The 223,707-nt window shown below is 72.9% G+C and carries 207 protein-coding genes, 2 tRNA genes, 1 other RNA gene and 1 pseudogene (2 of these 211 running past the window's edge); 130 read left to right on the plus strand and 81 right to left on the minus strand.

All coding sequences use genetic code 11. The annotated features are described in order from the left end of the window. Window positions 1-2,503 carry the 3' portion of an AsmA family protein gene (locus FHS87_RS04250; RefSeq protein WP_184514244.1) on the plus strand. It extends 359 nt beyond the left edge of the window, so 2,503 of the gene's 2,862 nt are visible here — the last part of the coding sequence; the start codon falls outside the window, past its left edge; its stop codon occupies window positions 2,501-2,503. A gap of 24 nt (window positions 2,504-2,527) precedes the next feature. On the opposite strand, the gene FHS87_RS04255 is transcribed toward FHS87_RS04250, so the two are convergent. The 8 genes from FHS87_RS04255 to ssrA all read right to left on the minus strand — a co-directional run bounded on the left by FHS87_RS04255 (window position 2,528) and on the right by ssrA (window position 9,112). Then, window positions 2,528-3,532, minus strand: a complete 1,005-nt coding sequence (locus FHS87_RS04255) for an isopenicillin N synthase family dioxygenase (protein ID WP_184514247.1) — start codon at window positions 3,530-3,532, stop codon at window positions 2,528-2,530. Between the two features lie 354 nt (window positions 3,533-3,886). Then, window positions 3,887-4,105: a ribbon-helix-helix domain-containing protein gene (locus tag FHS87_RS04260; RefSeq protein WP_184514249.1), complete on the minus strand. Its 219-nt coding sequence runs from the start codon at window positions 4,103-4,105 to the stop codon at window positions 3,887-3,889. 8 nt (window positions 4,106-4,113) lie between these two features. Then, window positions 4,114-5,235 (minus strand): alanine racemase, encoded by a 1,122-nt coding sequence (locus FHS87_RS04265; protein ID WP_184514251.1) that lies wholly within the window; start codon window positions 5,233-5,235, stop codon window positions 4,114-4,116. Further along, window positions 5,232-5,636, minus strand: coding sequence for a VOC family protein (locus FHS87_RS04270; RefSeq protein WP_184514254.1), 405 nt, complete (start codon window positions 5,634-5,636; stop codon window positions 5,232-5,234). Before FHS87_RS04270 ends, FHS87_RS04265 begins: the two co-directional genes overlap by 4 nt. A 13-nt stretch (window positions 5,637-5,649) precedes the next feature. After that, complete coding sequence (locus tag FHS87_RS04275; protein ID WP_184514255.1) at window positions 5,650-6,036, minus strand: RidA family protein; 387 nt, start codon at window positions 6,034-6,036, stop codon at window positions 5,650-5,652. A 97-nt stretch (window positions 6,037-6,133) separates the two neighbouring features. Then, window positions 6,134-7,738 carry a fumarate hydratase gene (locus FHS87_RS04280; protein WP_184514643.1) on the minus strand — a complete coding sequence of 535 codons (1,605 nt, stop codon included), beginning with the start codon at window positions 7,736-7,738 and terminating at the stop codon, window positions 6,134-6,136. 370 nt (window positions 7,739-8,108) lie between these two features. Further along, window positions 8,109-8,636, minus strand: coding sequence for an SspB family protein (locus FHS87_RS04285; RefSeq protein ID WP_184514257.1), 528 nt, complete (start codon window positions 8,634-8,636; stop codon window positions 8,109-8,111). Between the two features lie 139 nt (window positions 8,637-8,775). Continuing rightward, window positions 8,776-9,112, minus strand: a transfer-messenger RNA (tmRNA) gene (ssrA, locus tag FHS87_RS04290). Window positions 9,113-9,303: 191 nt separating this feature from the next. On the opposite strand from ssrA, the gene FHS87_RS04295 reads away from it, so the two are divergent. The 7 genes from FHS87_RS04295 (at window position 9,304) to FHS87_RS04325 (ending at window position 15,570) form a co-directional block, all read left to right on the plus strand. Next, on the plus strand, window positions 9,304-10,953 hold the full coding sequence (locus FHS87_RS04295; RefSeq protein ID WP_184514259.1) for a tannase/feruloyl esterase family alpha/beta hydrolase: 1,650 nt from the start codon (window positions 9,304-9,306) through the stop codon (window positions 10,951-10,953). 89 nt (window positions 10,954-11,042) lie between these two features. Beyond that, complete coding sequence (locus FHS87_RS04300; RefSeq protein ID WP_184514261.1) at window positions 11,043-11,252, plus strand: hypothetical protein; 210 nt, start codon at window positions 11,043-11,045, stop codon at window positions 11,250-11,252. Between the two features lie 98 nt (window positions 11,253-11,350). Beyond that, on the plus strand, window positions 11,351-12,289 hold the full coding sequence (gene thyX / locus FHS87_RS04305; RefSeq protein ID WP_184514263.1) for an FAD-dependent thymidylate synthase: 939 nt from the start codon (window positions 11,351-11,353) through the stop codon (window positions 12,287-12,289). A gap of 12 nt (window positions 12,290-12,301) precedes the next feature. Next, window positions 12,302-12,586 carry a hypothetical protein gene (locus tag FHS87_RS04310; protein ID WP_184514265.1) on the plus strand — a complete coding sequence of 95 codons (285 nt, stop codon included), beginning with the start codon at window positions 12,302-12,304 and terminating at the stop codon, window positions 12,584-12,586. Between the two features lie 85 nt (window positions 12,587-12,671). Then, window positions 12,672-13,637, plus strand: a complete 966-nt coding sequence (locus tag FHS87_RS04315) for a tripartite tricarboxylate transporter substrate binding protein (RefSeq protein ID WP_184514267.1) — start codon at window positions 12,672-12,674, stop codon at window positions 13,635-13,637. Between the two features lie 101 nt (window positions 13,638-13,738). Continuing rightward, on the plus strand, window positions 13,739-14,722 hold the full coding sequence (locus FHS87_RS04320) for a tripartite tricarboxylate transporter substrate binding protein (RefSeq protein ID WP_184514269.1): 984 nt from the start codon (window positions 13,739-13,741) through the stop codon (window positions 14,720-14,722). An 83-nt stretch (window positions 14,723-14,805) separates the two neighbouring features. Then, complete coding sequence (locus tag FHS87_RS04325) at window positions 14,806-15,570, plus strand: meso-2,3-butanediol dehydrogenase (RefSeq protein ID WP_184514271.1); 765 nt, start codon at window positions 14,806-14,808, stop codon at window positions 15,568-15,570. Between the two features lie 68 nt (window positions 15,571-15,638). Here the strand turns inward: FHS87_RS04325 and FHS87_RS04330 are convergent, their stop codons facing one another. Further along, entirely contained in the window at window positions 15,639-15,911 is a 273-nt protein-coding gene (locus FHS87_RS04330; RefSeq protein ID WP_184514273.1) for a hypothetical protein, read from the minus strand. A gap of 93 nt (window positions 15,912-16,004) precedes the next feature. Here FHS87_RS04330 and FHS87_RS04335 point away from each other — a divergent pair, with 93 nt between their 5' ends. After that, complete coding sequence (locus tag FHS87_RS04335; protein WP_246417826.1) at window positions 16,005-16,898, plus strand: PfkB family carbohydrate kinase; 894 nt, start codon at window positions 16,005-16,007, stop codon at window positions 16,896-16,898. Between the two features lie 99 nt (window positions 16,899-16,997). Here the strand turns inward: FHS87_RS04335 and FHS87_RS04340 are convergent, their stop codons facing one another. After that, entirely contained in the window at window positions 16,998-18,119 is a 1,122-nt protein-coding gene (locus FHS87_RS04340) for an Mrp/NBP35 family ATP-binding protein (protein ID WP_184514275.1), read from the minus strand. A gap of 303 nt (window positions 18,120-18,422) precedes the next feature. On the opposite strand from FHS87_RS04340, the gene hflK reads away from it, so the two are divergent. The 3 genes from hflK to FHS87_RS04355 all read left to right on the plus strand — a co-directional run bounded on the left by hflK (window position 18,423) and on the right by FHS87_RS04355 (window position 22,129). After that, window positions 18,423-19,487: an FtsH protease activity modulator HflK gene (gene hflK, locus FHS87_RS04345; protein ID WP_312861873.1), complete on the plus strand. Its 1,065-nt coding sequence runs from the start codon at window positions 18,423-18,425 to the stop codon at window positions 19,485-19,487. Then, window positions 19,484-20,359 carry a protease modulator HflC gene (gene hflC / locus FHS87_RS04350; protein ID WP_184514279.1) on the plus strand — a complete coding sequence of 292 codons (876 nt, stop codon included), beginning with the start codon at window positions 19,484-19,486 and terminating at the stop codon, window positions 20,357-20,359. Before hflK ends, hflC begins: the two co-directional genes overlap by 4 nt. A gap of 216 nt (window positions 20,360-20,575) precedes the next feature. Then, complete coding sequence (locus tag FHS87_RS04355) at window positions 20,576-22,129, plus strand: Do family serine endopeptidase (protein ID WP_312861874.1); 1,554 nt, start codon at window positions 20,576-20,578, stop codon at window positions 22,127-22,129. Between the two features lie 89 nt (window positions 22,130-22,218). On the opposite strand, the gene serA is transcribed toward FHS87_RS04355, so the two are convergent. Continuing rightward, entirely contained in the window at window positions 22,219-23,493 is a 1,275-nt protein-coding gene (serA, locus tag FHS87_RS04360; RefSeq protein WP_184514284.1) for a phosphoglycerate dehydrogenase, read from the minus strand. 88 nt (window positions 23,494-23,581) lie between these two features. Next, on the minus strand, window positions 23,582-24,235 hold the full coding sequence (locus FHS87_RS04365; RefSeq protein ID WP_184514285.1) for an SCO family protein: 654 nt from the start codon (window positions 24,233-24,235) through the stop codon (window positions 23,582-23,584). A gap of 192 nt (window positions 24,236-24,427) precedes the next feature. Here FHS87_RS04365 and FHS87_RS04370 point away from each other — a divergent pair, with 192 nt between their 5' ends. Continuing rightward, a complete protein-coding gene (locus FHS87_RS04370) occupies window positions 24,428-24,754 on the plus strand; it encodes a hypothetical protein (protein ID WP_184514287.1) in 327 nt (108 codons plus the stop codon). 100 nt (window positions 24,755-24,854) lie between these two features. Beyond that, a complete protein-coding gene (locus tag FHS87_RS23630; protein WP_184514289.1) occupies window positions 24,855-28,424 on the plus strand; it encodes a hypothetical protein in 3,570 nt (1,189 codons plus the stop codon). Between the two features lie 10 nt (window positions 28,425-28,434). Here FHS87_RS23630 and FHS87_RS04380 read toward each other — a convergent pair whose 3' ends face one another. Beyond that, window positions 28,435-28,887: an Lrp/AsnC family transcriptional regulator gene (locus tag FHS87_RS04380; protein WP_184514291.1), complete on the minus strand. Its 453-nt coding sequence runs from the start codon at window positions 28,885-28,887 to the stop codon at window positions 28,435-28,437. 144 nt (window positions 28,888-29,031) lie between these two features. Here FHS87_RS04380 and FHS87_RS04385 point away from each other — a divergent pair, with 144 nt between their 5' ends. Together FHS87_RS04385 and FHS87_RS04390 are read left to right on the plus strand one after the other, a co-directional pair. Next, a complete protein-coding gene (locus FHS87_RS04385) occupies window positions 29,032-32,478 on the plus strand; it encodes an indolepyruvate ferredoxin oxidoreductase family protein (RefSeq protein WP_184514293.1) in 3,447 nt (1,148 codons plus the stop codon). A 96-nt stretch (window positions 32,479-32,574) separates the two neighbouring features. Continuing rightward, on the plus strand, window positions 32,575-33,201 hold the full coding sequence (locus FHS87_RS04390; protein ID WP_184514295.1) for an antibiotic biosynthesis monooxygenase family protein: 627 nt from the start codon (window positions 32,575-32,577) through the stop codon (window positions 33,199-33,201). Between the two features lie 94 nt (window positions 33,202-33,295). On the opposite strand, the gene FHS87_RS04395 is transcribed toward FHS87_RS04390, so the two are convergent. Continuing rightward, entirely contained in the window at window positions 33,296-33,862 is a 567-nt protein-coding gene (locus FHS87_RS04395) for an NMCC_0638 family (lipo)protein (protein WP_184514297.1), read from the minus strand. Window positions 33,863-33,923: 61 nt separating this feature from the next. Here FHS87_RS04395 and FHS87_RS04400 point away from each other — a divergent pair, with 61 nt between their 5' ends. The 3 genes from FHS87_RS04400 to FHS87_RS04410 all read left to right on the plus strand — a co-directional run bounded on the left by FHS87_RS04400 (window position 33,924) and on the right by FHS87_RS04410 (window position 37,064). Next, window positions 33,924-35,078: an acyl-CoA dehydrogenase family protein gene (locus tag FHS87_RS04400; RefSeq protein ID WP_221299522.1), complete on the plus strand. Its 1,155-nt coding sequence runs from the start codon at window positions 33,924-33,926 to the stop codon at window positions 35,076-35,078. A 111-nt stretch (window positions 35,079-35,189) separates the two neighbouring features. Further along, the gene (locus FHS87_RS04405) at window positions 35,190-35,564 is read left to right on the plus strand and encodes a hypothetical protein (protein WP_184514299.1); all 375 of its coding nucleotides are present in this window, start codon (window positions 35,190-35,192) and stop codon (window positions 35,562-35,564) included. Between the two features lie 84 nt (window positions 35,565-35,648). Beyond that, window positions 35,649-37,064, plus strand: coding sequence for a M20/M25/M40 family metallo-hydrolase (locus FHS87_RS04410; protein ID WP_184514301.1), 1,416 nt, complete (start codon window positions 35,649-35,651; stop codon window positions 37,062-37,064). 59 nt (window positions 37,065-37,123) lie between these two features. Here the strand turns inward: FHS87_RS04410 and FHS87_RS04415 are convergent, their stop codons facing one another. After that, on the minus strand, window positions 37,124-38,497 hold the full coding sequence (locus tag FHS87_RS04415; RefSeq protein WP_184514303.1) for a globin-coupled sensor protein: 1,374 nt from the start codon (window positions 38,495-38,497) through the stop codon (window positions 37,124-37,126). Between the two features lie 208 nt (window positions 38,498-38,705). On the opposite strand from FHS87_RS04415, the gene FHS87_RS04420 reads away from it, so the two are divergent. Next, window positions 38,706-39,236: an EF-hand domain-containing protein gene (locus tag FHS87_RS04420; protein WP_184514305.1), complete on the plus strand. Its 531-nt coding sequence runs from the start codon at window positions 38,706-38,708 to the stop codon at window positions 39,234-39,236. 129 nt (window positions 39,237-39,365) lie between these two features. On the opposite strand, the gene FHS87_RS04425 is transcribed toward FHS87_RS04420, so the two are convergent. Beyond that, window positions 39,366-39,440 (minus strand) — tRNA-Val (locus FHS87_RS04425). Between the two features lie 106 nt (window positions 39,441-39,546). Between FHS87_RS04425 and FHS87_RS04430 the strand changes: the two genes are divergently transcribed. Continuing rightward, complete coding sequence (locus tag FHS87_RS04430) at window positions 39,547-40,356, plus strand: DUF3108 domain-containing protein (RefSeq protein ID WP_184514307.1); 810 nt, start codon at window positions 39,547-39,549, stop codon at window positions 40,354-40,356. 10 nt (window positions 40,357-40,366) lie between these two features. On the opposite strand, the gene gph is transcribed toward FHS87_RS04430, so the two are convergent. Then, on the minus strand, window positions 40,367-41,029 hold the full coding sequence (gene gph, locus FHS87_RS04435; protein WP_184514309.1) for a phosphoglycolate phosphatase: 663 nt from the start codon (window positions 41,027-41,029) through the stop codon (window positions 40,367-40,369). Window positions 41,030-41,123: 94 nt separating this feature from the next. On the opposite strand from gph, the gene glmU reads away from it, so the two are divergent. The 4 genes from glmU to FHS87_RS04455 all read left to right on the plus strand — a co-directional run bounded on the left by glmU (window position 41,124) and on the right by FHS87_RS04455 (window position 46,661). After that, window positions 41,124-42,458 carry a bifunctional UDP-N-acetylglucosamine diphosphorylase/glucosamine-1-phosphate N-acetyltransferase GlmU gene (gene glmU / locus FHS87_RS04440; RefSeq protein ID WP_184514312.1) on the plus strand — a complete coding sequence of 445 codons (1,335 nt, stop codon included), beginning with the start codon at window positions 41,124-41,126 and terminating at the stop codon, window positions 42,456-42,458. Window position 42,459: 1 nt separating this feature from the next. Next, on the plus strand, window positions 42,460-44,283 hold the full coding sequence (gene glmS / locus FHS87_RS04445) for a glutamine--fructose-6-phosphate transaminase (isomerizing) (RefSeq protein ID WP_184514314.1): 1,824 nt from the start codon (window positions 42,460-42,462) through the stop codon (window positions 44,281-44,283). 117 nt (window positions 44,284-44,400) lie between these two features. Beyond that, window positions 44,401-45,030, plus strand: coding sequence for a class I SAM-dependent methyltransferase (locus tag FHS87_RS04450; protein WP_184514316.1), 630 nt, complete (start codon window positions 44,401-44,403; stop codon window positions 45,028-45,030). A gap of 158 nt (window positions 45,031-45,188) precedes the next feature. Further along, window positions 45,189-46,661, plus strand: coding sequence for an NAD-dependent succinate-semialdehyde dehydrogenase (locus FHS87_RS04455; RefSeq protein WP_184514318.1), 1,473 nt, complete (start codon window positions 45,189-45,191; stop codon window positions 46,659-46,661). A 31-nt stretch (window positions 46,662-46,692) separates the two neighbouring features. Here the strand turns inward: FHS87_RS04455 and FHS87_RS04460 are convergent, their stop codons facing one another. Next, window positions 46,693-47,529, minus strand: a complete 837-nt coding sequence (locus FHS87_RS04460; RefSeq protein WP_184514320.1) for a DUF6492 family protein — start codon at window positions 47,527-47,529, stop codon at window positions 46,693-46,695. A gap of 167 nt (window positions 47,530-47,696) precedes the next feature. Here FHS87_RS04460 and FHS87_RS04465 point away from each other — a divergent pair, with 167 nt between their 5' ends. Both FHS87_RS04465 and gorA read left to right on the plus strand, forming a co-directional pair. Beyond that, the gene (locus FHS87_RS04465; RefSeq protein WP_184514322.1) at window positions 47,697-48,050 is read left to right on the plus strand and encodes a hypothetical protein; all 354 of its coding nucleotides are present in this window, start codon (window positions 47,697-47,699) and stop codon (window positions 48,048-48,050) included. A gap of 49 nt (window positions 48,051-48,099) precedes the next feature. Beyond that, on the plus strand, window positions 48,100-49,494 hold the full coding sequence (gene gorA / locus FHS87_RS04470; protein ID WP_184514324.1) for a glutathione-disulfide reductase: 1,395 nt from the start codon (window positions 48,100-48,102) through the stop codon (window positions 49,492-49,494). Between the two features lie 112 nt (window positions 49,495-49,606). Here gorA and FHS87_RS04475 read toward each other — a convergent pair whose 3' ends face one another. Both FHS87_RS04475 and FHS87_RS04480 read right to left on the minus strand, forming a co-directional pair. Further along, window positions 49,607-50,080: a DUF2214 domain-containing protein gene (locus tag FHS87_RS04475; protein ID WP_184514326.1), complete on the minus strand. Its 474-nt coding sequence runs from the start codon at window positions 50,078-50,080 to the stop codon at window positions 49,607-49,609. Window positions 50,081-50,085: 5 nt separating this feature from the next. Continuing rightward, the gene (locus FHS87_RS04480; RefSeq protein ID WP_312861875.1) at window positions 50,086-50,460 is read right to left on the minus strand and encodes a DUF6152 family protein; all 375 of its coding nucleotides are present in this window, start codon (window positions 50,458-50,460) and stop codon (window positions 50,086-50,088) included. Window positions 50,461-50,643: 183 nt separating this feature from the next. On the opposite strand from FHS87_RS04480, the gene FHS87_RS04485 reads away from it, so the two are divergent. The 14 genes from FHS87_RS04485 (at window position 50,644) to pqqE (ending at window position 63,382) form a co-directional block, all read left to right on the plus strand. Further along, a complete protein-coding gene (locus FHS87_RS04485; RefSeq protein ID WP_184514328.1) occupies window positions 50,644-52,026 on the plus strand; it encodes a class II 3-deoxy-7-phosphoheptulonate synthase in 1,383 nt (460 codons plus the stop codon). After that, entirely contained in the window at window positions 52,023-53,147 is a 1,125-nt protein-coding gene (locus FHS87_RS04490) for a beta/alpha barrel domain-containing protein (RefSeq protein ID WP_184514330.1), read from the plus strand. The genes FHS87_RS04485 and FHS87_RS04490 overlap by 4 nt, the downstream gene beginning before the upstream one ends. Window positions 53,148-53,185: 38 nt before the next feature. Next, complete coding sequence (locus FHS87_RS04495; RefSeq protein WP_184514332.1) at window positions 53,186-54,625, plus strand: nitrilase-related carbon-nitrogen hydrolase; 1,440 nt, start codon at window positions 53,186-53,188, stop codon at window positions 54,623-54,625. Next, entirely contained in the window at window positions 54,622-55,023 is a 402-nt protein-coding gene (locus FHS87_RS04500; RefSeq protein ID WP_184514334.1) for a hypothetical protein, read from the plus strand. The genes FHS87_RS04495 and FHS87_RS04500 overlap by 4 nt, the downstream gene beginning before the upstream one ends. Next, window positions 55,020-56,351, plus strand: a complete 1,332-nt coding sequence (gene gltX, locus FHS87_RS04505) for a glutamate--tRNA ligase (protein ID WP_184514336.1) — start codon at window positions 55,020-55,022, stop codon at window positions 56,349-56,351. The genes FHS87_RS04500 and gltX overlap by 4 nt, the downstream gene beginning before the upstream one ends. 5 nt (window positions 56,352-56,356) lie before the next feature. Next, window positions 56,357-57,796, plus strand: coding sequence for a cysteine--tRNA ligase (cysS, locus tag FHS87_RS04510; protein ID WP_184514338.1), 1,440 nt, complete (start codon window positions 56,357-56,359; stop codon window positions 57,794-57,796). A 206-nt stretch (window positions 57,797-58,002) separates the two neighbouring features. After that, the gene (locus FHS87_RS04515; protein ID WP_184514340.1) at window positions 58,003-58,476 is read left to right on the plus strand and encodes a GNAT family N-acetyltransferase; all 474 of its coding nucleotides are present in this window, start codon (window positions 58,003-58,005) and stop codon (window positions 58,474-58,476) included. A gap of 11 nt (window positions 58,477-58,487) precedes the next feature. Continuing rightward, window positions 58,488-59,279 (plus strand): nickel/cobalt efflux transporter, encoded by a 792-nt coding sequence (locus FHS87_RS04520; RefSeq protein ID WP_184514343.1) that lies wholly within the window; start codon window positions 58,488-58,490, stop codon window positions 59,277-59,279. 43 nt (window positions 59,280-59,322) lie between these two features. After that, window positions 59,323-60,132, plus strand: coding sequence for an RNA methyltransferase (locus FHS87_RS04525; protein WP_184514345.1), 810 nt, complete (start codon window positions 59,323-59,325; stop codon window positions 60,130-60,132). 63 nt (window positions 60,133-60,195) lie between these two features. Then, complete coding sequence (gene pqqA / locus FHS87_RS04530; RefSeq protein WP_221299526.1) at window positions 60,196-60,300, plus strand: pyrroloquinoline quinone precursor peptide PqqA; 105 nt, start codon at window positions 60,196-60,198, stop codon at window positions 60,298-60,300. Window positions 60,301-60,358: 58 nt separating this feature from the next. Then, complete coding sequence (gene pqqB / locus FHS87_RS04535) at window positions 60,359-61,291, plus strand: pyrroloquinoline quinone biosynthesis protein PqqB (RefSeq protein WP_184514347.1); 933 nt, start codon at window positions 60,359-60,361, stop codon at window positions 61,289-61,291. Continuing rightward, complete coding sequence (pqqC, locus tag FHS87_RS04540) at window positions 61,288-62,016, plus strand: pyrroloquinoline-quinone synthase PqqC (RefSeq protein WP_184514349.1); 729 nt, start codon at window positions 61,288-61,290, stop codon at window positions 62,014-62,016. Before pqqB ends, pqqC begins: the two co-directional genes overlap by 4 nt. After that, the gene (gene pqqD / locus FHS87_RS04545; RefSeq protein ID WP_184514351.1) at window positions 62,013-62,288 is read left to right on the plus strand and encodes a pyrroloquinoline quinone biosynthesis peptide chaperone PqqD; all 276 of its coding nucleotides are present in this window, start codon (window positions 62,013-62,015) and stop codon (window positions 62,286-62,288) included. The genes pqqC and pqqD overlap by 4 nt, the downstream gene beginning before the upstream one ends. Continuing rightward, complete coding sequence (gene pqqE, locus FHS87_RS04550; protein WP_184514354.1) at window positions 62,285-63,382, plus strand: pyrroloquinoline quinone biosynthesis protein PqqE; 1,098 nt, start codon at window positions 62,285-62,287, stop codon at window positions 63,380-63,382. The genes pqqD and pqqE overlap by 4 nt, the downstream gene beginning before the upstream one ends. A 3-nt stretch (window positions 63,383-63,385) precedes the next feature. Here the strand turns inward: pqqE and FHS87_RS04555 are convergent, their stop codons facing one another. From FHS87_RS04555 to FHS87_RS04565, 3 genes are all read right to left on the minus strand, one after another. Next, window positions 63,386-63,994, minus strand: coding sequence for a c-type cytochrome (locus tag FHS87_RS04555; protein ID WP_184514356.1), 609 nt, complete (start codon window positions 63,992-63,994; stop codon window positions 63,386-63,388). A gap of 5 nt (window positions 63,995-63,999) precedes the next feature. Further along, the gene (locus FHS87_RS04560) at window positions 64,000-65,232 is read right to left on the minus strand and encodes a PQQ-dependent sugar dehydrogenase (RefSeq protein WP_221299527.1); all 1,233 of its coding nucleotides are present in this window, start codon (window positions 65,230-65,232) and stop codon (window positions 64,000-64,002) included. 85 nt (window positions 65,233-65,317) lie between these two features. After that, a complete protein-coding gene (locus tag FHS87_RS04565) occupies window positions 65,318-65,536 on the minus strand; it encodes a hypothetical protein (RefSeq protein WP_184514358.1) in 219 nt (72 codons plus the stop codon). Between the two features lie 254 nt (window positions 65,537-65,790). Here FHS87_RS04565 and rpsD point away from each other — a divergent pair, with 254 nt between their 5' ends. The 3 genes from rpsD (at window position 65,791) to FHS87_RS04580 (ending at window position 68,460) form a co-directional block, all read left to right on the plus strand. Continuing rightward, window positions 65,791-66,408, plus strand: a complete 618-nt coding sequence (rpsD, locus tag FHS87_RS04570) for a 30S ribosomal protein S4 (RefSeq protein ID WP_184514360.1) — start codon at window positions 65,791-65,793, stop codon at window positions 66,406-66,408. A gap of 82 nt (window positions 66,409-66,490) precedes the next feature. Continuing rightward, complete coding sequence (locus tag FHS87_RS04575) at window positions 66,491-67,267, plus strand: hypothetical protein (protein WP_184514362.1); 777 nt, start codon at window positions 66,491-66,493, stop codon at window positions 67,265-67,267. A gap of 164 nt (window positions 67,268-67,431) precedes the next feature. Continuing rightward, window positions 67,432-68,460, plus strand: a complete 1,029-nt coding sequence (locus tag FHS87_RS04580; RefSeq protein ID WP_312861876.1) for an amino acid ABC transporter substrate-binding protein — start codon at window positions 67,432-67,434, stop codon at window positions 68,458-68,460. A gap of 40 nt (window positions 68,461-68,500) precedes the next feature. On the opposite strand, the gene FHS87_RS04585 is transcribed toward FHS87_RS04580, so the two are convergent. The 6 genes from FHS87_RS04585 to FHS87_RS04610 form a co-directional block, all read right to left on the minus strand. Beyond that, window positions 68,501-69,718: an MFS transporter gene (locus FHS87_RS04585; protein WP_184514364.1), complete on the minus strand. Its 1,218-nt coding sequence runs from the start codon at window positions 69,716-69,718 to the stop codon at window positions 68,501-68,503. Window positions 69,719-69,768: 50 nt separating this feature from the next. Further along, window positions 69,769-70,110 (minus strand): Grx4 family monothiol glutaredoxin, encoded by a 342-nt coding sequence (gene grxD / locus FHS87_RS04590; RefSeq protein WP_184514366.1) that lies wholly within the window; start codon window positions 70,108-70,110, stop codon window positions 69,769-69,771. Between the two features lie 11 nt (window positions 70,111-70,121). Beyond that, a complete protein-coding gene (locus tag FHS87_RS04595; RefSeq protein ID WP_184514368.1) occupies window positions 70,122-70,355 on the minus strand; it encodes a BolA family protein in 234 nt (77 codons plus the stop codon). 14 nt (window positions 70,356-70,369) lie between these two features. After that, entirely contained in the window at window positions 70,370-72,613 is a 2,244-nt protein-coding gene (gene purL / locus FHS87_RS04600; RefSeq protein WP_184514370.1) for a phosphoribosylformylglycinamidine synthase subunit PurL, read from the minus strand. Window positions 72,614-72,692: 79 nt separating this feature from the next. After that, on the minus strand, window positions 72,693-73,298 hold the full coding sequence (locus FHS87_RS04605) for a transposase (protein WP_221299530.1): 606 nt from the start codon (window positions 73,296-73,298) through the stop codon (window positions 72,693-72,695). A gap of 51 nt (window positions 73,299-73,349) precedes the next feature. After that, window positions 73,350-74,081 carry a hypothetical protein gene (locus FHS87_RS04610; protein ID WP_184514372.1) on the minus strand — a complete coding sequence of 244 codons (732 nt, stop codon included), beginning with the start codon at window positions 74,079-74,081 and terminating at the stop codon, window positions 73,350-73,352. A gap of 240 nt (window positions 74,082-74,321) precedes the next feature. On the opposite strand from FHS87_RS04610, the gene FHS87_RS04615 reads away from it, so the two are divergent. The 6 genes from FHS87_RS04615 to FHS87_RS04640 all read left to right on the plus strand — a co-directional run bounded on the left by FHS87_RS04615 (window position 74,322) and on the right by FHS87_RS04640 (window position 79,346). Then, window positions 74,322-74,591, plus strand: a complete 270-nt coding sequence (locus tag FHS87_RS04615) for a hypothetical protein (protein ID WP_184514374.1) — start codon at window positions 74,322-74,324, stop codon at window positions 74,589-74,591. Between the two features lie 150 nt (window positions 74,592-74,741). Continuing rightward, window positions 74,742-75,779, plus strand: a complete 1,038-nt coding sequence (locus tag FHS87_RS04620; protein ID WP_184514375.1) for an amino acid ABC transporter substrate-binding protein — start codon at window positions 74,742-74,744, stop codon at window positions 75,777-75,779. A 226-nt stretch (window positions 75,780-76,005) separates the two neighbouring features. Beyond that, window positions 76,006-77,049: an SDR family NAD(P)-dependent oxidoreductase gene (locus FHS87_RS04625; protein ID WP_221299531.1), complete on the plus strand. Its 1,044-nt coding sequence runs from the start codon at window positions 76,006-76,008 to the stop codon at window positions 77,047-77,049. A 54-nt stretch (window positions 77,050-77,103) separates the two neighbouring features. After that, entirely contained in the window at window positions 77,104-78,057 is a 954-nt protein-coding gene (locus FHS87_RS04630; protein ID WP_184514377.1) for a methyltransferase, read from the plus strand. Window positions 78,058-78,062: 5 nt separating this feature from the next. Beyond that, window positions 78,063-78,962 carry an iron-containing redox enzyme family protein gene (locus FHS87_RS24430; RefSeq protein ID WP_312861878.1) on the plus strand — a complete coding sequence of 300 codons (900 nt, stop codon included), beginning with the start codon at window positions 78,063-78,065 and terminating at the stop codon, window positions 78,960-78,962. Between the two features lie 102 nt (window positions 78,963-79,064). Continuing rightward, window positions 79,065-79,346 carry a hypothetical protein gene (locus tag FHS87_RS04640; protein ID WP_184514379.1) on the plus strand — a complete coding sequence of 94 codons (282 nt, stop codon included), beginning with the start codon at window positions 79,065-79,067 and terminating at the stop codon, window positions 79,344-79,346. Between the two features lie 19 nt (window positions 79,347-79,365). Here FHS87_RS04640 and purQ read toward each other — a convergent pair whose 3' ends face one another. From purQ to purC, 4 genes are read right to left on the minus strand one after another with little or no spacing between them, the layout of a single operon-like run. Next, entirely contained in the window at window positions 79,366-80,040 is a 675-nt protein-coding gene (gene purQ / locus FHS87_RS04645; RefSeq protein ID WP_184514381.1) for a phosphoribosylformylglycinamidine synthase subunit PurQ, read from the minus strand. Continuing rightward, entirely contained in the window at window positions 80,037-80,291 is a 255-nt protein-coding gene (locus tag FHS87_RS04650) for a hypothetical protein (RefSeq protein WP_184514382.1), read from the minus strand. Before FHS87_RS04650 ends, purQ begins: the two co-directional genes overlap by 4 nt. 34 nt (window positions 80,292-80,325) lie before the next feature. After that, complete coding sequence (gene purS, locus FHS87_RS04655) at window positions 80,326-80,565, minus strand: phosphoribosylformylglycinamidine synthase subunit PurS (RefSeq protein ID WP_184514664.1); 240 nt, start codon at window positions 80,563-80,565, stop codon at window positions 80,326-80,328. 14 nt (window positions 80,566-80,579) lie between these two features. Further along, window positions 80,580-81,344 carry a phosphoribosylaminoimidazolesuccinocarboxamide synthase gene (gene purC, locus FHS87_RS04660; RefSeq protein WP_184514384.1) on the minus strand — a complete coding sequence of 255 codons (765 nt, stop codon included), beginning with the start codon at window positions 81,342-81,344 and terminating at the stop codon, window positions 80,580-80,582. Window positions 81,345-81,715: 371 nt separating this feature from the next. Here purC and FHS87_RS23375 point away from each other — a divergent pair, with 371 nt between their 5' ends. Both FHS87_RS23375 and FHS87_RS04670 read left to right on the plus strand, forming a co-directional pair. Continuing rightward, window positions 81,716-82,252 carry a hypothetical protein gene (locus tag FHS87_RS23375; protein ID WP_221299533.1) on the plus strand — a complete coding sequence of 179 codons (537 nt, stop codon included), beginning with the start codon at window positions 81,716-81,718 and terminating at the stop codon, window positions 82,250-82,252. A gap of 109 nt (window positions 82,253-82,361) precedes the next feature. After that, complete coding sequence (locus FHS87_RS04670) at window positions 82,362-83,735, plus strand: general stress protein (protein ID WP_184514386.1); 1,374 nt, start codon at window positions 82,362-82,364, stop codon at window positions 83,733-83,735. A gap of 79 nt (window positions 83,736-83,814) precedes the next feature. On the opposite strand, the gene FHS87_RS04675 is transcribed toward FHS87_RS04670, so the two are convergent. The 3 genes from FHS87_RS04675 to purB all read right to left on the minus strand — a co-directional run bounded on the left by FHS87_RS04675 (window position 83,815) and on the right by purB (window position 86,614). Beyond that, on the minus strand, window positions 83,815-84,738 hold the full coding sequence (locus FHS87_RS04675) for a hypothetical protein (RefSeq protein WP_184514388.1): 924 nt from the start codon (window positions 84,736-84,738) through the stop codon (window positions 83,815-83,817). Between the two features lie 69 nt (window positions 84,739-84,807). After that, complete coding sequence (locus FHS87_RS04680; protein ID WP_184514390.1) at window positions 84,808-85,146, minus strand: hypothetical protein; 339 nt, start codon at window positions 85,144-85,146, stop codon at window positions 84,808-84,810. 112 nt (window positions 85,147-85,258) lie between these two features. Then, the gene (gene purB / locus FHS87_RS04685; RefSeq protein ID WP_184514392.1) at window positions 85,259-86,614 is read right to left on the minus strand and encodes an adenylosuccinate lyase; all 1,356 of its coding nucleotides are present in this window, start codon (window positions 86,612-86,614) and stop codon (window positions 85,259-85,261) included. A 267-nt stretch (window positions 86,615-86,881) separates the two neighbouring features. Here purB and FHS87_RS04690 point away from each other — a divergent pair, with 267 nt between their 5' ends. From FHS87_RS04690 to FHS87_RS04700, 3 genes are all read left to right on the plus strand, one after another. After that, window positions 86,882-87,538, plus strand: coding sequence for a TerC family protein (locus FHS87_RS04690; RefSeq protein ID WP_184514394.1), 657 nt, complete (start codon window positions 86,882-86,884; stop codon window positions 87,536-87,538). Between the two features lie 203 nt (window positions 87,539-87,741). Further along, window positions 87,742-88,383 carry a YjbE family putative metal transport protein gene (locus FHS87_RS04695; protein ID WP_184514396.1) on the plus strand — a complete coding sequence of 214 codons (642 nt, stop codon included), beginning with the start codon at window positions 87,742-87,744 and terminating at the stop codon, window positions 88,381-88,383. 22 nt (window positions 88,384-88,405) lie between these two features. Continuing rightward, window positions 88,406-89,038, plus strand: a complete 633-nt coding sequence (locus FHS87_RS04700; protein WP_184514398.1) for a hypothetical protein — start codon at window positions 88,406-88,408, stop codon at window positions 89,036-89,038. Between the two features lie 95 nt (window positions 89,039-89,133). Here FHS87_RS04700 and FHS87_RS04705 read toward each other — a convergent pair whose 3' ends face one another. Next, on the minus strand, window positions 89,134-89,703 hold the full coding sequence (locus FHS87_RS04705; protein ID WP_184514400.1) for a DinB family protein: 570 nt from the start codon (window positions 89,701-89,703) through the stop codon (window positions 89,134-89,136). A gap of 9 nt (window positions 89,704-89,712) precedes the next feature. Next, window positions 89,713-90,063: a hypothetical protein gene (locus tag FHS87_RS04710; RefSeq protein WP_184514402.1), complete on the minus strand. Its 351-nt coding sequence runs from the start codon at window positions 90,061-90,063 to the stop codon at window positions 89,713-89,715. A gap of 97 nt (window positions 90,064-90,160) precedes the next feature. On the opposite strand from FHS87_RS04710, the gene FHS87_RS04715 reads away from it, so the two are divergent. Continuing rightward, window positions 90,161-91,291: a helix-turn-helix transcriptional regulator gene (locus FHS87_RS04715; RefSeq protein ID WP_184514404.1), complete on the plus strand. Its 1,131-nt coding sequence runs from the start codon at window positions 90,161-90,163 to the stop codon at window positions 91,289-91,291. 13 nt (window positions 91,292-91,304) lie between these two features. Here the strand turns inward: FHS87_RS04715 and radC are convergent, their stop codons facing one another. Then, on the minus strand, window positions 91,305-92,063 hold the full coding sequence (radC, locus tag FHS87_RS04720) for a RadC family protein (protein WP_246417827.1): 759 nt from the start codon (window positions 92,061-92,063) through the stop codon (window positions 91,305-91,307). Window positions 92,064-92,451: 388 nt separating this feature from the next. On the opposite strand from radC, the gene FHS87_RS04725 reads away from it, so the two are divergent. Further along, entirely contained in the window at window positions 92,452-93,900 is a 1,449-nt protein-coding gene (locus FHS87_RS04725; protein WP_221299535.1) for an alkaline phosphatase, read from the plus strand. A gap of 114 nt (window positions 93,901-94,014) precedes the next feature. Here FHS87_RS04725 and FHS87_RS04730 read toward each other — a convergent pair whose 3' ends face one another. Continuing rightward, window positions 94,015-94,686 (minus strand): carbonic anhydrase, encoded by a 672-nt coding sequence (locus FHS87_RS04730; RefSeq protein ID WP_184514408.1) that lies wholly within the window; start codon window positions 94,684-94,686, stop codon window positions 94,015-94,017. Continuing rightward, window positions 94,683-95,489, minus strand: coding sequence for a type I methionyl aminopeptidase (gene map / locus FHS87_RS04735; RefSeq protein WP_184514410.1), 807 nt, complete (start codon window positions 95,487-95,489; stop codon window positions 94,683-94,685). Before map ends, FHS87_RS04730 begins: the two co-directional genes overlap by 4 nt. Before the next feature lie 145 nt (window positions 95,490-95,634). On the opposite strand from map, the gene FHS87_RS04740 reads away from it, so the two are divergent. The 3 genes from FHS87_RS04740 (at window position 95,635) to FHS87_RS04750 (ending at window position 99,741) form a co-directional block, all read left to right on the plus strand. Beyond that, window positions 95,635-97,095 carry an MFS transporter gene (locus tag FHS87_RS04740; RefSeq protein WP_312861880.1) on the plus strand — a complete coding sequence of 487 codons (1,461 nt, stop codon included), beginning with the start codon at window positions 95,635-95,637 and terminating at the stop codon, window positions 97,093-97,095. A 301-nt stretch (window positions 97,096-97,396) separates the two neighbouring features. Then, complete coding sequence (locus tag FHS87_RS04745; RefSeq protein ID WP_184514412.1) at window positions 97,397-99,271, plus strand: PAS domain S-box protein; 1,875 nt, start codon at window positions 97,397-97,399, stop codon at window positions 99,269-99,271. A 68-nt stretch (window positions 99,272-99,339) separates the two neighbouring features. Then, window positions 99,340-99,741 carry a response regulator gene (locus tag FHS87_RS04750; protein ID WP_184514414.1) on the plus strand — a complete coding sequence of 134 codons (402 nt, stop codon included), beginning with the start codon at window positions 99,340-99,342 and terminating at the stop codon, window positions 99,739-99,741. A 91-nt stretch (window positions 99,742-99,832) separates the two neighbouring features. Here FHS87_RS04750 and FHS87_RS04755 read toward each other — a convergent pair whose 3' ends face one another. The 4 genes from FHS87_RS04755 to FHS87_RS04770 all read right to left on the minus strand — a co-directional run bounded on the left by FHS87_RS04755 (window position 99,833) and on the right by FHS87_RS04770 (window position 104,735). Further along, window positions 99,833-100,711: a type 1 glutamine amidotransferase gene (locus FHS87_RS04755; protein WP_184514416.1), complete on the minus strand. Its 879-nt coding sequence runs from the start codon at window positions 100,709-100,711 to the stop codon at window positions 99,833-99,835. Further along, window positions 100,704-102,146 carry a deoxyribodipyrimidine photo-lyase gene (locus tag FHS87_RS04760; RefSeq protein ID WP_184514418.1) on the minus strand — a complete coding sequence of 481 codons (1,443 nt, stop codon included), beginning with the start codon at window positions 102,144-102,146 and terminating at the stop codon, window positions 100,704-100,706. The genes FHS87_RS04755 and FHS87_RS04760 overlap by 8 nt, the downstream gene beginning before the upstream one ends. Window positions 102,147-102,220: 74 nt before the next feature. Beyond that, a complete protein-coding gene (locus tag FHS87_RS04765; RefSeq protein WP_184514420.1) occupies window positions 102,221-103,954 on the minus strand; it encodes a sensor histidine kinase in 1,734 nt (577 codons plus the stop codon). A gap of 49 nt (window positions 103,955-104,003) precedes the next feature. Beyond that, entirely contained in the window at window positions 104,004-104,735 is a 732-nt protein-coding gene (locus tag FHS87_RS04770; RefSeq protein ID WP_184514422.1) for an RluA family pseudouridine synthase, read from the minus strand. Between FHS87_RS04770 and FHS87_RS04775 the strand changes: the two genes are divergently transcribed. After that, window positions 104,734-105,687, plus strand: coding sequence for a PfkB family carbohydrate kinase (locus FHS87_RS04775; protein ID WP_184514424.1), 954 nt, complete (start codon window positions 104,734-104,736; stop codon window positions 105,685-105,687). The two genes, FHS87_RS04770 and FHS87_RS04775, sit on opposite strands and share 2 nt — an antisense overlap. A 15-nt stretch (window positions 105,688-105,702) precedes the next feature. Further along, window positions 105,703-107,844, plus strand: a complete 2,142-nt coding sequence (locus FHS87_RS04780) for a hybrid sensor histidine kinase/response regulator (protein ID WP_184514426.1) — start codon at window positions 105,703-105,705, stop codon at window positions 107,842-107,844. A gap of 70 nt (window positions 107,845-107,914) precedes the next feature. On the opposite strand, the gene FHS87_RS04785 is transcribed toward FHS87_RS04780, so the two are convergent. Continuing rightward, window positions 107,915-108,778, minus strand: coding sequence for a branched-chain amino acid aminotransferase (locus FHS87_RS04785; protein ID WP_184514428.1), 864 nt, complete (start codon window positions 108,776-108,778; stop codon window positions 107,915-107,917). Between the two features lie 129 nt (window positions 108,779-108,907). Here FHS87_RS04785 and FHS87_RS04790 point away from each other — a divergent pair, with 129 nt between their 5' ends. Next, window positions 108,908-109,648 carry a metallophosphoesterase family protein gene (locus FHS87_RS04790; protein ID WP_184514430.1) on the plus strand — a complete coding sequence of 247 codons (741 nt, stop codon included), beginning with the start codon at window positions 108,908-108,910 and terminating at the stop codon, window positions 109,646-109,648. Between the two features lies 1 nt (window position 109,649). Beyond that, a complete protein-coding gene (locus FHS87_RS04795; protein ID WP_184514432.1) occupies window positions 109,650-111,062 on the plus strand; it encodes a serine/threonine protein kinase in 1,413 nt (470 codons plus the stop codon). Window positions 111,063-111,191: 129 nt separating this feature from the next. On the opposite strand, the gene FHS87_RS04800 is transcribed toward FHS87_RS04795, so the two are convergent. Both FHS87_RS04800 and FHS87_RS04805 read right to left on the minus strand, forming a co-directional pair. Continuing rightward, window positions 111,192-111,809: an NMCC_0638 family (lipo)protein gene (locus tag FHS87_RS04800; RefSeq protein ID WP_184514434.1), complete on the minus strand. Its 618-nt coding sequence runs from the start codon at window positions 111,807-111,809 to the stop codon at window positions 111,192-111,194. A gap of 152 nt (window positions 111,810-111,961) precedes the next feature. Then, entirely contained in the window at window positions 111,962-113,050 is a 1,089-nt protein-coding gene (locus FHS87_RS04805; RefSeq protein ID WP_184514436.1) for a DUF808 domain-containing protein, read from the minus strand. Window positions 113,051-113,275: 225 nt separating this feature from the next. On the opposite strand from FHS87_RS04805, the gene FHS87_RS04810 reads away from it, so the two are divergent. Further along, the gene (locus FHS87_RS04810; protein ID WP_184514438.1) at window positions 113,276-114,046 is read left to right on the plus strand and encodes a TrmH family RNA methyltransferase; all 771 of its coding nucleotides are present in this window, start codon (window positions 113,276-113,278) and stop codon (window positions 114,044-114,046) included. A 33-nt stretch (window positions 114,047-114,079) separates the two neighbouring features. Here FHS87_RS04810 and FHS87_RS04815 read toward each other — a convergent pair whose 3' ends face one another. The 3 genes from FHS87_RS04815 to FHS87_RS04825 form a co-directional block, all read right to left on the minus strand. Beyond that, entirely contained in the window at window positions 114,080-114,301 is a 222-nt protein-coding gene (locus FHS87_RS04815; RefSeq protein ID WP_184514440.1) for a DUF1289 domain-containing protein, read from the minus strand. After that, window positions 114,298-114,852, minus strand: a complete 555-nt coding sequence (locus FHS87_RS04820; RefSeq protein WP_184514442.1) for a DUF1003 domain-containing protein — start codon at window positions 114,850-114,852, stop codon at window positions 114,298-114,300. Before FHS87_RS04820 ends, FHS87_RS04815 begins: the two co-directional genes overlap by 4 nt. 154 nt (window positions 114,853-115,006) lie before the next feature. Beyond that, window positions 115,007-117,679 carry a tetratricopeptide repeat protein gene (locus FHS87_RS04825; RefSeq protein WP_184514444.1) on the minus strand — a complete coding sequence of 891 codons (2,673 nt, stop codon included), beginning with the start codon at window positions 117,677-117,679 and terminating at the stop codon, window positions 115,007-115,009. A gap of 151 nt (window positions 117,680-117,830) precedes the next feature. On the opposite strand from FHS87_RS04825, the gene FHS87_RS04830 reads away from it, so the two are divergent. Further along, the gene (locus tag FHS87_RS04830) at window positions 117,831-118,829 is read left to right on the plus strand and encodes a Bug family tripartite tricarboxylate transporter substrate binding protein (RefSeq protein ID WP_184514446.1); all 999 of its coding nucleotides are present in this window, start codon (window positions 117,831-117,833) and stop codon (window positions 118,827-118,829) included. A gap of 15 nt (window positions 118,830-118,844) precedes the next feature. On the opposite strand, the gene FHS87_RS04835 is transcribed toward FHS87_RS04830, so the two are convergent. Together FHS87_RS04835 and FHS87_RS04840 are read right to left on the minus strand one after the other, a co-directional pair. Further along, a complete protein-coding gene (locus tag FHS87_RS04835; protein ID WP_184514448.1) occupies window positions 118,845-119,597 on the minus strand; it encodes an SDR family NAD(P)-dependent oxidoreductase in 753 nt (250 codons plus the stop codon). A gap of 59 nt (window positions 119,598-119,656) precedes the next feature. Then, a complete protein-coding gene (locus FHS87_RS04840) occupies window positions 119,657-120,679 on the minus strand; it encodes an amino acid ABC transporter substrate-binding protein (RefSeq protein WP_184514451.1) in 1,023 nt (340 codons plus the stop codon). Window positions 120,680-120,882: 203 nt separating this feature from the next. Between FHS87_RS04840 and FHS87_RS04845 the strand changes: the two genes are divergently transcribed. Next, the gene (locus FHS87_RS04845; protein ID WP_184514453.1) at window positions 120,883-121,875 is read left to right on the plus strand and encodes a Bug family tripartite tricarboxylate transporter substrate binding protein; all 993 of its coding nucleotides are present in this window, start codon (window positions 120,883-120,885) and stop codon (window positions 121,873-121,875) included. A gap of 44 nt (window positions 121,876-121,919) precedes the next feature. Here the strand turns inward: FHS87_RS04845 and FHS87_RS04850 are convergent, their stop codons facing one another. Continuing rightward, window positions 121,920-122,345 carry a DUF1622 domain-containing protein gene (locus FHS87_RS04850; RefSeq protein WP_184514455.1) on the minus strand — a complete coding sequence of 142 codons (426 nt, stop codon included), beginning with the start codon at window positions 122,343-122,345 and terminating at the stop codon, window positions 121,920-121,922. Beyond that, a complete protein-coding gene (locus tag FHS87_RS04855; RefSeq protein ID WP_184514457.1) occupies window positions 122,342-122,818 on the minus strand; it encodes a YetF domain-containing protein in 477 nt (158 codons plus the stop codon). The genes FHS87_RS04850 and FHS87_RS04855 overlap by 4 nt, the downstream gene beginning before the upstream one ends. Window positions 122,819-123,082: 264 nt before the next feature. Here FHS87_RS04855 and FHS87_RS04860 point away from each other — a divergent pair, with 264 nt between their 5' ends. The 6 genes from FHS87_RS04860 (at window position 123,083) to FHS87_RS04885 (ending at window position 128,902) form a co-directional block, all read left to right on the plus strand. After that, a complete protein-coding gene (locus FHS87_RS04860) occupies window positions 123,083-124,381 on the plus strand; it encodes a flavin monoamine oxidase family protein (protein ID WP_184514459.1) in 1,299 nt (432 codons plus the stop codon). Beyond that, complete coding sequence (locus tag FHS87_RS04865) at window positions 124,378-125,682, plus strand: MlaE family ABC transporter permease (protein ID WP_312861881.1); 1,305 nt, start codon at window positions 124,378-124,380, stop codon at window positions 125,680-125,682. The genes FHS87_RS04860 and FHS87_RS04865 overlap by 4 nt, the downstream gene beginning before the upstream one ends. Further along, window positions 125,682-126,488, plus strand: a complete 807-nt coding sequence (locus tag FHS87_RS04870; RefSeq protein WP_376766421.1) for an ABC transporter ATP-binding protein — start codon at window positions 125,682-125,684, stop codon at window positions 126,486-126,488. The genes FHS87_RS04865 and FHS87_RS04870 overlap by 1 nt, the downstream gene beginning before the upstream one ends. Then, window positions 126,488-127,516, plus strand: a complete 1,029-nt coding sequence (locus FHS87_RS04875) for an MlaD family protein (RefSeq protein ID WP_184514461.1) — start codon at window positions 126,488-126,490, stop codon at window positions 127,514-127,516. The genes FHS87_RS04870 and FHS87_RS04875 overlap by 1 nt, the downstream gene beginning before the upstream one ends. Next, window positions 127,516-128,127, plus strand: a complete 612-nt coding sequence (locus tag FHS87_RS04880; protein WP_184514463.1) for an ABC-type transport auxiliary lipoprotein family protein — start codon at window positions 127,516-127,518, stop codon at window positions 128,125-128,127. Before FHS87_RS04875 ends, FHS87_RS04880 begins: the two co-directional genes overlap by 1 nt. Before the next feature lie 115 nt (window positions 128,128-128,242). Then, window positions 128,243-128,902 (plus strand): hypothetical protein, encoded by a 660-nt coding sequence (locus FHS87_RS04885; protein ID WP_184514465.1) that lies wholly within the window; start codon window positions 128,243-128,245, stop codon window positions 128,900-128,902. Window positions 128,903-129,020: 118 nt separating this feature from the next. Here FHS87_RS04885 and FHS87_RS04890 read toward each other — a convergent pair whose 3' ends face one another. From FHS87_RS04890 to FHS87_RS04905, 4 genes are all read right to left on the minus strand, one after another. Continuing rightward, window positions 129,021-131,357 carry a xanthine dehydrogenase family protein molybdopterin-binding subunit gene (locus FHS87_RS04890; protein ID WP_184514468.1) on the minus strand — a complete coding sequence of 779 codons (2,337 nt, stop codon included), beginning with the start codon at window positions 131,355-131,357 and terminating at the stop codon, window positions 129,021-129,023. A gap of 77 nt (window positions 131,358-131,434) precedes the next feature. Continuing rightward, window positions 131,435-133,243, minus strand: a complete 1,809-nt coding sequence (locus FHS87_RS04895; protein WP_184514470.1) for a DUF4214 domain-containing protein — start codon at window positions 133,241-133,243, stop codon at window positions 131,435-131,437. Between the two features lie 97 nt (window positions 133,244-133,340). Further along, complete coding sequence (locus FHS87_RS04900; RefSeq protein WP_184514472.1) at window positions 133,341-136,511, minus strand: efflux RND transporter permease subunit; 3,171 nt, start codon at window positions 136,509-136,511, stop codon at window positions 133,341-133,343. A 6-nt stretch (window positions 136,512-136,517) separates the two neighbouring features. After that, window positions 136,518-137,915 (minus strand): efflux RND transporter periplasmic adaptor subunit, encoded by a 1,398-nt coding sequence (locus FHS87_RS04905; RefSeq protein WP_184514474.1) that lies wholly within the window; start codon window positions 137,913-137,915, stop codon window positions 136,518-136,520. A 306-nt stretch (window positions 137,916-138,221) separates the two neighbouring features. Between FHS87_RS04905 and FHS87_RS04910 the strand changes: the two genes are divergently transcribed. After that, window positions 138,222-139,025: an IclR family transcriptional regulator gene (locus FHS87_RS04910; protein ID WP_184514476.1), complete on the plus strand. Its 804-nt coding sequence runs from the start codon at window positions 138,222-138,224 to the stop codon at window positions 139,023-139,025. Between the two features lie 10 nt (window positions 139,026-139,035). Here FHS87_RS04910 and FHS87_RS04915 read toward each other — a convergent pair whose 3' ends face one another. From FHS87_RS04915 to FHS87_RS04930, 4 genes are all read right to left on the minus strand, one after another. Continuing rightward, the gene (locus FHS87_RS04915) at window positions 139,036-140,301 is read right to left on the minus strand and encodes an MFS transporter (RefSeq protein WP_221299539.1); all 1,266 of its coding nucleotides are present in this window, start codon (window positions 140,299-140,301) and stop codon (window positions 139,036-139,038) included. A gap of 34 nt (window positions 140,302-140,335) precedes the next feature. Then, window positions 140,336-141,727, minus strand: coding sequence for an FAD-binding oxidoreductase (locus FHS87_RS04920; RefSeq protein ID WP_184514478.1), 1,392 nt, complete (start codon window positions 141,725-141,727; stop codon window positions 140,336-140,338). Between the two features lie 13 nt (window positions 141,728-141,740). Further along, complete coding sequence (locus tag FHS87_RS04925) at window positions 141,741-142,631, minus strand: dimethylarginine dimethylaminohydrolase family protein (protein WP_184514480.1); 891 nt, start codon at window positions 142,629-142,631, stop codon at window positions 141,741-141,743. Window positions 142,632-142,699: 68 nt separating this feature from the next. Continuing rightward, window positions 142,700-143,872, minus strand: coding sequence for a sensor domain-containing phosphodiesterase (locus FHS87_RS04930; protein WP_184514482.1), 1,173 nt, complete (start codon window positions 143,870-143,872; stop codon window positions 142,700-142,702). A gap of 176 nt (window positions 143,873-144,048) precedes the next feature. On the opposite strand from FHS87_RS04930, the gene FHS87_RS04935 reads away from it, so the two are divergent. Then, a complete protein-coding gene (locus FHS87_RS04935) occupies window positions 144,049-144,813 on the plus strand; it encodes an HpcH/HpaI aldolase family protein (RefSeq protein ID WP_184514485.1) in 765 nt (254 codons plus the stop codon). A 28-nt stretch (window positions 144,814-144,841) separates the two neighbouring features. Here the strand turns inward: FHS87_RS04935 and FHS87_RS04940 are convergent, their stop codons facing one another. Together FHS87_RS04940 and FHS87_RS04945 are read right to left on the minus strand one after the other, a co-directional pair. Continuing rightward, complete coding sequence (locus FHS87_RS04940) at window positions 144,842-146,413, minus strand: Na+/H+ antiporter (protein ID WP_184514487.1); 1,572 nt, start codon at window positions 146,411-146,413, stop codon at window positions 144,842-144,844. 84 nt (window positions 146,414-146,497) lie between these two features. After that, window positions 146,498-146,650, minus strand: a complete 153-nt coding sequence (locus tag FHS87_RS04945) for a hypothetical protein (protein ID WP_184514489.1) — start codon at window positions 146,648-146,650, stop codon at window positions 146,498-146,500. Window positions 146,651-147,022: 372 nt separating this feature from the next. Between FHS87_RS04945 and FHS87_RS04950 the strand changes: the two genes are divergently transcribed. From FHS87_RS04950 to FHS87_RS04985, 8 genes are all read left to right on the plus strand, one after another. Beyond that, window positions 147,023-147,751 (plus strand): HAD family hydrolase, encoded by a 729-nt coding sequence (locus FHS87_RS04950; RefSeq protein ID WP_184514491.1) that lies wholly within the window; start codon window positions 147,023-147,025, stop codon window positions 147,749-147,751. 106 nt (window positions 147,752-147,857) lie between these two features. Further along, window positions 147,858-148,958, plus strand: coding sequence for a CgeB family protein (locus FHS87_RS04955; protein WP_184514493.1), 1,101 nt, complete (start codon window positions 147,858-147,860; stop codon window positions 148,956-148,958). Continuing rightward, on the plus strand, window positions 148,955-149,719 hold the full coding sequence (locus FHS87_RS04960) for a sugar phosphate nucleotidyltransferase (protein WP_184514495.1): 765 nt from the start codon (window positions 148,955-148,957) through the stop codon (window positions 149,717-149,719). The genes FHS87_RS04955 and FHS87_RS04960 overlap by 4 nt, the downstream gene beginning before the upstream one ends. Continuing rightward, a complete protein-coding gene (locus FHS87_RS04965; RefSeq protein WP_184514497.1) occupies window positions 149,716-150,540 on the plus strand; it encodes a TIGR04290 family methyltransferase in 825 nt (274 codons plus the stop codon). The genes FHS87_RS04960 and FHS87_RS04965 overlap by 4 nt, the downstream gene beginning before the upstream one ends. After that, window positions 150,510-151,337 carry a PIG-L deacetylase family protein gene (locus tag FHS87_RS04970; protein ID WP_221299541.1) on the plus strand — a complete coding sequence of 276 codons (828 nt, stop codon included), beginning with the start codon at window positions 150,510-150,512 and terminating at the stop codon, window positions 151,335-151,337. The genes FHS87_RS04965 and FHS87_RS04970 overlap by 31 nt, the downstream gene beginning before the upstream one ends. Then, window positions 151,334-152,377 (plus strand): glycosyltransferase, encoded by a 1,044-nt coding sequence (locus tag FHS87_RS04975; protein WP_184514499.1) that lies wholly within the window; start codon window positions 151,334-151,336, stop codon window positions 152,375-152,377. Before FHS87_RS04970 ends, FHS87_RS04975 begins: the two co-directional genes overlap by 4 nt. Continuing rightward, window positions 152,374-153,408 carry a GNAT family N-acetyltransferase gene (locus tag FHS87_RS04980; RefSeq protein WP_184514501.1) on the plus strand — a complete coding sequence of 345 codons (1,035 nt, stop codon included), beginning with the start codon at window positions 152,374-152,376 and terminating at the stop codon, window positions 153,406-153,408. The genes FHS87_RS04975 and FHS87_RS04980 overlap by 4 nt, the downstream gene beginning before the upstream one ends. A gap of 5 nt (window positions 153,409-153,413) precedes the next feature. Then, window positions 153,414-154,280, plus strand: a complete 867-nt coding sequence (locus tag FHS87_RS04985) for a class I SAM-dependent DNA methyltransferase (protein WP_184514503.1) — start codon at window positions 153,414-153,416, stop codon at window positions 154,278-154,280. Here FHS87_RS04985 and FHS87_RS04990 read toward each other — a convergent pair. Together FHS87_RS04990 and FHS87_RS04995 are read right to left on the minus strand one after the other, a co-directional pair. After that, the gene (locus tag FHS87_RS04990; protein ID WP_184514505.1) at window positions 154,277-156,118 is read right to left on the minus strand and encodes an SLC13 family permease; all 1,842 of its coding nucleotides are present in this window, start codon (window positions 156,116-156,118) and stop codon (window positions 154,277-154,279) included. The genes FHS87_RS04985 and FHS87_RS04990 overlap by 4 nt on opposite strands. Before the next feature lie 112 nt (window positions 156,119-156,230). Next, the gene (locus FHS87_RS04995; protein WP_184514507.1) at window positions 156,231-157,640 is read right to left on the minus strand and encodes a glycoside hydrolase 5 family protein; all 1,410 of its coding nucleotides are present in this window, start codon (window positions 157,638-157,640) and stop codon (window positions 156,231-156,233) included. A 231-nt stretch (window positions 157,641-157,871) separates the two neighbouring features. Here FHS87_RS04995 and FHS87_RS05000 point away from each other — a divergent pair, with 231 nt between their 5' ends. Then, the gene (locus FHS87_RS05000) at window positions 157,872-161,228 is read left to right on the plus strand and encodes a DEAD/DEAH box helicase (protein WP_184514509.1); all 3,357 of its coding nucleotides are present in this window, start codon (window positions 157,872-157,874) and stop codon (window positions 161,226-161,228) included. Between the two features lie 72 nt (window positions 161,229-161,300). Then, window positions 161,301-161,594 carry a hypothetical protein gene (locus FHS87_RS05005; RefSeq protein WP_184514511.1) on the plus strand — a complete coding sequence of 98 codons (294 nt, stop codon included), beginning with the start codon at window positions 161,301-161,303 and terminating at the stop codon, window positions 161,592-161,594. Between the two features lie 41 nt (window positions 161,595-161,635). Here the strand turns inward: FHS87_RS05005 and FHS87_RS05010 are convergent, their stop codons facing one another. Beyond that, the gene (locus tag FHS87_RS05010) at window positions 161,636-161,848 is read right to left on the minus strand and encodes a hypothetical protein (protein ID WP_184514513.1); all 213 of its coding nucleotides are present in this window, start codon (window positions 161,846-161,848) and stop codon (window positions 161,636-161,638) included. Between the two features lie 188 nt (window positions 161,849-162,036). Between FHS87_RS05010 and FHS87_RS05015 the strand changes: the two genes are divergently transcribed. Then, window positions 162,037-162,501: a MarR family winged helix-turn-helix transcriptional regulator gene (locus FHS87_RS05015; protein ID WP_184514515.1), complete on the plus strand. Its 465-nt coding sequence runs from the start codon at window positions 162,037-162,039 to the stop codon at window positions 162,499-162,501. Window positions 162,502-162,517: 16 nt separating this feature from the next. Here FHS87_RS05015 and FHS87_RS05020 read toward each other — a convergent pair whose 3' ends face one another. Further along, window positions 162,518-162,913 carry a MarR family winged helix-turn-helix transcriptional regulator gene (locus FHS87_RS05020; RefSeq protein ID WP_312861882.1) on the minus strand — a complete coding sequence of 132 codons (396 nt, stop codon included), beginning with the start codon at window positions 162,911-162,913 and terminating at the stop codon, window positions 162,518-162,520. A gap of 184 nt (window positions 162,914-163,097) precedes the next feature. Here FHS87_RS05020 and FHS87_RS05025 point away from each other — a divergent pair, with 184 nt between their 5' ends. From FHS87_RS05025 to FHS87_RS05110, 18 genes are all read left to right on the plus strand, one after another. Next, a complete protein-coding gene (locus FHS87_RS05025) occupies window positions 163,098-164,702 on the plus strand; it encodes an FAD-dependent oxidoreductase (RefSeq protein WP_184514517.1) in 1,605 nt (534 codons plus the stop codon). After that, window positions 164,702-164,929, plus strand: coding sequence for a DUF2783 domain-containing protein (locus FHS87_RS05030; RefSeq protein ID WP_184514519.1), 228 nt, complete (start codon window positions 164,702-164,704; stop codon window positions 164,927-164,929). The genes FHS87_RS05025 and FHS87_RS05030 overlap by 1 nt, the downstream gene beginning before the upstream one ends. Before the next feature lie 11 nt (window positions 164,930-164,940). Beyond that, window positions 164,941-165,921: an MBL fold metallo-hydrolase gene (locus tag FHS87_RS05035; protein ID WP_184514520.1), complete on the plus strand. Its 981-nt coding sequence runs from the start codon at window positions 164,941-164,943 to the stop codon at window positions 165,919-165,921. 14 nt (window positions 165,922-165,935) lie between these two features. Beyond that, window positions 165,936-167,291 carry a homogentisate 1,2-dioxygenase gene (gene hmgA, locus FHS87_RS05040; protein ID WP_184514522.1) on the plus strand — a complete coding sequence of 452 codons (1,356 nt, stop codon included), beginning with the start codon at window positions 165,936-165,938 and terminating at the stop codon, window positions 167,289-167,291. Between the two features lie 3 nt (window positions 167,292-167,294). Then, entirely contained in the window at window positions 167,295-168,575 is a 1,281-nt protein-coding gene (gene fahA / locus FHS87_RS05045; RefSeq protein ID WP_184514525.1) for a fumarylacetoacetase, read from the plus strand. A 44-nt stretch (window positions 168,576-168,619) separates the two neighbouring features. After that, window positions 168,620-169,603 (plus strand): Bug family tripartite tricarboxylate transporter substrate binding protein, encoded by a 984-nt coding sequence (locus FHS87_RS05050; protein WP_221299542.1) that lies wholly within the window; start codon window positions 168,620-168,622, stop codon window positions 169,601-169,603. After that, entirely contained in the window at window positions 169,603-170,235 is a 633-nt protein-coding gene (gene maiA, locus FHS87_RS05055) for a maleylacetoacetate isomerase (protein WP_184514527.1), read from the plus strand. Before FHS87_RS05050 ends, maiA begins: the two co-directional genes overlap by 1 nt. Window positions 170,236-170,482: 247 nt before the next feature. Continuing rightward, window positions 170,483-171,316: an ABC transporter permease gene (locus FHS87_RS05060; protein ID WP_184514529.1), complete on the plus strand. Its 834-nt coding sequence runs from the start codon at window positions 170,483-170,485 to the stop codon at window positions 171,314-171,316. A gap of 5 nt (window positions 171,317-171,321) precedes the next feature. Next, window positions 171,322-172,047: an ABC transporter ATP-binding protein gene (locus FHS87_RS05065; RefSeq protein ID WP_184514531.1), complete on the plus strand. Its 726-nt coding sequence runs from the start codon at window positions 171,322-171,324 to the stop codon at window positions 172,045-172,047. Beyond that, on the plus strand, window positions 172,047-172,994 hold the full coding sequence (locus FHS87_RS05070; protein ID WP_184514533.1) for an ABC transporter substrate-binding protein: 948 nt from the start codon (window positions 172,047-172,049) through the stop codon (window positions 172,992-172,994). Before FHS87_RS05065 ends, FHS87_RS05070 begins: the two co-directional genes overlap by 1 nt. Further along, window positions 172,994-174,130 carry an acyl-CoA dehydrogenase family protein gene (locus FHS87_RS05075; RefSeq protein ID WP_184514535.1) on the plus strand — a complete coding sequence of 379 codons (1,137 nt, stop codon included), beginning with the start codon at window positions 172,994-172,996 and terminating at the stop codon, window positions 174,128-174,130. Before FHS87_RS05070 ends, FHS87_RS05075 begins: the two co-directional genes overlap by 1 nt. 15 nt (window positions 174,131-174,145) lie before the next feature. Then, entirely contained in the window at window positions 174,146-175,285 is a 1,140-nt protein-coding gene (locus FHS87_RS05080) for an LLM class flavin-dependent oxidoreductase (protein ID WP_184514537.1), read from the plus strand. Next, entirely contained in the window at window positions 175,282-176,232 is a 951-nt protein-coding gene (locus FHS87_RS05085) for an ABC transporter substrate-binding protein (protein ID WP_184514539.1), read from the plus strand. Before FHS87_RS05080 ends, FHS87_RS05085 begins: the two co-directional genes overlap by 4 nt. Further along, window positions 176,229-177,026, plus strand: a complete 798-nt coding sequence (locus tag FHS87_RS05090; RefSeq protein WP_184514541.1) for a class II aldolase/adducin family protein — start codon at window positions 176,229-176,231, stop codon at window positions 177,024-177,026. Before FHS87_RS05085 ends, FHS87_RS05090 begins: the two co-directional genes overlap by 4 nt. Window positions 177,027-177,029: 3 nt before the next feature. Further along, window positions 177,030-177,980 carry an ABC transporter substrate-binding protein gene (locus tag FHS87_RS05095; RefSeq protein ID WP_184514543.1) on the plus strand — a complete coding sequence of 317 codons (951 nt, stop codon included), beginning with the start codon at window positions 177,030-177,032 and terminating at the stop codon, window positions 177,978-177,980. A gap of 17 nt (window positions 177,981-177,997) precedes the next feature. Further along, the gene (locus FHS87_RS05100) at window positions 177,998-178,507 is read left to right on the plus strand and encodes a cupin domain-containing protein (protein WP_184514545.1); all 510 of its coding nucleotides are present in this window, start codon (window positions 177,998-178,000) and stop codon (window positions 178,505-178,507) included. Further along, the gene (locus FHS87_RS05105) at window positions 178,491-179,042 is read left to right on the plus strand and encodes an Lrp/AsnC family transcriptional regulator (protein ID WP_281394304.1); all 552 of its coding nucleotides are present in this window, start codon (window positions 178,491-178,493) and stop codon (window positions 179,040-179,042) included. The genes FHS87_RS05100 and FHS87_RS05105 overlap by 17 nt, the downstream gene beginning before the upstream one ends. An 83-nt stretch (window positions 179,043-179,125) precedes the next feature. Next, window positions 179,126-179,581, plus strand: coding sequence for a DUF3597 domain-containing protein (locus FHS87_RS05110; RefSeq protein WP_184514547.1), 456 nt, complete (start codon window positions 179,126-179,128; stop codon window positions 179,579-179,581). A 3-nt stretch (window positions 179,582-179,584) separates the two neighbouring features. Here FHS87_RS05110 and FHS87_RS05115 read toward each other — a convergent pair whose 3' ends face one another. Continuing rightward, complete coding sequence (locus FHS87_RS05115) at window positions 179,585-181,426, minus strand: AI-2E family transporter (RefSeq protein WP_184514549.1); 1,842 nt, start codon at window positions 181,424-181,426, stop codon at window positions 179,585-179,587. A 175-nt stretch (window positions 181,427-181,601) separates the two neighbouring features. On the opposite strand from FHS87_RS05115, the gene FHS87_RS05120 reads away from it, so the two are divergent. From FHS87_RS05120 to FHS87_RS05130, 3 genes are all read left to right on the plus strand, one after another. After that, complete coding sequence (locus FHS87_RS05120; protein WP_184514551.1) at window positions 181,602-184,667, plus strand: response regulator; 3,066 nt, start codon at window positions 181,602-181,604, stop codon at window positions 184,665-184,667. Then, window positions 184,664-185,038: a response regulator gene (locus tag FHS87_RS05125; protein ID WP_184514553.1), complete on the plus strand. Its 375-nt coding sequence runs from the start codon at window positions 184,664-184,666 to the stop codon at window positions 185,036-185,038. The genes FHS87_RS05120 and FHS87_RS05125 overlap by 4 nt, the downstream gene beginning before the upstream one ends. Window positions 185,039-185,163: 125 nt before the next feature. Beyond that, the gene (locus FHS87_RS05130; protein ID WP_184514555.1) at window positions 185,164-185,556 is read left to right on the plus strand and encodes a hypothetical protein; all 393 of its coding nucleotides are present in this window, start codon (window positions 185,164-185,166) and stop codon (window positions 185,554-185,556) included. Window positions 185,557-185,631: 75 nt separating this feature from the next. On the opposite strand, the gene FHS87_RS24160 is transcribed toward FHS87_RS05130, so the two are convergent. Next, on the minus strand, window positions 185,632-187,149 hold the full coding sequence (locus FHS87_RS24160) for a glycosyl hydrolase (protein ID WP_184514558.1): 1,518 nt from the start codon (window positions 187,147-187,149) through the stop codon (window positions 185,632-185,634). Window positions 187,150-187,388: 239 nt separating this feature from the next. On the opposite strand from FHS87_RS24160, the gene FHS87_RS05140 reads away from it, so the two are divergent. From FHS87_RS05140 to FHS87_RS05150, 3 genes are all read left to right on the plus strand, one after another. Beyond that, a complete protein-coding gene (locus FHS87_RS05140) occupies window positions 187,389-189,758 on the plus strand; it encodes a helicase-related protein (protein ID WP_184514560.1) in 2,370 nt (789 codons plus the stop codon). 83 nt (window positions 189,759-189,841) lie between these two features. Beyond that, window positions 189,842-190,426 carry an NUDIX domain-containing protein gene (locus FHS87_RS05145; RefSeq protein ID WP_184514562.1) on the plus strand — a complete coding sequence of 195 codons (585 nt, stop codon included), beginning with the start codon at window positions 189,842-189,844 and terminating at the stop codon, window positions 190,424-190,426. Window positions 190,427-190,639: 213 nt separating this feature from the next. Then, the gene (locus FHS87_RS05150; RefSeq protein WP_184514564.1) at window positions 190,640-194,071 is read left to right on the plus strand and encodes a transglutaminase family protein; all 3,432 of its coding nucleotides are present in this window, start codon (window positions 190,640-190,642) and stop codon (window positions 194,069-194,071) included. A gap of 48 nt (window positions 194,072-194,119) precedes the next feature. On the opposite strand, the gene FHS87_RS05155 is transcribed toward FHS87_RS05150, so the two are convergent. Next, on the minus strand, window positions 194,120-195,193 hold the full coding sequence (locus FHS87_RS05155) for a zinc-binding metallopeptidase family protein (protein WP_184514566.1): 1,074 nt from the start codon (window positions 195,191-195,193) through the stop codon (window positions 194,120-194,122). A gap of 362 nt (window positions 195,194-195,555) precedes the next feature. Here FHS87_RS05155 and FHS87_RS05160 point away from each other — a divergent pair, with 362 nt between their 5' ends. From FHS87_RS05160 to sugE, 6 genes are all read left to right on the plus strand, one after another. After that, the gene (locus FHS87_RS05160) at window positions 195,556-196,626 is read left to right on the plus strand and encodes an ABC transporter substrate-binding protein (RefSeq protein WP_184514568.1); all 1,071 of its coding nucleotides are present in this window, start codon (window positions 195,556-195,558) and stop codon (window positions 196,624-196,626) included. Beyond that, window positions 196,623-197,888, plus strand: a complete 1,266-nt coding sequence (locus tag FHS87_RS05165) for a CmpA/NrtA family ABC transporter substrate-binding protein (protein ID WP_184514570.1) — start codon at window positions 196,623-196,625, stop codon at window positions 197,886-197,888. The genes FHS87_RS05160 and FHS87_RS05165 overlap by 4 nt, the downstream gene beginning before the upstream one ends. A 144-nt stretch (window positions 197,889-198,032) precedes the next feature. Next, window positions 198,033-199,082, plus strand: coding sequence for a glycosyl transferase family protein (locus FHS87_RS05170; protein WP_184514572.1), 1,050 nt, complete (start codon window positions 198,033-198,035; stop codon window positions 199,080-199,082). Window positions 199,083-199,205: 123 nt separating this feature from the next. Next, window positions 199,206-200,276, plus strand: coding sequence for a tartrate dehydrogenase (locus FHS87_RS05175; protein ID WP_184514574.1), 1,071 nt, complete (start codon window positions 199,206-199,208; stop codon window positions 200,274-200,276). A gap of 161 nt (window positions 200,277-200,437) precedes the next feature. Further along, window positions 200,438-200,677: a hypothetical protein gene (locus tag FHS87_RS05180; RefSeq protein WP_184514576.1), complete on the plus strand. Its 240-nt coding sequence runs from the start codon at window positions 200,438-200,440 to the stop codon at window positions 200,675-200,677. Window positions 200,678-200,696: 19 nt separating this feature from the next. Then, window positions 200,697-201,017, plus strand: a complete 321-nt coding sequence (gene sugE, locus FHS87_RS05185) for a quaternary ammonium compound efflux SMR transporter SugE (RefSeq protein ID WP_184514578.1) — start codon at window positions 200,697-200,699, stop codon at window positions 201,015-201,017. A 1-nt stretch (window position 201,018) separates the two neighbouring features. Here the strand turns inward: sugE and FHS87_RS05190 are convergent, their stop codons facing one another. Further along, window positions 201,019-202,419, minus strand: a complete 1,401-nt coding sequence (locus tag FHS87_RS05190; RefSeq protein WP_184514580.1) for a helix-turn-helix domain-containing protein — start codon at window positions 202,417-202,419, stop codon at window positions 201,019-201,021. Between the two features lie 137 nt (window positions 202,420-202,556). Here FHS87_RS05190 and aceA point away from each other — a divergent pair, with 137 nt between their 5' ends. Beyond that, window positions 202,557-203,888 (plus strand): isocitrate lyase, encoded by a 1,332-nt coding sequence (gene aceA, locus FHS87_RS05195; RefSeq protein WP_184514685.1) that lies wholly within the window; start codon window positions 202,557-202,559, stop codon window positions 203,886-203,888. A 52-nt stretch (window positions 203,889-203,940) separates the two neighbouring features. On the opposite strand, the gene FHS87_RS05200 is transcribed toward aceA, so the two are convergent. The 3 genes from FHS87_RS05200 to cuyB form a co-directional block, all read right to left on the minus strand. Then, entirely contained in the window at window positions 203,941-205,521 is a 1,581-nt protein-coding gene (locus FHS87_RS05200; RefSeq protein WP_184514582.1) for an ABC transporter substrate-binding protein, read from the minus strand. A 128-nt stretch (window positions 205,522-205,649) separates the two neighbouring features. Further along, window positions 205,650-206,579 carry a dihydrodipicolinate synthase family protein gene (locus FHS87_RS05205; protein WP_184514584.1) on the minus strand — a complete coding sequence of 310 codons (930 nt, stop codon included), beginning with the start codon at window positions 206,577-206,579 and terminating at the stop codon, window positions 205,650-205,652. A gap of 74 nt (window positions 206,580-206,653) precedes the next feature. Next, entirely contained in the window at window positions 206,654-207,364 is a 711-nt protein-coding gene (gene cuyB, locus FHS87_RS05210; protein ID WP_184514586.1) for a cysteate racemase, read from the minus strand. A 179-nt stretch (window positions 207,365-207,543) separates the two neighbouring features. On the opposite strand from cuyB, the gene FHS87_RS05215 reads away from it, so the two are divergent. The 6 genes from FHS87_RS05215 (at window position 207,544) to FHS87_RS05240 (ending at window position 213,645) form a co-directional block, all read left to right on the plus strand. Then, window positions 207,544-208,374: a sulfite exporter TauE/SafE family protein gene (locus tag FHS87_RS05215; RefSeq protein WP_246417829.1), complete on the plus strand. Its 831-nt coding sequence runs from the start codon at window positions 207,544-207,546 to the stop codon at window positions 208,372-208,374. Window positions 208,375-208,435: 61 nt separating this feature from the next. After that, window positions 208,436-209,707: an Hsp70 family protein gene (locus FHS87_RS05220; protein ID WP_184514588.1), complete on the plus strand. Its 1,272-nt coding sequence runs from the start codon at window positions 208,436-208,438 to the stop codon at window positions 209,705-209,707. A 290-nt stretch (window positions 209,708-209,997) separates the two neighbouring features. Further along, the gene (gene ykgO / locus FHS87_RS05225; RefSeq protein WP_043337704.1) at window positions 209,998-210,123 is read left to right on the plus strand and encodes a type B 50S ribosomal protein L36; all 126 of its coding nucleotides are present in this window, start codon (window positions 209,998-210,000) and stop codon (window positions 210,121-210,123) included. A 161-nt stretch (window positions 210,124-210,284) separates the two neighbouring features. Next, window positions 210,285-211,724, plus strand: coding sequence for an FAD-linked oxidase C-terminal domain-containing protein (locus FHS87_RS05230; RefSeq protein ID WP_184514590.1), 1,440 nt, complete (start codon window positions 210,285-210,287; stop codon window positions 211,722-211,724). Continuing rightward, a complete protein-coding gene (locus FHS87_RS05235) occupies window positions 211,721-212,923 on the plus strand; it encodes an FAD-binding protein (protein WP_184514592.1) in 1,203 nt (400 codons plus the stop codon). Before FHS87_RS05230 ends, FHS87_RS05235 begins: the two co-directional genes overlap by 4 nt. A gap of 86 nt (window positions 212,924-213,009) precedes the next feature. After that, window positions 213,010-213,645, plus strand: a complete 636-nt coding sequence (locus tag FHS87_RS05240; protein WP_184514594.1) for a hypothetical protein — start codon at window positions 213,010-213,012, stop codon at window positions 213,643-213,645. 41 nt (window positions 213,646-213,686) lie between these two features. Here the strand turns inward: FHS87_RS05240 and FHS87_RS05245 are convergent, their stop codons facing one another. Then, on the minus strand, window positions 213,687-214,196 hold the full coding sequence (locus FHS87_RS05245) for a VOC family protein (RefSeq protein WP_184514596.1): 510 nt from the start codon (window positions 214,194-214,196) through the stop codon (window positions 213,687-213,689). Between the two features lie 146 nt (window positions 214,197-214,342). On the opposite strand from FHS87_RS05245, the gene FHS87_RS05250 reads away from it, so the two are divergent. Together FHS87_RS05250 and FHS87_RS05255 are read left to right on the plus strand one after the other, a co-directional pair. Then, the gene (locus FHS87_RS05250; protein WP_184514598.1) at window positions 214,343-215,626 is read left to right on the plus strand and encodes a Gfo/Idh/MocA family protein; all 1,284 of its coding nucleotides are present in this window, start codon (window positions 214,343-214,345) and stop codon (window positions 215,624-215,626) included. 166 nt (window positions 215,627-215,792) lie between these two features. Next, entirely contained in the window at window positions 215,793-216,959 is a 1,167-nt protein-coding gene (locus FHS87_RS05255; protein ID WP_184514600.1) for an MFS transporter, read from the plus strand. Window positions 216,960-217,051: 92 nt separating this feature from the next. Here the strand turns inward: FHS87_RS05255 and rpoH are convergent, their stop codons facing one another. Next, window positions 217,052-217,936, minus strand: a complete 885-nt coding sequence (rpoH, locus tag FHS87_RS05260) for an RNA polymerase sigma factor RpoH (RefSeq protein ID WP_184514602.1) — start codon at window positions 217,934-217,936, stop codon at window positions 217,052-217,054. Window positions 217,937-218,249: 313 nt separating this feature from the next. Then, complete coding sequence (locus FHS87_RS05265; protein WP_184514604.1) at window positions 218,250-219,263, minus strand: RluA family pseudouridine synthase; 1,014 nt, start codon at window positions 219,261-219,263, stop codon at window positions 218,250-218,252. Between FHS87_RS05265 and FHS87_RS05270 the strand changes: the two genes are divergently transcribed. The 3 genes from FHS87_RS05270 (at window position 219,232) to FHS87_RS05280 (ending at window position 219,824) form a co-directional block, all read left to right on the plus strand. Continuing rightward, on the plus strand, window positions 219,232-219,522 hold the full coding sequence (locus FHS87_RS05270) for a hypothetical protein (protein WP_246417831.1): 291 nt from the start codon (window positions 219,232-219,234) through the stop codon (window positions 219,520-219,522). The two genes, FHS87_RS05265 and FHS87_RS05270, sit on opposite strands and share 32 nt — an antisense overlap. Window positions 219,523-219,526: 4 nt before the next feature. Further along, window positions 219,527-219,727 carry a DUF2256 domain-containing protein gene (locus tag FHS87_RS05275; RefSeq protein ID WP_184514606.1) on the plus strand — a complete coding sequence of 67 codons (201 nt, stop codon included), beginning with the start codon at window positions 219,527-219,529 and terminating at the stop codon, window positions 219,725-219,727. 21 nt (window positions 219,728-219,748) lie between these two features. After that, window positions 219,749-219,824: transfer RNA gene (locus FHS87_RS05280), tRNA-Glu, on the plus strand. 77 nt (window positions 219,825-219,901) lie between these two features. Here FHS87_RS05280 and FHS87_RS05285 read toward each other — a convergent pair. Together FHS87_RS05285 and FHS87_RS05290 are read right to left on the minus strand one after the other, a co-directional pair. Beyond that, the gene (locus FHS87_RS05285) at window positions 219,902-220,318 is read right to left on the minus strand and encodes a hypothetical protein (RefSeq protein WP_184514608.1); all 417 of its coding nucleotides are present in this window, start codon (window positions 220,316-220,318) and stop codon (window positions 219,902-219,904) included. A gap of 78 nt (window positions 220,319-220,396) precedes the next feature. Further along, window positions 220,397-221,632, minus strand: a pseudogene (locus tag FHS87_RS05290) (IS3 family transposase). A gap of 274 nt (window positions 221,633-221,906) precedes the next feature. Between FHS87_RS05290 and FHS87_RS05295 the strand changes: the two are divergent. After that, window positions 221,907-222,950, plus strand: coding sequence for a hypothetical protein (locus tag FHS87_RS05295; protein WP_184514610.1), 1,044 nt, complete (start codon window positions 221,907-221,909; stop codon window positions 222,948-222,950). A 337-nt stretch (window positions 222,951-223,287) separates the two neighbouring features. Next, window positions 223,288-223,707, plus strand: the 5' portion of a protein-coding gene (locus FHS87_RS05300) for a hypothetical protein (protein ID WP_184514612.1). 642 nt of this gene lie beyond the right edge of the window; the window shows 420 of its 1,062 coding nt (coding positions 1-420); its start codon is at window positions 223,288-223,290; the stop codon falls past the right edge of the window.

A 223,707-nucleotide genomic window follows, 5' to 3' on the forward strand; every position in this document is an offset into this window, starting at 1 on the left:
CGAGGCCGCCGGCCTGCCCGCCAGCCTCTCCGCCCTCTCGGCCCAGCTCGTGGACAGCCGCGTCGTCCTCGGCGGGCTGCGGCTGGACGGGGTGCAGGCCGCGCTCACCGCCGGGGACCCCACCCAGGCCCTCCGCGCCGAGGGGCGCTTCGCCTGGGGCGGGCTCGAATGGCGCTTCTCCACCGGCATCGGCCGCCCGGGTTATGACGGCATCACCCCGGTCGAGCTGAACCTCTCCATGGGCAATGCCGGCTTGCAGGCCCGCGGCGTGCTGCTGCCCGAGGGCACGGTGGAGGGCGGGATCGAGGCCTCCGGGCCCGACCTCTCTCTCCTCGTGCCCGGCCCGCCCGGCCCCTTCCGCGCGCGGGGGCGCCTGACCGTCGCGGCCGACCTGCTGACGGCGGACGACCTGACCCTCGACATCGGCGGCAGCCCGGCGCGGGGCGCGATCACCCTGCGCCTCTCCCCCGCGCCGCGGATCGACGCCGCCCTGCTGGCCGGTCGGATCGAGCTCGATCCCTGGCTCGCCGCCCTGCGCGGCCGGCCCTCGCCCCTGCCGCTCGGCCTCGATCTCTCGGCCGAGGCGGCGAGCTTCCGCGGCGTCGCGCTCCGCCGGCTCCGCGCCGCCGTCTTCCGCGAGGCCGCGCCGGAGACGGGCGGGGGCAGCGGGCGCCTGACCCTCACCGATGTCTCCGCCATCCTCCCCGGCGGCACGGAGGTGGAGCTGAACGGCGCGACCGCCGGGGAGCGGCTGGAGGCGGCGCTGCGCTTCTCCGGCACAGATCTCCGCGGAACGGTGGACGCGCTGGCCCCCGTGACCGGCCTGGGCGCCGACTGGCTCGCCCCCGGCCGGCTGCGCGAGGGGCAGGGGCGGGCGCGGCTCGTGCTGGAGCCCGGCTCCGTCGTCCTGCCCGAGCTCTCCGCCACGCTGGACGGCATCCGCGTCTCCGGCGCGGGGGTGCTCCGCTTCGGCGCGCGCCCCGCCCTCGGCCTCGGCCTCACCCTCGACCGGCTGGACCTGGAGGGCTGGCTGCGCCCCGGGCTGGAATGGCCGGCGGCCAGCCGCGCCCTGGGCGGGATCGACGCCAATCTCCGCCTCGCGGCCGAGCACGCGGCCTGGCGCGGCGCGGTGCTGGAGCGCGCCTCGCTCGACGCCGCGCTGGAGAACGGCCGGCTGACCCTTCGCCGCCTCGCCGGGCGGGTGGCCGGGGGCGACCTCACGGCCTCCGGCACCGCCCTGCTCGGCCCGGCGCCGCGCCTCTCCGACGCCGCCCTGGAGTACGCCGCCCCCAATGCTCGCGCCCTGGCCTCGCTGCTGCCCGGCGAGTGGCCCGATGGCAGGCGGCTGGCGGAGGAGGCCGTCACGCTCCGCGTCACGGGGGGCGGCTCGCCCGAGGCCCTGGCCCTGCAGGTCGCGGGCGATCTCGGCGACGCGCGGATCGAGGCCGGCGGCACGCTCGACCTGCCCGGGCGGCGCGGCAGCGGCACACTCACCCTGCGCCATCCCGGCGCCCCGCGCCTGCTGGCCGATGCGCTGGGCGCGGCGCCGGGGGAGCTGATCGGCCAGGGCTCGCTCTCCCTCGTCGCGGCCCTGGCGGCGGGGCCGCAGGGCGTAGCGGCGGAGCGGTTCGACCTCGTCCTCGGCGCGCTGCGGGCGAACGGCCAGCTCGCCCTCGCGCTGGACGCGCCCCGCCCGCGCCTGACCGGGCGCCTCTCTCTGGAGAGCCTCTCTCTCCCGCCGCTCACCCTGCGCGGGCGGGAGCCGCTGCCCCTGGGCATCCTGCGCGCCGCCGAGGCGGATCTCGCCCTCCTCATCGGCCGGATCGAGCCCGATGGGCTGCCCGCGCTGCGCGACCTCCGCGGGCGGCTGCGCCTCGCGGGCGGGGTCCTGGCGCTGGAGGAGGCGGAGGCGGTGCCGGGGAGCGGGGCGCTGCGCGGGCGGGCCTCGCTGGACGCCTCGGGCGAGACGCCGAGGCTTCAGCTCCAGGGCGGAATGCGCGGCGTCGCCGTGACCGGCCCGGTGCTGGGCTTCCCGCTCGACATCACCGCGGGGGAGGCGGAGATGGACGCCCGGCTGGAGGCGACGGGCAGCAGCCCCGCGGCCCTGCTCGCCACCCTCTCCGGCGAGGCGTCGGCGACGGTGCGGCGCGGCACCCTCACTGGCCTCGACGCCGCCGCGGCCGGCCGCGCCGCGGAGGCGGGGGACGAGCCCGCCCTTCGGCGCGCCCTCGCGGAGGGGATCACGGAATTCGCGACCCTCTCGCTCCGCGCCGCGCTCGCCACCGGCCGCGCGACGCTCGCCGAGAGCGGCGCGACGGGGGAGGGGGTGGCCCTCGCCCTCCGCGGCGAGATCGACCTCGCGCGGGAGGCGCTCGACCTCACCGCCGCGCAGAAGCCCGCCGATCCCGTGCCGGAGGTGGGCATCCGCCTCACCGGCCCCGCCGCCCGGCCGCGCCGCCTGCCCGACCTCACGGCCTGGCTGCGCTGGCGCGCGGAGCGGTGACGCGGCCGGGGAGGGGCCTCCCCGCTACTTCCGCAGCTTCGCGAAGTTGGCCGCGATGCGCCCGTCCAGGAAGTCCTTCGCCGTGATCGGCGCCTCCCGGCCGGAGGGCGGCCGGATCACCGCGTCGCGGTTGGCCTGGCAGAAGAAAGGCAGGGAGTAGCGGGGGCCGAGATACTCGTCTGCCCGCGGCATCCGCACGCGGTGCAGGGTGGACTGGAGCTGGTCGTCGCTCCAGCGCATCAGCATGTCGCCGATGTTGCAGGTGATGACGCCCGGCAGCGGCTCCACATCCGTCCAGGCCAGCTCGCCGCCCCCGGCCTCCTTGCCCGGGCAGAGCTGGAGCCCGCCCTGGCCCGTGCGCTGGTGCAGGAGGGTGAGGCAGCAGTAGTCCGTGTGCGCCCCGGCCCGCCAGCCCTCGAAGTCCTCGGGCTTGGCCCCCTCCATCGCCATGTAGTGGATGAGGCGGAGGGTGGACTGGTACTCCGGCGAGGTGGGGTCATGCGCCTCGGTGAAGAAGTCCGGCGGGAAGCCGAGCTTCATGGCGAAGAGGGACAGCACCTTCATCCCCAGCGCCCAGTTCGCGCGCTCGAAGGCGAGCATGGTTGCCTTGAAGCCGGGCAGCTCCTCGCCGCTTGGCCAGAGTCCCGCCATCCTCGGCACGGTGATCTGGTAGGACTCCTTGTTGTCCGCCGTGCCCGTGGAGGGGCGGACCTGGGCCTTGTACTCCCAGCCGTAATTCGTCCCCTTCGCCATGGGGAGGCGGGCCTTCACCTCCATCGGCAGGTCGAAGAACCGGGCCGTCATCTCGAAGGCCTCGTCGATCATCCTCTGCGGGATGCCGTGGTTCACGAGCTGGAAGAAGCCCGTGTCGGTGGAGGCCGCCCAGAGCTGGTCGGCGATCTCGGCCTTGCGGGTCTGGAAGTTGGAGAGGTCGATCCTCGGCACGTTGCGGGCCTTGGTGGTGCCCATGCCGCCGAAGGTCTTCTCCCTGTTCAGCTCGCGCAGCGCGTATTCCTGGGTGGAGGACATCCTGTTCTTCTCCGTGACGGTCCGGTTGGAGGAGGGATGTCCGAGCGCCCGGCGGGCGGCTCACCGCTTTCTCTCCCCGATGTCCCGCGCGCCAGGGGATCCGGCGCGCGGGGTGATCCTGGCCCGGTGCCCCTCAGCCCTCCGCCCCGCGCGCAGCACGAAGCGCCGGCGGCGGAGGATGTCCGTCCCGGTTCCGTTCAGCAGGGGGGTGTTGGAGTGCGAGCAAGGGACACCTCGACCATGTCGATCGTGGAGCAATGCCCCGGGCGCCCTTCAGGAGGCCCTGGCCGCTTCTACCCGCGCCCCCTGGTTAGGATGCGCGGGCGTTCCGTCGCAAGCAAAAACGCGCCCTCGTCAGCGCCGGGCGAGGCCGAGCGCCAGGACGCGCAGCGCCGAGGCGAGAGGGAGGGAGGGGTCGTCCCGCGCCGCATCCGCCGCCGCGACCACGCGCAGCAGCGGCTCGCCCCGGCGGGCGGCCTCCTCCTCCAGCACGGCCCAGAACTCGGGCTCCAGCGCGATGGAGGTGCGGTGCCCCGCGAGGGTGAAGGAGCGCTTGACGAGATGCCCCGCCATCCCCGCCCTCAGTGCCAGCCGTCCACCCGCTTCCAGCGCGCGACCGTGTTCCCCCCGGCATCCAGCACCTCATAGGCGCCGTAGCCGCCGGCGGCCGTCATGCAGGCGTGGTTGGGAAGGACGCGGACAAGGCTGCCGATGGGCAGGCGGGCGAACCAGGATTCATCGGGCACCGGCACTACCCCGTGCTCCTGATAGGCGTGGAGGACATGGAGCGGCAGGGCGGCGCCCGTCTCCGCATCGGCGAGGGTGCCGTAATGGGTGCCGGGCGCGAAGGCGTTGGCGGTTACGTCCTTCGAGAGCGCCAGCGCCCCGGCATCGAGCACGAGGGACGGGCCGGCGGGGTTGTGGCCGATGACGGTGGAGAGGACGGAGAGCGCCAGGTCCTCCCACCCGCACATCCCGCGCGACATCTGGGCGAGGTCCCAGAAGAGCGAGACGCCCGCCCGCACTTCCGTTACCCCCTCCAGGTGCCGCGCGTGCAGCAGGGTGGGGGAGGAGCCGACGGAGACGACCCGCGCGGGCATCCCGGCCGCACGGATCGCCTCGGCCGCGAGGACGGTGGAGGCGCGCTCCGCCTCGGCGATGTCGGCGATCTCCGCGGGGTCGGCGGTGCCGTAGGAATGGCCGCCATGGGTCATCACCCCGGCCAGCCGCAGGTTCCGCGCGCCATGGATCGCGCGGGCGACGGCCAGCGCGCGGTCGGGCGCGACGCCCGCGCGGTGCTCGCCGGAATCCACCTCGACCAGCACCTCGTGCGGGGCGCCCGCGGCCGCGTCCAGCATCCCGGCCATCTCCGGGCTGTCCACCACCAGGATGAGCCGCGTGCCGTGGCGGCGTGCCAGCGCCTCGGCGCGCGGGAGCCGCGCGGGGATGGCGGTGGCGGCGAGCAGGATGTCGGAGGAAGCCCCGGCCTCGGCCAGCGCCTCGGCCTCCTTGATCGTGGAGACGGTGGCGGGGCCGGGCACGCCGCCATGGGAGACGAGCGCGACCTCCACCGACTTCGCCGTCTTGAAGTGCGGGCGGAAGGTGACGCCCAGCGCCGCGGCGCGGTCCCGCAGGCGCTTCGCATTGGCTTCCAGCCGCGCCCCATCCAGCAGCAGGCGCGGCGTGTCGAGGATCGTGCTCACCGCATCTCGCCGTAGGAGGAGATCTCGATCAGGTTGCCGTCGGGATCGCGGCAGTAGACGGAGTTGATGGTGCCCAGCGCGCCCGCCTTCTCCACCGGCCCGGCCTCGATCGCCACGCCGCACTCCTTCAGATGCGCCACCACATCGTCGGCCATGACGGTGACGATGAAGCAGAGGTCGTTGCCGCCGGGCACGCAGCCGACGCCCGTGAACCAGTCCTCCTGCGTCGCGGCCTTCGGGCGGAGGTTGATCTTCTGGCCGCCGAAGCGGACGGAGGTGCGGTTGTGCGGGCCGAAGCTCTCCATCTCCATGCCCAGCACGCGCTGGTACCAGTTGGCCATGATCTCCACGTCGTTGCAGGTGATGACGAGGTGGTCCAGGCGGTCGACGGCGAAGCGCATCACTCGGTGTCCTTCAGGAAGGGGTGCGGAGGCGCGCGGTGGCCTCGATCTCGATCCTCATCTCATCCGTCTGCAGCCCGGCATGGATGAGGGTGGAAGCGGGGCGGATCTCCCCGAAATGGCGGCGCAGCACGGGCCAGCAGGGCTCCCAGTCCGCGCGGTCCGGCACGATGAAGAGGAGGCGCACGACGTCCTCCAGCCCGGCGCCGGCCTCGGCCAGGGCGGCGGCGATGTTGCGGATCGCCCTGTCGCACTGCGCCTCGACGCCGGGCTCGATCGTCATCGTGGCATAGTCGTATCCCGTGGTGCCGGAGACGAAGACGAGGTCCCCGTCCACCACGGCGCGCGAGTAGCCGATCTCGCGCTCGAAGCGCGATCCGGAGGAGATGAGGCGGCGCATCGGATCGCCCTCTATGTCGCGCGGGGCTGATGGCAGACCGGAACGGCCCCGGTCAACAGGCGGGGTCAACAGGCGCGACCAACAGCCCCGGCCCGGATCACTCCAGCCCGTCGTAGAAGTCGTGGCCCTTGTCATCGACCACGATGAAGGCGGGGAAGTCCTCCACCTCGATGCGCCACACGGCCTCCATGCCGAGCTCCGGGTATTCCAGCACCTCGACCTTGCGGATGCAGTCCTGCGCCAGCCGCGCCGCCGGGCCGCCGACGGAGCCGAGATAGAAGCCGCCGTTCTTCTGGCAGCTCTGCGTCACGGCCTTCGAGCGGTTGCCCTTGGCGAGCATCACCAGCGATCCGCCGGCGGCCTGGAATTCGCCGACATAGCTGTCCATGCGCCCCGCGGTGGTCGGGCCGAAGGAGCCGGTGGGCATCCCCTCCGGCGTCTTCGCCGGGCCCGCGTAGTAGACGGGATGGTTCTTGATGTAGTCCGGCAGGCCCTGGCCGGAGTCCAGCCGCTCCTTCAGCTTCGCATGCGCGATGTCGCGCGCCACCACGATGGTGCCGGTGAGGGACACGCGCGTGGAGACCGGGTGCTTCGACAGCTCCGCGCGGATCGCGTCCATCGGCTGGTTCAGGTCGATCTTCACGACCTCGCCGCCCTCCTGCACCCCCTCGGTCTGGTCCGGCAGGAAGCGCGCGGGGTCGTGCTCCAGCTGCTCGAGGAACACGCCCTCGGGCGTGATCTTCGCCTTGATCTGACGGTCGGCCGAGCAGGAGACGCCGATGCCGATGGGAAGGGAGGCGCCGTGCCGCGGCAGGCGGATCACGCGGACGTCGTGGCAGAAATACTTGCCGCCGAACTGCGCGCCGATGCCGATGTTCTGCGTCAGCTTGTGGATCTCGGCCTCCAGCTCCCGGTCGCGGAAGGCGTGGCCCGCCTTGCTGCCGCGCTCCGGCAGCGTGTCGTAGTAGCGGGTGGAAGCCATCTTCACCGTCTTGAGGTTCGCCTCGGCCGAGGTGCCGCCGATGACGATCGCCAGGTGATAGGGCGGGCAGGCGCTGGTCCCCAGCGTCCTGATCTTCTCCTCCAGGAAGGCGAGCAGCTTCGGCTTGTTCAGCACGGCGCGCGTCTGCTGGAAGAGGAAGGTCTTGTTGGCCGATCCGCCGCCCTTGAGGATGAACTGCAGGGCGAACTCGTCGGCGTGGTAGTCGCCGGGGGAGGCGTAGATGTCGAACTGCACCGGCAGGTTGTTGCCGGTGTTCACCTCGTCATACATCGTCAGCGGCGCCATCTGGGAATAGCGCAGGTTCGTCTCTGTATAGGTGCGGTGCACGCCATAGGAGAGCGCCTCCTCCTCGTCGCCCTCCACCCAGACGCGCTGGCCCTTCTTGCCGAAGACGATGGCCGTGCCCGTGTCCTGGCACATCGGCAGCTTGCCGCCGGCCGCGATGTTCGCGTTCTTCAGGAGGTCGAGCGCGACGAAGCGGTCGTTCGCGCTGGCCTCCGGGTCCTTCAGGATATTGGCGAGCTGCTGCAGGTGCCCGGGGCGCAGGAGGTGGGAGACGTCGCGGCAGGCCTCGAAGGCGAGCCCTTCCAGCGTCTCCGGCCTGATCTTCAGGACGGTCTTGCCCTCCACCTCGATGGTGGAGACGCCGCCGATGTCGAGCTTGCGGTAGGGAGTGGTGTCCTCGGCCAGCGGGAACATCGTGCTGAAGAGGAAATTGCCGCTCCGCACGGGAACGGGGGTGCCGGCATCGGCCTCGGCCCCGTCGCGGGTGGCAACGGGCGTGGCCTCGCTGCTCGGCCCGGGCGGGACGGGGGGCTGGGGGGCGTCGAGGGTCTGGCCGGGGGGGATCGATGCGGGGGAGGTCACGGGGGCGCTCCGGGTCAGGTCCGCCGGGCGGGCCGGCGAGAGGCCGCCGGGGCGGCGGGACACCGCCGCCAGGGCGGCGGAGAGGGGGAAACCGCGCGCGGGGCGGGGCGCGCCACGCGGCGGGGTCCCCGGCGTGTTAGCGCGGCGCCGGGCCGCGCGCCAGAAGGCAAGCTCGCCGCGAGGGGGGCCGGGGCCCCGCCCGCTACTCCCGGGTCGGGCGCCGGCGGAAGGCGTCCAGGCTCACCACCTGGGCCGGCGTCTCCGGCTTCTCGGCCTGGGGCTCGGGCGGCGGGGGGAGGGGCTCGGACTCCACGGCCTCGGGCACCGTCTCGCCCTCCGCATCCGGGGCAGTCATCTCGCCGAAGCGAAGCCCCACCCGCACATGCGGGTCCCAGAAGGCGACGAGGGCGGCGAAGGGGATCACCAGGTTCGCCGCCGCCCCGCCGAAGGAGAGGCCGACCGAGACCTTCTGCTCCGCCCGGTCCACCTTCAGGTCCCAGAACTGGTGCTGCAGGACGATGGTCATCTCCTGCGGGTAGCGGGCCTTGAGATGGCCCGGCACCTTCGTCTCCGGGTGGTCCGTGCGGAAGGTGAGGTAGAAGTGGTGCTCGCCCGGCAGCCCGTTCCTCGCCGCGAACTCCAGCGCGCGGAGCGCCACGTTCCGCATGGCCTCCTCGGTCCAGCGATCATAGGGCAGCAGGCTCTCGGGGGGCGGCGTTTGATCGCTCATGCAGTGATATCCAGGCCGAGCCTATTCCGGAAAGCGCCGGTATAGGAGAGGTTGCGCGCCGGGCCTAGCGCCCCCCTCGCCCCGCGTGAAGCGAGCCGCGCTCCCGGAGGAGGGACGGGGAACCATCAGTGCTGGAAAAGGTGGGGGGATTCTGTTGCCCCGTTCCCCCCGGACGGCGCTTACCTATCTCTAGGCAGCGAGCGCCATGGTCTCGCGACCATTATCGTTGGCACTTGTGATTTAGCCCGATAACGGCGGTACAATGCCGGGCAAAGGACACGTCTTTACCGCGCGCGTCGAGCCTGTTTCGCCCCCATGCTTCCCTGAAACCCCCGTTGATAAGGCGGGGAGGGATGGTGGAGGCGCCGGGCACTGCCCCCGGGTCCACAACGCTTATTCCACGTGCCGTTTATCACCATAGTCGCCCGAAGGCGGCACCGATCAATATAGGGGGCCGTGCCGCCCGTGACCAGGGGGTTGGCGCCTCACACCACCTTGTGGATGCAGATGAGGGCCGCCGCGCGACGGCCGGACAAAGCGGAATCGCCGGACATCTTTTTCTCTCCCGGCCGCCCCTCGCGGGGCGAAGCCGCTGGACAGCCTCTCCGAGCTGATAACATCCTCCACCCGGCCCCAACCACCGGAACGGGGCGCGGGAGGAGCCAGCATGCCAGGACAGGACGCAGGCCACCCCTTGCTGGCCGGGGCGCTCGCCCTCTCCCTGCTGGCGCCGGGCGGCGCCGCCCTCGCGCAGGATGCCTGCGCCGCCCTCACGGCCCTGGCCCGGCCGGACCTCCGGATCACCCGTGCCGAGGCCGTGCCCGCCGGCACCCTGCCGACCGAGAATCCCGGCCGCGCCGCCCTCACCGGCGCGGCGCGCTCGGCGGCGGCGCTGCCGGCGCATTGCGTGGTGGAGGGGATGATCGGCCCCCGCACCGGGGCGGAGGGGGCCTCCTTCGGCACCGGTTTCCAGCTCCGCCTGCCCCAGGAATGGAACGGCCGCCTCCTCTTCCAGGGCGGCGGCGGGCAGGACGGGGTGATCAACGAGGCGGTCGGCGCCATTCCCGTCTCCGGCTCCACCGCGCGCCCGGCGCTGAACCGGGGCTATGCCGTGGTCTCCACGGATTCGGGGCACCAGGGGCGGGACAGCAGCGACTCATCCTTCGGCACGGACCAGCAGGCGCGGATCGACCACGCCTACGCCTCCATCGGCACGGTCTCGCGAGAGGCGCGGCGGGTGGTGGAGGCGCGCTACGGCCGCGGGCCGGAAAGGGCCTATTTCATGGGCTGCTCGAACGGCGGGCGCTCGGCCATGATGGCGGCGCAGCGCTTCCCCACGGAGTTCGACGGCATCGTCGCCGGCAATCCCGGCTTCCGCCTGAGCCGCGCGGCCATCGGCCAGGCCTGGGACATCCAGGCCCTCACCGCCGCCGCGCCGAGGGATGCGGAGGGGCGGCCCGTGCTCGCCAACGCGCTCACCCCCGCCGACATGAACCTGCTGGGCGGCGCCATTCTGAAGGCCTGCGACGCGGCGGACGGGCTGGAGGACGGGGTGGTGGAGGCCATGTCCCGCTGCCGCTTCGACCCCGCGGCGCTTCGCTGCGCGGGGGAGAAGAACGAATCCTGCCTCACGGACGCCCAGCTCGGCGCCCTGGACCGCGTCTTCTCCGGGGCGAAGGACGGGCAGGGAAGGGCGCTCTATGCCGGCTGGCCCTGGGACCCCGGTATCGCCTCCCCGGGCTGGCGGGCCTGGAAGCTCGGCACCTCGGGGAGCGCGCGGCCCAATGCCCGCTCCGCCACCCTCACCCCCGGCTCGCTCGGCCTCTATTTCATGACCCCGCCGGTGAGGGATCTCGACCTCCTCGCCTTCGACTTCGACCGGGACGCGCCCCGCACCGCCGGGACCGGCGCCATCAACGACCCCGTGGCGACGCTCCTCTCCACCTTCACCGCGCGCGGCGGGCGGATGATCGTCTTCCACGGCAATGCCGACCCCGTCTTCTCCGCCGACGACCTCCGCGCCTACTGGCGGGACCTCGCGCGGGACAATGGCGGGGACGGGGCGCTGGCGGGCTGGGCGCGGCTCTTCACCGTGCCCGGCATGACCCATTGCGGCGGCGGCCCGGCGCTGGACGACTTCGACCCCCTGTCGGCCATCGAGGCCTGGGTGGAGCGGGGCGAGGCGCCGGAGCGGCTGGTGGCGCGCGGAAACGCCTTTCCCGGCCGCAGCCGCCCGCTCTGCCCCCACCCGCAGGAGGCGCGCTACACCGGGGGCGACCCGCAGGCGGCGGAGAGCTTCGCCTGCCAGGCGCCGTGACGGCGGCCGAACCCTCGCGCGGCACCGGCGTTGCACCAGCGGCGCCGCCCGGTTTCTCGGCGACGGCCCGACAGACAGCGAGGTTTCCGATGAACGCTTTCCTGCCGCGCGCCGCCTCGGCGCTCCTCCTTCTCGGCCTGGTCGCGGGCTGCAACGACCGCATGGGCTCGGGCTCCGGATCGGGCCGCGCCGGCCTGCCGACCTCGGGCACCAACACCCCGCAGCCGCCGGAGCAGCGCAGCGGGCCGCTGCCGGCCGGCAACAGCACGAACAGCAGCATCACGCCGAACACGCGCTGACATCGCAGCGCCTGGCGTCCCGTCCGGCGCCGCTCCGCGGGTGTCTGGCGGGGAAGCGCCAGCCCCGGTAAACCCCCTGCCCGACGCAGGGGGCCGCGATGGAACTTACGGAGACGCAGCGACAGGAGCTGGCCGAGGCCGAGGCGCAGCGGCATGAGACCCGCCGCCCCGTCTCCACGGGGCTGGAGGCGATGCTCTTCCGCCCCCTCCCCGTGCTCGACCACGGATTCGTCCGCGTGGTGGACTACATGGGCGACGACTCCGCCGTGGTGCAGGCCGCGCGCGTCTCCTACGGGCGCGGCACCAAGGCGGCGAACGAGGATCGCGGGCTGATCCGCTACCTCATGCGCCACCGCCACTCCACGCCCTTCGAGATGTGCGAGATCAAGTACCACGTGAAGCTGCCGATCTTCGTGGCGCGGCAGTGGATCCGGCACCGCATGTCGAACGTGAACGAGTACTCCGCCCGCTACTCCATCCTCGACCGCGAGTTCTACCTGCCCGCCCCCGACCAGCTCGCGGCCCAGTCCGCCGTGAACCGCCAGGGGCGGGGCAGCGTGCTGGAGGGCGAGGAGGCCGCGCGCGTGCTCGACCTCCTGCGGGAGGACGCGGCGCGCAACTACGACCACTACCTCGAAATGCTGAACGAGGATGCCGAGGGGCGCGTGATCGACGAGGGGCGGCAGGGCCTGGCGCGGGAACTCGCCCGCATGAACCTCACCCTCAACGCCTATACCCAGTGGTACTGGAAGTCGGACCTCCACAACCTCCTGAACTTCCTCTCGCTTCGCGCCGACGCCCACGCGCAGTACGAGATCCGCGTCTACGCCGAGGCCATGCTCGACACGGTGCGCGCCTGGGTGCCGCTGACCTACGAGGCCTTCCGCGACTACCGCCAGGGCGCAGTGACCCTCTCCGCCCAGATGCTCGCCGCCGTGCGCGGGATGCTGGACGGAAGCGCGCCGGACCAGCCGGGCAGCGGCCTCTCCAAGCGCGAGTGGCGGGAGTTGATGACGATCCTCGGCCGCGAGGGCTGACAGGGCTGCGCCATGGCCAAGCCTGCCGCCAAAGCCAGGCCAGGGGCCGCGGCCGCGCCGCGCAAGGCCATAGCGCCGCGCAAACCCGCCGCGCGAGGCAAGCTCCCCCCCGCCCTGCCCGCGGGATGGGCCGCGCGGCTGCGGGGTAGGGGACCCTCCTGGCTCGGGGTGGCGATGATCGTGCTGTCCCTGCTGGTGATCCTGCCCATCGCCGCCGCAGTGCTGGGCGACATCTGGGCCGTGATCCTCGGCGCGCTGGTGGGCGGCTTCGCCCTGGGGCGCGCGACGGCGCGCTAGGGGGTGCATGCCGGTGCTTCCGGCCGCGGGCGGCCCCCGCTAGGCTCCGTTTCCCCAGAGATACAAGAATGAGGAAACCTCCGCCTTGCCCACTCTCCGCCGCTCGGAGCTGCTGAAGCTCGCCTCCCTCGCCGCCGCATCGGGGCTCGTCTCCCCCGCCCGCGCCGCCGACTTCCCCACGCGCCCCGTGGAGCTCGTCGTCCCCGCCTCGGCGGGCGGCGGCACGGATTCGCTCGCGCGGGCCTTCGCCGACAACGTGCGCCGCCACTCGCCCCATCCCTTCGTCGTGCTGAACCGGCCTGGCGCGAGCGGGGCGGTGGGGATGGGCGAGGTGCTGAACGCCCGCCCGGACGGCTACAAGGTGTCCGTGGTGATCGCCGAGCTGGCCATCCTCCCCTATCTCAACCAGATCCGCTTCTCCCCCGACGACTTCCGCATGATCGCGCGGCTGAACGCCGACCCCGCCTCCATCGTCGTGCGGGCGGAGGCGCCCTGGAAGACGCTGGAGGAGTTCCTGGCCGATGCGCGCAAGCGCCCGGGCGAGATGACGGTGGGCGATTCCGGCGTCGGCTCCATCTGGCACCTCTCCGCCGCGGCCATGGCGGAGAAGGCGGGGGTGAGCTTCCTGCACGTGCCCTTCGCGGGGGCCGCGCCCGGGATCGTCTCGCTGCTCGGCGGCCACCTGCAGGCCATGTGCACCAGCCCCGCCGAGGTGAGCGCCCATGTCCAGGGCGGCAAGCTGCGCCTGCTGACGATCATGTCCGACAGCCGGCTGGCGCCCTATGATTCCGTGCCGACGCTGAAGGAGCTGGGCCACGACCTCTCCCTCGGCACCTGGCGCGGCTTCGGCGTGCCCAAGGCGACCCCGGATGCGGTGGTGCAGGCCCTGGCCGCCATCACCCGCGCCACCGTGGCCGAGCCGGGCTTCCGGGAGGCGATGGGGCGAGCCAATCTCGGCTTCGCCTTCGCCGAGGCGGGGGAGTTCGATGCGGCTATCGCCCGCGACCGCGCGCTGTTCAAGCCGCTGATCGAGCGCCTGCGCCTCGCCTGAGGCGTGCCGGGCGGGGCCGTGATTGCGGAGGGCTTTCCCTTTCTGCCACGCTCCCCGCCTGGCAGAGGCGCCGCACAAGGCGCCCGCCCGGGAGGATCGCCATGAAGGATCGTTCGCGAGCGGCCCTGCCGCGCCGCGCCCTGCTCGCGCTCGGCGGCGCCGGCCTCGCCGCGCCCGCCATCGCCCAGCCCGGCTTCCCCAACCGCCCGATCCGGCTGCTCGTGCCCTGGCCGCCGGGCGGCTCGGCGGACAGCCAGCTCCGCTCCCTCGCGGACGTGGCTACGCGGCTGCTCGGCCAGCCCGTCCTCGTCGAGAACCGCTCCGGCGCGCGCGGGCTGCTGGCGGCGCAGGCGCTGCTCCAGGCCGCGCCGGACGGCTACACCCTCGCCCAGCACCACCTCTCCGTGCTGCGCCACCCCTTCATGACGCGCGCGCGGAGCTGGGACCCCGTGGCGGACTTCACCCCCGTCATCGGCCTCACCGGCTGGCTCTTCGGCGTGGTGGTCCGGGCCGACAGCCCGATCCGGGACTGGGAGGGCTATGTCGCCGCCGCCCGCGCGAGGCCGGGGACGATGACCTACTCCACCAGCGGCATCGGCACGAGCAACCACATCGCCATGGAGGACCTCTGCGCCCGGCTGGGCATCCAGATGGTGCACGTGCCCTTCCGCGGCACGACGGAGGGGGTGACGGCGCTGCTGGGCGGGCAGATCGACAGCATCGCCGACACCTCCGCCTGGGTGCCGCAGGTGGAGGCGGGGCAGTTCCGCCTTCTCTGCGTCTGGTCCCCCGAGCGCGCCGCGCGCTTCCCCGCCGTGCCCACCCTGCGGGAGCAGGGGATCGACCTCGCCGTCACCTCGCCCTACGGCATCGCGGGGCCGAAGGGGATGGACCCCGGCATCGTCCGCGCCCTGCACGACGCCTTCCGCGCGGCGCTGACGAGCCCGGAGAACACCGCAGTGCGGGAGCGCTGGGACATGCCGCTCGCCTATCTCGACAGCGCCGCCTATGCCGGGTTCATCGCCAGCCGCACCGCCTATGAGAAGGAGATGGTGGCGCGGCTGAACCTCAGCGCCGATGGCTGATCCCGGCATGGCGGGCATGCCCTGACCGCCGCGATGCCGGCCGCCTCCCCGCGCGTTCCCCCATGGGAATTGAGGAGGCCGGCATGGCAGGGTTCGAGGGCAGGGTCGCGATCATCACCGGCGCGGGGTCCGGCATGGGGGAGGCCACCGCGCGCCGCCTCTCGCGGGACGGCCTCGCGGTGGTGCTCGCCGGCCGCGGGCGGGAGAAGCTGGAGCGGGTGGCGGGCGCGCTGCCGCCCGAGCGGACCCTCGTCGTCGAAGCCGATGTCTCGGAGGAAGAGGCCTGCACCCGCCTCGTCGAGCGCGCGCTGGAGCGCTTCGGCCGGCTGGACGTGCTGGTGAACAATGCCGGCACCGTCGTCACCGGCCCGCTGGCCGAGGCCAGCACCGCCGACTGGCGCAAGGTCATGGGCACGGACCTCGATGGCGTGTTCTTCCTCAGCCGCGCCGCCATCCCGCACCTGGTCGCGACGGGCGGGAACATCGTGAACGTCTCCTCCGTCTCCGGCCTAGGCGGGGACTGGGACATGAGCATCTACAACGCCGCCAAGGGCGGGGTGACGAACCTCACCCGCGCCCTCGCGCTGGAGCTCGGCCCCAAGGGCGTACGGGTAAACGCGGTGAATCCGAGCCTGACCGTCACCGACATGACGAAGGACATGATGGGGGACGAGAAGCTGCTGGCGAAGTTCGCCGAGCGCATCCCCCTCGGCCGCCCCGCCCAGCCGGAGGAGGTGGCGGATGTCATCGCCTTCCTCGCCGGGCCCGACGCGCGCTTCGTGAACGGCGTGAACCTGCCCGTGGATGGCGGCCTCTCCGCCTCGAACGGCCAGCCGCCGCAGGCCTGAGGCCGGCCGGCCAGGGCTGGTGGAGGGGGCTGGTGGAGGGGGGCGGCGGCGAAAGCCGGCGCGGGCGCTCAGCCGCGCACGAAGACGACCAGCCCGCCGCGCCGGCGCACGTCGAAGCCCGTGGGGATGGTCAGCCGGTCCTGCCAGGTGACCATCCGCCGCGCCACTTCCCGCGCGAGCGGCACGGAGAGCGCGAGCGCCAGCAGGGCGAAGCCGAGATAGGCCTGCCCGGCCGCGCGCAGCGGGGCCCCGTGCGGCACGAGAAGGGTGGCGAGGATCACGGCGCCGCCGAGCAGCACGGAGAGAAGGGGCAGGAAAACCGCCGCGGCCACTCGCGTCATCGCACAACCCTCCACGGCCCGCGCCCTGGCGGTGCATCGGACGAAGGAACGGGTTCACGGCGCCCCGGGTTGCCCTGAGCGCGGGGCGGCGCCATGCCGGTCCTCATGCGCGTCACCGTCTTCGGCTCCGCCAATGCCGACCTGGTCTTCCCCGTGCCCGAGCTGCCGGCGGCGGGCCGCACCGTGCTGGGCGGCGCCTGGCGGGCCGCGCCGGGCGGCAAGGGCGCGAACCAGGCCGTGGCGGCGGCGCGGGACGGCGCCGCCCTGCGCTTCGCGGGCGCGGTGGGGCGCGACTTCCTGGCCGGCCTGGCCCTCTCGGCGCTCCGGGATGCCGGGGCCGACCTCTCCGCGGTGGTCGAGGTGGAGGCGCCCACCGGCGCGGCCGCCATCTGCGTGGACCCGCAGGGGCGCAACCAGATCGCGGTCTCCCCCGGCGCCAACGCGCTCGCCCGCGCGGCCGGGGTGCCGCCGCTGGCGCCGGGCGAGATCGTCCTGATGCAGATGGAGGTGCCGCCAGAGGAGAACGCCGCGCTCATCCTCCGCGCCCGGGCCGAAGGGGCGCTGCCGGTCCTCAACCTCGCCCCGGCCGGGCCGCTGGACCCCGCGGCGCTGCGCGCGCTGCACCTGCTGGTGGCGAACGAGCACGAGGCCGCCTGGCTCGCCGCCCGGCTGGGCTGCGCGGCGGATGCCGTCGCCCTGCACGGCGCACTCGGGATCACGGTCGCCGTCACCCTCGGCGAGCGCGGCGCCGAGGCCGCGGGTGCCGGGGGGCGCCACACCATCCCGGCCTTCCCCGCCCGGGCGATCGACACCACCGGCGCCGGGGATTGCTGGTGCGGCGTGCTGGCCGCCTCCCTCTCCTGCGGGGCGCCGCTGGAGGGGGCCATGCGCCGGGCCTCGGCCGCGGCCTCCATCGCCGTCTCCCGCCCGGGCGCGGCGGATGCGATGCCGCGCGCGGAGGAGACGGACCGGCTGCTCGGCGGCTAGAGCATTTTCTGGCCGGGTGGAATCACCCGGCGGCTCGGAAAATGCGACGAAGCAAGAGGCTGGATTGGTTACCGTGAGCCAAGGCGAACGGAAACTGCTCTAGTCCACCACGATCCGCGGCCCGCCCGCCCTGGCCCCGCCCGCCTTCGCCCAGACCCGGTCGGCAATGGCGCGGTAGGCGCGCGCCTCCGCCGAATCGGGCATGGCCAGCACCACGGGGCGCCCGGCATCGGCGTGCTCGCGGATGGAGAGGGTCAGCGGCAGCTCGCCCAGGAACTCCACTCCCAGCCGGTCCGCCTCGGCGCGGGCGCCGCCATGGCCGAAGACCTCGCTGCGGTGGTTGCAGTTGGGGCAGCAGAAGTAGCTCATGTTCTCGATCAGCCCGAGGACGGGCACGTTCACCTTCTCGAACATGCGGATGCCGCGGCGGGCATCGAGCAGCGCCACGTCCTGCGGGGTGGAGACGATCACCGCCCCGCGCAGCGCCACTCGCTGGGACATGGTGAGCTGCGTGTCGCCCGTGCCCGGTGGCATGTCCACCACCATCACGTCCAGCGCGCCCCACTCCACCTGGGACATCATCTGCTCCAGCGCGCCCATCACCATCGGGCCGCGCCAGACCATCGGCGTCTCCTGGTCTACCAGGAAACCGATGGACATGGCCTTCAGCCCCCAGCGCTCGATGGGGATGATGCGGTTGCCCGCGGCCAGCGGCTTCTCATGCGCGCCGAGCATCTGGGGGAGGGAGGGGCCGTAGATGTCGGCGTCCAGCAACCCGACGCGCAGGCCCTTTCCGGCCAGCGCCACGGCGAGGTTCACCGCGGTGGTGGACTTGCCCACCCCGCCCTTGCCGGAGGCCACGGCGATCACCGCGCCCACCTCGCCCAGCAGCATCCCGCCGCGCGGCCCCGCCTGGGGACCCGCCTGGGGACCTGGCTGGGCAGCCGGCTGCGGGGCAGGGGAGGGGGTAGCCCGGTGCGCGGTGAGCACCGCGCTGGCCGAGATCACGCCCCGCACCCCGCGCGCCGCCGCCTCGGCCGCGGCGCGCACCGGCTCGAACTCCCGCGCCCGCTCGCGGGGCACCGAAATCTCGACCTGAACCATGCCGTCGCGCACCGCGACCCCGCCGACCATGCCGGCCGAGACGATGTCGCGCCCGGTCGCCGGCTCCCTCACGCCCGCCAGCGCCGCCCGCACCGCCGCCTCCAGACCGCTCACCATCGCTTGAAAACCCCCGTGACCCGGCCAAGATGGCCCTGTGCGCGGCCCCTTCCCCGCTTGGGTGAGGCTGGCCGCGAATGCCATATGGGCGGCCCCCGGCCCGCGCAAGCGGAAGGGGGCGCCCCGACATTGAGGGAGAGTGAACGGCCCATGCCGTGGAACAGCAGCGGCGGACCGAGCCCCTGGGGATCCCCCGGAGGCGGCAACCGTCCGCAAGGCCCCTGGGGGACCCCGCCCCCGGGCGGGAGTGGCGGCGGCCGTGGTCCTGATCTCGACGATGCGATTCGCCAGGCGCAGGAGGCGGTGCGCCGCTGGCTGCCCCGCCGCGCCGGCAGCGCGGGCGGCTCGGGCGGGAAGGGGCTGGCGGTGCTCGCCGTCCTCGCCCTCGCGGCCTGGGGCGCCTCGGGCTTCTACCGCGTCCAGCCGGATGAGCAGGGCGTGGTCATGCGCTTCGGCGCCTTCAACCGCACCACCCCGCCCGGCCTGAACTACCGCATCCCCTGGCCGGTCGAGAGCGTGACGACGCCGCGCGTGACGCGCATCAACCGCGTCGATGTCGGCTTCCGCAGCGCCGTCGATTCGGGCGCCATCGCCCAGCGCCCCACCCCCAGCCGCGACGTGCTGGAGGAGAGCATGATGCTTACGGGCGACGAGAACATCATCGACATCGACTTCGCCGTGTTCTGGCGCATTCGCGACGCCGGCGAGTACCTGTTCAACACGCGCAACCCCGAGGTGACGGTCAAGTCCGCCGCCGAGAGCATGATGCGCGAGGTCATCGGCCGCACCCCGATCCAGCCCGCGCTGACCGAGGCGCGCGCCCAGATCGAGCAGCAGGTCCGCCTCGGCACCCAGGCGGTGCTCGACCAGTACAAGGCGGGGGTGGAGATCACCCAGGTCCAGCTCCAGAAGGTCGATCCGCCGAATGCCGTGATCGAGGCCTTCCGCGACGTCCAGCGCGCCGCCGCCGACCGCGAGCGCGCCCGCAACGAGGCCGAGGCCTACCGCAACGACATCATCCCCCGCGCGCGCGGCGAGGCGGAGCGGATGGTGCAGGAGGCGCAGGGCCAGAAGGACAGCCAGGTCGCCCGCGCCCGCGGCGAGGCCGGGCGCTTCATCTCCGTCCTCTCCTCCTACCAGGTGGCGCGGGATGTCACGGTGCGCCGGATCTATCTGGAGACGATGGAGGAGATCCTCCGGAAGAACCCGAAGATCATCGTGGATGATCGCCTGCAGGGCCTCGTGCCCCTGCTGAATCTCGACGGCGGGCGTACGCCGCCATCGCCGCCGCGCAATCCCGCGGCACCCGCGGCCGGTGCCGCCGCCACCCAGGCGCCGCGACAGGTGCCGCAGGGGACCGCCCGATGAACCGCCTCACCCTCGCCGCCATCGCGGCCGCGGTCGTGATCGTCACGGCTGTCTCTTCGCTCTTCACCGTGCACCAGACACAGCAGGTGCTGATCACGCAGTTCGGCGAGCCCAAGCGCGTGATCCAGGAGCCGGGTCTGCACGCGAAGATCCCCTTCATCCAGAGCGTCATCGCGCTGGACCGCCGCCTCCTCGACTACGAGGCGCCGGGCGAGGAGGTGATCCTCAACGACCAGCGCCGGCTGATCGTGGACAGCTTCACCCGCTTCCGCATCACCGACCCGCTGCTCTTCTTCCAGACCGTCGGCGTGGCCGAGAACGGCATCCGCGGCCGCCTCGCCTCCATCGTGTCCTCCTCGCTCCGGCGGGTGCTCGGTAACGAAGCGCTTCTGAACGTGCTCTCCGCCCGGCGCCTGCAGATCATGAACGAGATCCGGGACCAGGTGAATCGCGAGGCCGCCCGCTTCGGCATCGCGGTGGAGGATGTCCGCATCCGCCGCGCCGACCTGCCGGAGGAGAACACTCAGGCCATCCTCTCGCGCATGCAGTCCGAGCGCGAGCGCGTGGCGCGCGAGGCGCGGGCCGAGGGCGCGGAGCAGGGCGCCCGCATCCGCGCCGCGGCCGACCGCGACCGCACCGTGCTGCTGGCCGAGGCGACAGCCCAGGCCGACATCCTGCGCGGCCAGGGCGAGCAGGAAGCCATCCGCACCTTCGCGGACGCCTTCCAGCGCGACCCCGAGTTCTTCGGCTTCTGGCGCAGCATGCAGGCCTATCGCGAGGCCTTCTCCGAGGGTGGCGAGACGCGCCTCCTCCTCTCCCCGGAGAATGAGTTCTTCCGTTACTTCCGCGATATCCCGGGCAGCACGCGCTGACCGGAAGCGCGGCGACGTGGTGGCGGCCCGCCCCTGGGAAGGGGCGGGCCGTTTCCGTTTCCCCACCCAGCCGTGATCGCCCCCGTCGCCCTTTGTAACAGGCGGGGCCTTTCGTCCTGCCCTGAATGGTCCAATCTGCCGGCAGACGCCCCCCGGCGCGGCCCCGCGCCTCCGGTCCCGCGTCCCGGCCACACGATGCCCGAAGGGATAACCCTCTTGCGCTCCCGCACCCCGATCGCGACCACCCTCGCCCTCATCGCGGCCCTCGCTGCGGCGCCACTCGCGCCCGCCCTCGCCCAGACCCCGATGCGGGACGCGCCGACCTCCTTCCGCCCGCTCGCCACCCAGCTCCTCCCCGCCGTGGTGAGCGTGCAGGTCAGCACCAGCCCCGCCGCGCGCAACGCCCAGCGCCCCGACGCGCCGGACGCCCCCCAGGCCCCGCCCGGCAGCCCCTTCGAGGAGTTCTTCCGCGACTTCCTCGAGCGCAACCGCCCGCCCGGCCCGGGTGGCCCCGGTGGTCCCGGCGGCCGGCCCGGCCCCAGCCCGCAGCAGCGCCGCGGCACCTCCCTCGGCTCCGGCTTCATCATCGATGCCGGCGAGAAGCTGGTGGTGACGAACAACCACGTCGTCGAGGGCGGGACGGAGATCAACGTCGTCCTGAACGACAACACCACCCTGCCGGCCGATCTCGTCGGCACGGATCCGCGCACCGACATCGCGCTGCTCCGCATCAGGACGGACCGGCAGCTCACCGCGGTCGACTTCGGCAACTCGGACGACGCGCAGGTCGGTGACTGGGTGCTGGCGATCGGCAACCCCTTCGGCCTCGCATCCTCCGTCTCGGCCGGCATCATCTCCGCCCGCTCGCGCGACATCCGCCAGGGGCTCTACGACGATTTCATCCAGACGGACGCCGCCATCAACCGCGGCAATTCCGGCGGCCCGCTCTTCGACATGTCGGGCAAGGTGGTCGGCATCAACACCGCGATCTACTCGCCCTCCGGCGGCTCGATCGGCATCGGCTTCGCCATCCCCTCCAACCTCGCGCGCGGCATCGTGGCGCAGCTCCGTGACGGCGGGCGCGTGCGGCGCGGCTGGCTCGGCGTGAACATCCAGCAGGTGACGGACGAGATCGCGGAGAGCCTCGGCCTGCGCGGCGGCGCCCGCGGCGCCCTCGTGGCCCGCGCGCAGGAGGACGGCCCCGCCGCCAAGGGCGGCGTCCGCAACGGCGACGTGATCCTGCGCTTCAACAACCAGGAAGTCCGCGAGATGCGGAACCTGCCGCGCATCGTCGCCGAGACGCGCGTGGGCACCGAGGCGCCCGTGACCGTCTGGCGCGACGGCCGCGAGGAGACGCTCAACGTCACCGTCGCCGAGCTGCCCGCCGACCAGGCGGAGGCCCAGGCGCGCGCCGGCGGCCAGCCCTCGGCGCCGCGCAGCCAGGTGGTGGAGCTGCAGGGCCTCGGCCTGAAGGTCGGCCCGATCACCCCGGAGGCCCGCGAGCGCTACAGCCTCCGCCCGGAGCAGCGCGGCGTGCTCATCACCGAGGTCGATGGGAACGGCCCGGCCGCCGAGCGCGACCTGCGCGCGGGCGACGTGATTGTGGAGGTGCAGCAGGAGCGCGTGAACACGCCGCAGGAGGTACAGTCCCGCCTGGAGGCGCTGCGCCGGCAGAACCGCGCCAGCGCGCTGCTGCTCGTCGAGGGCCAGCAGGGCCAGCGCTTCGTGCCGCTGCGGCTGCGCGAAGAGGGGGGCGGGCGCCGCAACTAGCGGCGGCCCGACCGGGCAAAAGGAAGGGGGCGCTGGCCATGGCCGGCGCCCCCTTTTCTCATGGTGCCGGCCTTATGGGCCGGCGTGCTTCAGCTCCGCTCGTAGAGGAGGCGCGCCCGCACCGTGCCGGGCAGCGCGCGAAGCTCCTCGAGCACGGCCTGCGCGTCCCGCAGCCCTTCCGCATCCACCACGACGTAGCCGATCTCTGCATCGGTCTGGAGGTACTGGCCGGCGATGTTCGCGCCGTGCCGCGTGAACAGCTCGTTGATCGCGGCCAGCGTGCCCGGGTGGTTGCCGTGGACGTGCAGGAAGCGCGCGCCGCGCGGGCGGGCGGGCAGCACGGCCTCGGGGAAGTTCACCGCGCCGAGCGTCGCGCCCGTGTCGGAATAGTCGGAGAGCTTGCGCCCGGTCTCCTCGCCGATGCGCGACTGCGCCTCGACCGTGCTGCCGCCGATATGCGGGGTGAGGATGACGTTGCGCAGGCCCTGGAGCGTGGAGACGAAGGGGTCCGTGTTCTTCTCCGGCTCCTCCGGGAACACGTCCACCGCCGCGCCGCTGAGATGACCGGCTTCCATCGCCGCCCTCAGCGCCCCGAGGTCCAGCACCCGGCCGCGGGCGTTGTTGATGAGCACGGCGCCCGGCTTCATCAGCGCGATCTCGTCGGCCCCGATGAGGTTATGCGTCGCGGGCGTCTCGGGCACGTGCAGCGTCACCACGTCGGACCCCTGCAGCAGCGCGCGGAGCGAGGGCATGGAAAGGGCGTTGCCGTGCGGCAGCTTCGGGATCACGTCGTAATAGGTCACGCGCATGCCGAAGGCCTCGGCCAGAACCGAGACCTGCGCGCCGATATTGCCGTAGCCGACGATGCCGAGCGTCTTGCCCCGCACCTCGCGGCTGTCGGCCGCGGACTTGTCCCACACGCCGGTATGGGCCGCGTTGGAGCGGCCGGGGATGCCGCGCAGCAGCATCACGATCTCGCCCATCACCAGCTCGGCCACCGAGCGCGTGTTGGAGAAGGGCGCGTTGAAGACGGGGATGCCGCGGCGCCGCGCCTCGGCCAGGTCCACTTGGTCGGTCCCGATGCAGAAGCAGCCCACGGCGATCAGCCGGTCCGCCTCGTCCAGCACCGCCTTGGTCACCCGCGTGCGGGAGCGGATGCCGAGGAGGTGGACGCCCTTGATGGCCTCGCGCAGCGCGTCCTCGTCCAGCGCCTTCTTCTCGCGCCGGATATTCGTGTATCCGGCCGCCTCCAGCGTCGCCACTGCGCTGTCGGAGATGCCCTCCAGCAGCAGGATGCGGATCTTCTCCTTGGCGAGGGAGATCGGGCCCGTGGGCGCGGAGGGGGAGGGGAGGGCATCGGGCATGGCGCCCGAGGATTGCCGCAAACCGCCCCGCCGACGCAACCGCGCCGCGCGCGGGGCTGGGCCGACCCCTCCGCTTCCCGGTCGGGAGCTAGCCCAGATTCGCCCGGATCGTGGCGGCCATTTCCTCCGGCGTCGCCCCCGGGCGGAACAGCGCCCTGAGCGAACCGTCCCGCCCGAGGAGGTAGATGAAGGCCGAGTGGTCCATCAGGTAGTCCGAGGCGCCGGGCGGCGTGACCTTGGCGTAGTAGACCCGGAAGGCGCGGGCCGCGGCCGAGACCTGCGCGGAGGTGCCGGTCAGGCCGGTGATGGAGGGGTGGAAGAGGGCGACGTAGTCCTTCACCCGCGCCGGCGTGTCCCGCTCGGGATCGACGCTGATGAAGACGGGCCGCACCCCCTCCGCCCGCGGGCCGAGAAGGTCCATGGCCTGGCCGATGGCCTGGAGCTCGGTCGGGCAGACATCGGGGCAGAAGGTGAAGCCGAAGAAGACGAGGGCGAGCCGGCCGCGCAGGTCCGCCTCCGTCACCGGCCGGCCGTCGCCGTCCACGAGGGAGAACGGGCCGCCGATGGCCACCCCGGCCGGGAGCGCCACCCCGCCCGCGCTCGGCGGCGGCGCGTTGCCGAGCAGCCGGGCGAAGGCCGCGCCCAGCCCCTCCCCGGGCTGGCGGACGATGAGCGCGGCCCCCCACATGGCCCCGAGGGCGAGGATGAGGAGAGCGGCGGCGATGCGAAGGGCGCGGGTCATGGCCCGCCATATAGCGCACCAGCCGCAACGGGCGACGGGGTAGAGCGTTCCCAGCCTTGTCGTTCCGAATCCGGCGCGCGTCCCGGCGGTGCCTGCCGCCCTTGCGCGATCCGTGCCGGAAGGTCAGCCCGTGTTAACCGGGCCCGGCAAGAAAGAGACTTCATCCCCGAGAAACCCGAGTGAGGTGAGACGATGCCTGATCGCGCGATGCGGGATCCCGCGCTGGAGACCCTGGCCGATATCGCCAATGACAACCTGGCCGAGCAGCTTCGCCACGAAGCGGCGGCGCGCATCCTCGTGGCCGCGCGGCGCGTGCGGGCGATGGTCGGCACCCATCCGGGCGAGCATCTGGTGGACACGCTCACCTCCGGCTGGGATCCCCGCTCCGTGACCGCCCTGGAATATGCCGAAGGCCTGCCCGTCCGCGTCCTGGACGGCTTCCTTGGCGCTGCGCCCCGCTGGGCGCGCCTGATGCGCGAACTGCTCGATTCGCCCGAGCCGGGCGCCGCCGCCGCCTGACGCGGGGCAGCCCCTTGCGGGGCGCCGGGCCGGATTAGCCCTGATTTAATCCACTTGCCTGACTCTCCACCGCGTCAAGACGACGCGAGTGGAGCCGGCGATGCCCATCGTGGCCGCGGGCACGATGCCCGCCACCATCCTGGAGAACAACCGGACCGGAGACTGGTCCGCCACCCTGTCCCTGTCCGGGGTCTCGGGGGTGACGAACGTTGCCGTCACCGGGGCGGGCGCCTCGGTGTTCCAGGCCTCGCTCGACGGCGCGGGCCGCGTTGTCGTCACGCCCATCGGGGCGCTGGACCGCGAGGCCTATGCCGCCGGGGCCGATCCCGTGCTGGGCTTCGGCCTCTCCGTCCTCGCCGGCGGCGCTTGGCAGACGGTCGAGGGATCGTGGAACGTCACGCTGCTCGGCGTGGACGACACGCTGCCCGCCAACCTGCGCTTCAGCAACGGCGGCGCGGTCCTCGAGACGGATATCGGCGCCACGATCGGCGACCTCGTCGCCGACGACCCCGACAGCAGCGCCGCGCGGCTGGAATACCGCGTCCTCTGGCCGGATTCGGCCCTCTTCGACATCGTGGGCAGGACGCTGCGGCTGCGGGACGGGGTGGACCTGCTGCGGCTCGGCGGCACGGTGCGCGAGGTGATGATCGGCGTCTCGGACGGGCTGAACGAGGCGGCCTTCAGCCTTCCCGTCACGGTTCTCAACGTCACGAACGAGGACGGGCCGGTGATCTCGCCGCCGGTCACCTCCCCCCCTGCGACCTCGCCCCCTGCAACCTCGCCCCCAGCCACCTCGCCGCCCTCGACCGGGACGGATACGGGGAGCGGGACGGGCTCGACGACGCCGACCTCGCCGCCGGCTTCTCCCCCGGCCTCGCCGCCCGCCTCGCCGCCGCCCAGCCCGCCGCCTCCGCCACCCCCGCCGGCCGCCGCCATCGTCATCGCGCAGACGGGCAACGACGCGGCCGTGGCCGAGGGCGGGGCGACCGACAGCTTCACCGTCAGCCTCTCCTACCTCCCCACCGCGACCGTGACGGTGACGATCACGGCGGGCGAGGACCTCAACCTCGCCCGCAGCGCGGCGGGAGCCCTGACCAAGACCATCACCTTCGTCATCCAGCCGGCAGACTGGGCGAAGCCGCGCACGGTCATCGTCTCGGCGGTGAACGACACCTTCTATGAGGGGGCGGAGACCGTCTCGGTGACCATCAGGGCCACCAGCGACGATCCCTCCTTCGGGGGGCTTGCATCGACCGGTCTCAACGTCGCCATCACGGACGACGACCCCGCGCCGCCGCCGCCCGCGCCTCCCCCGCCGCCACCCCCGCCGCCGCCGCCCGCCGGCCTCTCCATCGTCGAGACGAGCGGGAAGACCGCCGTGGCCGAGGGAGGGGCAGGGGACAGCTTCACCATCGCCCTGGCGTCCCAGCCCAGCTCGCCGGTGACGGTGACATTATCGGGCGGGGCGGACCTGCTGCTCGCCGGCAGTGGTGGCACGCCCAGCTCGATGGTGAGCATCGTCTTCACCGCCGCCGACTGGGCGTCGCCGCGCGCCGTCCTGGTGAGCGCGATCGACGACCGCGTGGTGGAAGGGGCGGAGGTGGCCGGCATCGGGATCACCATCGCCAGCACCGACAGTCGCTACAGCAGCCTCGCGGCTCCGAGCCTCCTCGTTTCCGTCCAGGACGGGGTCTCGCCGCCACCCCCACCGCCGCCGCCACCCCCACCGCCGCCGCCACCCCCGCCACCCCCACCGCCACCGCCACCGCCGCCCACCTCTTCCCTCGCGCCGGGAGGGCACACGGCAACCGCGGCCATGTCCGCCACCGGCAATGCGGTGCTGGCCCAGCGCGCGGCGGATGTGGCCGGCATCAGCGGCACGGACGACAGCCTCCTCATCACCTGGCGCGACGGCACGACCACGATGCTGGCCGGAACGACGGGAATTGCCTTTGCGGAGGGGCGGATCGTCTTCGGCGGCGCCACTCCTGCCGCCCGGGCCCTGCGCGCCTATGAGGCAATACTCGGCTTCACCCCGGAGGCCGGTGCGGTGGCCGGCACCGCGAAGCTGCTGGCAGGGGGGATCTCGATGACGGACGTCACCGCCTCCCTGCTCGGCACGGCAACCTGGAAGGCGCGGGTGGCCGGCCTCGGCACCGCCCAGCAGATACGGCTCATCTACGAGGATGTGATCGGCTACGCGCCCTCGGCCGGGGCCATGGAGTATCTTCTCTGGGCCAACAGCGTGGGCGTGAGCATGGCCGGGCTTGCGGCGATGCTGATCGACACGCCCCAGGCTGCGGCTCATTCAGAGGCGGAGCACCCCGCTGGCATCTGGCTGATGAGCCCGACGCAGCGCAGCATCGTGCAGGCCTATGATGCGGCGCTGGATCAGGTGCCGGATCAGGCCGCGCTCGCCCGCTGGTCCCTGCTGCTCGACGGTGGCCATGTCTCCCTGGCCGGGCTCTACACCTATCTCTCGGCGACCGGCTTGTTCCAGGCACGCCACGCCGGACAGTCCAATGCCGACTTCGTCGTCAGGATCTACGATCATGCGCTGGGACGGGACCCCACGGCAGCCGAGCTGACGGCGGCGAAGAGCCAGCTCGACACCGGAACGGTCTCGCGCGTTGGGTTCCTCCAGAGCCTGGGCGAGGCACAGACGGAGATCGGTCCCGCTCCCGGCGGCGGCCGGGCCGAGGAGGCCGCCTATGCCTCCCATCAGACGGATGGGCAGGTCCTCGGGCGCGGCCGCTCGCTCGCCGACACGGCCAACTCGGCCAGCGGCGAGGTCGTGACGACGCATGCCAGCGCCGAACTGGCGAGCATCGAGGTGGCGCCGAACGGCGTGGCCCTGCACTGGGCGGATGGAAGCGAGGTAAGGCTGGGTGCGGTGGAGCGCGTCCTTTTCCCCGACGGCAGGCTGGAGCTGGACGGGGCTTCGCGGCCCTCGGTGGTGGCGCGGATCTACGAGGCGACGATCGGCTTCTCCCCGACCAGCTGGCACCTGGGGGTGTTCGAGAGCTGGCTGGATGGCGGCACCTCGCTCACCGCTCTCGCCCAGACCTTTCTCAGCACGAATGAGTCTCGGAGCCATTTCGCCGGAATGGATGCGAGCGGACAGCTCGGCACGATCTATCGTAGCATCTTCGACATGGCGCCCTCGGTGGAGGTGATAGCCTATCTCAACTGGTCGCTACGGATGGGGGTCAGCCTGCCTGACCTCACCGCCTGGCTCGCCCAGCTGCCCGAAGCGACGGCGCCCTTTGAGCGGACCCATGCGAGCGGCGTCTGGGTGCTGGACCTCGCAGGTTCGGCAGTGGTGCGTGCCTACGACGCCATGCTGAACACCGTTCCCGATCCGGCCAGCCTGCTGATCTGGAAAGCGGCTGTGAACCATCCCGGTAACCTCGAACTCCTCTACGCCACCCTGATGGGAACGGAGATGCACACCGCGCTCTATGAAGGGCTGAGCCCGCAGGCCTGGGTCGCCGGGCATTACGAGGCGGCGCTGGAGCGTCCGGCCACGGCCGCGGAACTGGCCCACTCCACGGGCCTCGTCGTCAGCGGTGCGGTCCCCTATCTCGGGATGGCGCTCGCGATCGGTGAGTTGCAGCCCTATGTGGAGCCGGTCCGCACCGCCACGACGATCAGCGTGGAGTTGCTCTGACGCAGGGCCCTCACGGCACGACCGAGATCTCCCGCTTGAGGCAGCGCAGGGTGAAGGCGCTGCGCGTGTGGCGAACGCCGGGCAGGCGGTAGATCTTCTGGCGCAGAAGGTTCTCGTAACCCGCCGTGCCGCCGACGGCCGCCTTGATGATGTAGTCGTACTCGCCGGTGACGAGGTGGCATTCGAGGATCTCGGGAATGCCGTGCACGGCTTCCTCGAAGAGGCGGAGCGCACCCTCGTCGTGCTTCTCCATCATCACCTCCAGGAACACCGTGTCGGGAAGGCCGAGGGCCGCCTGGTCCAGCAGGGCCGAGTAGCCCTTGATGACGCCCGATGCCTCCAGCCGCTTCACCCGCGTCCAGCAGGGGGAAGGCGATAGACCCACCTCCTCGGCGAGCTCGGCGTTGGAGAGCCGCCCCTTGCGGGACAGCGCGCGCAGGATGCGGCGGTCCGTGGCGTCCATGTTTCCTCCTTCAGGCGGAAGCTTCTTCCGCATCTTCGGCGGCGCACCATGAAAAACGGAAGGAAACGCCGGCCTTTCCCGCCTATCCTGCTTCAATCGGAAGAAGAGAACGAGCCCCGCGCAGGGCCCGTCCGGGAGTGGTCCATGGGAAGCGTGCAGCGCGCGACGATGCGTCTGGAGGACCGGTGGGAATCCGGCCCCGACCCCGTATTGATGACGGGCATCCAGGCGCTGGTGCGGCTGCCGCTGGAGCAGCGGGCGCTGGACCGCGCCGCCGGCCACGACACGGCGGGCTTCGTCACGGGATACCGGGGCAGCCCGCTCGGCACCTATGACAAGGAACTCCAGAAGCAGTCGAAGCGGCTGCTGGAGGCGGGCGTCGTCTTCCAGCCCGGGCTGAACGAGGACCTCGCCGCCACCGCCGCCTGGGGCAGCCAGCAGGCGGGGCTCTTCGGGGACGGCACGAAGGAGGGCGTCTTCGCCATCTGGTACGGCAAGGGCCCGGGGGTGGACCGCAGCGGGGACGCGCTCCGCCACGCGAACATGGCGGGCACCGCGCCGCTGGGCGGCGTGCTGGCGCTCGCGGGGGATGATCCTTCCGCCAAGTCCTCCACCGTCGCCAACGCCTCCGACCACGCCTTCATGGACCTGGAGATCCCCTTCCTCGACCCCGCCGGGGTGAACGAGGTGCTGGAGTTCGGGCTGAAGGGCCTCGCCCTCTCGCGCTTCGCGGGCACCTGGGCCGGGATGAAATGCGTGGCGGACACGATGGACGCCAGCGCGAGCTTCCGCATCGACCCCTCCTGGCGCCCGATCATCCCCGAGGGCGACTTCGAGGGGGAGGACGGACGCCACATCCGCCTGCGCGACGTCGTGCTCGCCCAGGAGCGCCGGCTACGCCTGACGCGCCTGCCCGCCGCCATCGCCTTCGCCCGCGCGAACGGGCTGGACCGCGTGGTGCTGGACTCGCCCCGCCCGCGCTTCGGCATCGCCGCGCGCGGCAAGGCCTACGCCAATCTCCGCCAGGCGATGCTCGACCTCGGCATCGACGACACGGCGGCGCGCCTCCTCGGGTTGCGGATCTGGAAGGTCGGCCTCGCCTGGCCCCTGGATGCCGAGGCCGCGCGCGCCTTCGCCCAGGGGCTGGAGGAGGTGATGGTGGTGGAGGACCGCCGCTCCTTCCTTGAAGCCCAGCTCCGCGACGCGCTCTACGGCACCCCCGGCGCACCCCGCATCACCGGCAAGCGCGACGCCGACGGTGCGCCGCTGCTCTCCGAACTGTCGGAGCTCGACGCCGCCTCCATCGCGCGCGCGCTGGACGCGCGCCTGCCGCGGGAGGGGCGGCCGGAGAGCATGGCCGCGCGGCTGGCCGCGCTCACCGCCCTGGCCGGCGCGGCGAGCGCGCCCATCGCCCTGCGCCAGCCCTGGTTCTGCCCGGGCTGCCCGCACAACTCATCGACGAAGGTGCCCGAGGGCAGCCGCGCCATGGCGGGCATCGGCTGCCACTACATGGCGACCTGGATGGACCGCTCCACCGAGGTCTTCACCCAGATGGGCGGGGAGGGGACGCCCTGGCTCGGCCAGATGGCCTTCGTGAAATCGCCCCACGTCTTCGCCAATCTCGGCGACGGCACCTACTCGCACTCGGGAAGCCTCGCCGTGCGCGCGGCCGTCGCGGCGAAGGCGAACATCACCTACAAGATCCTGGTGAACGGCGCGGTCGCCATGACGGGCGGCCAGACGCCGGAGGCCGAGATGACCGTGCCCCGCATCGCGGCCCAGATGGCGGCGGAGGGCGTCGCCTCCGTCACCGTCGTCTCCGACGATCCCGATCGCCACCAGGGCGACCCCACCATGCCGCGCGGCGTCGCCTTCCATCACCGGGACGAGCTGGAGAGCGTGCAGAAGGCGCTGCGCGAGACGCCGGGCGTCACGATCCTCATCTACGACCAGGAATGCGCCACCGAGCGCCGCCGCCACCGCAAGCGCGGCACGGCGGCGAAGGCGGGCCGGCGCGTCGTCATCAATCCCCGGGTGTGCGAGGATTGCGGCGATTGCGGCGTGCAGTCCAACTGCCTCGCCGTGCAGCCCGTGGCGACGGAGTTCGGCCAGAAGCGGCAGGTGGACCAGAGCGCCTGCAACGGGGACTTCTCCTGCCTCAAGGGCTTCTGCCCCTCCTTCGTCACGCTGGAGGGCGCGGAGGTCGCAGCGCATCCCGAGGCCGCCGCCGCCCCCACCGATCTCCCCGAGCCCGCGCTCCCCTCCCTGCGCGGGGAGGCCTGGAACATCGTGCTCGCCGGCATCGGCGGGCAGGGGGTGACGGCGCTCTCGGCCATCCTCGCCACCGCGGCGCATATCGACGGGCGCCCCGTCCGCACCATCGACCAGCTCGGCCTGGCCCAGAAGGGCGGCGGCGTGCAGGCGCAGATCCGCATCGGGGCGGAGGGCGCGGCGCCGGAGACGCTCGCCGGGCCGCGCATCGGCGCGGGGCAGGCGGACCTGCTGGTCGCCGCCGACGCCATCGGCGCGCACGGCCCCGCCGTCCGCCCGCTGCTCTCCCGCGAGCGCACGGCGGGGGTGGTGAATGCCGAGATCGCGGCCACCGCCGGCTTCCTCCTGGGCACGCCGCGCTCGGAGGGCGGCGCGATCCTGGACAACCTGCGCGCCGTCTCGCGCGACCTCGTGGCGCTGCCCGCCGCGCATCGCGTGGAGGAGGCGCTGGGCGACGCCATCTTCCTCAACGTCTACCTCCTGGGCGTGGCCTTCCAGCGCGGGCTGGTGCCGCTCTCCTTCGCGGCCATCGACCGGGCGCTGGAGCTGAATGGCACGGCGGTGGAGCGGAACCGGCGGGCCTTCGCCCTCGGCCGCGCCGCCGCGCTGGAGGCCCCCGCCGAGCCCGCCGCGCCGGAGACGCTGGACGCCCTCATCGCCCGGCGCGTGGCCGATCTCACGGCTTATCAGAGCGCCGCCTATGCCCGGGACTATGCCGGCTTCGTCGCGCGCCTCCGGGCGGCGCCGGGGGTGGACGAGGCGCTGGCGCGGGCCGTCGCCGTGCAGCTCCACCGCCTCATGGCCTACAAGGACGAGTACGAAGTGGCGCGGCTGCACGCCGATGCCGCCTGGCAGGCCTCGCTCGACCGGGGTTTCACGGGCACCACACGGAAGGTGCTGCACCTCGCCCCGCCCGTCCTCTCCCGCACCGATCCGGCCACGGGCCGCCCGGCCAAGCGCGCCTTCGGGCCCTGGATGCTCCGCGCCATGTCCCTGCTGCGCCACGGCAAGGTGCTGCGCGGCACGGCGCTGGATCCCTTCGGCCGCACGGAGGAGCGCCGCACGGAGCGCGCCATGATCCGCGAGTTCCGCGAGGGGCTGGAGGCGATGCTCCCCCGGCTGGAGGAGGCGAACCGCGACACCCTGCGCGAGTGGGTCGAGGCCTGGGGCGGCGTCCGCGGCTTCGGCCCGGTGAAGGAGGCGAGCATCGCCCGCACCCGCCCGCGCCTCGCCGCAATCGCCTCGCGGCTGGACGCGCCCGTGCCCGCCGCGGCCGTGCACACCGCCGGGGCGGCGGGCACCACCGTGGCGGCGGAATGAGGCCAGGGGACGGACGATCCGCCGCTCCGCGCGTTGCAACCCGGCGCGGGTGGGGCCGGGTTGGCCGGTATACCCTCCGCGAGGAGGGCGCCCCGCATGTATGTCGAGATCGAGACGGCCCGCCTGGCCGGCCCCGTGGATGAGGTTGTTCAGCGCGTGCGGGACCACGTCGTGCCGCTGCTCCAGGGACGGCCGGGCTTCAAGGGATACTGCGCCTTCGCCTCCGAGGCGGGCGACGCCTTCCACTCCATCGGCATCTTCGAGAGCCGCGAGAGCGCGGAGGAGGCGATGGCCCGGTTGCGCGAGTGGGCCGGGGAGGGGATGCGCGGCCTCGTCGAAGGAGCGGAGACGATCAGCGGCGAGGCCGTGTTCCACGACGTCGAGGCGCCGAAGGAGCAGCAACGGGACCGCCACCGCCCGCTCTTCGCCGTCATCCGCACCTATCACGGCCTGCCCGGCCAGACGGAGACGATGCACTCCATCGTCAGCAAGAAGACCCTGCCGGCCATCGAGGGCGCGGAGGGCTTCCGCGGCTTCTACTCCTTCCGCGACGAGGCGGAGCCGGACCGCGCCGTCTCCGTCACCCTCTTCGACACGCGGGAGGACGCGCTGCGCACCCATGACGCCGTGCTCGCCATCATGCGCGAGCGGCTGGGCGACATGGCCTACGACCTGCCGGAAATGGTGGCGGGAGAGACCGCCGTCCTCGCCACGGGGGAGTAGCCCAGCGCTCCCGGGGCGGCGCTCGGCGTCCCCGGGGCGCTCGGCGTCCCCGGGGCGCTCGGCGTTCCCCGCGCACTCAGCGTTCCCCGCGCGCTCAGCGCCCCCCGGGCGCTCCGCGCCCGAGCGGCGCGGTGGTGCCGAGCGTCAGCACGCCCTGCGTGCCCGCCGCCGGGTCCGCATCCCCGGTGAAGGCGAGGGCGAAGTCCGGCCGCCCCGGCTGGCCAGTGGAGAGGCGATAGGTGATCTGCCGCGCCGGCCGCGCCCCGGGCACGGGCACCTCCCCGTCGAAGGCGCGCGTGACCCTCAGCCCCGGCCGCGCCACGCCCTCGGCCAGCCGCACGAACAGCGCCTCCGCCGTCTCCACATCCATGCGCTGCAACCGCATGGAGCAGGCGAGGGGACGGGTGAGGAGGATGAGCACGAGCGCCCCGGTCGAGCCGCCGCGCGCCGCCAGCACCTCTCCCTGCGCGCCCCGCAGCAGCGGCGCCGCGCGATCCGCGGGAAGCGGCGTGAAGCCGGCCTCCCGCGCGGCGGCGAGGCTCTCTCCACCCGTCAGCAGGCGCGCGCAGATCTGCATGAAGCTGCCCATGGCCGCCGCCGTCTCCTCCGTCAGCGGCGCGGCCGCGCGGGCGGGCGGCGGGAGGAGCAGCGCCGCCGCCATAAGGAGAACTGGACGGCGCGCCGCGAGCGCGGCCAGATGACGCAAACGAGGAAACGGTACCATGCCCCTGGATAGCGCCTTCGACCTGCCCGAGGACACCCGCGCGCTTCGCGAGGTGGCGCAGGACTTCGCGCGCGACGTGCTGGCCCCCCGCGCCCTGGAATGGGACGCGACGCGCCACTTCCCCGTGGAGGAGATGCGCCAGGCCGCCTCCCTCGGCATGGCCGCGCTCTACGTGCGGGAGGAATCCGGCGGGGCCGGGCTGACGCGGCTCGACGCCGCCGTGGTCTTCGAGGCCCTGGCCACGGGCTGCCCGACCACCTCCGCCTTCCTCTCCATCCACAACATGGTCGCCTGGATGATCGACCGCTGGGGCAGCGACGCCCAGCGGGCCGAGCAGCTCCCCTCCCTCGTCACCATGGAGCGCCTGGCCTCCTACTGCCTGACCGAGCCGGGATCGGGCAGCGACGCGGCGGCGCTGCGCACGCGGGCGGCGCGGGACAACCAGGGCTATGTGCTGAACGGCTCGAAGGGGTTCATCTCGGGCGCCGGCAGCTCGGACCTCTACCTCACCATGGCCCGCACGGGCGGGGAGGGGCCGGACGGCATCTCCGCCCTGCTCGTGCCGAAGGACACCCCCGGCCTCTCCTTCGGCGCGAACGAGAAGAAGATGGGCTGGAACGCCCAGCCCACGCGCACGATGACCTTCCAGGACGCCCGCGTCTCCGCCGGTGCCCTCCTGGGCGAGGAGGGGCAGGGCTTCCGCATGGCCATGGCCGGGCTCGATGGCGGGCGGCTGAACATCGCGGCCTGCTCCATCGGCGGGGCGCAGCGGGCGCTCGACATCGCGCTGGACTATGTCCGGGAGCGCCGGGCCTTCGGCAAGGCCGTGTCGGACTTCCAGGCCACCCAGTTCCGCCTCGCCGACATGGCCACCGAGCTGGAGGCCGCCCGCTCGCTCCTCTGGCGCGCCTGCGCGAAGCTGGACAGCAAGGCCCCCGATGCCGGCTCCTTCTGCGCCATGGCCAAGCGCTTCGCCACCGACACCGGGCACCGCGTGGCCGACGAGGCACTGCAGCTCCTCGGCGGCTACGGCTACCTGCACGACTACGGGGTGGAGAAGCTGGTCCGCGACCTCCGCGTGCACCGCATCCTGGAGGGCACGAACGAGATCATGCGGGTCATCATCGCCCGCAACCTCCTGGGGCGGCGTTAGAGATGTTGACAGAATCGTGATAAGGGGGCGAGGGTTCCGCAACGGGGGGTTGTAAGCCTTTCCCCGACATACCCGCCAATAGGGCCCGCCAATAGGGCAGGAGAGAGACTTATGCGGCGCAGGCCCGTGATCCCGGCGCTCAGGGCGCTCGCCCTCGCGGTGCCTGCGCTCCTTTCCGCCCCGGCGCCCGGCCTGGCGCAGGGCGAGATCCGCAGCATCACCGTGCCCGCCGAGGGCGGGGTGATCATTCCCTCCCGCAGCGCCCCACGCCTCACCGCCCGCCCGGTCGGCACGGGAACTGGCACGCCCATCCCGCCCCGTGCCGCGCGTGCCAGCACGCCCGGCCCCGTGCTGCTGCCCGATACGGGAACGGGCCTCGCCGCCCCCGTCCTCGGCCTCGCCCTCCCCGCCATCGCCGGCGCGCTGCTCGGCGGCGCCATCGCGGGGTCGAAGGGGGGCAGCTCCGCGCCGGCCCGGACGCGCTGAACCCTGGCGGGAAGGGGCCCGCCCTCCCCTCCGGCGCCGATCCGCCCTATTCCCGCGCTGCACAGCGAGAGAGGGGCGCCGCCCATGTCCAGCACAGCCGGTTCCAGCCGCGAGGCCGCCATCGCCCGCGCCCAGGCGGAGTTCGACAGCGGCGCCTTCCGCGAGCGCATGGCCGCGCTGGTCGCCATTCCCTCCACCTCCCAGTCGCCCGCCCATGCCGGGGACCTCCGCCGCTACCTGGAGGAGGGGATCGCCCCCTGGATCACGCGGCTCGGCTTCGAATCAGGCATCCACCCGAACCCCGAGGCGGGCTGCGGCCCCATCCTCGTCGCCAGCCGGATCGAGGACCCCTCCCTCCCCACGGCGCTGCTCTACGGCCATGGCGACACGGTGCTCGGCATGGAGGAGGCCTGGGCCCCCGGGCTGAAGCCCTGGGCGATCACCGAGCGGGACGGGCTCTGGTACGGGCGCGGCACGGCGGACAACAAGGGCCAGCACATCGTCAACCTCGCCGCGCTGGAGGCGGTGCTGGCCGAGCGCGGCGGCCGGCTGGGCGCGAACGTGAAGCTCGTGCTGGAGATGTCGGAGGAGCTGGGCTCGCGCGGGCTGCGCGCCTTCGTCGAGACGCATCGCGAGGAACTGGCCGCCGACGCGCTCATCGCCTCCGACGGGCCGCGGGTGGAGCCGGGCCTGCCGACCATCGCGGCGGGCTCGCGCGGCAGCTTCATGTTCGACCTCGTGGTCAAGCTGCGCGCGGGCGGCGTGCATTCCGGCCACTGGGGCGGGCTGACGACCGACCCGGCCATCCTTCTCTCCCACGCGGTCGCCAGCATCGCCGACCGGAACGGGAAGATTCTCGTGCGCGACTGGCTGCCCGGCGAGACCGTGCCCGCCCCGATCCGCGCGGCGCTGGAGGGCTGCCCCGTGGGCGGCGGGGAGGGCGCGGCTACGATCGACGAGGGCTGGGGCGAGCCCGGCCTGACCGCGGCCGAGAAGATCTACGGCTGGGCCTCCTTCATCGTGCTCGCCATGACCTCCGGCCGGCCCGAGGCGCCGGTGAACGCCGTGGCCCCGGAGGCCCGCGCCGCCTGCCAGATCCGCTACACCGGCGACTCCGACCCGTCGAAGTTCGAGCGCGCCCTGCGCGCCCATCTCGACGCCCACGGGCTGCAGAAGGTGGCCATCGAGCGGGCCGGCATCCGCATGCCCGCCAGCCGCACGGCGCCGGACAACCCCTGGGTGCTCTGGACGAAGGCGAGCATGGAGCGCTCCCTCGGCACCCGCGTGCAGGTCACGCCCAACGCCTCGGGCGGGCTGCCGGGCGATGTCTTCGTGGACCTGCTCGGCACGCCGCTCGTCTGGGTTCCGCACTCCTACAACGGCTGCAAGCAGCACGGGCCGGACGAGCACGTCATCCCCGCCATGCTTCGCGAGGGGCTGACCGCCTTCACCGGCCTCTGGTGGGACCTGGGCGAGCCCGGCACGCCGCGGCGGGGTTAGGGGAGCCTGGGGCGGGCGAGGTGAACCGGGGCGGCCGGTGGCCGCTCCGGCAGCCTCCCTCAGGCAGCCCGGACCTTCAGGAGGAAATCATCGACCGCCCGGCCGAGCGCCCTGGACTGCGCCGCCAGCTCCTCTGCCGTGCCGGTGATCTGGCCCGCCACGGAGGAGGTGTCGGCCGCGTCCCCGAGGATGCCGTCCATCAGCTCGCTGACGCGCTCGGTCCCGCCGGCGGCGTGCTGCACGCTGCGGGTGATCTCGGCCGTGGCCGCGCCCTGCTCCTCCACGGCGGCGGCGATGCCGGCGGTGATGCCGCTCATCTCCGCGATGGCCCGGGCGATCGCGGAGATGGCCTCCACCGCCGCGCCGGTCGCGCCCTGGATGGCGGCGATCTGGCCGCTGATCTCCTCCGTCGCGCGCGCGGTCTGGGAGGCGAGCTGCTTCACCTCGCTCGCCACCACGGCGAAGCCGCGACCGGCCTCGCCCGCTCGCGCGGCCTCGATCGTGGCGTTGAGGGCCAGCAGGTTCGTCTGCCCGGCGATGTCGCCGATCAGGCGCGCCACGTCGCTGATCCGGCTCGCGCCCTCGGCCAGGGCCTGCACCACCCCGTCCGTCTGTCGCGCCTGCTCCGCCGCCCGCTCCGCCATCATCGAGGACTGCCCCATCTGCCGGGTGATCTCGGCGATGGAGGTGGAGAGCTGGGTGGCCGCGGCGGCCACGGTGCGCGCGTTCTCGCTCGCCTCCGAGGCGGCAGCGGCGGCGCTGGTCGAGCTCTCCGTCGTGCGCGCCGCGGCCTCGGCCATCGGCGCGGACACCGCGATCATCCGGCGCGAGGAGTCGGTCACGCCGCCGGCCACGCCCCGGATCGTCACCTCGAAATCGGCGGCCAGCGCGTCCAGCGTGGCACGGCGCGAGGCGCGCTCGGCCGCGACATAGGTTTCCAGCAGCACCTCCAGGTCGAGCCAGGCGACCTTGTTCAGCGCTGTGGCCAGCGCGGCCGATTCCCCGGACCGACCCTTTCCGTGCAGCCAGGCAAGGGAGGGCAGCGCCGGGCGCGATGTCCCGGCACCGCCGATGCCCAGCGCGGCGCAGACCGCGGCACCCACCGTCGAGTGGCAGATCGCGACGGCGTAGCTCGGCACGCCCTGGGCGTAGAAGGCCGATGCCAGGTGCTCGGCCGATTCCATGAAGCCCTCGCCCAGCTCGCCGGACACCACGCGGACCCAGTGGGCGGTGCGCGCCTCGTGCACCGCGGGGTTCATCAGCGCGGCCTGGATCTCCGGCCAGCCCGCGAAGGCGCCGTGCAGCTCGGTCAGCAGGGCGGGCAGCCGCTCGCGCGCGAAACGGGCCTGGCCGCGCAGCAGCGCGAGGTCCTCCTCCGTGATGCCGAAAGCCGCGAAACGCTTCCGCTGCTCGAGGTCGATGATTGTCGCCATCTGTCGCTTCCCGGGTTCTCGTGCCGGCACCGCCGGACAAGCTCATTCTTCGGGATCATTCCTAAGCGGCCGTAAAGAAACGTCACGTCGTCGTGTGCCGATGGTCAGGAAGCCGCATGCCCCGCGCCGTCACGCTTCCTCACGCAGGACGCCTCGGTCTGTTACACGCCCGGTGTCATCTTCCACCCATCGTCAAGGAGGACGACGCATGACACGAACCCGCAAGATCGCGCTCGCGGCCCTGGCCGTCACCCTCGGGGCCGGCGCGCTCGGCGCCACCGCCCTGCCGGCCCTGGCGCAGGAGGGGATGCGCCGCGGCGGCGACGGGCTCTTCCGTCAGGCCGATGCCGACCGGGACGGGCGCGTGACCGCCGAGGAGGGCTGGGCCGCCCTCTCCGCGCGCTTCGCCGCCGCCGATGCCGACAAGGACGGCGGCGTGACCTGGGAGGAGTTCCGGAACTACGCGCGGGCCGAGATGGGCCGCCGTGGCGACCGTTCCGGCCCGCCCGCCGGCCGTGGCACGGCGATGGAGGAGCGGGGCGGGGGCTTCTTCCGCGCCCTCGACGCCGACCGCGACGGGAAGGTGACGTTGGCCGAGCTGCGCCCCTTCGGCGAGGCGATGTTCCGCGCCCGCGACACGAACGGCGACAGCGCGCTGAGCCGCGAGGAGGTGCGCCCGCACCGCGCCCGCGGCGAGCGCCGCGAGCCGCGCCCGGCAGCGCCGGCCCAGCCGCAGTAAGGGGCCGCGTTGAGAAACGGTCGGGGGGAGCGTGCCTCTCCCTGGCCGACTCGCGCGGGCGAGGGCGGGGGTAGGCGAACCTGTCTGGGATATCGGGAATTCGGGTCTGGAACCGCCCCGTGAGGGGGGTGGTGGGCGCGACAGGGATTGAACCTGTGACCCTTCGCGTGTGAAGCGAATGCTCTCCCGCTGAGCTACGCGCCCGGAGTGGCGCGGCATATCCTCCGTCGGGCCGCCGCTGTCAAGCGGGCCCCTGGCGGAATGCGCGCGGCGACACGATCTCTCACCGGTTCGCGACGCAAGGCATGGCATGACCCCCCATCGGCACGGCCGCACGGCGCTGCTCGCCCTCGCCCTCCTCGGCCCCGCGCTGCCCGCGGCGGCCCAGCCCGTCTCGGCCACCTACACCGTCCACGCGGCGGGGCTGACCCTGATGGAGCTGCAGGCGACCCTCGACATCACCGACCGCGGCTACGCCGTGGAGTTCCGCACCCGCATGCGCGGCCTCGCCTCGGCCTTCGCCAGCGGGCAGAACCTCGCCCGCGTCGAGGGGGTGTGGGAGGGCGACCGGGCGCGGCCCCGCCGCTATGTCTCCGAGGGCGTGTGGCGCGGGGAGCCCCGCCGCACGGTGGTGGAGTGGCCCGACGGCTCTCCCGTGATCCGCGTCATGGTCCCCCCCAACGAGGAGGAGCGCGAGCCCGTCTCCGAGGCGCAGCAGCGCAACACGGTGGACAGCCTCTCCGCCCTCGCCCAGCTCGTCCGCCAGGTGCGGCGGGACGGCACCTGCAACGGCGGGGTACGCGTCTATGACGGCCGCCGGCTGACCGAGATGGCCGCCCGCACCGGCGGGCAGGAGCGCTTCCCCCCGGCGCGGGACGAGTGGTCCGGCACCGCGCTCCGCTGCAATTTCGAGGGGCGCTACATGGCGGGCTACCGCAAGGGCGAGGATGTCGAGGCCGCGCGGCGGCCCCAGACGGGCACGGCCTGGCTCGGACAGCCGGCGCCGGGGCTGCCCGTGGTGCCGGTGCGGGTCGAGCATGCCAGCCGCTGGCTCGGCACGCTCACCATGCGCCTCGCCAGCGCCGGGCCGCCGGGGCAGCTCCGCTCGGCCAGCAACTAGGGCGGCCGGCTCAGCCGGGCAGCAGCCCCGCCAGCATGCCCGCCAGGATCTTGGGCAGGTCGGCCGGCGCGGCGGCGACCGGCGCGCCCTCGGCCATCTCCGGCCCGCCATAGCCCCAGGCGGCGAAGACCGCCGCGATCCCGGCCGCCTTCGCCGCGCGGGTGTCGTTGTGGTGGTCCCCGATCAGCACGGCGCGGGAGGGCTCCGCCCCCATCCGCGCCAGGATGCCCAGGGGGTGGCCGGGATGCGGCTTGCGGACGGGAAAGCTGTCCCCGCCGCCCACGGCCTCCAGCAGGGGGGAGAGGCCCTGGTCGTCGAGGATGATCCGCGCGGCCTTCTCCGGCTTGTTCGTGCAGACCGCGAGCCGCCAGCCCCCGGCCTTCAGCGCCGCCAGGGCCTCGGGGATGCCGGGGAAGGGGCGGGTCTCGTCCGCCGCATGGGCCTCGTAATCCGCCAGGAACTCGGCCACGAGCCCGGGCGAGTCCGCCAGGGTCCGCGCCGCGCAGGCGCGCTGGATGAGCACCGGCACCCCGTCCCCGATCATGAGCCGCACCTCCTCCCGGCTGAAGCCGGGGCGGCCATGGGCGGCCATCAGCCGATCCAGCGCGGCGTGGATGTCGGGCGCGCTGTCCAGCAGCGTGCCGTCGAGGTCGAAGAGGGCGATGCGGTCCATGCGCGCCCCCATGCCACCGCGGGTTACAGCCGGCAACGAAGCTTGAGGCGCGGCGGCCCTTGCGGCGGGGGCCGGGCTGGGGCTTATCCACCCCATGCAAAGGGCCGCCATCCTCCTCGCCGCCGGTCTGGGCACCCGGATGCGATCATCCCTGCCCAAGGCCATGCACCCCATCGCGGGGCGCCCGATGCTCAACCACCTCATCGCCGCCTGCGAGGAGGCCTTCGACCGCATCGTGGTCGTCACCGGCCCGGACATGCCCGCGCTGGAGCGCGCCGCCGCCCCGCACGCGACGGTGGTGCAGAGGGAGCGGCTGGGCACGGGCCACGCCGCCCTCCAGGCCGCGCCCGCGCTGGAGGGCTTCGAGGGGGACGTCGCCGTCCTCTACGCCGACAACCCGCTGATCCCCGCCGCCACGCTGCGCCGGCTTCTTGCCGCGCGGGAAGGGGCGGACCTCGCCCTGCTCGCCATGCGCCCGGCTGATCCCGCGCGCTACGGCCGCGTGATTCCGCATGAGGACGGCGGCATCGCCCGCGTGACGGAGTGGAAGGACGCGACGGAGGCGGAGCGCGCGATCACGCTCTGCAACGTGGGCGTCATCTGCGCCGCCGCGCCCCGCCTCTTCGCCTGGCTCCGCGCCTTGCGGAACGACAACGCCGCCGGGGAGTACTACCTGACGGACACGGTCGCCGCCGCCCGCGCCGAGGGCTTCCGGGCCGTCGCCGTGGAGGCCGACGAGGCGGAGTGCCGCGGCATCAACTCCCGCATTGAGCTCGCCGCCGCCGAGGCCGCCGTGCAGGCCGCGCTGCGCGAGCGCGCCATGGCCGGCGGCGCCACGCTGGTCCGCCCGGAGAGCGTCACCCTCTCCTGGGACACCGTCATCGGACAGGACGTGACGATCGGCCCCGACGTGTTCATCGGCCCCGGCGTGACGATCGAGGACGAGGTGAGGGTCCACGCCTTCTCCCACCTGGAGGCCTGCACCCTGCGATCAGGCGCGACCATCGGCCCCTTCGCGCGGCTGCGCCCGGGCACCGAGATCGGCGCGGGTGCGCGGGTCGGGAACTTCGTGGAGCTGAAGGCCGCCGTGCTGGGGGAGGGCGCGAAGGCGAACCACCTCTCCTACATCGGCGACGCCACCGTGGGCGCCCGCAGCAACATCGGCGCGGGCACCGTCACCGGCAACTACGACGGCTTCGGCAAGTACCGCACGGTGGTGGGAGAGGGGGTGTTCATCGGCTCCAACGCCACCCTCGTCGCCCCGCTGACGCTGGGGGACGGCGCCTTCGTGGCGGCAGGCTCGACCATCGCTGCCGATGTCGCGCCGGATGCCATGGCCTTCGGCCGCGCCCGGCAGGAAAACAAGGAGGGCCGCGCTGCCGCCTTCCGCGCAGAGCGTCGTCCCGTGGCGAAAAAGGAGAAGCCCTGAGATGTGCGGGATCGTCGGCGTCGTCGGCAAGGAGGGCGCGGCGCCGCGCCTGCTGGAGGCGCTGCGCCGCCTGGAATACCGGGGCTATGACAGCGCGGGCATCGCGACCCTGGTGAACGGCCATATCGACCGCCGCCGCGCCGAGGGAAAGCTCGGCAACCTGGCCGATGTGCTGGAGCGGGACCCGCTGCCCGGCACCACCGGCATCGGCCACACGCGCTGGGCCACGCACGGCGCCCCGACCACGCGCAACGCCCATCCGCACGGCACGGCGCGCGTCTCGGTCGTGCACAACGGCATCATCGAGAACCACGCCGAGCTGCGCGCCGAGCTGGAGGCGGAGGGCGCGGAGTTCGAGACGGAGACGGATACCGAGACCTTCGCCCGCCTCGTCGATCATCTCCTCGCCCGCGGGGAGGAGCCGGAGGCCGCCTTCTCCGGCGCGCTGAAGCGGGTCCACGGCGCCTTCGCCCTGGCCGCCATCTTCGCCGGCCACCCGCGCAAGCTGCTCGCCGCGCGGCAGGGCGCGCCGCTGGCCATCGGCTACGGCGAGGGCGAGATGTTCGTCGGCTCCGACGCCCTGGCGCTCGCCCCGCTGACTCGCCGCATCGCCTATCTGGAAGAGGGCGACTGGGCCGTGGTCAGCGACCACGACGCGGAGGTCTTCGACGCGGCGGGCGCGCCGGCCACGCGCGCCGTCAGGACCACCGCCTTCTCCGGCGCCGCCATCGGCAAGGGCAACTACCGCCACTTCATGGAGAAGGAGCTGCACGAGCACCCCGCGGTGATCGGCGACACGCTCCGCCAGTATATCGACCCCGCCACGCGCGCCGTCGCCCGCCCCGCGCTGCCCTTCGATCCCGCGACGCTGCCGCGCCTCTGGCTCTCGGGCTGCGGCTCCGCCTTCCTCGTCTGCAACACCGCGCGCTACTGGTTCGAGACGCTCGCCCGCCTGCCCACGGATTGCGACGTGGCGAGCGAGCTGCGCTACCGCGACCCGCCGCTCACCGAGGGCGGCGCGGCCATGTTCGTCTCCCAGTCCGGCGAGACGGCGGACAACCTCGCCGCGATGAAGATGCTGAGGGGCGGCGGCCAATCCCTCGTCTCCGTCGTGAACGTGCCGGAGAGCACCATGTCGCGCGAGAGCGACGCGACGCTGATGACGGTGGCCGGGCCCGAGATCAGCGTGGCCTCCACCAAGGCCTTCACCGCCCAGCTCTCCGTCATGGCCTGCCTCGCGCTAAACTTCGCCCGCAGCCGAGGCGCGATCGACGCCGCCGAGGAGGCGCGGCTGACGGCCGCGCTGCTGGAGGTGCCCGAGCACGCGGCGAAGCTGCTGGACGCCAGCGCCGAGATCGAGGCGGTGGCCGCCGAGATCAGGGATGCGCGCGACGTGCTCTTCCTCGGCCGCGGCAGCCTCTTTCCCATCGCGATGGAGGGGGCGCTGAAGCTGAAGGAGATCTCCTACATCCATGCCGAGGGCTATGCCGCCGGCGAGATGAAGCACGGGCCGATCGCGCTGATCGACGCCGCCGTGCCCGTGATCTCCCTCTGCCCCTCGGGGCCCCTCTTCGAGAAGACCGCCTCCAACCTTCAGGAGGCCGCGGCGCGCGGCGGCCGCATCATCGCCTTCACGGATGAGGAAGGCGCGCCCGCGCTGCGCCGCTTCGCCTCACGCGTGGTGGTGGTGCCGAAGGTCGATCCCTTCGTCGCCCCCATCCTGCACGCCATCCCCGTGCAGCTGCTGGCCTATCACGTCGCGGTGCTGAAGGGCACGGATGTGGACCAGCCGCGCAACCTGGCCAAGGCGGTGACGGTGGAGTGACCGGGCCGGGGAGATGGCCGCAACGGCCACTCCCGGCGCCCGTTGAGGCCGGATGGTTCAGACCCGCCTCCCGCCCGTCCCGGGCCTCCCCTGCCAAGTCCCCGGAGGGCCGGCGGCGTGACCGGCCTGCCCGAGCTGCCGGCGGAGGCCTTCCGCAAGGCCGATCCCTCGCCGGACACCCTGTTCTACCGCGAGCCCCGCTTCGTCACCCATATCGACGACGCCGCGGTCGCCGCCGTCACCGCCCTGTACCGCGAGATCCTGCCGCCGGGCGGGGTGGTCCTCGACCTCATGGGCAGCTGGGTGAGCCACCTGCCGCCGGAGGTCGCCTATGGCGAGGTGATCGGCCACGGCATGAACGCGGAGGAGCTGGCCGCCAACCCGCGCCTGGGCCGCTGGTTCGTCCAGGACCTCAACGCGGCCCCCGCCCTGCCGCTGGAGACGGACAGCCTGGACGCCGCGGCGATCTGCGTCTCGATCCAGTACCTCCAGGACCCCGTGCCCGTGCTGCGGGAAGTGGCGCGCGCCCTGCGGCCGGGCGCGCCGCTCGTGATCACCTTCTCCAACCGCTGCTTCCCGACCAAGGCCGTCGCGATCTGGCAGGCGCTGGGGGAGGGCGACCATGCCCGGCTCGTCGCCCTCTACCTCGAGCGGGCCGGCTTCGGGGCGGTGGAGGCGCGCACCCTCCTCGACGGAAGGCGGAGCGACCCGCTCCGGGCCGTCATCGGCCGCGCGCCGCCGGGCTGAGCCCGCGCGCGGGACGGCTGCCCGCCGGCGCTTCCCCCCCCTGCCAGCCCCGCCGCGGATCGGCCGGAGCTCTCGTCCGTGCGACTCCCCGGCCCGTCCGGGATGACATCGCCGGCCAGCAGGCCCATCCTCGGCAGGCCAAGCCCAAGGAGCCCCCCATGCTCGACACCGCCGCCAAGCTCGTCCTGAAAGACCCCGACCTTTTCCGGCAGGCCAACCGCGTCGGCGCCGGATGGGTGCAGGCCGCCTCCGGCAAGACGATCGCCGTGCGGAACCCCGCCACGGGGGAGGTGATCGGCCAGGTTCCCTCCCTCTCGCGGGAGGAGGTGCGCGGCGCGATCGAGGCCGCCCATGCCGCGCAGCCCGCCTGGCGCGCGCTGCTGGCGAAGGAGCGCGCGGCCATCCTGCGCCGCCTCTTCACCCTGATGATGGAGAACGTGGACGACCTCGCCGCCATCATGACGGCCGAGCAGGGCAAGCCGCTCACGGAGTCCAAGGGCGAGATCGCCTACGCCGCCTCCTTCATCGAGTGGTTCGCCGAGGAGGGGAAGCGGATCTACGGCGACACCATCCCGACCTTCAAGCAGGGCAGCCGCATCCTGGTGATGAAGGAGCCGATCGGCGTCTTCGCCGCCATCACCCCCTGGAACTTCCCGGCCGCCATGATCACCCGCAAGGCCGGGCCGGGCTGGGCCGCGGGCTGCACCGGGGTGATCCGCCCGGCCTCGCAGACGCCCTTCTCGGCGCTCGCCATCGCCGTGCTGGCCGAGCGCGCGGGCATGCCGCCGGGCGTGTGCAACGTCGTCACCGGCTCGGCCCGTGAGCAGGGGGAGGAGCTGTCCACCAACCCCATGGTCCGCAAGCTCTCCTTCACCGGCAGCACGGAGGTCGGGCGCGTCCTGCTCCAGCAGGCGGCGGGAACCATCAAGAAGACGAGCATGGAGCTCGGCGGCAACGCGGCCTTCCTCGTCTTCGACGACGCCGACCTCGACGCGGCGGTGACGGGCGCCATGGCATCCAAGTTCCGCAACACCGGCCAGACCTGCGTCTGCGCCAACCGCATCTTCGTGCAGGAGGGCGTCTATGACGCCTTCGCCGAGAAGCTGAAGGGGGCGGTGGAGGCGCTGCGCGTCGGCAACGGCATGGAATCCGGCGTCACCCAGGGCCCGCTCATCAATGCCGACGCCGTGGCCAAGGTGGAGGAGCACATCGCGGACGCGACCGCGGGCGGGGCGAAGGTGCTGACCGGCGGCAAGCGCCACGCGCTGGGCGGCAACTTCTTCGAGCCCACCATCCTCACGGACGTGCCCACCACGGCTAAGGTGCTGAGCGAGGAGACCTTCGGCCCCATGGCGCCCCTCATCCGCTTCCGCACGGAGGAGGAGGGCATCCGCCTGGCGAACGACACCGAGTTCGGCCTCGCCGCCTATTTCTACGCCCGCGACGTCGGCCGCATCTTCCGCGTGGCCGAGGCGCTGGAGAGCGGCATCATCGGCATCAACGAGGGCATCATCAGCAGCGAGGTCGCGCCCTTCGGCGGCGTGAAGGAGAGCGGGCTGGGCCGCGAGGGCAGCAAGTACGGGATCGAGGACTACCTGGAGATCAAGTACCTCCTCATCGGCGGGGTGTGACGAGGGGCGGCGCCCGCCGCCTCTCCCCCTCTCACATCCGCAGCATCGCCCGGGCTTCCTCGACGGGAAGCCCGGTCGAGCTCTGCAGCACCACGAAATGGCCGGGGCCGGCCAGGGCGCGGTCCAGGCTCCAGCCCTCGATCCCGTGCGCCCGCCAGATGCTGCGCGGGACGAAGTGGCGGAACCGCTCGGGCAGGGAGTGATACCGCTCCAGCAGCCCGGCCTGGCGCAGGAAGTGCCAGTAGAGCGTGTACTCCGTCCATCTCAGCCCGTCCCGGTGCTGGTCGGCCAGCACGCGCTGCCAGTCGCCGTGCCGCGCCTCCAGGAAGGCGGCCATCGCCCCGACGCCCTCGGTGGAGAGGACGGAGGGGGTCACGTCCATGGTGGTGTCGTAGTCCATTGGCGTGCCCAGCAGCTCCGCCGCGGCGTTGCACCAGGCGTCGTCGGGCTTGATCCCCTTCCTCTGCACCGCGGCCCGCCCGCCCTGCACCGCCTCCGCCACGCCCCATTCCCGCACCAGCGCCACATCCGCGTCGAGGGTGAGGTAGAAGGGGGAAGGGCAGTGCCGCGCGAAGGCCAGCTTCGCCAGCATCTGCCGCACCGTGCCCCGCACCGCCGGGTCGGCCTGGACCGATGGCGCGAGCACGGCCGAATCCGCCAGGAACTCGGGCTGCAGGGTCTCGCTCGCGAAGCCCCGATAGGCGTCCCGCACCGGGCCCAGCGCGTCGTCGGGGCAGATGACGAACAGCCGCAGCCGGTCCCGGCAGAAGCGCCCGAAGGAGTCGAGAAGGATCCCCGCCCGCTCGATGTCGTTGTTCCGGGCCGAGAGCGTCAGCATGGCGGCGAGCGGCGCCGGGGCCTCGTTCATGGATTGCGCTCAACCCGTGCCGTGGGGGCAGCATTCTGCCCGGTGCGGGGCAGGGCGGGAAGCTCGGGCCGCCCGTGGCGGCAGGCCGCGCCCGCCCTCGCCATCCAGCGGTCGCCCTGGCAGGATCGCGGCCCGACGGCTCCGGCGCCAGGAGCCCCTGGGATGGCATGCACCGCCTTCTTCTCATCCTCGTCGCCTTCGTCCCGGCCCTCGGCCTTCTCGGGATCTTCCTCCTCCTCGGGAGGGTGAACCCGGAATGGACGGGCCTCGCCCTGCTCCTTCACCTCCTCGTCCTGCCGCCGCTGCTCTGGTGGGTGGGCAGGCGCCTTTCCGGCCGGGCGCGGGCGAGCCCTTCGAGCAGGGCCGACCTCATGGTGGCGGTGATCCCCACCGTGCTGATGGCCTGGGGGTTCGGACGGGGCATCGTCGGGGCGCTCGCCTTCGTGCTGATCGCCGCCATCCCTTTCGCCGGGCTCTGGCTCGGCCTCGGCCTGAATCGCCGGGAGGCGAAGTCCGGCTGATGCCGCCCCGCCCTTGCGCCCTCGGCGTCGAGCCCCGATTTTCCCGGGCATGAGCGCCTCCCACCCCTACGACTTCGACCTCTTCGTCATCGGCGGCGGCAGCGCCGGCGTGCGGCTGGCCAGGATCTCCGCCACCCACGGGGCGAAGGTGGGGATCGCCGAGGCCCGGTTCTGGGGCGGCACCTGCGTGAACGTGGGCTGCGTGCCGAAGAAGATCATGGTCCAGGCCGCCGAGTACGGCGCCTGGGCCGAGGACGCCGCCGCCTTCGGCTGGAAGAACCTCGACAAGCCCGAGCACGACTGGCCCACCCTCGTCCGCGTCCGTGACATGGAGGTGGCCCGGCTGTCGGGCATCTACAGCCGCATGCTGGCCGGCGTCGGCGCCGAGGTCTTCGAGTGTTACGCCCAGTTCGTCGGGCCGCACGAGGTTCGCCTGGGCGAGCGGGTGGTGAGCGCGGCGCGCATCGTGATCGCCGTGGGCGGCACCCCCGTCCGGCCCGAGATCCCGGGGGCCGACCTCGCCCTCATCTCCGACGACCTCTTCACCCTGAAGGAGCGGCCGCGCCGCGTGCTGATCGTGGGCGGCGGCTATATCGGCTGCGAGTTCTCCGCCCTGCTGCACGGCCTCGGCTCCGAGGTGACGCTCGCCTTCCGCCAGTCCCTGCCGCTGCGCGGCTTCGACCATGAGATCCGGGAGATGGCGGCCGAATCCCTCGCGGCCGACGGCATCACGGTCCTGCCCGGGGAGACGCCGGTCGCGATCACCCTGGAAGGGGAGACCCGCGTCACCCGCATGGCCTCCGGGCGGGTGGTGGAATCCGACATCGTCCTCTTCGCCACCGGCCGCAAGCCGGCCACCCGCGGGCTGAACCTCGACGCCGCGGGCATCAACTGCCGCGAGGGCGCCGCCATCGCGGTGGATGACGACCACGCCACCAACATCCCCCACATCTACGCCATCGGCGACGTGACGGACCGGGTGAACCTGACACCCATGGCCACCGCCGTCGGGCACGCCATGGCGGACAGCTTCTTCGGCCTGAAGCCCCGCCGCGCCTCCTACGAGAACGTGCCCAAGGCCGTCTTCACCGCGCCCCCCATCGCGAGCGTCGGGCTGTCGGAGGAGGAGGCGGCGCTGCGCGGCCCCGCCGAGATCTACACCACCCGCTTCACCCCCATGCGCCACACCATCACCCGCCGCGCGGGCCGCAAGACCCTGATGAAGCTGGTGGTGGAGGCCGGCACGGGCGTGATCCTGGGCGCCCATATGATGGGGGAGGACGCGCCGGAGATGATGCAGGGGGTCGCGGTGGCCGTGGTGAACGGGCTGACCAAGGCGCAGTTCGACGCGACCATCGGCATCCACCCCACGGCCGCGGAGGAGTGGGTGACGATGCGGGTGGCGACCCGGCGCGTGGGGGAGGGGGCGGCGAAGGCGGCCTGAGCCGGCCGCCTAGAGCGGTTTCCGTTCGCCGTGGCTCACGGCAACCGCTCTAGCTTCCTGCTTTGTCGCATTTTCCGAGCCGCCGGGTGATTCCACCCGGCTTGAAAATGCTCTAGCCGAGGAAGCCGATCCAGCGCCCGGCGAGCACCGCCCCGGTCCAGAGCAGCAGGGAGGCCAGGGCCGCCACGCGGACGGACGGCGCTGGCGCCTCCCCGGCGAGGGCGCGGCGCCACCCCGCCCCGAGCTTCAGGGCCAGCACATTCGCCAAGCCCAGCAGGATGAGCCCGAGCTTCACCTGGAAGGCCGGGTTGGCCAGGTACTCCGCCGGCCGCACGCTGAAGAGGAGGAGGCCCGTCGCGGCCGCCGCGGCGAGGCCGAGCGCCGCCACCCGCACGAGCGGCGGCCCGAGCGCGGCCAGCGGCGCGCGGGAGAAGGCGCCGAGCACCCGCGCATCCAGGGTGAAGATCGCCCCGACCAGCAGCCCGATCCCCAGGATGTGCGCCGCGTTTACCAGGGGATAGAGGACCGCCGAGCGCCGCAGCGCCGCCGCCACGGGCCACCCGGCCAGCGCCGCGAGCGGGTCCAACCCGATCAGCCGCCTCGGATGCGCTCGGGATAGATGTCGTGGCGGCGGTCACCGACGGTGACGCGCACGGCCTTCATCCGGCGCTCGCTCCGGTTCTCCGCGCGGTTGCCGAGGGCGGTGATCCGATCGCCCGGACGCGCCACGCCCTCGACGAAGCCGGCCCTGCTGGTCTGGGAAGGGTTGCCCAGCTCGACCGTCCAGACGCCGTCATTGGGCGTCTCCACCCGCAGCACGGGGTGGGGCGGGGCGATTGTCACCTCCCGGATCGTGCCGGAGAGCTCCACCTGCTCCGCCTCCGCCCAGCTCCAGCCGTGATGCGCGGCCGCGCCTCCGGCGACCATCGCCGCCGCCGCTCCGCCCAGGACTGCCCGTCTGTTCACGACGCCCTCCGCAAGGGATGAAGAAGCGTTCATCTGGGGGTGGCCGCCATGCTTGACCACCCATCCCGCCAGGGGCGCCGCGACGGCCGGGCCAGCTAGTGCTTGCCCCCCCGACTTCCCCCGCTATGGTGCCCGACCGCCCCGCGAGAGGGCGCGCCTGACCACACTGGACACGTCAACTCCATGCCCACCTCCTCCTGGCACCCCGCCTCCTGGCGCGACATGCCGATCCGCCAGGTCCCGTCCTATCCGGACGGCGCCGCCCTGCGCGCCATGGAGGAGAAGCTCGCCCGATTTCCCCCGCTCGTCTTCGCCGGCGAGTGCGACCGGCTGACCCATGCCCTGGCCCAGGCGGGTGAGGGGAAGGCCTTCGTCCTCCAGGGCGGGGATTGCGCCGAGAGCTTCGCGGACTTCCACGCCAACACGATCCGCGACACCTTCCGCGTGCTGCTGCAGATGGCGGTGGTCCTCACCTTCGGCGGCGGGCTGCCCGTGGTGAAGCTCGGCCGCATGGCCGGCCAGTTCGCCAAGCCCCGCTCCAGCGACACGGAGACGGCGGGCGGCCAGACGCTTCCCTCCTATCGCGGGGACATCATCAACGGTTCCGACTTCACCGACGCCGCTCGTACCCCCGACCCCGGGCGGATGGAGTTCGCCTACCTGCAATCGGCCGCCACGCTGAACCTGCTGCGCGCCTTCGCCACGGGCGGCTTCGCCGACCTGCACGAGGTGCATCGCTGGAACCTCGGCTTCGTCGCGCGCTCCCCGCTCGCCGACCGCTACGCGGACATCGCCCAGCGCATCGACGAGACGCTGCGCTTCATGGCCGCCTGCGGCATGAACAGCATCACCGCGCCGCAGATCCGGGAGACGGAGTTCTACACCTCCCACGAGGCGCTGCTGCTTCCCTTCGAGGAGGCGATGACGCGCGAGCCCTCCACCCATCCGCGCCGCCACTACGCCTGCTCCGCCCACTTCCTCTGGATCGGCGACCGCACGCGCCAGCCGGACGGCGCGCATGTGGAGTTCCTCTCCGGCGTCGCGAACCCGGTCGGGCTGAAGGTCGGGCCGACGACTGAGATCAGTGATCTGCTCCGCCTGACCGAGCGGCTGAATCCGAACAACACGCCCGGCCGTCTCACCCTCATCGCCCGCATGGGCGCGAAGGGGATCGAGGAGAAGCTGCCGCCGCTCATCCGCGCGATCCGGGACGAGGGGCGCGTGGTCACCTGGCTCACCGATCCCATGCACGGGAACACCCACAGCGCGGGGCGCTACAAGACCCGCTCCTTCGACGCGATCCTGCAGGAGGTGCGTGCCTTCTTCGACATTCACCACGCCGAGGGCACCAATCCCGGCGGCGTCCATGTGGAGATGACGGGCCGCGACGTGACGGAGTGCCTGGGCGGCGCGCACCGGCTGACGGAGGCGGACCTCTCGGGCAACTACGCCACCTTCTGCGATCCCCGGCTGAACGCCGAGCAGTCGCTGGAACTCGCCTTCCTCGTGGCGGAGGAACTGAAGTCCCGCCGCGCCACCGACATCCGCCTGCAGGCCGCGCAATGACCACCCCGCTCGAAGCCGACATCGCCGCCCGCACCGACGTCTACTTCAAGCGCACGAAGGCCGTGGTGCAGCGTTTCGGCGACAAGCGCGTCACCTACGCCATCTTCCTGCGCCGCCCCGTCGTCTCGGCGCCCGGGCTGATGCTGGACTGGCTGCGCCGCGTCGCGGCCGAGCGCGGCGCGGCGCTCGACATCGAGCTGATGCACGAGGAGGGCACCTGGGTCGGCGCGGGCGAGCCCATCGTCTACGTCACCGGCTCCTTCATCCAGCTGGCGGACCTGGAGACGCTGCTGCTGCAGAAGCTCGGCGCGGCCTGTGTGGCGGCGCACAACGCCTATCAGATGTGCCTGGAACTTCCCCATGTCGATTTCCTCGCCATGGAGGCGCGCCACTGCGCGGGGGCGGAGATGCAGGAGCTGATGGCCTATGCCGCCTCGGTCGGCGGCAACGCGGCCAAGCGGGAAGGGGCGCGCGGCTTCGTCGGCAACGCGAACGACGCGACCTCCCACTACTACGGCGCCGTGCGCGGCGCGGGCACCATGCCGCACGCCCTCATCGGCTATGCCGGCTCCACCCTCCGCGCGGCGGAGATGTTCCACGAGACCTTCCCCGACCTCAACCTCACCGTCCTGACCGACTATTTCGGCCAGGAGGTGACGGACGGCCTGGCCGTGTGCCGCCACTTCCCCGATCTCGCCGCCGCCGGCCGCGTCGCGGTGCGGCTGGACACGCATGGCGGGCGCTTCCTGGAGGGGCTGGACCCCGCGCAATCCTACGCGGTGATCGAGCGCCACGCGCCGGGCGCCATCCGCCGCTACCGCAGCGAGAGCGAGCTGCGCCACCTCGTCGGCACCGGGGTTTCGGCCGCCGCCATCTGGCGCATGCGCGAGGCGCTGGACGAGGCGGGGTTCCCGCGCGTGCGGATCATCGCCTCCTCCGGCTTCGGCGTGGCGAAGTGCCGCGTAATGGCCCAGGCGCGGGCGCCGATGGACGTGATCGGCACGGGCAGCTTCATCCCGGATTCCTGGGGCGAGACCTACGCCACGGCCGACATCATCGCCTATGACGGCGTGCCCCGCGTGAAGGTCGGGCGCGAGTTCCTCCTGCGCGAACGCCGGTAGGGGAGGGGGCGCGGCCACCCGCCGCGCCGCCGCCGGCCATGACCGGAACCTTCCGCCTCGCCCTCGCCCGGATGAACCCGCGCATGGCGGAGCCGGAGGCGAATGCCGCCCGGCTGCGCGCCCTGCGGCTCCGGGCCGCCTCCCTCGGCGCCGATCTCGTCCTCGCGCCCGAGCACTCGCTCTCCGGGGCCGTTCCGGCGGAACTCGCCGCCGATCCCGCTTTCGCCGCCGCGCTGGGTGTCGCGCTCGACGGGCTCGCCGCCGAGCCCGGCCCGCCCCTCATCCTCGGCGCCCCGTGGCGGGAGGGCGACCGGCTGCGGGAGGGGCTGCACCTGCTGGAGGGCGGCGCCGTCCGCACCCGCCGCGCGGCGCACGAGCTCCGCCCCGGCTTCGATCCCGGCCCCGTGCCGGGCCCCCTCGGCTTCGGCGAGATCCGCCTCGGCCTCATGGCCGGGCGCGACTGGCGCGGGCCGATGGTGGCCGAGACCCTGGCCGAGACGGGGGCAGAGATTCTGCTCGCCGCCGATTCCCTTCCCGTCGAGACGGGGGGCGAGGAGCGCGTGCTGCAATCCGCCCTCGCCCGGGTGGTGGAGAACGGGCTGCCCCTGGTCCTGCTCAACCGCCTCGGTGCGGAGGGGGAGAGCGCGCATGACGGCTCGGCGCTCGTCCTGAACGCGGACCGCGCCCCGGCCCTTCGCGCGCGGCCCTTCGAGGAAGGCGTCATCCTCACCGAATGGGTGCGGGACGGCGCGTCCTGGCGCTGCCTCCCCGTGCTCGCCCCCGCGCCGATGCCGGAGGCGGAGCGGATCTGGCGCGCCCTTCTCCTCGCCCTGCGCGACCACGCGGCGCGCCACGCGCCCGCCGGCATCCTCCTGCCGCTGGAACGCGGCGCCGATGCCGCCCTCCTCGCCGCCCTCGCGGCCGAGGCCTTCCCCGCCGCCGATCTCCGCCCTCTGCTGATGGAGGGGGAGGCCGCGCCGCTCGCCCGGAACCTCGGCCTCCCCGCGCGCGCGCCCGACCTCGCCCCCGCCGCCGCTGCCCTCTCCGCGGCGCTGGGACTGCGGGAGGATGTGGCGCTCCGCCACCTGCGCCGCCTCGCCCTCGACGCCCTGGCCGAGGCGGAGGGGCTTCTCCCCCTCGTCGCCGGGCCGAGCGAGGTGCCCAGCGCCTTCGCCCCCCTGTGGCACCTCTCCCCGGCGCTGCGGCGCGACCTCGCCGCCTGGCGCGGCATCCATTCCCCGGCCGGGGCGGAAGGGGTTCCAGCCGCGCCGGAACGCCTCCCGCCCGCAGCGGTGGCACCCGGCCCGCCCCTCCCGGCGCCCGCCCAATCTCTCACCCCCTGGCAAAGTCTCGCCCGCAAGGATTACAAGCGCCGCCATCTTCCGCCCGGCCTGAACCTCGCCCCACGCGCGTTCGGCCCCCGCGCGTCCGGCCAGGACCGGCGCGATACCGAAACCGAGGACGAACCGGCGCCATGACCAACTCGCCCCATCCCGCCCCCACCGGCCCCTTCGTCCGCATCAAGGACCTCTCGGGCGGCAACGGCGACGAGCCCGTGGAGGAGATCCGCGGCTTCGCCACCGTGGCCGACGCCGCCACCTTCGCCCGCCGCTACGTCCGCGACAGCGTGGAGCGCTGCCGCGGCCCCGGCATGGACGCGGAAGCCGTGCTCGCCGCCTGGTTCGCCTTCGGGGAGGACGCGGAAGCGCTGGACCTCGACGGGGAGCACTGGACCTCGGGCGCCGAGATCCGCGCTTTCGCCGCCAAGCCGCCGCGCAACCGCACCGAGCGCGACTGGCGCGCCCTCGACCCCCGCAAGGACCTGGCGGACGAGGACGAGGACATGCCCGGCGAGGGCGGGGGAGAGGGCGAGTGAAGGTCCGCTTCGCCCCCAGCCCCACGGGCTGGCTGCATGTCGGCAACGCGCGCCCGGCGCTCGCCAACTGGCTGGAGGCGCGCAAGCGCGGCGGCACCTTCACCCTCCGCCTGGACGACACGGACACCGAGCGCAGCAAGCCCGAATACGCCCAGGGCATCGAGGAGGATCTCCGCTGGCTCGGCCTCGACTGGGACGAGTTCTTCCGCCAGTCCGACCGGCTGGAGCGCTACGCCGCCGCCGCCGAGAAGCTGAAGAAGGCCGGCTTCCTCTACCCCTGCCTCGAGAGCGAGGAGGAGCTGAACTTCAAGCGCGAGCAGCGCCGCAAGCAGGGCCGCGCGCCGATCTACGACCGCGGCGCGCTGAAGATGACGGCGGAGCAGCTCGAGCGCGCCCTCGCCAACGGCAAGCAGCCCTACTACCGCTTCAAGCTGAACACCCGCACCGTGTCCTGGCGGGACGGGGTGCTGGGCGAGCGGAACGTGAAGCTGCCCAGCCTGTCGGACCCCGTGCTCATCCGCGCGGACGGCTCCTTCCTCTACACCTTCACCTCCGTCGTCGATGACCTGGAGACGGGCATCACCCACGTCATCCGGGGCGAGGACCACGTCACCAACACGGGCATCCAGATCGACATCATCGAGGCGCTGAGCGGCCGCCCCAACCGCATCCACTTCGCCCACATGCCGCTGCTGACGGATGCGGAGGGCGGGCAGCTCTCCAAGCGGCTCGGCAGCATCTCGCTCCGCCAGTTCCGGCGCGACGGGATCGAGCCGGAGGCCATCACCGGCTACCTCGCGGCGCTCGGCACCTCGCGCGATCCCGTGGCCGGCACGCCGCGCGATCTCATCCGGGACTGGGACATCACCCGCGTCTCCCACTCCCCCGCGCGCTTCGACACGAAGCAGCTCCTCGCGCTCAACCGCAAGCACCTGCACGGGCTGGACTTCGCCGCCGTGCGCGAGCGCCTGCCCGAGGGGGCGGACGAGGCCTTCTGGCTCGCCGTGCGCGGCAATCTCGACCTGCTGCCCGAGGTGCGGGACTGGTTCGATGTCGCGCGCGGCGACATCACCGTGCCCGAGCAGCCGGAGGAGCGCGACCTCCTCCGCGCCGCCCTCGACGCGCTCCCGCCCGAGCCCTGGGACGAGGCCACCTGGCCCGGCTGGACCGCCGCCGTCTCCGGCGCGACGGGCCGCAAGGGCAAGGCGCTCTTCCTTCCGCTGCGCCGCGCCCTGACGGGCGAGGAGCACGGCCCCGACCTCAAGACCTTCCTGCCCCTGATCGGCCGCGAGCGCGCGGCCGTTCGGCTGCGGCGATCGATCGGCTAAGAGAGATGCAACTCCAGTTCCACGACAGCGCGCGGCGGGAGAAGGTCTCCTTCACCCCGATCGACCCGGACCACATCCGCCTCTATGTCTGCGGGCCGACGGTCTATGACCTCGCCCATCTCGGCAATGCCCGCCCCGTCGTCGTCTTCGACGTGCTGGCGCGGCTGCTGCGCCGCGAGTTCCCGGCCGTCACCTATGTCCGCAACATCACGGACGTGGACGACAAGATCAACGCGCGCGCCCGGGAGAGGGGCGAGCCCATCGCCGCCATCACCGCGCGCACCATCGCCGACTTCCACGCCGACATGGCCGCGCTGAACTGCGAGCCGCCGGACGTGGAGCCGCGCGCAACGGCGAGCATCCCGGAGATGACCGAGATCATCGAGCGGCTGATCGCGGGCGGGCACGCCTATGAGGCCGATGGGCACGTCCTCTTCTCCGTCGCCTCCTATCCCGAATACGGCCGCCTCTCCGGCCGCACGCCGGACGAGCTGCTGGCCGGCGCCCGCGTGGAAGTCGCGCCCTACAAGCGCGATCCCGGCGACTTCGTGCTGTGGAAGCCGAGCGATGAGGAGACGCCGGGCTGGGACTCCCCCTGGGGCCGCGGCCGGCCGGGCTGGCACATCGAGTGCTCCGCCATGGCCTGGCGCAACCTGGGCGAGGAGATCGACATCCATGGCGGCGGCGCCGACCTGATCTTCCCGCACCACGAGAACGAGGTGGCGCAGTCCTGCTGCGCCTTCCCCGGCACGCGCTTCGCGCATCTCTGGATGCATAACGGCATGCTGCTGGTGAACGGGGAGAAGATGTCGAAGTCGCTCGGCAACTTCCTCACCGTGCGCGACATCCTCGCCCGCGGCCCCTGGGCCGGCGAGGCCTTCCGCCTGCTGCTGCTGCGCACCCACTACCGCTCCGCCCTCGACTACACCGCCGAGCGGCTGGAGGAGGCGCGGGCCGAGCTGGACGACCACTATGCCCTTCTCGTCCGCGACCTCCCCGTGCCGGAGGAGGGTGACGCGACGGTGGCCGACATGGTCGCCTGGGCGCTGGAGCCGCTGGCCGACGACCTGAACACGCCCCTCGTCATCGCCCGCCTGCGCGACCTCCGCGCGCTGGAGAACGTGATGCAGGTCGGCGGCTCCATGACCGCCGTGCTCTCCCGCGCCGATCGCGGCTGGAACCCGCGGCCGGGCCAGGCCGGGGCCGCGCTGCGGATCGCGGCCCGCGCGGTCGGCCTGCTGCCCTCCGACCCCCAGGCTTGGCGCCAGGGGACGACCGCGGGTGGGGCGGGAGACGAGGCGGAGATCGAGGCGGCCATTCAGGCCCGCCTCGCCGCCCGCGCGGCGCGCGACTGGGCGGAGGCGGACCGCATCCGCGCCGACCTCGCCGCCCGCGGCATCCTGCTGGAGGACGGCAAGGGCACGACCACCTGGCGCCGCGCGTGAGGCCTGTCCTCCCCGGAGGACGGCAAGGGCCCGGTCGCCCGTCGCCGCGCGTGAGTCCCGTCCTCCCCGGAGGACGGCAAGGGCCCGGTCGCCCGTCGCCGCGCGTGAGTCCCGTCCTCCCCGGAGGACGGCAAGAGCCCGGTCGCCCGTCATCGCGCGTCAGTCCCCTCCTCCGCCGCGCGACGGCGGGGGACATCCCCTTCGTCATGGCCGTGGAGCGCAGCCCCGGCCATGACGCCTTCATCAATCGCTGGACGGAGGCGGAGCACGGGGCGGCGCTGGCCGGGCCCTCCCACGCCTATCTCGTCGCGCTCGGTGCGGGCAGCGCCCCGGCCGGCTTCGCCATCCTCTCCGACCTGACGGACGCGCATGGCAACACCTGCCTCAAGCGCGTCGCCATGGCCGAGCCGGGAAGGGGGCTCGGCGCCCGGTTCCTCCGCGCCGTGGCGGACCACGCCTTCACCGGCACGGCGGCGCACCGCCTCTGGCTGCACGTGCTGGCGAGCAACGCGCGTGCCCGCCACGTCTATGCCGCGCTGGGCTTCGCGGAGGAGGGGCGGCTGCGGGGCGCCCATCTCGGCCCCGGCGGGGAGCGCACGGACCTCCTGCTCCTCTCCTTCCTGCGCGCGGAGTGGGAGGCGGGGCGCGAGGCCCCTGTGAACGGCGCGCGCGGGGACTGATATAGGCCGGGATGCCCGATTTCGCCGCCGCCCTCGCCTCCGGCCATGCCTGGCTCTACCTGCCGACCGCGCTCCTCCTCGGCGCCCTGCACGCGCTGGAGCCGGGGCACGCGAAGTCCATGATGGCCGGCTTCATCGTCGCCACCCGCGGCACGCCGGGGCAGGCGGTGCTGCTCGGCGCCTCGGCCGCGATCGCGCATTCGGCGGTGGTCTGGGGGCTGGTGCTGGGCGCGCTCTGGCTCGGGCGGGAGATCCTGCCCGAGGCTTACGAGCCCTATCTCGGCCTCGCGGCAGGCGGGGTGGCACTCGCCGTCGCGGCCTGGATGGGCTGGCGCCTGCTGCGCCACGGCACGACGCACACGCACAGCCACGACCACGGGCATGGCTTCGGCCATGACCACGATCACCATGACCATGACCATGACCATGACCACGGCCACGCGGCGCACGGGCATGGACGCGACGCGGGCGCGGCCGAGACGCCGCGCGCCACGAACGCGCAGGTCATCGCCTTCGGCCTCTCGGGCGGGCTGATCCCCTGTCCGGCGGCCCTCGTCGTGCTCGCGCTCTGCCTCAACATCGGGGCGGTCGGGCTGGGGGTGGCGACGGTCGCGGCCTTCAGCCTGGGGCTGGCGATCGTCCTCGTCGGCGTCGGCCTCGCCGCCTCGCTCGCGCTGCGCGTGGCGGGGGAGGCGGCGCCGCGGCTGGCGGATTGGGGGCGGCACGTGCCCTGGCTCTCCGTGGCCGTCATCGCGCTGAGCGGGGTCTGGACCATCGCCCACGCGCTCCCGCGCCTGCCGTGACGCCCCTTGCAGCGGGCGGGCGGGATGCGGCATCCCCCCTGGCATGACTGGCAAAGAGGGCGGCGCCGCCCTGGAACCCCCGCCGGGCGAGAGCCCCATCGTGGTCCTCGTCCGCCCGCAGATGGCGCAGAACATCGGCACCGTGGCGCGGGCCATGGCCAATGGCGGCCTCTTCCACCTCCGCATCGTGGCCCCGCGGGACGGCTGGCCGCAGGAGGTCGCCTGGCGCGCGGCGTCCGGCGCCGACCGCATCCTGGACGCCGCCACCATCCACGACACGGTGGATGACGCGGTGGCCGACTGCCAGCGCGTCTTCGCCACCTGCCCCCGCCCGCGCCACGTCATCATCCCCGTCCGCACCGCCCGCGCGGCGGCCGAGGACCTGCGGGAGATCAATTCCGGCGGGCTGCGCGCGGCGATCCTGTTCGGGCCGGAGCGCGCGGGGCTGGAGAACGAGGACATGGCGCGGGCCGACACCCTCGTCCGCTATCCCCTCAACCCCGTGCATATGAGCCTGAATCTCGCCCAGGCCGTGATGATCCTCGCCTATGAGTGGTGGATGGCTGCCGAGCCCACGCCGCCCCGCGCGCTGATGACGAACGAGACGCGGGTCGCCACCAAGGGCGAGCTGGAGGGCTTCCTCGGCCGGCTGGTGCGGGAGCTGGACACCTGCGGCTTCCTGGACAACCTGCCCAAGCGCCCGGGCATGGTCCGCAACCTCCGCCACCTCTTCCAGCGGGGGGAGGTGACGGAGCAGGAATTGCGGACGCTGCACGGGGTGGTGACCGAATTGTCCCGCGGCCGCATTGCGCGGGGTGGACCGGCGTCGGTGGATCCCCAGATAGACGGGTAGGGCCCGGCGCAGAGAGTGATTGACGCCGGGCCCCCGATCCGCCGGAATACCGTCCGGCGCCGGATGGCGACCCAACCGAGAGGAACCGAAATGGCCTGGAAGACCCCCAAGATCGTCGAGATCTCCGTCGCGATGGAGATCAACTCCTATGCCTGCGCCGAGGTCTGACCGCCCGGCCTGATCACCGGCGGCCCTCGGGATTTTCTCGCGGGGGCGTCGCGACGCGATGCTGAGACTGATCGTGCTCGGCGCCGCGGCCGGCGGAGGCTTCCCCCAGTGGAACTCCGCCGGCCCCGGCTGCCTCCGCGCGCGTGCCGGCGACCCGGCGGCGCGGCCCCGGACCCAGTGCTCCCTCGCCGCCAGCGCGGATGGGGAGCGATGGGTGCTGGTCAATGCCGCGCCGGAGCTGACGGCCCAGATCGCCGCCACCCCCGCCCTTCACCCCCGCCCCGCGCCGGGAGAGGTGCGCCACTCCCCCATCGCCGCCGCCGTGCTGACGGGGGCGGAGGTGGACACGGTGGCCGGGCTGCTCTCCTTGCGGGAGCGTCACCGCTTCGCGCTGCACGCGACCGCGCCGTCGCTCGCCGTGCTGGACGCCAACCCGATCTTCGGCGCGCTGAACCCCGCCATCGTACCCCGCCGGGAGCTGCCGCTGGGCAGGCCCGTGCCGCTCGCCGACGCGGAGGGCGCCCCGCTCGGCCTGACGGTCGAGGCGTTTCCCGTGCCGGGCAAGGTGCCCCTCTTCATGGAGACCCGCGACGAGGCCGAGCCGGGGGAGGAGGGGGCGACGATCGGCCTCTCCATCCGGGCGGGGGAGGGGCCCGAGGCCTTCTTCATCCCGGGCTGCGCGATGATGACGGAGGCGCTGCGCGAGCGCCTGCGCGGTGCCGCCGCCGTGCTCTTCGATGGCACGCTCTGGCGCGACGACGAGATGATCCGCGCCCGCGCCGGCCCCAAGACGGGCGCCCGGATGGGCCATATGTCCATCTCCGGCCCGGATGGCACGCTGGCCGCCTTCGCCGGTCTCGGCGTGCGCCGCCGGGTGCTGGTCCACCTGAACAACACCAACCCCGTCCTGCTGGCGGACAGCCCCGAGCGCGCGGCGGTGGCCGAGGCGGGCTGGGAAGTCGCCGAGGACGGCATGGAGATCACGCTTTGAGCGCCCCGCTCCTCACCCCCGCCGAGCTGGAGGCGCAGCTCCGCGCCATCGGCGCCGAGCGCTACCACAACCTCCACCCTTTCCACCGGCTGCTGCACGGGGGGAAGCTGAGCAAGGGGCAGGTCCAGGCCTGGGCGCTGAACCGCTACTACTACCAGGCGAGCATTCCGGCGAAGGACGCCTCCCTCCTCGCGCGGCTGCCCAGCACCGCGCTCCGCCGGGAGTGGCGGCGCCGGCTGGAGGACCATGACGGCGACGGCACCAAGCCCGGCGGTGTCGAGCGCTGGCTGGTCCTCACCCGCGGGCTGGGGCTGGAGGACGAGTACGTCACCTCCCTGCGCGGCCTGCTGCCCGCCACCCGCTTCGCCGTGGACGCCTATGTGCATTTCGTCAGGGAGCGCACGGTGCTGGAGGCCGTCGCCTCCTCCCTGACCGAGATGTTCTCCCCCGCCATCATCTCCGAGCGGGTGAGCGGGATGCTGCGCGCCTACGACTTCGTGGACGAGGCGACGCTCGCCTACTTCACCCCCCGCCTGACCCAGGCGCCGCAGGACGTGGAATTCGCGCTCGGCTACGTCACGCGGGAGGCCCGCACGCGGGAGGAGCAGGAGGCCGTGCTCGGCGCGCTGCGCTTCAAGTGCGACCTTCTCTGGGCCCAGCTCGACGCGCTGCACCACGCCTATGTCAGCCCGGGCCTGCCGCCGCCCGGCGCCTTCGTGCCGTGACCCTCTCCCCCGCCTCCGTCCCCCGCTTCGCCCGCGGCATGCGCCTGCGCGAGGACCCCGCGCGCGGCCGCTGGGTGGTGGTCGGCCCCGAGCGCCTCTTCGTGCCGGACGAGATCGCCCTGGAGGTCCTGCGCCTGCTGGACGGCGCGCGGGGGGTGGACGCCATCGTGGACGACCTCGCCGCCCGCTATCACGCCCCGCGCGAGGCGATCGCGGCCGATGTGCTCGCCCTGCTGGACGACCTGCAGGCCAAGGGCGTTGTCACCGCATGACCGCTCCCCCACCCCCGCTCGGCCTGCTGGCGGAACTCACCCATCGCTGCCCGCTGCGCTGCCCCTACTGCTCCAATCCCGTGGAGCTCTCCCGCGCCTCGGCGGAGCTGGACGCCGCCACCTGGGGCCGCGTCTTCCGGGAGGCGGCGGCGCTCGGCGTGCTGCAGCTCCACCTCTCCGGCGGGGAGCCGGCGGCCCGGCGGGACCTGCCGGAGATCGTGGCCCATGCCGCCTCCGCCGGGCTCTACAGCAACCTCATCACCTCGGGCGTGACGCTGGACGCGGAGCGGCTGCGCGCCCTCGCCGCGGCGGGGCTCGACCATGTCCAGCTCTCCGTGCAGGACGCGGAGGCCGGATCGGCCGACCGCATCGGCGGGCTGCGCGGCGGCCATGCCCGCAAGCTCGACTTCGCCCGCGCTGTGGAGGCGGCGGGCCTGCCGCTCACCCTCAACGCCGTCGTCCACCGGCAGAACCTGGACCGCCTCGGCGGGCTGATCGATCTCGCGCTGGAACTCGGCGCGGGGCGGTTGGAGGTGGCGCATGTGCAGTATTACGGCTGGGCGCTGCGCAACCGCGACGCCCTCCTCCCCAGCCGCGCCCAGCTCGACGCCGCGACGCGCACCGTCACCGAGGCGCGGGAGAGGCTGCGCGGGCGGCTGGTGATCGACTACGTCGTGCCGGACTACCACGCCAAGCGCCCCAAGGCCTGCATGGGCGGATGGGGGCGGTCCTTCATCGCCGTCTCGCCCGCCGGCCGCGCCCTGCCCTGCCACGCCGCCGAGAGCCTGCCCGGCTTCGACTTCCCGGATGTGCGGGAGCACTCGCTGGCCTGGATCTGGACGGAATCCGAGGCCTTCCAGCGCTTCCGCGGCACGGGCTGGATGCCCGAGCCCTGCCGCGGCTGCGAGCACAAGGAGAGGGATTGGGGCGGCTGCCGCTGCCAGGCCTTCGCCCTGACCGGCGACACCGCCGCCACCGACCCCGCCTGCGCCCATTCCCCCCACCACCACCTGCTGGACCTCGCGGTTCAGGATGCGGCCGTGGCGGGGGTGGAGTTCACCTATCGGGAGATGGGCGCCGCCACCGCGGGCTAGGGTTCAGCGCTGCGAGACGTAGTGCGCGATCGCGTCGAGCTGCGCGTCCGTCAGCCCGTAGACGGCCGCGTTCATCTGCGTGTCCGACCCGTGGCGCACCCCGTCGCGATAGGCGCGCAGCGTGGCGGCGAGGAAGTCCTCCCGCTGCCCCGCGATGTGCGGCACCTGGTTCTGCCCGACCAGGGTCGGCGTGTGGCACACGCCGCAGCGCAGCCGGTTCGAAAGCGCCGCCCCGTTGTTGAAGGCACCCACGTTCCGCCGTGCGCGGTCCGGCGGCGGCGAGTGGGGGAGGGAGGCGAAATAGGCGCCGAGATCCTCCACCTGCTCGTCCGTCAGCCCCTCCGAGGGCTTCTGCATCGCCGGCACGTCCCGCAGCCCTTCCCGGAAGAGCACGAGCTGCACCGTGACGAATTCCCGCTGCTGCCCGGCGAGGGAGGGGATGGACGGGATCGCCGAGACCCCGCGCTCCCCGTGGCAGGCGCCGCAGTTGCGCTCCGCGACGATCGCCGCGCCCCGGGCCACCGCCGCGTCCTGCGCTTGGGCGGGGAGAGAAACGGTGGTGAGGAGAAGGGCCGGCGCGATCAGCGCCAGCCCCGTGATAAGTGCACGCAATCCCGTCACCGCCCGTAGGAGATCCGGTAGATCGCGCCGTTATGCTCGTCAGAGACGAGCATCGAGCCGTCCGGCATCACCATCACGTCGGTCGGGCGGCCGGCGAAGCTGTTGGCGCCGCTGTCCAGCAGGCCGGTCAGGAAGGGCTCGACCTTCCCCTCGCTCCCGTCCGCGTTCAGCGTCACCGTCACCACGTCGAAGCCGATCTTCGCGTCGCGGTTCCACGAGCCGTGGCGCGCGACGAAGGCCCGCCCGCGATAGGCCTCGGGGAACATGGTGCCGGTGTAGAAGCGCATGCCGAGCGGCGCCGTATGCGGGCCGAGCAGCGCGACGGGCGCCGGGAACTCCGAGCACTTCCGCCCGGTATGGCCGGGATCCTGCCAGGCCGCGCCCGAGCAGTAGGGGAAGCCGTGGTGCTCGCCGGGGCGGGACAGGCGGTGCAGCGTGTCCTCCGGCGTGTCGTTGCCCGCCCAGTCGCGCGCGTTGTTGCTGGCGTAGAGGACGTTGGTGCCCGGCCGCCAGTCGAAGCCGACCGAGTTGCGGACGCCGTGCCCCATCACCTCGCGCCCCGAGCCGTCGGGGTTGTAGCGCACGATCAGCGCGTGGCGGTTCTCGTCGAAGGTGCAGACGTTACAGGGCACGCCGATGTTCATGTAGAGCTTGCCGTCCGGCCCGAAGGCCGCGAACTTCCAGCCGTGATGCGCCTCGGTGGGCAGGGCGAAGGCCTGCGTCATCTCCACCGGCTCGGCATTCGGGTTCTGCGCGATGTTGTCGTAGCGCAGCACCCGGTTCATCGCGATGACGTAGAGCGAGCCGTCCTTGACCGCGACGCCGTTCGGATTGTCCAGCCGCTGGGCCAGGACGCGCGTGCTGCGGCTGCCGTTCTCCTCCTTCACGGCATAGACGCGGCCGATGGTGCGGGTGCCGACATAGACGGTGCCGTCCTCCCCGCGCGCCATCATCCGCGCGCCCGGCATGCCGGAGGCCCAGAGCTCCGCGCGGAAGCCCTCGGGCAGGCGGATGGAATCGACGGGGATGCGCTCGACGGGCGTGGCCGTCAGCCGGGGGGCATGGGGGGCGAGGGGGGAATTCGCCTGCGCCTCCGACCGGCCCTGCGCCCAGGCGGGCGGGCTGGCGGGCGAGCTGGCGGGCGCGGGCGACTGCGCGGCGGCGGGAAGGGCAAAGGCGAGGGAGAGCGCGCCGGCCATGGCCGTGCGCAACCTGGTATTGGACGTCATCACTTCCTCCAGGGCGGCGCTTGCTGCGCCATCCCGGATGGAGGCTATGTCATCCAGGCAACATGGGACAATGCCCCGGCGGGGATCAGATCCGCCCCTCGGCCTGGAGGCGCCGGACCAGCCGCCCGGCCAGCCACTTCCCGATCACCCCGGCGATCGGGGCGGCGGGGATGACCAGCACCCAGCCGAGGTGCACGCCCTGCGCCACCATGCCGAGCCCGATGGCCAGCATCAGCCCTCCGACGAGGCTGCCCATGACGCCCGCCGTGAGGCCGAGGACGAGGATGTCTTCGCGTGTTCCCATGCCCCGGGTTATGGCGGCGCCCCCGGATTTGACCAGGGGGATTTGACCAGGAGTTTGACAAGCGCCGCCCGATCGCCTATCGGCCCCGCTCTTCCCGGGAACGTGGACGTGCCCAGGGGCTTCGGCCCCCTTCGCGGCGCGCGCCCGCCCCCCGCCACAGGGCGAGGGGACTACCGGGACAACACCACGGGCAACGAGCCACCGGATCAACCGGGGCAGCCGCCAGCCCGGACAGATGCGAAAGGACCCGCCGCATGACGAAGCGCGCGGAAAGCAAGTACAAGATCAACCGCCGCCTGGGCGTGAACCTGTGGGGGCGCGCCAAGTCCCCGATCGCCAAGCGCGAGTACGGGCCCGGCCAGCACGGCCAGCGCCGCAAGAACAAGCCGACCGACTTCGGCATCCAGCTGATGGCCAAGCAGAAACTCAAGGGCTACTACGGCAACATCGGCGAGAAGCAGTTCCGCAAGTACTACGACGAGGCCGTGCGCCGTAAGGGCGACACCTCCGAGAACCTGATCGAGCTGCTCGAGCGCCGGCTGGACTGCGTGATCTACCGCATGAAGTTCGCGGTCACCCCCTTCGCCTCGCGCCAGTTCGTCAACCACGGGCATATCACCGTGAACGGCAAGCGCGTGAACATCCCCTCCTACCTCGTGCGCGACGGCGACGTCATCGAGGTGAAGGAGAAGTCCAAGGGCCTGACCGCCGTGCTCGACGCTGCCCAGTCCGGCGAGCGCGACGTGCCCGAGTACATCCAGGTCGACCATCGCCAGATGAAGGGCAGCTTCGTGCGCGCCCCCAAGCTGTCGGACGTGCCCTATCCCGTGCAGATGGAGCCGAACCTGGTCGTCGAGTTCTACTCGCGCTGAACCATCCGCTTCACTGAGGCGTTGCCCGGACGGCCGGAGGGGAACACCCTCCGGCCGTCCTTGTTTCCGGGAACCGCCAGCCGTGCCGCAGGACCAGCTCCGCCGCCTCATCCTCCTCATCCTGCCCTGGGTGCAGATCGGCACCGCCTTCCTGCCGGCCCTTGGCATCGGCTCCTCCATGGCGGCCGTCTCGGCGGCCTCCCGCACCCCCGTGGTGCCGGCGGGCTACGCCTTCTCGATCTGGGGCCTCATCTTCGCCCTCGCCGCCGCCTATGGGATCTGGCAGTTCCTGCCGGCCAACCGGGACAGCGCGCTCGCCCGGCGCACGGGCTGGCCGCTGGCGGGCAGCTTCGCGGCGAACACGCTGTGGCAGACCACCTCCCAGATCACGGGCTCCGTCGGCTTCGGGCTGCTGGCCATCATCCTCGTTAGCCTCGCCTGCGCGCTCACGGCCCTCTTCCTCGCCCGCAACACGCCGGAGGCGGGGGTGGGGCCGCGCTGGATCGTCACCCCGCTGACCGGGCTGCTCGCGGGCTGGCTGACGGCGGCGAGCTTCGTGAACCTCTCCAGCGCCGCGCGCCAGGCCGGGATGCTGCCCGAGCACGGGCTGGGCGCGACGCTCGCCGCCGTGGTGGTCCTGCTCGCGGCCGGTGGCGCGGCCGCGGCGCTGGCCTGGCTGCTGCGCCGGGATGCCGGCTGGTTCGCGGGGGCGCTGCTCTGGGCCTTCATCGGCGTGGTCGCCGCCAATCTCGGGGTGAACCAGGTGAACATCCCGGCGGCCCTGACCGCGGCGGTGATGCTCGCCCTCGTCCTCGCCGTCGCCTGGCAGGGGCGCCGGCCCGCAGTCGCCACCACTTGAGGCATCCCGCCGCCCGGGCGGGCTTTTCTCCGCGCGGCGAGAGGCGGGCTGCCGCTTCGCAGGGCAGATGGCCGCGCCGGCCGCCAGGGGTCCCACCTCGCCGGTTGACTTGCCCTGGCGCCGCTTCGCACGCTCCCCCTACGAATCAGCGAAGGCCTGACAGCATGATGAAGCGCGCGATCCTCGCCACCGTCGCCGCGGCGGCGGCCCTGTTCTCCACGGCCGGACCTGCCAGGGCCGGCGCCAGCCTGGACGCCATCCGGGCCCGGGGCCAGCTCGTCTGCGGCATCCACACCGGCGTCGCGGGCTTCGCCATCCCGGATTCCCGCGGCGTGTGGCAGGGGCTGGACGTCGATCTCTGCCGCGGCCTCGCCGTGGCCCTGTTCAACGACCCGAACAAGGTCCGCTACACCCCGCTCAGCTCCTCGACGCGCTTCACCGCCCTCAGCTCGGGCGAGATCGACGTGCTCTTCCGCACGAGCACGCACACGATGCTGCGGGACGTGACGCTCGGCCTCCGCGCCATCACGCCCTATTTCTACGACGGCCACGGCTTCATGGTCCGCGCCAACGCGAACATCACCAAGGCCTCCGAGATGGGCGGGGCGACGATCTGCCTCATCCAGGGCACGACCAACGAGCAGGTGACGGCGGACTACTTCCGCAGCAACAACCTGCAGTTCACCCCCGTGCTGTTCCAGCGGAACGACCAGGCCTCCGACGCGCTGCAGGCCAACCGCTGCGACGCCTTCGGGACGGATGCCTCCCAGCTCGCTGCCGTCCGCTCCACCATGCCCAACCCGGCCGAGTGGAAGATCCTGGACGAGCGCTTCTCCAAGGAGCCCTACGGCCCCTATGTCCGCCGCGGGGACGACGAGTGGTACGACCTCGTGCGCTGGTACGTGAACGCCGTGATCCAGGCCGAGGAAAGCGGCGTCACCAGCGCGAATGTGGACGAGGTGAAGCGCACCACCACCAACCCCGACACCCGCCGCCTGCTCGGCGTGACGCCGGAGCTGGGCCAGTCCCTCAAGCTCGATCCGAACTGGGTGGTGAACATCGTCAAGGCCGTCGGCAACTACGGCGAGATCTACGAGCGCCACATGGGGCCGAAGACGCAGGTCGGCCTCGCCCGCGGCCCGAACGAGCTGTGGACGCGCGGCGGGCTGCTCTACGCCCTGCCGATGCGCTGAGCCCCGGCGGCCGCGGGCCGGCATCGCGCCCGCGGCCACCTCAATGCCTCCGCCGCAGCCGCGGCAGGACCAGCAGCGCCACCAGCCCGAGCTGGGCGGTGGCCAGGAGCTGCGGCAGGAGCCAGCTCCCCGTCGCCGTCACCAGCGCCGCGAAGATCGCGGGCGGGACGAGGTAGCCGAGGAAGCAGAGGGTGGTGGAGCCCGCGGTCGCCTCCGCCACCCGCCCGGGCGGGGAGAGGCGCGCGACCTCGGCCTGGTAGATCCCGTTCCAGCTCGCCACCAGCGAGCCCGCGAGCAGCCCGAGCAGGAGGGTGGGCAGGAAGCCGAGCGGCGGCAGCAGGACGAAGGCCGTCACCACCGCCGCCCCGCCGAGGCCCTGGCCGATGAGGTTCATCGCGGCGTTGCCCGTGCGGTCCGCCATCCAGCCCAGCACCACCCGCGCCAGCACCCCGCCCGCCTGCATGGCCGCGAAGACCGCGCCGGCCTGGACGAGGTCGAGGTGCCGCGTCTCGATCAGCCAGGTCACGGCGAAGGCGAAGAAGCAGCCCTGCACCGTGGCCAGCGAGCAGGCGAGCAGGGTGAGCGGCGGCAGGAGGGGGTGAAGCCGCAGCGCCGCGAAAGGCCCTGTGAGGTTATGGCGGCCGAACAGCGCGCGGGGATGCACCGGCCGGCCGGGCTCCCGCTCCACGTCCAGCGACCGGCGGCTGGGCTGGATGATCGCCGCGGAGACGAGGGCGACGGCGATGGCGAGGGCGAGCGCCGCGGGCCACCCCTTCGCCGCCGCCACCGGCGCGACGAGCAGCCCCGCCAGCACGCCCCCCAGCGGCGCCCCGGCCTGCTTGATGGAGAAGATGAGGGAGCGATGCCGCGCCGGCGCCGTGGCGGAGAGGATGCGGCTGCCGGCCGGGGGCGTCGGGCCGTAGCCCAGCCCGACGAGGAAGGCGGAGAGGCCGAGGGCGAGCATCCCGCCCACCCCCGCCACCGCCAGCCCCACCGCCGCGAGAAGGGCGCCGGCCTGCAGCGTGCGGACGGGGCCGAGCCGCGCGAGCACCGGGCCGCCGGGGATGAGGAAGGCGAGGGTGCCCAGCGTGCCGAGGGCGGAGAGATGGCCCGCCGCCTCGGGCGGGAGGCCGGCGCTGCCCGTCAGCAACGGGGCGAGCACCGGCACGCACTGGTTCAGGAAGGCCGCCACCGTCTGCATCAGCAGGGTGACGAGGAGGGCGACCTTCCAGGAAGCACCCGAGAGGCCTTTCGGCACCCCGGGCTCGGCAGCGGGCCCGGGCTCCTGGGGCCCGGGCGCCGCGTTGCTCACGCCGCCGCGGTGTGCGGGATGCCGTTCTCGGTCAGCAGCGTGGCCAGCTCGCCGGTCTGGAACATCTCGGTCACGATGTCGCAGCCGCCGACGAACTCGCCCTTCACATAGAGCTGCGGGATGGTCGGCCAGTTGGAATACGCCTTGATCCCCTCGCGGATCTCGCCATCGGCCAGCACGTTCACGCCGTGGAACGGCACGCCCATGTGGGAGAGGATCTGCACGACCCGCGCGGAGAAGCCGCACTGCGGGAAGACCGGCGTGCCCTTCATGAACAGCGTCACGGGGCTGGAGTCGATCTCGGACTTGATCTGCTGGAAGACGGGATTGTCGGACATGGGGGTTCCCTTCACTCGGGGGCGGAGGTCTGGAGGGCGAGGGCGTGGAGCGCACCGCCCATGCGGCCCTGCAGGGCGGCATAGACGAGCTGGTGCTGCTTCACGCGGGAGAGCCCCTTGAAGGCGGGGGAGATGACGGTGGCGGCGTAATGGTCGCCGTCACCCGCCAGGTCCTCGATCCGCACCTCCGCGTCGGGAAGGGCGGCGCGGATCAGGGCCTCGATCTCGGCGGCGGGCATCGCCATCGGCTGCGTTCTCCTCAGCGCTCGGCCATGAGGGCGGGAAGCGTGCCCTCATGCGCCGCGCGCAGCTCGTCCAGGGATATGGCGGGGTGGCCCGGCAGCGCCAAGGCCTTCTCCCCGCCCACCTGCGCGATGCGGGCGGCGGGGATGCCGGCGGCGCGCGCGGCCTCGACCAGGGCGGCGGCATCGGTGGTGGCGCAGAGATAGCGGCCCTGGTCCTCGCCGTACCAGAAGGCGTGGGCGGGGATGCCCTCCGGCGCCGGCTCGATCGCCAGCCCCTGGTCCGCGGCCAGCGCCATCTCGGCGAGGCCGACCAGCAGCCCGCCATCGGCGAGGTCGTGGCAGGCGGTGACCCGGCCGGCGAGAATGGCCTCCCGCACGAAGTCGCCGTTGCGGCGCTCGGCGGCGAGGTCCACGGGCGGCGGCGCGCCCTCCTCCCGGCCCGCGATCTCGCGCAGCCAGAGGGACTGGCCGAGATGGCCCCGCGTCTCGCCCAGCAGCACGATCTCCTCCCCCGCGCGGGGGGCGAGGCCCACGGCCTGCCGCGCATCCTCGATCACGCCGACGCCGCCGATGGCGGGGGTGGGGAGGATGGAGACGGGGTTGGCCACCCCGCCGCGCGTCTCGTTGTAGAGGGAGACGTTGCCGGAGACGACGGGGTAGTCGAGCGCGCGGCAGGCCGCCGCCATGCCGCGGATGGCGGCGGCGAACTGGCCCATGATCTCCGGGCGCTCGGGATTGCCGAAGTTCATGTTGTCGGTGATGGCGAGCGGCTTCGCGCCCGTCGCGGTGATGTTGCGCCAGGTCTCGGCCACCGCCTGCGCGCCGCCCGCCTCCGGGTCGGCCGCGACGTAGCGGGGGGTGACGTCGGTCGTCATCGCGAGCGCCCGGGGGCTGTCTTCCAGCTTGACGATGGCGGCATCCGCCGCGCCGGGGCGGCGCACGGTCTGGCCGCCCACGGTGCTGTCGTACTGGTCCCAGATCCAGCGGCGGGAGCAGAGGTCGGGGCTCGCCACCAGGGTCCGCAGCGCGGCGGGGATGCCGGCGGGGTCGGGGACGGAGGCGGCGTCCAGCACGGGCTGCTTCGGGGTTTCCACCGTGGGGCGGCGGTAGAGCGGGGCCTCGGATTCCAGCGGGGCGAGCGGGATGTCGGCCTCCAGCACGCCGCGGTGGCGCAGCGTGATGCGGCCCGTATCGGTCAGGTGGCCGATCACGGCGAAGTCCAGCTCCCACTTGCGGAAGATGGCCTCGGCCACGTGCTCCTCGCCGGGCTTGAGGACCATGAGCATGCGCTCCTGGCTCTCGCTCAGCATCATCTCATAGGCCGTCATCCCCTCCTCGCGCTGGGGGACGTTGTCCATCACCAGCTCGATGCCGACGCCGCCCTTGCCCGCCATCTCGACGGAGGAGGAGGTGAGGCCGGCGGCGCCCATGTCCTGGATGGCGACGATGGCGTCGGTCTCCATCAGCTCCAGGCAGGCCTCGATCAGCAGCTTCTCGGCGAAGGGGTCGCCGATCTGCACGGTGGGGCGCTTCTCCTCCGCATCCTCGGAGAACTCGGCGGAGGCCATGGTGGCGCCGTGGATGCCGTCCCGCCCCGTCTTGCTGCCGACATAGACCACGGGGTTCCCCACCCCCGCCGCGGCGGAGAGGAAGATGCGGTCCTGGCGGGCGATGCCCACCGTCATCGCGTTGACCAGCGGGTTGCCGTTGTAGGCCGGGTGGAAGTTCACCTCCCCGCCCACCGTCGGCACGCCGACGCAGTTGCCGTAGCCGCCGATGCCGCGCACCACGCCATCCAGGATCTGCCTCGTCCGGGGGTGGTTCACATCCCCGAAGCGCAGCGCGTTGAGATTGGCGATGGGCCGCGCGCCCATGGTGAAGACGTCGCGCAGGATGCCGCCGACGCCGGTGGCCGCGCCCTGGTAGGGCTCGATGAAGGAGGGGTGGTTGTGGCTCTCCATCTTGAAGATGGCGGCCAGCCCGTCGCCGATGTCGATCACGCCCGCATTCTCGCCGGGGCCGTGGATGACCCAGGGGGCCTTCGTCGGCAGCTCCCGCAGCCAGACGCGGCTGGACTTGTAGGAGCAGTGCTCGCTCCACATCACGGAGAAGATGCCGAGTTCCGTGAGGCTGGGCGCGCGGCCGAGGATGGCCAGCACGCGGTCGAACTCATCGCCCTTGAGGCCGAATTCCGCGGCGAGCTGGCGCGCGCGGGCCTCTTCCAGGAGATTCGCGGGGGTTTCGGCGGCATTCGGCATGGGCGCGTTGTCAACAGGGGGGCGCGGCTTGTCCAGGGGCCTTTCGGGGGTGGGGATGGTTGCCGCGCGCATGGGTGGGCTACGGCCAGGCCAGGCGGACGCTGCGCGGGATGCGGGCGCGGCCCTCGGCGGCCTTCAGGAGCCAGGTAACGGCCCGGAGATACCCCGCCCGCGCCAGCCTTCCGGCCCGGGAGCGCGGGATTCCAAGGGGGTGCGGGGCGCGGGCGAGGGTTTCGGACAAATCGGGGTCGGGCAGCAGCCAGGGCGGGCCGTTGAGGGCGGAGCGCAGGCCGAGGCGGCGGATGAGGACGAGCAACCCGATGCCGCGCATTCGGTGGGCGCGGCGGCAGGCGCGGACGATCAGGTGCTCGATCTGGCGGAGGGGGTGGCCCGGCGCGGCCTCGGCCAGGGCGACAAGAAGACGTTCCCATAGCCCGTTATGGGTGAGGCGGCGGTAGTAGCGGGCGACGGTGGCCGGGGTGCCATCGGCCGCCGGGGCCTCCCGCCAGGGGGCGGTGGTGGCGGTGAGGTGCAAGATGGCGTCCATGCGGGCGCGGAGATCGGCTATTTTGCGGCCTGCCAGGGAGCGGGGGAGGAGGTAGGGGAGGAGGGCGTGGAACTGGAGGTCGGTGAGGGGGGACCAGGGGGCGGGTGGGGTTAGGCGGGGGGCGTGGGGGAGGGGCATGGGAGGAAGCTACAGCAACATAGGAAAAAAGTCAAGGTTCTGGCTGTCTTTCTAGCGCCTTGGCTGCACCAGCAGGAGTTGTGCGCCGAAAACTTTCGCGGCTGCGTCTGATATTTCTCGCAACTCTTCAATCTCGCGTGAAAGCGGCCGTGCGGGCCTCGTTGGGATGCGAGGTACTGTCGCCTCCTCCATCCTAGTTTCGGAACGTGGTTCTGCGAGCAACGCTGCCTCCATTTCATCGAAAAACGAAGATCTGGTATCCTGGCGGCGCGTGACCGCACGATCTCTAGTGCGGATCAAAGCGCGATTCATTGAGTTTTTGATTTCGCCAATCCTTGAGCCAAGGGGGCGAGCATCATTTTCAAGAAGGCTTTGTAGCCGTTCTAGAACTTCGACACTATGTTGAAATCTGACCTCTCTCGGTTCCGAACAAAGATAGGCAGAATTGCTATCATATGCCACATGATGTGGTTCTTCATTTAAAATGCCAATCTGTTGAGGGGAGACAAAGATAGACCTGCTTGCAACGGCGTTGTTGCTCCAGGCATCATTGATCTCTCGATACCGATGGAACCGAGGTGCGACGTAATAGACCAGATTTTCCCCATCATCGAGGTGGAGCAGCATTTCGTGCTGATTAGATTTTCCTGACTCCGTAATCTTAAAACGAAAAAAAGGAAGCTCTAGCCCAAGTTTATAATCTCGAATTTCCCAGACACTTCGTCTCGTCATGCAATCTGCACGTTTAAATTGGAGGTACATCGGTATCGCGGGCAGTTCCAACTTTACATCGTATCCTCCTCCTTGCCGTCCCTCCTCAATCAGGCTTGGGAAAATGGGCGCTGCCGATACCGGCAACCATCCCACTAACTCGTTTGTCAAAGCGAAACCGTAAGAAAATTCCGATATCTCTGGAGTCATATTTATCGCTTGTCAGCGCGTCCTTGTAAGGCAACCAGCATTCTTTACCTGTGTTCCCCACCCGACAACCCCTGTGAAGCAAAGAACGAGTAGGAGAGTACGATGAGCCAGGGCAACACCACCACCGACCACAAGGTCATCCAGCAGTGGATCGAGTCACGCGGCGGCCGCCCCAGCGTCGTCTCGGGAACCGAGGGCGAGGACGGGGAGGGCATCCTCCGCGTCGATTTCGGCCCGAAGGAGGACAAGCTGGAGGAGATCTCCTGGGAGGACTTCTTCGAGACCTTCGAGGATCGCAAGCTTGCCTTCCTGCATCAGGACAAGACGGCGGACGGCAAGGAGAGCCGCTTCTTCAAGTTCATCAAGCGCTGATCCCGCGCCTCATCGCGGGAGGGCCGGGGATGCCGCGCTTGGCATCCGGGCCTCCCGCCCGCTAGCCTCTCCCCGCTGGGCCGGGAACACGGCCCGGGGGGAACCTGCCGGTCGCGCGTCTTCCAACCTCTCGGATGGGATGCGGGCTGGATGATCAAGGGATTACGGGCGGCGGTCGGGCGGGCGGTGCTCGGGGCCGCGGCGCTGTGCGGGGCGGCGGGCGCCGCCGGGGCGCAATCGACGGCGGACACGATGGGGGCCATCCGCTCGCGGGGCGCGGTGCTCTGCGGCGTGGCCGGCACCACGGCGGGGTTCAGCCTGCCGGACAGCCAGGGCGCGATGCGCGGGCTGGATGCCGATGGGTGCCGCATCGTGGCGGCGGCCATCCTGGGGGACGCGAACAAGGTCCGCTTCATCAACACCACCGCGACGAACCGCTTCACCGCGCTGCAATCGGGCGAGGTGGACATGCTCGTCCGCAACACGACCTGGACGCTGGGGCGGGAGGCCGCGCTCGGCCTCGAATTCGCGAGCATCAACTTCTACGACGGCACCGGCTTCATGGTGAAGAAGGCCTCCGGCGTCACCTCCGTGCGCGGGCTGGACGGCGCGACGGTCTGCGTGCAGCCGGGCTCGACGACGGAGCTGAGCCTGACGGACTACTTCCGCGTCCACCGCATGCGCTTCACCCCGCTGGTGATCGAGAACCTGGAGGAGCTGCGGGCCGCCTTCATCGCCGGGCGCTGTGACGCCTTCACCACCGATGCCAGCTCGCTCGCCGCCTTCCGCTACACCCAGGGGCCGAACGCCGATCAGTACCTTCTGCTGCCCGAGATCATCTCGAAGGAGCCGCTGGGGACGATGGTCCGCAAGGGCGACTGGAAGTTCTTCGACATCGTGCGCTGGGCGCATTTCGCGCAGCTCACGGCCGAGGAGCTGGGGATCGACAGCGAGAACATCGGCAGCTTCCGCAACAGCCCGCTGCCGGAGGTGCAGCGCTTCATGGGCGTGACGGGGGACCTGGGCAAGTCGCTCGGCGTCGCGCCTGATTGGGCGGTGCAGATCGTGAAGCAGGTCGGCAATTTCGGGGAGATGTGGGACCGCAACATCACGCCGCTGGGCGTGCAGCGCGGGATCAACAATCTCTGGACCAAGGGCGGGCTGCAATACGCGCCGCCGATGCGCTGATCCCTGGCTGAGGGCCGGGGGAGGGAGGATTCCCCGGCCCGGTCCCCCCTGGGTGGCGCGCGGCGTCGGGCGCCGGCACGGGGGCGCATGCGGGGCGGGTGTTTCGCGCGGCCTCCTGGCCGCCCGGCCGGGCCGCGTGGCGGCCGGTGGAACGATGGGCCCGCCCGGGGGTTAAGGGCTGTGGCCCGGGCGGGTGCGCCGCGCCGGGTTTCCCGGAGGCCACCCCGTGCTGCCCTTGCCCCTTCCGCTCTTCCCCCTCGCCGCCCTCGCCCTCGTCGGGGGGCTGTTGTCCGCCTGCGCCGTGCCCTCCTCCTCCGCCGCGGACAGGGGGCGGATCGCGGGGCGGACCTATGTGGTCACGGGGGCGTCCAGCGGGCTCGGGCGCGGGGTGGCGGTTCGGCTGGGGGCGCTGGGGGCGAATGTCGTGCTCGCTGCGCGGCGGGCCGAGCTGCTGGAGGAGGTGGCGGCCGAGGTGCGGGCCGGGGGCGGCCAGGCCCTCGTCGTGCCGACCGACGTCTCGGACCCCGCGGCCGTGCAGCGCCTGGCGGGGGCCGCGGTGGAGCGCTTCGGCAAGATCGACGTGTGGATCAACAACGCCGCCGTCGCCTCCATCGGGCGCTTCGAGGAGATCCCGATCGAGGATCACATGCGGATCGTGGACGTGAACCTGAAGGGCGCGATCGCGGGCAGCCACGCCGCGCTGCGCCAGTTCCGCGCGCAGGGCGGGGGCACGCTGGTGAACATCGCCTCCGTCGAGGGGCGGGTGCCGGTCGCCTATCACGCGAGCTACGCCGCGACGAAGGCCGCGCTGCTCGGCCTCGGCGCCGCGATCAACGAGGAGATGCGGCTGGCGCGGACGACGACGATCAAGGTCGCCTCCGTCCTGCCCTGGGCGGTGGACACGCCCTACTGGGTCCATGCCGGCAACTACACCGGGCGCGAGGCGCGGATGATGATGATGGACGCGCCGGAGGACGTGGCGGAGGCGATCGTGCGCGTCTCCGTGGACCCCGTGCGGGAATACGCCGTGGGCTGGAAGGCGCAGGCGGCGGTGCTGGGCGGGCAGGTCTGGCCGGCCCTCGCCCAGCAGCTCGCCGGCAGCGCCGTGCAGAAGTCCCAGATGGAGGACGGCCCGCCCTCGCCGGTCACCTCCGGCAACGTGCACCGGCCCGTGGCGCGCGGCGCGGGGGAGAGCGGCGGGATGCGCGAGCGGATGCGGGAGGAGGATGCCGGCGGGCAGGCGGCCCCCGGCGCGGAGGGCGCGCGGTAGGGAGCTTTCGTTGCGGGCGGAAACCGGCGGCGTGCCCGGGCGTAGAGGCCCCGCATGTCCGACCCCATCCCCCTGCCGCCGGAAGACCGGGCACTCCTGGACCTCGCCCGCGCGCTGCTGGCCGAGGGCTACGCCTTCATCACCCCCACCCCCGCGACCCATGCCCGGGTGAATGCCCGGCCGGGCAACGAGGAGGCGCGGGATCTCCGGGGCGTCTTCGGCTGGAGCCGCCCTTTCCACCCGGGCCTGCTGCCGGAGCCCATGCTCGACCTCCTGCGCGCCGGCGGGGCGTTGGAGGAGGCGGGCGGGCTGCTCCGGAGCCGGGTGCGGCTCTCCTGCCTCGACGGGCTGGCCTTCCTCCACTCCGCCCATCCCACCACCGAGCCGGACTCCGTCTTCTTCGGCCCCGATACCTACCGCTTCGCCCGGGCGATCGAGGACGCGCTGCGGGAGCGGCAGCGCCCGGTGCGGCGGGCGGTGGACATCGGCTGCGGCGCGGGGCCGGGCGGCATCCTCGTCGCGCGGGCATGGCCGGAGGCGGAGGTCACTCTCGGTGACATCAACGGCGCGGCCCTCCGCCTCGCCCGCATTAACGCGGCGCTGAACGGCGCTGGCCGGGCGAGGGCGGTGCACAGCAACCTGCTGGGTGGCGTCGAGGGGGCGCCCGACCTGATCGTGGCCAACCCGCCCTATCTCGTGGACCCCGCGGAGCGCACCTACCGCCACGGCGGCGGGCCGCTCGGGGCGGGGCTGTCGCTCGCCATCCTGGACGCGGCGCTGGAGCGCTTGGCGCCGGGCGGAGCCCTCGTCCTCTACACCGGTGCCGCGGTCGTGAACGGGGAGGACCCCTTCCGCTCCGCCGCCCTGGCCCGAATTGCCGGGGAGAACGCGGCCTGGACCTATCGCGAGATGGACCCCGACGTCTTCGGCGAGGAGCTGGAGGCCGAGGCCTATCGCGGGGCCGACCGCATCGCCGCCGTGGTGCTCACGGTCGCGAGGGAGGGATAAGCGACGTGCCAGAAGGCCTCTTCACCACCACCACCGGCACGGCGCGCCCCGAGAGCGACGAGGCCGACTTCCAGCGCGGCCTCGCCGAGTTCAACCGCCGCCGCTTCGACCCCGCCCTGCCGGCGGGCGACTGGCGCGACGACATCCGGCACATGGCCGAGTGGAGCCTGCGGGAGGGCGAGTTCCTGGAGGCCCGCCGCGCCGCCGTCGCCGAGCGCGCGGCCGCGGCGCCGCGGGACGCGGACGGCTTCGTCGCCTGGTTCGCCGGGCTGGAGAGGGATGGCCCCGGCCAGAACGACCCCCTCTTCCCCTGGCTCGCCGAGAAGGCGACGCGGGAGCAGATGTGCTGGTTCCTGACCCAGGAGGTGGCCGGGGAGGCGGGGTTCGAGGACCTCTCGGCGCTGACCCAGGTGAAGCTGCCGCAGCGCCCGAAGCTGGAGATCGCCCGCAACTACTGGGACGAGATGGGCCGGGGCAACGCCAAGGGCATGCACGGCCCGCTGCTGGAGACCCTCGCCCACCGGCTCGGGCTGGAGCCGCGGGTGGAGACGACGGTGTGGGAATCGCTGGCCCTGGCCAATGTCATGGCCGGGCTCGCCGCCAACCGCCGCTACGCCTACCAGTCCGTCGGCGCGCTGGGGATCATCGAGCAGACCGCGCCCTCCCGCGCGGGGCTGGTGGCGGAGGGGCTGAAGCGGCTGGGCGTGCCCTCGGGCGACCGGCACTACTTCGACCTGCACGCGATCCTGGACGTGAAGCACGCTCTCGCCTGGAACGCCGAGGCGATCCACCCCCTCGTCGCCTCCGATCCCGGCCTCGCCCCGGCCATCGCGGAGGGCGCGCTGATGCGGCTGGAATGCGGCGCCGCCTGCTTCGAGCGCTACCGGCGCGAACTGGGCGTCTGAGCCCGCGCCCCCCCGACGCGCACGGGGTCGTGCCCGGGCGCGTTAAGACTTGTGCAGCATCTCTCTCCCCATCCTGCGCGCACGGAACGCAGGGGTCTGGGCATGTCTCTCGAGAGCAGCGAGATGGAGCGGGTCGGCTTCGCCGGGGGAGGCGCCGCGGAGGAGAGCCGGCGGCCCGGCCGCAGGGAGGCCAGCCCGGAACTCCTCTCCCTCCTCCGCGGGAAGGCCAGGCCCGGCGCGGCCGAGGCGCCCGGCAAGGCCCCCTCCCTGGAGGAGCCGGATCACCTCGGCAGCCCGGCGCGCGGGATCATCATCGGCCTCGGTATTTCCGTGCCGGTCTGGGCGGGCGTCCTCTACGGCCTCGCACGACTCGTGCGGGGGTAGGGGACCGCTCCCCACCGCCTCAGGCCGAGACGAGGCTCTCCGCGAGGCTCTGGAACAGGGGCAGCCCGTCCTCGCCGCCCATCAGGGGGTCCACGAGGTCCTCGGGGTGCGGCATCAGCCCGAGGACGCGGAGGTTGGGGGAGAGGATGCCGGCGATGTCCCGCGCGGCGCCGTTGCGGTTGCGGTCGGCGTAGCGGAAGGCGACGAGGCCCTCGCCCTCAAGCCGGTCCAGCGTCGCGTCATCGGCGAAGTAGTTGCCGTCGCCATGGGCCATGGGCGCGCGGAAGGTGGCGCCCTTCTGCCAGCGGGCGGTGAAGGGGGTGCCGGCGCGCTCGACGCGGAGAACGCAATCCATGGAGAGGAAGCGCAGACCCGCATTCTGGAGGAGGGCGCCCGGCAGCAGCCCAGCCTCGCAGAGGATCTGGAAGCCGTTGCACACGCCGAGCACGTGGCCGCCCCGCGCCGCGAAGTCCCGCACCGCGCCCATGATCGGGGACTGGGCCGCCATGGCGCCGCAGCGGAGGTAGTCCCCGTGCGAGAAGCCGCCGGGCAGGACGACGAGGTCCGTCCCCGCGGGCAGCTCCGTCTCCCGGTGAAAGGTGATGGAGGGCTTGCGGCCCGTGGCGCGCTGCAGCGCGATCGCCATGTCGCGCTCGCGGTTCGTGCCGGGGAAGAGAAGGATGGTCGCGTTCATTGCTGGAACACCCTGAGCCAGTGGAGTCCGCCGAGCACGGCGATGGTGAGGAGGGCCGCGATGGCGGCGGCGGTCATCCAGCGGTCGATCCCCGCCTTGCCGCGGGCGATCAGCCCGGGCGCGCGGCCCCTGCGCGCCCCGCGCGCGGGGGGCGCGGGGCGGGCCACCGCCATGCGGCGCTCCCTCCAGGAGAGGAGCATCGCGATCAGGACCGTCAGCACGGTCATGATGAGGAGGCTGGTCTTGATCATCGCCCCTGGATGCCCGTCCGCCCCGGGATCGCCCTCAGGCGATCTCGACCCGGAAGGACTCGATCACGGTGTTGGCCAGCAGCTTGCGGGCCATCGCCTCGGCGGCGGCCTTCGCCGCGTCGGGATCGGTCTCGGACAGCTCCAGCTCGATCACCTTGCCCGTGCGGACCTCGCCGATCCCCTCGAAGCCGAGGGTGCCGAGGGCGTGGCCGATCGCCTTGCCCTGGGGGTCGAGCACGCCGTTCTTCGGCATGACGAAGACGCGGGCCTTCAGCCCCTTCGCGGCGCTCACTGCATCAGCTCCGGGCCCTTCATGTCGCGCATCCCGGCCTCGGGCAGGATCCCGAGGCGCTTGGCCACCTCCTGGTAGCCCTCCTCGACCTTGCCGAGGTCGCGGCGGAAGCGGTCCTTGTCCATCTTCTCGCCGGTCTTGGAGTCCCACAGGCGGCAGTTGTCCGGGGAGATCTCGTCGGCCAGCACGATCCGCATCTCGTCGTTCTCGTAGAGGCGGCCGAATTCCAGCTTGAAGTCCACCAGGGAGATGCCGACGCCCAGGAAGAGGCCGGTGAGGAAGTCGTTCACCCGCAACGCGAGCGCCACGATGTCGTCCAGGTCCTGCGTGCCGGCCCAGCCGAAGCAGGTGATGTGCTCCTCGGAAACCATGGGGTCCTGGAGGCCGTCGTTCTTGTAGTAGTACTCGACGATCGAGCGGGGCAGGCGGGTGCCCTCCTGGATGCCCAGGCGCTTGGCGAGGCTGCCCGCGGCGATGTTGCGGATCACCACCTCCAGCGGGATGATCTCCACCTCGCGGATGAGCTGCTCGCGCATGTTCAGCCGGCGGATGAAGTGGGTGGGGACGCCGATCTCGCCGAGCTTCGTCATCAGGTACTCGCTGATGCGATTGTTCAGCACGCCCTTGCCGGTGATGACGCCCTTCTTCGTGCCGTTCCCGGCCGTCGCGTCGTCCTTGAAGTACTGGACGAGGGTGCCGGGCTCGGGGCCCTCGAAGAGGACCTTCGCCTTGCCTTCGTAGAGCTGTCGCCTGCGGGCCATGGGGACTTCCCGAAACCTGTTCAGCCGCCCGCAGCGGGGCCTTCCGGCCCCGGCCACGGCGGCGATCGAAGGGGCCGTATAGCAGGGGGGGCGGCCCGGGGCCACAGCCTCCGGAGCGGGGGACCATCGCCTCAGGCGCGGGGGACTGCCGCCTCGATGCGGGGGGACTACCGCTTCCGGCGCGGGCCGGGGGCGTGGCGAGGAGGGGACTCACGGCTGCGTGAGGGGCGCCGCCCTCCGGGCCGTTGCGGCGTTAACCCCGTGCGAGGTGCGGAACGTCGCGCCTTCGATCCGAAAGTCCCGGGCAGGGCCAGAGAGGCGAGAGCCTCGAGGCCGGTCCCATGGGGCAGAACGTTTTGGGAGAAACCGCAATGCGCACGAGCGTCGCCGCCCTGGCCATCGCCGCGGCCCTGGCCACCCCGGCCCTGGCCCAGCAGGGCAACACCGCCAACCCCGGCTCTCAGGGCACCACCGGCGGTGCGCCCGCCATGACCATGGCGCCCGCCACCCAGGCCCCCGGCGGCACCGCCGCCCCGGGCACGACGACCGGCCCCGCCGCCTCCCAGTCCCGCGCGGGCACTGCCACCCAGGGCGCCGGCCTGGGCAGCACCTCCGGCAGCACCACGACGACGACGGGCGGCGGCATGACCGGCGGCCAGTCCGCAGTGCGGACCGAGAATCCCGGCAGCGCCCCGGCTACCACCACCACCCCCGCGGCCGGCGCCAACTCCTTCACCGAGGGCCAGGCGCGCAGCCGCATCGAGGCGGCCGGCTTCACCGGGGTGCAGGAGCTGAAGAAGGACGAGTCCGGCGTGTGGCGCGGCCGCGCGATGCGCGGTGGCCAGACCGCCGAGGTCGGGCTCGACTTCCAGGGCAACGTCGTGACGGGCGCCGCCCCGGCCCGCTGACCCCCGGCCTGCTGACCACGGCCCGCTGACCCCGGGGCACCGCGCCGGCGCGCCGAGAGGCGCCCGGCCGCGACCCGGCCCCCAAGAACCCTTTTCAAGGATCAATCCCATGGCGATGCGGACAATTGCCCGCCTTTACGACAACTACTCCGATGCCCAGGCCGCGGTGAGCGCGCTGGAGGCCGCGGGCTTCATGCGCGACGACATCAGCGTCGTGGCGCGCGATAGCAACAACACCGGCGGCGCCGATGCCGACACGGTGGCGGATGGTGACGAGACGGCCACCGGCGCCGGCACGGGCGCGACCATCGGCACTGTGCTCGGCGGCGGCGCGGGCGTGCTCGCCGGCATCGGCGCGCTGGCCATTCCCGGCATCGGCCCCATCGTCGCGGCGGGCTGGCTGGTGGCGGCGCTGACCGGCGCGGGCGCGGGCGCGGCGGCGGGCGGCCTGCTCGGCAGCCTGACCGGCGCGGGCGTGGAGGAGCGCGACGCGCATGTGTACTCCGAGGGCGTGTCCCGCGGCGGCAGCCTCGTGACGCTGCGGACCGACGATGCGCGCGCCTCCGAGGCCGAGAGCATCATGATGCGCCACAACCCCGTGGACGCGACCACGCGCGAGGCGGACTACCGCTCCTCCGGCTGGAACGGCTACCAGGAGAGCTCGGTCCTGCCGCATGCGGGCGACGCGCCCGAGGGCACCCCGGCCAACCCACCGGGCACCATGCTCTCCCGCGGGGTGGACCAGGTGGCCGGCACCAACGTCTCCGGCGCGCATCCCGAGAACGAGACGAGCCGCGGCAGCGGTTCGGGCATGGGCATGGGCATGGGCACGGCGACCGGCCTGGGCGCCGGCATGGCCGGCATGGGCATGGGTGCGGGCCTGACGGGCAGCTCGCGGGACGGCACGCCGGGCAATCCCCCGGGGACCATGGCCTCGCGCGGCGCCGACCAGGTGCTGGGCACCGATACCTCCGGCGCCTATCCCGGCAATGAGATGGGCCGCGGCTCCTCCATGGGGACCGGCACCATGGGAACGGGCACGACCGGCTCGCTGACGGGCTCCACCCCCGATGGCACGCCGGGCAACCCCCCGGGGACCATGGCCTCGCGCGGCGTCGACCAGGCGCTGGGCACCAACACCTCCGGTGCCTATCCCGGGAACGAGACGGGCATGGGCGGCGACGCCTCTCGCATGCGCTCGACCTCGGACATCGGCACGGGCAGCATGGCCGGCAGCCCGCCGGACGGCACGCCGGGCAATCCCCCGGGCACGAAGCTGTCCCGCGGCGTGGACGAGACGCTGGGCACCAACATCTCGGGCGCGCATCCCGAGAACGAGGTCAGCCGGGCCGACAGCACCACCTATCCCAAGTCCACGGCGACCGGCAGCAACCCGCCGGGCACCGAGGCGAGCCGCAGCTTCGACCGCGCGGCCGGGACGAACGTTTCGGGCGCCAACCCGACGCGCAAGACCGACGTCTGACCCGCGCGCCGGGCATCCCGGCGGGCCATGAGAGGCGGGGCGGTTCCTTCGGGAGCCGCCCCGTTCTTTTTTGGGGGCATCAGCGGCGGGTGGCTTCCCCGCAGCGGCGCAGCGTGGCCCCGGGCTGGATGCCGCGCGCGGCCAGGGCGGGCGGGATGGTGCCGGAGAGGCGCAGGCTGCCATCCGGCAGCCCCTCGATGACCCGCGCCGGGCCGCCCGGGGGCAGGAGGTAGAAGCGCTGCGGGTCGGCATAGATCTCGTAGCCCGTCTCCCCCGGCACGGGCCGCCCGCCCAGCCGCAGCCCGTTGCCAATCCAGGAGGCCGTGCCCGCCGCGCCGCAGCCCGAGAGGGCGTAGCGCTCGTTCAGCGCGGGCGGGAAATGGGGGAGCCAGACGGTGCCGGGCGGCGGGGCTGTGGCGGAGGGCGCGGGCGGCGCAGCCCCGCCGGATGGCCGGGCGGGCGCGGCGGGAAGAAGCGCGACGGTGCGCCCGTCCAGGAAGCCCGTCGCGGGGAGGCCGCCCCTCCCCTGGAGCGCGGCGATTGCCTCGCGCCGCGCCGCGGGGGCCGGGGGGATGCCGGCGGCGGCGAGGCGCCCCTCCAGCGCCTCCGCCTCCTCCCCGGCCCGGTCGGCCTCCTCCAGCGCGGGGCCGGTGAGCCAACGGCGCAGGTCCTCGCGCTTGGCCTCGTGGGCGCGGGCGAGGCAGGCCGGATCGGGCCTGCCACCCGGGGCGCAGTTGGCGGCGAGAAAGGCCTCGAAGCCCCGCGCATCGGTCTCCAGCCCCGGCCGCTGCACGGGCTGGAGGGCGTGGCGCAGGGCCTCGTAGGTGCGGGCGCGGCGACGGTCCGCCCCGCGGGCGGCGGGGTCGGCGCAGGTGGCGGCCGAGAGGGCGTCGGGCGGCACCTCGCAGGACACCGCGGCGCCGGGCGGGGCGGCAGGTGCCTGCGACAGGGCGGGCGGGGCGATGAGGAGGGCCAGCGCGACGGGGATCAGGAGGCGCGGCATGCGGGCGGTCACCCCCGGAATCTCCGGGCGCGGCCCTTCCCGGTCAAGCCGTTGCCCCGTGCTCCCGCGCTAGTAGCGGAAGTAGAGGCCCACCCCCGGCGGCGGCGCGTAGTAGCGCGGCGGCGGCGGGGCGTAGCCGTAGTAGCCCGGCGGCGGGGGCGGCCGGCGCCAGTGGCGGCGGTAGTAGCCCGGCGGCGGGGGAGGGGGCGGGGCGTAGTAGCGCGGCGGCGCGTAGTGGCGCGGCGGGCCGTAGTAGTACTGCACCTCCTGCAGGGCGGCGCCGGCGCCGGGCAGGGTGGCCAGGGGCGCCGCTTCCGCCGAAGGCACGGCCATGGCGCCCGCCAGCCCGCCCACCAGCACGGCGGCGGCGAGCGCGGCGCGACGGATGCTGAACGGGGACGGCATCATCCTCTCCTCCTCTCGCCTGAACGCCCGCAGGATGGGCGTCCATGAGGGCTTAACGAGGGCAGGGGGCGCCGCATTGCGGCGGCGCGGCCCCCGGACGATCACGCCTTGGCGATCACGCCTCCGCGAAGACCCGGGCGAGGGTGGCGCGGACATGGGTGAAGTCCCGCTGGGGGTCCATCACCCCGTCCAGCGCCTCCGGGGCGATGAGGGCGGTGACGGCGGGGTCGGCCAGCAGGTTGTCGCGGAAGCTCCGCCCGCCGGGGGTGCCGAGGTTCTCCCAGGTGGCCATGGCGCTGCGCTGGACCGTGGCATAGGCGTCCTCGCGGCTCATGCCGGCCTGGGTAAGGGCGAGCAGCACCTTCTGGCTGTGCACGACGCCGCCCAGGCTCTCCAGGTTCGCCCGCATCCGCTCGGGGTAGATCGTCAGCTTCTCCATCATCCCCGCCGCGCGGGCGAGGGCGAAGTCGAGGGCGATGGTCGCGTCCGGCCCGATCACGCGCTCGACCGAGGAGTGGGAGATGTCGCGCTCGTGCCAGAGGGCAACGTTCTCCAGCGCGGGCATGGCGTAGCCGCGCACGAGGCGGGCGAGGCCGGTCAGGTTCTCGCTCAGCACGGGGTTGCGCTTGTGCGGCATGGCCGAGGACCCCTTCTGCCCGGGGTGGAAATATTCCTCGGCCTCCCGCACCTCGCTCCGCTGGAGGTGCCGGACCTCGGTGGCCAGCCGCTCGATCGCGGAGGCGGCCACGGCGAGGGCGCAGAAATAGGCGGCGTGGCGGTCCCGCGGGATCACCTGGGTGGAGACGGGCTCGGGGCGCAGGCCGAGCCTCTCCGCGACGAAGGCCTCCACGCGCGGATCGACCGAGGCGAAGGTACCGACGGGGCCGGAGATGGCGCAGGTCGCCACCTCCTCCCGCGCGGCCACCAGCCGGCGGCGGCAGCGCGCGAACTCGGCCCAGTGGCCGGCGAGCTTGATGCCGAAGGTGGTCGGCTCCGCATGGATGCCGTGGGAGCGGCCGATGGTGGGGGTGAGGGCGTGCTCCTCCGCCCGGCGGCGCAGCGCGGCCAGCAGCGCGTCCATGCTCTCGATCAGCAGGTCAGCGGCGCGGACCAGCTGGAGGTTGAGCGCGGTGTCCAGCACGTCCGACGAGGTCATGCCCTGGTGCATGAAGCGGGCGTGCTCGCCCATGCCCGACCCGTCCTCGCGCGTCTCGCCGAGCCAGGTGAGGAAGGCGATGACGTCGTGGCGCGTCACGCGCTCGATCTCGTCGATCCGCTCGAGGTCGGCGGGGGAGATGGCGGCGATGCGCCGGTCGCCCTCGCGCCGGATGGCCTCGGCGGATTCGCGCGGGATGGTGCCGAGATCGGCCATGGCCTCGGCGGCCAGCGCCTCGATCTCGAACCAGATGCGGAAGCGGGCCTCGGGCGACCAGATCGCGGCCATCTGCGGGCGGGTGTAGCGCGGAACCATGCGGGCGGGCCTTCCTTGGCCGAGAGGGGCGAGGGGGCGGTATCCGCGAGGCCGGGCGCCGTCAACCTCGCATCGGGGCTCACATCACGGGCAGGGGCGAAGACCGGCCCGGATGAATGGTTGCCCAGGCATTGCCGATTGTTTATGCGCCGTCCGGCCGCGACGTCGCGGCGGGCGCCTCCGCCCGGGCCCGCGGCCCGCGGCGGCGGTGCATTCATTGTTGGCCGGGGTCCGCAGTCGGCGACCGGCAAGGGAGGCACATCGCCGATGGGAGCGGATTGGTTCATCGCCCTCGGGCAGGTCCTGTTGATCGACCTCGTGCTCGCGGGCGACAACGCCATCGTGGTGGGCATGGCGGCGGCCGGCCTGCCGCCGGTCCAGCGTCGCCAGGCTATTCTCTGGGGCATCGGCGCCGCGACGGTGATGCGCATCGGCTTCGCCGCGATCACGACCCAGCTCCTCGCCATCGTCGGCCTCACCCTCTTCGGCGGGCTGCTGCTGCTGTGGGTCTGCTGGAAGATGTATCGCGAGCTGCGCCAGCCGCACGAGCAGCACGCGGGCGCCGAGGTGGTGAGCGGCGGCGATGCGGGCGCCGCGGATGCCGGCGTGCCCACGAAGACGCTCGGCCAGGCGATCATCCAGATCCTCGTCGCCGACGTCTCCATGTCGCTCGACAACGTGCTGGCCGTGGCCGGCGCGGCGAAGGAGCACCTGGACGTGCTCGTCATCGGCCTCGCCATCTCGGTGGTGCTGATGGGCGTGGCGGCGACCTTCATCGCCCGCCTGCTGGAGAAGCATCGCTGGATCGCCTGGGTGGGCCTGCTCGTCATCCTCTACGTCGCAGTGGACATGATCTGGTCCGGCTCGGGCGAGGTGCAGAACTGGTTCAGCGGCACGCCGCTGGCCCCGCGAACGGGCCACTGAGGTCCGCCGCCCCCCCGATGATGGCGGGGCGGTTAAGAGCAGGTCATCTGACGCTGAAGGCGCCGTCCGGGAGACCGGGCGGCGCTTTCGCGTCCGGGGGGGCGTCGTTAGGTTCCGCGCGCGGGCGGTAAGGCCCGGCTCCCTTCAAGCAGGAAGGCCGCGCGGTGCCACCCGGCGCCGGCGCGGCCTGACCGGAGACGTTCATGGAATCGATCACCTCGGCGCTGCCACAGCTTCTCGAGATCATGTGGCTCAACATCATCCTGTCCGGCGACAACGCCGTGGTGATCGGCCTCGCCGCCGCGGGCCTGCCGGAGAGCCAGCGCAACAAGGCCGTGCTCTTCGGCATCGTCGCCGCGGCGGTGCTGCGCATCGTCTTCTCCCTCATCGCGCAGCAGCTCCTCGCGCTCTGGTGGATCGACATCGTGGGCGGCCTCGCCCTCCTCTACATCGCGGTCAACTTCCTGATCGAGCTGCGCCGCGCGCAGCACGAGGAAGCGGCGGAGGGCACGTCCCACCACGACAAGTCGCTGATGGCGGCGCTGTGGCAGATCATCGTGGCCGACGTCTCGATGTCGCTCGACAACGTCCTCGCCGTCGCCGCCGTGGCGCGCGCCAACGTCACCCTGCTGATCGTGGGCCTGGCCGTCTCCATCGTGATGATGGGCCTGCTGGGCGGCGTGCTCGCCCGCATCCTGGACCGCTACAAGTGGATTGCCTATCTCGGCGTGGCGCTCATCGCCTATATCGGCTTCGAGCTGCTGTGGGAGGGCGTGATCATGGCCAATGCGACGCTGAACCTCGGTCTTCCCGTGCCCGCGCCCCACGAGGCCGCGGCGCATTAGGGCCCGGGGCGTGATGGGGCGGATGACGAAGAGGGTGACGGGGGGAGCGGGGCCGCGCGGCGCCGCCCGCCGCGCCCTGGCCGCGGGGGGCGGGCTGCTCCTCGCGGGCCTCGGCCTCCTCGGGCTGGAGGGCTGCGCGCCGGTCGAGCCCCCGCCCCCGCCCGGGCCGCCGCCCCTGGAAGCCGTCCTCGCCCGCCTGCCCGCCGAGGTGGCGGGCTTCCAGCGCGGCGCCGTGCAGGACGTCGCCCCCGGCGATCCGGGCGCGGGGAAGGTGGTGGAGTACATCACCCCCCGCCGCGTCGCGGTGGCCTATGTCTTCCTCTACGACCTCGGCCGGCCCGCCGTGACCGAGGCCGACCTGCCCCCCGAGGTGGAGCGGGCGGTCTCGGAAGCCACGGCGCTCCCCTCGGACCGGACGGGGCGCCAGCTCTCCGTCGCCTCCCGCTCGGGCCTGCCGGCCGGCGGCGGGAACCTCTCCTGCGCCGCGCTGGACGGCAGCTTCGGGCGGATGCGGGTGGAGCGGCAGGTCTGCGTCGGCGTGGCCGCCGGCCGCTTCCTGCGCGTGCAGGTCACCATGCCCAACCGCCCCTCGGGGCCGGTGGCGGACCCGCTCGCCTTCGCCTCCGGCGTGGCCGCGGCCGTCCGCGGCGGCTGAACCCGGCCGCGCCGCCCGGTGCCAGGTGGCGCCGGCCGGGGCTCAGTAGGCCGGCCGGCGCCCGGAGCTTGGCAGCGCCGGCCGGCGCGCGGGCCTCAGGGGCGGGCGGCCCAGACCGCCTCCTCACTCCAGCCGAGCTCGGCGAACTCCCCCGCGCGCAGCGGGGCCTCCTCCTCCGCGAAGAACTCGTCGAGCTGGGGCGGCGCCACGGAGGTGCCACTGAGCATCGCGTGCGCCTGGCCGCGATGGTGGATCCCGTGCTGGAAGAGGTGCAGCAGCAGCCGGTCCATGCGCTCCCGCTGCACGCGGCTGCCGCGATGGACGGCCACGATCCGCCCCAGCCCCGCCTCGTCCAGCCCTTCCGTGACCGCGATCAGCCGGCGGTCCTCCGCCGCCTGCGCCCGGTGGAGCGCGGCGGGGGTGGCGCAGGGCTCCGGCTCGGCCCAGGCCGCCGGGCCGAGCGTGCCGCCCTCCATGGCGTCGATGTAGAAGCGGTCGATGACGAGGATGTGGTTCAGCGTCGCGCGCAGGCTCGGGAAGAAGCCCGTCCGCGGCGCCGTGAACTCCGCCTGGGAAAGGCCGGCGCAGGCGGAGAGGAGGCGGTGGTTCGCCCAGGCGTTGTTGCGCGCCAGGGCGCGGAAGGGGAGGGCGGCGTCCCCTGGCATCGTAGCCTCTCAGCCCATCGCGGCGAGGCCGCCGGCAGAGACCTCGCGCGAGTTGGGCGGCGGCACGTCGCGGGGATCGAGCGGCGGGGGCTTCCCGGCCGGCGTTCCGGAACGGGGCGCCTGCCCCTCCAGCGGCGGAGGCTTGCCGGCGGGCGGCGCCGCGCCGCGCGGAACAGGGGCCGGGCCGGCCGGCGGGGGCTTGCCCGGGATGGGCCGGCCGGGCGGGGAGGCGCCCTGGGCGGGGCTCTGGTTTGGGCTCTGGGCGAGGCCGGGCGATGCGGCGAGGAGCGCTGTGGCGAGGATCGCGGCGTGGGAGGCGCGCATGCCGCCAGCCTGGGCCGCCCGGGGGCGCCCGGTCAATCCTTCCCCTCCGCCCGCGGCCGGGCGCGGCGCGGGCTCCTGATTGCCAGCCTGCAACGAGCGTGCTCCGATCCCCTCGTCCGGGAAGGAGAGGGGGTTGGAGGCAGGGGAGCTTCACGTCCTGGCAGGCCTCGCCTACGACGCCGCCATGGGCGAGTGCGGCTGGGACGCGGTCGGGCACGCCCTCCTGGCGCTGGTGGGCGGCCGCACGGCCACCTTCTGGGTCGGCGACCCCCGGCGGGGGGAGGTGGACACGCTCTTCGCCTCTGCCCCGCCCGAGGCCCTCCAGCTCTATGCCGAGTACTACTGCGCGCGGGACATTTGGACCCAGGGCTATCTCGACCTCATGCGCGCGCGGGGCATGGGCGCGGACACCCCGGCCATGATCGGCACGGAGCTGGTCTCCGAGAGCGAGGTGCGGCGCAGCGAGATCTACAACGACTTCATGCGCGGCTTCGGGATGTTCGACCTCGTCGGCAACGTCTCGCCGCTGGGGGATGCGGGCTTCCTCACCCTCGGCATCCACCGGCCCGAGGATGCGGAGCGCTACGGGGTGCGGGAGCGGGACCTGCTCGGCCTCGCCCTGCCGCACCTGCGCCGGGCGCTGCGGCTGCGCCACCGGCTGAAGGCCGCGGAGGAAGCGCCGGCGGTGCTGGACCTCCTGCCCATGGCCGGGGCGGTGGTGGATGCGGGGCTGCGGCTGGTGCAGGCGAACAGGGCCGCGCTGGCCCTCGCGGCGCCGGGCGGTCCGCTGCGGCTGGAGCGGTGCGGGGCCCCCGCCGGCCCGCCCCTCGTCACGGCCGCGCGGGTGGCGGACCGGGCGGTGCTGGAGCGGCTGGTGCGCGCCGTGGCCCTCGGCGCCTCGCCCGGGGGCGGGATGCGGCTGAGCGCGGCGGATGGCGGGGCGCTGGCCCTGATCGCCATTCCCCTGCCCGGGCGGCTGGGCGGGGGGCCGGGCCCTTCCGCGCCGCGCCGCGTGCTGCTCCTCGTCCGCAACCTGGCGGGCGTGCCGCCTCCCGTGCCGCTGCTGCGCGACGTCTTCGGGCTGGGCCAGGGGGAGGCGGAGGTGGCGGCGGCCCTGGTGGGCGGCGTCTCGGCCGAGGCGGTGGCCGAGGCGCGGGGCGTGGCGGTCGCCACGGTGCGCGGGCAGATCCGCTCCATCCTCGCCAAGACCGGCGCCTCGGGGCTGCGGGAGCTGGAGCGGATGATGGCGCTGCTGGCGGGCTGAGGTGCCCGGGGCGTCAGATCAGCCCCTCCCGCCGGAAGGAGAGGTGGCGGCCGTTGCCGATGACGAGGTGGTCGTGCAGCGCGATGCCCATCACCTCCGCCGCCTTCGCGATCTCGGCCGTCATCTCGATGTCGGCGCGCGACGGGGTGGGGTCGCCCGAGGGGTGGTTGTGCACGAGGATCAGCGCCGTCGCGTGCAGCTCCAGCGCGCGCCGGACGACCTCCCGGGGATAGACGGGCGTGTGGTTGACGGTGCCGCGGCCCTGCACCTCGTCGGCAATCAGGCGGTTGCGGCTGTCGAGGAAGAGGACGCGGAACTGCTCCACCGGTTCCCGCGCGAGGGCGGCGGTGAGATAGGCGGTCAGGCGCGCGGCATCGCCCAGCAGCGGCGCCTCGCGCGCCTCCCCGGCCAGGAGCCTGAGCGCCACGGCCTGCACGGTGCGGAGCGCGGCGATGGCGGAATCACCCATGCCTTCCACGGCGCGCAGCTCGGCCTCGGGTGCCGTGACGACGCGGGCGACGCTGCCGAAGCGCGCCATGAGGCGCTTGGCATGGGGCTTGGTGTCCACCCTCGGCAGGGCGAGGAAGAGGAGCATCTCCAGCAGCTCATAATCCGCGAGCGCCTCGGGCCCGGCGCGGAGGAGCTTCTCGCGCAGGCGCTTGCGATGGCCCTCTGGGCCGGGGGGCGCGGCTGCCGGGCGGGAGGCGGCGGGGGATTCGAGGAGGGCGGCGAAGAGGGTGCTCGCCTCCTCCATGCCGGGCTTGCGGGGCAAGTCTCGCGGCAACTCCGCCTCCCGGATCCGTGAGCGAGAAGGATGATCGGGGCGGGCGGGTTTGTCCATCGCCGCGCGGCCCGGCGGGACGAGGATGCAGCGCCCCTGCCCGGGGCGGCAACCGGCGGCCGAGTAGAGGAGAGGCCTCCGCCAGTAACGCGGCGCGGGATGATGGGGTGGCAAGGACAGACGGAATGAGGGGCTAAGATCGCCGGGACGGCCTGGGCCGAATGCGCGCGTGTGACGGGGCGCCGGTACTTCTTCGATACTAATGCACGGCCGTAAGTTAACGCGAATCCATTCCGCCTGTCTTCGAGGCTTCATCTCGGGACCTTACCCGCTCCCGGGCAGCGCCGCTCACCTGCTGCACGAAGAAGGGACTCCCGACATGGCTGACGAGAAGGCCGCCGCGAAGAACGTCATCCTGCTTGTCTCGGATGGCGCCAGCCCCGGAACCTGGGACGCCGCCAGCTACTACCAGCACGGCAAGCTGGGCGAGCAGGCCTATGACGGCTTCTCGACCAAGGGCTACATGAGCACCTACCCGCTCAACACCTCCACGACGCCCACCAACACCGCCGAGGGCGAACTCGGCTACGACCCGACGAAGGTGTGGAACGCGGCGACGGCCGAGGGCGAGTTCGGCGACTACCCCGCCGCCTTCGAGGGCTACGAGTATCTGCGCAGCGGCATCACCGACAGCGCCGCCGCCGGCACCGCGCTCTCGACCGGCGAGAAGACCTACAACAACGCAATCAGCTACGACAATTTCGGCCAGCCGCTGATGAATATCGGCGACTACGCGGTCGAGAGCGGGCGCGCGCTCGGCGTCGTCACCAGCGTCCAGTGGTCGCACGCCACCCCCGCCTCCTTCGCGGCGCATAACGCGAGCCGCAACGACTACGAGGGCATCTCGAAGGAGATGATCGAGAGCGGCAAGGCCTCCGTCATCATGGGCGGCGGCCATCCCTTCTACGACGCCAACGGCGAGTTCCGCATCCCGACGAGCGGCGAGGACTACGAGTATGTCGGCGGCGCGGAGACCTTCGCCGAGGTCCTCTCCGGCAACACCGACTACACCTTCATCGACAGCGAGGCGCAGTTCGCGGCGCTGGCCGATGGCAGCTACGAGCTGGCCGAGGGCGAGAAGATCCTCGGCACCTTCCGCAGCGGCACGACCCTGCAGCAGGGCCGCGACGGCGAGGGCATGACGCCCGGGCTCGACAACGTGCCCGAGCTCTCCACCATGGCCGAGGGCGCGCTGAACGTCCTCAGCCAGGACGAGGACGGCTTCTTCCTCATGGTCGAGGGCGGCGCGGTGGACTGGGCCGCGCATGCCAACGACACCGGCCGCATCATCGAGGAGCACGTCTCCTTCAACGAGACCGTGGCCTCGGTGGTCGACTGGGTCGAGGCGAACAGCAGCTGGGACGAGACGATGGTCATCGTCACGACCGACCACGGCAACGGCCTCCTGCTCGGGCCGGACGCCGCCACGGTGCCGTTCCAGCCCGTGCAGAACAACGGCGAGGGCGAGATCCCCGGCGTGAGCTGGCACACGGGCAACCACACGAACGAGCTCGTGCCGATCTGGGCCCAGGGGCCGGGCTCGGAGCTGCTGGCCGAGGCGGCGACGAAGGTCGATCCCGGGCTCGCGAACTACGAGTTCCGGGGCCTGGGGCAGAACTACCTCGACAACACGGACGTCTTCCACGCGATGATGGGCGCGATGGGGCTGGATGCGGCCGCCGTCACCGCCGAGGTGGAGGCCGCGGAGATCGAGGTGGGTGCGCTGGCCGGGTTGGCCCCGGCTTCGACGGATCTCGTCTTCGCCTGAGGCCAGTCGCCACCAGCGGCAGGGCGCCCGGAGGGGCGCCCTGTCCGTATCCTGCGGGCCCTTTTGAGCGACGATGATGTCGCCGCCGCACCGGGGGACCGCCGCTTGGCCGCCTCAGGTGAGGGGCGCGTCGTCCAGGGCGCTGAACTCGCCGCTCGCCTCGTCCAGCACGCGCAGCGAACCGTCGGCCACGTCGAACCAGAGGCCGTGCAGGGCCAGCTCGCCGGCCCGCTCGCGCTCGGCCAGCCAGGGGAAGGTGCGGAGATGGACGAGGGACTGGCGGATCGCGGCCAGCTCCATCGCGTTCTGGTCCTGCAAGGGGTCCACGCCCTCGCAGGTCAGGGCGAGGCGGGTCGCGGGGGCGATCATGTCCATCCAGCGGGCCACGAAGTCGCCATGCGCCGCGTCCACCCCCTTCAGGGCGTTCTGGCGGAAGGCGTTGATGCCGCCGCAGGAGGCGTGGCCGCAGACGACGATGTGCCGCACCTTCAGCTGGCGCACCGCGAACTCGATGGCGGCCGAGGTGCCGTGATAGCCCGCATCGGGCTGGTAGGGCGGCACGAGGTTGGCGACGTTGCGGACCACCAGCATCTCGCCGGGGTCGGCGTCGAACACCACCTCGGGCGCCACGCGGCTGTCCACGCAGGCGATCATCAGGGTGGTGGGCTGCTGCCCGGCCTCGGCCAGGCGGGCATAGTGGTCGCGCTCGCGGCGGAAGCGGGTGTGGCGGAAGCCGCGGTATCCCTCCGCCAGGCGGGCGGGAATCGGGTGGGTAGGGGTGCTCATGCCCCGTAAGGTGGCTTGTGCAGGCCCCCTGGCGAAAGAGTGAAGATCTCGCAGCCGGTCTCCGTCACGCCGACCATGTGCTCGAACTGGGCGGAGAGGGAGCGGTCCCGCGTCACGGCCGTCCAGCCGTCGTCCAGCACCTTCACCTCGGCGCGGCCGGCATTCACCATCGGCTCGATGGTGAAGAACATGCCGGGCTTGAGCACGGGGCCCTCGCCGGGGCGGCCGAAGTGCAGGATGTTCGGCGGCGCGTGGAACTTGCGGCCGACGCCGTGGCCGCAGAAATCCCGCACCACGGAGAAGCGGTGCTTCTCGACATAGCTCTGGATGGCGTGGCCGATGTCGCCCAGCGTGTTGCCCGGCTTCACCACGGCGATGCCGCGCATGAGGCTCTCATAGGTCACGTCCATCAGCAGCCGCGCCTTGGTCGAGGGCGTGCCCGCGACATACATGCGCGAGCTGTCCCCGTGCCAGCCATCGAGCAGCGGCGTGACGTCGATGTTGAGGATGTCGCCCTCGGCCAGGGTGCGGTCGCCGGGGATGCCGTGGCAGACGACGTGGTTGATGCTGATGCAGGAGGACTTGGTGTAGCCGCGGTAGCCCAGCGTCGCCGGCGTGGCGCCATGGGCCAGCATGAAGTCGTGGCAGAGCTGGTCCAGCGCGCCGGTCGTCACGCCCGGGCGGACATGGGGCGTGATCATGTCCAGGCACTCGGCCGCCAGCCGCCCGGCGCGGCGCATGCCTTCGAAGTCTTCCGGTCCGTGGAGGGGGATGCGGCGCGCTTCGCCGGCCGATTGGTCCATGGCGCGAAAATGCGCGCGCGCGCGGGCGGTTGCAAGGCATGGCGGGGTTGCCGGGAGCGAAGGTCTGCCCTCCCCCCAGGGGCTTCGCGCCCCCGCCTCCCCGGGAGCATCCTCCCGGCCAGGCAGGGCGGGGGAGCGGGGGACGGTGGCGGGATCGGGGCTGGATGCGGCTGAAGGGGTGGCGGGGGTGCCCGGCGGGCCGGCCCCGGCGCCGCCCGCAGATGCGCGGCGGGTGGCGGTCATCGTGGCCAGCGCCCTGTTCATGCAGAACCTCGATTCCAGCGTCATCGCGACGGCGCTGCCCGCCATGGCGCGGGAGCTGGGGACGGAGCCGCTGCACCTCTCGGCGGCCATCACCGCCTATCTCGTCGCGCTCACCGTCTTCATCCCCGTCTCGGGCTGGGTGGCGGACCGCTTCGGGGCGAAGCGGGTGTTCATGCTGGCCATCGCGGTCTTCGCCATCGCCTCCGCCCTCTGCGGCCTCTCGCGGGGCTTGGGGGAGCTGGTGGCGGCGCGGGTGCTGCAGGGGATGGGGGGCGCGATGATGGTGCCCGTCGCGCGCCTGCTGCTGCTGCGCCGCGTTCGGCCGGAGGAGGTGGTGCGGGCGACGACCTGGCTCTCCATGCCCGGCCTGCTCGGCCCGATCATCGGGCCGCCGCTGGGCGGGGTGCTGACCGATACCCTCTCCTGGCGGGCGGTGTTCTGGATCAACCTGCCCATCGCCGCCCTCGGGCTGCTGGCCGTCTGGCGCTTCATCCCGGCGACGAGCGAGGCGCGGCCGCCGCGGCTGGACCTGCCGGGCCTGGCGCTGACCGGCACCGCCCTCGCGCTGCTGATGTTCGGGGCGGAGACGGCGGGGCGCGGGGTGGTGCATCCCGCCCTGCCGCCGCTCGCGCTGCTCGCGGGGGCGGGGCTCGGCTGGCTGGCGATCCGCTGGTCGCGGCGGGCGCCGAACCCGGCGCTGGACCTCGGCCTCTTCTCCGTCGCCTCCTTCCGCATCGCCGTCGCGGCGGGCAGCCTGTTCCGCATCGGCGCGGGGGCCTCGCCCTTCCTCCTGCCGCTCTTCCTCCAGCTCGGCTTCGGCGCCTCGGCGACGCTGTCGGGCACGGTCACGCTCGCCACCGCCCTCGGCGCCTTCGCGATGAAGCCGATGACGAGCTTCGCGCTGCGCCGCTACGGCTTCCGCAACGTGCTCGTCTGGAACGGGGCGATCGTGGCCGTCACGCTGGCCGCCTGCGCCGCCTTCGAGCCGGCATGGCCGCTGCCGGCGGTGTTTGCCGTGCTCGCGCTGGGCGGGCTGGCGCGGAGCCTGCAGTTCTCCTCCTTCAACGCGCTCACCTATGTGGAGGTGCCGCCGGGCCGGCTCTCCTCGGCCACCGCCATCGCGGCCACCGCGCAGCAGCTCTTCATGGCGCTCGGCGTCACCTGGGGGGCGGGCTGGCTCGCGGCCTCGGCGGCGGCCGGGGGGCGGGCGGAGCCGGGGGTGCCGGACTTCGCCATCGCCTTCCTCGGCGCGGCGCTGCCCACGCTGCTGGCCTCGCCCCTCGCGGCGCGGCTGGCGCCGGATGCGGGGGCGGCGGCCTCGGGGCACGGGCGGCGGGGATAGGGGGGGGGCAGGGGCGGGGTTCCGGCCCCTGGCAGGGGGCGCCACGGCAGCGTCACCGGCGCGGGCGGCGCCCCCTCCCGCTCGGGGGCGCGGCGATGCGCGTGCCGCTGGCCGCCCCGGAGCGGGAAGGGGGTGCCGCTGGCCCCCCGTGGATCCTCACGAAGCTTACCTCGGGCCCTCCGGCGGAAAACGGCGCCGGCCGGCAATCATTCCGCGCTTCCGCGCGTTCAGCCGCCGGGACACCGCATCGGGGAGGGGACTCTTCCGGGTTCGGATCGAGGACCAGGATGCGGGAGCCGGGATGCCGAGGACGGAGATGATGCTGCGGCGCCAGGAAGTGCTCGCCGATTTCGGGGACCTGGCACTCCGCTCGAACGACCTGGACGAGGTGCTGAACGAGGCCTGCCGCCAGGTCGGCGAGGCGCTCGGCACGGGCCGCGCCAAGATCCTGGAGATCGAGCGGGGCGGGGAGTGCCTTCTCGTCCGCGCCGGCATCGGCTGGGATCCCGGCATCGTCGGCCGGATGCGGCTGCCCATGGAGGAGCGATCCTCCGAGACCTTCGCGATCAGGGCCGGGGAGCCCGTGATCTCGCAGGACATCGGGAAGGAGACGCGCTTCGAGGTTCCCGGCTTCATGAAGGAGGAGGGCGTCGTCGCGCTGGTCAACGTGCCGGTCTTCCTGCCGGGCGGGCGGGCCTTCGGCCTGCTGCAGGTGGACTCCACCGAGCCGCGCGAATTCGACGAGGACGACGCGCGCTTCCTCCGGACCTATGCCACGATCCTCGGCCCCGTCATCGACCGGCTCCGCATGCACCGCGAGCTGCGCTCGACCGAGGAGCGGTTCCGCCTCACGGTCGAGTCCGCGCTCGATTACGCGATCTTCCTCTCCGACCCGGAGGACCGGATCACCGACTGGCTGCCCGGCGCGCAGGCCGTCTTCGGCTGGACGGCGGAGGAGGCCGTCGGGCAGCCCGCCGGCATCACCTTCACGCCCGAGGACCGGGAGGCCCGGCAGGACCAGGAGGAGATCGAGACGGCCCGGCGGGAGGGCCACGCGCCGAATGTGCGCTGGCACCTCCGCAAGGACGGCCGGCGCGTCTTCATCGAGGGCTCCACCCGCGCGCTGCGGGAGGCGGACGGCACGCTGCGCGGCTTCCTCAAGATCGGCCAGGACGTGACCGAGCGCCGCCGGAAGGACGAGCTGCTGCGCGAGAGCGAGGAGCGGCTGCGCCAGTTCGGGGAGGCCTCCTCCGACCTTCTCTGGGTCAGGAACGCGGAGACGCTGGACTTCGAGTATCTCAGCCCGGCCTTCGAGGCGATCTACGGCGCGGGCCGGGAGGATTTCCTCGGCCGCGGCGCGCAGGAGCGCTGGCTCGCCCTCATCCTCCCCGATGACCGGGACCGGGCGCGCGACGCGCTGGAGCGGCTGCGCGGCGGGGAGCGCGCGACGATCGAGTTCCGCATCATCCGCCCCTCGGACGGCGAGCTACGCTGGATCGAGAACACGGACTTCCCGATGCCGGACGGGGACGGCCGGGTGCGGCGCCTGGCCGGCATCGCCCAGGACGTGACGGAGGAGAAGGCGAGCGCCGCCCGCCTGGAGGTGCTGGTCGCGGAGCTGCAGCACCGCGGCCGCAACATCCTCGGCGTCATCGCCTCCGTCGCCTCCAGGACACTCGGCGATGGCGCGGCGGTGGACACCTTCCAGGCGCGGCTCCAGGCGCTCAGCCGGGCGCAGGGGCTGCTCAGCCAGTCCGGCAGCGACACGGTGGAGGTCGGCGCCCTCGTGCGGGCCGAGCTCGCGGCCCATGTGGACTCGCATCCCCCGAGGGTGGAGATCGCCGGCCCCCGGGTGAGGCTCACCTCCGCCCAGGTGCAGAACTTCGCCCTCGCCCTGCACGAGCTGACGACGAATGCAGTGAAGTACGGGGCCCTGCGGGGCGGGGCGGGGCGGCTCACGGTGAGCTGGGCCACGGGCCGGGACGCGAAGGGGCACCGCCGCCTCTCCCTCACCTGGGCCGAGACCGGCGTGGACATCCCCCCGGAGGCAGCGACCCGCCGCGGCTACGGACGGGAGCTGATCGAGAAGGCGCTCGCCTACGCCCTCCGCGCGAGGACGGAATACGTCCTCGGGGCGGACGGGGTCCGCTGCCGCATCGACCTCCCGCTCACCTAGGGCCGGCCATGGCGTTCATCGGGACGAGCCGCCGGTCGCAACCCCTTTCCCCAGGGATTCAGGACGAGATGCCCCAAGCCGCGGGACTACTGGCCGGCCAGCGCATCCTCATGGTGGAGGACGAGTACCTGATCGCGGAGGCGATGGAGGGCTGGCTCCGCGGGGCCGGCGCCGAGATTCTCGGCCCCGTGCCGAGCGTGGACCAGGCGCTGGAGATCATCGAGGAGGAGCCCGGGGCGCCGGACCTGGCGGTGCTGGACGTCAACCTCGGCCGTGGCGAGACGGTCTATCCCGTGGCCGACAGGCTGGACGAGCTGGGCGTGCCCTATCTCTTCGCCACGGGGGACGTGCGGATCAAGGATGCCGCCAACTACCGGCAGCACCCGAAGCTGGAGAAGCCGATCCTGCGGCAGGAGCTCATCCTCGCGCTCGAGGAGCTGCTGGCGGCCAGCCGCGACCGGGGGCCCTGAAGGGGGCCTGCCCGCCCTCCCGCGCGGTCACGCGGTGCGGCAGGGCGCGGTTTCGGCGCGCGTCGCGGGAACATCTTGTTGCCGCGCGGTCTCACCGTGCCGCGCGGTCACACCGCGCCGCGCGGCGGGGCTCGGCGAGGTGGCGGATGAAGTTCCGCAGCTCCGCCTGGCGCCGGGCGGGGTCCGTCACCTCGGCGTCCAGCCCGAGCTGCCAGGCGAGGTCGCGCCGGCCGGGCTCGCGGGCCAGGGCCTCCACGCGGTCGGCCTGCTCCTTCACCGCCGCACGGTCCGCCGCCAGCCCGTCCTCGACGAGGCTCGCCGCCTGCCGGCGCAGCGCCTCCGCCACCTCGTGGAGGGATAGCTCGGGGTGGTACTGCACGCCCCAGAAGACGCCCTCTCCCTGCCGGATCTCGGCGGCCTGGACGGGGGAGGCGGCGCTCCCCGCCAGCAGCGTGGCGCCGGGGGGCAGGCGCTTCACCTCGTCCGAATGGATGGCGGGGGCGTCGTAGGCGGCGGGGCGGCCGGCGAGCAGCGGGTGGTCCCGCCCGGCCGCGCTGGGGGCGATGCGCCGGGCGAAGCCGGCCTCCTTCCCGCCCTCCCGCGGCCCGACCTCCCCGCCCGCCGCCACGACGGCGACCTGGAGCCCGGCGCAGGAGCCGAAGGAGGGCGTGCCGGAGGCGAAGACGGCGCGCATGAAGTCCAGCACGCGCCGGGTCTCGGGCGTCTCCTCATAGACGTGCAGCGGGGAGCCGCAGAGGAAGACGGCGTCGTAGCGGGCGAGCGCCTCGGCCTCGGTGGGGGGCACCCCTTCCTCGGCGGGCTTCACCTGATCGCAGACCGCGCCGGGGGCGAGGCGCTGGAGCACCTCCACATAGGTCTCGCCGGAGGAGCGACCGACGCTCGCGCGCCGGGCCTCGCGGTCCTCGGGCGCCTCGCTCTCGGCGACGAGGAAGCGGAAGGGCTCAGCCATGCGCCGCTTCCCCCCGCTCGGCGGCGGCGAGGCGTTCGACCTCGCGCACATAGCCGTCCGCGTCGAACTTCTTCAGCGTGGCGGCGCCGAGGGTGCGGACATTGCCGAAGACCGGGCGCGGCCCCCAGGGGCGGTCGTGCAGGCCGAAGAGCCAGCCGATATTGGTGAAGGAGTTCGCGTCCCGCCCGTCGATGAAGTACCGGTTGTTCAGGCGCAGCGCGGTTTCCCAGGCGGCCTCGGGGGTGGGGGACCACTCGACGATCTTCTTCCCCCAGTACATCCGCATGTGGTTGTGCATGTATCCCGTCTCGCGCATCTCGGTCATGGCCGCGTTCCAGTAACGGTCGTGCGTGAGGCCGAGTTCGAACTGCTCGGGCGTGTAGAGGAAGGGGCGGGGGTCGGCGCGGTGCGCGTCCAGCGTGCGGCGGGCCCAGGCGGGCACGGCGGAGAGGTCGTCGTAATTCGGCTCGTAGTGGATGTGGTTCATCGCCAGCTCCCGCCGGACGACCAGCTCCTCGATATAGGCCGTGCGGTCCTCCTCCCCGCCGGCGGGGGAACTCATCACGGCCAGGGCGATGGCCACCGGCGAGACCTGCCCGAAATGGAGGTAGGGGCTCATATGGGAGGCCGCGCCCGCCTCCGGCCGCCCGCGCCCGGCGGCGTAGTTGGCGAAGGGCAGGCCGGGCGGGTCGGCCGCCCCCGGCGCGCCGGGGCTGTCCGGGTCGCCGAGATAGCGCCGCAGCCGCGCCTCGGCCTGGGAGGTGCCGCCGCGGAAGCGGCGCACGGGGCGCACGGAGTGGTCGCAGCGCAGCCCCGCCACGCTGCGCGGGATGTCGGAGAGGTCGAGCGTGCTCTCAGGCTGCAGCCCCGCGGCGGCGGCGGGGACGCGCACCGGGCGCTCCTCCAGGGGGTGCAGGTATTCCGGCAGCAGGCGCCGCAGCTTCGGGCGCAGGGTGCGCGCCGCGATCTCGTGCTTGGGCGAGGCGGTCTCGACGGGCACCACCACCTCGCCCTCCACCTGCACCACGCGGCAGGGGGCCTGGGCGGCCAAGTCGGCGTAGAAGTTCCTGACGGGCTTGAGGTAGTTGCGGTCGAGCACCACCAGCGCGGCGCGCCCGGCGAAGTGCAGGGCCGTCTCCACGGGCGGCGTGCGGCGGGCGGCGAAGGCGATGCCGCGCCGCTCCAGCGCGGGCCCGACCTCGGCGATCCCTTCCAGCAGGAAGGTCCAGTGGCGGGCATTCACCTCGGGGAAGCCCTCGGCGATGGCGTAGAGGACGAGGAGGGGGAGGTTCCGGGCATTCGCCTCCTCCACCGCCAGCTCCAGGGCGGGGTTGAAGCGTGCCCGCTGGGCCAGGCCCATCCAGTAGAGGACGTATTCCGCCCCCTCGCGCTCCGGGGCTTCCTTGAGGGTGCGGATACGGCTGGCCTGGATCATCGCCCGGCCATGTAGGGGGTGATGGCCGGGGCGCTACCGGCCGCCCGGCCCTTTTCCGGAGATGGGAGGGGCCGTCAGCCTTCCCCGCCGCCCCCGGCCCAGGTGACGAGGAAGGCGGTGCCGGGCCCGGGCAGGCGCTCGATCCGCGCGTCGATGCCCCGGAGAAGGCTGTCCACCACCGTCATTCCCAGGCCGCGTCGGGGCTGGTCGGGCATGCCGGCGCCGTTGTCCGAGACGAGCAGGGTGAAGCCCGCCCCTGCCGCCCCCTCCGCGGGCGCGAGCGGGCGCAGGACGATCCGCACCGTGCCCGGCGCCCGGCCGATGAAGGCGTATCTGAGGGCGTTGGTCACCAGCTCGTTCATGATGAGGGCGGTCCTCACCGCCACGTCGGCCGGCACCTCGATCGGCCGCAGGTCCATCTGGATCCCGGTCGCGTTGCCCTCCGTCAGGTCCCGCGCGGCGAGGGCGCGGGCGAGGCGGCCGAGCACTCCCTCCAGCGAGACGAGCCCCCCCGGCCCGTCATCCAGCATCTCGTAGCTCGTGCCGATGGCGAGGATGCGCCCCTGCGCCGCGCGCAGCGCCTGGAGCGCCGCGTGGTCGGAGAGCTGGCGCTCCTGCAGGCGCAGGAAGGTCGCGACGAGGGCGAGGTGGTCCCTGATCCGGTGCTGCGCCTCGGCCAGCAGCGCGTCGCGGAGCGCGGCCGCGTCGTCGCGGCTGGTGCGCGTGGCGGCGAGCCGGCGGAGGAGGCCGGCCACCTCGGCCGGCGGGCCGTCATCCCCGGGTGGCAGGAGCGGCTCCCCCGCCTCGAGCCGGCGCGCCGCGGCCTCGAGCGGGGCGATGACGGAGCGCCGGACCGCCCAGAACAGCGCGCCCATGCCCAGCAGCAGGATGAGGGCGAGCAGCAGCGGCGGCAGCGCCACCTCCAGCGGCGCGCCCGCCCGCAGCATGTGCTGGGGCAGGGTGGCGACGAGGGTGAGGTCGTCGGTCACCCGGGCCTTGAGGAAGAAGGTCCCGCCATGGGCGGCGTGGCCCGCCCCCACCGGCTGGGGGGCGGCGAAGGAGGCGTGCAGCGCCTCGGGCAGCGCCGGGATCGGCCCCTGCGGGCCGAGCAGGGAGAGGCTGCCCCCGGCCGCGTCGAGCAGCCAGGCGCGCAGCCCGGGGATGGCCGCCGGCTCCCCCGCCGCGGTGCCGCGCAGCTCCTCCACCGAGAGGGCGGCCGTCACCGCCCCCACGGGCTGGCCGTTGCGGCGAAGGGGATGGCCGACGCCGATCACGCCCTGGAGGCCGAGCCCGGCCTCCCCGATCAGCCCGTTGGCCGGGCGCCCGGTGCGCTGGATCGTGCGGAGGGTGGGGCTGTCGGCGAGCCGGCCGGCGGCGCCGGGAAGGGTGGCGCAAAGCACGCGCCCGTCCGGCCCGGTGACGAAGAGGTGCCGGATCTCGGCGTCCATCGTGAGATGGGCGGCGTTGAGCAGCGCGCCGCAGCCCTCGGCGCCCCGCGCCAGGGGCTCGGCCACGGCCAGGGTCGCGATGCCCTGCGCCGCGCGGGCCAGGGTGCCGCCCACCCGCTCGGCCAGGCGCCGCGTCTCGGCCAGGGCCAGCTCCTCGCTCCGCGTCGTCAGGAGCGAGGCCTGCCAGGCAGAGAAGGCGCCGGCGCAGAGGATGATGAGGAGGGAGACGGCGCCGTAGGCGAGCGCGAGCCGCTGGCCGAAGGACCAGCGCGGCGCCGCGTCCCTGGCATCGGGCCGCGTCTCTGCAAATCCGGCTTCCGGGGCGGCGGGCAGCCGCGCGTTCTGGGGGCCCTCCGGCATCGCGCTCCGTCCTCGACGGGGCAGCTTTGGCAGGCGGGGGGGCGCTTCGTCAAACCTTCGTGACGTCCCCGGCGGGGCCGGATGCCTCCCCCGCCGCGCCGCACCGCGCGAAAGCCGCGGCCATGGCGGGCGGCACGGGGGCCGTCGCTGCCAGGGGCGGGTCCAGGGGAAGGCTGATCGAGCGGGCGAGGAGATGCATCGCCGCCCCCTTGCCGGGCCGCGCCGGCGCGTAGAGGGGATCGCCGAGAATCGGACAGCCCAGCAGCGCGCAATGGACGCGGAGCTGGTGCGTGCGCCCGGTCTCCGGCCGCAGCTCCAGCCAGGAAAGGGCGCCGTCCCCCGAGGCGCCGAGGAGGCGCCAGGCGGTGCGGGCGGGCTGGCCGGCGGGATGCGCCTCCATCCGCCAGCCCGCCGCGGCGGTGCTCACCTTGCGGAGCGGGGCGTCGAGCGTGCCGCCCGGCGCTCCTGGCCGGCCGGTGACGACGGCCCAGTAGGTCTTGCCCGCCCGCCGCTCCGCGAAGAGGGCGCCGAGGGCGGCGAGCGCCGGCTTCGTGCGCCCGAGGACGAGGCAGCCCGCCGTGTCCGTGTCCAGCCGGTGGGCCGGCTGCGGCAGGTGGCGCTTGCCGAGTTGGAGGAGGGGAAGCCAATCCGCGAGGGAGGCGTTGCCGCCACGGCCGGGGTCGAGCGGCAGGCCGGGCGGCTTGTCCACGACCATGACGTCGGGCCGGATGACGAGGATTCGCGCGGCGAGCCAGCCGGGCAGGGATGAGGGGTCGCGCATGGGTTCCGGTGAGCGAGGAGGGGGGGCGCTGGTGGTCTGCCTCGGGCAGGTCGTCACGGACCATACCTTTCGCGTGGACGAGGTGGAGCTTGCGCCCTCCAAGGTCACGGCGCGGGGCTACTCCATGAGCGTCGGCGGGATGGCGGCCAACGCGGCCATCGCGGTCGCGCGCCTCGGCGGGCGGGCCGTGTTCTGGGGGCGCGTGGGGCGCGACGAGGCGGGGGAGGAGCTGCGCCAGGCCCTCGAGGATGAGGGAGTGGACACCACCGGCCTCGTCATGGCCGAGGGGGCGCGCACGCCCCTCTCCGCCGTGATCGTGGACAAGCGCGGCGAGCGGAGCATCGTCACCTATCGCGGGGAGAGGCTGCCGGCCGACCCCTCCGCCCTGCCGCTGGACCGGCTGGCCGAGGCGGGCTCCCTCCTCTGCGATCCCCGCTGGCCGGAGGCCGCCGAGGCCGCCTTCGCCGCGGCCCGCGCCCGCGGCCTGCCCGGCGTGCTGGACGCGGAGAAGAGCGAGGAGCGCGTGCTGCGCGCCCTCGTGCCGCTGGCCGACCACGCGATCTTCGCCAAGACGGGCCTGACCATCTTCGCCCCCGGCGTGCCCCCCGCCGAGGGGCTGGCCCGCGCGCTGGAGGCCGGGCCGCTGCGGATGGCCGCGGTGACGCTGGGCGAGCGGGGGGTGCTGTGGCGCGCGCCGGGAATGAAGGGTATCTCCACCCGCCCCGCCTTCCCCGTGGAGGCGACGAACACGACGGGGGCGGGGGACGTGTTCCACGGCGCCTATGCCCTGGCCGTGGCGGAGGGGCAGGAGGTGGAGCGCGCGCTCCGATTCGCCTCGGCCGCGGGCGCGCTCCGGGCAAGGGACGGGCGCACCCCGGACCGGGCGGAGTTGGAGGCGCTCCTGGCGGGTGACACGGACCGCCCGCTCGTGCGGGCGCGACGGAAGGACTGAGCGGACCGGACGGGAATGGATTCCGAGAGGATCGAGGAACTCAGGCGGCGGGTGGAGGCGCTGGAGGCCGAGGCGGCCGCCCTGCGCGCGCGGCTCGGCACCGCCGGGGATGCCGGCTCCGTGCCCTGGGCGAGCGCCGGCAGCGGGCGGGAGATGCTGGCCGCGATCAACGAGCGCTACCGACTGGCCGCGCGGGCGACGAACGACGCGGTCTGGGACTGGGACCTCCGCGCCAACACGGTGGAGTGGAACGAGGCGCTGGAGGCCGCCTACGGCCACGCCCCCGCCGCCGCGGAGCCGACGGGGGACTGGTGGATCGCCCATATCCACCCCGAGGACCGCGCCCGCGTGCATGACGGCATCCACGCCGTGATCGACGGCGCGGGCAGCAACTGGACCGGGGAGTACCGCTTCCGCCGCGCCGATGGGGGCTACGCCACGGTGCTCGACCGCGGCTTCGTCATCCGGGACGCCTCGGGTGCGGCCATCCGCATGATCGGGGCGATGCTGGACCTCAGCGCGAGCAAGCGGGCCGAGGCGGCGCTGCGCGAGAGCGAAGACCGCCTGCGCCTGGCCACCGCCGCCGCGCGGATCGGCACCTTCGACTTCCTCGTGCGCACCGGCGCGCTGACCTGGGACGACCGCTGCCGCGAGCTGTTCGGCGTGCCGCCCGGCACCCCGGTGAGCTACGAGGGCACCTTCCTCGCCGGCCTGCACCCGGAGGACCGCGCGCGGGCGGACGCGGCCGTCTCGGCGGCGCTGGACCCCGCGGGCACGGGCAGCTTCGACACGGAATACCGCACCATCGGCCTGTCGGACGGGGTGGAGCGCTGGGTGGCCGCCAAGGGAGAGGCCTTCTTCGAGGAGGGCCGGGCCGTCCGGCTGATCGGCACCGTGCTCGACATCGGCGAGCGCAAGCTGGCCGAGATGCGCCAGCGCGAGATGAACGAGCGGCTGGAGGAGCTGGTCGAGGCGCGCACGGCGGCGCTGCGCAAGTCCGAGGAGCAGCTTCGCCAGAGCCAGAAGATGGAGGCGGTCGGCCAGCTCACGGGCGGGATCGCGCACGACTTCAACAACCTGCTGACGGGCATCACCGGCTCGCTGGAGCTGCTGAGCGCGCGCATCGCCCAGGGGCGGGTGCGGGAGGTGGACCGCTACGTCGTCGCGGCGCAGGGGGCGGCGGCGCGCGCCGCCTCCCTCACGCACCGGCTGCTGGCCTTCTCCCGCCGGCAGACGCTGGATCCCCGGCCGACCGACGTGAACCGCCTCGTCGGCGGCATGGAGGAGCTGATCCGCCGCACGATGGGCCCGGGAATGGTGGTGGAGGTGGTGGCCGCCGCCGGGCTCTGGACGACGCTGGTGGACCCGAACCAGCTCGAGAACGCGCTGCTCAACCTCTGCATCAACGCGCGGGACGCCATGCCCGGCGGCGGGCGGCTGACGGTGGAGACGGCCAACCGCTGGCTGGACGCCCGCGCCGCGCGCGAGCGCGAGCTGCCGCCGGGCCAGTACATCTCCCTCTGCGTGAGCGACACGGGCACGGGGATGACGCCCGAGGTGATCGCCAAGGCCTTCGACCCCTTCTTCACCACCAAGCCGCTCGGCCTCGGCACCGGGCTCGGCCTCTCCATGATCTACGGCTTCGCGCGTCAGTCCGGCGGGCAGGTGCGGATCTACTCGGAGGCGGGCGAGGGCTCGATGGTCTGCCTCTACCTCCCCCGCCACCACGGCGAGGCGGAGGAGGCCGTGCCGCTGCCCGAACTCCCGGCCCTGCCGCGCGCCACGAAGGGCGAGACGGTGCTGGTGGTGGATGACGAGCCCACCGTGCGGATGCTGGTGGCGGAGGTGCTGGAGGAGCTGGGCTACGCCGCGCTGGAGGCCGCCGACGCCGCCTCCGGGCTGAAGCTGCTGCGGTCGGATATGCGCATCGACCTGCTGGTGACGGATGTGGGCCTGCCCGGCGGCATGAACGGGCGGCAGATGGCCGATGCGGCGCGGCTGGCGCGGCCGGGGCTGAAGGTGCTGTTCATCACCGGCTATGCCGAGAACGCGGCCGTGGGGAACGGCCATCTCGAGCCTGGCATGCATGTGATGACCAAGCCCTTCGCGATGGACGCGCTCGCCACCCGCATCCGGGAGCTGATCGAGGAGCGCTGAGCCCGGCCCGGGGGCGGGCGCGGCGGCTCCCGTCCCCGGCCGGCCCCGCCCGTCCGGCGGGCCCCGCGCGTCAGGCGGCGCGGGGGATGATGCGCGCGGTCTCGGCGAAGTCGAAGTAGAGGCGCCGCGCCTCGGCGGCCACGGGGCCGGGCTGCATGTGGTGGTCGGCGTAGCGGGTGCAGGGCTGGACCTTGCCGAAGTTGCCGGTGGCGAAGATCTCGTCCGCCGTCTCCAGCATGCCGGTGGTCACGGTGCACTCGCGCACCTCGCGGCCCGCGTCGCGGAGCAGCTGGATGATGCGGGAGCGCGTGATGCCGGCGAGGAAGGTGCCGTTGGCGGCGGGCGTCATCACCACCCCGTCCTTGACCATCATGAGGTTGGCGGCGGCGAACTCGGCGACGTTGCCGGCCTCGTCCAGCACCACCGCCATGTCGTAGCCCCGCGCCTTCGCCCAGGCCGTCGCGCGGGCGGAGTTGGGGTAGAGGGCGCTCGCCTTCGAATCCGTCGGCGCCATGTCGGCGGCCGGGCGGCGGAAGGGGGCGGTGACGGCGGAGAAGCCGTTCGCCGGCGGCATGGGCGAGTCGTAGATGGAGAGGATGAACTCCGTGCTCGCCGGGTCCGGCTGGGCCGCGCCGAGGCCGTTGCGGACGAAGAACATCGGGCGGATGTAGAGCTCGGCCTCCGGCCCCATGCGGCGCACGCCCTCGCGGCAAAGCTCCTCGATCTCCTCGGCCGTCATGGTGGGCTCCATGAGCATGTTGCGCGCGGACTGCACGCAGCGCCGGCAGTGGAGGTCGAGGTCGGGCACGGTGCCGCGGATGGCGCGCGCGCCGTCGAAGATGACCGAGCCCAGCCAGAAGGCGTGGTCCATGGGGCCGAGCACCTTCGGCTCCTCGGTCATCCACTCGCCCTTGTGCCAGAACACCCCGGCCATCGGCCCTCTCCCTCGTCCCGTGTGAGAGGGGGAAGCTGGCACGGGCGCGGGGGTGGGGAAAGAGCCCCGCCGGGGGTCGCGCGGCGCAGGGAATGTCGTATCGTTTCGCCAATTCGGGGGAAACGGGCCGTGCTGATCGCGCTGCTGGCGGATGTTCATGCGAACCGGGAGGCGCTGGAGGCCTGCCTGGAGCACGCGCGGGAAGCCGGGGCGGAGCGGCTGGTCTTCCTCGGCGACCTCGTGGGCTACGGCGCCGATCCGGAATGGGTCGTGGAGACCGTCATGGCCGAGGTGGCGCGGGGCGCCGTGGCCGTGCGGGGCAACCACGACGACGCCGTGCGCAAGGGGCCTGGCGGCATGAACGGGATGGCCGCCGCCGCGATCGACTGGACGCGGGAGCGGCTCTCGCCGGAGGCGGCGGGGTTCCTCGCGCGGCTGCCCCTGGACTGGGAGGAGGAGGGGCGCCTCTACGTCCATGCCGACGCCTCCGACCCCGAGGCCTGGCACTACGTGACGGATGCGGACGCCGCGCTCGCCTCGCTGAACGCGACGGATGCCTGGGCGACCTTCTGCGGGCACACCCACGTGCCCAGGCTGTTCGGGATCACGGCGGCGGTGAAGCTGACGGGCTTCCGGCCGGTGCCGGGCGTCGCGGTGCCGCTGCTGCGCGCGCGGAAATGGGTGGCGGTGCTGGGCGCCGTGGGCCAGCCGCGGGACGGCGACCCCTCGGCCTGCTACGGCATGCTGGACACCGAGCGGTCCGAGTTGACCTGGCATCGCGTACCCTACGACGCGGCGGCGGCGGCGGAGAAGATCCGCGAGGCCGGGCTGCCGGAGGTGCTGGCGCTGCGGCTGCTGCGCGGGGCCTGAGGTGGCGCGGCCCCGCCTGACCACCGGCGACAGGCTGGACGGCTTCCTGATCGGGGAGCGGGTCCATGCCGGCGGCATGGCGCTGCTCTATTCCGTGACGCATCCGGCGCACGACCTGCCGATGCTCATGAAGGTGCCCCGCCTGTTCGAGGGGGAGGACCCGGCGGCGATCGTCTCCTTCGAGATGGAGGGGATGATCCTCCCCCGCCTGTCCGGGCCGCATGTGCCGCGCTTCGTGGCGGGGGCGGGGTTCGAGCGCCAGCCCTACATCGTGATGGAGCGGGTGGCGGCGTCCTCGCTGGAGGGGCGGATGCGGGAGGCGCCCTGGCCGGTGGAGGAGGTGGCCCTCCTGGGCGCCCGGATCGCGGCCGCGCTGGACGCGCTGCACCGCCGGCACGTGATCCATCTCGACATCAAGCCGGGCAACATCCTGCTGCGGGAGGATGGCACGGCCGTGCTGGTTGATTTCGGCCTGTCCCGCCACGACCAGCTACCCGACCTCATGGAGGAGGAGTTCCGCCTGCCCTACGGCTCCGCGCCCTACATGGCGCCGGAGCAGGTGATGGGCATCCGCAGCGATCCCCGGAGCGACCTCTTCGCCCTGGGGGCGCTGATGTACCACATGGCCACTGGCGCGCTGCCCTTCGGGAATCCCTCGCGGATGAAGGGGCTGAAGCGGCGGCTGTGGCGGGACCCCGTGCCGCCGCGCCGGTTGCGCCCGGAGGTGCCGCCCGCCCTGCAGGAGGTGATCCTGCGCTGCCTGGAGGTGGAGCCGGACCGCCGCCACCCGACGGCGGCGCAGCTCCTCTTGGACCTCCGCAACCCCGAGGGGGTGGCGCTGACGCAGCGTGCCGGGAAGCTCCGCCGGGACGGGTTCGGGGCCGTGCTGCGGCGGCGCTTCAACCCGGAGGCGCAGCCGCGCTTCCGCCGCCCCGTGGCGCAGGGGATCGCGGCGGCGCCGATCCTGGCGGTGGCGGTGGCGCTCAGCCGGGAAGGGGGCGAGGAAGGGGCGGGGCTCTCAGAGGAGCTGCGCCGGGCGGTGGCGCGGATGCTGCCCACCCTGCCGGGGGCGCGGCTGGCCTGCCTCAACGTGCTCAGGCTGAACCGCATCCAGCTCGACACGACGCTGGACGCGGAGGGGCGGAGCAAGCACGCGCGGCGCCTGGCCGAGCTGCGGCACTGGGCGGCGCCGCTGGGCCTGCCGGAAGGGCGCGTGACCTTCCACGTGCTGGAGGCGGTGGACCCGGCGGCGGCGCTGCTTGAATTCGTCACCGTGAACCCGGTGGACCATGTCGTTCTGGGCGCGCGGGGAAGCTCTGCGCTGCGCCAGCACGTGGGCAGCGTCTCGGCGGCGGTCTCCGCGCGGGCCCCCTGCACCGTGACGGTGGTACGTCCCCGTACGCGGGAGGATTAGGGGGCCTTCCGCGCGGCCTCCCCATGCCGGGCATCCCGGCCACGCCCGATCAGCGCCCTCACCCCGCGGGCTAGCGGGGCGCCGACGAGCCACTCCACCGCACCCGGCTATGGACAGCGCGGAGCGGGCCTACTCCCGGAAAGCGCCGGCAGAAAGCAGCATCCTTCCGCCATCGGCGTCCATGCTCAGCACGTAGACGATACCGGTCCCGGCCGGAGGACGTCTGGTACCGACGTAGCGGATATCTCGCCCGATGCCGCCCCCAGGCGTGACCTCCACATCCCCGACCTTCCTCACGTCGTATTGCGGGCTCCGGAGACTCTCGACCATGTGGGAGAAGATTTCCGGTGAAACCGACGGCTCGACGCCGCGCGCCAAGACCGAGCACCACGCCTCACCCGGCCGGGTCACGACGGCATAGGCCGGCATCTGCCCCGCTGGAACCGGTCGCACCCAGGCGACACCTGGTCTCCCGGAGAGGAAGGGGGTGGCTGCTTCCGGCGGTACGTTGGCAAAGCCCAGGGCGACGAGAGCTCCGCGCCGACCCTCATCGCTTCCGGGGTTCGCGATGCAAACACGGAGATACGCCTTCATGGCGTCCGCCGTGACGTGCATCGGTCCGCCCGGCGCGGCGCTGCGCGCCGTCACGCCCTGACCGACCGCGGTTCCCGACCTGCTGGGTGCCGTCGCGCAGCCGGAGAGAGCGGCCATGCCGGCAAGCAGCATGGCGGAACGAGGATCAAGCATGCAGCATCTAGTCATCACGGTTTCGTTACCGTCAAGGCAAGCGCTCGACAGTCGCCTCGATGATCGAGGCCCGCATGCATATTTCCCGAAGGAACGGCCGCCGTGGGCATGGTCGCCCGCCGGGCGGGCGTTGATGGGACCGCGGGCGTCCCCTACGGCGCGGCCTCCCCGTGCCGGGCCTCCCGGCCACGCCCGAACAGCGCCTTCGCCCCGCGGATCAGCGGCGCGCCGACATATCCCACCAGCGGGATCAGCACCGCCCCGAGGGCGAGGCCCGCGAGGCCGGAGAGGGCGGCGCCGACGAGCCATTCCACCGCGCCCGCGAGTGCCGGGACGAGCGCGGCGGCTTCCACGGCGAGGTGGTGGACGAGATGCCCGGGCGCGGCCAGGCCGAAGCCCTCCAGCCCGTGCAGCACGATGCCGCCGCCCACCCAGAGCATCGCCGCCGTGCCGACGACGCTCAGCACGCGCAGCAGCACCGGCATCCCCGTGACAAGGCCGCGGCCGAGGAGGCGGGTGAGGGAGAACAGCGCCCGGTCCGCCCCTCCTTGCGGGCCCGGCGGGGCGGCGCGCAGCCCGAGCAGGGTGGAGGCGGGGCGGCGGTTGGAGGCGAGGGAGACGCCGGCATCGTCCGCCTTCACGATCAGCGCGACGCCGCCATAGACGAGGGCGGTGAGGGCCAGCCCGACGAGGGCGAGGATCACCGCCTGCGCCGGAAGCGAGGAATCGGGCAGGGTGGCGAGGGTGAGCGCCATGATCTCGGCGGAGAGGATGAAGTCCGTCTTGATCGCGCCGCGGACCCGCTCCTCCTCCAGCCGGCAGGGATCGCGGAAGGCGGCGCCCGGCGCGGCGCCGGTGGCGGCCTCATGCGCCTCGGCGGCATGGGGGTGGAGGGCGTGCCAGACCTTCTCCGCCCCCTCGTAGCAGAGGAAGGCGCCGCCCAGCATGAGCAGCGGCGTGATCGCCCCGGGCGCGAAGACGCTGAGCAGCAGCGCGACCGGCAGGAGGAAGACGAGCTTGTTGCGAACGGAGCCGAGCGCGATCTTCCACACGATCGGCAGCTCGCGCGAGGCGGCGAAGCCGACGACGTAGTTGGGCGTCACCGCCGCGTCGTCGATCACCACCCCCACCGCCTTCGTGCCCGCCCGCGCGGCCTGGGCCGCCACGTCGTCCAGCGAGGCGGCCGAGACCTTCGCGATGGCCGCCACGTCGTCCAGCAGCGCCAGCAGACCTGTGCTCAAGTGCAATCTCCCACTCGCGGCCGGCCCCATTCGCGACTGGCTCGGCCGATGACGGGGTGGCAACGCGGGCCGGGGCTGCGGGTTCGGCGCCCCGCCCCGATGCGTGAACCGGAGCGCGAGGCGGCGGCGCGCGGCATGCCTCGCCTGAGGGGGCCTCGCCTGAAGGGGCCTCGCTCGAAGGGAACCTCGCTTGACGGGGGCCGGGGCCGGGTGTGGATGCGGGCCATGGATCGCCCCCAAGCCCCGAGGCCGCCCCGCCCGCCCGAGCCCGACCGGATCTGCGGCCTCGCCGCCGTCGCGGCCGTCTTCGCCCGGCGCCCGCGGGACGTGCTGCGCCTCTTCCACCTCCCCTCCCGCCGACGGGAGGCGAACCCCTTCTGCTCGGCGCTCGCCGCCATGCGCCACCCCTATCGCGAGGTGGGGGAGGAGGAGCTGGCGCGGGTCGCCGGCACCGTCCACCACGGGGGCATCGTGGCGGTGGTGGCGCGGCGGCGCGTTGCCCCGCTCGCCCTGCCGCTGCCGCCCGCGCTGCGGACCGCGCCCGTGCTGCCGGTGCTGGACGGGGTGTCGAACCCGCACAACCTCGGCGCCATCGCCCGCTCGGCGGCCTTCTTCGGCTGCATCGGCATGGTGCTCTCGGGCGATCCGCGGCAGGCCGGGCTCTCGGACGCCGCCTGGCGGACGAGCGAGGGCGGGCTGGAGGTATTGAGCCTCTGGTCCGTGCCGGACCTGCCCGCTGCCCTGCCGGGGATGAAGGTGCTGACGGTGGCCGCCGTCGCCGCGGGCGGGGTGGCGCCGGAGGCCCTGCCCTCGGCGGATTGCGTGGCCCTCGTCCTCGGCAACGAGGAGCAGGGGGTCAGCGAGCGCACGGCCGCGGCCTGCGACATGAGGGTGACGCTGCCCGGCTCCGGCCGGGTGGAGAGCCTCAACGTCTCGGTCGCGGCGGCCGTGCTGATCCACGCCCTCTCGGCCCGGCGCCCGGCGCGGGGAGGCTGACGCGCGCCCGGCACGCGGGGAGCCTGGGCCGGATCAGTCCCGGCCCTTGCGCCCGGCCTCCGGTCCGGTGGCGTGCCCCTCGGCCGCCAGCGCCTCCATCCGCATGGCGAGGGCGATCAGGATGGCCGGGCGAAAGGCGGGGACCTTCTTCCAGGCCTTCTTCTCCGGCTTCGTCATGCCGCAGCCGAGGCACCAGCCCGTGCGGTCCTCGTAGTCGCAGATCCCGATGCAGGGACGGCCGGCGCGCTCGCTCACCGGGCGCCCCCGTCTCCGGCCTGGCGGGATTCGATTTCGTCCAGCACGGCCTCGGGCGCGACGCTCTTCCGCACCTCCGCCAGCTCCGGGTCGCCGGCCGCGCGGATGCCCTGCTTCTCCGCCATCGCGACCACCAGTTCGGAGAGCTTCGTCAGCTCGTGCTCCGTCAGTAGGCTGATCTGGAGGTCGAGGTCGGCGCGCTTGTCGGCCGCGGCGGCCATGCGGTTCTGGCTGATGAGGACGAAGGTGGAGAGGAAGATCGCCTCCACCGAGGCGATCATGGCCAGGGTGACGAAGGAGGGATCGAACTTCGGCACGCCGGGGATCAGCCCGAGATTCACGATGATCCAGCCGCCATAGATGGCGAGGTGGATGTAGACGAAGAGCATGCTGCCGGTGAAGGCGGTGATGGCCTCGGCCACCTTCTCCTCTCGCGTCGCGCGCGCGGCCTCGTCCCGGCGGCGGTCCTCCAGCGCCTGGATGTTGCGCCGGAGCGACTGGGTCAGCCCGGCCGGGCCGGGCGGCGAGACGGTAGGGGGCTTGTCGAGCATGGCGGTTCCTCGGCGGACCGGGCGAGCGGGCAGGGCTGAGGTAAGTCCCGGCGGAGGCGCCGGTTGCCGGAACCCTGCCATGCGCCCGGGCGGGAAGCCCCGCCGGGGCGGGAGGTGTCCCGCCGGGGCGGGAGAACCCTCCCGCCGGGAGAAGCTAGCGGCCCTCGCCCCGCAGCTGCTCGCCCCGCAGCCGGGCGGCGGTCTCCAGTGCGCGGCGGGCGCGGGGCCCGTCCTCTCGCGCGCGGGCGATGCGGGCCTCCAGCAGCGCCATCTGCAGCTCGTCGCCCCCCATGGCCTTGCCGTCGGCCAGGATCTGCTCGGCACGGGAGAGGTTGCCGCGCACCACCGCGATCTCCCCGGCCACCGAGCGCGCCTCCACGTTACGGGGATCGCGGGAGAGGACGCCCTCGGCCAGCTCCGTCGCCTCCCGCGCGCGGTCGGTGCGGGCGAGGACGCGGGCGAGGGAGAGCTGGGCCCGCCAGCTGTCGGGCACCGTGCCGCCAGCCGCCGCCCCGGCTCCAGCCCCGGCGCCGGAGACGGCGGGAAGGCCGGCGGCGGTGCGCTGCACGGCGGTGCCCAGGCGCGGGTCGCTCTCGGCGCGGCGGGCGAGGTTCTCGGCGGCGGTGGCCCGCCCGGCATCGAGCAGGGCCGCGGCCATCAGCGCCTTCGCCTCCGCCGAGTTGGCGGGGGCGGCGGGGTTGGCCGCGCGGGTCGCGGCTTCCAGGTTCTCGGGCTGGCGGAGGCGGCCGAAGACGCGGAGGATGGCCGCGCGCGTGTCGCCGCCCGGATCGGGCTCGGCCGCCATGGCGATCAGCCGCTGGGCCGCGGCCGAGCGCGGGTTGCCGCGCGCCGCCACCTCCAGCCGCTGCACCTCCAGCACGCGGCGGTTCCGCGCCAGCAGGGCGTTGGCATCGGCGTTGCGCCCCCGGATGGCCTCGGCCCGCGCCGCGGCATCGGCGGGGCGGCCGTCATACTCGGCGAGCAGCCCGGCGGCGTAGAGGGAGTCCGGCGTCCCCCGGCGGATGAGGTCGCGCTCGATCCGGCGCGCCTCGTCCTGCTCGCCGCGCGTCTTCAGCAGGCGGGCGAGGTCGTGGGCGGTCCAGGCATTGTTCGGCTCGGCGGCGAGGGCGCGCCGGTAGAGGGCGATGCGGGCGTCCACATCGGGGGTGCGCGCGGCCTCGGCGCGGAGCGCGCCGGCGCGGAAGCTCGCGGTGTTGGTAGCGGGGCTGTAGCCCGCCTCGGCGGCGAAGCGGTCGGCCTCGGCGAAGCGGCCGCGCTGGACGAGGCTGTCATGCAGCGCCGCCTGCACGTCCCGCTGGCCCGGGCGGCGGGCGAGGGATTCGCGGAAGCGCAGCTCGGCTGTGTCGTAGTCCCGCCGGCGCGCGGCGATGAGGCCGAGGAGCTTGGCCATCTCCGCCCCCTCGGCGGCGGTGCCCTGCGGCATCCGGCGGGCGAGATCCTCCGCCTCGTCGAGCTGCCCGCGCTCCAGCGCGCGCCAGGCCTGGAGGGCGGGGCCGGTCACGGGGCGGGTGCCGCGGGCATTGCCGCCGGCGCCATAGGCCACCCCCTGGGCGTTCACATAGCCCATGCTGCGGAGGAACTCGTCCCGCCGGTCCGGGGCGAGCTCCACGGCGCGCTCGAAGAGCCGGCGCGCATCGGCCTCCCGGCGCTGGGCGCGGCGGAGCATGCCGAGGCCGAGGGTGGAGTCGACGTCCTCAGGGTTGGCCGCGAGCGCCTGCTCGAAGAGCCGCTCGGCCTCGGCGGGCCGGGTCTTCATGAGGTCGAAGGCACGGATTCGGAGCTGGCCGATCTGGTCGGTCGGCGAGGGACGCGAATCCTCCAGCTTCTTCGAGATCTCGGGGTCGGTCGGGAAGTGGCGGAGATAGTCGCCGATCGCCGCGATGGTGGCCTCGCCCGGCCCCTGCCAGAGCAGCGCCTGCCGCCAGGCGGCGCGGGCGGCGTTCGCCGTGTCCGGCAGCTCGGACAGGGCGCGGAGCCGCTCGATCCCGAGGGGGCGCGTGGGCTCCTGGAAGGTGAGCATCTGGGCGAAGGCGAGCTGGAGCGCCCGGTCCTCCGGGTTGCGGGCGAGCACGCCCTCCATGGCCGCCCGCGCCTCGGCGAAGGCCTGGGGGGAGATGCTGGAGAGGGTCTGGTAGTATTCCGTGGCGAAGGCGTCCGGCACCACGCCGTCGGGGAAGATGTCGCGGTAGCGGCGGATGGCGGCGGCGGCCTGCCCGGTCTGGGCCAGGCGCCTCGCCTCGGCCAGCATGCCCTCGTCGATCGAGGCCATGCGGAGGGCGGAGGCGGCGCGCACCGCCGCGGGCGAGCCGCGCGCGATGGCGTTCAGCCGGGTGACATAGGCCTGCACCGCCGCGCGGTCCCGGTTGAGGGCCGCGACCTCGGCGGCGGTGGCGAGGACGTTGGGGTTGTTCGGCTCGATCGTGAGCAGGCGGTCGAGCGATCCCTGGGCGAGGTCGAGCCGGCCCTGGGAACGCCAGTAGTTCGCCTGCTCCAGCAGCACCGCGCCGCCGCGGCTGGAGGTCACGGGCGGGCCGGGCTGCTCCGCGGCGGGGGCGGTTCCACCCGGCGGCAGGGCGGCCCCGGTCCCGTTGCCGCCCGCGAGGCCCGGGGGGCCGAAGGGCGGGGCGCCCCCGAACGGCGCCTGGGCCAGGGCGGGGCCGGCGGGCAGGGGGCCGGCGAGCGCGGCCGCGATCAGGGCGGCGGGCCAGCCAGGGAAGGGCCGGGCATGGAGCGGCCAGGCCGGGGCGGGATGGGGCAGGGGCATGCGCCGGGGCGCCGGGACCGGGTTCTGGGCGTTCGACCGCATGACACGATCCTACTACAAAACGTGATCGGCTTCGCACCCCATCGTGAAAATTTCGTTCCGCTGCCTGTGGGCGGATGCCGCGCCGCATGGCCTTGTGCCCGCCCGCCCGGGAGGCGACATGACGGGCGCCTCACGAATCGGGAGATCCCGCATGACCCTGCGACGCCGCGCCCTGCTGGGCGCCGCCGCCTCATCCCCCCTGCTGGGTTCCCCCGCCGCGCTGGCGCAGGCGCCCTGGCCCACGCGCCCGCTCCGTATCGTGGTTCCCTTCGCCCCGGGTGGCGCGGTGGACCTGACCGGGCGGCTGCTGGCCGAGAAGCTGCAGCCGGTCCTCGGGCAGAACGTGGTGGTGGAGAACCGCGGCGGCGCGGGCGGCAACATCGGGGCCGACGCGGTCGCGAAGGCGGAGAAGGACGGCTACACGCTCCTGCTCGGCTCCGTCTCGATCATGGCGGCGAACAAGTACCTCTTCCGCCGCTCCATGCCGCTGGACCCGCTGCGCGACCTCATCCCCGTCACGCGCGTCACGACGGGAACGGTGCTGCTGATCGTGAACTCCAACCGCCCCTGGAACACCTTCGGGGATCTGATCGCGGCGGCGAAGAAGGATCCGGGCAAGCTCACCATGGGCTCCTCCGGCACCGGCACGGTGAGCCACATCACCATCTCCACCGTCGCCAAGGCGGCGGGCGTGGACATCACCCACGTGCCCTATCGCGGCGGCGGGCCGGCCTTCGCGGACCTGCTGGCGGGCAACATCGACATGATGTTCGACGTGATCCCGGCGGCGATGCCGCATGTGCGCGAGGGGCGGTTCCGGCCGCTCGCGGTGGGCAGCGCGGAGCGCATCGCCTACGTGCCGGAGCTGCGCGACGTGCCCAGCATGAAGGAGCTGCTGCCGGGCTCGGGCATCGACATGCAGAGCTGGTACGCGGTCAACGCCCCCGTCGGCACGCCGCAGCCGGTGATCGACCGGCTGCACGGCGCGCTGCTCCAGGTCGCGCGCAGCGCCGAGTTCAAGGAGCGGATGGAGCCGCTCGGCTTCACCCCCGTCTGGGACGAGACGCCCGCCGCCTATGGCGAGTACCTCCGCCAGCAGGACGTGCTGTGGAAGCGCCTCGTCGAGGAATCCGGCGCGACGCTCGACTGAGTGGGCTGGGGGGCCTCAGCCCCCCAGCAACTGCCCGCCATCCACCACGAGGCTCTGCCCCGTAATCCAGCCCGCGCGCGGGGAGGCGAGGAAGAGGACGGCCTCGGCCACCTCCTCCGGCCGCCCCATGCGTCCGAAGGGGATCGAGGCCAGGGTGGCGTCGTAGAGGGCGGGGTCCTCCGTGCGGCGCCGCTCCCAGGTGCCGCCGGGGAACTCGATCGAGCCGGGGGAGACGCAGTTGGCGCGGATTCCCTGCGGCGCCAGGATCCGCGCCTGACTCGACGTGTACTGCACCACCGCCGCCTTCACCGCCGCGTAGGGCGGGTTGCGCTTCGTCGGGCGCAGGGCGGCGATGGAGGCGATGTTCACGATGTTGGCGCCGGGCCCGGATCGCTCCAGCCAGGGCCGCGCCGCGTGGCTCGCCCGCACCACCGCCATGAGGTCGACCGAGAGGGAGGCGGCCCAGCTTTCCTCGTCATCCGCGCGCCCGAAGCCCGAGGCGTTGTTGACGAGGATGTCGATGCCGCCCAGCGCCTCCGCCGCCGCGGGGAGGAAGCGCGCGATGGCATCGGCGTCCGCCAGGTCGCAGGGCGCGGCATGGGCGCGGACACCGATCGCCTCGATCTCCGCGCGGGTCCGCTCCAGCGCCTCCGCGCCGCGCGCGCAGATGGCGACCGAGGCCCCCTGCCCCGCGAAGGCGAGGGCGATGGAGCGCCCGATGCCCCGGCTGCCGCCCATCACCACCGCGCGCCTGCCGCTGAATTCCATCCGTCCGCCCCTTCTCGACTGGGCGGCGATGATGCGCCGTGCGGGCGCCGCCGCAAGCCTCAGCGGAAGGGCGGGGACCAGATGAGCCCGCCGTCGCGCGCCAGCCGGTTCGCACCGCGCTGCACGCCGAGCGGCGCCTGGTTGCGCTCCCACATCTCCCCGTAATTGCCGGTGGCGCGAATGGCGCGCAGCGCCCAATCCCGCTCCAGCCCGATCTGGCGCCCGAACTCGCCGGAGGTGCCGAGCAGGCGCCCCGTCTCGGGGTTGGGATCGCCCCGCCGCGCTTCGGCATTGGCGGCGGTGATGCCCCCTTCCTCCGCGGCGACGAGGGCGTTCAGCGTCCACTTCACCACGTCGAACCAGCGCCAGTCGCCCTTGCGGACCATGGGGCCGAGCGGCTCGCGGGAGATGACGTCGGGGAGAATGACGAACTCGTCCCGCCGCGCGCCCTGTCCCGCGCGGATGGAGGTGAGGCCGGAGAGGTCGGTGGTGTAGCTGTCGCAGCGGCCGGAGAAGAAGGCCTGCTGCACCTCCTGGAAATCCTCGATCAGCACGGGGTTGAAGCGGAAGTTGTTCGCCCGCGCCCAGTCCGCGAGGTTCAGCTCCGTCGTGCTGCCGGGCTGGATGCAGATGGTCGCGCCGTCCATCTCCTTCAGCGAGGAGACGCCCAGCGCGCGCTTCACGATGAAGCCCTGCCCGTCATGCAGCAGCACGCCCGCGAAGGCGAGGCCGATGCCGGTGTCCCGCGCGAAGCTCCAGGTCGTGTTGCGGGAGAGGAGGTCCACCTCGCCCGATTGCAGGGCGGTGAAGCGGGTCTGCGGCGTGGTGGGCACGAAGCGCACCTTCTCCGGGTCGCCCAGCACGGCGGCGGCGACGGCGCGGCAGAAATCCGCGTCCAGCCCGCTCCACCGCCCCTGGCTGTCGGCCAGGGAGAGGCCGGCAACGCCGGTCGAAACGCCGCAGGAGAGGCTGCCGCGCGCGCGCACGGCGGCCAGCGTGTCCGGCGCGGGCTGGGCTCGGGCGGCGGCGGGGAGAAGGGCGGCCGCGGCGAGGGCGGCGGCGAGAAGGCGGCGGAAGGGCATGGCGCGTCGTCCCGTGGGTTCGCGGGAGAACGTGCCGGAGCGCGGCGGGTTGGCATCGAGGCCCCCGGCCGGGCCGCGCCTGGCACGGCGCGTGCGAGAAAACTTGGGGCGCGGTGATCGGCATGGCCTGTGCCGGCCGCCCGGGCCCATGCTGCGCTCCGACAGAGCGGCCCGGCGAGGGGCCGAGGAGATGGAGAAACCCGATGATCCGACGCCGACCCCTCCTGGCCGGGCTGGCCGCCGCGCCCCTTTCCCCCGCCGCCGCCCAGCCCGTCGCGGGTGGGCGGGTCGTGCGCGTGGTCGTGCCCTTCCCGCCCGGGGGCGCGATCGACCTTCTCGGGCGGCTGGTGGCCGAGCGGCTGGGGCCCGCGCTTGGGCAGGACGTGGTGGTGGAGAACCGCGGCGGCGCGGGCGGCATCCTCGGCACGGACGCCGTGGCCAAGGGGCCGAAGGACGGGAGCGTGATCGGGGTGATCGGCGGGGTGACGCTGCTGGCCTATCCCACGCTCTACCCCAGGCTGCCCTTCGACCCCGCGCGGGACCTCGCGCCGCTGACGCTCATCACCACCGGCGCGCTGATCTGCGTGGTGAACGCCGAGGCGGCGGCGCGGCGGGGATGGACGGATTTCCGCGCCCTCGTCGCCTGGTCCCGCGCGAATCCGGACATGGTGAAGATGGGTTCCTCCGGGCCGGGCACCTCGTCGCATCTCTGCATCGAGGCGGTGAACGCCATGGCCGGAGCGCGCATCCTGCACGTGCCCTATCGCGGCGGCGGCCCCGCCATCACCGACCTTCTCGGCGGCACGATCGACATGATGTTCGACGTGACGCCCGCGCTGATGCCGCATGTGGCGAGCGGGAAGTTCCGTGCCCTCGTCCTCTCCTCGCGCGAGCGGATGGCCTTCGCGCCGGAGGTGCCGGGGATGGGGGAGTTCGCCGATCTCGGCCTTGGCGAGCTCGACATCCAGCCCTGGAACGCGCTGATGGTCCCGGGAGGCACGCCCGCGCCGGTGGTGGACCGCCTCTTCGCCGCCGTCCGGCAGGTGGCGGCCGACCCCGTGCTGCGCGAGCGGCTCCGGCCCCTGGGCTACGAGGTGGCGCTGAGCGAGAGCCCCGCCGCCCTCACCGCGCAGGTGGAGCGGGAGACGCCGCTGTGGCGGCGGCTGGCCGAGTTGTCGGGGGTGAAGATGGACTAGAGTGGTTCGCGTTCGCCGTGGCTCACGGCAACCGCTCCCGCCTCTTACCTTGTCGCATTTTCCGAGGCGCCGGGTGATTCCACCCGGCTTGAAAAGGCTCCGGCCCCGGGCAGGCCGCGGCGCGCCGCCGCGCCGTCGATCTCCCGCTGCAGGAAGAAGTTGAGCGCCGTCCGCACCGCCGCGATGGCGGCGAGCTGCCCGATCTCGGACCAGGTGGGCGCGATGGCCGTGCGGAGGATGTCCGCCCCCAGCTCGAATTCCAGGGCCAGCGCCAGCCAGCGGCCGAGGCGGAGCCGCACCTCCTCCTTCTCCTCGTGCGACTCGCCGGGGTTGCCGCGCCTGCCCGCGCGCAGCAGCACGCCGGCGATGCGGAAGGTCGCCTCGATGATGGCGATGGCGATCAGCACCCCCGCGATCGCCTCGGTGGCCGTGGCGAGGAGGAGGGTGGCTTCCTTGATCGTCTCGGTCATTTCAGCACCGTGATCTTGCCGCTGGGCTCGAGCATCACGAGCCGGGTCCGCGCCAGCTCCTCGACGCCGGCGCCGCGCAGCGCCTCGTCCATGTCCGCGCGGCTGATCGAATCCCGCACCATCGCCCCCGGCCGCGCCGCGCCGTCCCGCGCCAGCTCGACCGCGCTCCCCTCGACGACAGCCGAGACGGCGCGGAAGCGGGCTGCCCCCTGGGCGAGCAGCCAATGCAGCGCGAGGAGGAGGGTGGTGGCCAGCAGCGTGCCGCCGAGCGGCGCGCTCCCGGTCAGCGCGCGGCTGAGATTCGAGCCGATGATGACGGAGACGATGATGTCCAGCGCCGACCACTTCCCGAAGACGCGCCGCCCGGCGAGGCGGACGAGGAGGAGGCCGTAGGCGAAAACGACGACGGCGCGCAGGCATTCCTGCCAGGGGCCGACATGGCCGGTCTCGCCGAAGAGGGCGGCGGCACTCATGGCGGCCCGAGGGGCGGCTTGAGGGGCGGCTTGAGGGGCGGCCCGAGGGTCATGGGAGGTCTCCGGGGCGCGGACGGGGTTCCACAGAACCGGCGAGCGGGGAGGGGGATGCCGCGCCGGGGATCACGACCTCGCGCGCCCCTTTCACGCGCCTGCCCGCGCCTCCCGTCGCGCCGCGCGGGGCCGCCCTGCGGAACGGGGGGCTGGCGCCCGGGGGAGGAGCGGTGGAAACCCTGTCCCGATTGGGCCGCTCTGGTCGGGATGATGTCGCGGGATTGCGATCTGCTGGTGGTGGGCGCGGGGGCCGCGGGGATCGCGGCGGCGCGCGAGGCGCTGTCGCTCGGGCTCTCGGTGCGGGTGCTGGAGGCGCGCGGGCGCGTGGGCGGGCGCGCGCTGACGGATGCCTCCCTCGGCGCGCCGATGGATCTCGGCGCCACCTGGCTGCACGCCGCCCAGTCCAACCCGCTAGCGCCGCTCGCCGAGGCCGCCGGCCTCGAACTGTTCAATCATGACTCCGTGCGGGACTCGCGCGTCTGGATGGGGGATCGCTGGGCGGGCGCTGCCGAGATGGCGGAGTACGAGGCGGCGGAGCGCGCCTGGCACGAGGCGGTGCGGCTGGCCGATGCGCTGCCGGCCGGCGAGCGGCCCCTGAGCCTTGCCGACGCCGCGCCGCGCGGCGGGCCCTGGGACGCGACGCTCACCCATTGGGAAGGGCCGGTGATCGCGGCGGCCGAGGCGGCGGAGATCGACCTCGGCGACTATCTCTCCACCCTGCTGACCGGGACGAACCTCCTGCCGCGCGAGGGCTGCGGCCACCTTCTCGGCACTCTCGCGCGCGGGCTTCCCGTGACGTTCGACGCGCCTGTCGAGCGCCTTTCCTGGGGCGGTCCCGGCCTGCGCGCCGAGGGACCATTCGGCGCGCTCACCGCCGGTGCGGCGGTAGTGACGGTCTCGACCGGCGTGCTCGCCTCCGGCGCCATCCGCTTCGACCCCGCCCTGCCCCAGGCCACCGCCCAGGCGGTGCACGACCTGCCCATGGGGCTGCTGAACAAGATCGGCCTCCGCGCCACCGGGGAGGACCGGCTGGACCTTCCCTCCTTCGGCGGACTGGAGCGGCGGCTCGGGGAGGGGGAGCGGGCGATGACCTTCGTCGCCTGGCCCTTCGGGCGCGACCACCTCGAGGGCTTCGTGGGCGGCGCCCTGGCATGGGAGACCTCCCGGGCCGGGGAGGGCGCGCTGGCCGAACTCGCCTTCGCGGAGCTGGGCCGCATCTACGGCGCCCGCGCCGGGCGGGCGCTGCGGCGGGACATCCGGGCGGAATGGGACTGGGGGCGCGATCCCCACGCGCTCGGCGCCTATGCCGCGCTGCGCCCGGGGCGCGGCGGGGCGCGGGAGGCGCTCTCGGCCCCGCTCGCGGGCGGGCGGCTGATGCTGGCGGGCGAGGCCTGCCACGCGACGCTCGCCGGTACCCTTGCCGGGGCCTGGCTGAGCGGGGCGGGTGCGGCGCGGGAGGCCGCGGCCGCGCTGTTGCCCCACGGCATCCTCGGGAGACGGCCGGCGTGAGTGGGCGCGAACCGGCCCTTCCCGGCAGGGAAGGCCGCGAGGCGATCGGCGAGGGCGCGGGCGACCGCCGCCCGGGGCCGGCCGGGGAGCGCGTCTCCACCCCCGGCAGCCCCGCCCTACCGCCGGCCGAGGACATGGGTGCCGGCCCCGTGCCGGACGCCGCGCCCGCGCCCGGCGCCGCCATGGACGCGCCCGCCCCGGCCAGGGGCGGGAAGGGCGGTGCCGAGGTGCGGCGCGAGGGCGACGCGCTCCGCCTCTCCGGCCGCCTGACGAGCCTCACCGCCGGCGCGGCCTGGCGCCCGGCGATGAAGGGCGCGCGCGGGGCACGGCGGATCGACCTCTCCGGGCTGGAGACGCTGGATACGAGTGGCGCGGCGCTGGTGCTCGCGGCGGCGGGGGTCGCCGGGCGGGACGTGCCGGTCGAGGGCGCCTCGCGCCCCGTGGCGGCGGTGCTGGAGCGCTCCCGCGGCGCCTCCGGGCGCCCGGCCGCCGCCCAGGCCGGGCCGCGGATGGGACCCGTGCGGGGGGTCGGCGAATGGGGCGTCGGGCTGTGGAACGCGGCGCTGGACGGCATGGCCTTCCTCGGCGAGGCGGCGGCGACCGTGGTGAACGCCGCCCGCCGCCCGCGGGACCTGCGCGTGGCCGACCTCCTGCGCCACCTGGACGAGGCGGGCACCCGCGCCTTCGGGCTCGTCGCGCTGCTCGGCGTGCTGATCGGCGTGATCCTCGCCTTCCAGTCGGCCATCCCGATGCAGCAGTACGGGGCGGACATCTTCGTGCCGCGCCTCGTCGGCATCTCGCTCCTGCGCGAGCTCGGGCCGCTGCTGGCGGGGGTGATCCTGGCCGGGCGCACGGGATCGGCCTTCGCCGCCGAGCTGGGCACGATGACGGTGAACGAGGAGGTGAGCGCGCTGCGGATCATGGGGATCGACCCCATGGTGCTGCTCGTGCTGCCGCGGATGCTGGCGGCCACCATCGCCATGCCGGTGCTGGCGCTGCTGATGGACCTCGCCGGGCTGGTCGGCATGTCCATCGTCATGATCGGGCGGGGCTTCCCGCTGCAGCTCGTGCTCAACCAGCTCCATATCGGGGTCGCCCTCGGCGACCTGCTGGGGGGGCTGGGCAAGGCGGCGGTGTTCGGGCTGGTGATCGCGGGCATCGGCTGCCGCGCGGGGCTCGCGGCGGGCAGCGGCCCGCGCGCGGTGGGCGACGCGGCCACCGCGGCCGTGGTGGGCGGGATCGTCGCCCTCGTCCTGCTGGACGGGATCTTCGCCGTGCTCTTCTACCGGCTGGGCTGGTGATGGACGGAATGGCGGAGCGCGCGGGGGTGGGGGACGGCATCGCCGATCGCCCGGCGGATCGCCCGGCGGTGATCGAGGCGCGCGGGATCTCCATGGGCTTCGGCAGCCGCGTGCTGTTCCGGGACGTGAACTTCGATGTCGGGCGCGGCGAGGTCTTCGTCATCCTCGGCGGCTCGGGCTGCGGCAAGTCCACCCTGCTGAAGCTGATGATCGGGCTGTACCAGCCCACCGCCGGGCGCGTGACCATCCTCGGCGGGGACCTCTCCCGGGCGGATGGGGAAGCCCGCCGCAACCTGCTGCGCCAGCTCGGCGTCATGTGGCAGTCAGGCGCGCTCTTCGGCTCGATGACGCTGCTGGAGAACGTGATGCTGCCGCTCGAGGCCCATACCGACCTGCCGCGCGACGCCCGCGAGGATGTCGCGCGGGTGAAGCTCGGCCTGGTGGGGCTGGGGGACGCGGCGGGGCGGCTGCCGGCGGAGATCTCGGGCGGCATGGCCAAGCGCGCGGGGATCGCGCGCGCCATGGCGCTCGACCCGCCGATCCTCTTCCTCGACGAGCCGAGCGCGGGGCTGGACCCCGTGACCTCGGCGGGGCTGGACGAGTTGATCAAGGACCTCGCGCGCGACCTCGGCACCACTTTCGTCGTGGTCACGCACGAGCTGCAATCGATCCTGGCGATCGGGGATCGCTGCATCATGCTGGACAAGGAAGCGCAGGGAATGATCGCCGAGGGTGATCCGCGCCATCTCAGGGACGAGCCGCCCAACGACACCGTGCGCCGCTTCTTCCGGCGGGAGACGCGCTGATGCCGGCCACAACCCGCAAGCTCTACATGCGCGTGGGCGTGCTCATCCTCGCCGGCATCGCGCTGGCCGTGGGCTTCGTGCTGTTCTTCACCGCGGGCAAGCTCGGCCGCAACACCCAGATGTACGAGACCTATCTCCGCGAGAGCGTGCAGGGGCTGGACGTGGGCGCGGCCGTTCGCTTCCGCGGCGTGCAGCTCGGCCAGGTGACGGATATCGGCCTCGTCGCCACGGAGTACTCGCCGCCCGAGAACAGCCCCTTCAGCGTGGCCTACCAGCGCGTGATCGTGCGCTTCGCGATCGACCTCGCGCGGCTGCGCGACGCACCGGACACGGAGAAGGCCGTGCAGATCGGGCTGCGCGCCCGCCTGGCGAGCACGGGCATCACCGGCGTGGGCTATCTCGAGCTCGACTTCGTCGATCCCGAGCGCTTCCCGCCGGAGAACCTGCCCTGGAAGCCGGACAACCCCGTGATCCCCGCCATCCCGAGCACGGTGGCGCAGGTGACCTCGGTGGCCGAGCAGCTCGCGCTGCGGATCAGCAACCTGCCGATCGAGGCGATCCTGGGCGACATCTCCGGCCTGCTCACCGATCTCCGGCGGCAGGTGAACGACGGCGAGATCGCTCAGGCCTCCCGCTCGGCATCCGACACGCTGGCCATCCTGCGGCAGACCGTGCAGGAGCTGAACCTGCCCGCGCTGTCCAACGACCTCCGCGGCACGATCGCAGAGGCGCGCGATCTGATCGGCGGGCCGGAGGTCCGGGGCACGCTGCGCAACGCGAACGTGGCGATGGAGCGGCTCCAGGCCGGGATGCAGCGCCTGCCCGCCGCCATCGCGCAGGTGGAGGGGGCGGCGCGCTCGGTGAACAACACGGTGGGCGACATCAACGCGGACCTGACGCCGACCCTGCGGGACCTGCGGGCGGCCTCGGGCAACCTGCGCGACACGACGGAGCTGCTGCGGCGCTCGCCGGGGGCGTCGCTGCTCTCGCCCGCGCCGCCCGCGCCGGATTACACGAGGAGGCGGTGATGCGGAGACGGGTTCTGCTGGCGGGCGCCCTGCCCTTGGCCTTGGGGGCGTGCTCGGTCTTCAACCAGACCTATGTGGAGCCGCGGCGCTATCCACTCGCGCCCCGGCGGCCGCCCGGCCCCGCGGCGCGACGGGCCCCGAGGGGGACGGTGCTGATGCGGCTCACCCGCGCCGCGCCGGGGCTGGACACGAAGCTGCTCCGCTCCATCCGCGCGGACGGCACGGAGGCGCTGGAATACTACGCCGAGTGGTCCGCCCCGCCGGCCGAAGCGGCGGAGGAGGCGCTGCGCCGCTGGATCGTCGATGCCGGCATCTTCGCCGCCGTGCTGGCGCCCGGCACCCGGGGCGATGCGGACCTGCTGCTGGAGAGCGAGCTGGTGGCGCTGCACGTCGATCTCGGCGCGGGCGTCGCCGTGGCCTCCATGACCGCCGTGCTGCTGCGGAACACGAGCCAGTTCGGCACGCGGGTGGTGGCGCAGATCTCCGAGACCGCCTCCGTGCCCGTGCCCCCTGAGCGGCCCCTCGGCCCCGACGCCCAGGCCGCCGGGATGGTCGCGGCCCTGGCCGGGGTGCTCGCCAGGATGGAGAGGGAGCTGGCCCGCCGAGCGTGACGCGCCGTCTCATGTGATGAGACGTTAAGTCTTTGGTCAGACCTGTCGCGCCAGTCTCAAAAACAGAGACAAGGTGCCAGGAAGGCACCGTTCCTGAGACAAATGGGACGGTGCCATGCGTGGCTACAATCGTGCGGATATCTGGGACGAGGTTTGGGCGGAGTACGATGCCCGCCAGGCCGCCCACGCCGAAGCGGAGGCCGCGGCACAGGCGATGGCCACCCGCGGCCACTCCGAAGCGCCAGCGTTCCGGCCGCTCTCCCACGTGCTGCCCGCCGTGCTCGCCGGCATCCTCCTCGTCGCGGCCTGGATGGCGCTGCCCTGGCTGCTCGGGGCCCGGCTGGCCGCGCCCATCGCCGCCCGCGACGCGGCCGCGCTGCTCCAGCACTTCGACCGGCCCGCGGCCATGGCCAGCCTGCGCGCCGGCCTGGCTGCGGAGGTGCCGCAGAGCGAGGGGGAGGGGGCCCGCCGCTTCTTCGACCGCATGGCCGGCCGCATGGCCGCCGCCTGGGAGGAGCCGGAGCGGGTCGCCGCCTGGCTCTCCCTCCGCGCGGCGGGCGGGGAGGGGACTGCCGCCGCCCTCTCCTCCCTCCGCTCGGCCCGCCCGCTCGGGCTGACCTCCTTCCGAGTGGAGTACGGTCCGGCTGGCGAGGCCTCGGGCGTGGCCTTCGACATCGCCTGGCGGGGAGAGGGCTTCCGGGTGACCGGGCTGCGCTTCCTCGACACCCCCTCCGCCCCGGCGGGCGTTTCCGGCCCGGCCCTGGCCATGCGCTGACCGGGGAGGGACGCGCCGCCTCGTAGCGGCTCCGGGCAGGGGCGAGGCCCGATCAGGTGGGGTTACCTGATCGGGCCGATTGCTTTCCGGAGAGGGCCGGAGCGGACCGGCGCCGCGCTCAGGCGGCCCGGGCCAGCTCCAGCGCCTTCCAGACCGTCTCGGGCGTGGCCGGCATGTCGAGATGGGTCACGCCGTCCTCGGAGAGGGCGTCCACCAGCGCGTTCATCAGCGCGGGCGGGGAGCCCACCGCCCCGGCCTCACCCGCGCCCTTCACCCCGAGCGGGTTCGTCAGGCAGGGGATGGAGAGGAGCGCGACCTCGATCTCCGGCAGGTCCACCGCCCTGGGCAGGGCGTAGTCCATGAAGGAGGCCGAGAGGAGCTGGCCGCTGTCGGGGTCGTAGGCCGTGCGCTCCAGGATCGCCTGGCCGAGGCCCTGGGCGACGCCGCCATGCACCTGCCCCCGCACGATCAGCGGGTTGAGCGCGTGGCCCACATCGTCCGCCACGATGTAGCGGAGCACGGAGACGGTGCCCGTATCCGGGTCCACCTCCAGCTCGGCGACGTGGCAGCCATTGGGGAAGGTGTGGCGGGGGATGGCCGCGATCTCCGCCGCGTCCAGCAGGGTGACGGACTCGCCCCGCGCCGCGCGCTCCCGCTGCCCGGCCGCGAGGTCGAGGATGCCGATCGCGCGGTCCGTGCCGGCGATGGCGAAGCGGCCGCCCTCGAACTCGATGTCCCCGGGCGAGGCCTCCAGCGCCTCGGAGGCCGCCTGCCTGCCCTTCTCGATCACCGTCGCGGTGGTGGCGAGCAGCGCCGTGCCCTCGGAATAGAGGGAGCGGGCGCCGCCCGTGCCGCCGCCGGTCGGGATCTCGTCCGAGTCGCCCTGGATGATCCGGATCCTCTCGACCGGGATGCCCAGCTCGTTGGCCGTGATCATCACATAGGCGGTCTCATGGCCCTGGCCGGTGGACTGGGTGCCGACGAGCACCTCCACCATCCCGTCCGGGGCGAAGCGCACCTCGGCCCGCTCGCTGTCCGAGCCGCCCGTCGCTTCGAGGTAGTAGGCGAGGCCGATGCCGCGCCGCTTGCCCCGGGCGGCGGCGGCCGCGCGGCGCGCGGGGAAGCCGGCCCAGTCGATGAGGGAGAGGGCGTGGTCCATCACCCGCTCGAACTCGCCGGAATCGTAGGTCTGGCCCACGGGGGTCGTGTGCGGCATGGCCGAGGGCGGGACCATGTTGCGGCGGCGGATCTCGATGCGGTCGATCCCCGTCTCACGCGCCGCGGCATCGATCAGCCGCTCGACGAGGTAGTTCGCCTCCGGCCGCCCGGCGCCGCGATAGGCGTCCACGGGCACGGTGTTCGTCACCACGCCGACGACGTTCGCGTAGATGGCGCGGAAGCCGTAGACGCTGGCCAGCACCTTCGTGCCCGCGGCGGTGGGGATGAAGGGGCCGTAGGTGGAGAGATAGGCGCCCATGTTGGCGATGTTCCGCGTGCGCATCGCGAGGAACTTGCCGTCGCTGTCCAGCGCCAACTCGCCGGTGGTGATGTTGTCCCGCCCGTGGGTGTCGGAGAGGAAGGCCTCGGTGCGCTCGCTCGTCCAGCGCACGGGGCGGTGCAGGCGGCGCGCGGCCATCATGCAGAGGCCGTATTCGGGATAGGTGAAGATCTTCATCCCGAAGCCACCGCCGACATCGTGGGTGACGACGCGCAGCTTCTCCTTGGAGACGCCGAAGACCTTGGCCAGCGTGTCCTTCAGCGGCCAGCTTCCCTGGGTGCCGGCATGGAGGGTGAAGCGCTCCGTCCCCGGGTCGTACTCGGCCAGCGCCGCGCGTCCCTCCATGGAGGCGACGACGACGCGGTTGTTCACCACCGTCACGCGGGTGACATGCGCCGCCCCGGCGAAGAGGCGGTCGGTCTCCTCGCGGTTCCCGGTCTCCCAGTCGAAGACGACGTTGTCCCGGATGCCCGGCCAGACCTGGGGCTGCCCCGGCTCCGTCGCCGTGGCGAGGTCGGTGGCGGAGGGGAGCATCTCGTAGTCCACCTCCACCGCCTCGGCGACGTCGCGCGCCGCGCCATGCGTCTCGGCCACGATGAAGGCGACGGGGTCGCCGACATGGCGGACGACGCCGTCGGCCAGCCCGCCCCGGGGCGTGTCCCCGCGCGGCGAGCCGTCCCGGTTCTTCATCGGGATGGCGCAGGGGATCTCCCCCAGTCCCTCGGCCTTCCAGTCCTCCGCGGTCAGCACGGCGAGCACGCCCGGCATGGCGGCCGCCGCGCCCGTGTCGATGGAGAGGATGCGCGCATGGGCGTGGGGCGAGCGGAGGATGTAGCCCACCGCCGCGCCGGCCGCGACGCCCTGGGGCACGAGGTCGTCCGTGTAGCGCCCGCCGCCTTTCAGGAGGCGAGGGTCCTCCACCCGGCGCAGGGGCTGGCTGAGGCCGAATTTTGCCATGACGCGCTCTCCCATAGGTCCGTTGGGGGGATCATGGGGGAAGGGGCGGGGTGGCGTGAAGGGGTGGCGTCAGCAGGTCAGGCGAAGACGATGCCGCCCTCGATCCATCCCTGGGTCGCGATCTGGAACTCGGTGCTCTCGGAGAAGCCGACCACGACCCCCGGGCGGTCCGCCGCGCCGGCCTGCAGGGCCTGCGTCCAGGCAGCGAAGCCGCCAGGGTCCGGCGCCCGGCCGAGCACGTTCCCGTAGAGCAGCGTCACGAAGCCCGCCTCGTCCGGCTGGCCGTAGCGGGCGCGGGATTCCGGGCTGTCCAGGAAACCCTGCACCATGGTCTGCAGCGGCATGCCGGCATCCAGCGCGGCGACCCAGCCGCGCAGCCCGGCCTCTTCGGGGTGGCGGCCCAGCGTGGCCTGGTAGACCCGGGCGGCGGCGGCGGCGTTCTCGTCCTGGTCCCAGATCCCATTCGCGAGGGCGGGCAGGAGCTTCGCCTTGAACTCCACTGACTCCGAGAAGCCGACCAGCATCGCCTCCCGGCTCATCCCCGAGGCGAGGCCGCTCATCCAGCCGGAGGCGCCCGCGGGGTCCGGCGCGCGGCCGAGCACGTTCTGGTAGGTGCGGGCGATGAAGCCGGCATCGTCCAGCGTGCCGAAGCGGGTCGTGAACTCGGCGCTCCGGATGAAGCCGGCGGCGATGCTGTCGAGCGGCGCGCCGCTCTCCACCGCCTCCACCCACCCGTTCAGCCCGACGCTGTCCGGCGCGCGGCCCAGCGCGGCCTGGTAGACGCGATAGACCTGCATGGCGGGGTCGGTATGGGCGAAGACGAGGCGGCCGTCGAGGAAGGCGAAGTTCTCCACCTCCGAGAAGCTCGCCCGGTCCACGCCGCTGGTCGCGCTGCCGCGGAAGACGCTCACCCGGCTGCCATCGACGAAATCGACGTGGTCGAGCGTGCGGTTCACCACCGCGCTCCGGCGCCCGCCATCGAGGGCGAGGGTGTCGATGCCGCGCCCGCCCTGCACGAGGTTGACGCCCGCGCCGCCGGCCAGCCACTCGTCCCCCGAGCCGCCGAGCAGCGTATCGTTCCCGCCGCCGCCGAACAGGCCCGAGCGCCGCCCCGTGCCCCAGATCGTCTCGCCCGTGGCGTCACCGGGCAGGATGACGGAATCGGTCGCCGCGTTGTAATGCGCGCGCGTGGCCCAGGCGGGCTCGGAGGCCTGGCTGCCGTAGAGGTAGGTGATGGCGAGATGGTCGAAGGGCGCGATGCCGGCCGGGATGGGGCCCGACTGGTTGTAGGACATGACCGTGTTCTGCCGGTTGTCCATCGTCGCCGGGAGCGTGGTCCCGTTGCCGTAGGTCGACTCGAACGGGTGCTTGAGGCCCAGCGCGTGGCCGATCTCGTGCAGGAGGACGAGATAGCCGTAGCTGCCGGGCGCCATGGGATCGCTGGCGTAGAGCGAGGAGGAGAGGGTGATGGCGCCGTAGGGCGGGTACTGGCCCGTGCCCGCGGTGCCGGAGGGCAGGTCCCCGCGCATGAAGCGGATGTCCACCCCGTTCCCCCCGGCGCGATCGGGAATCTCGACGAAGGCGATCCCGGAAGCGCCGGACCAGGAGGCGAGGGCCTGGCGCGCGGAGTTCATCTGTGCCGGGGTGAGGGGGGCGAAGCCGGGCAGGCTGCCCGGCATCCCCTCGGGCGTCCCGGCGAAGCTGTAGTTCACCACGCCGCCCCGGCCGATGACGCCGCTCCAGCCGGGATTGGTGTTGTAGAGCAGCGCCTGCACCTCGATCCCGAGAGCGGCCGCTGCGTCCTCCGCCGGCGCGAAGGCCGCCCCCTCCGGCGGGGCGGCCGCGCAGCCCCACTGGATCGTTCCCTGGTTGCAGAGAGAGCACATGCCGGTCGCGCTTTACGAGTGATCCGGCATCCTACTCGTCTCAACAAGCGAGTCGCAACGGCCCGCACCCGTCAGGGCGCGGGCCGTGCCGCGGGGCCTAGTGCGTGTCGGCCGGCGTGCCGGTGGAGGGCGGCCCCACCTTCGGCTCGCGCGGGCCGAACCAGCCCTTCACCCGCTCGCGCACGGACTGGAACACGACGTAGAGCATCGGGATCATGAAGATGCCGATGGTCGAGGCCGCGAGCATCCCGCCGAAGACGGGCGTGCCCACCGCGCGGCGGGAGATGGCCGCGGCCCCCTCCGCAATGACCAGCGGCACGAGGCCGAGGATGAAGGCGATCGAGGTCATCATTACCGCTCGGAAGCGGAGCCGCGCACCCTCGGTCGCCGCCTCGCGGATGGGCATGCCGCGCTCGCGCGCCTCCTTCGCGAACTCGATGATGAGGATGCCGTTCTTCGCCGCCAGCGCGATCAGCACGACGAGGCCGATCTGGGCGTAGATGTCGAGCGACAACCCTCCCAGCAGGATGGCGACGAAGGAGCCGAGCACGCCCACTGCGATCGAGAGCAGAACCGGGATCGGGATGGTCCAGCTCTCGTAGAGGGCGACGAGGAAGAGGTAGGCGAAGAGGATGGCGAGGGCGAGGATGTAGGCCGTCTGCCCCGACGCCAGCTTCTCCTGATAGGCGGTGCCGGTCCAGGCATAGCCGTAGCCGTTGGGCAGCACGCGGTCCGACAGCTCCTCCATGGCCGTCAGCGCCTGGCCGGAGGAGACGCCGGGACGGGGGGCGCCGTTGATCGAGATGGCGCGGTAGTTGTTGTAGCGGAAGATCGTCTGCGGGCCGAGGACGGTGCGGATCTCCGCGAAGGAGCGGAGCGGCACCATGTCGCCGCTGCCGTTGCGGACGTGGAGTCGCCAGATGTCGTCCAGGTCGTTGCGGTCGCCGGCCTCGGCCTGGATGTTCACCTGCCAGACGCGGCCGTAGAGGTTGAAGTCGTTGACGTAGATGCCGCCCAGCGCCGCCTGCAGCGTGGTGAAGACGCTGCTGATCGGCACGCCGAGCGCCTGCGCCTTGTCGCGGTCCACCTCCAGGAAAAGAGAGGGGTTGTTGGGCGAGAAGGTGGAGAAGACGGCGGTGAGGTTCGGGTCCCCGTTCGCCGGCACGATCAGGCCGTTCATGGCGGCGGCGAGGTCGTTGATGTCGCGGCCCTGGTAGTCCTGCAGGATGTACTCGAAGCCGCCGCCGGTCCCGAGGCCCACGATGGGCGGCAGGTTGAAGGCAAAGATGTTGGCGGTGCGGATGCCCTGGGTGGTCCCGAACACCCGGCCGATGGCGGCCTGCACGCTGTTGGCCACCCCCTCGCGGTCGGCGAAGGGCTTCATGCGGATGACCATGAAGGCCGAGTTGGACTGGGCGCCGCCATCGATGAGGGAGAAGCCGACGATGCCCAGCGTGCCCTGCACGGAGGGGATGGGGCGGACGATCTCCTCGATCTGTCGCACCACCTCGCGCGTGCGGGCGACGCTGGCGCCGGGGGGCAGCTGGGCCTGGACGAAGAAGGCGCCCTGGTCCTCCTGCGGCAGGAAGCCCGTCGGCGTCACCTTGCTGATGGTCCAGATGCCGAAGCCGAAGCCGGCGGTCAGCAGCAGGGAGAGGAAGGAGACGCGCACCAGCCGCCGCACGCCCCCGGCATAGCGGTCCCGCGTCCAGTCGATGCCGCGCAGCACGTAGCCGATCGGCCCGCGCCGGGGCCCGTGATGGGGCTTGAGGATGATGGCGCAGAGGGCGGGGGAGAGGGTGAGGGCGTTGATGGCCGAGATGACCATCGCCGCCGAGATCGTCACCGCGAACTGGCGGAACAGCTCGCCCGAGAGGCCGGGGATGAAGGCGATGGGGACGAAGACGGAGAGGAGGACGAGGGTGATGGCGATGATCGGCGCCGTGATCTCGCTCATCGCCTTCTTCGTGGCATCCGCGGTGGAGAGCTCCGGGTGGTCCTCCATCACGCGCTCGACGTTCTCGACCACGACGATCGCGTCGTCCACCACGATGCCGATGGCGAGCACCATGGCCAGCAGCGAGACGGTGTTGGCCGAGTAGCCCATGGCCAGCAGGATGATGAAGGCGCCGATGAGGGAGACGGGCACCGCGATGGTCGGGATGATCGTCGCCCGCCAGGAGCCGAGGAAGAGGTAGACGACGATGACGACGAGGACGAAGGCCTCCAGCAGGGTCTTGATGACCTCGTGGATTGTCTCGTTCACGAAGTCCGAGCTGTCGTAGAAGACCTCGGTGTCCAGCCCCTGGGGAAAGCGGGCCGAGAGTTCCTGCAGGCGCTGCTTGACGGCGCCCGAGACCTGCACGGCATTCGCGCCGGGGGCGAGGTAGATGCCGAAGGCGATGGCGGGCTGGCCGTTGAACCGGTTCTCCGTGTCCATGTTCGCCGCGCCGATCTCGACCCGCGCCACGTCGCGCACGCGGAGCACCGAGCCGTCCTGGTTGGCGCGGACGACGATGTTGCCGAACTCCTCCGGGCTCTGGAGGCGGCCGCGGGTTTCGAGGTTGATCTGGAAGGACTGGTCGTCCCCGATCGGCCGCCCGCCCAGGCGGCCCACCGCGGCCTGGACGTTCTGGCCCTGGATGGCGGCGATGACGTCCTGCGGCGTCATGTTCAGCGAGATCAGGCGGTCCGTCTCGAACCAGATGCGCATGGAGTAGTCCTGCGCGCCGAAGACGTTCACCTGGCCGACGCCGGCCACGCGGGCGAGGTCGTCGAGCATGTTGATGGTGAAGTAGTTCGAGAGGAACAGCGGGTCGAGCCCGCCTCCCTTGGCGTAGAGGAAGGCGAACATCAGCACGGCGGAGGACTGCTTGCGGACGGTGACGCCGCTGCGCTGCACCTCGCTCGGCAGCCGGGCCATGGCGGCCTGGACGCGGTTGTTCACGTTCACCGTCGCCAGGTCGGGGTCGGTGCCGAGCTGGAAGGAGACGTTCAGGGAGTAGGTGCCGTCATTGGCGGAGTTGGAGCGCATGTAGATCATGCGGTCCACGCCGTTGATCTGCCCCTCCAGCACCTGCCCGATCGTCTGCTCGATCACGGCGGCCGAGGCGCCGGGATAGCGGGCAGCGACAGAGACCTGGGGCGGCACGATGTCCGGGAACTGGGACACCGGGATGCGGATGAGGGAGATCGCGCCCGCGATAAGGGTGAGGAGCGCGATGACGATCGCCAGCCGGGGGCGATCGACGAAAGTGCCGGAGATCATCGGGGCTTACCGCGCCTGGCCGGACTGGTTGGCGGGGGGCGTCGCGGCCTGGGGCTGGCTGGTGCCGGGGCGGCCGGTGTTCGGCGCGGCCGGGGCGCCGGGCGGGGAGGCGCCGGCGCCGCCGGGGGCGCCCTGGGCGGTGCCCTGGTTCGCGCCGCCGGGGGCCGCGCTGGCAGGGGCGTTGCCGGCTGCGGCGTTTCCGCCGGCCGGGGCGGCTTGGCCGCCCGGGGCGCCGGGGGCGCCGCCTCCCGGCCCGGGCGGGGCGCCGGCCGGCGCCGCGTTCACCTGCTGGCCCGCGCGGACGCGCTGGATGCCCTCGACGATCACCCGGTCCCCGGGGTTCAGCCCCTCCTCCACCACCGCCGTCTCCGGCGTGTTGCGGCCGAGGCGGAGATTGCGGCGCTGGGCCTTGCTCTCCCCGTCCACGATGAAGGCGTAGCTGCCCTGCTGGTCCTGAAGGACGGCGGCGCGGGGGATGGTGATGGCGAGCACGGGCTCGACGCCCTGCACGAACACGGTGACGAACTGGCCGTCGATGAGCGCGCGGTCGCCCCCCTCGCGCGGCGGGTTGGACACGCGGGCGCGGACGAGGATGCTGTCGGTGGCGCGGTTGATCTGGTTGTCGATGAACTCGATGCGGCCGATCTCGGGATAGGTCTTGCCGTCCGCCGTGCGGAAGCGGACCTGCACCGCCTCGACCCCGCCGCGGGAGGCGTAGCGGTCCCGCAGCTCCAGCGCCTGGCGCTGGGAGATGGGGAAGGAGACGCGCATGGGGTCCTGGCTGACGATGGTGGCCAGCGTTCCCGTCTGCGGCCCGACGACGTTGCCGACCGTGACGTTGGTGCGGCCGATCTTGCCGTCGATGGGGGAGGCGATCTCGGTGTAGCCGAGATTCACCTCCGCGCTCCGGGCGGAGGCACGGGCGGCGACGAGCTGGGCGTTGGCCGTCCGCTCCTGGGCGGTCGCGTTGTCGAGCGCGACCCGGGTGCCGGCGCCGGTGCGGGTCAGCTCCTGTGCGCGGGAGAGGGTGACGCGGGCATTGGCCACCTCCGCCTCGGCCGAGGCGATGTTCGCCTGGGCGCGGGCGAGCTCGGCCTCGAAGGTCTGGCGCTCGATCCGGTAGAGCGGGTCGCCGCGCTTGACCTCCTGCCCCTCCTGGAAGAGACGCTCCTGCAGGAAGCCGGTGATCCGGGCGACGATGTCCACCCGCTCCACCGCCTCGACGCGGCCGACGAACTCGGTGCTCTCGGTCACCGGGCGGCGCGCGGCCTCCATCACGCCCACGGCGGGCGGCCCCTGGGGGCCGAACTGCGCCTGGGCGGGTGCGGCGAGCGCGAGCAGGCCGAGCAAGGGGGTGGCCAGGAAGGCCGCCCTGCGCAGCCCTCCCTGCATGGCCCGTGGCACGGACCGGGGGGCCAGGGCCGCCTGGGGACCTGGATGGCTTTTGCGGCGCGTCATGGCGCCGATGTGGCGGAATGGTGGCCGGGCTGCAAGAAGGCTGAACCGCACGGTTCAGTTTGGTCCGTCCTGCTCGTTTCCTTGTGAAGAACGTTTCTGTGACTGATACTCTTTCGCATATTTGTCCGAACCGTTCTGCTGTGCGGCACAAATATCTTCCAGACGCAACGAACCTTGGTGAATAGTCGGCCAGTATGTCGCAGCGCCCCGTCCGGCACGGGGCCGGGCGCCTGCCGCAAAGGAGATGCTATCTTGGAACCCATCCTCGTGAGGCCCGAAGCCTCCGCCCTGCCGGATGGGCCGGTGCCCCCGTCCGGCAACGGGACGCGGGCGGCCCGGGGACGACTCCTGTCCCCGCCCTCCACGGCCTCGGGGGTTGCGGCGGTCGGGCGGGCGATGACGGTGCTCAGCGCCTTCCGCCCGGGGGACACGGCCCTGCCGCTGCGCGTGCTCGCCGCGCGCACGGGCCTCTACAAGAGCACGATCCTGCGGCTGCTCGCCTCGCTCGAGAAGCACTGCTGCGTGAAGCGCAACGCCGATGGCTCCTGGTCTCCCGGGCCGATGCTGCTTCACTGGGGCTCGCTCTACACCCGCAGCCTCGGGCTGGAGGCACTGGTGCCGCCCGTGCTCGATTCCCTGACGGAGGCCACGGGGCAGGGCGCGACCTTCTGGGTGCGGGCCGATGAGGAGCGCCGGGTCTGCCTCTACCGCGCGGCGCCGCCGCGGACGCTTCGCGTCGCCGTGCAGGCGGGCGACCTCATGCCCCTCGGCGGCGCGGCCACGGGCAAGGTCTTCGCCATCTGGGACGCGATGCCGGACGAGACGGCGGAGGCCGCGCCCGAATCGGCCCCCGGCACCCACCCCGTCATCGTCACCCAGGGCAGCCGCGAGCTGGACGCGGCGGCCATCTCCGCCCCCGTCTTCCTTCCGGGCGGGCGGCTCTGCGGCGCCCTCACCCTCTCCGGTTCGAGCGAGCGGCTCTGGCCGGAGGTGGAGCGCGTGAGGCCGCTGGTGGCCGAGGCCGCGGCGGGGCTGACCCGCGCCCTGGCCGGCTAGAGCGGCCCCCTCAGCCCGCGCGCCGGGTGAGGATGAGGTAGCCGAGCGCGGCCAGCGCGGTGGCGAGGGCGAGGAAAATCAGCCCGGCCCCCGTGCCAGCCGCCGAGACCACCGGGCCCGACAGCGCCTGGAGGGCCGCGGCGCCGGCGAAGAAGGAGAGGTTCACCCCCGCCAGCGCCTTCCCCGCCACCTCGGGCGGAACGGCCGTGCGCGTGGCCGCGAAGGCTAGCGGCTGGACCGAGATCAGCAGGAAGAAGCCGAGCAGCGTCGCCGCGTCCCAGGCCGGGGGCAGCGCGCCGAAGGGCCCGCCCGGCCCGCCGAGCGCCGTGAGGGCGAGGGCGCCCGCGGCGCCGAGATGCCCCCAGGCGAGCAGCGCCCGGCGGTGGCCGAAGCGCCGGTCCGCGATCCCCCAGAGGGCGGGGCCGATGACGAGGGCCGCGGTGGTGAGCAGGAGGATGTTGCCCGCCTCCACCCGCGGCAGGCCCTTCTCCTCCATCAGCCAGGGCCCGCCCCACAGCCCGCGCACGCCGATCACCACCGCGAAGGAGGCGAAGGCGAGGACCACGACCCCTCTCAGCCGGCGCGAGGCAGCGAGGCGCAGCACCTCCCGCGCATCGGCGGCCAGGCCGCGCCCGGGGCCGGCGCCCGCCTCGCCCCGTACCAGCAGGGCAACGAGAAGCAGGGTGAGCACCGCGAGGCCGGCGCAGGCGAGATATCCCGCGCGCCAGTCCGTCGCCTCCACCAGCAGGGCCAGCGGGCTGGCCGAGAGCAGCATCCCGCAATTTCCGAAGGCCTGGACGAGGCCGGACCAGAGGCCAAACTGCCCGGGACTGAGGCGCTTGGCGGCGTAGGTGATGGGGCACATGAGCATCCCCGAGCAGCCGAGGCCGAGCACGATCTGGGCAAGGAGGAAGCCCGCCGCGCCCCCCGCCAGCGCCGCGAGGACCGAGCCCGCGCCCGTGACGGCGAGCAGGCCGAGGGCGGTGCGGCGCGTGCCGAAGCGGTCCAGCGCCACGCCCACGGGCACCTGGGCGAGGGCGAAGGCGAGGTTGTAGCTGCCCGTCAGCGACGCCAGGCCGCTCGCCGTCACCCCGAGGTCGCGTCCCAGCAGGTCGGCCGCGATGGCGGGCAGGGTGCGGACGAGGTTCGAGAGCACATGGCCGAGGGCGAGGGCCAGGAGGGGCGCGGCGAAGGCGAGCGAGGCCTCCCGCATGTATCCGGTGCTGGAATGATCGGGGCTGGACAGGGGCGTTCTCTCCGCGCCCCGGCCCTGCATGGGGCCGGGGTCGTTCCTGGTCAGGCGGGCGTGGCTAGTTGCGGAAGATCTTGCCGGGGTTGAGGATGCCCTTGGGGTCGAGCGCGTTCTTGATGCCGCGCATCACCGCCAGCGCCTCCATCCCGTGCTCCTGCTCCAGGAACTCGGCCTTTCCCATGCCCACCCCGTGCTCGCCCGAGCAGGTGCCGCCGAGGGAGAGGCCGCGGGCGACGATCTGGCGGTCCAGCGCCCAGGCGCGGTCGAGCGCGGTGGGGTCCCCCTGATCCACGAGGATCACGGTGTGGAAGTTGCCGTCGCCGACATGGCCGACCAGGGGGGCGGAGAGGCCGGAGGCGAGGATGTCCTCCTTCGCGCCGAGGATGGCGTCCGCCAGGCGCGAGATAGGCACGCAGACATCGGTGGTCACGCCGCGCAGGTTCGGGCCGGTGGCGATGGCGGCGTAGTAGGCGTTGTGCCGCGCGGTCCAGAGCTTGTTGCGCGTCTCCTGGTCCGCCGCCCAGGCGAAGCCGAGGCCGCCCATCTCGGTGACGATCTCCTTCACCGCCTCCGCCTGCTCCCGCACCCCGGCCTCGGTGCCGTGGAACTCGAGGAAGAGGGTGGGGAGGGGATCGAGCGCCTCCAGCTTCGAGTAGGCGATGCAGGCGGCCATCTGCACCTCGTCCAGCAGCTCGATGCGCGCGACGGGAATGCCGAGCTGCATCACCTGGATCACGGATTCGACGCAGCCGCGCATCTCCGGGAACTGCACCACGGCGGCGGAGGTAGCCTCGGGGATGCCGTGCAGGCGCAGCCGGATCTTCGTGATGATGCCGAGCGTGCCCTCGCTGCCGATCATCAGCCGCGTGAGGTCGTAGCCGTTCGCCGCCTTGCGCGTGCGGCTGCCCGTGTTGATGACGCGGCCGTCCGCCAGCACCACCTCCAGCCCCATCACGTTCTCGCGGATCGTGCCGTAGCGCACGGCGTTGGTGCCGGAGGCGCGGGTGGCGCACATGCCGCCGATGGTGCAGTGGCTGCCAGGATCGACGGGGAAGAACAGACCCTGGTCGCGCAGGTGGTCGTTGAGCTGGTGGCGCGTCACCCCGGGCTCGATGAGGCAGTCCATGTCGTCCTGGCTGACATCGATGATCGCGTTCATGCGCGAGAGGTCGAGGCTGATGCCGGCGCGCACGGGGGTGACGTGCCCCTCCAGCGAGGTGCCGGCGCCGAAGGCGATCACGGGCACGCCGTGGCGGTGGCAGAGCGCGACGACCTGCGACACCTCCTCCGTGGTCTCGGCGAAGATCACCGCGTCCGGCAGCACGGGGATGGTGGTGTCCTCGCCGCGCGCGTGCTGCTCGCGGATGGCGGTGTTGAGGGTGACGCGCTCGCCCAGGAACTCGCGGGCGGCGGCGATGACGTGGTCGACGGGGCGTGTCTGGGCGGTCATGGCGGGTTCCGTGTCAGGCGTCGCGGCGGAGGGGGCAGGTGAGGCAGTGGGGGCCGCCCCCGCCCGCGGTGAAGAGGGAGAGGGCGGGGTCCAGCACCTCCAGCCCCTCCGCGCGGAGGGCGGCGTTGAGGTCCGTGCTCTCGCGGGCCGATACCACGCGCCCGTTGCCCAGGGCGAGGATGTTGCAGCCGAGCGACATGGCGGCGCGGTAGGGCACGGGGATCCAGCGGATGCCGTGCGCGCGCAGCCAGCCGAGGAAGGCGGGGTCGAGCACCTCCTCGCAGGCGACGGCGAGGCCGTCGGCGGCCATGCAGAAGAGCACGTCGAGATGGAGGAAGTGCTCGTCGAACTCCTCGACGCGCACCTCCCATCCCTCCTCCCGCAGCCATCCCGCGAGCTGGTCGGCCCCCGCGCGGTCCGTGCGGCCGCCCGAGGCGCCGATGGCGGCGAGGCCGGGGCGGATGATGTGGATGTCCCCGCCCTCCAGCGTGCCGGCGCTCGACTTGCGCCAGAGGTTGCTCCCGTGGGCGGCGTGGAAGTCGATCAGCGCGGCGTACTCCCCGCGCCGCTGCGGGCGCTCGAGTTGGCAGAGCACGGGGCCGCGATGGGTCACGACCACGCTGTCGCGCGTGTAGGCCATGTAGGGCAGGTGGGGCTCGGGCGCGATCAGCCGCACCTCGGCGCCGCCCTGCCCGATGGCGTGGACGAGCTCCGCGTGCTGGGCCTTCAGATGTGCCGCGGCCGGCGCCTGGTTATCCCCGGCGAGCGTGCGCCGGACGATGCTGTTGGTGGGGATCCAGCGATAGTGGTCGGGCGGGCAGAGCAGCACCTCGCGCAGCGGCCCGGTCTCCGAGGGCACGCGCCAGGCGGGGCCGGGGAGGGAGGTGGCGGCTGGCTCGGGCATGGCCGCAGCCTAGCCCCGGCGCGCAGGGTTGCCCACCGGGCCCCCACCCTCTGGCTCCCGCCAGGGCCCTAGCCCGCGCTTGGAACCTCCGTGAGCACGAGGGAGAGGCCGAGCAGCTCGCCGTTCCCGTCCCGCGCGGGGCGGGCCGCGAGGAGGACGGTGCGGCCGGTCGCGCCCAGGGCGAGCAGGCGCGGCGGGATCGGCTCGCCCAGCCGCGCGCGGTCGAGATCGGCCCGGGCATGGGCGGCGAGGGCGGGGTCGATCTCGGCGAGCGGGCGGCCGGGCAGCCCCCGCAGCTCCAGCCCCAGCAGCGCGGCGCCGTGCCGGCTGGCGGTGCGCACGCGCAGGGCGCGGTCCACGGAGAGGAGCCCGGCGGGCGCGGCCTCGTAGGCGGCTTCGAGCTGGGCGAGCTGCTGCTCGGGCGAGGGGTCCGGGGCGGGCGGCGGCCAGGGCGCCTCCCCCCGCGCGCGGAGCAGTTCCGGCACGCCCTCGGGCGGGAGGGGGCGGCCGAAGAGCCATCCCTGGCCGAAGTCGCAGCCGAGGGCGACCAGCGCCCCGGCCTGAGCCGCCGTCTCCACCCCCTCGGCCACGACCGGCACGCCCAGCGCCCGGCCGAGGCCGATCACGGCGCCGACGATGGCGCGGCCCGTCGCCGCCCGCTCCATCCCCCGGACGAAGCCGCCGTCGAGCTTGATCTCGTCGAAGGGAAGGGATTGCAGCCGGGCGAGGCTCGAATGGCCCGTGCCGAAATCGTCGAGGGAGAGCCGCACGCCCTGCGCGCGCAGCCGGTCCGCCCCCGCACGCGCGGCCTCGGCATCGGTGATGGCGGCGGTCTCGGTCAGCTCGATCGCGGTGCGCGCGATGGGGAAGCCCGCCTCCCGCACGCTGTCCTCGAACAGGGCGGGCATGAGGGGGTCCTGCAGGTGGACCGGCGCGATGTTGAAGGCCAGGCGGAAGCCTCCCGCCCAGGCGCGGGCCGGCGCGCAGGCGGCGCGGATGAGATGGGCGGTGAGGGGGGCGATGAGGCCGGCGCTCTCCGCCACGGCGATGAAGCGGGCGGGCGGGACGGGGCCGAGAAGGTCGTCCGTCCAGCGGGCGAGCACCTCGAATCCGGCAACCGCCCCGCTCCGCAGGTCCAGCACGGGCTGAAAGGCGGGGCGGATGGCGCCCGCGGCGAGGGCGGCGGCGAGCCTCTCGGCGAGGGCGGGACTGGGATCGGGCAGGTCTGGCCGGGGCGGCATGGCTCCCTCCCCCGGGCGCATCTCGCGCCGGCGGGCAATGTTCAAGCGCGGGGCCGCGGCGCCGGTTGCGCGCGGTGGGGGACCGGATTGCACGGCGGCCGCGGGAGGGGAAGAGTGGCGTGGCGCCGCGTCGGGCCTCCCGGCCCGCCGGAGGCGCCGAAGCGGGAGGCGACGGGGTGGCGAACAAGCTGAAGGAGGCCTGGAGGGCCGGGCGGAAGACGGTGAACGGGTGGCTCGCCATCCCCTCCGCCTATGCCGCCGAGATGATGGCGGGGGTGGGCTTCGACAGCCTGACGGTCGATCTCCAGCACGGGGTGCAGGACTTCCTCTCCGCCGTCGCCTGCTTCCAGGGGATGCAGGCCCACGGCCCCGTGCCGCTGGCCCGGCTGCCCTGGAACGAGCCGGGCATCGCGGGCAAGCTGCTGGATGCCGGGGCGCAGGGGCTGATCTGCCCCATGGTGAACACGCCGGAGCAGGCGCAGGCCTTCGTCTCGTACTGCCGCTACCCGCCCGCCGGCACCCGCTCCAACGGGCCGAGCCGGGCCGGGATCTACGGGGAGCCCGGCACCTATTTCGGCAGGGCGAACGAGGACGTCCTCTGCCTCCCCATGATCGAGACGCGGGAGGCGGTGGAGAATCTGGAGGCGATCCTCGACGTGCCGGGGGTGGACGGGATCTATGTCGGCCCGACCGATCTCGGCATCTCGATGTGGGGACTTCCGCCCGTCATGGAGAGGGAGGAGCCGGAGTTGTTCGCCCTCTACGAGACGATCCTGCGCGCTTGCGCGGATCGGGGGAAGTTCGCGGGCCTGCACTGCTTCACCGGCGCCTATGTCCGGCGGATGCACGGGATGGGCTTCGACTACGCCACCATGGGCAGCGACGTGAGCGCCATGGTGTCGGGCGCGCGGGGGCAGCTCGCGGCGGCGCGGGGCGGGTAGCCGCCGCGCCCCGCCCTGTCGCGCCGTCCTACCGGGCCTGGGCGAGCTGCTGCATCAGCCGCAGCTCCTCGTGGTCCGTCTCGGCGAGAAGGCTGGTAAGCATCTCGTCCGACAGCCCGTCCTCGCTCTGGTGCTGCAGGAGGCGCTTGCGCGAGGCGCGGAGCGCCGCGAGCCGGATCTGCAGCCGCGCCCGCAGCTCGGCCTGCGGCCCGCCGCGGGAGACGCCGCCGAAGACGCGGGAGATGTCCCGGAACTCGCCCACGAGGTCGCGCGCGATGGCGCCGTCCAGCGGGCTGTCGAGGCGCCCCTCCACCTCGGCCAGCGCCGCCTCGGCCATGAGGCGGCGCGCGGTCGCCTCGGGACGGCTCATGCCGTTCCGGCTGGGCTCGACCGCGCCGAGGCGCAGGATGAGCCATTCGAGCGTCGTCCCCTGCACCACCAGCGTGGCGAGGATCGCGACGAAGGCGAGGAAGATCAGGAGGTCGCGATGCGGCACCTCCAGCGGCAGGGCGAGGGCAGTGGCGAGCGAGACCACGCCCCGCATCCCCGCCCAGCCGATGATCGCGGCGTGGCGCGGCTCCGGCAGGCGCTCGTCCCGCGCCAGCGCCGGGATGAGGCGGGGCAGCCAAGCGAAGGGCATCACCCAGGCTAGGCGGGAGAGGATGAGCGTCGCCGAGAGGGCGAGGGCCGCGCCGGCGAGGGCGCCGAGCGAGTACTCGCCCAGCCGCTCCAGGATGCCGTTGAGCTGGAGGCCGACGAGGATGAAGACGAGGCTGGTGAGGGCGAACTCCACGAAGCCCCAGGTGGCGAAGGCCTCCACCCGCGTCCGCGGCGTCAGCAGCGCGCGCTGGCGCTGGGCGAGGAGGATGCCCGCCGTGACCACGGCGATGACGCCGGAGACGTGCAGCCGCTCCGCCAGCAGGAAGGCGCCGTAGGCGACGAGGAAGGTGAAGGCGATCTCGAGCGGCGTCTCGCCCAGCCGCGGCAGGACGCGCGCCGCGACCCAGGCGATCCCGAAGCCCACGGCCAGCCCGCCGAGCGCGACGCCGAGGAAGGTGAGGGCGGCCATGGCCGGCGCGACGCTCCCCCCCACCGCCAGCGCGCCGACAGCGAGGCGGAAGAGGACGAGGGCCGAGGCGTCGTTCATCAGGCTCTCGCCCTCCAGCACCGTCACGATCCGCCGGGGCAGGGGCAGGCGCTGGAGGACGGAGGAGGCCGCCACCGCGTCGGGCGGGGCGACGACGGCGCCCAGCGCGATGGCCGCCGCCCAGGGAAGATCGGGCACCAGGAGCTTCGCCACCACCGCCACGCAGGCCGCGGTGAAGAGCACGGCGCCGACCGCGAGCAGCAGGATCGGGCGGAGGTTCGAGCGGAACTCCTGCCAGTCCGTGCGCCAGGCGCTGGCCTGGAGCAGCGGGGGGAGGAAGGCCGCGAGGGCGACCGTGGGGTCCAGCTCCACCCGCGGCAGGCCGGGGATGAAGGCGAGCGCCATGCCGCCGAGGATGAGGACCACCGCATAGGGCAGCCGGGTGCGGCGGGCCACGATGGCGAAGCCGAGGCAGACGGCCAGCAGCGCCAGCGTGATCTCGAGGAGGAGCATCGGCCAAGTCTGCGGCAAGCGCGCCGCGGGCGGAAGCGCCGGGTAGTCAGCGCCGCCGGTCGGGGTTGCGGGTCAGCGCCCCGGTCAGCGCCGGTTGAGCAGGGCCAGCAGGCCGACGAGAAGGGCGATCAGCCCGACCGCGACCATGCCCTGGACCACCCCGAAATTCGGCGCGTCCTGGGCGACGAGAAGGGCGGCGATCGCGCCGGCGGCGAGGAGGAGGATGCGGAGGGGCATGGGGGTTCCCGCATGTCTGGCCCGGGAGGTCCCGGTGAGGGGGAGCATGCGCCCGGCCCGGCGGAGTCGGCCAGGGGGAGGCGGTGTGGCCGGCCGCGCGGGCGTTTCGCGGCGGCGGGGCTCGTCGCGAGGTAGGGGAACTTATCCCGGGCACCCGGAGCGAATCGGGGCGCGCGCCGGGCGGCACCCGTTCCCGGCCCTCCCCCGCGGGCCCTGACGGCGCGGCGGGGCGGGGTTCGCGGATCACCATCGCGGGAGGCGGCGCGGGGTGCCCGTTCCTCGCCGCCATGGGGGGCGCGCTTGGCCGGGCCGCCCCTCGCGCCCCCGCCTCTTCGGCCCCATGATGCGCGCCGGACAGGGAGAGGGGGGCCGGTGCGGCTCGGCGACGCGACGGACGGGCTGAGGACGGCCCCGGTGCCCTTCGGCCTTCCCGCCGCCCTCGTGCTCGACATGGACGGCACGCTGCTAGACACGGAGGGCGCCTATCGCGAGGCCTTCGAGGCCGCGATGGCGCGCTTCGGCGCGGCCGTGGACAGCGCCTTCTACGCGGGCCTCGTCGGCATCTCGAGCCGCGAGCGCGGGGCGATCGTGCGCGCCCGCTACGGCGAGGGGTTTCCCTGGCCGGAGGCGCTGGCCGACTACCGCGCGCGCAAGGCCCGGCTGCTCGAAACACCGGTGCGCGCCAAGCCCGGCGCGGAGGCGCTGCTGGCCGAGATCGCGGCGCAAGGCCTGCCCTGCGCGGTGGCGACCTCGGCGGGGCGGCGCACGGCGGAGGCCGCGCTCGGCGGGGCAGGGCTGCTCGGCGCGATCGGCGCGCTGGTGACGCGCGACGACGTGCCGCTGGGCAAGCCGCATCCCGCGCCCTTCCTCCGCGCCGCGGCGCTGCTCGGCGCCGATCCCGCGCGCTGCGTGGCGGTGGAGGACTCCCCGCCCGGCGTCGCCGCCGCGCGGGCCGCGGGGATGCGCGTGGTGCTCGTGCCCGACGGCGTGCCGCATGCCGTGCCGGAGGATCCCGGCATCATCCTCGCCGCCGACCTGATGGAGGTGCGCGCGATGCTCCGCCTCCCGCGCTTACGAAATGGTGAAGCCGGCGGCGCTTGATGGGGCGCCCCATCTGCTCAGGATTGTAGCCGGATTTCCGGACGTCACTGATGCACGCCAGCCCCGCCGCCGCCGACAGGGGATACAGCACGGCCCAGCCATCCGCATGAGGCTCGTCGTCTTCGGGCTCGCGGTGTCCTCCTCCTGGGGGAACGGGCATGCGGCGCTGTGGCGCGCGCTGATCTCCGCGCTGGTCGCGGACGGCCACCGCGTGACCTTCTTCGAGCGCGACGTTCCCTACTACGCCGAGAACCGCGACCTGCACGCGCTGCCCGAGGGCGGCGAGCTCGTGCTCTACCGCGACTGGGACGAGGTGAGCGGCCGGGCTCGGCGCGCGCTGGCGGAGGCGGATGCGGGGATGGTCACCTCCTACTGCCCCGACGCCGCGGCGGCGACGGCGCTGGTGATGGACGGCCGCGCGCTGCGCCTCTTCTACGACCTCGACACGCCCGTCACCCTCGCGCGGCTCTCGGCGGGCGAGCCCGTGGGCTATATCGGGCCGGAAGGGCTGGGCGGCTTCGACCTCGTCCTCTCCTACACCGGCGGCGGCGCGCTGGACGCGCTGCGCGAGCGGCTGGGCGCGCGCCGCGTGGCGCCGCTCTACGGCTCGGCCGACCCGGCCATCCACTGCCCCGCCGCGCCCGAGCCGCGCTTCGAGGCGGCGCTCTCCTATCTCGGCACCTATGCCGAGGACCGGCAGGAGATGCTGGAGCGCCTGTTCATCGAGCCCGCGCGGCGCCGGCCGGACCTGCGCTTCGTCATCGGCGGCGCGCAGTACCCGAAGGAGTTCCCCTGGACGGCGAACACCTGGTTCGTGCGCCACCTGCCCCCGGCCGAGCACCCCGCCTTCTACGCCGCCTCGCGCCTGACGCTGAACGTCACGCGGGAGGCGATGGCGCGCTCGGGCTGGTGCCCCTCGGGCCGGCTCTTCGAGGCGGCGGCCTGCGGCGTCGCGATCCTGTCGGACGCCTGGGAAGGGCTGGACGCCTTCTTCGAGCCGGGGCGCGAGATCCTGCTCGCGCGCACGACGGAGGAGGCATTGGCGGCGATCGACCTGCCGGAGGCGGAGATCGCGGCCATCGCGCGGCGCGGGCGCGAGCGCTGCCTGGCCGAGCACACGGCGGCCCGCCGCGCGCGGGAGATGGTAGCGGCGATCGAGGCGGCGTCCTCGCCCGCCCTCTCCCCCGCATCGGGCGCGGGCGGATGAGGGTCTGGGGCATCGTGCCGGCGGCGGGGCAGGGGACGCGCATCCAGCCGCTCGCCTTCTCGAAGGAACTGCTGCCCGTCGGCAGCCGCGTGGACGAGAACGGCGTGGAGCGGCCGCGCGCGGTGAGCGAGCACCTCGTCGAGCGCATGGTGCTCGGCGGCGCGGATCGCATCCTCTTCGTCATCTCGCCGCTGAAATCGGACATCCTACGCTACTACGGCGCGCGCTACGCCAGCGCGGACATCGCCTATGCCGTGCAGGAGCGCGCCGCCGGCCTCTGCGACGCGATTTTCCGCGCCGTGCCCTTCGTCGCGCCCGAGGAGTGCGTGCTGGTCGGCCTGCCCGACACCGTCTGGTTCCCCGCCGACGCGCTCCGCCGCCTGGCCGACGACCGGTTGAGCTTCCTCCTCTTCCCCGTGGAGCATCCCGAGCTGTTCGACGCCGTGGACACGGATGCGGAGGGGCGCGTGCGCGAGGTTCAGGTGAAACGCCCGGGCGCGTCGTCCCGCTGGGTCTGGGGCGCCTTCAAGATGCCGGGCGCGGTGCTCCACGCGCTGCACGCGCTGTGGGAGGCTCGGGAGCGGCAGGACGAGTATATCGGCACGCTCGTCAACGCCTGGATCGACCGGGGCAACGAGGCCTGGGGGGTGCGCGCGGGAAGCAGCTATGTGGATACCGGCACGTTGAACGGCTACCGCGACGCGTCCCGCCTGCTGGACGTGCCGGAAATGGGCCGGGACACGGCGGGAGAGAGGGCTTGAGCGAGACCGACACCTGGACCCCCGAGCGGATCGCGGCGCGCGCCGCCGAGCTGGGGCCATGGTTCCACAACCTGGACCTCCGCGGCGTGCGCACGGCCCCCGGGCATTTCCTCGGCGACTATCCCGCGAGCAAGTTCCGCGGCTTCGCCCATGCGCTGCCGGCCGATCTCACGGGGAAGACCGTGCTCGACATCGGCTGCAACGGCGGCTTCTACTCCATGGAGATGAAGCGCCGCGGCGCCTCGCGCGTACTGGGCGTGGACTTCGACGAGGACTACCTCGCCCAGGCGCGCTTCGCGGCGGAGGTGGAGGGGCTGGACATCGAGTTCCGGCGGCTCTCCGTCTACGATGTCGGGCAGCTCGGCGAGCGCTTCGATGTGGTGGTGTTCATGGGGGTGCTCTACCATCTCCGCCACCCGCTCCTCGCGCTCGACCTCATCTACGAGCACGTCGCGGGCGACCTGCTGCTGTTTCAGTCGATGCAGCGCGGCAGCGACCGCGTGGCGCCCGTCGCGCCGAACTATCCCTTCAGCGAGACCGAGATCTTCGACGATCCGGGCTGGCCAAAGATGCACTTCATCGAGCACGCCTATTCCGACGACTTCACCAACTGGTGGGCGCCGAACCGCGCCTGCTCGGCCGCGATGCTGCGCTCGGCGGGCTTCCGGATCGAGGCTGAGCCGGAGCCGGAGGTCTTCGTCTGCCGCCGCGCGGCGCGGAACCAGAATTTCTACGGCGCCGTCTATCCCGCGCGCGCGCCGGGCGATGCGGAGGGCGGTGGCGTCGCGCCGTGGGACGAGAGCAAGGGGCCGCCGGGCTGAGCGGGGCGGACCCCCTCCATCGAATCGCGCGGCGCGAGGCGGTGGAGGACCCCGTCGCCCTCGTCGTCGCGCATCCCGATGACGAGACGCTCGGCGCGGGCGCGGTGATGCCGCTGTTCCGCCGCCTGCTGATCATCCAGGTCACGGACGGCGCGCCGCGCAATCTCGCGGACGCGCGGGCGGCGGGCTTCGACAGCGCGGAGAGTTACGCGGCGGCGCGGGAGCAGGAGCTGGAAGCGGCGCTCGCGGCCGGCGGCGTGCGCGCGGCGCGGTTGGTGCTGGGCGTGGCGGACCAGGGCGCCTCGCTCGCCATGGCGGGGATCGCGCGCGATATCGCCGGGGTGCTGCGGCGGCACGGCGCGCGCGCCGTCTTCACGCATCCCTATGAGGGCGGGCATCCCGACCACGACGCCACCGCCTTCTGCACCCGCGCGGCCGCCGGCCTGCTCGGTGCGGAGGCGCCCGCGCTGATCGAGATGCCCTTCTACCACGCGGGGCCGGAAGGATGGTCGGTCGGGCGCTTCCTGCCCGGCGGACCCGAGCCCGTCGTGCTGCAGCTCGATGAGGATGAGCGCGCCCGCAAGCGCGCGATGATCGCGGCCTTCGCCAGCCAGGCGGCGACGCTCTCCCAGTTCCCGGTGGAGCAGGAGTCCCTCCGCCCCGCGCCGGACTACGACTTCGCCGCGCCGCCCCATCCCGGCACGCTTCTCTACGAGCGCTACGGCTGGGGCATGGACGGCGCGCGGTGGCGCGCGCTGGCGGCGGAGGCGCGGGCGGCGCTGGAACGCCCGGCATGAGCCCGCTCTCCGTGCTCTCGGTCGCCTATCCCCTGGCCCCCGTCGGGCCGGACGCGGTGGGCGGGGCGGAGCAGGTGCTCTCGGCCATGGACCGGGCGCTGGTGGCGGCGGGGCACCGCTCGATCGTGGTGGCGCAGGAGGGGTCCTGCGTGGCGGGGGAATTGCGCGCCGTGCCGCGCCCGCGCGGCGTGCTGGACGAGGCCGCGCACCGGCGCGCACAGGAGGCCACGGCGCGCGCGATCACGGGCGTACTGCGGGAGGGGGGCGCGGATGTGGTCCACCTCCACGGCATCGACTTCCACACCTATCTCCCCCCGCCCGGCCCGCCCGTGCTGGCGACGCTGCACCTGCCGCCCTCCTGGTATCCGCTCTCCGCCCTGCACCCGCCGCGCCCGGGGACCTGGCTGCACGCCGTCTCGGCCTCCCAGCACGCGGTGCTGGAGGGGCGCGCGGAGGGGCTGCTGCCGCCCGTGCCCAACGGCGTTCCCGTGGAGGAGCTGGCGCGCGCGCGCCATGCCCGCCGCGGCTTCGCGCTGACGCTCGGCCGCATCTGCGAGGAGAAGGGCCAGCACCACGCGCTGGAGGCGGCGCGGGCGGCGGACGTGTCCCTGCTGATCGGCGGCGAGGTCTTCCCCTACGAGGCGCATGAGCGCTTCTACGCCGAGCGGGTGCGCCCGCTGCTGGACCGCCGGCGCCGCTTCCTCGGGCCGCTGGGCTTCGCGCGCAAGCGCCGGCTGCTGGCGGCGGCGCGCTGCCTTCTCGTGCCGAGCACGGCGCCGGAGACCAGCTCCCTCGTCGCCATGGAGGCGGCTTCCTGCGGCACGCCGGTGATCGCCTTCGCCTCGGGCGCGCTGCCGGAGGTGGTGGAGCACGGGCGCACGGGCTTCCTCGTGCGCGACGCGGCGGAGATGGCGGAGGCGATCGCGCGCGCCGGCGAGCTGGATCACGGGGAGATCCGGCGCGTGGCGCGGGAGCGCTTCTCGCTCGGCCGCATGGCGCGGGACTACATCGCCCTCTACCGCCGGCTGGCCTCGGCATGAGGCCCGAACTCGTCACCGAGGATGCGGGCCTGGCCGCGCTGCGCGGGGAGTGGGAGGCGCTGTGGCGCCGTGCCTCGGCCGTCCCGGGCGGGGCGACGCCCTTTGCCTCCCCGGCCTGGCTGCTGCCCTGGTGGGGCGCCTTCGGCACGGGGATGCCGCGCGTCGCCGTGGCGCGGGAGGGCGGGCGGCTGCTGGGGGTGCTGCCGCTCTACCTCCTGGACGAGGGCGGGGCGCGCAAGCTGCTGCCCATGGGCGTGGGCATCACCGATTATCACGACGCGCTGCTCGACCCCTCGGCGCCGGAAGGGCTGGCGGGCGCGCTGCTGGCGGCCGTGCTGGAGGGCGCAGCGCGCGACGGGGCGGCCCTCTGCGACCTGCCGGACCTGCCGCCCGGCGCCGCCCTGCGCGACGCCGCGCCGCCCCTGGGATGGCGCGAGGAGGGATGGGTGGGCGAGCCCTGTCCCGTCCTCCATCTTCCCGGGGAGGAGCTGCGCGGGGCCGTGCCCTCGGGCACGCCCGGCGTGCCCTCGGGCACGCTGAGGAAGCTCCGCATGTCCCGCCACCGCGCGGAGCGCGCGGGGGGATGGAGCGCGCATCTCGCGACGGCGGAGGAGGTGCTTCCCTTCTGGGAGGCGCTGGTCGGGATGCACCGCGCGCGCTGGACGCGGCGGGGCGAGGAAGGCGGCGTGCTGGCCGACCCCCGCGTGCTCGCCTTCCACCGCGAGGCGCTGCCCCTCCTGTTCGAGGCGGGCGTGCTGCGGCTCTGGGCGCTGCGGATCGGGGGGGAGCTGGCCGCCGTCTATCACGCCATGGCGGCGGGGCCGGACCGGCTGATGTTCTACCTCAGCGGCTTCGACGAGGCGCGGGCCTTCGAGAGCCCGGGGACGATCCTGCTCGGCCATGTCGCGGAGGCGGCGCTCGCCGAGGGGCGGCGGGAGCTGCACTTCCTGCGCGGGGGCGAGGCCTACAAGTACGCCTGGGGCGCGGCGGACCGGATGAATGCCGGCCGGCGGCTTCTCCCCCCGGAATGAGCGGCGTGAGCGATTCCCTCGCCCTGTGCCTGGAGGGCCGCCTCTCGCCGGAGGTGGCGCTCGCGCGCCTGCTGCTGGGCGGCGCCTCGCCGGAGCAGGCCGCGCGCGCCGTGGAGGCCCGGCGCGATCCGGGCAACGCGCGCTGGCAGCGGCTGGAGGCGCTCGTCCTCTCCCGGCGGGAAGCGCTGGAGGACATGGCGGCGATGCTGCGCGAGGCCGGGGTGGACCACGAGGCCTCCGGCGCTTCGCCCGATGCGGCGGTGGCGGGGATCGCGGCGCTGTTCGACCGCGCCGTGGCCCGCGCGCCCGAGGCGAGCGTCGCGGCCTACTCCCTCGGCGACCCGGCCATCCTCTCGGCCGCGACGGGCGAGATCGTGGAATGGCTGCGCGCGCGCGGGCTGGTCGGCCCCGGGCGGGACGTGCTGGACCTCGGCTGCGGGATCGGGCGCGTCTCGGCCGCGCTCGCCCCGCTCTGCCGCTCCGTGCTGGGGCTGGACGTCTCCCCCGCCATGGTGGCGGAGGCAGAGCGGCGGCACGGGGCCTTGCCGGGGCTGCGCTTCGCCACCACCCCCGGCACGGGGCTGGACGGGCTGCCGGACGAGGGCTTCGACCTCGTGCTGGCGGTGGACAGCTTCCCCTACCTCGTTCAGGCCGGGGGCGATCTGGCGGAGCGGCACCTGCGGGACGCCGCGCGCATCCTCCGCCCCGGCGGTGCCTTCGCGATCCTCAACCTCTCCTATCGCGGGGACCCGGCGCTGGACCGGGCGGACGCGGTGCGCTGGGCGGCGGCGGGCGGGTGGCGGCTGGAGGTCGCGGGGGAGGCGCCCTTCGCCCTGTGGGACGGGGCGGCGTTCCTGCTGCGCCGTCCCTAGCCCGCCGCCAGCGGCCAGACCCAGGCGATGAGCGGCACGCCCACGGCGACGACGAGGATCGAGAGCGGCAGGCCGAGGCGGGCGTAGTCGCCGAAGCGGTAGCCGCCGGGGCCCATCACCAGCGTGTTGCACTGGTGGCCGATGGGGGTGAGGAAGTCGCAGGCCGCGCCGAGCGCGACGGCCATGAGGAAGGGATCGGGGTTGAGGCCGAGCTTGCTCGCCAGCGTCGCCGCGATCGGGCCCATGACGAGGACGGTGGCCGCGTTGTTGAGGAAGGGCGTGACGGCCATGGCGAGCAGCATCGTCACGGCGAGCGCCGCGATCCCCGGCAGGCCCTGCACAGCCCCCGTGAGCCAGCCCGCCAGCAGGTCCGTGCCGCCCGTGTGCTGGATGGCGCCGCTGACGGGGATGAGGGCGGCGAGCAGCACGACCACGGGCCAGTCCACGGCGTCATAGGCCTCGCGCGTGGTCATCACGCGGAAGACGAACATGGCCACGACCGCGCCGAAGAAGGCGGTGGCCACCGGCACCACCCCGGCCGCGACGAGCGCCATCGCCGCCGCCAGCACGCCGAGCGGGATCCAGGACCGCTTGCCCCGGCCGAGGGCCATGTTGCGCTCGGCCAGCGGCAGCACGCGCAGCTCGCCCAGGTTGTCCGGCATGGTGGCCGCCAACCCGCGCAGCAGCACCACGTCCCCCGCGCGAAGGCGGAGCTGGGAGAGGCGGTCGCGGATGTGCTGCTCCCCACGCCGGCTGACGGCGAGGAGCGAGACGCCGTGGCGGCTGCGAAGCGTGAGGGCGGCCGGGGTGCGGCCCGCCAGCGGGCTCTCCCCGGTGACCACGCCCTCGATCACCTGCATGTCGTCCTCGTCGGTGTCGGGATTGTCGGGGATGGGGCCATCGCCCGCGAGGACGAGGCCGGCCTGGGCGACGATCCGCTCCAGATCCGCCGCCTCGCCGCGCAGCAGCACGCCCTCGTGCAGGGCGAGGCGGCGGTCCGGGCCGGGCTGCTCGGCCAGCCGGGCTGGGGCGGCAGTGGCAGTGGTGGTGGCGTCGGCGGGCTCGTCGCTTCCCTTGGGGGGCAGGATGCCGGAAACCTTCACCTCCCCCTCCGAGAGCGCCTCCAGCTCGGCGACCGTCATGCCTGCCGTCTCGCTCTCCTCGGGGATGCGGGCCTCGACCGTGTACTGGCCGATGGTGAAGGCCGCCTCCATCGAGGCCGCGCCCTTGCGCCCGCCGGGCAGGAGCCGCCAGCCGACCGCGAGAAAGAGAAGGGCGACGGCGCAGATGCCGAGGCCGACGGGCGCGTAGTCGAACATGCGGAAGGGCTCGCCCGTGAGGTCCTGCCGCACGCGGGACATGATGATGTTGGGCGAGGTGCCGACGAGGGTGACGACGCCGCCCACCATTGCCGCGAAGGCCATGGGCATGAGCATGGCCGCGACCGGCGTGCCCGTGCGCCGCGCGAGCTGGAGGGCGACGGGCATCATGATGGCGAGGGCGCCCACGTTCTTCGTCACCATCGAGAGCAGCATGGTGCAGGCCGCCAGCACGGGCACCTGGATCGAGGCGACGCGGAGATGGGGCACGAGGGGCCGCATGATCGTCTCGACCGCGCCCGAGCGGCCGACGGCGTGGCTGATGACGAGGGCCGCGGCCACGATGACGACGACGTCGTCGGCGAAGCCCTCGAAGGCCTTCTCGAGCGGGATGATGCCGAGGACGATGCCGGCCAGCAGGGCCCCCAGCGCCACGGCGTCGTAAGCGAAGCGGCCCCAGAGGAAGAGGGCGATGGTCACCCCCATCAGCCCGAACGCCAAACCCTGGTCAGGTGTCATGATGTCGCTGGCACGGCGCCCGTGCGGGCGTTCCTCTCGCGGCGGGGCCCCCGTGGCCGCATCCCCCGGAAGAACCGGCGGCGCGACCAGGGGTTGCGGAAGAATGCCTTGATTAACCTGGGCTAATCGCCAGGGCGATGTCGGGGCCGGGGAAGGTGAGGTCGAGGGCGAGGCCGGAATCCCCCGCCGTGGCATCGAGCTTCAGCACTTCCCGCCCGGCGCGCGTGTCCCAGCCGGTGACGCGGTAGGCCCCTGCGCCGAGGCCGGGGACGGTGAGGGCGGCCCGCGTCTCGCCTCCCTCCCGCACGCGGCGGAGGCCGGCGACGGGCTCGGCCAGTTCCTCGCGCAGCAGCCACACCACCGCCCGCGCCTCGTCCCCGCAGCCGAAGGCGCGGAGGCCGGCGCTCCTCACCGCGATCTCGTCGTTCAGGTTGCGCCGGTGGAAGCGCGGCCATTCCACCAGCGGCAGGAAGCCGGCGAGCGCCCTCTGCGCGGCGCGCATCCCGGGGGTGAGGACGTGCGGGCGCCGGTTCGGCCAGCGCATCCCGCCGCCCGCCCCGCCGGAGGCGAGATGGGCCCACTGGATGTGGCGGAAATACTCGTCGTCGAAGGCCTCGGGCAGGTTGCGGTGCTTGTCCTTGAAGGTGTGGATCGGCCCGTGCTCGGAATCGAAGAAGGGGCGGAGGTCGGTGATCTCGGCCAGCGCCTCCCGCGTGAGACGCCCGGCGCTGACCGCGGGGGCGACAGTGTCCTGCGGGTGGTCGATCGTCCCCTCCTCGTAGAAATGGCTGTTGGCGAAGTCGAGCGAGGGGTGGCGGAAGATCGGGTCCACGATCCAGGGCTTCCAGATCAGCTCCGGCCCGAAGACGGAGACGCATTGCAGGTGCGGCCGGCCGTGCAGCCGCGTCTCCAACTCGCGCAGGAAGGGGCTGACATCGTCGATATAGTCGGGGAAGGCGTCGGGGCGGTTGTCGCCCTGGGCCGGGTGCATCTCGTTCCAGAGGTCCCAGGCGAAGATGACGCCGCTGGCGCCCCAGCGCTCGGTGGCGAAGGCGAGGCGGGCCTTCACCAGCTCGCGCGTCTCGCGGCAGACCATGAGCTGCGAGCGGTCCGCGCAGGGGCCGCCATTGGCGCGGTTGTACGGGTGCTTCGCCCAGCGGACCCAGGTGAAGAAGGTGTCCAGCGGCGTGAGGAGGATCCGCATTCCCGTGCGCTGGCACAGCGCGAAGAGGTCGTCCCAGAGCGCGATCATGGAGGGCACGTAGCGCCCGGCCGGGCGCTCGAAGTAGCGGTGCTCCGTGTGCGCGTATTCCAGCATCAGCCTGAGGCAGGTGACGCCGTGGTCGCGGAGGTGGCGGAGATGCGCCTCCACCGCCGGCAGGTCGCGCCGGCGGAACAGCCCTTCCAGCTCGGGCCAGGTGATGGCGTCGTTCTGGCCGATCGGGGTCCAGGGCTCGCCGGTCTCGGTGGTGAAGTAGGGGGCGCCGGGGGCGCGGGTGATCCAGGGCAGGTCGGTGCTCAATTCGGTGTCCCGCATGCGGCGTGTGCAAACGCCGGGAGAGGCCATCGGATGCCGGGCGCGAATCCCGGAATCCCTTGCCCTCCGCGATAATCCCCGCCGGGCGCGCTGCCTACCCGCGCGGCAGCCCCATGCCGCGCCCGCGCGGCGGTATCCCGCCGCCCCCGCGCCCCGCGCATGCCGCCGCCCCGCCCCCTCGGGCGTTGGAGCGGGACGAGCGATCTGAGGGACGGAATGCCGGAACTTGTGGCGGAGCCGGAGGGCCTGCTGGCCGCGCGGCTGGTGGAGCTGGCGGCGTCGGGCGGGGCGATCCATGTGGCGCGCAGCGAGGCGAGGGCCGCCCGCCTGGCCCGCGCCGCCCGCGCGCTGGCGCCGGAGCTGATGGTGGAGCGGGTGCCGGGCTGGGACTGCCTTCCCTATGACCGCACCTCGCCCTCCCGCCAGATCATGGGGCAGCGCATGGGCGCGCTGCACCGCTTGGCCGCGGAGGGCAGGGGGCCGTGCCTCGTCCTCGCCAGCCTCGACGCCGCGACCCAGCGCCTGCCGCCCCCCTCCGCCTGGGCCGCGCTGGATCTGCGCCCCGGCGGAGAGGTGGAGGAGGCCTCGCTGCGGCGCTGGCTGGAGCGGCTGGGCTATGTGCTGGATGACCGGGTGGACGAGCCGGGCGAGGCCGCGCTGCACGGCAGCGTGCTCGACGTCTTCCCCGCCGAGGAGGGCGCGCTGCCCTGCCGCGTGGAGCACGAGGAAGGGCGCATCACCTCCATCCGCCGCTACGACCCGCTGAGCCAGCGCAGCCTGGAGGAGGTGGAGGGCGTGACCCTCGGCCCGGTGTCGGAGGTGGTGCTGCCCGAGGAGGCGGAGAGGGCGCATGCTCAGGGCATCGAGCACGGGCTTGGCAACTTCTATCCCGGGCTGGTGAGCCTCTTCGACCTCCTGCCCGGCCTCCCCGTGGTGCTCGACCCCGAGGTGGAGGAGTTGCGGCCGCAGCGATGGGCGGAGGTGACGGATGCTTGGCGCGCCCGCTACGCCCTCGCCTCGCCGGAGGCCGAGATCCTTCCCGCCACCGAGCCGGTGGCGCTGGTGCTGGACGAGGGCGCCTGGAAGGCGGCGCTGGCCGGGCGCGACGTCACCGCCCTTCCCGAGCCGCCGGAGGAGCCCGAGGGCGTCCTGCCGCGCTTCGTGAACGAGCGGGAGCCGGAGGAGGCCTTCCTCGAATTCCTGGAGGAAGGGATCGAGGCGGGGCGGCGCATCGCCCTCTCCGGCCGCGCCCGCCAGCGCACGCGCTCGGCGGTGGGGCTGGTGAAGGAGCGGCTGGGGCTGGAGCCGCTGCGCCTCGCCGGGTGGGCGGAACTGCGGGCCTCCCCGCCCGGCAGCTTCGCGGTGCTTGAGGAGGCGCTGGAGGCCGGCTTCGCGACGGAGGAGGCCGTCGTCGTCGCGCCCGACGACCTGCGCCCGCCGAGCGCCCGGCCCCAGAGCTCCGAGCGGGAGCGCATGCTCGCCCTCGCCGGCGCCTCGCTCGGCCCAGGGGATGCGGTGATCCACCTGGAACACGGGCTCGGCGCCCTGCGCGGGGTGGAGGCGGTCACGGTCGGGGAGGCGACCCTCGACTGCCTCCGCATCGAGTATGCGGGCGGGGCCACGCAGCTCGTGCCGCTGGACGAGATGGACCGGCTCTGGCGCTACGGCGCGGAGGCCGAGGGCGTGTCGCTCGACCGCCTGGGAGGCGACGCCTGGCCGAAGCGGCGCGCGGAGGTGGAGGCGCAGATCGCCGAGAGCGCGAGCGCGCTGGCCGCCATGGCCGCGGAACGCGCGACGCGCACCGCCCCGGTGCTGCGCGCCCGCGGCGGCGCCTATGAGCGCTTCGTCGCCCGCTTCCCCTTCGCGCTGACGGCGGACCAGGCCGAGGGGATTGAGGCCGTGCTGGCCGACATGGCCTCCGGCCGGCCGATGAACCGCCTCGTCTGCGGCGATGTCGGCTTCGGCAAGACGGAGGTCGCGCTGCGCGCCGCGGCGGTCGCGGCGCTGTCGGGGGTGCAGGTCGCGGTGCTGGCGCCGACCACCGTGCTCGTGCGCCAGCACCTCACCACCTTCCGCAAGCGCTTCGCCGGGATTCGCGTCGGCGGGAAGCCGGTCCGCATCGAGCAGCTCTCGCGCCTGTCCTCCCCGGCGGAGGCGCGCGAGGTGAAGGCGGGGCTGGCGGACGGAAGTATCCGCATCGTCATCGGCACCCAGGCCCTGGCCGCCAAAGGCGTGAGTTTCGCGGATCTCGGGCTCGTCGTGATCGACGAGGAGCAGCGCTTCGGCACGAAGCAGAAGGAGAAGGTGCGCGGCCTCGGCGCGGAGGCCCATGTGCTGGCCATGACGGCGACCCCCATCCCGCGCACGCTGCAATCCGCGCTGGTCGGGCTGGAGGAGCTGAGCGTGATCGCGACGCCGCCCGGCCGCCGCCAGCCCATCCGCACCGTGCACGTGCCGCTGGACGACGTGGTGCTGCGCCAGTCGCTCGCGCGGGAGAAGCGGCGGGGCGGGCAGAGCTTCGTCGTCTGCGCCCGCATCGAGGACCTGCCCGCCATGCGCGAGCGGATCGAGGCGCTGCTGCCGGGGCTGGAGATCATCGAGGCGCATGGCGAGATGCCGCCGGCCGAGGTGGACACCGCGCTCGTGCGCTCCGCCGAGGGGGAGGGCGACGTGCTGCTCTCCACCAACATCGTCGAGACCGGGCTGGACGTGCCGCGGGCGAACACGATGCTCGTCTGGCGGGCGGACCGCTTCGGGCTGGGCCAGCTCCACCAGCTCCGCGGCCGCGTCGGGCGCGGGCGGGTGCGGGGGACGATCATCTTGATGACCGACCCGGCCGAGCCGCCCTCCGCCCTCACCCTCAAGCGCCTCGGCGCGCTGGAGGCCTTCGACCGCGTGGGCGCGGGCTTCGCGATCAGCGCGCGGGACATGGACCTCCGCGGCGCGGGCGACCTGCTGGGCGAGAGCCAGGCCGGGCACATGAAGCTCATCGGGCTCGACCTCTACCAGCACATCCTCGACCGCGCGCTGCGCGCCGCGCGCGGCGAGCCGGTGCCGGAGGAGTGGACGCCCGTGCTCGCCATCGGCGTCTCCGCCCACATCCCCGCCGACTACGTGGAGGAGGAGGGCGTGCGGGTGGAGCTGCACGCGCGCCTGGCCGAGATCATCCGGCGCGGGGACGGCGCGGCGCTCGGCGAGTTCGCCGAGGAGGTGGCTGACCGCTTCGGCCCGCCGCCCGAGCCCGTGGCGAACCTCTTCCTCCTCGCGCGGCTGCGGGTCCGCTGCCGCCGGCTGGGGATCACGAAGCTGGAGGTCGGGCCGAGCGCGGCGGCGGCGAGCTTCATCCGCGAGCCGCCCGCGGTCGAGCCGCCGCTGGAGGTGCGCGGCGCGCGGGTGGTGCTGCCGCGCGCGAGCGCCGGGCCGGCGGAGCTTCTCGCCACGGCCGCCGCGCTGCTGTCCCGCCTCTCGCCCCGGCGGCGGAAGCGGGCTGGCGAGGGGAAGGGGGAGCAGCGATCGGCCTCCGGGTGCCGCGCCGCGAACACACCCCGCCGCGAAGCGGAACTTCCGGCATGATCACACTTGCGTTATAATGCTTTTCTCGATCTTACTACTTGCGGCTGCGGGCCAGTTCGCGCGGGGGTTGTGGTGGCAAACGAGCAAGAGTTCCTGGACGCCCTTGCCGAGGTGGGTGACACCACCATGCGGCTCCGGGTGCTTGAGATGACGGTCGCGGCCATCGCCGCCCGCCTCCCCCAGCACGACTTCGAGGAGATCGTGTCGATGCTGGTCTTCGTCGCCAAGACGTCCGATGCCGCGCGCGACCTGGACGAGCCCTCCTCCGAGGTCCCCGGGCTGACGGATGCCAGCCACTACGCCACGGAGATGCTGGAGCGCATCGCCCGGTCCCGGCGCGCCGGGCGCGGCGCCGGCCACCACTGACGAAGCGGGCCGCGCCCGACGAAGCGGGAAGGGGGCTGGCCTCAGGCCTCTTCCGGCTTCGACGGGTCCTGCTTCAGCCAGCGCGCCTTCACCGCCGCCCATTCTCCCCGGTCGTCGCTGACGAGGCGGAGAAGGTCCTCGGGTGTCTTCTCGTCCAGCGCGGTATCCCAGCGCTGGTGCAGGCTGCGGCGGAGCCAGAGGTCGAAGGGGTCCGCATCGTTGGGGGCGGGCGGCTGGGCGCGGCGTCTGGGCATGGGGTGTCGCCTCGGCGGAGCGGCTGAGCGGGGAGAACGCTCAAGCGCCGGCATCGCTTCCGAGGCGGCGCCGGCGGAGAGGTTTCTTGGACGAGTTGCACCCGGCGGCCAGAGGCGCCCGGTGCTCTGTGAGCAGGCATGGGCGTCCCGCGGAGCCGGGGCGCCTCATCACCGGAGATAGGGGAGTCATGGCGTCGATCGGTATCGCCCAGCGGCCGGGCGAGGAGTCGCGGCTGGAAAGAAGCCTCGGCTTCCGCCTGCGCCTCGCCCTGCACGGGCACCACAACCGGATCGCGGACGGCATGCCGGAGGGCGTGACCCTGCCGCAGGGCCAGGTGCTGGTGAAGCTGCTGGAACTCGGCGCCTGCTCGCAGAACCGCCTGGGCCGCCTCGTCCTGGCCGATGCGGCCACGGTGAAGGGGGTGGTGGACCGGCTGCGCCGCCGCGGGCTGGTATGCGCGCGAACGGACCCGGCCGATGGCCGCCGGCTGCTCCTCTCCCTCACCCCGGCGGGGGAGACGGTCGCCGGGGCCGTGCGCCTGCGGATGGAGGAGGCGGAGGAGCGCAGCCTCGCCCCGCTCTCGGCCGAGGAGCGGCACCGCCTCCTCGACCTGATGGACCGGATCGCGCGGCCCGTGCCCGCGGAGCGCTGAGCGCGGCCGGGGGGTCTTAACCCTCCTCCTCGCCCAGGAGGCGCGCCGCGCGCCGGTGCAGCCGGTCCAGCATGTCGCCGAGGGCGGCGATCTCGGCGGGTGACAGCACCTCGGCCAGCTCCGCCTGCAGCGCGTGGGCGCGGGGCAGGATCCGCCCGTAGAGGGCGAGGCCCGGCGGAGCGAGGCTGAGGACCTGGGCCCGCCCGTCCTCGGGATGCGGGTCCCGCCGGATCAGCCCCTTGTCGGCGAGGCGGATGACGGCGCGGCTCACCTTCACCCGGTCCATCCCCGTGCGCGCGATCACGGCCTGGGTGAGCAGCGGCTCGCCCTCGCCCAGCACGGCCATGACCCGCCATTCCGGGATGGAGAGGCCGAACTCCGCCTCGTAGCGCTCCGCGAAGGCCCGGCTCACGCTCTCGGCCGCGACCGAGATACGGTAGGGCAGGAAGTCCGCGAGGCGGAGGGGGGTGGGTTTCGTCGTCGTGATCGCGCGCCTCTTGTATCGTCTCAGATGAGATTATAGCTTCTCCCATCATACAAGGCCTCGCCACGAGCACCAGACGGTGCCGGAAGGTGGGCAGGGGGAGGGGAGCGGGATGCACGTCGACTACCAGTCGCTCCGGTTCGAGTACCGCCGCTCGCCGGACCAGTCCTCCGCGACCCCCTCCCATCACCCCGTGGTGGTGGTGGGCGCCGGGCCGGTGGGGCTGGCCACCGCGATCGACCTCGCCGGGGCCGGGCTGCGCGTGCTGCTGCTCGACGACGACCGCTGCCTCTCCAACGGCTCGCGCGCCATCTGCTTCGCCAAGCGCACGCTGGAGATCTTCGACCGGCTCGGCTGCGGCGACCGGATGGTGGAGAAGGGCGTCACCTGGAATGTCGGCCGCGTCTTCCACGGCGAGAGCCCCGTCTACAGCTTCGACCTCCTGCCCGATGGCGGGCATCGTCGCCCGGCCTTCGTCAACCTGCAGCAGTACTATGTCGAGGGCTTCCTGCTGGACCGGGCGCGGTCCATGCCGGAGATCGAGATCCGCTGGGGTAACAAGGTCCTCTCCCTCCTGCCGCGGGAGGACGGGGTGGAGCTCGTGGTGGAGACGCCGGAGGGCGAGTACCGCGTGCTGGCCGACTACGTGGTGGCCGCCGACGGCGCCCGCTCCCCCATCCGCCGCGCCATGGGGCTGGAGAGCCGGGGCCGTAGCTTCCGCGACCGCTTTCTTATCGCCGATGTGCGCATGAAGGCCGACTTCCCGCCGGAGCGCTGGTTCTGGTTCGCCCCACCCTTCCATCCCGGCGGCTCCGTGCTGCTGCACAGCCAGCCCGACGGCGTGTGGCGCATCGACTTCCAGCTCGGCTGGGACGCCGATCCCGAGAAGGAGCGGGAGCCCGAACGGGTGATCCCGCGGGTGCGGGCGCTGCTCGGCCCCGAGGCGGAATTCGAGCTGGAATGGGTGAGCGTCTACACCTTCTCCTGTCTCCGCATGGAGCGCTTCCGGCACGGGCGGGTGTTCTTCGCGGGCGACGCGGCGCACGGCGTCTCCCCCTTCGGCGCGCGCGGGGCGAACAGCGGCGTGCAGGATGCCGAGAACATCGCCTGGAAGCTCGCCCTCGTGCTGCGCGGGGAGGCGCCCGACGCGCTGCTCGACAGCTACGACGCCGAGCGCGTGCCGGCGGCCGACGAGAACATCCTCAACTCCACCCGCTCCACCGACTTCATCACGCCCAAGAGCGAGGCGAGCCTCGCCTTCCGCGACGCCGTGCTGGACCTCGCGCGGGACTGCGTCTTCGCGCGGCGCATGGTGAACAGCGGGCGGCTTTCCCTTCCCAGCACCTATGGCCACTCGCCGCTGAACACGCCCGATGCCGATGAGTTCGAGGGCGCGATGGTGCCGGGCGCGCCGGCGCTGGACGCGCCGCTGGCCGATGGCTGGCTGCTCTCCCGCCTCGGCGGCGGCTTCACCCTGCTGCATTTCGGCGAGGCCCCGCCCGATCTGCCGGAAACGGTGCCCCCGGTTCGCGCGGTGAACATCGCGCGCGCCGACGACGTGGAGGGGCTGGCCGCGCATCGCTACGACGCGCGCCCCGGCACGGCCTATCTCATCCGCCCGGACCAGCATGTCTGCGCGCGCTGGCGCCGCCTCGATCAGGTGAAGCTCCGGGCCGCGCTCGACCGCGCGACGGGCCGGGCCATGGGGACGCCGTGATGCTGAACACCGAGCCCAACATCGCCTCCCCCGACGATTTCTACGAGGCGCTTCTCGCGATCCACCAGGACCTGACCCCCGAGCAGGCGCGCGCGGTGGATGCGCGGCTGATCCTGCTCCTCTCCAACCATATCGGCGACATGGCCGTGCTGCGCCAGGCCATGGCGCGGGCGCGGGAAGGGATCGTGCCCGCGGGGCGCGACGCCACCATCGCCGTGCGCGCCTGAAGGAACCCCTCATGTCCGGCTTTGCCAGCACGAACGACCTTGCCGAGAAGACGGTCTCCTTCGACGAGCTCGGCCCTGGCCTCTACGGCTACACGGCCGAGGGCGACCCGAACTCGGGTGTGGTGATCGGGGACGAGGGCGTGCTGGTGGTGGACGCCCAGGCGACGCCGCGCATGGCCGCCGACGTGATCGCCCGCATCCGCACGGTGACGGACAAGCCGGTGACGCATGTGGTGCTCTCCCACTACCACGCCGTGCGCGTGCTCGGCGCCTCGGGCTACGAGGGGGCGGAGATCATCGCCTCCGACGTGACGCGCGATCTCATCGTCGAGCGCGGGCAGCAGGACATGGAGAGCGAGATCGGCCGCTTCCCTCGCCTGTTCCGGGGCAAGGAGAGCATCCCCGGCCTCACCTGGCCGCATGTCACCTTCAGGAAGAAGATGACGCTCTGGATGGGCAGGCGCGAGGTGCAGATCATTCATATCGGCCGCTCCCACACGGCGGGCGACACGGTGGTGTGGCTGCCGAAGGAGCGCGTGCTCTTCTCCGGCGACTGCGTGGAGTACGGCGCGACCCCCTATTGCGGCGACGCGCATTTCGCGGATTGGCCGGGCACGATCGAGGCGATCCGCGCGCTCGGGCCGATCGCGCTCGTCCCCGGGCGCGGCGCCTCGCTGACCACGCCCGCCGCGATCGAGGAAGGCCTCCAGGGCACCGCTGACTTCACGCGCGACCTGTTCGGCATCGCGAAGAGGGGCGTCGCCGCCGGCCATTCGCTGAAGCAGGTCTATGACGAGGCGATGTCGGTCATGCGCCCGAGATACGGGCACTGGGTCATCTTCGACCACTGCATGCCCTTCGACGTGTCCCGCGCCTATGACGAGGCGAAAGGGCTGGATCATCCCCGCATCTGGACCGCCGAGCGCGACGTGGAGATGTGGCGCGCGCTCGAGCACGGCACCGAGATGAAGTCGGCCGAACTCGACCGGTAAGAGGAGGCAATCCCATGAACGCCCCGTTCCGCCCCCAGCCGCTGACGCCCGGCCCCCAGGGCGCCGCGAACGAGACCGGCTACATGCCGGGCTTCGGCAACGGCTTCGAGACCGAGGCCTTGCCGGGCGCGCTGCCCATCGGCCGCAACTCGCCGCAGCGCTGCCCCTACGGCCTCTATGCCGAGCAGCTCTCGGGCTCGCCGTTCACCGCGCCGCGCGCGACGAACGAGCGGTCCTGGCTCTACCGCATCCGCCCGACCGTCGCGCATTGGGGCGCCTTCACCAAGGTCGATGCGGGCCTCTGGCGCACGGCCCCGGCGGCGGAGGTGGACCTGCCGCTCGCGCCGCTGCGCTGGGATCCGATCCCGCTGCCGGAAGGGCCGGTCTCCTTCCTCGAGGGCATCCGCACCATCACCACGGCGGGTGATGCCGGCAGCCAGACCGGCATGGGCACGCATGTCTACCTCGTCACCCGCTCGATGGTGGACGAGTACTTCTACAACGCGGATGGCGAGATGCTCTTCGTGCCGCAGCAGGGCGCGCTGCGCATCGCGACCGAGTTCGGCATCATCGACATCGCGCCCGGCGAGATCGCCGTCATTCCGCGCGGCGTGAAGATCCGCGTGGAGATCCCGGGCGGCCCGGCGCGCGGCTATCTCTGCGAGAACTATGGCGGCGCCTTCACCCTGCCCGAGCGCGGGCCGATCGGCGCCAACTGCATGGCGAACCAGCGCGACTTCCTCACCCCCGTCGCCGCCTATGAGGACCGCGACGCGCCCTCCTCCATGGTGGTGAAATGGGGCGGCAATCTCTGGCGCACGGAGCTGGCGCACTCGCCGCTCGACGTCGTCGCCTGGCACGGCAACTACGCGCCCTACAAATACGACCTGCGCCGCTACTCGCCGGTGGGGCCGATCCTGTTCGACCATGCCGACCCCTCGATCTTCACGGTGATGACCTCGCCGAGCGAGACGCCGGGCACCGCCAATATCGACTTCGTGCTCTTCTCCGACCGCTGGCTCGTCGGCGAGAACACCTTCCGCCCGCCCTGGTACCATATGAACGTGATGAGCGAGTTCATGGGGCTGGTCGAGGGCGTGTACGATGCCAAGACCGGTGGCGGCTTCGTCCCTGGCGGCTTCTCGCTGCACAACTGCATGCTGCCGCACGGCCCGGACATGGCGGCCTTCGAGGCGGCGAGCAATGCCGAGCTGAAGCCGCACAAGCTGGAGGGCACCATGGCCTTCATGCTCGAGACTCGCCTGCCCCAGCGCGTGACGCGCTACGCCGCCGAGGCGCCGCAGTTCCAGCGGGACTATGCCGGCTACGGCGCCGGGCTGCGCAAGCACTTCAACCCGAACCAGCGGTAGAGCATGACCGACGCCACGCACGATCCCGCGCTGAGGAGCTGGGTCAGCTCCGCCAACGGGCACGGGGAGTTCCCGATCCAGAACCTGCCGCTCGGCGTCTTCGCCCCGCCCGGCGGCGCGGCGCGGGTGGGCGTGGCGATCGGGGACGTGATCCTCGACCTCGCCGCCGCGCCAGTCGCGGAGGACGTGCGCGAGGCCGCGGCGGGGCCGTCGCTCAACGCGCTCTTCGCGCTCGGCGCCGGGCCGCGGAAGGAGCTGCGCGCGCGGCTCTCCGCGCTGCTGGCCGAGGGAAGCGGGCATCGCGCGGCGCTGGAGCCGCATCTCCACCGTGCCGCCGACTGCGCGCTGCATCTTCCCGCGCGCATCGGCGACTACACCGACTTCTATGTCGGCATCCACCACGCGACGAACATCGGCAAGGTCTTCCGCCCGGACAATCCGTTGCTTCCGAACTACAAGCACGTCCCCATCGGCTATCACGGCCGCGCCTCCTCCGTGCGCGTCTCCGGCACGCCGGTGCGCCGCCCCAAGGGCCAGATCAAGGCGCCGGATGCCGAGGCGCCGCGCTACGCGCCCTGCGAGCGGCTGGACTACGAGCTGGAGCTGGCCGTCTGGATCGGCCCCGGCAGCGCGCTGGGCGACACCATCCCCGTCGGGCAGGCCGAGGCGCATGTCGCGGGGTACTGCCTGCTGAACGACTGGTCCGCGCGCGACATCCAGGCCTGGGAGTACCAGCCGCTCGGGCCCTTCCTGGCGAAGAACTTCGGCTCCACCGTCTCTCCCTGGGTGGTGACGCCGGAGGCGCTGGAGCCCTTCCGCATCGCCCAGCCCGCGCGCCCCGAGGGCGATCCCGCCCCGCTGCCCTACCTCATGGACGAGGCGGACCAGTCGCGCGGCGCCTTCGACCTCATGCTGGAAGTGCTGATCCTGACGCCGGCGATGCGGGAGAAGGGGATGCCGGCGCATCGCCTCTCCCTCTCCAACGCGCGGCACATGTACTGGACGGTCGCGCAGATGGTCGCGCATCACAGCTCCAACGGCTGCGACCTCAACCCCGGCGACCTGCTGGGATCGGGCACCATCTCCGCACCCGACGAGACCGGCTTCGGCAGCCTGCTGGAGACGACCAGGGGCGGGAAGGAGCCGGTGCGGCTCCCTTCGGGCGAGACGCGGCGCTTCCTGGAGGACGGCGACGAGATCATCCTCCGCGCCCGCGCCGCGCGTGAGGGAAGCGTCCCGATCGGTTTCGGGGATTGCCGCGCAACGATCCTTCCCGCCAACTAGCAGGAGAACCGGCCGCAAGCGCCGGCGATGAGGAGGAGCGAAGGATGAGTGGCTTCATGCCGGGCCGCCGTGCCCTGATCGGCGCGGGGCTGGCGGCGGCCCTGCCGGCGATGCCGGCGCTGGCGGCCTATCCCGACCGGGCGCTGCGCTGGATCGTCGCCTATGCCGCGGGCGGGGGCACGGACACGCTGGCGCGGCTCGTGGGGGCGACGCTCTCGCAGCGGCTCGGCCAGCCCGTGGTGATCGAGAACAAGCCGGGCGCCGCCACGAATATCGGCGCGGAGTTCACGGCCAAGTCCGCGCCAGACGGCTACACCGTGATGACGGCGGACAACGGCACGCTCGTCTTCAACACCGCGCTCTTCCGCCGCCTGCCCTATGATCCGGCCAGGGACTTCCGCCCAGTCGGGCTGATGGCGCGCTTCCCGCTCTTTCTCGCGACCGGGCCGAAGGCGCCGGCCGATACGGCGGTGGAGCTCATCGCGAAGCTGAAGGCCGCGCCCGGCACGGTGGATTGCGCGACGCCGGGCATCGGCTCCCCGCACCATCTCGCGATGGAGCGGCTGGCGCGGGAAGCGGGCGTGCGCTTCAACCACGTGCCCTATCGCGGCGCGGCGCCGGCACTGAACGACCTTCTCGCGGGCAACATCCCGATGATGGTGCTCGACTATCCCTCGGGTGCCGATCACCTGCGCGGCGGCCGGGTGAAGGCGCTGGCGGTGCTCTCGGCGAGCCCGCTGGAGGACATGCCCGCGGTGCCGACGGTGCAGGCCGCGCTCGGCCTGCGCGGCTTCGAGGCCTATGCCTGGCAGGGGATGGTCCTGCCGAAGGCGACGCCGGACGCGATCGTCGAGCAGCTCACGCGGGAACTCGACGGCACGATGCGCGACCCCGCCGTCCGCGGCCGGATGCAGGCGATCGGGCTGGAGCCGCTGACCGGCGGCCCCGCCGAGTTCGAGGCGCTGCTGGAGCGCGAGCGCGGCACCTGGCTGCCGCTGATCCGCGACCTGAACATCGCACTCGACTGATGCGGCTGCACGGATACTTCCGCTCCTCCGCGGCGTGGCGGGTGCGGATCGCGCTCAACCTCAAGGGCCTCTCGGCCGAACACGTTTTTCACCATCTCCGCCACGGCGAGCAGCGCGCGCCCGACTACCTGCGCCTGAACCCGCAGGGGCTCCTCCCGGCGCTGGAACTTGATGACGGCTCGGTGATCACCCAGTCCCTCGCCATCTGCGAGTGGCTCGACGAGAACCATCCCGAACCGCCCCTGCTGCCGGGCGGGGCGCTGGAGCGCGCGCGCATCCGTGCCTTCGCGCTGGCGATCGCCTGCGACATCCATCCCGTGCAGAATCTGAAGGTGCTCGCCCGGCTGCGCGCCATGTCCTTCCCCGAGGAGGAGGTGACAGGCTGGGCGCGCACCGTCATCCAGGACGGAATGGAAGCCTGCGAAGCACTGCTACAGGGCGGTGAGGGGCCGTTTCTCTTCGGCGGATCACCCACGCTCGCGGATTTGTGTTTGATTCCGCAGATCGGGAATGCGAAACGCTTCGGCTGTGATCTCAGCGGTTTGACGCGGATCAACGCGGCGGCGCGCGCCTGCGCCGACCATCCCGCCTTCATCGCGGCGGCGCCGGAGAATCAGCCCGACGCCGAGTAGCCCGCGCGGGGCGGGGGAATGCCATTTCCTTCCGCCGCCCCGCCGCAGGATGGCGCCGCTATGCACGCGGCGATCTTTGGGAATGTGCGCTCTTTGCGGCGGCGCCACCTCTCCATAGCTTTGTCAGCATGAACGACACGCCTTCCCGCGCCGCATCGTTCGGTTGTCGCCCGGCTGCCTGTCGCGGCTGACCGAGCCGCGCCATTCGCCGCCGCGCCGAGCGGCCTCTCAGATCATCGGAGTTTCCATGTCCGAGCACGCCCTTGGCGCGCGCGACACCCTCGCGCCGTCCACGCCGGTCCGCGCCCGCCTGCCGCGCCCCGACCTGTCCCGCCTCCGCCGCTTCGCCTCGCCGCTCGTTCTTGTCCTGCTCTGGCAGGCGGCTTCCATGGCCGGGCTCATCTCCCCGCGCACCCTCGCCGCGCCCAGCACGATCCTGGTGACAGCCTGGGAACTGCTCGTCACCGGCGAGCTGCCGCGCCACCTCCTCGTCTCGCTCGGCCGCGTCGCCTCGGGCCTCGCCATCGGCGTGACGACGGGCATCGCGCTCGCCCTCGTCGCCGGTCTCTCGCGCCTCGGCGAGGAGGTGGTGGACGCGCCGATGCAGATGCTTCGCACGCTGCCCTTCCTCGCCCTCGTGCCGCTCTTCATTCTGTGGTTCGGCATCGGCGAGACGCCGAAGATCGCGCTCGTCGCGCTCGGCAGTGCCTTTCCCGTCTATCTCACCCTCTTCGCCGGCATCCGCGGCGTGGACCCCAAGCTCGCCGAGGCCGGGCGCGTCTTCGGGCTCGACCGCATGGGGCTGATCCGCCATGTCGTGCTTCCCGGCGCGCTGCCCTCCGGCCTCGTCGGGCTGCGCTACGCCCTCGGCAGCGCCTGGCTCTCCCTCGTGATCGCCGAGCAGATCAACGCCACGGCCGGCATCGGCTTCCTCATCAACGACGCGCGGGACTTCCTCCGCACCGATGTGATCGTGGTCGGCCTGCTCGTCTACGCCCTGCTCGGCCTCGGCGCGGATGCCCTGGTCCGTGCCTTCGAGCGCCGCGCCCTCGCCTGGCGCCCCAACCTCATCAAGGGCTGAAGACGATGACCGACAACCGCGCCGTCTCCGTCCGCGGCCTCACGCGCCGCTTCGGCAGCAACACCGTGCTGCACGGGCTGGACCTCGATCTCCAGCCCGGTTCCTTCACCGCGCTCCTCGGCCGCTCCGGCTCGGGCAAGACGACGCTGCTCCGCACACTGGCGGGCCTCGATCCCGTGCCCGAGGATGCGGAGATCCGGCTGCCAGAGGCGGTGGCCGCGGTGTTCCAGGAGCCGCGCCTGCTGCCCTGGAAGCGCGTGTGGAACAACGTCGCCCTCGGCCTTTCCGGCCGCGAGGTGAAGCCCCGCGCGGAGCGCGCCCTCTCCGAGGTCGGGCTGGCCCGCCACCGCGACGCCTGGCCCGCCACCCTCTCGGGCGGCGAGGCGCAGCGCGTGGCGCTGGCCCGCGCCCTCGTGCGGGAACCCCGGCTGCTGCTGCTGGACGAGCCCTTCGCGGCGCTGGACGCGCTCACCCGTATCCGCATGCACGCGCTGGTCCTCGATCTCTGGCGCGCGCACGGTCCGACGACGCTCATCGTCACGCATGACGTGGACGAGGCGGTGCTGCTGGCCGACCGCGTGCTCGTGCTCGATGCCGGGCGCATCGCGGCGGATATTCCCGTCGAGATCCCGCGGCCGCGCAGCCATGGCGACGCGCGCTTCGTCGCGCTGCGCCGCCGCCTCCTCGCCGAGCTCGGGGTCGAGGCCGAGGTGATCCGGGAGGCCGCGTGATGCAGCTCACCCGCCGCGCCGCCCTCATCGGGGCGCTCGCCATGCCTGCCATCGCGCGGGCGCAGGCGCCGGTCACGCTGCGCGTCGCGCAGTACAAGGCGGGGGACGGCCTGCTGCTCCGCCTCGCGGGCCTCGCTGACACGCCGTATCGCGTGGAGTGGTCCGAATTTGGCTCGGGCAACCTGATGGTGGAGGCGGCGAATGCCGGCGCGCTCGACCTCGCCTATGGCAGCGAGATCCCGCCCACCTTCGCCGCCGTTTCCGGGGCGCGCATCAAGCTGGTCGCCGTCATCCGCGGCGACGTGAACGAGCAGGTGGTGCTCGTGCCGCAGGGCTCGGCCATCACCGACATCGCCGGGCTCAGGGGCAAGCGCGTCGGCTATGTGCGGGCCACCACGACGCACTACTATCTCTCGCGCATGCTGGGCGAGGCGGGCCTCTCGCTCTCGGACGTGCAGCTCGTGAACCTCACGCCGTCGGACGGCGCCGCCGCCTTCCGCGCGGGTGCGCTCGATGCCTGGGCGATCTACGGCTACTCCGTGCCGGTCGCCCGCCAGTCCGGCGCGCGGGTGCTGCGCACGGCGCAGGGGATCCTCTCCGGGAACTACCCGTATTTCATCCGCGCGGGCCTCGCCGATGAGCCCGCGCGCGTCGAGGCGGCGCGCGACCTGCTGGACCGCATCCGCCGCGCGCTGCCCTTCATCGCGGAACGCCCCGCCGAGTACGCCGCCGCCCAGGCCGCTGCGCTGAACGTGCCGGAGCCGACGATCCGCGCGCTGCTCGACAACGTCTCCCAGCCCCGCAGCCTCGCCGGGGTGGACGACGCCGCCATCGCCTCCCACCAGGCGGTCGCCGACGAGTTCGCGCGCATCGGCGTGATCCCGCGCAGGGTCGATGTCGCCCCGCTCTGGGACCGGGGCTTCGCGCGGCTGGGACGCAGCGCGTGATGGACGGCGCGATCCTTCCCGCCCTCGCCGATCCCGTTGCGGGTCTCGCGCGCCTTTTCGCGGAGCGCGCCGCCCTGCACGACGGCGAGGGAAGTTTCCCGCACGAGAACATCGCGGCGCTGCGCGAGGCGGGGCTGCTCTCCCTCACCGTGCCGGCCGAGGCGGGCGGGCAGGGGATCGGGCTGGAGCGCGCCGCTCGGATCGTCGGCACGATCGCGGAGGGCTGCCCCGCGACCGCCCTCGTGCTCGCGATGCAGATGGTCCAGCACCGCGGGATCGCGCGCAACGCGGCCATCCCGCCCGCCATCCGCGCCCGCCTCGCCCGCGGCGCCGTGGAGAGGGGCGAGCTGATCAACGCGCTGCGGGTAGAGCCGGAGCTGGGCACCCCCGCCCGCGGCGGCATGCCCGCCACCACCGCGCGCCGCACGGCCGGGGGCTGGTCCTTCAGTGGTCGCAAGATCTACTCGACGGGCAGCCCCGCCCTCGACTGGGGGCTCGTCTGGGCGCGCACGGATGAGCAGGCGCCGCGCACCGGGCTCTTTCTCCTGCCGATGCGCGCGGCGGGCGTGCGGATCGTCGAGACCTGGGACGCGGCCGGGCTCCGCGCCTCGGGCAGCCACGACGTGCTGATGAACGAGGTCGCGCTGCCCGAGGACCACGCGCTGGAGCTGCGCGCCCCCGATGCCTGGACGGAGCGGGACGCCGACACGGTGGCCTGGAACACGCTGTTGATCGCCGCGCTCTACACCGGGGTGGCGCGGGCGGCACGGGACTGGCTCATCGGCTTCCTGCGCGCCCGCGTGCCCGCGAGCCTCGGCCAGCCGCTGGCCACCCTGCCGCGCGTGCAGGAGGCGGTGGGGCGCATCGCGGCGCTGATCCTCACCAACGAGCGCCTGGTCGCCAACACGGCGGCCGGGGATGCAACCGCCGCTGAATTGGGCCTCGTGAAGACGGTGGCCGCCGACAATGCCATCGCCGCCGTGCAGGAGGCCGTCGCCCTCTGCGGCAACCACGCGCTCGCCCGCTCCAACCCGCTGGAGCGTCACCTGCGCGACGTTCTCTGCGCCCGCATCCACACCCCGCAGCCCGACGCCGCCCTCGTCGCCGCCGGCCGCGCCGCCCTTTTTCCGATCTGAACCGAGAGGAACGCCATGACCACCAACACCCTTCCTGCCGCCCTTCCGAAAGACGGCGTCGAATTCATCGGCATGGTCCAGCCACGCCAGCAGTCGGAGATCCATTCGGCGAGCGGCCCCACCATCGACCCCGGCTACTTCGCCGCCTCCGCCCAGGCGCATGACGAGGGCGGGTTCGACCGCATCCTGATCGGCTGGTTCTCGAACGGGCCGGATGGGCTGCAGCTCGCCGCCCATGCCGCCGCCCACACGAAGAAGGTCGGCTTCCTCGTCGCCCACCGACCGGGCTTCCAGGCGCCCACGACGGCGGCGCGCGCCTTCAACACGCTCGACCAGCTCAGTAATGGCCGCGCCGCTCTGCACACCATTTCCGGCGGCGACGACACGGACCAGGCGCGGGACGGCGACTGGCTCGGCAAGGACGAGCGCTACGACCGCACGGACGAGTACCTGACGATCCTCAAGTCGATCTGGGCCGCCGACGCGCCCGTTGACCACGAGGGCCGGTACTACCGCATCAAGGGCGCCTCGCCGGAGGTGCGGAGCGTGCAGAAGCCGCGCATCCCGCTCTATTTCGGCGGCGCCTCGGAGGCGGCGCTGCGCGTCGCCGGCAAGCATGCCGATGTCTACGCCCTCTGGGGCGAGACGCACGCGCAGGTGCGCGAGATCGTCTCCCGCGTGCGCGCCGAGGCCGCGAAGCACGGGCGCGCGGACGCGATCCGCTTCTCCCTCTCCTTCCGCCCCATCCTCGCGGAGACGGAGGAGGCGGCCTGGGCGAAGGCCGAGGGCATCCTGCAGCGCATCCGCGAGATCCGCGGCACCGCCATCCTCGGCGCGAACACCCATGCCCCGCAGAATGCCGGCTCCCAGCGCCTGCTCCAGGCCGCGGCCCTCGGCGACCGGCCGGAGGGGCGCCTCTACACCGCCATCGCGCGGGAGACGGGGGCGCGCGGCAACACCACCGCCCTCGTCGGCACGCCCGAGCAGGTGGCGGAGGCCTTCCTCGACTACTACGACCTCGGCGTGACCACCTTCCTCATCCGCGGCTTCGATCCGCTGGAGGACGCGGTGGAGTACGGCCGCTCGCTGCTTCCCGCCACGAAGCGCCTTCTGCGCGAGCGGCTGGCGCGGCGCGTTCAGGTCGCCGCCGAATGATCGGGCGCCGTCTTCTCCTCGGTGGCGCGACCTTGCTGGCCGCGCCCCGTATTCTCCGGGCCCAGGCACCGTTGCGCGTGGGCGACCAGCGCGGCAATGCGCGCGCGGTGATGGAGGCCTCCGGCCAGCTCGCCGGCTTCGGCGACCGCATCGCCTGGAGCGAGTTCCCCGCCGCCGCCCCGCTGGTGGAGGCGCTGAACGCCGGCGCCATCGACACCGGGCTGGTGGGCGACGCGCCCTTCACCTTCGGCGCCGCCGCCGGCGCGCCGATCAAGGCGATCGCCGCCACGCGCGAGAACCGCGAGGGCCTCGCCATCCTCGTGGCGAAGGACAGCCCGATCGGGTCCATTCAGGACCTCCGGGGCAAGCGCATCGCCACGGGGCGCGGCTCCATCGGCCATCAGGTGATCCTGGCCGCGCTGGAGAATGCGGGGCTGCCACTGGACGCCGTGCAGTTCGTCTTCCTCCTGCCGGCGGACGCGAAGGCCGCCTGGACGCGCGGCTCGGTCGATGCCTGGTCCACCTGGGAGCCCTATGTCTCGCAGGAAGAGGTGCTGAACGGCGCCCGCCGCGTCGCGCATGGGGAGGGGATCACGCCCGGCCTCGGCTTCCAGGCCGCGCGCACGGAGGCCATCGCCTCCCGCCGAGACGACCTGGCCGAGTTCGTCCGCCGCCTTGCCGCTGCGCGGGCCTGGGCCAACGGCAATGTCGCGGGCTACGCGAAGACCTGGTCGGAGCTGATGAACGTGCCGGCCCCCGTGGCCGAGCACTGGTTCCGCCGCGCCGCCACCCGCGTCGTCCCCGTCGACGAGCGCGTGGCCGTGGACGAGCAGAGGAACATCGACCTCTACACCAGGGCCGGCCTCGTCCGCCGCCGCATCGAGGCGAAGGACCTTCTCGACGCCTCCTTCAACGACGCCATAGCTTCCGGGAACCGCGGCGCATGAACCAGATCACCCGCATCGCGCCGCCGGCGCAGGATTTCGGCAGCCTGCTGCGCGACGGCGAGCCGCCGCGCACGGTCGAGGAGGAGCGGCTGCACCGCAAGCAGCGCCTCGCCGCCACCTTCCGTCTCTTCGCCCGCGCGGGCTTCGACCAGGGGCTGGCCGGGCATGTCACGGCACGCGACCCGGAGTTCCCGGACGAGTTCTGGGTGAACCCGCTCGGCCGCCACTTCTCGCGCATCCGCGTCTCGGACCTCATCCGCGTGAACCACGAGGGGGAGGTGGTGCATGGCGACCAGCCCGTGAACCGCGCGGCCTTCGCCATCCACGCCGCCATCCACAAGGCGCGGCCGGACGTGGTGGCGGCGGCGCACACCCATTCCACCTACGGCAAGGCCTGGGCCTCGCTCGGGCGGCTGCTGGACCCCATCAGCCAGGATTCCTGCGCCTTCTACGAGGACCACGCCCTGTTCGACGACTTCACCGGCGTGGTGCTCGACGTCTCCGAGGGCGAGCGGATCGCGGAGGCGCTGGGGCAGCGCAAGGCCGTGATCCTTCTGAACCACGGCATCCTCACCGTCGGCGCCACGGTGGAGGCGACGGCCTGGTACTACCTGGCGATGGACAACGCCGCCCGCGCCCAGCTCCTCGCCGAGGCGGCGGGGACGCCGCGCCCGATCCCGGAGGAGGTGGCGCGTCTGACGGCTGGGCAGGTGGGCTCGGCCAGGGGAGGGCTGCTGAGCTTCCAGCCCCTGTGGGAGTCCATCACCGCCCTCGAACCCGATCTGCTGGACTAGCCCATGACGAACCGACGCAAGCTCCTCGGCGGCCTCCTCGCGGCCCCGGCCCTCCTCGCCGCGCCGGCGCTGGCCCAGGCGGCCGCCGTGCTGCGCGTGGGCGACCAGCGCGGCGGCATCCAGCCGCTGATGGAGGCGGCGGGCGTGCTCAACGGCCTGCCCTTCCGGCTGGAGTGGTCCCAGTTCGCCGGGGCCCCGATGCTGCTGGAGGCGCTGAACGCGGGCGCCATCGACACCGGCGGGATCGGCGACGCGCCGCTCACCTCGGCCATCGCGGCGGGCATCCAGGCGAAGGCGGTCTCGGCCGTGCGCTCGGGCCCGGCGGTGACGGCGATGGTGGTACCGGGGGACTCGCCCGTGCGCAGCGTCGCCGACCTCAAGGGGAAGACCATCGCGACCCTCCGGGGCCAGACCGGGCACTTCCTCGTCCTCGCGGCGCTGGAGCGGGAGGGGCTGGCGGCGGATGCCGTGCGCTTCGCCTTCATCGCGCCGGACGCCGCCAAGGCCGCCCTGGCGCGCGGCGCGGTTGACGCCTGGGCGACCTGGGGCCCCTATATCTCCCTCGCCAAGGTCCAGGACGGGGCGCGGGAGATCGTGAACGGCGACGGGTTGATGAGCGGGCAGAGCTACCAGATCGCGGCCGAGGCCGCGATCGCGGGCAAGCGCGCGGCCCTCGCCGAGTTCCTGCGCCGCCTGCGCCTCGCCCGCGAATGGGGGCTGGAGAACGGGGAGGAGCAGGCGCGCGTCTGGAGCGCCGGCACGGGCTTCCCGCTGCCGGTCGGGCGGGACGTGGTGGCCGTGGCCGCCACGCGCACGATCGCCATCGACGACGGCGTGATCGCGGCCCAGCAGCGCGTCAGCGACTTCTTCGCCGGGGTGAAGGTGATCCCGCGCCCGCACCGCGTGGCGCCGGCCTTCGACAGCAGCTTCAACGCGGCCGTCTTCGCGGCCTGACGGAAAGGAAGAGAGACATGCCCGACGGCATCAGCAGCAAGCCCCAGCAGGGGCCCGGCCCCGGCTACGACTGGCGGAACAAGGGCATCCGCCACATCGACGCCTCGGCCAAGAGCTGCGACACGCCCGAGACGCTGGGGATGAACCGCGAGGTCGCCATCTCCGGCAGCCGCACCGGTTCCACCGCCCTCTGGGCCGGCACCAACCGGATCGAGCCGAACTCCCAGACCGGCCCGCACCATCACGGGCACCTGGAGAGCGTGATCTACATCATCTCCGGCACCGCCCACATGCGCTGGGGCGACCGGCTGGAATTCATCACCGAGGCGAAGGCGGGCGACTTCTTCCTCGTGCCGCCCTATGTGCCGCACCAGGAGATCAATGCTTCCTCGACCGAGGTGCTGCACTGCGCCCTCGTGCGCTCGGGCACGGAGGAGGTGGTGATCAACCTTCCCGACCTCGACATCGTGGACGAGCCGGAATGGATCCGCGAGAGCGCGACGACGGGGGATGCCAGCCATCGCTGACGAGCTTCCGGCCGGCCCCGCGCCGGCCGGCCTTCCCTCGATGGACGAGATCGACCGCAAGATCATCGGCCTGCTGCAGAATGACGCGACCCTCTCCGTCGCGCAGCTCGCCGACAAGGTGGGGCTCTCCCCCACACCCTGCTGGAAGCGCGTGCAGAAGCTGGAGACGAACGGGGTCATCACCCGGCGCGTGGCGCTGGTGGACCCCGAGAAGATCGGCGTCGGGCTGATCGTCTATGTCGCGATCGAGGCGGGGGACCACACGCCGGAATGGCTCGCCCGCTTCACCGCCGCCATCGCCGCCATGCCGGAGGTGATGGAGGCGCACCGCATGGCGGGGGAGGTGGACTACATGCTCCGCGTCGCCGTCACCGGCATGTCGGAGTTCGACGCGCTCTACAAGCGCCTCATCGCCGCCGTGCCCATGCGCAACGTCACCTCCCGCTTCGCGATGGAGGGGCTGAAATACACCACGGCCTACCCGCTGCATCGCGGCCGCTTCCGCGACCGCTCGGGGCGGGAGGGAGAGGGGTAGGGGAGGGGCAGGGTCAGGAGTGGTCAACCGGGGGGCGCCCCCGCCGTTGTGCGGGTGTTCCAACGGACCACAGGAGACCCCGAATGAGCGTTTTCCGCTCCATCATGTCCAAGATCTTCGGCCACCCGGCCGCGGCCGCCCCGGCCGATGCCGGCAGCCCGACCCCGGGCACGACCAGCCCGGCGGCCGGGGATGCGGGCGGCATCGGCACCATGTCCGCCCCCGCCGCCACGCCCAGCACCCCCGCCGCGGGCCAGGCTCCGGCCGGTGGCGGCGCCGGCAGCGTGGACGTGGAGGCCGTGCTGACCGACCTGGCCTCGAAGAACCCGCAGAAGCTGAACTGGCAGACCTCCATCGTGGACCTGATGAAGCTGCTGGACCTCGACAGCGGACTCGGCGCCCGCAAGGAGCTGGCGGGGGAGCTGGGCTACACCGGCAGCACCGAGGACTCCGCCTCGATGAACATCTGGCTGCACAAGCAGGTCATGCAGAAGCTGGCTGAGAACGGCGGCAGGGTGCCGGACAGCCTGAAGGGCTGATCCTCAGAGGCTGGCCGCAGGGCGGGCGGTGGCGGCGCGGGCCGCCAGCGCCTCGCCCAGCGCCGCCGCCTCGCCGAGGGAGGTGACGATGGCCTCCGCCGGGCCTTCCTCGCGCAGCGCGGCCAGCATCGGGCTGTCGGAGGGCGCGTCCCACAGCCCGACCATCACCTTCGCCTCCGGCAGCTGCCGCGCGATGCGGCGCAGGAAGTAGCGCAGCCCCGCCACGCTGTTCCCCTCCTCCAGCACGGAGAGACAGACGAGGCGGACGAGGCCGGGATCGAGCTGCCCGAGATTGGCCGTCTCCAGCACCGCGCTCGTCTCCGCCCGCGCGCCCAGCCCGGCGCGATGGAGGACGAGGCCGGCGAGCCGGGCCGTGAGGTCATCCAGCGGGCCGCGGCCTGCGATGCAGACCACCGCGCCCTCCGCGCGCCAGGGCTCGGGCAGGGAGGCAGTGCCGGCCGGGGCGTCACCGAGGTCGGACAGGTCGTCCAGCAAGGTGCCGACCTGCGCGCGGATGATCTCCAGCCGCTCCGGCTCCAGCGCCTCCCGCGCCCAGTCGGTCTGGGCGAGGGCGATGCCCTGGAGGGCCACGGAATCCCCATAGGCGGCGAGGCTCGCGCCCGGCTCGGCCAGGATGTCCCGCGCCTGGTCCACCAGCCCGTCCGCATCGCCCTCCAGCGCGCGCTGGTAAAAGCTCTCCTGCGGCTGGAGCGGCGGGCGGTCCCCCAGCATGACGTCGAAGAACTCGAAGCGCGGGACGTGGCGGCCGAGCACGACGAGGCCGACCGTCAGCGGCGTCGCGATCAGCAGCCCGATCGGCCCCCAGAGGAAGGCCCAGAAGGTGGTGGAGAGCACGACGGAGAGCGGCGAGAGGCCGGTGCGGCGCCCGAAGAAGAGCGGCTCCAGCACCTGCCCCATCACCGCCCCGCCGACGAGGAAGACGGCCAGCACGGTGATGGCCAGCGTCCAACCGGGGTCCACCGCTGCGGCGAGCAGCAGCGGCGGGCCGACCGCGATGGGCGTGCCGATGAAGGGCACGAAGCGCATGAGCCCGGCGAGGATGCCCCAGAGGAAGGGGCTGGGAAGCCCGATCGCCCAGAGAAGGGCTGCGATGAACACCGCATAGCCCGCATTCAGCGCCACCTGGGCGAGGAAGAGGCGCGAGAGCCGGGCGGCGGCGTCGTTCATTGCCGTCATCGTCCGGTGCAGGTCGCGCGAGCCGGCGAGGCGGATGGCGCGGTCCCGCAGGTCCTCCCGGTAGAGCAGGGTGAGGACGGTGAAGATGATGACGAGCCCCGCCGTGGCCAGCGGGTGCAGGATCGGCCCGAGGACGGAGCCGAGCACGCTGAGCAGCGCCCGGTCGGTGCGGGGCGGCGCGACGACGACGGTGCCCGCCGCCCCGCCCGGCAGCTCGGGCGGCGGCTCCAGCGGCCCGCCGATGCCCAGCCCGCTCATCAGCGCCTCCGCCCGTCGCAGCAGGTCCCCAAGGCCGCTGAGGGCGCCGAGCTTGGCGCGCAGCGTGGCGGCATAGCCCGGCAGGTCGGCCACGAGGTCCGCGGCCTGGGTGCCGATGGCGGCGAAGATGCCGCCGATGAGGGCGAAGGCGATGAGCACGGCGGCGAGCACCGAGAGCCCCTTGCCCAGCCGCAGGCGCTGGAGCGCGCGGGCCACGGGCGCGAGGACGAAGGCGAGCAGCACCGCCAGCACCAGGGGCACCAGCACGTCCCGGCCGTAGGAGATGGCCGCGACGACGATGGCGGCCGAGACGAGCATGGCGGCCCCCGCCACGGGCCCGCCGGCCGGGCCGGGCGGGGCGGGGGGGAGGCGTCGGTCAGGCAGGGCCATGCGGCGCGGCTCGTTCCATTCCGAAGAGGTTGGGCCATTCGTGAAAAGCTGGGCCGGCCGGGGTGCCACGCCGCCCCGCATCCCGCCACCCCCTCCGCGCGTTGCGCGCGGGAACGTCATCGCGCGCGGCGGGCGGCTTCGGGGGAAGCCGGGCGCCGCGCAGCAAGGAACCGCTGTGCCCGAACCCATCCGCGCGCCCGATACCCCGAACGGCCCGGCTCCCGGCCCCGCCCGGCACGGGCGCTCGCGCCTGCCGCTCCTCGCCGCGCTGCTCGCCCTCGTCGCCCTCGTCTCGGGCGGGGTCAGCCTCGTGCTGAACGACCGCGACGCGGACAGCGTCGCCGCCGGCAACGAGACGGTGGTGGCGCTGGAAGGCGTGATCTCCGCGATGAAGGACGTGGAGACGGGGCAGCGCGGCTACCTCCTCGTCGGGCGGGAGGAGTTCCTCGATCCCTACAATGCCGGTCTTCAGGCCGTGGAGGAGCGGCTGCGGGCGGTGGAGGCGCTGCGCGTGCCCGCGGGCCTGCCGCCCGCGCCGCGACTGCGAGAGATCGCCGCCCAGCGCGTGGCGCTGGCGGAGAGCGCCGTCGTTTCCCGGCGCAACGGGGACGCCCCGGCCGCCCTGGCCATGGTGGAGGCCGGGCAGGGCCGGTCCGCCATGGATGCCCTCCGCACCGAGGTCGCGAGCCTCCAGCGGCAGGCGCGGGACCGCGTGGACTGGCTGAACGGGCGGAGCAACACGCGCGCCCTCTGGCTCGGCGGGATCTCGCTCGGCGCCGCGCTCCTCGCCTGCGCGCTGCTCGGCCTCTACGCCGTCTCGCGCCGGCGGGCGGAGCGGAAGGCGAACGCGCTGCTCGACGCGGTGATGACCAACGCGCCGATCGGGCTCGGCTTCATCGGGCGCGACCTCTCCATCACCAACGCCAACCGTGCCATGACCGAGATCGGGGAGCGGATGACGGGGATCGAGGCGGGCAGCCCGGGCGCGCTGGCCGCGCTCTCGGCGGCGATGCGGGCGCGGATCGAGCCGAGGCTGCGCGCCGTGCTCGATGGCGGGCGCGCGCAGTCCGACGTGCAGATCGAGATCTCCCCGGCGGACCGGCCGGAGGAGAAGCACCACCTCCTCGCCACGCTCTTCCCCGGCACGCAGGGCGCGGACGGCGCGGGCGAGGCGGCCGGCGTCATCCTGATGGACATCACCCGCCGCCGCCGCGCGGAGGATCGGCTGCGCCGCAGCGAGGCGCGCTTCCGGACCCTCGCCAACGCCCTGCCGCAGCTCGCCTGGCAGACCGACGCGAAGGGCGAGGTGGAGTGGTACAACCACCGCTGGTTCGAGTTCACCGGGCTGACCGCCGATGAGCTGAAGGGCTCGGGCTGGTCCCAGGTCCATCACCCCGATCACGTCGAGCGCACGGTCGGGAGCTTCCGCCGCGCGGTGGCGGCCGGCGAGCCTTGGTCTGAGTCCTTCCCGATGCGGGGCGCGGACGGGGAGTACCGCTGGTTCCTCGGCCGCGGCGTGCCCATCCGCGACGAGCCGGACGAGGAGAACCCGGAGGGCGCGATCCTCGGCTGGTTCGGCACGAACACCGACATCACCGACATGCGCGAGGCGCAGGAGGAGGCGACGCTGGCCCGCGAGGCGGCGGAGGATGCGAACCGCGCGAAGAGCCAGTTCATCGCCAATATGAGCCACGAGCTGCGCACGCCGCTCTCGGCCGTGATCGGCTACTCCGAGATGCTGGAGGAGGAGGCCGCCGACATCGAGGGCGGCGAGGTGCTGACGAAGGACCTGCAGAAGATCGGCGCCAACGCGCGCCACCTTCTCTCCCTCATCAACGACGTGCTGGACCTCTCGAAGATCGAGGCGGGGCGGATGGAGACGCATGCCGAGGACTTCGAGGTGGAGACGCTCGTCTCCGAGACGGTCTCGACGGTTCAGGCGCTGATGGCGCGCAAGTCGAACACGCTGGAAGTACGCCTGCCGCCGGACCTCGGCACCATGCACTCCGACCAGGTGAAGCTGCGCCAGTGCCTGATCAACCTTCTTTCCAACGCGAGCAAGTTCACCGAGGGCGGCACGGTGACGCTCTCGGCCGAGCCGGGGCGGGACGCGATGGGGCGGCGCGAGATCGCCTTCCGCGTCTCCGACACCGGCATCGGCATGACGCAGGAGCAGCTCTCCCGGCTCTTCACGCGCTTCACCCAGGCGGACAGCTCCACCACCCGCCGATTCGGCGGTACGGGGCTGGGCCTGGCCATCACCAAGGCCTTCTGCACGCTGCTGGGCGGCAACATCGCCGTGGAGAGCGAGCAGGGGCGCGGCACGACCTTCACCATCCGCGTGCCGGTGGACATGCGGGAAACCGGGCCGGAGCCGGAGGCGGAGCAGCCCATCTCGACCCTGCCTGAGGGCGAGGCCGGAATGGCCGGGCTCGTGCTGGTGGTGGACGACGATCCCGCCTCCCGCGAGCTGCTGTCGCGTTTCGTTGTGCGGGACGGATTCGCCGTCCGATGCGCGTCCGACGGCGAGGAAGGGCTGCGCCTCGCCAAGCAGCTCCGCCCCACCGCCATCCTGCTCGACGTGATGATGCCGCGCATGGACGGCTGGTCCGTCCTCACCGCGCTGAAGGCGGACCCGGAGCTGGCCGAGGTTCCCGTGGTGATGGTCTCGATCGTGCAGGAGCGGGCGCTCGCCGTCTCGCTCGGCGCCGCTGACTATCTCATCAAGCCCGTGCAGTGGCACCGGCTGCGGACGGTGCTGGACCGCTACCGCGCTCCTGGCGCCGCGCTCGTGGTGGAGGCGGATTCCGAGCCACGCGCGGAGCTTCGCGGCCTGCTGGAAAGCGAGGGCTGGACCGTGGAGGAGGCCGCGAACGCGGAGGCCGCCATGGCCCGGATCGCCCGCCCCGATCCCGCGGCGGCGCCGATCGGGCTCGTGCTCGTGGCGGTGCCGGGGCCGGAGGGGGACGGCCTTAGCCTCGTCCACCAGCTCCGCCGCAACGAGGCCTGGAAGAGCATCCAGGTGATCGCGCTCGCGGGCGGCGGGGTCGCGCCGGCCGAGCTGGAAGCGCTGCGCGGCCAGGTGCGACAGGTCCTGCCCGCCGATGACGAGCCGCCCGAGGCCCTGCTCACCGAGCTTCGCCGCATCACCGAGGCGCGCAAGGGAATGGCATCCGGGCAACAAGGGAACCCGCCGCCCCCGGCATCGTTGGAGCCGAAGACGGAGAGCGCATCGCCATGACGAAAATCCTTCTGGTGGAGGACCATGAGGAGCTGTGGGATTTTCTTTCCCGCCGCCTGCGCCGCCGCGGCTTCGACGTGGTGCTGGCCCATGACGGCCAGCAGGGCGTGGATCTCGCGGCAGCCGAGCGGCCGGACGTGATCCTGCTCGACATGAACCTGCCCGTGATGGATGGCTGGACCGCCGCGCGGATGATCCGGGAAAATCCCGATACGAAGGGGATTCCCATCATCGCCCTGACCGCGCATGCCATGTCGGGGGACCGGGACAAGATGATCGCGGCCGGCTGCGACGACTACCATCCCAAGCCCGTGGACTTTCCCCAGCTGCTCTCGCAGATCGACGCCGCGATGCTGGCGGCCGAGGGATAGGGGCCGCGCGTCCTCGCGAGGTTGCGACCGCGCTGGGTGAGCAGAAAGTTTGACGAAGCGCCGCGCTGCGCGAGAGTCGCCGGACGCCGATTCGCGGATCGGCCCGACCGGAAAGGACTGGCCCGATGCACAGAACCCTCGCCGCTGCGGCCCTGACCCTCCTCGGGGCCTGTTCCAGCCCGAACCCGCCTCCCGCGCCCATGACGGAGGTGCCGATGCGCGCGCCGGCCACGCCGCCCGCGAATCTGCTGGTGGGGTTGCCCGGCGTCGCTCCCCTCCCGCGCGCGCTGCGGGCCGAGCTGACGCGCGGGGCGGAGGCAGTTTGCGCGCCGCTCGTGCGCACGGTGCTGGACCCCGTGGGCGAGGACCGCTTTCGCTTGCTGCTGGATGCTCCGGGCTTCGTGGTGACGCGTGAGAGCGTGCTGCGCCGCACAGCCGGCGGCCCGCCCGGCGCGCCGGAGCTGGCGCTGGACGGTGCGAATAATGGCCGCTGCGATTATCTTTTCAGAACGTTGTAGCCGCGGGAGCAACGACACCCGCGAGGTGCACCGGAAAAGGCGCCCCGGCCCTGAAGCCGGGGCGCCGGCCCGTTCCTAGCCGAAGAGGAAGTGATCGGCGGTGAGGTCGGCGACCTTCGCGTGCTGGATCGTCAGGTTCTCGCCATTCCCGAGACGGACGATCACGTTGTCGCCCGACTGCTGGAAGCGCCAGGACAGGTCGGAATAGCTGTCCAGCCCCGTGCCGTAGCCCTTCAGCTCCACCACATCGCGCTCCCACGACCTGAAGTCGGTGATCGTGTCCGACCCTTCGCCGCGGTTGATGATGAAGCGGTCATCGCCGCCGCCGCCGGAGAGCGTGTCGTTGCCCCCGCCGCCGACCAGGCGGTCGTTGCCGCCCATGCCGTTCAGCACGTTCGGGGCGGCGTTGCCGGTGAGCGTGTTGGCCAGCCCGTTGCCCGTGGCGGTCGCCCAGCCCGTGCCGGTGACGATGAGGTTCTCCACCTCGGAAGGAAGCACATAGCTGCCGAGCCAGGTGCGAACCGTATCGGTGCCCCCGCCGGAGGACTCCGTCACGACCGTAGAGGACGAGTTCACCTCGTAGGTGTCGTTCCCGGCGCCGCCCGCGAGGTTCTCGCCGCCATTGCCGGTAAGGACGTCGTTGCCCGAGGTGCCGGTCCGCGAGGTACCATTGCCGGCGCTGCTGGCGGTCGTGCTCGGCGTGCTGGTCGTGGGGCTGGCGGCAGGCATGGCCGCGGGCGTGTCGTCCCCGTTATCGCCGAAGAGGGACTTGTACACCGCGCCGGCCGCCGAGATGCCGCCGTCGGACATGGCCGTGACCTTGTCCATCGTCACGTTCCAGTAGCTCTCGTAGGCGACGTTGTGGTCGTTGAACCACTCCTTCACGAGCCTGATGTACTCGCCGGCATTGTTGGAATCGATGCCCCATTCGGAGTAGGCCGTCTGCTTGCCATGGGCCTTCGCGAAGTTCTCAAGCCATTGCAGGCCGTACTTCGCGTCACGCGCCGCTTCGAACGCCTTCACCGGATCCCAGCCCTGGTAGTCGGGAGACCAGTAGAAATCCATGCCGACGACATCGACATAGTTGTCGCCGGGATAGGCGGTGGCGGGGTCCATCCCACCATGGGCGTAGTTGACGTTCCACTCGAACTTGAAGCGGTCCGACACCTCGCGGAAGCTGTCGACGAACTCGCGGAAGGCGGAGACGAAGTCCTGGGACTTGCCAACCGCGGACCACTTGAACCAGTCTCCGTTCAGCTCCCATCCCGTGCGGACGTAGATAGGATCGCTGTCTCCCGCACGGGAGTTCAGGAGCGATTGGGCAACCGAGCGATAGTAGTTGTTGTAGGCGCCCGTTCCTGCCTGCGCGAGGGATGCGCTGCCATCCGTCACGATGAGGGACACGGACCACAGGACTTCTTCGTTGATTCCGCGCCAGAGGTCGTTCGCCGCCCAGTTCGCGCTGCTGGTGTAGTCTCGCCAGTTCGAGAAGCCCACGACGCCATGCACGGCATCGACCTCGCTTCCGAGCCAGTTTTCGAAACTCTGCAACGCGCTCTTCGAGTTGCCGACATACACACCCGTCAACGTCATCCAATCGTCCTCGTAAGCTGGTTCGTCGGTCTTAGGTGTCGAGGAACCGTGAGTCAAACTTTTGATAGTTGGTGTAACCGTCTCGAAAAAGCATCGATGCGTTCTTCTACATGCCTTTGCGTGATCCGTGCGCGATCGCGTGGATGCACTCGCCCGCCTATGTTCCTCGCGCCAATCGTGAAGGATCTTCAAACATCATGCCCGTTCAGGCGCTATGCGAGGGAGCGGAGGCACTGCGAATGACGGACGAGTCCATGACGCCCGGTGAGGGCGCGGCCGAGGCGGCGATCGGGGCGGCGGGATACCCGGTCGAGCCGCACGAGAGGGCGCCGCTGCTGCGCGCCTTGTCGCGCATTCCTTCGCCCGGCGCGGAGGATGTCCGCCACGCGCTCTGCGAAATCCGGCGCAGGGGCTGGGCCGCGCGCATCACGGAACTCGCGCATCGTGCGGGCCGAGCCTGGATCTCGGCCGCCGACGCGCGCGCCGCGGCCGCCGCGATCATGAGTCCCGACGCGACGGAGGAAGCGCTGCTCGCGGCCCTCGGCGCGGTGACGGCGACGCGTCTGCGCGACGCCGGGCCCGACGCGGAGGCCGCGCTCCGGGCGGTGATGGAGGGGATGGCGGATGCGGGCGGCTCGCTCTCCATCGAGCAGCTGGACGATCTCGCGCGCAGCGTCGCAACCGCCTGGGACCTCGATCCCGAGCACGCCAGGCGCTTCCGCAAGACCGCGATCCAGGCCGAGGAACGCCGACGCCATGAGCTGCGGGAGGCGCAGCGCGCCGCACGGGAGAGGCGGCGCGAGGAGGTGCGGCGGCTCCGTGAGTGGGAGCGCGGCCTCGTCGATATCGAGGACGTGCCGGGGCTCCTCGGCTGCACGCCGAAGGAGGCGCAGCGCTGGGTGACGGCGGGGCTCGTCCCTGTCGCGCGACGCATTCCCGCCGGGCGCGGGGGCAAGGGCGAGAGACGGCAATTCGACCCCGCCGTGCTCGCACCGCTGCGCGCCGAGGTTGCCGGTTGGCGGAGTGCAGAGCGGGAGGCGGGCGATGCGCGGCGCGGCGCGGGCGAGCGCGGCGGGGGGCTGGCGGCGCCCGCCATCCCGGGTGGCCGGGCCGCGAATGCCGCCGTCGCGCGCGTCGCCGCGCTGGACCGCTATGCCGGGCATTTCGCGACGGCGCGCGCGCTCGACCGCCGCATCACCCTCGTCACCGGCCCGACCAATTCCGGCAAGAGCCATACGGCGCTGGACAGGCTCGCCAGCGCGGAGAGCGGCCACGCGCTCGCCCCGCTGCGCCTGCTCGCCCACGAGTTCCGCGAGGCGCTGGAGGCGCGCGGCGTCGCCGCCTCCCTCTCCACGGGGGAGGAGCGCATCCGCGTGCCCGGCAGCCGCCATCTCGCGGCGACGGTGGAGATGTGCCCCTTCGGCGATCCCGTCGATGTCGCCGTGGTGGACGAGGCGCAGATGCTGCACGACCCCGATCGCGGCGCGGCCTGGACCGCAGCCATCATGGGCGTGCCGGCGCGCGAGGTCTTCGTGCTCGGCGCGCCGGAATCCGTGCCGATGGTGCGGCGGATCGCGAAGCTCTGCGGCGATCCCGTGGAGGAGGTGTCGCTCCAGCGCAAGTCGCCGCTGGTAGCAGCGCGCAACCCCGTGGCGCTCGGCGATCTCGGCCCCGGCGACGCGCTCGTCGCCTTCTCCCGCCGGGATGTCCTCCAGTTCCGCGAGGAGCTGATCAAGCGCGGGCGGCGCGTGGCGGTGGTCTACGGCGCGCTCAGCCCCGAGGTGCGGCTGGCCGAGGCCGCGCGCTTCCGCAACGGAGACGCGGACATCCTCGTGGCCACGGACGCGATCGGCATGGGGCTGAACCTGCCGATCCGGCGCGTGGTCTTCTCCGCGCTTCGCAAGTTCGACGGCACGGCCTCGCGCGATCTCAAGGCGCAGGAGGTGAAGCAGATCGGCGGCCGTGCAGGGCGCTACGGCCAGCACGAGGAGGGGATCGTCGCCGTGCTCGCCGGCGCCGGCAGCCCGGGCTTCGTGCGCGGCATGCTGAGCGCCCTGCCCGAATCGCCGGCGGACCTGCGGCCCCAGGTGCAGCCGGACGCGGCCATTGTCGCGGCGGTGGCGGCCGAGATCGGGTCGGACAGCCTCTTCGGCGTGCTCGCGCGCATCAAGCGCGCCGTGCTGCGGCGGGACGACCCGAACTACCGGCTGGCGGACATGACCCAGCCGCTCGCCATCGCCTCCGCCATCGACGGCATTCCCGGCCTGTCCCTGCTCGACCGCTGGACCTACGCGACCTGCCCGGTGGACGAGCGGGACAGCGGCGTCGCCCGCCTCTCGCGCTGGGCGATGGAGCACGGCGCCGGCCGCCCCGTGTCCCCGCCCGAGGCCGGGCACCTGCCCCCGCCGCACCGCGCCGCCGGCGGCCCGGTGCTGGAGAAGGCGGAGAAGGTCTACAAGCGGCTGGTGGCCTGGCGCTGGCTCTCCCTTCGCTTCCCCGACGCCTATCCCGACCGCGAGGCGGCCCAGGGCGAGAGCGACCGGCTCGATGCCTGGATCGAGGAGGTGCTGCGCCACCAGCGCCGCGGTCGTTCCGTGCACGCGGCCTGATCCCGGCCCGACGAGGCGCGCCCTGCGGCGTTACACCCCCTCGGGGGGCGCGGTCGGCGCCCGGAAGGCTTGGAGGCACAGGGATGGACGGGGCGGAAGAGGGCGGGATCCGGATCCTCCGGCGCGAGGTGCTGGTGAAGGAGCACTATCGGCTGGAGAGGATCTTCTTCGAGCAGCCGGGGAAGGGCGGCGAGCGGCAGGAGCTCCGGCGCGAGGTCTACTACAACGGCCCCGGCGCGGCGGTGCTGCCGCTGGACCCCTCGCGGCGCACGGTGCTGCTGGTCCGCCAGCTCCGCATCCCCGCCCTGGTGAACGGGGACGGGCCGAAGCTCATCGAGACCTGCGCCGGGATCGTGGAGGAGGGCGACAGCCCCGCCGAGACCGTGCGCAAGGAGGCGGAGCAGGAGATGGGGTACCGGCTTCACGACATCCGCCAGGTCTTCGCGCTCTACACGAGCCCCGGCGCCTCCGCCGAGAAGCTGTACTTCTTCACCGCCCGCTACGGGGCGGAGGACCGGGTCGGCGGCGGCGGCGGGCTGGAGGGGGAGGGGGAGAGCATCGAGGTGCTGGAACTGCCGCTCGACGAGGCCTGGAGGATGGTGGAGGCCGGGGAGATCATCGATGCCAAGACCGTGCTCCTCCTCCAGCACCTGCGGCTGGCCGGATGACCGCCACTCCCCGCGCGCCATGCGGCCGGCGCCGACGGATGCGGGCGCTGCGTGGCGGCACGCGCCCGGCAGGGGCCGGGCATTGGACAGGGCAGGGGCAGGCGTCCTATCCCGCAGATCCCTCCCTGCTCCTGAACGCCCCCAGTCCCCGGGCGCGGAGCTTGCATCGCGCCCGCCCCATCCCGTTCCCGACCGCACGGTGAAGCCCGACCCATGCCGCTCCACGTCGCCCTGACGCACCGCACCTCCTACCGCTACGACCGGCCGGTGCAGATCGGCCCGCAGACCATCCGGCTTCGCCCGGCGCCGCACGCGCGCACGCCGGTGCTGTCCTACGCGCTGAAGGTCGAGCCCGAGGGGCACTTCATCAACTGGCAGCAGGACCCGCAGGGCAATTTCCTCGCCCGCGTCGTCTTCCCCGAGCGGGTGACGCATTTCGACGTCACCGTGGACCTGCTGGCCGACATGGCCACTATCAACCCCTTCGACTTCTTCCTGGAGCCGCAGGCCGAGACCTGGCCCTTCACCTACGACCCCGTGCTGGAGACGGAGCTGGCCCCCTTCCGCCGGCTGGAGGAGGCGGGGCCGCTGATGCGCGCCCTGCTCGACGAGATCCCGCAGGAGGAGGGGCAGCCCACGGTCGGGATGCTGGTGGGGCTGAACGGGCGGCTGCAGGGGAAGATCTCCTATGTCGTCCGCATGGAGCCGGGCGTCTGGTCGCCGGAGGAAACGCTCGGCCAGTGCAAGGGCTCCTGCCGCGACAGCGCCTGGGTGCTCGTGCAGGCGCTGCGCCATCTCGGCTTCGCCGCGCGCTTCGTCTCGGGCTACCTCATCCAGCTCGTGCCCGACGTGAAGCCGCTGGAGGGCGCACAGGGACCGACCGAGGACTTCACCGACCTCCATGCCTGGGCGGAGGTCTACCTTCCCGGCGCCGGCTGGATCGGGCTGGACCCGACCTCGGGCCTGCTGACGGGCGAGGGGCACATCCCGCTCGCCGCGACGCCCGAGCCGTCCTCCGCCGCGCCGATCAACGGGCTGGTGGAGGAGAGCAAGGCGGAGTTCGACGTCTCCATGTCCGTCCGGCGCGTGCGGGAGACGCCGCGCGTGACGAAGCCCTATACCGAGGAGCAGTGGGCCGCGATCCGCGCCCGCGGCGAGGAGGTGGATCAGGCTCTCCGCGAGGGCGACGTGCGGCTGACCTTCGGCGGCGAGCCCACCTTCATCGCGGCCGCCGACATGGACGCGCCGGAGTGGAACACCGCCGCCCTCGGCCCGACCAAGCGCGCCCTTGCCGGCCGCCTGCTGCGCCGCCTCGCCGCGCGCTGGTCGCCCGGCGCCGCGCTGCAATACGCCGTGGGCAAGCACTATCCCGGGGAGCAGCTTCCGCGATGGGCGCTCTTCTCCCACTGGCGGGCGGATGGCGAGCCCGTCTGGCGCAACCCCGATCTCCTCGCCTCCGACGACGACAGCGGCGACGCGACGGCGGATGATGCCGCCCGCTTCGCGACCCTCCTGGCCGAGCGGCTGCAGGTCGATCCCGGCCTCGTCACCCCGGCCTATGAGGACATCCACTACTTCCTCTGGCGCGAGCACCGCCTGCCCGCGAATGTCGTGGCGGAGGACGCCAGGCTGCGCGATCCGCTGGAGCGCGCGCGGCTGGCCCGCGTCTTCGGGCAGGGCCTTGCCTCCCCCGTGGGCAGCGTGCTGCCGATCCGGCGCGTGATGCAGGGCGGCGCGCGGCGCTGGCAGTCCGGCCGCTGGTTCCTGCGGGACGAGCATCTCTTCCTCGTTCCCGGCGACAGCTCGATCGGCTTCCGCCTGCCGCTGGAGAGCCTGCCCTGGATGTCCGAGGAGGATGCGGAGCGGAACTTCGAGGCGGAGCCAGACCCCTTCGCGCCACGCGCGCCCCTGCCGCCGCATCCCGCCCTCGCCCAGCGCCACGGGGGCAATGGCCTGCATCCCGCCGCGGGGCTGCACCACGTCTCGCCCGAGGCGCCGGCCGGCGCACCGGGGCCGCGTCAGCAAGCCTTCGAGCGCGTGCCCGGGGTCGCCTGGGGCAACAGCATGGCCGGCGGCGCGGAGGGCTTCCGCCCCGTGCCGCAGCGCCCGCCGGAGGTGGGGGAGAGCGATCCCGGCCTGGTCCGCACCGCGCTCACCGTCGAGGCGCGGGGCGGCATCATCCACGTCTTCTTCCCGCCGCTCTACGAGGCGGTGGACTGGCTCGACCTCGCCGCCGCCGTGGAGGCGACCGCGGAGGAGACCGGGCGCAAGGTGATGCTGGAGGGCTACCTGCCCCCGCGCGACCCGGGGCTGCTGAGCTTCTCCGTCACCCCCGATCCCGGCGTGATCGAGGTGAACGTCCACCCCTCGGCCTCCTGGAACGAGCACGTCACGCGCACTGAGGAGCTGTACGAGGAGGCGCGCAACACCGGCCTGGCCGCCGAGAAGTTCATGCTGGACGGGCGCCATGTCGGCACGGGCGGCGGCAACCACGTGGTGATGGGCGGCGCCTCCCCGGCGGACAGCCCCTTCCTGCGCCGGCCGGACCTACTGAAGTCGCTGCTCGGATTCTGGCACAACCATCCCAGCCTCTCCTACCTCTTCGCCGGCCTGTTCATTGGCCCGACGAGCCAGCATCCCCGCGTGGACGAGGCGCGGATGGACAGCGTGGCGGAGCTGGAGGTCGTCTTCTCCCGCATCCGCGCGGGGGAGGAGACGCCGCCCTGGCTGGTGGACCGGCTGTTCCGCAACCTCCTCGTGGACATGACGGGGAACACGCACCGCACCGAGTTCTGCATCGACAAGCTCTACGCGCCCGAGAGCAGCTCCGGCCGCCTCGGCCTCGTGGAATGGCGCGCGGCGGAGATGCCGCCGCATGCGCGCATGGCGGCCGCGCAGGCGCTGCTGCTGCGCTCGGCCGTCGCGGCCTTCTGGAAGCATCCGTACGAGCGGCGCCTCGTGCGCTGGGGCACGCGGCTGCACGACGAGTTCATGCTGCCCCATTATGTCGAGCAGGACTTCCACGACGCGCTGGAGGAGCTGTCGGCCATGGGCTGCCCGCTGGAGCGGGAGTGGTTCGCCCCGCACCTCGCCTTCCGCTTCCCGCTGATCGGCGAGGTCTCCCTGCGCGGCACCGGGATCGAGCTGCGCCACGCGCTGGAGCCCTGGCATGTGCTGGGCGAGGAGTCCGGCCGCGGCGGCACGGTGCGCTATGTCGACAGCTCAACCGAGCGCGTGCAGGCGCGGGTGACGGGCTGGGTCGAGGAGCGCTACCTCCTCTCCTGCAACGGACGGGCCGTGCCGTTGATGCCCACCGAGCGGCAGGGCGAGTATGTCGGGGGCGTGCGCTTCAAGGCCTGGGCGCCGCCCTCGGCGCTGCATCCCACGGTGCGGGCGCAATCGCCCCTCGTCTTCGACCTCTACGACCGCTGGACCGGGCGCAGCCTGGGCGGGATGACGCACCACGTCTCCCATCCCGGCGGGCGCAACTACGAGACGCTGCCGGTGAACGCGAACGAGGCCGAGGCACGGCGGCGCATCCGCTTCCTGCCCTTCGGCCATACGCCAGGCCCAATGGCGGAGCCGCCGCTGACGATCCTGCGCGAGGCGCCGCGCAGCCTCGACCTCCGCCGCGCCGCGGGGTGAATCCCGCCCCCACCCCCGCCGCGGCGCCCGGCCGCGGCGGGGATGTTTCTACCCGTTGCCGGCGGGCATCTCGTTCCCGCGGACGAGGTCGTGGATGAAGCCGAGCTTCGTGATCACCGCCGGCGACAGCACGAAGGGGTAGAGGTCCGGCTGGCCCATGCTGCGGTTGAGGCTGTTCACCGCGAAGGCGAGGGGCAGCCAGTCGTCGATGATGCGGGTGATGTCGCCTTCCTTGTAGGGGTCGTAGTCGATCTTCGCGTGCAGCATCCCCGTGTTGTCGAGCTTCGGCTGCACCCGGAGGCCAAAGGAGGAGGCGGTCTCCAGCGTGTCGACGATGTGCAGGTAGTGCGCCCAGGTCTCCGCGAAATCCTCCCAGGGATGGGTCGTCGCATAGGCGCTGACATAGCTGTCCTGCCAGTTGGCCGGCGGGCCCTCGGCGTAGTGCTTCTGCAGCGCCTGCTCGTAGCTGATGCTGTCATCGCCGAAGACGGCTCGGCAGGCGTCGAGCTTGCCGCCGTCCCGGACGAGCTTGTCCCAGAAGTAGTGCCCGACCTCGTGGCGGAAATGGCCGAGCAGGGTGCGGTAGGGCTCGCCCATGTTCTTGCGCCGCGTCTCGCGCTCGGCGTCGTCGGCCTCCTGCAGGGCGATGGTGATGAGGCCGTTGTCATGCCCCGTCATCACCTTCGGGCCGCTCGGGTCGGGCGAGTCCGCCAGGAAGTCGAAGGCGAGCCCCTCCGGATCCTCGTTGCGCGTGGCGAGCGGCAGGCAGAAGCGGACGAGGGTGTAGAAGAGCCGGTGCTTGGCAGCCTCCAGCTTCCGCCAGGCCTGGAGGTTGTTATCCAGCGTCGTATCGGGGACGGTGCGGTTGTGCCGGCAGGCGGCGCAGTAGCTGTCGGGTGAGTCTGCCGGGATCGTCCAGTTGCAGACATCGAATTCCGCATTCGCGCAGAAGCGCCGCGTGCGATCGGGGGAGGCGAGCGGCCGCCATTCCTGTCCCTGCTGATCCACGGCGGAGAGCTGTGCCCTGTCGGGGAGGTAGCCGAGCCGGAACTTGCAGCGCTCACAACGCGTATTCTCGAAGTAGAGCAGTTGATCGCAGTTCTGGCACCGGAAGAGACGCATCGGTCGTACCTTCGCAACAGAGGCAGGCGTTGGAGGCTACAAACGCGACGGTCCCGCATCTGTTGCGGGCCCCCCGCTTCCGGAGCAGCGGAATGCCTTCATTCCCGGGTAACGGGTGAAATCCAGCATGATTTTGCCTATAATTAGTGCAATAAACCTATAAATTGTTCCATACCGGATTGATGCAGGCAGAAACGCCGATTCTGACGGCATCCGTGTGCTTGCGAAGCTGCTCCGACCCGTGATGAGAATTGGCCGGGGCGATCTGCAATGGCGCAGGTCACCGGATGCCCCGATCGGCGACCCGGCGGTCCAATGGCGGCCCGCCTCCCGGCTCCCCTGGGGAGCCCTGGAGTGCGTGCGTGCCCAATCGCGTCCTGCGTATCGGCTACGTCCCCCTGACCGATGCCGCGCCCCTGCTGGTGGCGGAGACGCTCGGGCTGTTCGGCCAGCACGGCGTGCAGGTGGCGCTCTCCGAGGAGTCCGCCTGGGCGGCGGTGCGGGACCGGCTGGCCCATGGCCTGCTGGACGGCGCCCATCTCCTCGCGCCCATGCCGATCGCCATGGCCAGCGGGCTGGGCGGCGTGCGCGCGACGCTCTCCGTCGGCGCAGGGATCGGCCGCAACGGCAACACCTTCACCCTCTCGCCCGCGATCGCCGAGGAGGCCGGGCTGGATGCCGACGGCACGCCGCTCTCCGCCAGCGCCTTCGCCGCCCTCGTGCGGCGCCGCGCCGCCGCAGGAGAGGCGCCCTTGCGGCTGGCGGCGGTGTTCCCCTTCTCCTCCCACCACTATCTCCTGCGCCACTGGCTCGCCGCTGGTGGCCTGGATCCGGACCGTGACCTCCGGCTGATGGCGGTGCCACCCCCTCGCACGGCGCGGGCCCTCGCTGCCGGGGAGATCGACGGCTTCTGTGCCGGCGAGCCCTGGGGCAGCCACGCCGCGGCGCTCGGCGTGGGACGCGTCGCGCTGACGGGCGGCGACATCTGGCCCGACCATCCGGAGAAGGTGCTCGCCTTCCGGGAGGGCCTGCCCGCCGAGGCCGCCGTGGCCGTGACCGCCGCCGTCATCGCCGCCGCGCGCTGGCTCGACGACCCCGCCAATCACGAGGACGCCGCCCGCCTGATGCAGGAGCGCGTCTTCCCCGGCATGGCGCGCGAGACCGTGCGCCTCGCCTTCGGCGGCCTGGTTCCCACGCTGCGCGGCACGCGCGCGCTGGCAGCACCGATGCGCTTCCGCGCCGCTACCCTGGCCCGGCCCGAGGTGGCCGCCTGGTATCTGGGGCAGATGAGACGCTGGGGCCACGTGCCCGCGGGCGTGTCGGATGCCGAGGCTCTCTTCTCCTACGACGACGCGATCTGGCGCTCCGCCGCATCGCTGCTCGGGGAGGGGGAGCCTGGAATGGTTGATCTGCCGGAGGAGAGAGCAGCGTGAGCATTGGTCGCAGAGAGGGTCTGGCCGCAGCGGCGGCGCTGTTCGCCGCGGCCCGCGGGGCGTTGCCGCGCGGCGCCTTCGCGCAGGGATCGACGGCGCCCGAGGTCCGTCGCGCGGTGCTCGGCTACATCGCGCTGACGGATGCGGCGCCGCTGATCATCGCGAAGGAGAAAGGCTTCTTCGCCAAGCACGGCATGCCCGATGTCGAGGTCTCGAAGCAGGCGAGCTGGGGCGCGACGCGGGACAACCTCGTGCTCGGCGGTGGATCGGGCGGGATCGACGGCGCGCATATCCTGACGCCCATGCCCTACCTGATGCACACCGGCCGGATCACGCAGAACAACCAGCCCGTGCCGATGGCGATCATGGCGCGGCTGAACACCAACGGCCAGGCGATCTCGGTGGCCGAGAAGCACAAGGCGCTCGGCGCGCGTCTGGACGCTGCCCCTCTTCGCCGCGCGCTCACGCCCGAGAGCAAGGTCGCCATGACCTTCCGGGGCGGCACGCACGACCTGTGGATCCGCTACTGGCTCGCCGCCGCGGGCATCGATCCCGACCGCGACCTGCAGACCATCGTGGTGCCGCCGCCGCAGATGGTGGCCAACATGAAGGTCGGCACGATGGACGCCTTCTGCGTGGGCGAGCCCTGGAACGACCAGCTCGTGAACCAGAAGCTCGGCTACAGCGCGATCGTCACGGGCGAGCTGTGGCGGGACCACCCGGAGAAGTCCTTCGCCCTGCGCGGCGACTTCGTGGCCTCGAATCCCCGCGCCGCGGAGGCCCTGACCGCCGCGGTGATCGAGGCGCAGCGCTGGTGCGACGCCGATGCCAATAAGCAGGAGATGTGCGCCATCGTCGGCCGCCGCGCCTGGTTCAACGTGCCCGTCACCGACATCATCGACCGCAGCCGGGGCAACATCGACTACGGCGATGGCCGCAAGGTCGAGAACTCGCCCTTGCTGATGAAGTTCTGGCGCGACCACGCCTCCTACCCCTTCCAGAGCCACGAGCGCTGGTTCCTGACGGAGGACATCCGCTGGGGCGTGCTGCCGGAAAGCACGGATACGGCGAAGCTCGTCTCCGAGGTCAACCGCGAGGGAATCTGGCGCGCCGCCGCCGAGCGCGCGGGCGTTCCGGCTTCCGAGACGCCGCGCGGCACGAGCCGCGGGCGCGAGACCTTCTTCGACGGCAAGGTCTTCGATCCCGAGGACCCCGCCGCCTATCTCGCCTCCCTCGGCATCAAGAAACCTGGCGGCTCCTGAGGAGCGAGGCGACGTCGCCCTATGTTCGGGGCGCCTCGCCGGAGTTGCTGGCGGGCAGTACGGCGCCGCAAGGGCCGACGCTGGCGCTGATCAGCCATGCCTTGGTCCTGGCGTAACCCATGCCTCGGGAGGAGCCCCTGCGCGATGCGGCTTGAGGAAGCGGTCCGGCCTGAAAAAACCGGGCACGGCGAGACCCGGCACGGCGAGGCGGAGACGGACGCGGCGGAGCCCGAGCACCCCTTCGCCCCCTATATCCGCACCCTCGGCCGCGGCCCCGGCCGCTCCCGCTCCCTGACGCGGGAGGAGGGGAGGGAGGCGCTGCGGATGGTGCTGGCGGGGGAGGCGGACCCGATCCAGGTCGGCGCCTTCCTCATGCTGCTGCGCTATCGCGGGGAGGATCCGGAGGAGATCACCGGGCTGGTCGAGGCCGCGCGGGAGGCGGTGGGCGCCGGCCCCGCGCCTGCCGGGCATCCCGGGGTGGATCTGGACTGGCCCTCCTACGGCTCGGGCCGCACGCGCGGGGCGCCCTGGTTCCTGCTGGCGGCACTGGCGCTCGCCCGGGCGGGGCACCGGGTGCTGATGCACGGCTCCAACGCCTTCACCTCCGGCATGCCCGTGCTGGAGGCGCTGCCGCTGCTCGGCCTCCTCCCCGCCCGCAGCCGGGCGGAGGCGCTGGAGGGGGTGGCCGCCACCGGCTTCGCCTACCTGCCGCTCCGTGCCATGTGCCCGCGGCTGGACGGGCTGCTGCACCTGCGCTCGCTTCTCGGGCTGCGCTCGCCGGTCAACACGGTGGCCCGCCTCATCAACCCCGCCGACGCGCCGGCCGGCGTGGACGGCGTGTTCCACCCTCCCTACATCGCCGTCCATCTCGGCGTGGCGGAGCGGCTGGCGCGGCCGCGCCTGCTCGTGGTGAAGGGCGGCGGGGGAGAGGCGGAGCGGGGGCCGGGCAAGCCGGTCGCGGCCCATCTCCTCGCCGGCGGGGAAGCGGAGGTGATGACCCTGCCGGCCCTCACCGAGACCCGCGCGACGAGTGCGGAACTCCTGCCCCTCTGGCGCGGCGAGGCGCGGGACCCCCATGCCGAGGGAACGGTGATCGGCACCATCGCGCTCGCCCTCCTCGCCATGGGGCGGGAGAGCGTGCCCGAGGCGGCCGACGCCGCGGCCCGCGCCCTGTGGGAGCGGCGGCACGGCTGAGGCCGGGACTCGCCTCCCCCGGCTGGCTAAGGCCGGGGCTTGCCCCCGTTTGGTGAAGGCCGGGGCTTGCCCCGGCGCGGCATCGGGGGCAGGACCGGGGGCGGAGAGACGGAAGGGAACGTCATGGCTCGCAGGCACCGGATCGCGGTCATCCCCGGCGACGGGATCGGCAAGGAGACGACGCCCGAGGGCCTGCGCGTGCTCGACGCCGCCGCGCGCCGCTTCGGCTTCGAGCTGGAGCTGACGCATCTCGACTGGTCCTGCGAGACCTATGCGCGCACGGGCAAGATGATGCCGGACGACGGGCTGGAGAGGCTCCGCGCCCATGACAGCGTCTTCCTCGGCGCGGTCGGCTGGCCGGGCGTGCCCGACAACGTCTCCCTCTGGGGCCTGCTGATCCCCATGCGGCGGGACTTCGACCAGTACATCTCCCTCCGCCCCTGCCGCCTGATGCCGGGCGTTCGGAGCCCGCTCGCGAATCGCGGGCCGGAGGACATCGACTTCGTCGTGGTGCGCGAGAACACGGAGGGCGAGTACTCCTCCTCCGGCGGGCGCATGTTCCGCGGCACGGCGCGGGAGTTCGTGACGCAGGAGAGCGTCTTCACCCGCCAGGGCTGCGACCGCGTGATGAAATACGCCTTCGAGCTGGCCATGAAGCGGCCGCGGAAGAAGCTGACCTCCGCCACCAAGTCCAACGGCATCACCTTCACCATGCCCTTCTGGGACGAGCGCTTCGCGGAGATGGCGAAAGGCTACCCGGAGATCAGCACGGACCAGTTCCACATCGACATTCTCTGCGCGCATTTCGTGCAGCACCCCGACTGGTTCGACGTGGTGGTCGCGTCCAACCTCTTCGGCGACATCCTGAGCGATCTCGGCCCGGCGGTGGCGGGCTCCATCGGCATCGCGCCGAGCGCCAACATCAATCCCGAGCGCGAGCACCCCTCGATGTTCGAGCCCGTCCATGGCAGCGCGCCCGACATCGCGGGCAAGGGGATCGCGAACCCCATCGCCCAGATCTGGTCCGGCGCGCTGATGCTGGAGCATCTGGGCGAGGCGGAGGCCGCAGCCGCCGTGACGGGCGCGATCGAGTCCCTGCTGGCCGAGGGCGGGCCGCGCACGCGCGACCTCGGCGGCAATGCGGGCACGGCCGATGTGGGCAAGGCGCTGGCCGAGGTCGTCGCGCGGGGTTGAACCCCGCCTTCCCGCGTCGCCACAACCATTGAGCCGCTCGATCCTTCTCATCGAGTGGCTCGATTGACACTTGAACACCCGTTCAGGTGTCGGTATAAATCGCCTGGGTATTGCGAGTTATTCTCAACAACATCGCAATACGAAAACGGGGTCTGGATCGGATGGGGCACGACTACAGCTACATCGCCCGCAACTGCGAGCGCGCCGTGGTGACCGCCTATCGCGAACTGCGGGACGTGGGCACGAACGACTACAGCGCCTTCGGGGCCTGCACGTCGCTCTACCGCATTCACCACCCCGAGGCGTCGGTGGCGGAGGCGCGGCGCCTCGTCGCCGAGTGGATCGACCACCACGTCGTGCGCGCCGAGACCGGCCCGACCGTGGGCTGCGACTGCGACTGACGCCGCTGGCCATCGGCCGATGGCCTGGTTCCTCCTCATCCTCGCCGGCTTGCTGGAGGTCGTCTGGGCCTTCGGCATGAAGGCCTCCGCTGGCTTTACCCGCCCGGGATGGAGCGCGCTGACGCTGGTCGCCATGGCGGCGAGCGTCGGCCTCCTGGCCCTCGCCATGCGCAGCCTGCCCCTCGGCACGGCCTATGCGATCTGGACCGGCATCGGCGCGCTCGGCGCCTTCCTCGTCGGCATCGCCGTGCTGGGGGAGGCGGCGACCCCGCTCCGCCTGGGCAGCGCGGCCCTCATCCTCGCCGGGCTGGTCGGGCTGAAGCTCGCCTCCGGGGAGTAGGTCAGGCCTTCGCCGGGGCGAAGCGGTAGGGCGCCCCTGCCTGGGCGGGGTCGAGCACCAGCCGGTGCTCCAGCGGCGGGAAGGCGCGGGAGCGGCAGTCCGGCCGGTCGCAGAGCCGGCAGGACAGGCCGATGCCGACGCGGGCCAAGACGAGATCCAGCCCGTCGGCGTAGCAGACCTCCGAGGCCCGCCCGAGCTCGCAGCCCATGGCGATGACGTGCACCGGCGCCGGCTCGCCCCATCGCGTCGCCGGGTGCTCCACCGTGCGCGCGAAGCAGAGGAAGGCGGCGCCGTCCGGCAGCTCGGCCACCTGCACGGCGATGCGGCCGGGGGTGGCGAAGGCCGCGTGCGGGATCCAGCGCGGGCAGGAGCCGCCGCCGCGCGCGAAGGGGAAGCCCGCCGCCGAGAAGCGCTTGGAGACGTTCCCCGCGGGGTCCACGCGCAGGAAGAAGAAGGGCACGCCCCGCGCGCCCTCCCGCTGCATGGTGGAGAGGCGGTGGCAGGCCTGCTCGAAGGAGGAGGCGAAGCGCGCGGCCAGCGCCGGCACGTCGTGCCGCAGCGCCCGCGCCGCGGCGAGGAAGGGCGCGTAGGGCATCATCACCGCCGCGGCGACGTAGTTCAGCATCCCGATCCGCAGCATCGAGCCCGCCTCGTCGGTGGAGGGGCCGATCACCGCGATCACGCGCTCCACCGCCTCCCGCGCCTCCAGCAGGGCGAGGGTGAAGGCGAGGTGGAAGGTCCGGCTCTCCCGCGGCAGGGTCTCGCTGATGGCGAGCTGGGCGCCCGCGGCGTCGTAGCGGCGCATCGCCGCGCCGGGCAGCACGCCGATGGTGACGGTCAGCCCGTGATGCGCGCGCAGCCGCTGCACGAGCGCGTGGTCCAGCACATGGGGGGAGGGCTCGTCCAGCGCCGAGCGGAGCGACTCCGCGGCTTCCTCCAGGGCGGGGAAGTGGTTGCCGGCGTCGTGGAAGGCGTCCCGTGCCTCCTCCCCGGGCAGGCGCAGCAGGCGGCCGGAGGGGAGGGACAGCCCCGAGGACTCCTCGCGCGCCACGCGCCAGGCGCGCCAGAGGGCGAGCACCGCGCGCGCCGCGTCCGGCGCAGTGGAGGCGAGGGCGGCGGCCTGCTCCTCCGGCACGGATTCGGCGCCCAGCAGGGGGTCGCGGAACACCTCGCGCAGCCCGGCCTCCAGCCGTCCCTCCGCCTGGCCGGAGAGAAGGGCGAGGTCCACCTCCAGCGCGTCGGCCAGCTTGAAGACGAGGCTGGCGGTCACGGCCCGCTGGTCCGCCTCGATGAGGTTCATGTAGCTGCCGGAAATGCCCAGCCGGGAGGCGAGGGCGGCCTGGGTGAGCCCCCGTTCCTGCCGGAGGCGCCGGACGACCCGGCCGATCATGGGACGCGCCATGTTCACAGCCTTTACGGATTTTCGCCGGGACGGGTGAAGGGCTTCACCGGTTTGCGACGCTGTACTGCAGAAACAGCCTCGCTTTCGCGTTGGAAATGTCAATCCTTCACTCATTGCAGAGGATCAAGAGGATGACGATGAAGACCTCCCCCACCCCGGCCTACTCCCCCGACGGCTCCGGCAGCGGCATCCCCGCCAGCCCCGGCCGCTTCGACGGTATCCGCCGTGACTACACGCCGGAGGACGTGGCGCGCCTCGCCGGCTCCTTCCGGGTGCAGCACACCCTGGCCGACATGGGCGCGCGGCGCCTGTGGCAGCTCCTGCAATCCGAGCCCTATGTGAACACGCTCGGCGCACTCACCGGCATGCAGGCGCTGCAGCAGGTGAAGGCGGGGCTGAAGGCGATCTACCTCTCCGGCTGGCAGGTCGCGGCCGACGCGAACAGCGCCTCCACCATGTATCCCGACCAGTCGCTCTATCCCGTGGACAGCGTGCCCACCGTGATCAAGCGCATCAACAACGCCCTGCGCCGCGCGGACCAGATCGCGGTGCAGGAGGGCAAGGGCGACGACACGCACTACATGGCGCCCATCGTCGCCGATGCCGAGGCCGGCTTCGGCGGCCCGCTCAATGCCTATGAGCTGATGCGCGCCATGATCGAGGCGGGCGCGGGCGGCGTGCACTTCGAGGACCAGCTGGCGTCGGAGAAGAAGTGCGGCCATCTCGGCGGCAAGGTGCTCGTGCCGATGCAGCAGCACATCCGCACGCTGAACGCCGCCCGCCTGGCCGCCGATGTGGAGGGCGTGCCGACTGTCCTGCTCTGCCGCACCGATGCCGAGAGCGCGCAGCTCCTGACCAGCGACGTGGACGAGCGCGACCGCCCCTTCATCACGGACGAGCGCACGCCCGAGGGCTTCTTCCGCATCAAGCCCGGCGTCGGCAAGAAGTACGCGATCGCCCGCGGCTTGGCCTATGCCCCGTATTCCGACCTGCTGTGGTGGGAGACCTCGGACCCCGATCTGCAGGACGCGCGCGACTTCGCGGAGGCCATCCACCGCGAGTTCCCGGGCAAGATGCTCGCCTACAACTGCAGCCCGTCCTTCAACTGGCAGCGCAAGATGGGCGTCGAGGCCGCCACGAAGTTCCAGCGCGAGCTGGGCGCCATGGGCTACAAGTTCCAGTTCGTGACGCTGGCCGGCTTCCACAGCCTGAACCTGTCCATGTTCAAGCTGGCCCATGGTTACAAGGACCGCGGCATGGGCGCCTATTCGGAGCTGCAGCAGGCCGAGTTCGCGGCCGAGGCCGAGGGCTTCACCGCCGTGCGCCACCAGCGCGAGGTGGGCGTGGGCTACTTCGATGCGGTGGCCACCGCGGCGAGCGGCGGCCAGTCCAGCACCACGGCGCTGGCGACCAGCACCGAGGCCGCGCAGTTCCACGACGACCACGGCGCGCCGGCCCTGGCTAAGTAGCGCAGGCGATGCCGCGGGGTGAGGAGCCCCGCGGCATCGTCGCTTCCGGAAGCTACTTCTTCTCCATGTTCCAGAAGAACTGCACGGGGGAGAGCACCATTCCCGTCAGGTTCTTCCGGTAGGCCATGGGCTGCTCCACCTTGCCCGCGGGGGCGTAGGGCACGGTCTCGAAGGCGCGGCGCTCGATCCGGGCGGCCAGCGCCTTCTGCGCATTGAGGTCGTCGCTCGCGATCCACTGGTCGCGGAGCGTCTCGATTTCGGGGTCATCGGGCCAGCCGAACCAGGCGGCCGGGCCGTTCGCGCGGATCAGCGGGTGCAGCGCGGGGTTCAGCACATCGGCCCCCGACCACAGCGTGTGGAAGACGGACCAGCCCCCCGCATCCGGCGCGCCACGGTTGGCGCGGCGGCCGATGAAGCTCGCCCAGTCCGTGGAGACCAGCTCCACGTTCATGCCGAGGTTCTTCAGCAGCTGCTGCGTCACGAGGGACTGGTTGTAGGCGATGGGCTGGTCGGCGGGGGCGAGGAGCACGACCTTCTCGTCCTTGTAGCCGGCCTCCCGCAGCATGGCCTTCGCGCGGTTGATGTCCGCGCGCATCGCCTCCGCCCCGCCCGCGCCGGTGGACATGGGCGAGCCCGGGGTGAAGTAGGTCTTGGCCTCCTGGTAGTAGTCGGGGCTGCCGACCACCGCCTGCATGTAGTCCTCCTGCTTCATGGCCATCATCACGGCCTGCCGGACCTTCGTGTTGTTGAAGGGCGGCTGCAGGTGGTTGAAGCGCATCAGCAGGATGAGGCCGAGCGGCACGTTCTGGATCGTGACGTTGCGGTCCCGCTTCAGCACGGGCAGCAGGTCCACCGGCGGCTGCTCGTACCAGTCCACCTCGCCCTGCAGCAGCGCGCCGACGGCGGCGGAGGGCTCGGTGAGGCCGACCCATTCGATGCGGTCGATCTTCGCGACCTTCCCGCCCGCGGCCCAGGAGGGCGCCTCCTCGCGCGGCCTGTAGCCGGCGAAGCGCTCGTAGATCGCGTTCTGCCCGGGCACCCACTGCGTCGTCTGGAAGCGCCAGGGGCCGGAGCCGACCGCCTCGGTGATGTTGCGCGTCGGCTCTGTCATCGCCACGCGCTCGGGCATGATGAAGGGCACGTTGGAGGAGAGCTTGCCCAGCGCCGCCGTGATCTGCGGGAAGGGCCGCTTCAGCCGGATGGCGAAGGTCCGGGCATCCACCACGTCGTAGCCCTCGACGGCGGTGGCGAAGGTCTGGCCGAAGGCGTCGCGCGCGGACCAGCGGCGGATGGAGGCGATGCAGTCCTGCGCGCGAACGGGCGTGTTGTCGTGGAACATCAGCCCGTCGCGGAGCTGGAAGGTCCATTTCAGCCCGTCCGGCGCGCCTTCCCAGTGCTGCACCATCTGCGGGCGGATCTGGAAGGTCTCATCCGTCGCGAAGAGCGTGTCGTAGATGAGGTAGCCGTGGTTCCGGATGACGTAGCTCGTCGCCACGATCGGATCGAGCGAGGGCAGCGGCGTGGAGGGGATGAAGCGCAGCGGCGCGGCGGATTGCGCGCGGGCCGGCCCGATATAGGGCATTCCAGCGAGGGCTGCGCTCCCGGCGAGGAAGTGGCGGCGTGTGGGGCTCATCGGTCGATCCTCTGTCGCGTTGGATGCCGTGCGTCTGGGTGGCGCCCCCAGCCCGTCGTTTTTCGGCCCGTGGTTGATCGGCTTGAGGAAGCGGCCCGCGGGGCCGCCCCCGTCATCGCTGCGGTCGGTCAGGCGGCCTTCTTCAGGCCAACATCAGGCAGGGCCGGGCGCTTGGCGAGGGCCGCCTTCATCATCGCCTCCACCTCGGCCCGCTCCCTCTCCGGCAGGGCCAGGCGGGGCGGGCGCGTGATGGCGGAGCCGCGGCCCATGATCGCCTCGCAGAGCTTGATGCACTGCACGAGGTCCGGCCGGGCATCGAGGTGCAGCAGCGGCATGAACCACTCGTAGATCGGCATCAGCTCCGCCATCCGGCCCTCGCGCGCGAGGCGGAACAGCGTCTCGCCCTCCACGGGGAAGGCGTTGGACATGCCGGAGACCCAGCCCTCGGCGCCCATCAGGATGCTCTCCACCACCACATCGTCGAGCCCGGCGAAGAGCTTGAAGCGGTCGCCGACGAGGTTGCGAAGGTCGATGAAGCGGCGCGTGTCGCCCGAGGATTCCTTGAAGCAGACGATCGTCTCGACATCGGCGAGGGAGGCCAGGATGTCGGGGGTGACATCGTTCTTGTAGATGGGCGGGTTATTGTAGACCATCACCGGCAGGTCGGTGGCCGTGGCCACGCCGCGGAAATGCGCCGCCGTCTCGTGCGGCTTGGCGGAGTAGACGAGGGCGGGCATCACCATCACCCCGTCCAACCCGATGCGCGCCGCCTCCCGCGCCGTGTCGCAGGCGAAAGCGGTGGTGAACTCGGCAACGCCCGCGATGACGGGCACGCGGCCCCGCGCGGCATCCTTCCCCGCCTCCATCACGGCCACCTTCTCCCGGAGGGAGAGGGCGGTGTTCTCGCCGACCGTGCCGCAGACGATGAGGCCGGAGACGCCATCCCGCACGAGATTCTCGATCACCTTGTGGGTGGCCTCGATGTCGAGGCTGAAATCCTCGCGGAACTGGGTGGTGACGGCGGGGAAAACGCCCTGCCAGCCGATCGTCTTCGTCATGGGGCACCTCTGCGCGGTGCCGGAACGTAGATTGGATAAAATAAACCGGTCAAGCGCGGACTGCGCCTCCCCTCTCAGCCCGGGGAGGAGGCGCGCGCCCAGCGGATGGCGGCGAGGGCCAGGGCCTCGATCGTGTCGATGACGGGGAAGGGGAGGGCGGGGCCGGCGGCGATGCCGAGCGGGATCTCGGTGCAGCCGAGCACCACCGCCCGGGCCCCGCGCGCGGCGAGGGCCCCCGCGGCCTCGGCCAGGGGGGCGTGGGAATCGGCCACGCGGTTCGCCTTCACCAGCGCGATGCCGGGGCTGACGAGGCGTGCCATCTCCTCCTCGGTCGGCAGAAGCACCTCCCAGCCGCCGGCGCGCAGGCCCTCCTGGTAGAGGCCCATGGCGAGGGTCGCGGCCGTGCCCATCACCCCGACCGGGCCGGGGCCGATCCCGGCCGCGCGCAGCGCATCGGCGGCGGCCTCGACGATGTGCAGGATGGGCAGGCGAGTCGCGGCGCGCATGCCCTTGATCCAGCCATGGGCGGTGTTGCAGGGGATGGCGATGGCGCCGGCTCCCGCCGCCTCCAGGCCATGGATGCCGCGCAGCAGGGCCGGCAGGGGATCGGGGCCGCGGCCCTGGCGGGCGGCGGTGCGGTCCGGCACGCGGGGATCGGACCAGAGAACCGCAGGGATGTGGTCCTGGTCCCGCTCGGCCGGGGTGAGCAGGGTGAGCTGGCGCATGAACTCCGCGCTCGCCAGCGGCCCCATGCCGCCCAGCACGCCCAGGATCCTCTCCTCCATGACCAATTCCTCATCTTCGCCCGTGGGGACCGACTTCGTGCCGGAAAGCGCCGGCGAGCGGTAGGGCGGGCCGGTCCCTGCCGGGCCGCTGGCCATAGCTGCCCCCCTGACAGGGGCGGCGTTCCGGCCTAGAGCCGGGGACGCGGCGGAGAGGCCGCGGGAACGGCCAGGAAATGCCCATGGATCATATGCAGGACCCCGTCTGGATCGCAGCCCTCGCGGCGGTGATGGCGGTGACGGGGCTCGTCTCGGGCACGCTGGCGGGGCTGCTCGGCGTCGGTGGCGGCATCGTGATCGTGCCCGTCCTCTTCAACGTCTTTCCCTTCCTCTCCATCCCCGAGGCGGTGCAGATGAAGCTGGCGGTGGGCACCTCGCTGGCCACCATCATCCCCACCTCCATCCAGTCCGCCCGCAAGCACCACGCGAAGGGCGCGATGGACGTGCCGCTGCTGAAGGCGATGATCCCCTCCCTCATCCTGGGCGTGCTGGTCGGGACAGTGATCGCGATCTGGGTGCGGGGCGACACGCTCACCGCGGTCTTCGCCGCCGTTGCCCTGCTGGTGGCGGTGAACATGGGCTTCACCGGCGTGGACGCGCGGCTGCGCGAGAGCTTCCCCACCGGCATCCTGCGGCACCTCCTCGGGATCTTCATCGGCGGCATCTCGGCGATGATGGGAATCGGGGGCGGCACGGTGGGCGTGCCGCTGATGAACCTCTTCGGCACGCCGATCCGCAGCGCGGTAGCCACGGCCTCGGCCTTCGGCATCGTCATCTCCATCCCGGCGGCGCTCGGCTTCATCTATGCCGGCTGGGGCAACCCGCTGCTGCCGCCGGCGAGCCTCGGCTACGTGAACCTCATCGGCTTCGCCCTCATTGTGCCGAGCTCCATGATCGCGACGCCCTGGGGCGTGCATCTCGCCCACACCATCCCGCCGCTGGCGCTGAAGCGGGCCTTCGCCGTCTTCCTCGGCATCACCGCGGTCCGGATGATCTATTCACTGGTGACCTGAGGGGCTTGCCAGGGGCCGCCCGGCGGGGTTGAACCCGCGCCCCCCGCGGAGCGCCCACCCCATGCAGCCCGTCATCGGCATCGATTTCGGCACCACCAACAGCGTCGTCACCGCGCTGCGCCCGGACGGCCGGGCGGTGACGCTGCGCCACGACACCGGGGAGGTCTTCCGCTCCGTCCTCTGCTTCTGGTCCGACCCGAGGGGCGGGGCGCTCCGCCATGCGGCGGGGCCGGCGGGGATCGAGGCCTATCTGGAGGAACCGCTCGCCAGCCGCCTCATCATGTCGATGAAGAGCTACCTGGCGCAGCGCAGCTTCACCGAGACGCGGATCTTCGGCCGGCGCTGGACGCTGGAGACCCTTATCGCCCTCTTCCTGCGGGAACTCCTGGCGCCCTTCGCGGCGGAGCTGGCGGGGGCGCGGGTGGTGGTCGGCCGCCCCGTGCGCTTTGTGGGAGCCAGGGCTTCCGGGGAGGGGGCCGAGGACGATCTCGGCGAGGCACGGCTGCGCGCCGCCTTCGCCTCGGCCGGGCTGCCCGGGGTGGAAGTGGCGCTGGAGCCCGCCGCCGCCGGACAGCGCTTCGCGAGCGGCATCGACCGGCCGCAGACGGTGCTGGTGGGCGATTTCGGCGGGGGCACGAGCGACTTCTCCGTCCTGCGCTTCGACCCCGGCCTCTCCGGCGGATCGCAGCGCGTGTCGGCGCTCGGCCATGCCGGCGTGGGCCTGGCGGGGGACGCCTTGGACACGCGGATCATCGACCACGTCGTCTCCCCCCTTCTCGGCAAGGGTGGAGAGTACCGGGTGATGGGCAAGCCCCTGCCGATTCCCCCGGGCTGGTTCGCCAGCTTCGCCCGCTGGCACCAGCTTCCCCTGATGCGCGGCCCGAAGACCTTGCGCGAGATCGCCGAGGTCGCCCGCACCGCCGACCATCCCGAGCGGCTGCACCGCCTGATCCGCCTGATCGAGGACGAGGCGGGCTACGCCCTCTACCGCGCGGTGTCCTCGGCCAAGGCGGCGCTCTCGGGCGCGGAGGAAACGGTACTGAGCTTCCGGCACGAGGACTTCACCATCGAGGCGCCGATCGCCCGCCGCGACTTCGAGGCCTGGATCGCCCCCGACCTCGCCCGGATGGAATCGGCGGTGGATGCGGCGCTGGCCGATGCCGGGGTGGGGCCGGGCGGGGTGGACCGGGTTTTCCTCACTGGCGGCACCTCCCTCGTGCCGGCGGTGCGCGCCATCTTCACCCGCCGCTTCGGGGAGGAGCGGATCTTCGGCGGCGGCGAGTTCGTCTCGGTGGCCGAGGGACTCGCCCTGATGGGCAGGGGCGCCGGATAGAGGCCCCTCAGCCCGCCGCTCGCCCGCGCATGTAGCGCCGCTCCGGCCGGTAGGCCCGGCGGGCGATGAAGCGGCGCAGCGCGAGGCGTAGGCGGGCGATCATGCGGAGACTCCTTGTTCCGCGGCCACAGTGTGGTCCGATTGCTTTCCGGAACGTCACCACATCCGGCGGGTTTGCGCCGCTCTCAACTCGTTGAGGTTGACCCGAAAGCCCCTGGCCCATATACGCGCCCTCTCCCCGGGGGACGGCTGACGTCGCCCCGCCCCCTCGACGTGTGGCCAGGCTGACAATGAAGATCCGCAACTCCCTCAAGACCGCGAAGACGCGCGACAAGAACTGCGTGGTGGTGCGCCGCCGTGGCCGTCTGTACGTGCTGAACAAGAAGAACCCGCGCCTGAAGGCCCGCCAGGGCTGATCGCGCGCTGATTTCGCGCGGCGGGACTTCCCCGTCGCCGGTCAGGCACGGACGCATGAGCCGCCAGGGGTAATCCTCGGGCGGCTTTTCGCGTTCCGGCGCGGTGCTTGCCCTGGGGCACGGCCGCACTCATCCTTAGGGGAAGAACGGAGGAACCCGCCATGATCCCGCTGCCCCGGCCGAAACCCGATGTGATGGCGCGCCGGGACGAGATCCTGGCCGGGCTGAAGGCCCTCGTGCCGGGAGATGGCGTGATCACGGAGGCGCTGCGCCTCCGCCCCTATGAGACGGACGGGCTCTCGGCCTACCGCCAGCCGCCCCTCGCCGTGGTGCTGCCCTCCTCGACCGAGCAGGTTTCCGCCGTGCTGCGCTTCCTGCACGAGAACGGGGTGCGCGTGGTGCCGCGCGGGGCAGGGACGAGCCTCTCGGGCGGCGCCTTGCCGCTGGAGGACGCGGTGGTGATCGGCCTCATGCGGATGAACCGCATCCTGGACGTCTCCTTCCCCGACCGCCTCGCCGTGGTGGAGGCGGGGGTGACGAATCTCGGCATCACCAAGGCCGTGGAGGGGGAGGGGTTCTTCTACGCCCCCGATCCCTCCAGCCAGCTCGCCTGCATGATCGGCGGCAACGTGATGATGAATTCGGGCGGGGCGCACTGCCTGAAATACGGCGTCACCGCCAACAACCTTCTCGGCCTGAAGCTCGTCACGATCGAGGGCGAGGTGATCGAGATCGGCGGCGGGCACCTCGACGCCGCGGGCTATGACTGGCTCGGCCTCCTCACCGGCAGCGAGGGACAGCTCGGCATCGTCACCGAGGTGACGGTGCGGATCCTCCGCGCGGCGGAGGGGCAGCGCGCCATGCTCGCCGCCTTCCGCAGCACGGAAGTGGCCGGCGCCGCGGTGGACGCCATCATGGCCTCGGGCGTCATCCCCGTGGCGCTGGAGTTCATGGACCGCCCCTGCATCCAGGCCTGCGAGGCCTTCGCCCATGCCGGCTACCCGCTGGATGCCGAGGCGCTGCTCATCATCGAGGTGGAGGGCAGCGTGGAGGAGCAGGACGCGCTCCTCGCCCGGTTGCGCGACATCTGCGCCCGCTTCGACCCGATCTCCATGCGCGTCGCCACCTCCGCCGAGGAGTCGCTGGCGATCTGGAAGGGCCGCAAGGGTGCCTTCGGCGCGGTGGGCCGGATCAGCCCCGACTATCTCTGCATGGACGGCACCATCCCGACGGGCGAGCTGCCGCACGTGCTGCGCCGGATCGGCGAGATGAGCGAGGCCTACGGGCTCAGCGTGGCGAACGTGTTCCATGCCGGGGACGGGAACCTCCACCCCCTCATCATGTTCGACGCCAACGACCCCGAGAGCTTCCACAAGGCCGAGGCCTTCGGCGCCGATATCCTGAAGCTCTGCGTGGAGGTCGGCGGCTGCCTCACCGGGGAGCACGGCGTGGGCGTGGAGAAGCGGGACCTGATGGGCGTGCAGTTCACCCCGGCCGAGCTGGCGCAGCAGCGCCGGGTGAAGTCGGCCTTCGACCCGGACTGGCTGCTCAACCCCGCCAAGGTCTTCCCGCTGACCGACAACCCCGTCCTCGCGGCATGAGCCTTTCTGGAACCGGGGTTCTCGACCTCGCGCCGCGGACGGAGGAGGGCGTCGCCACGGCGCTCCGCAACGCCGGCGCGCCGGTGGCGATCGAGGGCAGCGGCACGACGATCGGCATGCTGCGCCCCGTGCAGGCCGGGCGCACCCTCTCCACGCGCCTGCTGACGGGCATCACCCTCTACCGTCCGCAGGAGATGGTGATCTCCGCCCGCGCCGGGACGACCCTGCCCGAGATCGAGGCGGCGCTGGCCGAGAAGAACCAGGTGCTGGTGCCGGAACCGCCGGACCTCCGCGGGCTGATGGGCGTGCCCGGGGCGCCGCCGCCGACCATCGGCGGGCTCGTCGCGGCCAATCTCTCCGGCCCCCGCCGCATCACCGGCTTCGCGCTCCGGGACGCGGTGCTGGGCATCCGCTTCGTCAACGGCGCGGGCGAGGTGCTGCGCTCGGGCGGGCGGGTCCATAAGAACGTCACCGGGCTGGACATGTGCAAGCTGCTCTCCGGCAGCCACGGCACGCTCGGCGTCATCACCGAGGTGACGCTGAAGGTCGGGCCCGCCGCCGAGCGCACGGCGACCCTCGTCCTGCCCGTGGCGGACGCGGCGGCCGGCATAGCCGCCCTCTCGGCCGGGCTGACCAGCCCCTATGGCGTGACCGGCGCGGCCATGCTGCCCGCGGGCGCCTCGGCCGGCGGGGTCGCCGGTCCCGCCGCGCTGCTGCGGCTGGAGGATGTGGAGGCCTCCGTCACCTACCGCATGGCCCGGCTCCGCGCGGCGCTGCCGGGCGGCACGGTGCTGGAGGGCGCGGAATCCGTCGCCCTCTGGCGCGCCCTGCGGGACGCCGCCCCGCTCGCCCCGGCGCAGGACGAGGCGGTGTGGCGCCTTTCCGTGCGGCCCTCCCGCGCTCCTGCCATGGTGGCGGCGCTGCGGGACGGGATCGGGGCGCGGGTTCTGCTGGACTGGGGCGGCGGCCTCGTCTGGGTGGCCGGCCCGGCCTCGGCCGAGGCCCATGTGGCCGTGATGGCGGCGGCCCGCGCCGCGGGAGGCGTGTTCACCCTGTTCCGCGCGCCGGACCCGCTGCGCGCCGCCGTGGCCGTGCTCCCGCCCGAGCCCCCGGCGCTCGCCGCCATCTCCGCCCGGGTGAAGGCGGCGCTGGACCCCTGGGGGCGGCTCAACCCCGGCAGGATGCGCGCCGGGGCCTGAGGGCGGCCCGCGACGCGCCTTGCCCGGGCCGGGCGCGCGGCGGAGAATTGCCGGGAAGAATCCGAGAGGAATTCATGAGGTTCCCCATGCCCCGCCGGGGCGCGCCCGTCCTGGCCCTGCTGCTCGCCGCGCCGGCCGCCCCCGCCCTCGCGCAGGGAGGGGACCCGAGCTTCAACCTCGTGAACCGCTCCGGCACCGTGATCCAGGAACTCTACGTCTCCTCCGCCCAGGTGCAGAGCTGGGGAGGGGACCTGCTGGGCCGGGACGTGCTGCCGAGCGGCCGTTCCTACCCCGTGCGCCTGCCCCAGGGGCAGTGCGTGAACGACCTCCGCGTGGTCTATGAGGGCGGGCGCTCGGAGGAGCGCCGCGGCGTCGATACCTGCCGGCTGAACGAGGTGGTCTTCGGCGAGCCCGCCGGCCGCTCCGCCGGGCCGGGGGGCGGGCGCGGCCCCGCCCAGTCCGGGGAGACGGGCAATCCCTCCTTCAACCTCGTCAACCGCTCGAACCGCACGATCCAGGTGTTGCGCGCCTCCCCCAGCGCGGAGAACAGCTGGGGCGAGGACCGGCTGGGCAACGAGGTCGTGCCGCCCGGCGGGCGCTTCGCCGTGCGCCTTCCCCTGGGCGACTGCACCTATGACCTGCGGGTGGAGTACGACGACCGCGGGGCGGAGGAGCGGCGCGGGGTCAACCTCTGCAACCTGGCGGACGTGACCTTTCCCTGACCGCCTCTGGCCCGGTAGCTCGGGAGAAGTGGGGAGGGGCCTCACCCCTCCGCCAGCAACCCCGCCAGGTCCAGCCGCCGGGTGAACATGGCGAGCGACCCGTCAGGGTGGCGCGGCCAGGCGGCCTCCGGCCGGTCTGCGTAGAGCTCCACCCCGTTCCCGTCGGGATCGCGAAGATAGATCGCCTCGGACACGCCGTGGTCCGAGGCTCCGTCGAGCCGGATGTCCGCCTCCAGCACCGCCCGCACGGCGCGGGCGAGGGAGGGGCGGTCGGGATAGAGCAGGGCGACGTGGAACAGCCCCGTCGTGCCCGGCGCGGGCGGCGGGCCGCCGGCGCTCTCCCACACGTTCAGCGCGATGTGGTGGTGGTAGCCCCCGGCCGAGAGGAAGGCTGCGCCGGGGAGGCGGCCGGTCTCCTCCAGCCCGATCACGTCGCGCCAGAAGGCGAGGGCGCGGTCGAGGTCCGAGACCTTCAGATGCGTGTGGCCGATCCGCAGCCCGGCCGGGGCGGTGACGGGCTGGCGCGCGGGGGCGGGCTGGGTGTCGGGCATGGATGGCTCCTCTTCCCAAAGTCTGGGGCGCGCCGCGCCGGACCGCCAATCCTGAGGGCGAATGGGCGGCATGGACGCGGCTGATCGGGGCAACGGCCCCGGTCCCCGGGCGTTCCCCCGGCGACCATCCTGCAGCGAGGAATGACATGGCCGGTGACACCGATGGGGCGAGCCGTCGCGGGCTGCTGCGCGCGGGCGGGCTGACGGCCGCGGGGCTGGCGCTCGGCGGCGCGGGCGCGCCCGGCTACCCGCCGCCGACCGAGACGGATGTGGGCGGCGTCGCCGAGGACCGCGTGCGCTTCCCCAACTGGCGCGGCGAGGCCGAGCCGCCGCCCGCTCCCGCGCCGAACCCGCTGCCCCCCGCCGAGCGCGTGGGCTACGCCCTCATCGGCCTCGGGCGGATCAGCGTGGAGGAGATGCTGCCCGCCCTCGGCCAGGCCAGGATGTCCAGGCCGGCGGCGCTGGTGACGGGCAGCCCGGAGAAGGCGCGAGTCGTCGCGCGCCGCTACGGCATCCCGGAGGACTCCATCTACTCCTACCAGGAGATGGAGCGGATGCGGGACAACCCCGCGGTCCAGGCCGTCTATATCGGCCTGCCCAACGCCCAGCACCGCGAGTTCACCGAGCGCTCGGCGGCGATCGGCAAGCACGTGCTCTGCGAGAAGCCGATGGCGAACACCCCGGAGGAGGCGGCGGCCATGATCGCGGCCTGCGAGCGGGCGCGGGTGAAGCTGATGATCGCCTATCGCTGCCAGTACGAGCCCTATAACCGCGAGGCCATCCGCATCGTCCGCTCGGGCGAGCTGGGCAAGCTGCGCTTCATCGAGGCGACGAACGTCCAGTCCTCCGGCACCGCCTCCCAGTGGCGCTTCAGCCGCGCGCTGGCGGGCGGCGGGGCGCTGCCGGATATCGGCCTCTACTGCCTCAACGCCGCGCGCTACATCACGGGGGAGGAGCCGGTGGACACCTTCGCCCGCAGCTACTCCCCGCCCGGTGACGAGCGCTGGCGCGATATCGAGGAGAGCGTGGCCTTCAGCCTGCGCTTCCCCTCGGGCGTGATGGCGAACCTGCTCTGCGCCTACGACGCCTTCAACGACAAGACGATGCGCCTGCATTTCGAGCGCGGCACGGTCGAGATGCCGAACGCCTTCGCGTATCACGGGCAGCAGATGTACGTCTCCCGGCGGGAGGGGGACCTCACCGCGCGCGTCCAGCGGCGGATGGAGGAGAAGAACCAGTTCGCGCTGGAGATCGACCATTTCTCCGATTGCATCCGTGCCGACCGCAGGCCCCATACCCCGGGCGAGGAGGGCGCGCATGACCAGGCGCTGATGGCCGCGATCTACCGCTCCGCCGCCGAGGGCCGGCCGGTGGAGCTGCCGAAGCCGCCCGGTTCCACGCGGGGGCCGGAGCCCTCGGCCGCCGGCTGAGTCCCCCGGCAGCCCCGTAACGGCGTACCGGCCGCCCCCCGGCGGCCGGCTTGACCCCGGGCGTGGCGCATGGGCAGAGGGACGGCCCGGCGCGCCCCGGCCGGCGTTCCGGACATCCCGGCGCGCCCGCGCGCCGCCCGTGCTGCCGGAAAGGGCGTGTCCCGCGATGACAGAGCAACCCGTACCGGCCTGGCGGCTCTGGCCCTTCGTGTCGATCGTGCTGGCCGGGTTCCTCGCGATCGCCATGCCGTTGCCCGTGCTCTCCCTGCACGTGCATGACGGGCTGAGCTTCAGCCTGGTGACGGCCGGGTGGGTCGTCGGCGTGCAGTCCCTCGCCACGATCCTGACGCGGCAATGGGCGGGATCGCTGATCGACCGGCGCGGGCCCAAGCGGGCGGTGCTGATCGGCCTGCCGCTCGCTGCCCTGGCGGGGGTGCTCCTCCTCCTCTCCACCCTCATTCCCGATCCCCGGTTCTCCCTCGCGGTGCTCGTGGCCGGGCGGCTGGTGATGGGGCCGGCGGAGAGCCTGTTCCTCACGGGGGCGATGACCTGGGGCATCCTCACCCTCGGCGCCCGGCGGACGGGGGTGGTGATGACCTGGCAGGGCATCGCCATGTTCACCGCCCTCGGCCTCGGCGCCCCGCTCGGGCTGGCCCTGTTCGGGCGGCTGGGCTTCACGGGGGTGGCGGTCGCGGCGATCGCGCTGCCGCTGGCCGGGCTGCTGATTGCCCTGGCCCAGCCCGCCATCGCTCCGCTCGCCCGCGGCGCGCGCGCCTCCTTCCTCCGGGTGATCGGGCTCGTCTGGCGGCAAGGGCTGGTGCTCTGCCTCGGCACCGCGCCGCAGGCGGTACTGGGGAGCTTCGTCGCGCTCTACTTCGCCAGCCGGGGATGGGAGGGGGCGGGGCTCTCCCTCACGGGCTTCGGCATCGGCTTCATCCTCGTCCGCCTGTTCTTCTCGCACCTGCCGGACCGGCTCGGCGGGCGCCGCGTGGCGGCCGGCTCGCTCGTGGTGGAGGCGCTGGGGCAGGCCCTGCTCTGGACGGCGCCGAGCGCGCCCGTCGCCCTGCTCGGGGCGACGCTCACGGGCATCGGCTTCTCCCTCATCTTCCCCGCCATGGGGGTGGAGGCTGTCCGGCGCGTGCCGGAGGGGAGCCGCGCCCTCGCCATCGCGAGCTTCAGCGCCTTCCTGGACGTGGCGGTGGGGCTTTCCGGGCCGCTGGCCGGATTCATCGTGGGGCTGGGAGGCTACCCCGCCGTGTTCCTGGCGGGCGGGCTCGGCTGCCTCTCCGGACTGCTCCTGCTGATCGGGCGGAACCGGCCGGTCGAGGGCTAGCGCCAGGATCCGGACACACGAAAGGGCGGCGGATCGCTCCGCCGCCCTTCCATCCAACCCGGTGCGCCGCCCCGAGGGGCAGTGTGGCCAGATCAGGTCACCTGGAGCCGCCGCTCCACGATCTGGGTCTTCATGTTCTTCTGCAGCTTCTCGAAGGCTCGCACCTCGATCTGCCGCACGCGCTCGCGGGAGATGTTGTACTGCTGCGACAGCTCCTCGAGCGTGGTGGGCTCGTCCTTCAGCCGGCGCTCGATGAGGATGTGGCGCTCCCGGTCGTTCAGCGTGCTGAGCGCAGAGTTCAGCAGGTCGCGCCGGTTGGTCATGTCCTCCCGGTCGGCGAGCTCCTCCTCCTGGCTCTCGCCCTCGTCCACCAGCCAGTCCTGCCACTCACCCTCGCTGTCGGCGCGGATGGGGGAGTTCAGGCTGTTGTCCGGGCTGGCCAGGCGGCGGTTCATCGACACCACGTCCTGCTCGGGCACCTGCAGCACGCGGGCGATCTTCTCCACCTGCTCCGGCTTCAGGTCGCCCTCTTCCAGGGCGGCCATCTGGCCCTTCAGGCGGCGCAGGTTGAAGAACAGCTTCTTCTGCGCGGCGGTGGTGCCCATCTTCACCAGCGACCAGGAGTGCAGGATGTACTCCTGGATCGCGGCGCGGATCCACCACATGGCGTAGGTCGCAAGGCGGAAGCCGCGGTCCGGGTCGAACCGCTTCACCGCCTGCATCATGCCGACATTGCCCTCGGAGATCAGCTCGCCGACCGGCAGGCCGTAGCCGCGGTAGCCCATGGCGATCTTCGCGACGAGGCGGAGATGCGAGGTGACGAGCTTGTGGGCCGCACCCTCGTCATGGTTGTCCCGCCACCGCTTGGCGAGGTTCAGCTCCTCCTCGGGGGAGAGCATCGGAAATTTGCGGATCTCCTGCAGGTAGCGGGAGAGGTTGCCCTCGGGGGCAATAGGGATCATCGAAGTGGAAGCCATAAACGCGATTGCCTCCTGCACCGGCCGGGCTGCCCCCGGAGTTGGCGGGCGCGCGGACGGCTGAGATCGGCACGGTGGATCCGTGCCTCGCCTCGGCGCGCTGGGCCCTGAGCCCCTTAAGAACGCCGGCCCCCCTTCATGTTTTCCCGCGATCACGTTGCGGGTGCGGATGAAGGTGGCGGACCGTTCCGTCGATGCCCGTTATGGCACCCGGCCGCTGAAGCTGACGTGCTTGTAATCTATTCCCGGCCTGTTCGCAAGGACAATCCGTACCCTTGCGGTAGGGTTAACCCTGGAAAGGGGAACAAAGCGCTTACCCCTGTGCGTCCAGCGCGGCGATCAGGGCGGTCATGTCCGGGGGGAGGGGAGAGGTGAAGCGGAGCGGCTCGTTGGAGACCGGATGCCGGAACCCCAGCGTCTGCGCGTGCAGCGCCTGGCGGGGAAAGGCGAGCAGGGCCTCGCGCGCCGCCTCGGGCAGCCCGCGCGCGGCCGCCGGCGTGCGGCGGCAGTAGACGGGGTCGCCCACCAGCGGGTGGCCGATATGGGCCATGTGGACCCGGATCTGATGGGTGCGCCCGGTGGCGAGCCGGCAGCGCAGCAGGGCGCAGGCCGCGCCCCAGGCCCGCTCCGTGGAGAAGTGGGTCAGCGCGTGCTTGCCGCCGCGCGACACCACGGCCATCCGCTTGCGATCCGCCGGGTGCCGCCCGATCGGGGCATCGACGCTGCCCGAGACGGGGGAGGGGGTTCCCCAGGCAAGGGCGAGGTAGCTGCGCTCCAGGTCGCGCTCGGCGAAGGCTGCGGAGAGCGCCTGGTGCGCCGCCTCGGACTTGGCGACGACCATTACCCCCGAGGTGTCCTTGTCCAGCCGGTGCACGATCCCCGGCCGCTTCTCCCCGCCGATTCCCGACAGCTCCTCCCCGGCGTGGTGGAGGATGGCGTTCACCAGCGTGCCCTCGGCATGGCCCGGCGCGGGGTGGACGACGAGCCCGGCCGGCTTGTCCAGCACGATGAGGTGCCGGTCCTCGAAGAGGATGGTCAGGTCCATCGCCTGGGGCAGCGGCGTTGCCGCCTCGGGCGGGGGGACCGCGAGGCTGTAGCGGACGCCTGGGCGCAGCGATTCGGAGGGATCCCTCGTCGCCACCCCGTCCCGCGAGGCGTGCCCGGCCTCGACCAGCGCCTTGACGCGGGAGCGGGAGAGGCTGCCCATGCCGGCGAAGGCCCGGTCCAGCCTTTCCCCCGCCTGCTCGGGGGTGGCGGTGAAGTCCAGGCTGGCCGGCCGATCGGCGGAGGGTTCGTTGCGCGCGCTCAAGATACTCGTCTGGGGCATGGGGGTGCTGATCATCGCGGCCAGCGTGGCCCTGGTTGTGATGATCGTGCAGCGCGCCGGCAAGGCCATTCCGGCGGCGCCCGAGGGGCCGCCCGCGCAGATCTCGCTCGGCCAGCCGCCCGGGAGCCGAATCGCGGGCCTCGCCCCTGGCTTCGAGGGGCGGGTGGCGGTCTGGGTCCAGCGGCCCGACGGGGAGCGGCTGGTCATCCTGGACACCCGCAACGGGCGCGCGCTCGGCGAGATCAGGCTCTCGGAATAGGGGCGTGGCGCATCGCAAGCCGAACCTGCCGGTGAAGGATTGCGCCACTTGCGGGCGGCCCTTCTCCTGGCGGCGCAAATGGGCGCGGGACTGGGACGCCGTGCGCCATTGCTCGGATGCCTGCCGGACGCGGCGGCAGGGAGCGGCGAAAAAAGAGGAAAAAAGCGCCCGGACCCCGCTTGCGAGCCCGGGGCAGGGCGGATAGAAGGCGCTTCCCGACGGCCACGTCCCCATCGTCTAGAGGCCTAGGACACCGCCCTCTCACGGCGGTAACAGGGGTTCGAATCCCCTTGGGGACGCCATTCGGCGTTGTTTTTCTGTGGTTTGTGGTCAGTTCGGGCCAGCACCCCACAATTACCCGCACACCTGACCATTAAGGCTAATGGATAGCGCCGATGATCCGGCTGCTGCCCTTTCGGCGTTGGTTTCTCATGAGGCTTTCGTGAACCCGGATCTGCTTTCGGCGATCCTTGCTGCTATCAGCGCTGTGTTCTGGCTGGCGAGTGCAGCAATCACCATTCCCACTGGTTTTGACACCGAAGAGGGCAAGCAACGCGCGTTCAAGAACATCACCCGTTGCAACGCTGCCCGGGACAGCGGCGAGAGGCTCCGGCCCATCTGGATCCCTCAGAATGCCGCACCACTCTGCGGCTTGAGCGCGTAGCTCGGCTGCGGCGGTCAACATCGCCTTGTGCAGGCGCTCGGCATCCTGGGTCCCAATTCCGGCCTGCTCGGCTGCGAGCTTCACCGCATCCGGCGCCAAGTATGCCATCGTATTCAGAGCGACGTTCGTCATTGCATCGGCCGGATGGCGCTCTTCCCAGGTGAGCGGGCCCTTGTACCGCCCGCAATTTCTGAGACACCTGAGTGGAGCCTATGCGGCGAGTGCCGCTGTTGAAAGGTGATCCTGGCGGACGGTGTCCAGTGTTCTGAAGCCGTGTCGCTCGATCAGCCAACTTGAGTTGTACGTCTGGCGGAACTCGAGGAGCGCTTGGCGGAGCTGCTCGACGGCGTCGAAGGTCCGGACCCACAGGAGGTTCTCCTTCAGGGTACGGATGAAGCGTTCGGCGCAGCCATTCCCCTCGGGTACGCGCACGAAGGCGGGCGAGCTCTCGAAGCCGAGGAACTTCAGCTCGCCCTGGAAGGCATCGGACATGTACTGCGAGCCGTGATCGTGGCGCAGAGCGATGCCTGTTGCGATGCCCTTTGCGAAGCCGCCGAAGTGCTGGCGCACGCCTTGCCTGAGGGGTTCGAGTGCCTCGTAGCGGGTGCCGCGCCGGGCGGCATGGAGGCCAACGCACCCGGCGCTGTGGTGATCGATGGCCACAACACCGCCGCTTGGCCCTCGTCAGTCCAGGTGGTGGTCATGCCCGTGCCCAACACGATGTTCACCGCGTCAGGGAGGATGGTGCCGTCGTGGTTGCGCGGCCCCCGAGGCACACCGACCCGCGACGGGGCGAACAGGCCGTGCTCGGCGCATAAGCCGAAGTACACGGCGCCTGGAGGTCCGCACACCCCGCAGGCGCAGCCTTGCCCAGACCTTGCGGTGCCCCGCGCCATAGAAGGAAGAGGCCGCGAGGACGGCCCTGATCGCCTAGACCAACTCCGCATCCGGCATCCGGCATCGGCCCGACCGGCCCTGGGCGCCTCGGTGGCTCTGCCCGGGGTGGCCGGCGGTGCCGGTAGATTGTTGCCCGAGCCACTTGCCAGACCCGGCACACCCGGGCCAGGCCATAGGGCCTGCCGCCGCCGGGCGAGAGCGTCAGGCTCATAGCCTTGACCTCCGCCGGACCGAAGGGCGGCCACCCTCAAGGGCTGCGACCCTGGCCTCCAGCAGCTCACGCTCGAGCAGCATCTCGCCCAGCCGCGCCTTGAGCCGCTCGCTCTCCAGCATCTCGCCGCCAGTGGGCCGTGTCGCCAGGCTAGCCTCACCACCTGCCAGGAAGGCGTCGCGCCAGCCGCTGAGGGTCGCGGCCGTGACCCCCAGTGCCCGCGAAACCGTCTCCAGGTCCTCGCCCCGCAGCAGCCGCAGCACCGCGTCCCGCTTGCGCTGCCGCGACATCCGGCCACCCCGGCCAGGACCGGCGGCATCCATCGTCTCTGTCGTCATCGTGCACCCCATCTGCGGATACCGTCCGCATACGGGATGTCTCAATCAACTGTGGAGCGGAGGAGATGTCTCAACCAACTGTGGAGCGGAGGACCTCGCACACGCAGCGACATAGCGGGTCTTACGCGTTCTGGAAGAGGCTCTCCTTCTACATGCCGGGCCCCGATCCGTCCCTCGGTGCGCGGCTGGTGGTTGCGGGCGGGGTTCAGGGCGTCTATCCCGTTTCGCCCTCAGTAATTGCGGTGCGTGGTAGCTGCCGCGATCGGGAATGCGAATGGACATCGTCTTCCAAACCCCAATTGCGCCGGGAACGCGGCATGTTTTCCAGCTTGCCTGGGCGGCGCTGCGCACGACCGAGGTCATCGACTATGTCGCCGGAGCGAACACCCTACTGCACATCAGCCTTCGTCCCTGCGTAGGGTCCATCGTCCTGAACGATCGGCGGGGTGGTTCCTGGCGGCAACAAGTGGAGTTGCGCCTCGAGCAGCCCCCTCTCAACGAGATGCTGCAGATTTCAGTCCTGTTCGGGCCCTTCTGCGCCACGGTCACGGTCGGTTGCCAACCACCGGTGGAGTTCTCGCGAGGGGTGGATGTAGGAGAGGCGGAGCGGATCGTCCTGCCGGAGCGCGTCCACTTCACCGCTATCGTCCCACCGGTTCCGGCTGCCCCGCTGCTGCGGCTGGAGCCCGATCCGGAAGGCGGCGCGACCCGTGGCGAGAGCTCATCGGGCGGCATCCGCTTCGCTGACATCCAGCATGTCGCGGGATGGCTTGAGATCGGCGAGGCGCGAGCCACGGCGCTCATCGTCGCCCTGCCGGATGGCGACGAGCTGTGCCGGTACGTCCTGCCCGCGCCGGAGATGGCGGGCCGTACCTCCTTCACCGCGACCTTCCCCGCCGATCCCCGGGTCCGAGACGGGATGGAGCTTCACCTGGTGCTCGAGGTGGCAGGCGAGCGCAAATTTCTCGACCGGGGCACCTGCGCCACGACCGTCATCGGCGGCATCGACCGTGTGACGCCGCGGATGGTCGGCGGATGGGCCTGGAACGCCCGCCTGGAGCAAGGGAGCGTTCCCGTGGAGATCCTCGTGAACGGAGAGGTCGTGGGCACTGCCATTGCTAACCGGGGCCGCAGGGATCTTCGCGAGATCGATCGCGCGCTGGGGGCCGCCGGCTTCCTGTGCTGGCTTCCGGATGGCTCAACCGACCGCGGGGAGACCGACGTCAGGATTGAGGCGCGAGTGCAGGGAACCGGGATCATGCTGGCGAACGGGCCCTGGCCGATTTCGCGGCGGGTCGTGCTCAGCGGGGAGAGCTGAGCCAAGCGCATCCGGCCCCGACCTCCGCACAATCCCGCTGTGCCGGACTGTTCCTGCCGGGAATCCGAGAGCCGCGGCGCGACTGCGCATCGGGCAACCCGAGGAGAAGCCCGAGTCCAGGCCTCCGATGCTGCTCCTGCGGCGCCTCGATCAGCTGAGTCGGAGAATACAGGCCGGTCTGTTCAACTCTCGCTAGCCTGCTCGACAAAAAAATCGCATTTTTCGAAAAAATAAACCTACCTCACTTTTCCTTGATCGGGGTACTCCGGGATTGTATGGTCTCTGCGTGTATTCGGGTGGGCGTGCCGCCTACCTTTCGGCGAGCGGAGAACTCTTGATGCAACCGACGGAGAGGCATGGAAGGAGGATTTGGAACTTCCGCGTTTCCCGGGAGGCGGCGGAGAGGCAGTCGCGGATAGATCTTGCCGATGGCGATGAGATCCTGCTGCACATCAAAGTACTCACGCAATCCGAACGAGTTGTGATCAACAGCCGTGCGGAGAAGGGATGGGGCAAGGAGATCGGCCTGAAGGTTCCGGCCGCCCTCATGGAGCGCCATCTCGATATCGAGCTCAGGCAGGAGAAGGACCACTTCCTCATCTCCCTGCCTACCGGGGACGCGGCTCCCTACGATCGGCACTTCGATCGCCTCCTGAAGGCGCAGCTGCGCCTCTCGAAGGGCATCGTGCATATCTCGCCGGAGGGCGAACTGGATGCCGGCGCCCTCCATGCGCGGATCACGCGCGCCGACATCATG

It is taken from the genome of Muricoccus pecuniae (assembly GCF_014199205.1).
In the GTDB taxonomy this organism is placed as follows: Bacteria; Pseudomonadota; Alphaproteobacteria; order Acetobacterales; family Acetobacteraceae; genus Roseomonas; species Roseomonas pecuniae.

Coding starts and splice junctions, on each gene's coding strand:
- FHS87_RS04255 (WP_184514247.1), bottom strand. CDS start 3,532: ATGTCCTCCACCCAGGAATACGCGCTGCGCGAGCTGAACAGGGAGAAG.
- FHS87_RS04260 (WP_184514249.1), bottom strand. CDS start 4,105: ATGGCGGGGCATCTCGTCAAGCGCTCCTTCACCCTCGCGGGGCACCGC.
- FHS87_RS04270 (WP_184514254.1), bottom strand. CDS start 5,636: ATGCGCTTCGCCGTCGACCGCCTGGACCACCTCGTCATCACCTGCAAC.
- FHS87_RS04275 (WP_184514255.1), bottom strand. CDS start 6,036: ATGCGCCGCCTCATCTCCTCCGGATCGCGCTTCGAGCGCGAGATCGGC.
- FHS87_RS04280 (WP_184514643.1), bottom strand. CDS start 7,738: ATGTTCCCGCTGGCCGAGGACACCACTCCCTACCGCAAGCTCGACATC.
- FHS87_RS04285 (WP_184514257.1), bottom strand. CDS start 8,636: ATGAGCGATCAAACGCCGCCCCCCGAGAGCCTGCTGCCCTATGATCGC.
- FHS87_RS04295 (WP_184514259.1), top strand. CDS start 9,304: ATGCCAGGACAGGACGCAGGCCACCCCTTGCTGGCCGGGGCGCTCGCC.
- FHS87_RS04300 (WP_184514261.1), top strand. CDS start 11,043: ATGAACGCTTTCCTGCCGCGCGCCGCCTCGGCGCTCCTCCTTCTCGGC.
- thyX (WP_184514263.1), top strand. CDS start 11,351: ATGGAACTTACGGAGACGCAGCGACAGGAGCTGGCCGAGGCCGAGGCG.
- FHS87_RS04310 (WP_184514265.1), top strand. CDS start 12,302: ATGGCCAAGCCTGCCGCCAAAGCCAGGCCAGGGGCCGCGGCCGCGCCG.
- FHS87_RS04320 (WP_184514269.1), top strand. CDS start 13,739: ATGAAGGATCGTTCGCGAGCGGCCCTGCCGCGCCGCGCCCTGCTCGCG.
- FHS87_RS04325 (WP_184514271.1), top strand. CDS start 14,806: ATGGCAGGGTTCGAGGGCAGGGTCGCGATCATCACCGGCGCGGGGTCC.
- FHS87_RS04330 (WP_184514273.1), bottom strand. CDS start 15,911: ATGACGCGAGTGGCCGCGGCGGTTTTCCTGCCCCTTCTCTCCGTGCTG.
- FHS87_RS04335 (WP_246417826.1), top strand. CDS start 16,005: ATGCCGGTCCTCATGCGCGTCACCGTCTTCGGCTCCGCCAATGCCGAC.
- FHS87_RS04340 (WP_184514275.1), bottom strand. CDS start 18,119: ATGGTGAGCGGTCTGGAGGCGGCGGTGCGGGCGGCGCTGGCGGGCGTG.
- hflC (WP_184514279.1), top strand. CDS start 19,484: ATGAACCGCCTCACCCTCGCCGCCATCGCGGCCGCGGTCGTGATCGTC.
- serA (WP_184514284.1), bottom strand. CDS start 23,493: ATGCCCGATGCCCTCCCCTCCCCCTCCGCGCCCACGGGCCCGATCTCC.
- FHS87_RS04365 (WP_184514285.1), bottom strand. CDS start 24,235: ATGACCCGCGCCCTTCGCATCGCCGCCGCTCTCCTCATCCTCGCCCTC.
- FHS87_RS04370 (WP_184514287.1), top strand. CDS start 24,428: ATGCCTGATCGCGCGATGCGGGATCCCGCGCTGGAGACCCTGGCCGAT.
- FHS87_RS23630 (WP_184514289.1), top strand. CDS start 24,855: ATGCCCATCGTGGCCGCGGGCACGATGCCCGCCACCATCCTGGAGAAC.
- FHS87_RS04380 (WP_184514291.1), bottom strand. CDS start 28,887: ATGGACGCCACGGACCGCCGCATCCTGCGCGCGCTGTCCCGCAAGGGG.
- FHS87_RS04385 (WP_184514293.1), top strand. CDS start 29,032: ATGGGAAGCGTGCAGCGCGCGACGATGCGTCTGGAGGACCGGTGGGAA.
- FHS87_RS04390 (WP_184514295.1), top strand. CDS start 32,575: ATGTATGTCGAGATCGAGACGGCCCGCCTGGCCGGCCCCGTGGATGAG.
- FHS87_RS04395 (WP_184514297.1), bottom strand. CDS start 33,862: ATGGCGGCGGCGCTGCTCCTCCCGCCGCCCGCCCGCGCGGCCGCGCCG.
- FHS87_RS04400 (WP_221299522.1), top strand. CDS start 33,924: ATGCCCCTGGATAGCGCCTTCGACCTGCCCGAGGACACCCGCGCGCTT.
- FHS87_RS04405 (WP_184514299.1), top strand. CDS start 35,190: ATGCGGCGCAGGCCCGTGATCCCGGCGCTCAGGGCGCTCGCCCTCGCG.
- FHS87_RS04410 (WP_184514301.1), top strand. CDS start 35,649: ATGTCCAGCACAGCCGGTTCCAGCCGCGAGGCCGCCATCGCCCGCGCC.
- FHS87_RS04415 (WP_184514303.1), bottom strand. CDS start 38,497: ATGGCGACAATCATCGACCTCGAGCAGCGGAAGCGTTTCGCGGCTTTC.
- FHS87_RS04420 (WP_184514305.1), top strand. CDS start 38,706: ATGACACGAACCCGCAAGATCGCGCTCGCGGCCCTGGCCGTCACCCTC.
- FHS87_RS04430 (WP_184514307.1), top strand. CDS start 39,547: ATGACCCCCCATCGGCACGGCCGCACGGCGCTGCTCGCCCTCGCCCTC.
- gph (WP_184514309.1), bottom strand. CDS start 41,029: ATGGACCGCATCGCCCTCTTCGACCTCGACGGCACGCTGCTGGACAGC.
- glmU (WP_184514312.1), top strand. CDS start 41,124: ATGCAAAGGGCCGCCATCCTCCTCGCCGCCGGTCTGGGCACCCGGATG.
- glmS (WP_184514314.1), top strand. CDS start 42,460: ATGTGCGGGATCGTCGGCGTCGTCGGCAAGGAGGGCGCGGCGCCGCGC.
- FHS87_RS04455 (WP_184514318.1), top strand. CDS start 45,189: ATGCTCGACACCGCCGCCAAGCTCGTCCTGAAAGACCCCGACCTTTTC.
- FHS87_RS04460 (WP_184514320.1), bottom strand. CDS start 47,529: ATGAACGAGGCCCCGGCGCCGCTCGCCGCCATGCTGACGCTCTCGGCC.
- FHS87_RS04465 (WP_184514322.1), top strand. CDS start 47,697: ATGCACCGCCTTCTTCTCATCCTCGTCGCCTTCGTCCCGGCCCTCGGC.
- gorA (WP_184514324.1), top strand. CDS start 48,100: ATGAGCGCCTCCCACCCCTACGACTTCGACCTCTTCGTCATCGGCGGC.
- FHS87_RS04485 (WP_184514328.1), top strand. CDS start 50,644: ATGCCCACCTCCTCCTGGCACCCCGCCTCCTGGCGCGACATGCCGATC.
- FHS87_RS04490 (WP_184514330.1), top strand. CDS start 52,023: ATGACCACCCCGCTCGAAGCCGACATCGCCGCCCGCACCGACGTCTAC.
- FHS87_RS04495 (WP_184514332.1), top strand. CDS start 53,186: ATGACCGGAACCTTCCGCCTCGCCCTCGCCCGGATGAACCCGCGCATG.
- FHS87_RS04500 (WP_184514334.1), top strand. CDS start 54,622: ATGACCAACTCGCCCCATCCCGCCCCCACCGGCCCCTTCGTCCGCATC.
- cysS (WP_184514338.1), top strand. CDS start 56,357: ATGCAACTCCAGTTCCACGACAGCGCGCGGCGGGAGAAGGTCTCCTTC.
- FHS87_RS04515 (WP_184514340.1), top strand. CDS start 58,003: ATGGCCGTGGAGCGCAGCCCCGGCCATGACGCCTTCATCAATCGCTGG.
- FHS87_RS04520 (WP_184514343.1), top strand. CDS start 58,488: ATGCCCGATTTCGCCGCCGCCCTCGCCTCCGGCCATGCCTGGCTCTAC.
- FHS87_RS04525 (WP_184514345.1), top strand. CDS start 59,323: ATGACTGGCAAAGAGGGCGGCGCCGCCCTGGAACCCCCGCCGGGCGAG.
- pqqA (WP_221299526.1), top strand. CDS start 60,196: ATGGCGACCCAACCGAGAGGAACCGAAATGGCCTGGAAGACCCCCAAG.
- pqqB (WP_184514347.1), top strand. CDS start 60,359: ATGCTGAGACTGATCGTGCTCGGCGCCGCGGCCGGCGGAGGCTTCCCC.
- pqqE (WP_184514354.1), top strand. CDS start 62,285: ATGACCGCTCCCCCACCCCCGCTCGGCCTGCTGGCGGAACTCACCCAT.
- FHS87_RS04560 (WP_221299527.1), bottom strand. CDS start 65,232: ATGACGTCCAATACCAGGTTGCGCACGGCCATGGCCGGCGCGCTCTCC.
- FHS87_RS04565 (WP_184514358.1), bottom strand. CDS start 65,536: ATGGGAACACGCGAAGACATCCTCGTCCTCGGCCTCACGGCGGGCGTC.
- rpsD (WP_184514360.1), top strand. CDS start 65,791: ATGACGAAGCGCGCGGAAAGCAAGTACAAGATCAACCGCCGCCTGGGC.
- FHS87_RS04580 (WP_312861876.1), top strand. CDS start 67,432: ATGATGAAGCGCGCGATCCTCGCCACCGTCGCCGCGGCGGCGGCCCTG.
- grxD (WP_184514366.1), bottom strand. CDS start 70,110: ATGTCCGACAATCCCGTCTTCCAGCAGATCAAGTCCGAGATCGACTCC.
- FHS87_RS04595 (WP_184514368.1), bottom strand. CDS start 70,355: ATGGCGATGCCCGCCGCCGAGATCGAGGCCCTGATCCGCGCCGCCCTT.
- purL (WP_184514370.1), bottom strand. CDS start 72,613: ATGCCGAATGCCGCCGAAACCCCCGCGAATCTCCTGGAAGAGGCCCGC.
- FHS87_RS04605 (WP_221299530.1), bottom strand. CDS start 73,298: ATGCCCCTCCCCCACGCCCCCCGCCTAACCCCACCCGCCCCCTGGTCC.
- FHS87_RS04615 (WP_184514374.1), top strand. CDS start 74,322: ATGAGCCAGGGCAACACCACCACCGACCACAAGGTCATCCAGCAGTGG.
- FHS87_RS04620 (WP_184514375.1), top strand. CDS start 74,742: ATGATCAAGGGATTACGGGCGGCGGTCGGGCGGGCGGTGCTCGGGGCC.
- FHS87_RS04630 (WP_184514377.1), top strand. CDS start 77,104: ATGTCCGACCCCATCCCCCTGCCGCCGGAAGACCGGGCACTCCTGGAC.
- FHS87_RS04640 (WP_184514379.1), top strand. CDS start 79,065: ATGTCTCTCGAGAGCAGCGAGATGGAGCGGGTCGGCTTCGCCGGGGGA.
- purQ (WP_184514381.1), bottom strand. CDS start 80,040: ATGAACGCGACCATCCTTCTCTTCCCCGGCACGAACCGCGAGCGCGAC.
- FHS87_RS04650 (WP_184514382.1), bottom strand. CDS start 80,291: ATGATCAAGACCAGCCTCCTCATCATGACCGTGCTGACGGTCCTGATC.
- purC (WP_184514384.1), bottom strand. CDS start 81,344: ATGGCCCGCAGGCGACAGCTCTACGAAGGCAAGGCGAAGGTCCTCTTC.
- FHS87_RS23375 (WP_221299533.1), top strand. CDS start 81,716: ATGCGCACGAGCGTCGCCGCCCTGGCCATCGCCGCGGCCCTGGCCACC.
- FHS87_RS04670 (WP_184514386.1), top strand. CDS start 82,362: ATGGCGATGCGGACAATTGCCCGCCTTTACGACAACTACTCCGATGCC.
- FHS87_RS04675 (WP_184514388.1), bottom strand. CDS start 84,738: ATGCCGCGCCTCCTGATCCCCGTCGCGCTGGCCCTCCTCATCGCCCCG.
- FHS87_RS04680 (WP_184514390.1), bottom strand. CDS start 85,146: ATGATGCCGTCCCCGTTCAGCATCCGTCGCGCCGCGCTCGCCGCCGCC.
- purB (WP_184514392.1), bottom strand. CDS start 86,614: ATGGTTCCGCGCTACACCCGCCCGCAGATGGCCGCGATCTGGTCGCCC.
- FHS87_RS04690 (WP_184514394.1), top strand. CDS start 86,882: ATGGGAGCGGATTGGTTCATCGCCCTCGGGCAGGTCCTGTTGATCGAC.
- FHS87_RS04695 (WP_184514396.1), top strand. CDS start 87,742: ATGGAATCGATCACCTCGGCGCTGCCACAGCTTCTCGAGATCATGTGG.
- FHS87_RS04700 (WP_184514398.1), top strand. CDS start 88,406: ATGACGAAGAGGGTGACGGGGGGAGCGGGGCCGCGCGGCGCCGCCCGC.
- FHS87_RS04705 (WP_184514400.1), bottom strand. CDS start 89,703: ATGCCAGGGGACGCCGCCCTCCCCTTCCGCGCCCTGGCGCGCAACAAC.
- FHS87_RS04725 (WP_221299535.1), top strand. CDS start 92,452: ATGGCTGACGAGAAGGCCGCCGCGAAGAACGTCATCCTGCTTGTCTCG.
- FHS87_RS04730 (WP_184514408.1), bottom strand. CDS start 94,686: ATGAGCACCCCTACCCACCCGATTCCCGCCCGCCTGGCGGAGGGATAC.
- map (WP_184514410.1), bottom strand. CDS start 95,489: ATGGACCAATCGGCCGGCGAAGCGCGCCGCATCCCCCTCCACGGACCG.
- FHS87_RS04745 (WP_184514412.1), top strand. CDS start 97,397: ATGCCGAGGACGGAGATGATGCTGCGGCGCCAGGAAGTGCTCGCCGAT.
- FHS87_RS04750 (WP_184514414.1), top strand. CDS start 99,340: ATGCCCCAAGCCGCGGGACTACTGGCCGGCCAGCGCATCCTCATGGTG.
- FHS87_RS04755 (WP_184514416.1), bottom strand. CDS start 100,711: ATGGCTGAGCCCTTCCGCTTCCTCGTCGCCGAGAGCGAGGCGCCCGAG.
- FHS87_RS04760 (WP_184514418.1), bottom strand. CDS start 102,146: ATGATCCAGGCCAGCCGTATCCGCACCCTCAAGGAAGCCCCGGAGCGC.
- FHS87_RS04765 (WP_184514420.1), bottom strand. CDS start 103,954: ATGCCGGAGGGCCCCCAGAACGCGCGGCTGCCCGCCGCCCCGGAAGCC.
- FHS87_RS04775 (WP_184514424.1), top strand. CDS start 104,734: ATGGGTTCCGGTGAGCGAGGAGGGGGGGCGCTGGTGGTCTGCCTCGGG.
- FHS87_RS04770 (WP_184514422.1), bottom strand. CDS start 104,735: ATGCGCGACCCCTCATCCCTGCCCGGCTGGCTCGCCGCGCGAATCCTC.
- FHS87_RS04780 (WP_184514426.1), top strand. CDS start 105,703: ATGGATTCCGAGAGGATCGAGGAACTCAGGCGGCGGGTGGAGGCGCTG.
- FHS87_RS04785 (WP_184514428.1), bottom strand. CDS start 108,778: ATGGCCGGGGTGTTCTGGCACAAGGGCGAGTGGATGACCGAGGAGCCG.
- FHS87_RS04800 (WP_184514434.1), bottom strand. CDS start 111,809: ATGCTTGATCCTCGTTCCGCCATGCTGCTTGCCGGCATGGCCGCTCTC.
- FHS87_RS04810 (WP_184514438.1), top strand. CDS start 113,276: ATGGATCGCCCCCAAGCCCCGAGGCCGCCCCGCCCGCCCGAGCCCGAC.
- FHS87_RS04820 (WP_184514442.1), bottom strand. CDS start 114,852: ATGCTCGACAAGCCCCCTACCGTCTCGCCGCCCGGCCCGGCCGGGCTG.
- FHS87_RS04825 (WP_184514444.1), bottom strand. CDS start 117,679: ATGCGGTCGAACGCCCAGAACCCGGTCCCGGCGCCCCGGCGCATGCCC.
- FHS87_RS04830 (WP_184514446.1), top strand. CDS start 117,831: ATGACCCTGCGACGCCGCGCCCTGCTGGGCGCCGCCGCCTCATCCCCC.
- FHS87_RS04835 (WP_184514448.1), bottom strand. CDS start 119,597: ATGGAATTCAGCGGCAGGCGCGCGGTGGTGATGGGCGGCAGCCGGGGC.
- FHS87_RS04840 (WP_184514451.1), bottom strand. CDS start 120,679: ATGCCCTTCCGCCGCCTTCTCGCCGCCGCCCTCGCCGCGGCCGCCCTT.
- FHS87_RS04845 (WP_184514453.1), top strand. CDS start 120,883: ATGATCCGACGCCGACCCCTCCTGGCCGGGCTGGCCGCCGCGCCCCTT.
- FHS87_RS04850 (WP_184514455.1), bottom strand. CDS start 122,345: ATGACCGAGACGATCAAGGAAGCCACCCTCCTCCTCGCCACGGCCACC.
- FHS87_RS04855 (WP_184514457.1), bottom strand. CDS start 122,818: ATGAGTGCCGCCGCCCTCTTCGGCGAGACCGGCCATGTCGGCCCCTGG.
- FHS87_RS04860 (WP_184514459.1), top strand. CDS start 123,083: ATGTCGCGGGATTGCGATCTGCTGGTGGTGGGCGCGGGGGCCGCGGGG.
- FHS87_RS04870 (WP_376766421.1), top strand. CDS start 125,682: ATGGACGGAATGGCGGAGCGCGCGGGGGTGGGGGACGGCATCGCCGAT.
- FHS87_RS04875 (WP_184514461.1), top strand. CDS start 126,488: ATGCCGGCCACAACCCGCAAGCTCTACATGCGCGTGGGCGTGCTCATC.
- FHS87_RS04880 (WP_184514463.1), top strand. CDS start 127,516: ATGCGGAGACGGGTTCTGCTGGCGGGCGCCCTGCCCTTGGCCTTGGGG.
- FHS87_RS04885 (WP_184514465.1), top strand. CDS start 128,243: ATGCGTGGCTACAATCGTGCGGATATCTGGGACGAGGTTTGGGCGGAG.
- FHS87_RS04890 (WP_184514468.1), bottom strand. CDS start 131,357: ATGGCAAAATTCGGCCTCAGCCAGCCCCTGCGCCGGGTGGAGGACCCT.
- FHS87_RS04895 (WP_184514470.1), bottom strand. CDS start 133,243: ATGTGCTCTCTCTGCAACCAGGGAACGATCCAGTGGGGCTGCGCGGCC.
- FHS87_RS04900 (WP_184514472.1), bottom strand. CDS start 136,511: ATGATCTCCGGCACTTTCGTCGATCGCCCCCGGCTGGCGATCGTCATC.
- FHS87_RS04915 (WP_221299539.1), bottom strand. CDS start 140,301: ATGCAGGGCCGGGGCGCGGAGAGAACGCCCCTGTCCAGCCCCGATCAT.
- FHS87_RS04920 (WP_184514478.1), bottom strand. CDS start 141,727: ATGACCGCCCAGACACGCCCCGTCGACCACGTCATCGCCGCCGCCCGC.
- FHS87_RS04925 (WP_184514480.1), bottom strand. CDS start 142,631: ATGCCCGAGCCAGCCGCCACCTCCCTCCCCGGCCCCGCCTGGCGCGTG.
- FHS87_RS04930 (WP_184514482.1), bottom strand. CDS start 143,872: ATGCCGCCCCGGCCAGACCTGCCCGATCCCAGTCCCGCCCTCGCCGAG.
- FHS87_RS04940 (WP_184514487.1), bottom strand. CDS start 146,413: ATGCTCCTCCTCGAGATCACGCTGGCGCTGCTGGCCGTCTGCCTCGGC.
- FHS87_RS04945 (WP_184514489.1), bottom strand. CDS start 146,650: ATGCCCCTCCGCATCCTCCTCCTCGCCGCCGGCGCGATCGCCGCCCTT.
- FHS87_RS04955 (WP_184514493.1), top strand. CDS start 147,858: ATGAGGCTCGTCGTCTTCGGGCTCGCGGTGTCCTCCTCCTGGGGGAAC.
- FHS87_RS04960 (WP_184514495.1), top strand. CDS start 148,955: ATGAGGGTCTGGGGCATCGTGCCGGCGGCGGGGCAGGGGACGCGCATC.
- FHS87_RS04975 (WP_184514499.1), top strand. CDS start 151,334: ATGAGCCCGCTCTCCGTGCTCTCGGTCGCCTATCCCCTGGCCCCCGTC.
- FHS87_RS04980 (WP_184514501.1), top strand. CDS start 152,374: ATGAGGCCCGAACTCGTCACCGAGGATGCGGGCCTGGCCGCGCTGCGC.
- FHS87_RS04990 (WP_184514505.1), bottom strand. CDS start 156,118: ATGACACCTGACCAGGGTTTGGCGTTCGGGCTGATGGGGGTGACCATC.
- FHS87_RS05000 (WP_184514509.1), top strand. CDS start 157,872: ATGCCGGAACTTGTGGCGGAGCCGGAGGGCCTGCTGGCCGCGCGGCTG.
- FHS87_RS05010 (WP_184514513.1), bottom strand. CDS start 161,848: ATGCCCAGACGCCGCGCCCAGCCGCCCGCCCCCAACGATGCGGACCCC.
- FHS87_RS05015 (WP_184514515.1), top strand. CDS start 162,037: ATGGCGTCGATCGGTATCGCCCAGCGGCCGGGCGAGGAGTCGCGGCTG.
- FHS87_RS05025 (WP_184514517.1), top strand. CDS start 163,098: ATGCACGTCGACTACCAGTCGCTCCGGTTCGAGTACCGCCGCTCGCCG.
- FHS87_RS05030 (WP_184514519.1), top strand. CDS start 164,702: ATGCTGAACACCGAGCCCAACATCGCCTCCCCCGACGATTTCTACGAG.
- FHS87_RS05035 (WP_184514520.1), top strand. CDS start 164,941: ATGTCCGGCTTTGCCAGCACGAACGACCTTGCCGAGAAGACGGTCTCC.
- hmgA (WP_184514522.1), top strand. CDS start 165,936: ATGAACGCCCCGTTCCGCCCCCAGCCGCTGACGCCCGGCCCCCAGGGC.
- fahA (WP_184514525.1), top strand. CDS start 167,295: ATGACCGACGCCACGCACGATCCCGCGCTGAGGAGCTGGGTCAGCTCC.
- FHS87_RS05050 (WP_221299542.1), top strand. CDS start 168,620: ATGAGTGGCTTCATGCCGGGCCGCCGTGCCCTGATCGGCGCGGGGCTG.
- maiA (WP_184514527.1), top strand. CDS start 169,603: ATGCGGCTGCACGGATACTTCCGCTCCTCCGCGGCGTGGCGGGTGCGG.
- FHS87_RS05060 (WP_184514529.1), top strand. CDS start 170,483: ATGTCCGAGCACGCCCTTGGCGCGCGCGACACCCTCGCGCCGTCCACG.
- FHS87_RS05065 (WP_184514531.1), top strand. CDS start 171,322: ATGACCGACAACCGCGCCGTCTCCGTCCGCGGCCTCACGCGCCGCTTC.
- FHS87_RS05070 (WP_184514533.1), top strand. CDS start 172,047: ATGCAGCTCACCCGCCGCGCCGCCCTCATCGGGGCGCTCGCCATGCCT.
- FHS87_RS05075 (WP_184514535.1), top strand. CDS start 172,994: ATGGACGGCGCGATCCTTCCCGCCCTCGCCGATCCCGTTGCGGGTCTC.
- FHS87_RS05080 (WP_184514537.1), top strand. CDS start 174,146: ATGACCACCAACACCCTTCCTGCCGCCCTTCCGAAAGACGGCGTCGAA.
- FHS87_RS05085 (WP_184514539.1), top strand. CDS start 175,282: ATGATCGGGCGCCGTCTTCTCCTCGGTGGCGCGACCTTGCTGGCCGCG.
- FHS87_RS05090 (WP_184514541.1), top strand. CDS start 176,229: ATGAACCAGATCACCCGCATCGCGCCGCCGGCGCAGGATTTCGGCAGC.
- FHS87_RS05095 (WP_184514543.1), top strand. CDS start 177,030: ATGACGAACCGACGCAAGCTCCTCGGCGGCCTCCTCGCGGCCCCGGCC.
- FHS87_RS05100 (WP_184514545.1), top strand. CDS start 177,998: ATGCCCGACGGCATCAGCAGCAAGCCCCAGCAGGGGCCCGGCCCCGGC.
- FHS87_RS05105 (WP_281394304.1), top strand. CDS start 178,491: ATGCCAGCCATCGCTGACGAGCTTCCGGCCGGCCCCGCGCCGGCCGGC.
- FHS87_RS05110 (WP_184514547.1), top strand. CDS start 179,126: ATGAGCGTTTTCCGCTCCATCATGTCCAAGATCTTCGGCCACCCGGCC.
- FHS87_RS05115 (WP_184514549.1), bottom strand. CDS start 181,426: ATGGCCCTGCCTGACCGACGCCTCCCCCCCGCCCCGCCCGGCCCGGCC.
- FHS87_RS05125 (WP_184514553.1), top strand. CDS start 184,664: ATGACGAAAATCCTTCTGGTGGAGGACCATGAGGAGCTGTGGGATTTT.
- FHS87_RS05130 (WP_184514555.1), top strand. CDS start 185,164: ATGCACAGAACCCTCGCCGCTGCGGCCCTGACCCTCCTCGGGGCCTGT.
- FHS87_RS24160 (WP_184514558.1), bottom strand. CDS start 187,149: ATGACGTTGACGGGTGTGTATGTCGGCAACTCGAAGAGCGCGTTGCAG.
- FHS87_RS05140 (WP_184514560.1), top strand. CDS start 187,389: ATGACGGACGAGTCCATGACGCCCGGTGAGGGCGCGGCCGAGGCGGCG.
- FHS87_RS05145 (WP_184514562.1), top strand. CDS start 189,842: ATGGACGGGGCGGAAGAGGGCGGGATCCGGATCCTCCGGCGCGAGGTG.
- FHS87_RS05150 (WP_184514564.1), top strand. CDS start 190,640: ATGCCGCTCCACGTCGCCCTGACGCACCGCACCTCCTACCGCTACGAC.
- FHS87_RS05155 (WP_184514566.1), bottom strand. CDS start 195,193: ATGCGTCTCTTCCGGTGCCAGAACTGCGATCAACTGCTCTACTTCGAG.
- FHS87_RS05170 (WP_184514572.1), top strand. CDS start 198,033: ATGCGGCTTGAGGAAGCGGTCCGGCCTGAAAAAACCGGGCACGGCGAG.
- FHS87_RS05175 (WP_184514574.1), top strand. CDS start 199,206: ATGGCTCGCAGGCACCGGATCGCGGTCATCCCCGGCGACGGGATCGGC.
- FHS87_RS05180 (WP_184514576.1), top strand. CDS start 200,438: ATGGGGCACGACTACAGCTACATCGCCCGCAACTGCGAGCGCGCCGTG.
- sugE (WP_184514578.1), top strand. CDS start 200,697: ATGGCCTGGTTCCTCCTCATCCTCGCCGGCTTGCTGGAGGTCGTCTGG.
- FHS87_RS05190 (WP_184514580.1), bottom strand. CDS start 202,419: ATGGCGCGTCCCATGATCGGCCGGGTCGTCCGGCGCCTCCGGCAGGAA.
- aceA (WP_184514685.1), top strand. CDS start 202,557: ATGAAGACCTCCCCCACCCCGGCCTACTCCCCCGACGGCTCCGGCAGC.
- FHS87_RS05200 (WP_184514582.1), bottom strand. CDS start 205,521: ATGAGCCCCACACGCCGCCACTTCCTCGCCGGGAGCGCAGCCCTCGCT.
- FHS87_RS05205 (WP_184514584.1), bottom strand. CDS start 206,579: ATGACGAAGACGATCGGCTGGCAGGGCGTTTTCCCCGCCGTCACCACC.
- cuyB (WP_184514586.1), bottom strand. CDS start 207,364: ATGGAGGAGAGGATCCTGGGCGTGCTGGGCGGCATGGGGCCGCTGGCG.
- FHS87_RS05215 (WP_246417829.1), top strand. CDS start 207,544: ATGGATCATATGCAGGACCCCGTCTGGATCGCAGCCCTCGCGGCGGTG.
- FHS87_RS05220 (WP_184514588.1), top strand. CDS start 208,436: ATGCAGCCCGTCATCGGCATCGATTTCGGCACCACCAACAGCGTCGTC.
- ykgO (WP_043337704.1), top strand. CDS start 209,998: ATGAAGATCCGCAACTCCCTCAAGACCGCGAAGACGCGCGACAAGAAC.
- FHS87_RS05230 (WP_184514590.1), top strand. CDS start 210,285: ATGATCCCGCTGCCCCGGCCGAAACCCGATGTGATGGCGCGCCGGGAC.
- FHS87_RS05235 (WP_184514592.1), top strand. CDS start 211,721: ATGAGCCTTTCTGGAACCGGGGTTCTCGACCTCGCGCCGCGGACGGAG.
- FHS87_RS05240 (WP_184514594.1), top strand. CDS start 213,010: ATGCCCCGCCGGGGCGCGCCCGTCCTGGCCCTGCTGCTCGCCGCGCCG.
- FHS87_RS05245 (WP_184514596.1), bottom strand. CDS start 214,196: ATGCCCGACACCCAGCCCGCCCCCGCGCGCCAGCCCGTCACCGCCCCG.
- FHS87_RS05250 (WP_184514598.1), top strand. CDS start 214,343: ATGGCCGGTGACACCGATGGGGCGAGCCGTCGCGGGCTGCTGCGCGCG.
- FHS87_RS05255 (WP_184514600.1), top strand. CDS start 215,793: ATGACAGAGCAACCCGTACCGGCCTGGCGGCTCTGGCCCTTCGTGTCG.
- rpoH (WP_184514602.1), bottom strand. CDS start 217,936: ATGGCTTCCACTTCGATGATCCCTATTGCCCCCGAGGGCAACCTCTCC.
- FHS87_RS05265 (WP_184514604.1), bottom strand. CDS start 219,263: ATGCCCCAGACGAGTATCTTGAGCGCGCGCAACGAACCCTCCGCCGAT.
- FHS87_RS05285 (WP_184514608.1), bottom strand. CDS start 220,318: ATGACGAACGTCGCTCTGAATACGATGGCATACTTGGCGCCGGATGCG.
- FHS87_RS05295 (WP_184514610.1), top strand. CDS start 221,907: ATGGACATCGTCTTCCAAACCCCAATTGCGCCGGGAACGCGGCATGTT.